Raw genomic sequence first — 230,686 nt, 5'->3', positions numbered from 1 at the left:
TCTCCCCCGCGAACTCGACACTCACGTGCTGGGCGTGTGCCATGCCCCCGTCCCCGGTCATTGCACGCACTTCGTCGCAAGGTCGGAACTGCCCCCGTCAGTGCGCAGAGTGCGCACACTGATGCATGTGCGCCCCGATGCGTCGACCTTCTGCGTCACGGTCGGTTCGGTGACCTTGCGCAGGTCGCCTTCCTGATCCGGCCGCGAGGCGTCCTGCCAGACGAAGAAGTCTCCGTCTGCCGTGTCGGTGTTCTTCCATGTCCACACGACGCTACCCCCCTTGATGACACCTGTGAGTTCGGAGGGGGGTGAAACGGTCGTCGGCAGCGCGTCCTGCGGTTTCGACTGCGTCGGCGGGCTGGAAGCCGCCGGACCCGGTGCGTCGCCCCCCAGCAACGCAGGAAGGGCGACGATCGCGATCGCCGCCAACGCGACGACCACGACGCCGCCGCCGATCGTCGCCCACAGCCCCACCCGGCTGCGTGGCGCTGTCTCGCTGAGCGTGTCGGAATCGACGACCGGCACATCCTTGATGTGCGCGAGGGTCGCCGCATCCGTGGCTCCGACGGCGGTCGCACCGAACGCGGGCGGTGCGACGGGGCCGCCGGCTGCCGGCGCGAATGGTGTGGATGCCGCGGCCGGCGGCGGCGATGCACGCACGACCGTGGCATCCAGGTCGGGCGCGTAGGCCGGCGGCTGCAGCGGTCGGGTCGGATCGGGAGTGGTCGGCCCGGTCGTTCCCTGCCCGGTTGCTGCGGGCCGCGTGGTTCCCGGCCCCGGGGCGAAGTCCGATCGTCCGACGTCGGAGGGACGCGTGAGCCCCGCGGCCGGGGCTGTCTGCGGGTCGATGCTGACCACTCCGCGCACGCGGGTCAGGCCGTCGTCCTCGTCTTCTTCGATCTCGTCGGGCAGGCCGTCGTCGAGGATGTCGATCGGGGTGACGGCGAGCGAGAGCTCGATCTGCACCTTCTGCAGCGCACGCGCGAAGTCGACCGCGCGCTGGTAGCGGTCGGCGGGATTCTTCGACATCGCGCGCTCGAGGGCGTGCTGCAGCGACAGCGGCACGTCGGCGCGACCGAGCGGCGGCACGTGCCCGGCCTCGATGCGTCCGATGAGGTCGGCGGCCGTGTTGCGCTGGCCTCGCAGCTCGTACGGCGAGTGCCCGGCCAGCAGGGTGTACACGGTGGCGCCGAGCGCGTACACGTCCGATCGGTAGTCGCTGTGCGGCGCGTCGGCGAACGACTCGGGCGGCGACCAGGGGATCGACAGGCCGGCCGACTCTTCGGCGGCCGCGGTCGAGGAGGCGATGCCGAAGTCGGTGAGGGCCGGCCGGTTGTATTCGGTGACCAGGATGTTCGCGGGCTTGATGTCGCGGTGCAGAACCCCTGCGCGGTGCGCGGTCTCCACCGCGGCGGCGACCTGCACGCCGACCCGCAGGGACTCGGCGATCGAGAACGGCTCCCGCCGATACCGCACCTGCAGGTTGGGCTTCGGGCAGTACTCCATCACCAGGTAGGGCCGTCCGTCCTCGGCCACCCCCGCCTGATAGATCGTGACGATGGCCGGATGCGTCGAGAGCATCGCCATCGTGTTCGCCTCGTCGGTGAACTCGCGCACCGAGCCGCTCGACATCCGATCGGTCAGCAGCACCTTGACCGCGACGCGACGACGCGGCAGGTGCTGTTCGTAGAGGTATACGTCGGCGAAGCCGCCCGACCCGAGCAGGTCCACATACGTGAACCCGGGCAGCTCGGGAGGAGCGGCAGGCGTCCGACGAGGGCTCACGCGATGTCCTCCACGGTGACCAGCACCCCGTCACCCAGGTCGAGCACGTCTCCGGGCACCACCACGTTGCGCTCGCCCGGATGCAGCCGCACCGGGTCGGCGCCCGCGCGACGCAGGGTCGTGCCGTTCGTGGTGTGCAGATCGGTGGCCAGCACACTGTCGCCCTCGACCCGCACCTCGAGGTGGCTGCGCGAGATGTCCTGCTCGGGGCTTTCGACGGCGATCAGGTGCGGCAGGTCGGTGCCGGTGACGCGCGTCGACCGCGGGCGTCGGCCGATCACGACAGTGCGGTCCAGCAGCACTGTCTGCCCCGTCGACAGCCGCAGCCGTGCGGGTGCCGGCATGCGAGGCGGGGCGAGGGGCTCGAGCAGCGGCGCCGCCGCGGGCGTCTCACCGCGCATTGCGCGCGCTTGGGCGAGCGAGATCGTCTCGCCGTCGTGGTCTCCGCGCACACGCACGGATGCCACTGTATCGGCCACGTCCCCGAGTTCAGGGGTGGATGACGCGGCCTCGCCGTCATCGTCGGCCTCGGGCGACCGGTCCGGCAGCGGGGCGAGCGTCGCGTCACCGGGCAGCCAGGTGTCCGCACCGCTGCCGGTGAGCACCTGCGACGAGGATTCGCGGGAGGCTGCGGCAGCTTCTTCGTCGGACGTGGGTTCGGGTTCGGGCTCACGCTCAGGCTCAGGCTCAGGCTCAGGCTCAGCCGCGGCGGACGCACCGTCGTCGGGTGTCACATCCACCTCGGTCGCGACGGCGTCGACAGCCCGCGTCGGGGTGGCCGCGGCATCCTCGTCCCACACCGCCACGAGAGCGCTCGCGCGCACGATCCCGTCGCGCAGCGCCAGGGGCAGCGGTGCCGTCGGCGACGCTGATCCCAGCCGGATCTCGGCGCGCGCGGCTCCGGAGACGACCCGCTCCGACCATGTGGTCACGCCCACACCCGTCACCGTCACCGGTTCGCCGGCCCCTGTGACGTGGGCATGGATGTCGCCGCGTACGGCAAGTCTCAGTCCCTCGGGCTCGTCGACGGCGACCAAGAACGGCGGGATCGCGGTCAGAGAGGTTCCGAACGCACCGGTCAGCGCCTCCAGAACGGCGGCAAGGCCATGGCCGGCGTTCACCTCATCCCAGACGCCGGTGAGCAGATCGGACGGCGTGTCCGCATCGATCAGCGCGACCGTGTCGCCGGTCGCGATGACGTAGGCGTCACCGGTGGCGTAGCGCAGGGCAACCATCAGAATCCTCCTCCTGCGGGGGCTCCCGCACGCGGGCGGGTGTCGGCATCCATATCGTCGTCTTCGTCGGGGAACGCGGGCACGGTGTCAGCGGGCGCCTCATGCGCGCCACGGCCAGACGCGACATTCAGCGCGTCGACGACGATCACCGTGACGTTGTCGCGGCCGCCGTGCTGCACGGCCTCCTGCACCAGCCGCGTCGCCGCCGCCTGCGGGTGGGTCTCGTCGCGCAGGATGCCGTCGATGCGATCCCACGTGAGCTCGTTGCTGAGGCCGTCGGAGCAGATGAGGATCCGGTCACCGACCTCGGCGGGAATCAGCCAGTAGTCCGCCTCGGCATCGCTGCCGGCCCCGATCGCGCGCGTGATGACATTGCGACGCGAGTCTCGCGTGGCCTGGGCCTCATCGAGTTCGCCGCGGTCGATGAGCTCTTGCACGACGGAGTGGTCGACGCTGATCTGCTCGAACACCCCCTCGCTCAGTCGATACGTGCGTGAGTCGCCGACATTGATCGTGAGCCAGTAGCCCTCGCCGTCCACGTCCGAGATCGCGACGCCGGTCAGCGTCGTGCCGGCACTTGCTCCCCCGCCGGGCGGGAGCGCATCCACACGGGCACGGGCACGGGCGAAGGCGTCGCGCAGCTCGTCCACCGAGACGCAGTCACGGCCGGCCAGAAGTGCGAACTCGTCGATCGCGGTGGCGCTGGCCACCTCGCCGGCCTGGTGACCGCCCATGCCGTCGGCGACCAGGAACACCGGTGCGCTCGCGATGTACGAGTCCTCGTTCAGGCGGCGACGCAGACCGGTGTCGGTCATGGCGCCGCAGGCGACGGCGATCGGCGCGAGGCGGGTCGGTTCGGCGCTCATGCGCACGCCTCCACCGTCAGGGCGCGGTCGCCGAACTCCAGTCGGTCTCCGGCGCGGACGGGAGTACGCGCACCGGGCGAGAGGGTCGCGCGTCGACCGTTGCGCACCAGCACCACCCCGTTCGTGGAGTGACGGTCGATGATCCACGGCGCACTCGCATCGCCACCGACCTCGAAATGGGTCTTCGACAGCGAGAGCGTCTCGTCGCGCACCGCGACCACCGTCGCGCCGTCCTCGCGCGCCGGATTGCGGCCGAACACGGTGCGACCGTACACGGCGATGCGCGTGCCGTTGTCCCACACCAGCATGACCGTCGCCGAGGGCTGCACGACGGCCGCCGTCACCGGAGCGGCGGGCGCGTCGACCGGGTTCACCGAGATGCGGGTCTCTCCGACGTCGCCGTCGGCGGGCGCGGATGCCGCGGGCACCGAGGCCATCGTCATCGTCTCGGTGATGCTGCCCGGCGCGGGCACCGGTGCGGCGGCGTCGACGGTCGGGATCGGCGTACGGTCGGGGGCTGCCTGTTGCGAATGGGCGACACCGGGCACTTCGGAGATCATGCCGACGGCCATGATCACCGGTGCGGCGGCAGCGGTGGATGCGGAGGTGGGGGCGGATGCTGCGGCAGCACCCGACCCCGACGAACCCGGCCCCGACGAACCTGGCCCCGACGAGCTCCCGGCGGCGATCCCGGTGATCACGGGCGCCGCGGCCGCGTCGGCCCGCGGCGCGGCCGCCCCGGCCGCACCCCACAGCACCGGACCGGCCGAGGCGGGGGCGCGAGGAGTCGACATCCGCGGCACCTGCGACACGACGTGGCGGGCGCCGCGACGATCGCCGACCACGGTCCGCGCGACCTTGTCGTGCCAGCCCTGGTGGTACGGAGAGGCGTCGAACAGCGCACTGGCATAACCCACCACTATCGCGCAGCCCAGCATCCAGATGAGATTGCGCACGAGCGCGCGCCCGAACCCCACGCGAGCGCCGGAGTCGTTCGGGTCGGTGAGCACGAGGCCCAGCGCGCGCTGCCCGATCGAGCCGGCACCGCCCTGCATCGCGGTGTAGACGAGCCCCCACACGACGGCGACGACGAACATCACCAGCTGCACGATCGCGAAGGCGCCGGCCGCCTGCGCCGCGTCGGCCGGCTGCACGGCGGCGAACGCCGCGATCGCCGCGAACCCTCCGACCAGCGCCATCACACCGACGGCCACCGCCGCATCCAGCAGATAGGCGAGCACGCGGGCGCCGATCGTGACAGGAGCCGCGACGGCGGTCGAGACGTGGTCGGTCATGCGGACGCTCCCGTGCGCGCGCCATCCTCCGCAGGCCGCGCCTGGGACGTCGGGGCAGCGCCTGCCTGCGCACCGGCGGCCGCGGCGCCCGTCCGCTGCGCACGGCGGCGGCGACGCGGCATCCACTTGTCTGCGACGGTGCCCGCCACGAGCGAACGCACGCTCAGTCGCGCGCCCAGCCGTGTGAAGAAGCCGCGATCCTCGCCCATGCCTTCGACCGCGGCGTCCACCTGGCTCCAGAACGCGGCGACCTCGTCGTCCGACGGGTCGTTCGGGCCCCACACGCGGGCATCCGCACTGCGGGCCAGCACCGCGACCTGCGGCTGCCCGAACGTCGATTCCAGCGTGGTCGCGTCTTCGAGCCGCGTCCGGCCGGCCCGCATCGGGGCGCCATAGTCCACGGCGTTGTCGACCAGCTCATCCCAGCCGCCGCTGATGCGGTCGGCGGGATGCTCAGCCTGCTGGCGCCGGCGGCGGCGCTTGGACTTCAGCGCGCCGATCACGATGAACGGCGAAGCCAGCAGCCCCAGAACTCCGACGCCGATGCCGGCCGCCGCGAGGATCGCCAGCAGGACGCCGGATCCGTGATTCTTGTCGTCTTTCGGTCCGTGATCAGCCGGCACCGTGGGCGGCTCATCGGCTGCCTGCTGCTCGGGCGGCGGCGGCTGCAGCACCTGCGGCTTGGGCACCGAGCGAGGTTTCGTGGCCTGCTGGGTCGGGATGTGGTCCTTGGGCGGCGTCGGATCGAACGCGACCCAGCCGAAGCCCGCGAACGGCACCTCGACCCAGGCGTGCAGGTCGTCGCCGGTCGCGGCGAACACGGACGAGCCCGCCTTGTCCTGCGCGGGGTAGAACCCCATCACCACGCGGGCGGGAATGCCGAGCTGGCCGGCCAGCAGCGCCATCGCAGTGGCGTACTGCTCGTCATCGCCGACCATCTGCTTGGACTCCAGCAGCGACGCGATGCGCGCCGCGCCGTGACCGGACAGCGACCGGTAGCCCTCGCCTTCGAGGCCGTGGCTGAAGTATCCGCCGTCGGCGAGGTACTTCTGCAGTGTGCGCACCTGTTCGACCGGCGTCTTGGCATCGGCGGTGATCTTCGCGGCGATCGCGGCGAAGGACTGCGGCACGCCGGACTGCTTGGGTATCGACACCGGAAGAATGGATGCCTTGGCCAGCGCTTTGTCCGTCGGCCGGGTCGGCACGATCGTGTCGAGGTCGTATCCGTCGCCCTTGCGCAGATCTGCGGCGACGATGCCCGACGAGGTGGCGTCGTTGTACTGGGCCGAACGGCGCAGTGCGTCGGTGCGAGGGCCGTCGAACGTCACCGACCGCACCGCACCGACCTCCGGCATCCACACCCCGTTCCAGGCGTCGATCTGCACATGCACCGTCGCCGGTGTGCCCTGCGCGTCGGGCGACATGTCGGCGCGCGCGGGCGAGAACGCACTGGACGAGCCGAAGCCGGCATCGGCCACGTTGTACACGACGCCGTTGTAGGCGTCCATGACGGCCACGCGCACGCGGGCATCCTGGGGCATCGATTGCACGGTGAACAGCGTGGTGGTGCGGTCGTCGCGCACGAGCTTGCGGAACGACTGCAGCGGGCTGGGGTACTGCTGGATGTCGAAGGGAGGGATCACGACGTCGCGCAGCACGTAGCGAGGCGAAGGCGGTGCCGCCAGAGCGGAGGTGCCGACGCCGGCGAGGACGGCGACGGCGACGATGCCCGCGCCGGTCACGACGCGGCGCCGGGCCGAGGCGCGCGTGCCCTGACCGGTCTCGCCCAGCGAGATGGCCGCTTGCGCGGGCGCCCACGCCTGGCGCAGCGCCAGCCAGAGCACAGCGGCCAGGGCGAACACGACGCCTTCGATCAGCGGCGCGGCCGGCGTCGAGGTGCCCAGGGCGATCTGGACGACCAGCACCGCGCCGGCCGGCAGCAGCGCCCAGCCCGGATGACGCAGGCGCAGGGCGAGGCCGGCGGTGAGCACGGCGCCGGTCAGCAGCAGGAGGAACGGAACCAGGCCGAAGCCGTCGGCCACCGACACAGGTGCCACGGTGGTCAGCAGCGACTTCCACGATGTGACGACGCCGGCGGCAAGCTCCTGCAGCGACGCGAGTGTCGGAATCACGGCGAACAGGCCGCTGTGCCAGACCGCCAGAGCGGTGCCGAACACGAAGTAGACGACGATCGTCATGGCCGCGACGACCAGGATGCCCCAGCGCCGCCACGCACCGATCGCTGCCACGGCAAGGCCCAGCAGCAGGCCGCCGACAGCGGGGACCAGATAGCCCGGCCCCCCGAAGGTCGGCCAGAAGCCGATGACGGGCACGATGAGCAGGGCAGCCGTCGCCGCCAGGTCGAGGGTCCACCGACGCGCGTCCAGCCGTCGCCGCTTCACATCCCGTGCGCTCACGAGAGCACCTTCCCCAGAGCGGCCGGCAGCTGCGCGAGCTCGCCGACGGTGACCACCGATGCCTCGGCGATGCGCCGCAGCGAGGGGACGGCGCCGAGCTGGGCACGTACGGCCATCACGCGGGCACCGTACGGCAGGCGCGAGCATGCGACGCGCAGGCGCGTGGCATCCACCGTCGATCCACACACCAGCACGACCACAGCCGCCTGCGGAACGCCGGCCGCGACCGCGCCGGCGAGCTCCTCGAGCCGCCCCTTGCGCGCACGGGACTGGTCGAGGGCGGCGAGCGAGTCCAGCAGCCGCCTTCCGGTGCCGGCCGGCAGATCGCGTCCCTGCACGTGCACATCGACCTGGCGCGAGTCGCGCAGGGCCCGAAGACCCACGGACCCGGCGATCGAGATCGCCAGTTCGAACTCATCGGCAGTGCCGTAGTCGGATCCGAGCGTGGACAGACCGATCACGAAGTGCGAACGCCGCGTCTCTTCGTACTGGCGCACCATGAGCTGGCCGGTGCGCGCGGTCGAACGCCAGTGCACGTGCCGCAGATCGTCGCCCGGCTGGTATTCACGCAGGGCGTGGAACGAGACGTCGTCGGGTGAGAGATCGGTGGTCGGCAGTCCCTCCAGGTCGCGCATGAACCCCAGAGTCTGCCCTTGGAACATGACGGTGCGCGGGTGGACGAACAGGTCGACGGGCTCGTCGCGGCGATGCACGCGCTCGAACAGCCCGAGCGGGTCGCCACGCACGACGCTGACCGGACCCACCGGCAGCACTCCGCGGCGGCTCGTGGGAATGGCGAACAGCTCCTCCACGCTCGCGCCGGGTGCGAGACGTTCCACGGCGAACACACCACGGCCGGCCCCGACGGGCAGGACCACACGAGAGGGCAGGATGCTGCGGCTGCTCGCGTTGGTGAGCATCAGCGCACCGACCGCGCGCTCGCCGACCACGACACGGTCGCGGGTCAGGTCCAGCCGCACGTCATACGCGGTGCGGCCGATCAGAAGCAGCGCACACGCGGCGATGATCACGGTGAGCACCACCGCGGCGATCGTCAGCTCCCGCCAGCCGAGCACACCGCCGAGCACCCAGAGCGCGACCGTCACGACGATGAGCACCCGCGCGGTCGGGCGGATCACGCGGATCGCCTGACGCACCCCTTCGCGCGCAGCCGCCATGGCGCGCACGGCTGACACCCGCCACGGCGACGGATCGTCCGCAACGGCTGCGCTCAGGGTCTGCGACGCCATCAGGCCGCGGACCTCGATTGCGGGGCGGCGACGGCGTCCAGCGCGCGCGCGACCACGGTCTCGGCCGTGGTGCCCGAGAACTCGGCCTCAGGGTCGAGCACGATGCGGTGCGTCCACACGGGGCCTGCGAGGGCCTTGATGTCGTCGGGGACGACGTAGTGGCGCCCCTGCGCGGCAGCCCACACCTTGGCGATGCGGACCATCGCGAGCGACCCGCGCACCGAGACGCCCAGGCGTGCGCCGGCATCGGCACGCGTGGCCTGCGAGAGTTCCGCGGCGTAGCGCAGCACGGCCTGCTCGACGTGCACTGTGGCGGCGAGGTCGGCCATGTCGGCCACGGCGCCGGTCGTGATGATCGCCGACAGGCTCGCGGACGGGTTGCGGTCGGCGGCGCCGGCCAGGATCCGCTCGGCCACCGCCAGGTCGGGGTAGCCGATCGAGGTCTTGATCAGGAAGCGGTCGAGCTGTGCTTCGGGCAGCTTGTAGGTCCCCGCCTGCTCGATGGGGTTCTGCGTCGCGATCACCAGGAACGGGCGGCCCACCTCGTGCGGTTGGCCATCGATCGTGATGCGTGATTCCTCCATGACCTCCAGCAGCGCGGACTGCGTCTTGGGCGAGGCCCGGTTGATCTCGTCGGCCAGCACGATCGAGGCGAACACCGGGCCGCGGTGGAACTCGAACGTGCGTGTGTTCTGGTCGTAGATGGTCACACCGGTCACGTCCGACGGCAGCAGGTCGGGCGTGAACTGGATGCGGCTGGAGGTGCCCTGCACCGTGGCCGCCAGTGCCTTGGCCAGGCTCGTCTTGCCGGTGCCCGGCGCGTCTTCGAGCAGGACGTGACCCTCGGCGAGCATCGAGGAGAGCACGAGCGCGATCACTTCGCGCTTGCCCATCAGCGCCCGATCGACGTTGTCGACCAGCCGCGTGAACGTGCCCTGGAACCAGGCTGCCTGTTCCGGTGTCATTGTCATGTGCGTGTTGCTCCTTGTCGTGATGCCACGTTCTCGCTCAGTACCAGCTCACGGGGGTGGCGTACCCCCACCCGACGATCTCGATCTGGACCGTCTCGCCCGGGTAGCCGAAGTAGAACGATGTGTTCGTGGTGCCGTTGGCCGGCAGGCCGAAGTTGTAGTACGTGCGCTCATCGCCCACACTGGTGTGCACCTTGACCGTGTAGCTGCCGGCGGGGAAGTTCGCCGTCTTGACGGCCACGTAGGCGCATGTGGACGTGGAGCAGTTCGAGTTGCTCACGCTCGTGCCCGGAACCGTGTCCGCGGTCGCCTTCGGTTTGGGCGCGGCTGCCGTGGTCGCCTGGGCCGTGCCGATCGACCCCCATCCGGCCTTGTTGTGCGCCTGCACCTCGATCTTGTGGGTCGTCGAATAGGCGTAGGACTTGGTCTTCGAGCCGCTGTTCGCCTCGCTCTGCCACGAACCGCCGTCGAAGCGCACGCGCGTCTGGTCGATGGCGGCGCCGTTGTTCGAGGGCGCACTCCAGCTGAACGTGATGTTCGTGCCGCTCACGCTGGCCGAGGCGCCCGGCGTGCCCGGCACGCCGAACGGCACGACGCCCGCCGACGATGCAGACGCGGGCCCGGTGTAGGTCGCGCCGTCCACGGTGGAGACCGCACGCACCCGCACCTTGTAGGTCGTGCCGTTGGACAGACCCGTGATGGTGTTCGACGTTCCCGACCAGTCGCCCTGCCACGCACCGCTGTTCACGCTGTACTGGTAGCGGATCTCCGAGCTCTGCGCCCCGTTGCCGGCCGCTGCCGCATAGGTCACCGCGATCTGCCGGTCGCCCGGCGCGGCCGTCGGAGTCCCGGGGGCGCCGGGGGCGACCACGCCGCGGCGCGGCGCGGACACCTGGCTGTACGCACTCCAGCCCGCCTTGTTCTGCGCACGGACCTTGTAGGTGTAGTCGGTGGTCGAAGCATCCACCACCACCGCCTGCGAGGTCGTGTCGCCGGCGACGGGGATCGTGCGCAGCGTCGAGGACCCGCGCATGACGCTGAGCTCGTACCCCGACACGGCGTCGCCGTTGTCGGCGGCCGCGGCCCACGACACCTTCATCTGCGCCTGAGAGCCGACCGGGGCCAGCATCGACGTGGTCGGCTGCCCGGGTGCGCCGGGAGCGCGGGCGGGGATCTCGGTGGCAGACCACGTGCTCCAGCTCGACGGCTCGGGCGCGAGGTTCACGGCCTGCACGCGCACCTGGTAGGCCACGCCGTTCTCCAGGCCGGTCCAGGTGAGCTGGTTGCCGGTCACCTTCGACTTCGCGGCGATGCCCGACGGCGGTGCCGGCGAGATCTCGAGGTTGAAGGATTGCACCGGTGAACCGGGGGTCGGCGGCGTCGTCCAGGCGACCTTGAGGCTGCGGTCGCCGAAGGCCAGCGTCGGGGCCTGCGGTGTGTCGGGACGCGCATCGGGGCGCGCCTGCGCCGAGGCCGGCGAGGCCGGCGAGTCGCCCACCCGGTTGGTGGCCACCACGCGGAAGTTGTATTCGACGTTGTTGGTCAGCCCGTCAAGCGTGCACGTGGTCGCCTGACAGACCTTCGTGTAGCCGCCGCCGACGGCGGAGACCGTGTACTGCGTGATCGCGGCGCCGTTGTCGACGGGCGGCGACCAGCTGAGCACGACAGTGCGGTCCTGCACGCTGGAGACCGTCGGTGTGCCGGGGGCGGCGGGCACTCCCTGCACCGTCATCAGGACGTGGCCCTCGACCTCGCGGTCGCGGTCGCCGGTGGCGTCCTGGATGCGGTAGCGGATCACCGCACGCCCGACGAACGATGCGGCCGGTGTGATCTGCAGGTGGTCGCCGGCGATCTCGACCGTGGCGTCACCGGCCTCGGCGGCTGCCGCGACGATCTTCAACGGCTTGCCGTCCTTGGCGAACGGGTTCACATCGTTGGTCAGCACGTCCACCCGCACGGTCTTGCCCTGGTCGGCCTGGTCGATCACGTCGTCGGTGGCCACGGCCAGCGGCCGGGTCGAGGCGGTCACCTCCGCGTCGACCGTCCCGGTGACCGCCGGGTTGTGGCCGTCGCTGATCTCGATCGAGAAGTGACCGACAGTGCCCTTCGGAGTAGAGGCGTCGGCGCTGACATCGAGCGTGTGACCGTCCACGCGAGCGGTGAGCCCTGCCCGGCCGCCCGAGACGCGATAGGTGATCGCGTCGAGGTCGCCGGGGTCGGGGTCGGTGGTCAGCGCACGCAGGTCGAGGGACGAGGCGTCCTCGCCGGGGGCGACCTTCACCTGGCCGTTCGTGAACGTCGGCGGCTCGTTGTCGGGCGGGGTCACCGTGATCGGCAGCACGAGCGTCGCCTTGTTGCCGCGCGGGTCATCGGGGCCGGTGCCGTCGGTGACCTCGAACGTGATCGCGTCGGGGCCGAAGTAGCGCTCGGCCGACGTGTAGACCAGCGTCGACCCGTCCTTGACGAGGTCGTCACCGTTGCCGTGCAGCGCCGAGACGTTGCCTGCCTCAGTGATCACGGCACCGTTGCCGCGCGAGACCCGGACGTAGTCGCGCAGCGGCAGCTCGATCTTCTGGCCGCTCTTGACGGTGACGGCCTTCGTGGAGATGAGAGCGGGAGGCAGCGTGGCCAGCGACGGCACGTGGATGAACGCGGATGCCTTCAGGCCGTCCTGGTCGGTGACCGTGTACATGATCAGCTGTTCGGCGTCGGTCACCGGGACCCGGAACGTGCCGTCGGACTGCCGGGTCACGGCATCGTCGGAGACGGCAACCGTCAGCGCGTCGGTCGTGCCGTCGGGATCTTCGTCGTTGGCCAGCAGGTCGAGGGTGGCGGAGCCGTCCTTGATCTGGTCGGCCTGCACGAGGTCGTCACGGGCGATCGGTGCCATCAGCGGCACGTCCTTGTCGACCGAGATCTGCAGCACGCCGGTGGCCGTGGCCCCACGCGCGTCGCGGATCGTGTACTGCAGGGATGTCTGGGTCTCGGCGTTCGGCGCCGTGACCACGACGCGATCGCCCCGCACCTCGGCCGAGAGGCCCGGCGCGTCGGGCACGGTCAGCCCGTCGGGCACCAGTCCGAACTGATCGCCGTCGGGATCGGAGTCGTTCGCGAGGACGGGAACTGCCACCTGGCGCCCGGGCCGCATGATCACGGTGTCTTTCACGGCATACGGCGACTGGTTCGTCGTCGAGGCCGGAGCGATGCCCACGTGGACGGTGGCCGTGGCCTGTTTGCCGAGCCGGTCTCGGACCCGATATGTGAAGGAGTCCTCGCCGGTGGTCGACCCGATGGCCTGGTAGTCCAGGTAGTCCGGACCGACCTCGACGCGGCCCTTCTGCGGCGCCGAGGCAAGTCCGACCAGCTGTACCGAGTCGCCGTCGGGGTCGATGCCGTCCAGCGGGACGTGGATGCGGGTCGTCGTTCCGACCAGCACCCGCCCGGTCAGGTCGCGCGGCAGCGGCGCCTGGTTCGACTTGGCACTGAGCGGGGTCACCTGGATGGTCACGTAGCCGGCATCCTTCTGCCCGCTCGCGTTGACCGCTTCGTACGTCACGTACGCCGTGCCGGGCTTGTCGGATGCGGTGAACCGCACAGTATTCTGCGAGACGAACGCATGGCCGTCCTTCGCATCCACCAGCGGCGGCACGAGATCGGGCGCGACGTGCAGCTTCGTGCCGTTGGGGTCGCTGTCGTTGTCGAGCACCGGGATCGTCACGACGTCACCGGCCCGCACGATCGCGGTGTCGTCCTGCGCCGACGGCGGACGGATGGTGGATGCCGCCGGCACCGGGATGACGACCACCTGGCCGGTCGCGCTGCGGGTGCCGCTGGAGATCGTGTAGCCGATCGTGATCTGGTCGGCCAACGATCCCTGGTCGGTGACCCGCAGCGTCTCGTGCCCCTGCACCGCGACGGAGACGCCGGCGTCTGCGGGGACGTCGACGGACTGCACCACGAGGATGCCGCCGGCGGGGTCCGAATCGTTGGCCAGCACGTTCACGAGCGTGTCGCCGCCGACCGGCAGGGTCGCGACATCCTGAACCGCCACGGGCGGCTGATCGCTGTCCGCGGCCGGTTCGACGTCGACGCGCACGATGCCGTCGGCGGTCGCGCTGCCGGCGGCGATCAGATACGGGACATAATACGTCCCCGTGTCGTCGGCACGGAACGAGAACGTCTTGTTCTGGAAGTCCGGGACGATCTTGGCACCGGCGACCTCGCCGACACGCGTCAGGCGCAGCTCCTGCGATCCCGCGGCGTAATCGTTGACCAACGGCGAGACGGTGGTGCTCTGACCGACACGGGCGATGACGTGGTCGGCGGTGGCGACCGGGTCGGTCGATCCGCGCGGGCGCACGTCCAGCCGCAGTGTGCCGGTGGAGACCTTCTGACCGTCCGAGACATAGATCTTCACGTCTTTGCGACCGAGCGTGGACGAGAGCGCATGGTACGTGATGCGCCCGTCGTTCGTGACCTGCACTTCGTCGCCGGGCGCGGCCTGGGCACTCTTCAGATACAGATTGTCGCCGTCGGGGTCACGCCAGTCGGGCAGCACGTTGTAGGTGAGCACGCCGCCGGCTTCCATCGTCAGCGATGTGGTGCGCTTCTGCGCGGGCGCCGCGTTCGTGCTCCACGGGTGCACGGTCAGTGAGACCTTGGCCGTCGCCGTTCCCTTGCGACCGTCGTCGACCTTGTACGTGAAGCTGCCGGTGCCGGTCGCCTCGGCGGGCACCGCCAGCTGCAGACCCGACCCGTTGTTGATCGTCTGCAGCGTGCCCACCCGGGGATCCCCGCCGGGCACCGTGACCGTCAGCACGTCGCCGTCGGCGTCGGTGTCGTTCTCGAGCACGGGCAGGATCGTGGTGCGTCCCGGACGCACGCCGTAGTCGTCGGGATTGGCGATCGGGGGCGTGTTCTGCTTCGACCGCTTGGGCAGAGTGGACTGCACCGTGTCTTCGGTCACCTGCTCGTCATTGTCTTCGGTCTGTCCCTTGGGCGGGGTCAGATCATCCCAGTTGTCCACCTGCTGCAGCGCATCGCTGGCCAGCCACGTGTTGCCGCCGATGATGTCGTTGAGCACGACGACGTCGCGGTTCTGCCGGAACTGCAGGTGCGCGCCGGCCGGCAGACCGGGGATCTGCGCGGCACGGTCGTGGGTGGTGCCGTCGCAGTCGCGCAGGAAGCGGCCCGAGCCGGCCCACGCCGCGTACGAACAGCCGTTCAGCCGCACCGGAGCCGCCGGCACTCCCGTACCGTCGGCGTTCTGCGATGTGATGGCCGACCCGTCCAACGGCACCCGCACGAGCGCCGCGTCCGTCGCGATCGTCACCGCGGCATCGTCCGCCGACGGCTGCTGCAGCACCGCGCCGGTTCCCGTGACCTTGGCGCGCAGCCCTGCACCCGACAGCACGGCACCGGTCGCGGCATCCAGCACGACCGGTGTCGTGCCGACGACGGTGATCGAGACCTGCGCGTTCTTGCCGAGGTCCGGCAGCTTCGCCGTCTCGGGCGTGGTCGCCTGGCCCTGCGCGTCGACCGGGACGGTGGTCAGCGTGCGCTTCTTCGGCGAGACGGCATAGACGGTGCCGTCGGTGCCCACCGTGACGGCCGCTCCCGGTCCGAGCGTGGCCAGCGGCTTTGTGCGCGCCGGTGCGAACGCGTCGACACCGCCGGCGGGCACGACCCACAGAGATCCTTTGGTCGTGCCCAGCACGGCGACGGTCTTGTCGCCCAGCACGACCTGCGAGCCCGCGGCGATCTTGGCCGAACCGCTCAGTGCGACGGTGGCAGGGTCGACCGTGGCCAGCGTGTGGCCGGTCTCGTCGTGCACGAGCACGGTCTGGCCGGACTGCAGGATGTCGTACTGGCCGGTGGCGGTGCTAAGCCCGCCGTCCAGCACCCGAGACTGATCATTGAAGTGGCCCACCATCAGCGCCGACTGCTTGGTCACCCACACGCTACCGTCGTTCAGATCCAGTTCGGTGGTCGCGTTGCCCTTGTAGACGACCGCCAGCGTCGTGATGACGACGGCTGCCACCGTGATGGCTGCTGCCGATGCGATCACACGCGGGCGAGCGCGCCGCCGTGCGCGCCGCCGTGCACACAGACTCATACGAGCAGGGACCCTTCAGGGACGGAAAAGGACGTGACCAGGGGGATAAGGGAGCATGCCGGTGGGCAACCCGCCTCTAGCACCCTAAAGGAGGTTGCCGAGAAGGGCGATGGGGACCTTTCCCCATGTCGAGGCCTGCCGAGACCGTCACCACGAGACCGGGTCCGAGTTGCCCCACCCGTCGATCACGAACCAGAACCGCTGGTGGCCGCCCGCCCCGCCCCCGTACGCGCACTGCGACTGCCAGGTGCCCGACGCCGAACCCATGTTCACCTTGTGGCCGCTCCACTTGGACGACACACCGTCGGCAGCGCACCACACGGTCGGGTTGGATGGACCGTCCCAGTTCTCCCAGTGCAGGATCGCGTTGTAGCAGTTGCTCGCCGTGCAGCCGGTGACGTCATGCCGCACGCCCTTCTCCGCCCACACGTGCGGTTTCGGCTTGGCCATCGTGGTGGCCGAGGCCGTCGCCTGCGGACCCTCGTTGCCCAGGGAGTCGACCGCCTTGGCCGCGATCGTGTGCGTCTGGCTGTAGCCGTACGAGCCCGACGTGCTGCCGGACGGCGGCTTCATCACCCAGCTGCCGCCGTCGATCTTGACCAGCACACCCGTGATCGACCGGCCGTTGGGTGCCGGCGGGCTCCACGAGTAGGTGATGCTCGTGCCGCTGGCCGAGGCCCTGGCACCGGCGGTGCCGGGCGTCCCGTACGGGGTCTTGGTCGCCGACGCCGGCGAGGCCGTCCCCGGGTAGGCAGTGCCGTCGACGGTCGAGACCGCACGCACCCGCACCGTGTACCCGGTGCCGTTGACGAGCCCGGAGATGGTGCCGCTCGTGCCGGTCCAGCTGCCCGACCAGGCCTGGTTGTTGACGGAGTACTGGTAGCGGATCTCACCGCTGGTCGCACCGTTGCCCTCGGCGGCTGCGAACGACACCGCCAGGGAGCGATCGCCTTCCTTCACCGACGGCGTGCCCGGAGCGCCCGGAGCGATGACACCGCGACGCGCGGCCGAGACCGGACTCCACGCGCCCCAGCCCGCCTTGTTGCGGGCGCGCAACCTGTACGTGTAGTCCGTGGTCGAGGTGTCCACGACCACCGCCTGCGAGGTCGCCCCGGCCGCCGGCGCCAGGGTCCGCAGCGTCGACGAGCCCCGCATCACGGCGAGCTCGTACCCCGAGACGGCATCCCCGTTGTCGGCAGGCGCCGTCCACGACACCTGCATCTGCGCCTGCGAACCCACCGGGTCCAGCATCGAGGTGCTGGGACGGGCGGGCGCCTCGGGCGCGCGGGCCGGGATCTGGGTGGCCGACCACGCGCTCCAGCTCGACGGCTCGGGTGCACGGTTCAGCGCCTGCACGCGCACTTGGTAGGCGACGCCGTTCTCCAAGCCGTCCCACGTCAGCTCGTTGCCGACCACCTTCGACTTCGTGGCGATGCCCGAGGGCGGGGCGGGCGAGATCTCCAGGGTGAACGACTCCACGGGTGAGCCGGGGGTCGGCGGCGTCTTCCACGACACCTGCAGGCTGCGGTCTGCGTAGGCCAGGGTCGGCGGTTCGGGGGTGTCGGGCCGCGCGTCGGGGCGCGCGGGCTCGGACGGCGCGGAGGCGGGCGAGTCGCCCACCGCATTGGTGGCCGTGACCGTGAAGGTGTACTCGACGTTGTTGGTCAAGCCGTCCAGCGTGCACGTGGTGGCCTCGCACGTCCTGCTGTAGCCGCCGCCGACGGCACCGACGGTGTAGGCCGTGATGGGTGCGCCGTTGTCGACCGGAGGCGTCCAGCTGAGCACGACGGTGCGATCCTGCACGCTGGAGACCGTGGGCCGCCCCGGTGTGCCGGGCACCCCCTGAACGGTCAGGATGATGCGCCCGTCGACCCGACGATCGGGGTCGGCCGTGGCATCCTGCACGGTGTAGCGCACGACCATGCGCCCCACGAAAGCCTCGTCGGGCGCCACCTGCACGTGATCACCGGCGACCTCGGCCCCGCCCTGGCCGGTCTCGACCACCGCACCGGTGATCGACAGCGGCTTGCCGTCCTTCGCGAACGGATTGACGTCGTTCGCCAGCACGTCCACGCGCACCGACTCCCCCTGGTGCGCGATGGGGACGACGTCGTCGTTGGCGGTGGCCGGTGGCCGGGCAGACGCGATCACGGTCACGGTGACCGCACCGGCGACCGGTGCCGTCTCGCCGTCGGTGATCTGCAGACCGAGCGCGACAGCGGTGCCCTTCGGCGTCGACGCATCGGCCGAGACCTCGAGCCGCTGGCCCTGCACACGGGCGGACAGGCCGCGCGGTGCGTCACCGGTCAGGCTGTACGTGACACGCGCGAGGTCGCCCTCGTCGGGGTCGGCCGTCAGCGCCCGCAGGTCGATGGAGGACGCTGCTTCGCCGGGCGCGACGCGCAGCTGCCCGTTCGTGAACGTCGGAGGCTGGTTGGCGGGCGGGGTCACTGTGATCGGCAGCACGAGCGTGGCCTTGGTGCCACGGGGATCGTCGGGGCCGGTGCCGTCGGTGACCTCGAACGTGATCGCGTCGGGTCCGAAGTAGTCCTTCGCCGATGTGTAGACCAGCGTGCGCTGGTCTTTGACCAGCGGGTCGCCGTTGCCGTGCACGGCGGCGACCCGGCCTGCCTCGGTAATGACGACGTCACCTCCGCCGGCCACCTGCACATACTCATCCAGCGGCAGTTCGACGCGCTGCCCGCTGCCCACGGTGACGCCCGTCGTCGACACGAGCGTCGGCGGGACGGATGCCAGCGCGGGGACCCACACGAACGCTGTCGCCGTCTGCGCATCCTGATCGGTGATCGTGTAGGCGATCAGCTGGGCGCGGTCGGTCACCGCGATGTGCACACGGTCGCCGACGACCCTCGCCCGGCCACCGACGACGGCGAGGGTGAGCGCGGCGATCGTTGCGTCGGGGTCCTCGTCGTTGGCGAGCACGTCCAGGTCGACCTGGCCGTCCTCGATGTCGGTGGGCTGCACGCGATCATCACGCGCGATCGGGCGCAGCAGCGGCACGTCGTCTTTCACCGTGATCTGCAGCACGCCGATCGCCTGCGCCCCGCGCGCGTCCTGGATCGTGTACTGCAGCGACGTGTCGGTCGGCCGGTCGGGTGCTGTCACCTCGACTCGATCGCCGGACACCTTCGCCGACAGGCCGGGCGCGTCCGAGAGCGTCAGCCCTCCGGCGACCAGTCCGATCGGGTCGCCGTCCGGGTCGGAGTCGTTGGTCAGCGCCGGCACGGAGACGGTTCGCCCCGGCCGCATCGCCATCGCGTCCTTGACCGCGTACGGCGCCTGGTTCGCCGATGAGGCCGGGGCGATGCCGATGCGGACAGTGGCCGTCGCCTCGGCGCCGAGACGGTCGCGCACGCGGTAGGTGAACGAGTCGGCGCCCACGAGCGCGCCGTCGGCCTGGTAGTCGACGTAGTCGGCGCCGGTGGCAACCACCCGTCCCTTCGCGGGTGCGGAGGCCAGACCCACCAGCTGCACGGAATCGCCGTCCGGGTCGATGCCGTCCAGCGGCACCGACACGCGCACCTTCGAACCCGACAGCACACGGGCGGTGCGATCGGTCGGCCGGGGCGCCTGGTTGGTCTTCTCGCTGACCGGCAGCACCTGGATCGTGACGTACCCGGCATCCTTCTGCCCGGTCGCATCGACCGCTTCGTATGTCAGGTGCACCGTGCCGGCGTTGCCACCGGCTTTGAAGCGCACGGTGTTCTGCGAGACGAAGGCCATGCCGTCCTTCGCCTCGACCAGCGGCGGCACGAGGTCTGGGGCGACGTGCAGCGTGCCGCCGTTCGGATCGATGTCGTTCTCGAGCACGGGAATGGTCACGACATCCCCCGCGCGCACGACCGCCGTGTCGTCGCGGGCTGCCGGCGGGCGCAGGGTCGAGGGCGCCGGCACGGGGATGACCACGACCTGACCGACCGCGCTGCGTGTGCCGTTGGAGATCGTGTAGCCGATCGTCACCTGCTCGGCCAGCGTGCCGCGGTCGATGACCCGCAGGGTCTCGTGTCCGAGCACGGCGACCGAGATGCCCGCGCTCTCGGGCACCGAAACCGATTGGACGACCAGGATGCCGCCCGCCGGATCGGAGTCGTTGGCCAGCACGTTCACAAGGGCGTCGCCGCCCGTGGGCAGCAGTGCCGTGTCCTGCACGGCGACCGGCGGCGCATCGCCGTCGCGATCGGGCATGACGTCCACACGCACAACGCCGTCCGCGGTCGCGGTGCCCGCGGCGATCAGGTACTGCACGTAGTACGTCCCGGTGGCCTCGGCGCGGAACGAGAAGGTCTTGTTCTGGAAGTCGCGCGAGATCTCAGCGCCGGCGACATCCTCGACGCGGGTCAGGCGCAGCTCCTGGGAGCCCGCGCTGTAGTCGTTGACCAGCGGCGAGACGGTGACCGAGCGGCCGGCACGCGCGAGCACGTGGTCGGCCGTGGCGACCGGTTTCGTGGAGCCTCGGGGGCGCACGGTCAGCCGGATCGTCCCGTCGGCGACCTTCTCACCGTCCGAGACGTGGACCTTGACCTCTTTCGTGCCGAGGGTGCCCGAGAGCGCACGGTACGTGATGCGCCCGTCGTTGGTGGCCTGAACCTCGTCCCCAGGCGCCGCCTCGGCGCTCTTCAGATACACGTTGTCGCCGTCGGGGTCGCGCCAGTCGGGCAGCACGTTGTAGGTGAGCACGCCGCCGGCTTCCATCGTCAGCGACGTCACCCGCGACTGCCGCGGCGCTTCGTTCTGCGACCACGGATGCACCGACAGGCGTACCCGCGCGGTGTCCGTTCCCCTGCGCCCGTCGTCGACCTTGTAGGTGAATCCGTCAGAGCCGGCCGCATCGGCGGGCACGCTCAGCTGCAGCCCCGACCCCCTGTCGATCGCCTGCAGCTCGCCCAGACGCGGACCGTCCTCGGGCACGGTGACCGTCAGCACGTCACCATCGGCGTCGGTGTCGTTCTCGAGCACCGGCAGCACGGTCGTGCGCCCCGGACGCACGCCGTAGCCGTCAGGGTTGGCGATCGGAGACGTGTTCTTCTTCGACCGCTTCGGCAGCGTGGACTGCACGGTGTCCTGCGTCACCTGCTCCTGGTTGTCTTCGGTCTCGCCCTTGGGCGGTGTCAGATCATCCCAGTTGTCCACCTGATCCAGCGCGTCACTGGCCAGCCACGCACTGCCGCCGATGATGTCGTTGAGCACGACGACATCGCGGTTCTGCCGGAACTGCAGCTGCGCGTTCGCCGGCAGTGCCGGAATCGCCCGTGCCAGATCGTCTGTCTCGGCGGCGCAGTCGCGCACGAATCGGCCCGAGCCGGCCCACGCGCCGTACGTGCAGCCGTTCAATCGCACCGGGGCTGCAGGAATCCCCGTGCCCCCGGCATCCCGCACCGCCGGCGCCGACCCGTCCAACGGCACGCGCACCAGGCCCGATGCGGTGGCGATCGCAACGGCGTCTTCGGCCTGCGACGGCTGCTGCAGCACGGCGTCGGTGCCCGAGACCTTGCCGCGCAGACCCGCGTCCGACAGCACGACGCCGGACGCGGCATCCAGCACCACCGGTACGGTGCCCACCGCCGTCACCGACACCTCGGCGCTCTCACCCAGTCCGTCCAGCTTCTGGCGCTGCACGCTCAGCGGCGCGCCCTGCGCGTCCACGGGAACGGTCACCAGCGTCTGCGACGACGCGGACACGCCATAGACCGTGCCGTCGGTGCCGACGGTGACCGCCGCCCCGGCCCCGAGCGAGGCCTGAGGCTTCATTCCACCCGGCGTGAATGCGGCAACCGCAGCCGCCGGCATCACCCACAGCGCACCCTTCGCAGGGTCGAGGATGGCGACGGTCTCACCCCCGAGCGCCACCTGCGCCCCGGCGGCGATCTTCGCCGAACCGCTGAGGGCCACCGTCGACGGGTCCACCGTCGAGACCGAATGCCCTGCCACGTCGTGCATGAGCACGGTCTGGCCGGACTGCAGGATGTCATAGTCGTCGGTGGCGGTGCGAAGCCCGCCGTCCAGCACCCGCGATTGATCGTTGAAGTGGCCCACCATCAGCGCCGACTGCTTGGTCACCCACACGCTGCCGTCGTTCAGGTCGACCTGTGTCGTCGGGTTGCCCTGGTAGACGACCGCCAACGTCGTGACGACCACGGCGGCCACCGTGACGGCTCCGGCCGCGGCGATCGTGCGCGGTCGCGCGCGCAGCCGCGCAAAGACACCCATACGAACAGAGACTCCCCCCGTGACACAGCTCGCCGCCGACCCGAACGGCACCGGCCCGGTGGCCCGGCGTGGCGGCTTGCCCTTTGAACCTTAGGGGAGGTCCGCGGGACGGGCGATGGGGACCTTTCCCCATCGCCCGTGCACGCCTCAGCCGGTGACGCCTTCTTCGGGCGGGATCGCGAAGTTGTCCCGGAACACGCGATCGGGGTCCACACGTGCCTTCACCCGTTGCAGTCGCGCGAGGGTGGCCGGCGGGAACGCCTCATCGATGCGCTCCGGGCGCTGCGAGCTGTCGAAGCTCAGATACAGTCCCCGCGAATGCGCGGCCAGCTCGTCCCACACCCCGTCGAAGCGCTCCGGGTGCGCGCCGAACGCGACCACGGAGAAGGCCGCTGCCCGATGCGCATAGGCCGTCGCGTCGTCGGGCACGTCGGCGACGGCACCGCCCACCGACCGCACCTGGAAGAAGTACGTCTCGCCCGCGTCGAGCATGCGCGCGGCCGCTTCGGCCGCTTCGGGCGTGATCTCATCCAGCAGCGCCGAACGCGCCAACGGCTCACCCGCACCGTGCTGCGGTCCGATGTCGGCGTTGGCCATGATCTGCGCATACGTGGTCAGCTCCACGCGCTGGTCGACCAGCGGCCCCAGCTGGGCGAACGGCTGCAGCACGGCGATGACGTCGTCGGGGTCGCTCCGGTCGATCACCGCCATCACGTGTGCGAGCTGGGGCTGACCCGGGCGACGTGCGCCCAGGATCAGGAAGCTGGTCAGTTCGCGCGGGGCCTCCTGCACCAGCCGGCCCCAGTCCTGCAGGAACCGCGCGGTGTCGCTCGCGTCGAACACGAGCTGGGCGAAGCCGAGCGGTCCGACCTCGTCGACCTCGAACTCGAACGCCGTGACGATCCCGACGTTCGCGCCGGCCCCGCGCACTGCCCAGAACAGGTCGGGGTCGGATACGGCATCCACGCGTGTGATGGTGCCGTCGGCCAGCACCAGCTCGGCCGCGCGCAGGCGGTCGATGGTCAGCCCGTGCTCGCGCGCGAGCCAGCCGACGCCGCCGGCGGTGGCGAGACCTCCGACCCCGACGCCGCCGTAGTCGCCCGAGCTCAGCGCCCAGCCGTGCTCGCCGAGCACCGCCGCCACCGTCATCCAGCGCGCACCGGGTCCGATGCGCACCAGGCGCCTCTCGGCGTCGAGCACCTCGATGTCGTCCATGCGGCGCAGGTCGATCACGACGCCGCCGTCGTTGGTCGACCTGCCCGAGACGCCGTGCCCGCCGCTGCGCACCGAGAGCGGCACTGCGCCCTGGCGGCGCGCGAAGGCGACCGCTTCGGCCACCTGCTCGGGCGAGTCGGGCTGCAGGATGATGCCCGGGCTGCCGCCGCGCAGGTAGGTGGACTGCACATCGGCGTAGTCGAAGTCGCCCGGTTCGATCGCGGTCAGACCGGCCGGCACGTGGTCATAGTCGATGCCGTCGCGGCGGGCCGCCAGTGCCGTTGCGGCGCGGACCGGAGTGGAATCGGTGCCGCGGGCGGCGCGTTCGCGGGCGACCTGCTCGCGCACGGCGGGGGCGACCTCTTGGCCGAACACCTGCAGTGCTCGCGCGTCGTCGGTGGCGAAGATGAACGTGCCCATGCCGTCGTCGAGGGCCAGCTGCACGAGGTGATCGATCCAGCCGTTCATGTCCGAGCGGGGACCGCCCACGTTCAGCAGGCGCCGGATCTCGCCCGGGGCGCGCCCGACGCTTGCCGCCGCATCGTCGATGCGTGCGTTGGCGGCGGCCAGGTCACCGGGCTTCAGGTATCCCTCCGAGGGCAGCCAGCCATCGGCGAGACGGCCGGTGATCCCGAGCATGCGCGGCTTGTACGCGCCGACCCAGATCGGCACGTCGTGCGCGGGCCGCGGGCCACGCTTGGCGCCGTGCGCCTGGTAGTACTCGCCGTCGGCGAAGACGCCGCCGCGGGCCGAGGCATCCCACACCTGCCGGATGAGACCGATCGCCTCCTCCAGCGCGCTGACCGCCTGGCCGGGTGTCAGTTTGCGTCCGCCCATCGCTGCGATCGCGTCCCAGAACGCGCCCGAGCCCAGGGCCAGGTCGAACCGGCCGTTCGAGAGCAGATCCAGGCTCGCCGCGGACCGCGCGACCACCAGCGGCGGCCGCAGCGGCAGGTTCAGCACGTTGGGCGCGATGCGGATGCGCTCGGTCTGCGCGGCCACGAACGACATCAGGGTCCAGGTGTCCAGGAACGCCGGCTGATACGGGTGGTCCTGGAACGAGACGAGGTCGAGGCCGGCTGACTCCGCCGCCTGCGCGAGCGCCACCGGCGCCTGTGGCTGCGCGGCAGCCGGCGTGATGAATGCCCCGAACTGCAGCGGGTGCCCGTAATCCATGTGTCCTCCGGTGGGCCCAACCGGTGCCCCCATGCGGCTATTCCGCGGCGTGCCGCGCCGCCGACACATGACAGGCTCTAGGCTGGCCGACGATGAGCAGCCCGAGCGTCGCAGTGACCGTCGTCATCCCGTCGCTGGACGATGCCGAGATGCTGCGCCGGTGCCTGGAGCATCTGGCCGTGCAGACCCGCCGCCCCGACGAGATCATCGTCGTCGACAACGGATCGACCGACGACACGACGGCGGTGGGCCTGGCAGCCGGCGCTCTGGTGGTGCACGAGCCGGTGCACGGCGTGCTGCGGGCCACCGCGCGCGGATTCGATGCGGCCACCGGCGAGATCATCGCACGGTTGGATGCCGATTCCCGGCCGGCTGCGGACTGGACGGCGCAGCTGGTCCGCGGATTCGACGCGGACCCGACCCGGGCCGCCGTCACCGGCACCGGCAGGTTCTACGACTGCGGACCGGTGTGGCGCTTCATCGGCCGCTACCTCTACCTCGGCGGATACTTCGCCTCCATGGGCGTGATCATCGGGCATCGCCCCCTGTTCGGCTCGAACTTCGCGCTGCGACGGGCGGTATGGACGGATGCGCGAGAACGCGCCCACATCGACGACCCGCACGTCCACGACGACCTCGACCTGAGCTTCGTGCTGGGCACGGGCGTCGACTTCGACAGGGCGCTGCACGTGGGTGTCTCGGCGCGCCCGTTCGACGACTTCGCGGGGTTCCGCCGCCGGGCCGCGTGGGCGTTCCACGTCGTCGCGATCAACCTGCGCGAGCGCGGCTGGCTGCAACGCGTGGGCGACGGGGCGGCCGCGCGCCGGGCGCGGCGGGCCCTGCGCCGGCGGGACGCGGTGCGGCGCTGACCGGGCCTCGGTACGGCTGACCGGGCCTCGATGCGGCGACCGGGCCTCGATGCGGCCGACTGCGCCTCGATGCGGCCGACGGGCTCAGGCGTCGAGCACGGTGCGCATCGCCTCGACGACCTGGTGCGGTGCGGTCTCGCAGGGGCTGTGGCCCGCATCGAGCACGACCTGGCGGGCGCCGAGCGCCGCGGCGAAGGTCCGGTGCGCGGCCAGTGGCCACACGTCGTGCGCTCCCGAGACCACCAGCGTCGGCACGCCGGTCGCCCGCACCGCCGCGGCCAGATCCGGTGTGTGGCGCATCAGATCGAGCACGTCCGCGACGCTCGAACGGCGGGTGAGAGCGAACCGCGCCGTGACGAACACCGCGCGCTCGCGCGGAGCGCGGTGCACGTTGTTGCGCAGCCCCCAGACGAACAGCGCTCCCAGCGCCCGGGGCGACAGCATCCCGCTGAACGCTCCCAGTACCTTGAACGCACGCAGCGACTGCCCTGCCACCGGTGTCGCCGACAGCAGCGTGAGTGAGGCGAACAGGTCGGGGCGTTCTGCCAGCACGGCGGTTGCCACCGTGCCCGCGAACGAGTATCCGAGCACGTGTGCGGGCGTCGCGCCGGCCTCGAGCACCGCCCGCAGATCGCCGCAGAAGAGCTCGAACGTGTAGTGCCGGTCGGGCGGCACGAGCCTTTCGGGCCCCGCCCCGGCGGACTCGAACTGGCCGGCCATGTCGAATGCCTCGACACGGAATCCGGATGCTGCCAGCAGCGGCAGCATGAGCGTGAAATCCTCTTTCGACCCGGTCATGCCGGGGACGAGCACGACCCGGCGCCCGCCCGCCGGTCCGAGCGTCGCGCGAGCCAGCGTGCCGCTGGGCACCTCGACCGTGTCGCGCACCGCGCCTTCGGGCAGCACGCTCCAATCGATCGGCGCGAGCGCGGCATCCTGCGCCGCGGCCGTGCGCAATCGCGACGCCAGGTCATCATCGCGCTCGATGGTCACGCACCGATCCTAGGAGGAAGCCGAGGTCACCCGCGCGCACAGCTGCGGGGATCGTGCACGACACGCCGCGGAATCGGCGACGGGCCCGGCGCGCCGGGCAGAATCCCCGCCGTTGTGCACGGGCCGGGCCGACGAGGCCGATGGGCCGGGGCCGGGCCGGGCCGGGCCGACGAGGTCACCCGACCGGGACGGCGGCCGTCAGCCGACCGTCGTGCAGTTCGAGCACGCGGTCGGCCCGGGCCAGCATCGCAGGATCGTGCGTGGCGACGATCGCCGCCGTCCCCCGCTCGTGCACGAGCTGTGCGATCAGCGCCATGATCTGTGCCCCGGTCTCGGAGTCGAGCTGTCCGGTCGGCTCGTCGGCCAGCAGCACGGCCGGCTGCACGACCAGCGCGCGGGCGATGGCGACCCGCTGCTGCTGACCGCCTGACAGCTCGGCCGGCCGCTGCGCGACGTGATCTGTCAGCCCGACGGCGGCGAGCGCGGCAGCCACCCGGCGCGTGCGCTCGGCCGGTTCGGTGCGGCGGATACGCAAGGGCACCTCCACGTTCTCTGCGGCAGAGAGCACCGGCAGCAGTCCGAACCCCTGGAACACCGAGGCGACCCGCGTGCCCAGCAGCGCTCGTCCGCCGCGGCCGTACAGGTCCTGACCATCGATCTCGACAGTGCCCGACGACGGGGCGTCGAGCCCGCCGAGCATGGTCAGCAGCGTCGTCTTGCCGGCGCCCGAGCGGCCGCGGATCGCCACGAGCTCCCCGGCGCCGACGTCGAGGTCCACGCCGCGCACGGCGGTCACATCGCCCGCATCCGTAGGGAAGACGCGCGTGAGTCCGACGGCGTGCAGCGCGGTCATGACGGTTCTCCTTCGTCCGCGGATTGTGCCTCCGGCACGACGGGGGTGGATGCCGCCGTCCCGGGCCGCACCTCGATGCGGTCGGGCTGCAGCGACAGCCGCACGCGCTCGCGCAGCCGCAGTGCCTCGACGTACTCGGCGGGCAGCTGCATGCGCCCGGCGCGGTCGAGCACGGCGTACTCGGCGGCGGTGCGGACGCTGCGCCCCTCGGCATCGGTGTGCATCGTGCGCAGAGTCTCGGTCGCGGTGCGTCCGTCACGGATGCGCACGGTGCGATCGACGTGCTCGGCCACGGCCGCATCGTGCGTGACGATCAGCGTCGTCACTGCCCGCTCGCGGTTCGCGCGCTCCATGGCGGCGAGCACTTCGGCGCTGGTCTGCTCGTCGAGCTCGCCGGTCGGTTCGTCGGCCAGCAGCACCTTCGGCTCGTTGGCCAGGGCCACCGCGATCGCGACCCGCTGGTTCTGCCCGCCCGACAGCTGCGCGGGGTGCCGGTCGGCGACGTCAGCGACCCCGAGCTGTCGAGCAGTTCGTCGGCCTGTGCCGCCTGCCGATCCTTGGCGATCACGCCGGCCACCGCGTGCACCATGGCGACGTTCTGGCGAGCCGTCAGATATGGCAGCAGGTTGCGGGCGGACTGCTGCCACACGAACCCGACGGTGCGCCGGCGGTAGTCGAGCCGTTCCCGACCGCGCATCGCGACCAGGTCGTGGCCCGAGACGTGGGCGCGCCCGGCGCTGGGAGTGTCGGATCCCGACAGGATGCCCAGCAGCGTCGACTTGCCCGACCCCGACGCTCCGACCAGGGCGACCATCTCGCCCTGCCGCACGGTCAGATCCAGTCCTTGCAGCGCCTGCACCTCGACGCCCTGCGCCGTGAAGATGCGCACGAGCCCCTCGCAGACGATGTCGAACGTGGCGCCTGTGATGTCGGTCATGATCCCACTCCCCTCGCGATTCCGCCCCGCTCCACCGGTCCCTGCTCCATCGGCCCCTGCTCCACCGGGCCCTGCTCCACCGGGCCCTGCTCCACCGATCTCATGTGTCCTCCTCTTCGGCGAGCCGACGCAGCGCCGAGGCGGCGCTGACCCGCGATGCGACCAGAGCCGCCAGCGCGATGCCGATCGCGGCGATCACGACGAACACGACCGAGACGGCCAGCGGAATCCAGCCCGCCAGCGCCAGGTCGGGTTGCGCGCGTCCGCCGACGAACCGGGTCAGATCGATGTCCGGCAGCAGCAGCATCGGCAGCAGAACGCCGACCGCCAGTCCCACCGGCAGTGCGATCAGCAGCGGCGGGCCGACCTCCCACGCCACCAGCGGCAGCTCGCGGCCACGCGGATAGCCCTGTGCCTGCAGCAGCCCCATCATCCGCCCCCGCGACGGCGAGCCGCGCAGCAGCGTCATGGTCACGGCGAACACGAGCAGCACGGCGGCGATGGCCGGGGATGCGGCGAGCACCCGTTGCACCGTCGCCAGGGCGGGGTCGGCCGAGCGCTCGGCGATGACCTGCGCGGGCGTGAGGGTGCGGCCGCCGTCTCCGGCGGCGGTGCGCAGGGATGCCGCCACCACGGCGGGGTCGGCGCCGGGGCGCAGCGAGACCAGAGCGGTACGGGTCGTGGTGCCTGCACCGAGGATCCGTTCCGCGTTCGCCCGGTCGATGACGATCCACCGGGCGACGGGCGCGAACGCCGCCGCCGGCACGGTGGAAGCGATGTGCACATCGACGCCGTGGATGGCCAGCTCCGCGCCGCCCAGGGAGTCGACGGCCGCCTGCGATGCCACAGCGGTCACGGAATCCTTCCCCGCATCGCTCAGCCCGTGGGGCAGCGGCAGTGCGCCGGGCACCCCCGCCTGCACGCGGGCGACCTCGGCGGTGTCTACCGCATAGACGGTCAGCGTCACCCACTGCTTGGCGCCGTTGGCCGGCAGCTGGACATCCGCAGAGACGGCGGCCACGGCATCCACCCCCGGCACTGCCCGCAGTGCCGGGGCGTCCAGAGACGTGCCGGTCACCTGCACGTCGGCACCGACGCTGTCTCGGGCGGATGCCGCAAGCCCGGCAGTGACCGTCGCGCCGAAGACCACCGCGAACATGGCCCCCGCCACGCACACGATCGCCGCCAGCGCCGGGGCGACGGGCAGTGTTCGACCGCGCCGGGCGCGGGCCGGCCCCAGCACGGCCATCACTCCGCGCCCGCCCTTCAGCGCCGCCTCGACGGCGGTGAGCACCCACGGCACGAGGCGCAGCACGATCACGCAGCCGATGGCGGCCAGCGCGGCGGGAACCGTCGCACGGATCGGGTCGATCACACCGGTCCCCTTGCCGAGCATCGCGACGACGACGACGACGGCGGCCACCACGACGGAGGCCTCGACGAACAGTCGACGACGGCGCACCGGTCGGGATGCCACACCCAGATCGGCACGCGCGGAGCGGCGCGCGGCGGCGAAGGCCGTCACCGGAATGGTGACGGCGGGGGTCAGCGCCACGATCACCGGCACAACAGCGGCGATCGGTCCCGCCCATCCGACGGTGAGCGCGGCCGCGACCACGCCGATGCCCGCGCCGATCGCGCCGAGGACGAGTCCTTCGGCAGCCAGCAGCGTCGACAGCAGCACGACCGATCCGCCGCGAGCTCGAGCCAGCCGCACAGAGCCCGCGCGCCTGATCCCGCGCATGCGTCCCGTCATGGCGGCGGCGACGATCGCGACCAGCAGCGGGCCGATGGCCGCGAGGGTCACGATCGCGACCATCGCAGCGCCGCTGGCAGCGCCCTCTTCCAGCGCCGCCGGCGCCGCGGTGCTGAAGGCGAGCCCGCCCTGGAACCACAGCTCCGTGTTGACGCTGTAGTCGAAGTTCTCGCCCGCGAAGCCGCGCAGCTGCGCTGCCACGGTGGCAGCCGTCGGCCCGTCGATGCGATCGACCCGCAGCGGGAACCACACCGTCGTCGAAGCCGCACCGCCCAGCGGTCCGAGCGTGCTGAGCATTCCGGGTGCGGCATACGCCGTGGCCAGATGCACCTTGTCGCCCATGGCCGAGATCTCCAGGCCCGGCTTCAGGCCGGTGCGCTGGTGCGTCCAGTCCCGGTCGGAGGCATGCTTCACCTCGTACACGCCGACCAGCTGCACGGTCGTGGGCGTCGCTTCGCCGGCCATGTGGCGCACCTCGCCCACGTGCCAGTGCAGCACCTCGGCGGCGTCGCGCGACAGCGCGAGCTGCACGACCTGGTCGTCGGGACCGTTCGGCTCGGGCATGGCGCCCTCGACGAACCGGACTCTGCCGGCGAACAGCGGGTCGAGGACGATCTGCACCCTGTTGGCGGGGGCTGCACCGTGCGCGGGCACGGCGGGTCTGCCATCGATCGCGACGAACACGCGCGGCGGTCCCAGCACGTCGCGCAGTGGATGCGGCAGCTTCGGCAGAATGCGCTCGGCGCCCGCGAACGGCTGCCCCCACTTCTCGGCGTCGGCGCCGAGATCGGTGAGCGTGCCGTCCCCCGGGCTGGGCCCGGGGAACACGGGCCCGCGCAGAGTCGAGGCCGGGTCTATCGAGTCGGGGCGCAGCGTCGCCAGGTGCGATCGCACCGTGGCCGTCTCGGCGTTCTCGACCAGCGCCGGCGCGATGGCTCCGATCAGGGCGATCACGGCGACCGTGAGCACGACCACGATCGAGGCGCCCGGCGCGGTGGCCGCCGAGATCAGCGCCACCCGCATGCCGGAGATCCGGCGCCGGGCGCTCACGTGAGACCTCCCGCCGTGAGCGCGCCGACCAGGGCGGGCCCCAGCCACACGGCGATGACGGTGCCGGCCACGACGCCCACGACCACGGCGAGCGCTGCAGAGACCGACAGTTCGATCGTCGTCGACCGCTTCTGCTGCGCCGAGGTGAATCCGAAGGCGCGCAGAGGCATTGTCTCTTCGCGCCGGTCGTGGATGCCGGTGGTCGCCACCGCGGCGAACCCGACGACGGCCAGCAGCGCGACGATGGCAACGCCTGCGGTCATGAGCTTCAGCATGGGGTCGATCAGCGCGGCCGTTCCGATCGAGGTGGCCGTCACGATCCGCACCGGCGTGCGCGCGGCGGCCCGCAGTGCGGCCGACACCCCCGCGACATCGGAGGTCTGCGCCCAGATCTGGTCGGCCGCCGGCACCGATCCGCCCAGGTGAAGCGCCCGTCCGGTCAGTGCGGTGAAGTCCATCGCGACGCCGCGAGCCGATCCGATTCCGGGCAGCCTGTCGCGCACCGCCGTCACCCGTGCGCTCACGGGCTTGGCCAGGGTGCCCAGGGCGAGCGAGACGTTGTCGCCCGGGTGCAGCGCGAGCGCGTCGGCGAAGGCCCGGGTGACCACCACGTCGGCCTGGGCATCCACGTCGTCGATCGTCACGCCGCGGTCCAGCCGTCGTCCCTCGTCGAGGGTCAGACCCAGCGACGCGCTGTGTTCGGAGCCGTGAGCGACGATCTGCAGCTGCATCTCGTCGGCCGGACTCGGGTCGCCCGACGGGGCGGGGGCGGATGCCTCGACGGCGGCCAGGCGGTCACCCGCACGCACCGGGACACTGAGGCGATGCGCCCGCCGGTCGACCGGCACGGTGCCCACGGTGGCCGTCTGCGGCGCCCCGGACGGGTCGACGAACCAGGCGCGGATGGAGGCTCTCGCTGCGTGCGGTGCGACGAGACCCTCGGGCGCAGACGCGGTGACCTCGAGCTCCAGCGTGTCCCCCAGGGCGAGGGCGGCCCCCGGTGCGAGGTCGGATGCCGCGACCTGCGCTTCAGCGGTCAGCACCGCGGCCGGCAGCGCCACGAGCCGGCCCGACACCTGCCCGGCCGTGATCATGGAGACGAAGGCGGTGTACACGTGGGCACTGCCGTCGTCCGTGTCGGGGACGTCGATGCCACGGGCGTCCAGAGCGGGAGAGGAGGCATCCACGATCGGCGACGTGTCGTAGACCGCGCGCACGTCTGCGCCGACGGCGGCGGCGGTCGCTTCGCCGGCAGCGCTGCCCGCCCCGGCGACCGCGACGACGGCGAACAGTGCGGCTCCTGCCGCCAGCGACAGGCTCAGCACCCCGGCCAGCACGATCGGGGCGCGCCGGGCCAGCCGGCGCAAAGCGAGGACGCCTGCCAGACCCCGCAGGCCGCGCGCCGCCCGTGCGGCCACCGCGGCGACCGGGCCCGCGATGAGCGCGCCGATCAGGCCCGCGGCGATGATCGCCAGTGCGGGTGCGGCAGCCGCGGCGATGTCGGCCGAGCCGTCAGGGGCAAGGCCCGTCGTCAGCAGCTGTGCCGCGGCGAGCGCTGCCAGCACTGCGGCGAGCACCGCCGCCCCGGCGATGCCGGCCACGGTCTGCCGGGTCACATCATCGCGCGCTCCCGGCGGGCTCAGCGCGGCACCGGTGAACACTGCTGTGATCAGCACGAACGCGGCGCTCGCGCTGAGCAGGGCGGGCCCCAGCGCTGCGGTGGGCGGTGAGCCGGCCAGGACGCCGGCCAGGGTCCCCGCGGCCAGTGCCACGATGCCGACCGCGCCCGAGATGCCGGCAACCTCGGCCAGCACCGCGGCCCGCGAAGCACCGCGCCTGCGCAGCAGATCGACCTCGTCGCGCAAGCGCAGTCCGACCCCGCGGGCGAGCACGCCCAGCACGAGTGCGCCGACCACGACCAGCAGCACGACCGGGATCGCCAGCACGCTGCGCGCCGATGCCGCGGCGGCCGCCGCGCGGGCCAGCGTCGCGTCCCAGCCACCGGTGACCCGCATGCCCAGGCCGCCGGTGTTCAGCTGGTCGATCTGCGCCGACAGGCGGGCGATCCCGGCCCGCGCGGGAGCGATCGAGGCTTCGGCCATGGCGTGCGAGGGCGTCACCGTCCACCGCAGACGGCCGCCCTGATCGATCGCGCCGAGCACGCTGGCGCCGACGAGCACCGGCCCCACCGACGACCCGTCCCTGCCCGATCCAGGCGAGGGCTCGCCCGCCCAGTGCGCCGCGGCAGCATCGAGCGGCCGCCACACGCCCACCAGAGGAATGGGCACGCCGCCGCTGACGATCGTGTCACCCGGCGCGACGCGCAGCAGTGCAGCGCCGGCCGCCGAGATCGCCCCCTCATCACCCGTCGGCCACGTGCCCTGCGTCAGGGCGGCGTGGTCAGCGATGTCGGGATCGGCCACCACCACGATCGAGGTGATGTCGTGCGGGGCGCCGGCGCCGGCGATGTCGTCCAGCGGGGCCTGCGTCCACGTGCTGCGGGCGATGGCGGTGCGCACCGTCGATCCGAACGCCGTCTGGATCGCGGCATCCACCGACTTCGGGTCGCTCCCGTAGGCGGGTGCATCGATCACCAGGGTGCGGTCCATCGGGTCGGCGTCGGCCACGAGCCGCGCCACGCCGCCGTCGACGGCATGATCGATCATGGCGGTCGCTCCCGCGAGCGTGCCGCTCAGGGCGGCGGCGACCGCGCCGAGCACGACCAATTGGCCGACATGCTGCGCGGCGCGGCGTACGGCGAACAGCATGCAGCTCCTTCGTTGGCGCGTCCGCAATGAGGTTAGCCGGCGCGCCAGCACCCGGCCACATGGTCATCGACCATGCCCACGGACTGCATCAGCGCGTACATCGTGGTCGGTCCCACGAACCGGAAACCTCGGCGACGCAGCTCCTTGCTCATCGCGGTGGACTCGGGGGTGGATGCCGGAAGCAGGCGCAGTTCGGTCGGCCTGGGTCCGCCCGGTGCGGGCGCGAAAGACCACATCAGCGCGTCGAGTTCACCCTCGGTCATGGCATCGACCAGCCGCGCGTTGCCGATGGCCGCGTCGATCTTCGCGCGGTTGCGGACGATGCCGGCGTCGGCCATCAGCCGTTCGATGTCGGCCTGCCCGAACCGGGCGACGGCCGCGGGATCGAAACCGGCGAACACCTCACGGAATCGCTGCCGCTTGCGCAGGATCGTGATCCAGCTCAGGCCCGCCTGGAACCCCTCGAGCGTCATCTTCTCGTACAGCGCGCCGTCGCCGTGCAGCGGCCGCCCCCACTCCTGATCGTGGTAGCGGCGGTAGTCGTCGTCGTCGCCCGCCCACGCGCATCGCGTGCGCCCGTCGGTGCCGGTCACCACACTGTCGCTCACTCGCGTCAGCCTATCCGCCACCCCGGACATGAGAAGGGGGACCGCGTTCCCGACCGCGGTCCCCGAAGAGGTCGACGGACGCAGAGAAGCCGACTACGTGCTCGAGGCGGCTTGCTTGCGCAGCGTCTTCTCACTGACCGGCGCCTCACCCGAGGCGCGCTGCGCGGCGTAGTACGCCCGTGCCTCCTCCTGCCGCTCCCGCTCCCCGCCGAGGGCGATCGGCGCGCGCACGTGCTCGGGCGCGAATCCGAAGGCGTCGACGAGGTCCTGCGCGTGCGGGCGCAGCCGCGCGCACAGGCGATCGATGTAGCGGGTGACCGATGCCGCGCGCTGGGGCGACAGGCGGCCGTTGATCAGATACCAGGCCAGGTGCTTCTCGATCAGCCACAGCCCGAACACGTCGCGCAGCCAGGTCAGCACCTGTCGGGTCCCGTCATCCTCGACCGCACCGACGACCTCGGCGAACGCCTCCCACTGCAGCAGCTCGCCGTGCGCGCGCGCTGTCTCGATGAGCTCCGACTGGTGCTCGTTGAACAGCTCGGCCGCCTCGGCCTGCGACAGCTTCGCAGCCGGCCGCAGTGCGGTCGCGAGGTCGGTGACCATCTGCTCGACCCGCCCCGCCAGCAGCTCATGCTGCTGCTCGGCGCGCAGACCCAGCTCGACCGAGCGTGCGGTCGAGCCGAAGTCGGCCACCGACTGGCCCAGGGTGCGCAGGCCCGCGCCGTGGAAGATCTTGCCCGCGGTCTGACCGACCGCGAAGCGGGCGAGGGCCGCGGCATCCTTGTCCTTGAACTGCCGGGCGAAATCGCTCAGCAGGCGCTTGCCGACCAGCTGCAGCAGGACGTTGTTGTCGCCTTCGAACGTCGCGTAGACGTCGAGGTCGTGGTGCAGATCGACCAGCCGGTTCTCGGCCATGAACCCCGCACCGCCGCAGGCCTCGCGGCATTCCTGGATCGTGTCCAGTGCGTTCCACGTCGACAGGGGCTTCAGCGCCGCGGCGAGCGTCTCGAGATTCTCGCGCTCGTCCGGGGTGTCGTGTGCGCCGCTGAACACGCCGTCGAACATCCGCAGCAGGTGGTCGTGCGCGAAGAACTGCGCGTACGTCTGCGCGAGGCGCGGCAGCAGCCGGCGCTGGTGCTTGCCGTAATCCAGCAGCACGACCTCGTCGGTGCCCGAGCCGGAATCGAACTGTCGACGCTGCCCGGCGTAGGTGATCGCGATGTATTCGGCCAGCGCGGCACCCGTCGTCGACGCGCCGTCCAGCGACACGCGCCCCTGCACGAGCGCGCCGAGCATCGTGAAGAAGCGACGCCCCGGGCTGGGGATCTTGCTCGAGTATGTGCCGTCGGCGGCCACGTCGCCGTAGCGGTTGAGCAGGTTCTCGCGCGGAATGCGCACGTGGTCGAACGCGAGCCGGCCGTTGTCGATGCCGTTCAGGCCCCCCTTGACCCCGTCGTCCTCGCTCTTCACCCCGGGCAGGGTCTCACCGTTCGCGTCGCGGATCGGCACGAAGAAGCAGTGCACGCCGTAGCTCACGCCGCCCGTGATCAGCTGCGCGAACACCGTCGCCGCCCGCCCGTGCACAGCGGCGTTGCCGAGGAACTCCTTGGTGGCCGCACGGAACGGCGTGTGGATGACGAACTCCTCGGTCGCCGGATCGTAGGTCGCCGTCGTGCCGAGGGCCGCGACATCCGACCCGTGTCCCATCTCGGTCATCGCGAAAGCGCCCGGCAGCGCGAGGGTGCGCACGTCCGAGAGCCACTTGTCGTGGTGCGGCGTGGTTCCCAGCTGCTGGATCGCCGAGCCGAACAGCCCCCACTGCACGCCGGCCTTGATCTGCATGCTGGGGTCGGCCAGCACGAGCTCCTCGAACGATGCGAGATTGCCGCCGTTGTCTTCCTGGCCGCCGTGCGCGCGCGGGAAGGCCCGCCCGCTCGCATCGGCCCGCACGAACAGGTGCAGCTGGTCGAGCACGCGTTCACGGTGCTCGGGCATCGGCAGGCCGTGGATCTGCCAGAACGCCGGGTCCTTGATCATCTCGCGCGATTCGAGCCGCGCTTCGCGCCAGGTGCCCAGCAGCAGTTCGGTCACATGCGCGACGTCGATGCGCGCCTCACTGGCCTCGGCGGCGGAGTGCGGCGCGGTCGGCGCGCCGCCTTCGGGCGTGTGTCGGTGCGTGGACGGCTTCTTCGATCGGACGACGTCGGCCATGGGGAACCTTTCGCAGGGGACGCTTCGACCGTAGGTCTCACACAACTGCACCCCAACTCCATTGAGTGGATGCAACAACCCGGCTGCCCCTCGCACTCAGCCTGGGTTGTGGCATCCGCACACCCGGTCGTGGCCGGCTCTCGTTGCGCGGGGGTTTCGCCCGGCGGGTGGTTTTCGCCGGGCAGAGGGGTTTTCGCCGGGCGGAGGCGTCTTCAGCGCTCAGGAGCCCTCGTCTCGGCCCAGAGCCCTCGTGCGGATCCCGCCACACGCCAGCGTGACATCTCGCGCGGCGCTCCGCGCTATCACGTTCTGCGTACGCGCCCGTGTTTTGCGCACCGCGCGCAGCCGACCGCGCGCCGGGACGCGGCAACCCACCCACCCGGTCAGAACGCGTCGGCGACGAGCTCGGCGAACAGGGCCTCGACGTCGCACTCCACGCCACGGCGGGCGAACCAGTCGCAGACATTGACGCAGTCGCGATGCAGCAGGTCGAAGCCCTGCGGATTGGCGGCCAGGTCGACGACCTGCGGCAGGTCGATGACGACGACCCGGCCGTCGTGCACGAGCAGGTTGTACGCCGACAGGTCGCCGTGGGCGAATCCGGCGCGGACCAGGGCGCGCAAGATCTCCACCGTCTGGTCGAGCAGGGCGTGGAGTGCCGGGCCGCGCTCTTTGCACTGCGCGAGGCGCGGGGCGGCGACGGTGCCGGTTCCGATGAACTCCATGAGCACTTCGGACCCGGTCACCTGCACGGGGTAGGGCACCGGAACCCCGAGCGCCCACAGCCTGCACAACGCCTCGAACTCGGCGTACGACCACTGCGCGGCAGCGACCGTGCGGCCGTAGGCCGTCTTCTTCGCGAGTGCGCGCATGTCGCGGGTGTTGTCAGTGCCGCGCCCTTCGGTATAGACGGCGGAGCGGTGAAAGCTGCGACGATCCTGGTCGCGGTAGCGCTTGGCCGCCAGCACCACATGGCCCGCCGGGTCGTCGGGCACGCCGCGTTCGACGAGGAACACGTCACCCTCTTTGCCGGTCTTGAGGATGCCGAGCTCGGTGTCGACGGCGCCGGCAGAGGTCACGACCCAGCCGGGTCGCGGTTCGGGGCCCCGCTCGGTGGGCAGGGATTCTGGCCAGGTGGTCCAGCGCTGGCCGTCGCCGAGGGTGACGTCGGCGAAGGTGAGATCGAGGTCGCCGAACGCCTCGAAAGAAGACGAAGAAGAAGTCACGAGTGGGATGCTCCGGATGAACGGAGGCCACTCGGCGGCGAGGGCCTCTCAGAGATGGATGTCAGCGAAGGGCGCGACAAAGACGGTGTACATCGTTGCCTCCCTTCGACACATCCGGGCACATCCCGGTGCGCACGAGCCTAGCCTGTCAGGACGCGCGTGCATAGGCCCGATCCGGGCCTCAGAACAGGCCGGTGATGCGCCCGTCGTCGTCGACGTCGATGGATGCCGCGGCCGGCCGCACCGGCAGCCCGGGCATCGTCATCACGCTGCCGCAGATCATCACCACGAACCCGGCACCGGCCGACAGCCGCACTTCGCGCACGTTGACGGTGTGTCCGCTGGGCGCCCCGAGCGCCGACGGGTCGGTCGAGAACGAGTACTGCGTCTTGGCGACGCACACGGGCAGGTCGCCGTATCCGTCATCCTGCAGTCGCTGGATCTGGGATCGCACCGACGCGTCGGCGGTGATGCCCTCCGCGCCGTAGATGCGCTGGGCGATGGTGGTCATCTTCTCCCACAGCGGCGCATCCAGCGGGTACGTGTAGGTCGGCTCAGGCGGTTCGGACGACTGCCCGCACACCCGCACGACCTCGCGCGCGAGCTCTTCGGCACCGGCGCCGCCGTCGGCGAAGTGGGTGGCCACGATCGCCTTCACACCGACCCGCGCGCACGCGGCGACCAGCGCCTCGGTCTCGGCCGGCGTGTCATCGGCGCGCTGGTTGATCGCCACGATCGCCGGCAGTCCGTACACGCCCTGCACGTTCGCCAGGTGCCGCTCGATGTTGGCCGTGCCGCGCTCGACGGCGGCGACGTCCTCGCGTGCCAGGTCCGCGACATCCACCCCACCCTGATACTTCATCGATCGGACCGTTGCCACCACGACCGCCACCGACGGTCGCAGCCCGGTCTTGCGGCAGAGGATGTCGACGAACTTCTCTCCGCCCAGATCCGAGCCGAAGCCGGCCTCGGTCACGACGTAGTCGGCCAGTCCCAGCGCGGTGCTCGTGGCCAGGTACGAGTTGCAGCCGTGCGCGATGTTCGCGAACGGGCCGCCGTGCACGAACGCGGGAGTGTGCTCCATGGTCTGCACGAGGTTGGGCGCGAGCGCGTCGCGCAGCAGGGCCGCCATCGCGCCCTGGGCGTTCAGGTCGCGAGCGCGCACCGGGCGACGGTCGCGGGTGGAGGCCACGATGATCTCGCCGAGGCGCTCCTTGAGGTCGGCGAGGCTCGTGGCCAGACAGAAGATCGCCATGACCTCGCTGGCAACGACGATGTCGAACCCGCTCTCGCGCGGATAGCCGTTGCCGGGGCCGCCGAGGCCGATCACGGCGTCGCGCAGCGCCCGGTCGTTCATGTCCAGCACCCGCCGCCAGGTGATGCGCCGCACGTCGATGCCGAGCTCGTTGCCGTGGTGGATGTGGTTGTCGATGAGCGCGGCGAGCAGGTTCGTCGCCGCGGCGATCGCAGCGAAGTCGCCGGTGAAGTGCAGGTTGATGTCTTCCATCGGCACGATCTGGGCGTACCCGCCGCCGCACGCGCCACCCTTCATGCCGAACACCGGGCCCTGCGCGGGCTCGCGCAGACAGATCATCGCCTTCTCGCCGATGCGGGTCAGCGCATCGCCCAGACCCACCGACGTTGTGCTCTTGCCCTCACCGGCCGGCGTCGGCGACATGGCCGTCATGAGGATCAGCTTGCCCTGCGGGCGTGATCGGATGCCGGTGACATACGGCAGCGAGATCTTGGCCTTCGTCGTGCCGTACGGGATCACCGCGTCTGCGGGGATGCCCAGCCGGTCGGCGATCTCGCCGATCGGCAGCAGGTGCGCGGCTTGCGCGATCTCGATGTTGCTCAGGCTCATCCTCGAACCTCCTGGCCTTGTGGGCTGGTGTGCGGCCGTCAGGTGCACGGCTTCGGCCAGCCTACGGGCACCGTGCGTCGATGAGGTAGAGCGACCTGCGCGCTGCGTGCGGCTCCCCCCGGTGTCGGGCAGGTTCCGGCCCGGATCTCACGCGTCGAGCGAGGCGGCGAAGGTGTGGATGTCGCGGGCGAGCAGATCGGGTTCTTCATGCGGCGCGAAGTGCCCGCCGCGATCGAAGCGCGTGTACTGCACGACGTTGTAGGTGCGCGCGGCATACTCGCGGGGCGGAACGGCGATGTCGGCGGGGAAGGCGGCGACGGCGGTGGGCAGCGCACCCATGTCGGGCCTCGGCGTCGGATACGCCGAGAAGTCGTAGTACGGGCGGAAGGAGGTGCCGATCGTCCCGGTGAACCAATACAGCGAGGCCTGCAGCAAGATCTCGTCGTCGCTGAATCGGCTGCTCACGTCTCCCCCGCAGTCGCTCCACGCGCGGAACTTCTCGAGGATCCACGCCAGCAGCCCGACCGGAGAATCACTCAGGCCGTAGGCGAGGGTCAGCGGCCGCGTCTGCTGCTGATGCTCGTAGGCACCGCCGTCCTGGCTCCACGCGTCGATCCCGGCCAGGTACGCCTGCTCATCCGGCGTGAGGTCGTGGTGGTCGGCGGCGCCCATGACCGCCATGAGATGGATGCCGGCGACGGACTCCGGATGAGCGGCGCCGAGCCGAGATGTGACACCGGCCCCGAGATCGCCGCCGTGCGCGACGTACCGCCGGTATCCGAGTCCTGTCATCAGGTCGTGCCACCGTTCGTGCGTCGGGACTTCCGCCGGCATCTGGGCGGGCGGGTCCGAGAACGTGAAGCCGGGCAGCGAAGGCATCACGACATCGTGCCCGCGGTCGGCGAGCAGGTGCGCGAGCGGGATCATCTCGGCGAACGTGCTCGGCCAGCCGTTGGTCAGGATCAGGGGAAGGCCCACCGGGTCCTGTGCGCGCACGTGCAGGAAGTGCACTCTCCCCTCGCCGACCGTCGCGATCCGCTGCGGCTCGGCGTTGAGCCGCCGCTCATGCGCGCGCCAGTCGAAGCCGTCTGCCCACGAGCCGATCAGCCGCTCGAGCGTCTCTCGGTCGGTTCCTGCGGCCCAGTCGTGGTCGGGCCACGGGCTCGGCCAGCGCGTCGCGGTGAGCCGGCGCCGCAGATCGGCGATGTCGTCGTCGGGCACGGCGATGGCGAAGTCGGCGATCTCGAGCATGCCCATGTCTCCTCTGGTTCTCGCCCGGGTGGTCCGGGCGAGACCTGGCCGCTTCTGGCTGCCCTCTCGGCCACCCGCAGGCGAGCCCGGCCCGCCCTCACGTGGCAGTGCGTCAGAGGCTACTCCGCGGCAGGCTCTCTCACGGCCGGGCTGCGAGATCGGTGGCCAGGAACTCTCGCACGCGCGCACGGAACGCCGGATCGGCGACCGCCCCGCGCACGGGGACGACGTGCAGGCGTCGGTCGCTGCGCCGCAGCGCGGGTCCGACGAACACTCCCTGTTCGATCTCTGCGGCCGTCGCCGACCAGATCACCGACCGCGCGGCATCGGCGGCGGTGCGCCCCAACCGGGTCGTGACCGAGGCGATCGCCCGGGTCAGGGCACGGTCTGCCTGGGCGGACATGCCGGTGGCGGCCACCCCGGGGTGTGCGATCACCGAACGGACCGGCGAGCCGGATGCCGCCAGTCGCTCGCCGAGGTCCACCGCGAACGCAGCGGCGGCGATCTTCGATCGGACATAGGCGCGGAACTGGCTGAACGCCGCCGGGTCGCCGGAACGCTCGAGGTCGGGCACCGCCCGCAGCCGCTGCGAGAGGTTCGTGCCGACCAGCACGATGCGCGGCGCCGGCCCCACCAGAAGAGCCAGCAGCCCCTCAGCCAGTCTCGCCGCGCCGACGAGGTTCGTCGCATACGTGAGCTCGATGCCGTCGACGCTCAGTTCGAACCGCGGCACGCTCGCACCGGCGTTGTTGACCAGCGCGTCCAGCACGACGCCGTCGGCGGCGAGCGCCTCAATGAACCTGTCGATCGATCGGCGGTCAGACACGTCCACCCGGCGCACCACGATGCGGTCAGCCGCGGCATCCAGCCCATCGAGCACTCGGTACCCCTGCCGGTCGGCCGCCGTGTACCCCTGCCGATCGGCGGCCTGCGCGACCCGGGCCGCCATCTTCTCCACGTCGCGGACCGCGGCGATGACCGTCGCACCGGCACCGACCAGCGCCTGCGTGATTTCCCAGCCGATGCCGCCGCTTGCGCCGGTGACCACGATCGTGCGGCCGTGCTGGTCGGTCAGATCGGCGACGTCCCAGTCGAAGTGCCGCGCGGTGTGCTCTGCGTCCATCATTTCCCTCTCCTATCCGGATACATCATCCGAATGACAGTAGCACCAATCGGATGATCCATCCGATTACGCGGTAACATGGGCGCATGACGCAGCTGCTCGCACGGCCTACCGGCCTCCGCGCGGATGCTGCGCGCAACCGCTCACGACTTCTCGAGGTCGCCCGGGATCACCTCGCAGCGACCGGCCAGCTGCCGTTGAACGCGATCGCCGCCGAGGCCGGTGTGGGCATCGGAACCGCGTACCGCCACTTTCCCGATCAGCGGGCGCTGATCGAGGCACTGGCGATCGAAGGGTTCGACGACATGATCGCCGATGTGCGCACGACGATCGCGGTCGATGACCCGACCGAGGCCCTGCACCGCATGATCGTGACCGTCCACGAGCACCTGTGCGCGGACGCACCGCTGGCAGCGATGCTGACGGCCGGCGCGTTCGTCTGTTCGGATGCCGCAGCCGCCGCCGGAGACCTCTTCGCCGACATCGCACAGCTGCTCGACCGGGCGAAGGCCGCGGGCGCACTGCGCGACGACGTGACCGTCGACGACCTGCGCCGCCTGCTGTGCGGCCTGCAGGCGGCGACGACGGCCGGGCCCGCCGCGCTGGATGCGCCCGCGCGCTACGCCGAAGTCCTCATCGCCGGGCTGCGGCCCCGGTGACCACGCGCTGACCTGCCCAGGCGATCGACCTCGACCCGACCTCAGCCGGCGGCAGCGATCACCTCGAGCACGGCTTCGCCGTAGGCCTCGCGCTTCTTCGCGCCGATGCCGCTGATGCCGTCCAGAGCGTCGACCGACGCCGGGCGATGCTCGGCAAGAGCCCGCAGCGTCGCATCGTTGAACACCACATACGCCGGAACACCGGCCTCACGCGCCACCCCGCCGCGCCAGCTGCGCAGTGCCTCGAACAGATCCCGATCGGCCGGGTCGAGGGCTTCGGATGCTGCAGCTTTGCGCGCGCGGTCGCTCGATCGGGAACCACCCCGACCGAGCACGTCACGCCGCAGCGGCACATCGGTCTCGCCGCGCAGCACGCCGGCTGCGGCATCCCCCAGCGCCAGCGTGCCGTACTCACCCGTGGCGACGAGGATGCCGCGGGCCAGCAGCTGCCGGATGACGCTGCGCCAGTCCTGGTCGGAGAGGTCTGCGCCGATGCCGTAGGTCGCCAGCCGCTCGTGGCCGAAACGCACGATGCGCTCGGTGTTCGCCCCGCGCAGGATGTCGACGAGATGACCGGCGCCGTACGCCTGGCCGCGCTCGCGCTGCAGCCGCACGATCGTCGACAGCAGCTTCTGGGCGGGCACGAGCCCGTCCCACGTCTCGGGCGCCTGCAGGCAGGTGTCGCAGTTGCCGCACGGCTCGGAGGTCTCACCGAAGTAGCCGAGCAGGTTCTGGCGACGGCATCCCACCGTCTCGCACAGGGCGAGCATCGCATCGAGGTGCTGGCCGAGCCGCATCTTGAACGTGCGGTCACCGGGCGAGGCGTCGATCAGACGCCGCTGCTGCACGACGTCGCCCAGGCCGTAGGCCATCCACGCGACCGACGGCTCGCCGTCGCGGCCGGCGCGGCCGGTCTCCTGGTAGTAGCCCTCGACGGACTTCGGCATATCGATGTGGGCGACGAAGCGCACGTCGGGCTTGTCGATGCCCATGCCGAACGCGATCGTGGCGACCATGACCACGCCGTCCTCACGCAGGAACCGGGACTGGTGCCGCGCCCGAACCGACGCGTCGAGCCCGGCGTGATAGGCCAGCGCGTCGATGCCCTGGCCGCGCAGATATTCCGCAGTCTGGTCGACGCTCTTGCGGCTGAGCGCATAGACGATGCCGGCCGAGCCCTCGTGCTGCGACCGGATGAACTGCACGAGCTGCTTGCGCGGCTCGACCTTCGGCTCGATGCGGTACTGGATGTTCGGCCGGTCGAAGCTTGCCACATAGTGCTTCGCGTCGGGCAGGCGCAGTCGCTCGGTGAGCTCGCGGTGCGTGGCGCGGGTCGCCGTGGCCGTCAGCGCCATGCGCGGCACACCGGGGAACCGCTCGTCGAGGTCGCCGAGGGCGAGATAGTCGGGACGGAAGTCGTGGCCCCACTGCGACACGCAGTGCGCCTCGTCGATCGCGATGACGCTGAGCCTGCCGCGCCGCAGCAGCGCGGTGGTCTGAGCGAGGTTGAGCCGCTCGGGCGCGACATACAGCATGTCGAGTTCGCCGTTCGCATAGGCGCGCTCGACGTCGGCGCGCTCGGGCGGAGTCTGCGTCGAGTTGAGGTACGCGGCCCGCACCCCGTTGGCGCGCAGCGCGTCGACCTGGTCGTGCATGAGCGCGATGAGCGGGCTGACCACCAGGCCCGTGCCTTCTCGCACGAGAGCCGGCACCTGGTAGGTGACGGACTTGCCACCGCCGGTGGGCATGAGCACCACGGCATCGCCACCGCCCACGACCTGGTCGATGATCGCGGCCTGGTCGCCACGGAAGGCGGCGTATCCGTACACCTCGCGCAGCACCGCGACCGGGTCGGCGCCTGGGACCACGCGCCCGGAGGCCCTTCGCGGGGAGGACGACTCGTCGGGCGGCGGCATCCATCCGTCTTCGGGCGGAGCCCACTCATCCGGCGGCGCGACGGCGTCGTCCCAGACGACGTCTGCGTACGGGTCGGTGGAGGAACTGCTCACCCCTCCACGGTAGCCGGGCGCACCGACACCGGCCGCCGGTTCTCCACAGCTGTGGCCGCTGAGCGAAGGATCGTACTGAGGATGCGGCGGGGTCGCCGCGGAACGCGTCGTACCCGTGCACCTCGCGCAGCACGTCGAGCGCCGACGTTGCACGCTCTGTGGATAACTGCGCACCGATGTCGGTGCGCCAGGCTATCGTGTCCGGCACGTGCCCTCGACCGATTCACCCTGCGTGAGAGGAGCACCTCCATGTCCACTGTCCCCACACCCCAAGAGCGTGCCTGGCTCGATCAAGACGACTCCCACGTCGCCGACACAATCCGCCGGCACGGCGTCTGTCTGCAACTGGTCGGCATGGGTGCCTGTTCGGTTCCCGGCTGTCCGTGCACGGTGGAGTCGAAGAGGCCGTTCGCGTACACGATCGGGCTGTTCGGCATCGCACACCCCGAGCTCGTCATCGTCGGCCTCGGGATGCCGGCGGTGTCATCCGTGCTCAATTCCACCGCGCGACTGGTGCTCGACGGGACCCGACTCACACCCGGTGAGGAACTCGAGCTTCCCTCGTGGGACCGGCGCATCTTCATCGAGGAGGTGCCGAACCCCGGCGACATCGCCTTCGGCGCGAACCGGCATTATCAGCGCCCCGCTGAGGCCTCGGTGCCCCTGCTGCAGCTGACCTACACCGACAAGCGAGGGCGGTTTCCGTGGGAGTCGAAGTACACCGGAGCGCGCAGCCGCCAACCGCGGCCGGGCGAGTGGGATGCGCACTGATGCGCTCCCTCCCCGCGGCGCCTCGGCACCCGGCAGCCGGGCCACGCGTGCACGTCAGGTCACTCGGCGAGCGCCGATGAGACGTCGGTGCGAGCGAAGTCATCTCCGACATACAGCGCGCCGGCCACCCGTCCGCGTACTCACTCGCCCGGCGGGTGCGCAAGACTCTGAACATGGCGACCTACACGCACGGCTATCACGAGTCCGTTCTGCGCTCGCACCGCAACCGCACGGTCGAGAACTCGGCCGCGTATCTGCTTCCGCATCTGCGCCCCGGTGACAGCCTGCTCGACGTCGGGGCGGGCGCCGGCACGATCACGGCGGACTTCGCCCGCCTCGTCGACCGCGTCACGGCGACCGAACTCGACGACGACGCGCTCGGCCTCGCCCGCACAGTGGCACGCGAACGCGCCATCGACAACATCGAGTTCACCGTCGCCGACGTGCACGCGCTGCCGTTCGCCGACGACAGCTTCGACGTCGTCCACGCCCACCAGGTGCTGCAGCATGTCGCCGACCCGGTGCGGGCGCTGCGCGAGATGGCGCGGGTGGCCCGCCCGGGTGGGGTCGTCGCCGTGCGCGACAGCGACTACAGCGCGTTCGCGTGGTGGCCGCAGCTGCCCGAACTCGACGACTGGCTCGATCTGTACCGCGTCGCCGCGCGCGAGAACGGCGGAGAGCCCGACGCCGGCAGGCGGCTGCTCGCCTGGGCGCACGCCGCCGGGCTGACAGACATCACTGCGACCTCGAGCACGTGGTGCTACTGGACGGCTGACTCCCGCGCCTGGTGGGGCGGGATGTGGGCCGATCGCATCCTCGATTCGGCGATCGCCCGCCAGCTGCAGGGCAGCGGCCACGCGACGCGCGACGACCTGCAGCGCATCAGCGACGGTTGGCGGCACTGGGCGGCCGACCCCGACGGCTGGTACTCGGTGCTGCACGGAGAACTGATCGTGCGGGTCTGACCGCAATCACCCGCCAGTCGCTGTCCGCTCGCGTCATCGCTCGGTGTTCAGTCGACGCGTTTTACGGAATTTCGCGACGCCGACGGTAGATCGCGCCGACTGAACTCACGAAGCCAGGGGGCGATGACTCCGGATGCCAGGACCGAACGAAACGCCGCCGCCGAACGTCGGCGGCCGACCGCTACAGGCGCACGACCTCGGTGACGCGCACGACTGCGGCTCCGGCATCCTCTGATTCGGCGAGGTCGACGACCGCGCGGATTCGCCAGTCATGGTCGCCCTCGGGATCGTCGATCGTCTGCTCGACGCGCCACTGGCCCGACACCGCCGCAGCCGACTCGTCGATCGCGCACAGGCGCGGCGAGCGCGCCCGCCCATCGACGCCGATCGAATCGTGCTCGGCGAAGTACGCGTCCAGAGCGTCGGGCCATGCGGCATCCGGATCCAGGGCGACCAGGTCGTCGTCGCGCTGCAGCGCCGCCAGCTGCACACGCCGGAACAGCTCATTGCGCACCAGCACCGTGAACGCCCGGTGGTTGGCCACGACCGACGGCGGCGCGGGCGGCAGCACCGGCCCGGCGGGCGAGGCCAGCGGGTGCACGAGCTGCTCCCACTCGTCGACCAGGCTCGAATCGACCTGCCGCACGAGCTCACCGAGCCATTCGATGACGTCGAGCAGCTCGGACGTGCGCGCCTCGAGCGGCACCGTCTGCCGGATCGCCCGGTACGCGTCGGACAGATACCGCAGCACGAGCCCCTCGCTGCGGGCCAGCTGATACGACGACACGAACTCCGAGAACGTCATCGCGCGCTCGAACATGTCGCGCACCACCGACTTGGGGGACAGCTCGAAGTCGCGCACCCATGGCTGGCTCGAGGCGAACGCTTCGTACGACTGGTGCAGCAGCTCGTCGAGGGGCTTGGGGTAGGTGACCTCTTCGAGTGCATCCATGCGCTGGTCGTAGTCCAGACCGTCCTGCTTCATCACGGCGACCGCCTCGCCGCGCGCCCGGTACTCCTGCTGCGACAGGATCGCCCGAGGGTCGTCCAGAGTCGCCTCGATGACGCTCACGACATCCAGGGCGTAGTGCCCGGTGCCGGCAGCGCCCGGCCCGTCGTCGGGGTCGAGCAGGTCGATCGCGGCCAGCGCGAACGGCGACAGCGGCTGGTTCAGAGCGAAGTTCGGCTGCAGGTCGACGGTGAGATGGATGCTCGGACCCGGCGTCTTGCCGGCGTGAGGAGAATCGGCCGGCAAGAGGACTTCTTCGCCGTGACTCTCCTCGTGCGGGCCGTTTCTCCTCGTCTCGCGCGCCTCGCCCGGCGGCGACACCTCGACGATCCCGGCCTCGCGCAGGGTGCGGAAGATCGCCAGCGCGCGCCGCGCCAGCGCGAACTGCTGGGGTCGGGTCTGATGGTTGTCGAACACGAGCGAGCGCACGTTGGCGAAGACGTCGCCGCCGCGCGCGATCACGTTGATCAGCATGGCCGCGGTCAGCTGCAGCTGCGGGGTCAGCGCCTCGGGCGCGGCATCCACCAGCCGTTCGAACGATCCGCGCCCCCAGTTCACCGCGCCGGTCGGAGCCTTCTTGCGCACGATCTTCTTGCGCTTGGCGGGATTGTCGGCCGCCTTGGCCAGAGCGGCAGCGTTCTCGATCTCCCATTCCGGCGCCATCACGACCACGTTGCCGTACGGGTCGAACCCCGCCCGGCCCGCGCGCCCAGCGACCTGGTGGAACTCCCGTGCCGACAGCTGACGCATCTTCGTGCCGTCGAATTTCGCGAGCTCGGTGATCACGACCGTGCGGATGGGCACGTTGATGCCGACCCCGAGCGTGTCGGTGCCGCAGATCACCCGCAGCAGTCCTCGCTGGGCCAGCGTCTCGACCAGTCGCCGATACCGCGGCAGCATGCCCGCATGATGGATGCCGATGCCCGAGCGCACGAGTCGCGACAGGGTCTTGCCGAACCCGGTCGAGAAGCGGAAGTCGCCGAGGGCGGCGGCGATCGCGTCGCGCTGCTCGCGTGAGGCGATCTTCATGCTCGACAGCGCCTGGGCCCGTTCGACTGCGGCCGCCTGCGAGAAGTGGACGATGTAGGCCGGTATCTCGGCATCCTTCAGCAGCAGCTCGAGCACTTCGTGCACCGGCCGCACCTCATAGGAGAAGTGCAGCGGCACGGGCCGCTCAACGCCGGTCACCCGCGCGACCGGGCGCTCGCTGCGCGCTTCGAGGTCGTCGGCGATGCCGGTGACGTCGCCGAGCGTGGCCGACATCAGCAGGAACTGCGCGCGCGGCAGAAGCAGCAGCGGCACCTGCCACGCCCAGCCACGATCGGGATCGCCGTAGAAGTGGAACTCGTCCATCACGACCTGGTCGACGTCGGCGTCGGCGCCCTGACGCAGGGCGATGTTGGCGACGATCTCGGCCGTGCAGCACACGATCGGTGCATCCGGGTTCACCGACGAGTCGCCGGTGACCATGCCGACGTTGGCGGCGCCGAAGATCTCGACGAGTGCGAAGAACTTCTCGCTCACGAGTGCTTTGATCGGGGCCGTGTAATAGGTGCGCTTTCCGGATGCCGCGGCCACCGCGTGCGCCGCCACGGCCACCAGCGACTTGCCGGTGCCGGTCGGCGTCGACAGGATGACGTGCGCACCCGACACCAGTTCGATGACGGCTTCGTCCTGAGCGGGGTACAGCGTCAGGCCACGCTCTGCGGCCCAGGCGACGAACCCGTCGTACATCCCGTCGGCATCGGCGCCGGTCAGTCTGTCCAGAAGTGTCGGGTCCACCCCTCGAGTCTGCCCCACGGATCAGCGCCGCCCCACCGCGGCATTCGGCGACCCGTTCACCCGTGCGGAACACCGCCGACCACGCCTACGTTAGAAGCAGCGAGGAGAGGAACCCCCATGGCCGAGCTGACCATCGCCCGCGAGGACGACAATCGCCGCTACGCACTGTTCGTGGACGGTGAGATCGCCGGGTTCACCGAGATCCACCGCGACGACAACGGACGGCTGGTCATGCCGCATACCGTGATCATTCCGTCATTCCGCGGGCAGGGGCTGGCGTCGAAGCTGGTCGAGGGTGCACTGCAGGATGTCGCGGCCCGCGGTGAGACCGTCGTGCCGCTGTGCCCGGTGGTGGTCAAGTTCCTGCACGAGCACGACGTCGACGGCCTGACGGTGGACTGGCCCCGCAAAGCCAAGTAGGCCGGCGCCCTGGGCGTGTCGTCGGCCGCGTGCAGCGCGTCGCCGATCGCAGGGTGAGGGTGCCCTCACCCCCTCTCGGTAGAATCGACGGATGTCCGCACGAAGCACCACTGTCTCGACGCGCGTGCTGCTGGTGTGCGCGGCGATCGGCGTGGCTGCGGGCCTGGTGGGCGGTATCGCGGGGTGGGTCACCCCGGTCGTCCTCGCCAGCGCACCGATCGTGTACGGCTTCGTGCTGGGCGCGCACGTGATCCCGGGAATCATCGCGCAAGAGACCCTGCGCCTGCCGTGGGTGGCCCTGCTCTCGCACGTGCTGGCCGCGCTGGTGGGCAGCGCCATGGCCCCGCAGTGGGCGGGACGGTTCCTGGGCACCGCGCTGCTGTTCGGCGGCATCCAAGAGGGAGTCGCCGCGCTCACGCGATACAAGGTGTGGCGCGCGTGGCGGTTCTTCATCTCGGCGGTGATCATCGGCGTCGTCGTCGCGGTGGTCGTGGCGCTGGTCGTGAATCTGGCGAGCATGCCGATCTGGGCGCAGGTGGCGTATCTGATCCTCGCGGTGCTCGGCCCGGTCGCCTGGACCGCGATCGCGCTCGCGATCGGCGCGCAGCTGCGGCACGCCGGCATCGGCAGGCGATGAGCACACCGCTGCTGCGGGTCGCCGAGGTCGCGATCCGGCACGAGGGCGAGGATGCCGCAGCCCCCGCCGGCACGACGTTCGAGGTGCGCCGTGGCGAGGTCGTGCTGCTGCTCGGCCCGAGCGGATGCGGCAAGTCCACGCTCACTCTCGCCCTGAACGGCCTGATCCCCCACGATGTGCCGGCGACGGTCGAGGGCGCGGTGACCGTGGCTGGGATGGATGCCGCGACCACCCCGGTGTCGGTGCTCTCGACGCGCGTGGGCATGGTGTTCCAGGACCCCGATGCCCAGCTGGTGACCGGCACGGTGCTCGACGAAGTCGCGTTCGGCCCCGAGAATCTGCGGCTGCCCGTCGGCGAGGTGCTCGCCCGCTCAGAGGCCGCACTGCGCCGCGTCGGCCTGTGGGATCGTCGGCACGACAACCCCGACGCTCTCTCCGGCGGGGGGCGCCAGCGCCTGGCGATCGCGGCCGCCCTGGCCCTGGGCTCTGACCTGCTCGTGCTCGACGAGCCGACCGCCAACCTCGATCCGCGGGGCATCCAGGAGGTCTGCACCGCGCTGGCCGAGGTCGTCCGCGGCAGCGACCGCGCGGTGCTGCTGGTCGAGCACAACCTCGATCATGCGGTCGATCTGGTCGACCGCGTCGTGGTGCTGGATGCCGCAGGCCGCACGATCGCGGACGGCACGACCGACGACATCCTGCGCGAGCGTGCGTCCGAACTGCACGAGCTGGGTGTGTGGCTGCCGACCTCGACCCTGGCCGCGCTGCGGCTGCGCCGCGCCGGTTACTGCCTCGACCCGCTGCCGCTGACGCCCGCCGAGCTGCGCACCGCCCTGGAGTCCGCGCCCGCGGCATCCCCCGCCACGCGCGCCGCCGACGCCCCGCCCGGCGCCGCCGCCACCGCCGCCACGAGGACAATCCTCCCAGACGAGGACTTCACCGCCGCGAAGGCCCTCCCCTCGGCGGATACCCCTCCGCTCGGCGACGCCGCCCTCGTCGCCCGCAACCTCACGCTGCGCCGCGGTCGCACGACGGTGCTGCGGGGCGTCGACCTCGACATCCGCCCGGGCGAGTTCGTCGCGATCGTCGGAGCCAACGGGGCCGGCAAGACCACGCTGCTGCACGCCCTTGCCGGCGTCGTGCGTCCTCCGCGCGGCACCGTATCCGTCAGCGGCGACGATGTCTCGCGCCTGCGATCGCGCGAGCTCGCTCGGCGCATCGGGTTCGTGTTCCAGAACCCCGAGCACCAGTTCGTCGCACACACGGTGCGGGACGAGCTTGCCCACGGGCTGCGACACCTGTCCCCCGACGAGGCCGAGGCGCGCATCGACGAGATGCTGCACCGCTTCGGCCTGACCGCGCGCGCCGACGTGCACCCGTTCCTGCTGTCGGGCGGCCAGAAGCGGCGCCTGTCGGTCGGCTGCGCCCTGGTGACGGGGGCACCGATCCTCGCGCTCGACGAGCCGACGTTCGGCCAGGACCGCGCCCGCGCCGACGAGCTGCTGACGCTTCTGGCCGATCTCAACGCCGAAGGCACCACGGTCATCGTCGTCACGCACGACATGCAGGTGGTCACCGAATACGCCACCCGCACGATCGTGCTCGGCGACGGCGGTGTGCTCGCCGACGCACCGACCGCCGACGTGTTCGCCACGCCCGAGCTGCTCGAACGGGCGGGCCTGCGTCTGCCCCCGCTGCGCGAGGCGCTGAGCGGCCTGCGTGCCCATCCCGAACTGGCCGACCTGACTCGGCTCGCCGACCTGCCCGCCCTGGCCGGACGGGGCAGCCCGTGACCACGGCTTCCCTCGCCGTCGACCCCTACGCCGACCGCGCTCCCGCCTCGCCGGTGCGTTTTCTGCACGGCGTGAATCCGCTGGCCAAACTGCTGGCTCCGGCGCCGGCGATGATCCTGCTCGTGTTCGTGCGGGATGCCGCGACCCCGGCATCCTTTCTCGCTCTCGCGTATGCGATCGTGCTCGTGGGCGCTCGCATGACAGCCCGCACCGCAGTCATGCTGTTCGCCGTGATCCCGACGATGGCGCTGGTGCTCGGCGCGGGGCTCACGCTGTGGTCGGACCCCACCCGGGTCGACGGCTCGACACCGCTCGCACAACTGGGCGGGTGGACCCTGTACTCCGGGGCGGTCGAGATCGGCGTGGCCACCGGCCTGCGCCTGGCGGCGATCATCGCGCTGGCCCTGATCGCGGGACTGACCACGACCGGGCCGGATCTGGCCCGTTCGCTCGTGCAGCAGCTGCGCGTGCCCTACCGCGTCGGCTACACGGCGATCGCTGCGTTCCGGTTCGTGCCGCGGTTCCGGCGCGAGCTGGAGATCATCCGGCAGGCCCACCGCGTGCGTGCCGACCACCGGTCGCTGCTCGGATTCGGCTACGTCGTCCCGCTGCTGGCCGGTGCCATCCGGCACGCCGAGCGGGTCGCCCTCGCGATGGATGCCCGCGCCTTCGGCGCCTTCCCAACCCGCACTGAACGCCACCTGGTGCCGCTGCGCGCCCGCGACGTCGTGTTCACAGCGCTCATGCTCGTCGCATCGGCTGCCCTGTTCTGGCTCTTGTTCCCCTGGGGACTGTGATCGTCGATCTGGACCCCGTCGTGCGTTCACAACCATGGACGACATCGGGCGCCGGGGTGAGTCATTCGGCCCCGTGCTGCCGGCCGAGTCGCGTCGTGTGCACGGCACCCATTCCCGCGCCGCCCGCGGCCGACCCTGCATCGTCGGTCACATCGCCACGCGCGACGGCGGCCGCATACGTCCCCTCCAGCAGCGGGAAGTGGCATGCCACCATGTGCGGCACGCGACCATCGGCACCCACAGCGGTCCCGGCATCCTGAGCCGACCCGCCGCCGACCCGCAGCACCGGCTCCACGTGTGCGCAGATGTCCTGCGCCGCCGGGCACCGGGTGCGAAACCGGCAGCCGCTGGGCGGATTCATCGCGCTGGGCAGCTCGCCGCTGACCCCGAGCTTGGCCTTGGCCCGCTCGGCGGTCGGATCGGCGACCGGGATCGCATCGATGAGCCCGCGCGTGTAGTGGTGCTGCGGGGCGGCGTAGACCTCCGCGGCCGGCCCGATCTCGACGACCTTGCCCAGGTACATGACGGCGATCACATCGGACAGATAGCGCACGACCGACAGGTCGTGACTGATGAACAGGTAGGTCAGCTCCCGCTCGCGCTGCAGCTGCTTCATGAGGTTCAGCACCTGCGCCTGGATCGACACGTCCAGCGCCGACACCGGCTCGTCGGCCACGATCAGCGCCGGCTGGAGCGCCAGCGCCCGCGCCAGCCCGATCCGCTGCCGCTGCCCGCCCGAGAACTCGTGCGGGTAGCGCTCGGCCGCGCTGCGCGGCAGTCCGACGTCTTCGAGCAGCTCGTCCACGCGCCGGTCGCGGTCGCGCGCCGTGCCCACGTGCTGGATCTCCAGCGGCTCGCGCAGGATCGCCCGCACCCGCATGCGCGGGTCCAGCGACGCGTACGCGTCTTGGAACATGAACTGCACGTTGCGCCGGTCCTCGCGCAGATCCCGACGGTGCCGGTGCGCGAGCTTCCGCCCGCGGAACAGGATGCTTCCGTCGGTGGGCAGGTCGAGCCCCACGACGAGCCGGCCGAGCGTCGTCTTGCCGCATCCCGACTCTCCGACGAGCCCGACCGTCTGTCCGCGCGCGATCTGCAGGGTCGCCCCTGCGACCGCGCTCACGGCGCCGACCCGGCGCCGCAGCAGCCCGCCGCGGGTGACCGGAAAGTCCTTGACGAGGCGATCCAGCTCGAGCAGCGGGGTGCCGTCAGCCGGGATGTACCGGGTCGGCGCGATCCATTCACGTTGATCGCTGGATGCCTCGGCCGGCGCCTGCGGCCGTGCGGCCACGATCTGCTCGGGCGTGGGCAGCGGCTCGGTGCGCGGCACGAAGCACGCGAAGCGGTGCGTGAGGTCCCCATCGCCGGCCGGCTCCAGCTCGGGCATCTCGGTGCGACACAGATCGGTGGCGAACCGGCACCGCGGCGCGAACGGGCATGCGTGCGGCGGATCGATCAGGTCGGGCGGCAGCCCGGGAATCGAGTACAGCTTCTCGCCGGTGCCGGCGGCGCGCTCAGGCAGCGCCTCGAACAGCGCCTCGGTGTAGCGGTGGCGGGGTTCGGCGAACAGCGTCTGCGTCTCGGCGACCTCGGCGACCTTGCCGGCGTACATCACGACCACGCGGTCGGCGCGCCCGGCGATCACGCCGAGGTCGTGGGTGATCAGGATGACGGCCATCCCGAGCTCGACGCGCAATCGGTCGATGAGCTCGAGGATCTGCTTCTGCACCGTCACGTCCAACGCCGTCGTCGGCTCGTCGGCGATCAGCAGCTTGGGATGGCAGATCAGGGCCATCGCGATCATGACGCGCTGGCGCTGCCCGCCCGACAGCTGATGAGGGTAGCTGTTCAGCCGCTGCTCGGGATGCGGAATCCCCACGAGCCCGAGCATCTCCAGCACGGACTCACGGGCCTGTGCACGCGACATGCCGCGGTGCAGCACCAGGGGCTCGGCCACCTGTTCGCCGATCGTCTGCACGGGATTCAGGCTGGTCATGGGGTCTTGGAAGATCATGCCGATCTCGCCGCCGCGGATCGCCCGCATCTGCCGATCGGGAAGAGCGACCAGGTCCCGTCCGTCGAAGCGCACCTGTCCCCCGGTGATGTGTCCGCCCGGCGGCAGCAGCCGCTCGATCGACATGGCCGTCATGGTCTTGCCGCAGCCGGATTCGCCGACCAGACCCACCGTCTCACCGGCATCCACGGTGAAGTCCACGCCCGACAGCGCGTGCACGACCGTCTTGCTCAGCCGAATCTCGGTCGTGAGTCCCGCGACCTCCAGAAGTGCCATTCTCTGCCCCCGTCAGCGCCGCTGCAGCCGTACTTCGACCGAGTCGCGCAGGCCGTCCCCGACGAGGTTGACGGCGACCACGACGAGGATGATCGCGAACCCTGCCGGATAGATCAGCCACCAGTAGTTCAAGAACACGTATTGGGTGCCATTGCTCAGCATCGCGCCCCAGTCGGTGGCCGGGGGCGAGATGCCCAGGCCGAGGTATCCGAGATAGGCCACCAGCAGGATCGCATCGGCAACCTGGAACGTGGCGTTCACGATCACCGTGCCGACCACGTTCGGCATGATGTGCCGGCTGACCGACCGCCATGACGACCCGCCCATGACCCGCACCGCCTGCACGTACTCGCGCACGCGCAGGGTCAGCGATTCCCCGCGCACCAGTCGGGCTGGGACCAGCCAGGCCGTCAGCCCGATCACGAAGATCATCACCGGCAGCGAGGGACGCACGATCGTCACCAGGAACAGCAGCAGGAACAGGATCGGGATGGCCAGGATCGCGTCGACGACGCGCATCATGACCCCGTCGACCCAGCCTCCGAAGAATCCCGCGATCGCGCCCCACACGGTGCCGACGATCGTTGCGATGGCCGCGGCGGCCAGTCCCACGATGAGCGAGGTCTGACCGCCCACCATGAGGCGCCCGAGCACGTCGTATCCGGACCCGTCGGTGCCGAGGGGATGCCCGGGCCCGGGCGGCAGGTTCGCGTTCGTGAGCACGACCGTGACCTGGTCGGTGCGGTAGAGGAACGGGCCGACGAAGCAGAACAGGATCGCCAGGGCCACCACGATCAGGCCCACGATCGCGAGGCGGTTCTGGATGAAGACCTCGAAGCCGAGGCGGAACAGGCTCTTCGGCCTGCCCTCGAGCTTCCCCGGCACGGGCAGCGCCCCGGCCTCGTCGGCGATCGGCGCGGCCGCGGCATCCATCCCGCCGGCCGGCCCTGCCGGCGGCGGCCCACCCAGCTGTGTGGTCACAGCATCCTCCTCACAGCGTCACCCGCGGGTCGATCGCAGCCAGGCCCACGTCGGCCAGCAGATTGCCGATCACGGTGGCGAAGGCCGTCACGATGACGACACCGAGCTCGACCGGGTAGTCGGACTGCTGCGCCGCCTGCCAGAACAGCAGCCCCATCCCGGGGAAGTTGAAGATCGACTCGGTGATCAGCGCGCCGGCGAACAGGGCCGGCAGCGACAGGCCGAGCAGCGTGATGATCGGGATCAGCGCATTGCGCAGCACGTGGCGCCACAGCACCCGAGTGGGAGATGCGCCCTTGGCCCGAGCGGTGCGCACGTAGTCCTGGCTGATGTTGTCGAGCACCGACGAGCGCATGTAGCGCGAGAAGCCTGCGATCGACAGCAGCGCCAGGGTCACGATGGGCAGGATCATCGCCGGGAACTGCTGGAAGATCGGGACGATCCCGTTGGACTGAGGCGCTTCGGGTGGGAACCAGCCCAGCCACGACGAGAAGATCTCTATCAGGATCAGCCCCAGGAAGAACGTGGGCGCCGCGTAGAAGATGAACGAGAGTCCGGTGGCCACGTAGTCGAACGGCCGGTTGCGCCGCACCGCCTGGTAGATGCCGACCGGGATCGCCACGATCACCGTCAGCACCAGCGACAGCACGGCGAGGATGATGGTCTTGGGCAGACGCTCGGCCAACAGCGACCCGACCGACTGGTTGAGCACGTAGGAGAAGCCGAAGTCGCCGGTGAACCAGCCGACCACGCTCGTGACGTACTGCACGATCAGCGGCTTGTCCAAGCCGTTCTCCGTGTTGAACTGCGTGATCTGCAGGGGCGTCGCGCGCGGTCCCAGGATCGCGCGCGCCGGTCCCCCCGGCAGCGAATGCAGCAGGATGAAGACGATCACGGTGACCACGATGACGACGAGCACGGACTGCAGAAGACGACGGATGATGTATCCCACCATCGGTCTCGCCTCCTACCGGCCCGTGTTCGTCGCTGTCGTGTCTGTGCTGCCTTCGTGCGGATCCCTGGACCCACCGACCCGTGCGGATCAGTAGTGCCAGTTCTCCGGCTTGATCGAACCGTAGGGATTGTTGTAGGTGTAGCCCTTCAGACCGTTCGCGACCTCCGTCAGCGAGTAGGTGTAGTTGGGCTGGTAGATCACCGGCACGTTCTTCGCCATGAAGTCCTCATACGCCTGCATGACGGCCGTGCCGCTCTGCAGGTTGGTGGCGGTGATCAGGCTGTCGAGCTTCGCGTTGGAGTAGCTGCCCGAGTTCGATCCGGCACCCGTGGCGAACAGCAGTTCACCGGTCGGGTAGTAGTCGGGTGCGTACACCCAGCCGCCGCCCCAGTTGCCCATCTCCCACGTGCACGTGGAGCCCTTGCAGGGCACCGCTGTGGAGGTCACCGAGTTGAACGGTTCGGACTTCAGGTTCAGCGTGATGCCGACCTGCGCGGCGTTCGACTTGAACGACGCCATCGCCGTATCGATCGTCGCACTGCCGCTCGCGTACGGCAGCTCGAACGTCAGGGCCTGTCCGGCCGTGATGCCCGCCCCGCAGTCGCCGGCCGCCGTACCGGGCTTGACGCAGGTGGTGGTGCCCTTCGGCACGACCTTCCAGCCGTTGTCGCTCAGGTACTTCGTCGCGTTGGCGATGCTGAACGGATAGGGGTTGCTCTTCTCGGTCTGCGACACCAGCGGGCTGTCGGGGAACAGCGGCACGGGGCCGGTGGTCTCCACGCCGTAGTTCTTCGCGGTGGAGGAGATGATGCCCTTCTGATCGACGACCGACTGCAGGGCCTGACGGAAGTACAGCTGCTTGAAGATCGGCCCCACGGTGGGGTTGTTGTAGTTGATCGGGAAGTAGTTGAACCCGTACAGGAACCACGGCAGCAGTGTGTAGTTCGCGCTCAGCGGGTTGGGGCCCGCCTGGTTCGGCGGGGTCGTCGCAGGCTTGGCCTTGGCGATGTCCTGCGTGGGGATGTAGCCCACGTCGAGGGTCGAGCCGCCGCGCACCACATTGAACTCAGCCGAGTCCGTCGTGAACGGAACCATCTTGAACTGCTTGACCTGCGCCTTCTGTGGGCCTGAGTACGCCGTGTTCGGAACGAACGTGACGTGACCGTCGGAGCTGAAGCTCGACAGCTTCCACGGCCCGTCCACCACCGACCAGATCTTGCTCGTCGCATAGGTCGGAAGGTCCTTGGCCTGCGCGTTCAGGTAGGTGTAGACGGCCTTGCAGCCGCTGATGTTCGTCGCGCAGTCGCCCTTGGCCGTCGCGCTGGTCATGTCCCATGCCATCGGCATCGGGGTGATCTGGCTGAGCTGGTTCATCAGGAACCACTGCTGGCTGTACGACTTGTCGGTGGTCAAGACCACTGTGTTCGCGTTGGGAGCCGTCGCCGAGACGATGTTGTCGGGGAACTGCCCGGGCGCATAACCCGCGTAGTTGGCCTTCTCAGCCTTGTCCATGTTGATCCAGAAGATCACGTCCTGCGCGGTGACCGATTCGCCGTTGGACCACTTGTAGGGGTTCAGCGCGATCGTGACGGTCTTGCCGCCGTTCGAGTACACCGGGGCCTTGGCCAGGCTCAGCGAGTAGTCGACGCCGGTCTTGCCGTTGTCGCCGTACCAGTACAGAGTGCGATACATCATCAGCTGCATCTCGGAGTTCGTGACGCTGAAGTCCGCGATCGGCGAGAACGGCCAGATCCAGTTCGGCACCGTCGCAGGCGGCAATGCCCACGAGATCGTGTCGGCTGACTTGCCCGGCGCATTCGCGTTGGCGTTGGCCGTGCTGGTCCCTCCTGGGCTGCCCGATGAACAGCCGACCAGAACCATGGCCGCGGCGGCCACAAGAGCCCCCGGTATCAGGAGCCGGCGCAGCGCGCCCTTGGGATGAAGTTTCATGCTGAGCCTCCCGGCTTGAGCTCGCGCAGGCACTCCATGGGTTGTGGGCGCCATTGCACGGGACTTCTTCCCCTCAGTTAGCGCTCCGATCCTGAAGAGAGTGCTGTGGTCGACCTGCGCGTTTCTTCAGCACGAGGCAAGAACAAGTCGTGTGCCGGCCTGGGACACCCGCCTGAGCCACGCGGCAAGCGCGCGGGATCGACGTCAGTCGGCGGACGTCTCGGCGATCACGGCGACAGCACGGGCCAGCTCGTCGCCGGTCGGGAGCGCGTCAGGGTTCAGCAGCCACATCAGCCCCAGGCTCTGCACGAGCGCGTAGTCGAGCTTGGCCACCGCTTCGACGTCGGCGTCGGCGAGATCGGGCCGGGCATCGCGCAACTGCTGGGCGACGCCGTCGTATCCGTGGGCGGTCGCCGCAGCCAGGTCACGGCCGGCGCCGTCGTCGCGCACGGCGCGCACCGCGTTGTCGAGGCTGGCCACCAGCGCCTCACGGTTCGCGGCGAACACGGCGGGCATGCGGTTCCAGAGGGCGGCGAATCCCTCGATCAGAGGCTGCGCTGCGTGCTCGGCGACGATCTCGTCCATCGCATCGCCGATCCCCGAGCCCAGCGACTGCAGCAGCGCTTCGGAGATCAACTGCTCTTTCGAGCCGAAATGGTAGCCGATCGCGGCCAGACTCACGCCGGCCTCGGTCGCGATCTCGCGGGCCGTCGCCTTGGCCACGCCCTGCTCGAGGATCACGCGGCGCGCGCCGGCGAGCAAGTCTTCACGGTTTCCCATACCGGCATCTTAATCAAGGATTAGACGCCCGTATTAGACAAACGTCTGAGATCTCTGTTAGACATATGTATGAGACAAATGTCTAACAGATTGGAGCATCCATGTCCCCCCTCGACACCACTGCCCACGTCCTCGTTTCGGGCGGCGGGATCGCCGGCCTCGCACTCGCATTGCAGCTCGTGCGACACCGCGTGCCGGTCACCGTCGTCGAGCGCGCCACCGCACCGCGCCCCGGCGGTCAGGCGGTCGACCTGCGCGGTGCGAGCCGCGAGGTCGCCGAACGCATGGGCCTCATGCCCGGCATCGAACCGCGCCGGCTGCACGAAGAAGGGCTGGCCTATGTCGACGGGCGCGGCCGCGTGTTCGGCCGCATGGCGATGGAGTCATTCGACGGCAAAGGCGCCGTCGCCGAGATCGAGATCGCCCGCGGCGACCTGGCCGACGTGCTGCTGACCGCGCTGAGCCGCGCGGCCGATACCACGCCGGGCCTGCTCGATCTGCGCTTCGGAGACCGCATCACGTCGCTCACACAGGATGCCGACGGCGTCGACGTCGAGTTCGAGACCACGGACGCCGCGCGCTACGACATCGTCGTGGGCGCCGACGGCGTGCACTCGGCCACACGCCGCCTGGCGTTCGGCCCTGAAGAGCGGTTCACCACGCTGTTGGGCGGCTACGCCGCGTTCTTCACGATGCCCACGCCCGCAGACATCGACCCGGGCTGGTTCGCGATGCGCTTCGTCCCGGGCGCGACATTCGGCATCCGCCCCGACCTGGAGCCTGCCACAGCAAAGGCCATGCTCACGCTGCGCGTCGAGGGCGACCCGCTGCTGCGTGGCGACCGCGCACGGCAAGAGGACCTGATCCGCCGCATGCTCGACAGCGCCGGCTGGCGCGCCCCCGAGATCCTCGACGCGATGGGCACGGCGACCGACTTCTACTTCGACGAGCTCGTCCGCGTCGACATGCCCAGCCCTGTCAGCGGCCGGGTCGCCCTGCTCGGTGACGCCGCCTCGTGCGGTTCGCCGATGACCGGGATGGGCACGGCGACCGCCCTCATCGGCGCCTACCTGCTCGGCGAGCGCATCGCGGCCGGCGCACTCGACCTGCCCGAAGCGCTGACGCAGTATGCCGACGACATCGCGCCGTTCGTCGAGCGGGGAAAGAAGATCCCCGGCGGCGGCATCAAGCGCATGGTGCCCGCCACTCGCATCGAGGCGGCGATGTCGCGCGCCATGACCGGCGTGATGCTCTCACGCGCTGCGCGACCGCTCGTGCGCCGCATGTTCACTCAGGGCGACGACGACTTCGCGCTGCCCGACGTAGCGGTCCCCGTCGCCTGATTCAGGATGCCGCGGCCCGGGCCGGGCGCGCGGCCTCGTCACATCACGGCGAGCACGCCGGGCAGATCGCCGAACCGCGCGGACGCATCGCGGCTGACGATAGTACGGCCCGTCTCGGCCGCATGTGCGGCGATGATGAGGTCGTGGGCACCGCGAGACGTTCCGCGGCGCCGCACGTCGGCGAGCAGCCGAGCATGGTGAGCGGCGGTCGTCTCGGTGTAGTCGAGCACATCGACCTCAGCCAAGACGACCGCCAGCAGCCGAGCCCGATCGGCGGCGCGCTCGGGGGTGGCTGCGAGTTCGATCCCGACACGGAATTCGGCGACGGTGATCGCCGCCACGGCGAGCTCATCGTCATCGAACTGCGCGCGGTCGATGTCGCCGCGCTCGTAGCCGATGAGCAGATTCGTGTCGAGGATCAGGCGTCGCGCCACGGGTCCACCGATTCATCCCGAACAAGTCGCAGCGCGTCGGCGATGTCGTGGGCGAAGTCTTCGTCGACCGGAGGCATTCCCTCCAGCGCGAGCCGCAGATCTCGCCCCGTCCGGCGCCGCGCCGGCCGAATCTCGGCGATCACGCGATTGCCACGCGTGATCGTCAGCCCCTCGCCCGCCTCGACCGCGTCGAGAAGGTCCGAGAATCGCCGCGACGCTTCGGTTGCCGTGATGCTACGCATGTCACCGAGTATATCTGATTATCTGATCATGACTCACGCAGACGAAGGATGCCGCGGCCCGCCGCATCGCCCAGGCTGCGGCATCCCGTGCCACGGGCTACTTGCGACCGGTCACCTGACGGGCCACGATCTCGCGCATGACCTCGTTGGTGCCACCGTAGATGCGGTGCACGCGGGCGTCGGTCCAGGCGCGGGCGATCGGATACTCGAGCATGTAGCCGTAGCCGCCGTGCAGCTGCACGCCCAGATCGAGCATCTCCCACTCGCGCTCCGTCGCCCAGAACTTGACCTTCGCGGCCTCTTCGGGCGTGAGCTTCTTGTCTTTGTACAGCAGCATCGCGCGGTCGACGTATGCCCACAGCACGTCCACCGTGGTGGCCATGTCGGCCAGTGCGAAGCGCGTGTTCTGGAAGTCGGCGACCGGCTGCCCGAACGCCTCACGGCTCTGCGTGTACTCCAGGGTCCACCGCAGGGCCGCCTCCGCGGCGGCCGCGGCGGCCACACCGATCGACAGGCGCTCCAACGGCAGGTTCATCATCAGCTGGATGAAGCCCTTGCCCTCGGCCCCGCCGATGAGGTTCTCGTCCGGCACGAACACGTCGGTGAAGCTGAGCTCGGCGGTGTCCCACCCGTGGAAGCCGACCTTGTTGAGCTTCTTGCCGTGGTCGAAGCCCTCCATGCCGTCCTCGATGATCACGAGGCTGAACGCGTCGGGGCGGTTGCCCTCGCCGGTCTTGACGAAGGTGACGACGATGTCGGCGGTCTTGCCGCTGGAGATGAACGTCTTCGCGCCATTGACCAGGTAGCCCCCGTCGACCTTCTTGGCGGTGGTCTTGATGCCGCGCAGGTCACTGCCCGCGCCCGGCTCGGTCATCGCCAGCGCGCCGAGCACCTCACCGGTGGCCATCTTCGGCAGCCACTTCTGCTTCTGGGCGTCCGTGCCCATGTGCACGATGTACGGCACTGCCAAGTCGTCCTGGATGCCGAGGGCACCGGCCAGCGATCCATTGCCCGACATGATCGTCTCTTCGAGCACAACCGCACGGAACCGGTAGTCCTGCAGCATGCCGGCGCCGCCGAACTCCTCAGGAACAGACAACCCGATGATGCCCGCCTCGCCTGCTGCCAGCATGGTCGCGCGGTCTATCTCACCGTCCGCATCCCACTGCTCGCGCTTCTCGTTCGTGGCGTAGCGCTTGATGAATTCCTTGACCACGTCGCGGAACGCCTCGTGGTCTTCGTCGTAGAGCTCCCGATCCATGGCGGGCACCCCTCTCTTCAGCCTGATGAGCACGTGTTCGAGCGGCCTCATGCGGCGCCGCATCACGTCGAGTCTATGCGGCATCCAGTCTCATCACGCATGGCATTCAGTATCAGCGACAAGGAACGACGGATGCCGCGGCCCGAGATTGCCGGACCGCACAATCAGCACGTCACCCGGCGGTGTCACCCGGCGGCGCCGGCCGAGGGCAGCAGCTCGTCCACGAGCGATGCGACGCGGGCGCGGATCTGGTCACGGATGACGCGGACGTCCTCGAGGCCCTGCCCTGCCGGGTCGTCGAGCTGCCAGTCTTCATACCGCTTGCCGGGAAAGATCGGGCAGGCATCGCCGCAGCCCATCGTGATCACGACGTCGGCGGTGCGCACCGCGTCCACGGTGAGCAGCTTCGGGGTGCCGGTGATGTCGATGCCCTCTTCGCGCATGGCCTCGACGGCGACGGAGTTGATCCGGTCCATGGGCTCGGAGCCCGCCGAGCGCACATCGACGCGATCGGCGGCGAGGTGCTGCAGAAAACCGGCCGCCATCTGCGAGCGGCCCGCATTGTGCACGCAGACGAAGAGCACCGTGGGCTTGTCCGTGCGGGAGTCGTCGGCCATGAACAGCATCCTCCCCCATCTGCGGTCGAACACACACCGGTCGCGTTGACCACGAGGTCCGCGTCCACGACCGCGCCGCGCTACAGCACCTGAGACAGGAAGCGGCGCAGCCGATCGCTCTCAGGCGCCTCGAAGATCTGCTCGGGCATGCCGGCTTCCACCACGCGACCCCGGTCCATGAACATCACCTGCTGCGACACCGAGCGAGCGAACCCCATCTCGTGGGTGACCACGAGCATGGTCATGCCCGAGCCGGCGAGCTCGGCCATCGTCGAGAGCACGCCTTTGACCAGTTCGGGGTCGAGCGCCGAAGTCGACTCGTCGAAGAGCATGACATCGGGGTCCATCGCCAACGCTCGGGCGATGGCGACGCGCTGCTGCTGACCACCCGACAGCTGCGCGGGCCGCACGTCGGCCTTGTGCGCGAGCCCCACACGGCCGAGCTCATGCATGGCCCGCTCAGCGGCATCATCCTTCGACAAGCCTCTCAGCTTCACCAGGCCGAGAGTGATGTTGGCGCGCACGGTCTTGTGCGGAAAGAGATTGAAGTGCTGGAACACCATGCCCACGCGCTGGCGCAGCCGATCGGGATTGTCGCGCAGCACCGACCGGCCGCCGAGCAGAACATCACCGGAATCCGGCTCGACGAGCCTGTTCACGACGCGCAGCAGAGTCGACTTGCCCGATCCTGAAGGCCCGATGATGCAGGCCGCGGTGCCCGCGGGCACATCGATGTCGACTCCACGCAGCACGTGCGTGCGGCCGAAGGCGACCCGGATGTCGCGGGTGGCCACGCTCACTCCGGACGTGCGCGCGACGTCGGCGATCGCCGCACTCATGGCTGCGCCGATCCGCTGTCCACGAGCACGCTCGCGACGTCTCGATCGTCGGGCGCGTCCTCATCGTCGGGCTCGGCGACATCCGTGCCCCGGCCCTCGCGCAGACGCGTGTCGATCGCGTTGACGACGTGCGTGAGCGGGACGGTGATGGCGAGGTAGAACAAGCCGGCCAGAACGAGCGCGGACTGGTTTCCGGTGTTGGCCGCGGCATCCTGCCCGATGCGGAACAGCTCGCGCTGGCTGGCCAGCAGTCCCAGGAAGTAGATGAGCGAGGAGTCCTTGATCAGCGCGATGAACTGGTTGACCAGCGCCGGCAGCACGCGGCGCACACCCTGGGGGATGATCACCAGCCGCATGGCTGCCGATCCCGAGAACCCGAGTGCGCGAGCAGCCTCGGTCTGACCCGTCTCGATGCTCTGGATTCCCGAGCGGAAGATCTCGCCGATGTAGGCACCCGCGATCAGTCCCAGGGCGAGGATGCCGAGCGGATAGGGGTTCGGTCCCCAGATGTACATGCCGAACGGGGCGAAGCCGACGCCGATCAGCAGAATCGTGACGGCGGCGGGCAGACCGCGCAGCACGTCGGTGTACACGCGCGCGGGCCAGCGCAGGAATCGATGCCGAGACAGCCCCGCCACCGCCAGCAGCATCCCCAGGACGGTGCCGAGAATCCCCGACGCCACCGCAAGGATCAGCGTGTTCGGCAACCCGACGGTCAGCAGGTCGGGCAGTGCCGCGAGCATCGCGGCGGGGTCGAAGAACGTCGACCAGAGCGCATTCAGTGCGTCCACGCCTGCCTCACTTCCGCGTCCACGGCTCGATCAGCACAGCGATCGAGCCGACCGGACCCGCTTCAGCTCGCCTTTCCGCTGCCGGGGTGGAACCCCGCAGGGATCTCACGACCCGGGTAGTACCGGTCTTCGAGCTTCTGCCACGTGCCGTCGGCGATGACCTCGTCCAGCGCCTTGTTCAGCGCCTCACGGAGCTTGTCGTTGCCGGGGGCCACGGCATACGCCATGCCGTTCTCGCTCAGCTCCTTCGCCACGGCGACGATCTTGCCGTTCGACTCGGACGCCGTCTTCTCGCCGATCTCGGCGGGAGACACCCACGCGTCGGCGGTGCCGGTGCGCAACTGGTTGAGGGCGGCGTTGTAATCGGGAACCCGCACCGGGTTCAACCCGTTGTGCGTCGCGTAGTCGTCTTGCACGGTGCCCTGCACGACAGCGACGCGCTTGCCCTTGAGCTGATCGAACGACGTGATCGACGACCCTGCGGGCACCTCGAGGCCGAGATAGCCGAAGTCGTACTTGTCGGTGAAGTCGACCGTCTTCTTGCGGGCGTCGGTGATGGTGATCGACGACGAGCCCACGTCGAACTTCTTCGTCTTGACCTGAGCGAGCAGCGAGCTGAACTCGGTGCCGACGAATTGCACCTTCAGATCGAGCTTGGCCGCGACGGCGGTGAGCAGGTCGTTGTCGAAGCCGGTGAACTTGCCGTCCTTCAGATAGACGTTCGGCGGTGCGTCACTGAGGGTGCCGGCACGCAGCACGCCCGGCTGCACGAGCCCGTACGGGTTGTCCTTCGCGGTGGTGTCGGCATTCGCCCCGCCGCTGCACGCTGTCATGGACAGTGCCACGGCGGCGACGGAGATCGTGGCAAGCAAGCGGGCGCGCAGGGTCATGTGTTCGGTCCTTCACAGTGGGGAAAGTCACCGACGAGCGGTGTACCCGTTCAACTTAAGCGACACATCGGCCCACGACGGCCCGCGCCGAAACACTGCGACACGCGCCGCCGTCTCAACAGCTCAGGCAGTGCCGCCTCAATAGCCGGGTGCGGCGGGCAGTCCCATGAACTGCTCGAGCGAGTGGAACCCTCCGTCGTGATACGCCTCGGCGAGGTCTACGCCGATGTAACGCAGATGCCACGGCTCGGGCAGATATCCGGTCTCGGGCGTCTGGCCCTGCTCGTAGCGGACGATCCAGCCGTACTGCCACGCGTGCGCGACGATCCAGCGGCCCTGCGCGGTGGCCGCCAGCTGATCGAGCGTGCCGCAGTGGGGATCGCACGCGACGACGTCCGTGGCAAGGCCCGTCTGATGCTCGCTGAAGCCGGGCCGGGCGCTGACAAGGTCGGCGTCCTTCGTCCCCCGCACCTCCACCTGACGGTAGTAGTTGCCGTGCTGCGTCTTGTACGAGCGATACCCGCTGTTCATCGCGATCTGCCCCGCCCCGGCCGTGCGCGCGGCGGCGACCATCCGCGTCAGTGCGGCTGCCGCATCCGTCCGCAGGCCTGCTCCATCCAGGCTGCGCACACCGTCGGGCACCGCGCGCGGTGTGGGTGCGTACTGCAGGGGCTGCAGCGGACGCTGCTTGTCGACCACGATCCACAGCCGGGTGGGGTCGTCCATGGGCACACAGGGCGCCTGCCCGCCCACCACCGCCTGGCGGAAGTCGGCACCACCGCCCGCTGCCGCGATCGCCGCAGCGTCGTCGTGGGCGGTCAGCGCCGCGGTGAATGCGGGCTTGTCGCACAGATCGACCGCCGCCGTCACCGGTGCCGGGGGAGGTGTGGGGATCTGCGTCGGAACGTCGGCGGTGGATGTCGAGGACGTGCGCGAAGACGCGTCATCCGGCGCATTCGCGCCCAGCGTGGACGCTGTGATGTCGGCCGACCCGGTCGCGTGCTGGTCGGTGTGCTGGTCCGAGGCGGGATTGAGCACCGCGAGTGCGCCGCTGGTGGTCGCCACCGCCAGCACGAGCGACGCGGCCACCAGCGCGAGGCGCGCGAGCGGCTTGGCCTTGCGGGCGTGGCGCGGCGCCGATTCGTCGCTCAACAGCGGAACGAGCGGTGCGGGCGGCAGCGGCGGGGGCGGGGCCTTGAAGATCGGCGGATGCGGCGCGGCGGCATCGGCGGGCCGGTGCACGTCGGCAGGCCGCGCCATGTCGGCGGTCAGCGTCGGCAGTGGGACGGTCGTCGCGGGGACGCGCTCGCCGGTTCCGCCGACATCGGGGGCGATGGTCGCGGCGGCGCTGTCGGTTCCGGTGCCGGCAGCGGTGATGGCCGCAGCGGTCGCGGAGACGCCGTGCTCACCCTCGCGCGCCTCACGCAGCGCGCGGCGGGTCAGCGGTGCGCGCGCGGCAGAAGCGTGCGGGTCGGGAACCGTCACCTGGCCCATTCTGCCTCGTCGGGCGCCTTCGCGCGCCCCCAGATTCGCGAGCGTGGATCGAACCCGAAGGAGTTTCGATCGAAGACTTGCTTCTTGATCGAATCTGTGTTCCCCTGGGGGGATGCGGTGGCAAGGACAAGAACTCGGAAGTGAGGATGCCGCAGCCCTGCCGGGTCTCGAACGCATCCACGGCCTCGTCCGCTCGGTGACGACCCCCGAATTCGCCGGCATCACGTTCCACGAGGTGATGGCAAAGAGTGCGCTGAACCATGTTCCGGGCGCCTCGGCGATGCCGTTCGACTGGACCGTCAACCCCTACCGGGGCTGCTCCCACGCCTGCGTCTACTGCTTCGCACGGGCCACGCACGAATACCTCGACCTCGATTCCGGGCACGACTTCGACTCGCAGGTCGTCGTCAAGGTCAACGTCGCCGACGTGCTGCGCCGCGAGCTGGCACGCCCGAACTGGCAGCACGACCCGGTCATGCTGGGCACGAACACCGACCCGTATCAGCGCGCCGAGGGCAGATACCGGCTCCTGCCCGGCATCATCGACGCGCTCACCGACTCGCGCACACCGTTCTCGATCCTCACGAAGGGCACGCTGCTGCGCCGCGACCTGCCGCAGCTGGTGGATGCGGCGTCGCACGTGCACGTCTCGCTCGCGATGTCGATCGCCATGTACGACGAGAGTCTGCAGCAATCCGTCGAACCCGGAACACCGACCACGGCCGCACGCCTGGCGACGGTGCGTGCGGCAGCCGACGCCGGCTTTCGCGTCACCGTCTTCCTCATGCCGATCCTGCCGCACCTGACCGATTCAGCGCCGATGCTGCACGAAGCCCTCGACCGCATCCGCGCCGCGGGCGCGGTGCGCGTGGTGTTCGGCGCGCTGCACCTGCGCCCGGGCGCGAAGGCGTGGTTTCTGCAGTGGCTCGAGCGCGAGCATCCCGAACTGGTGCCGGCGTATCGCGGCCTGTACCCGGGCGCGTCGGTCACTGCACCCAAGGCATATCGGGCGTGGCTGACCGCGCGGATGAGGCCGCTGCTGCGCGCGCATCGCCTCAACGGACACGACGAAGACGACGCTCCGCGCCGATCGACCGCCGCGAACCCGGCCGGCCGTGTCGTGACGACCTCGCGCGGGCGCGCGGCGTCGACGTCGGGCGGGCGCACGGCCGCGGCATCCGGCACCGACCGCCTGTTCTGAGCGATCGGCCAGCGACGACTCAGCGCCAGGGGCTGTTCTTCGTCTCGCCGGGGACGTCGCCGCGGGTCCACCACTTCGCCGTGTAGGTGCGGCCCTGGTAGGTCGCCTGGTCACCGGTGTCGTACACCCGGTCGGCCATCCACGGCTGCACCGTCGTGGGGGCGACCCCGCAGGCGGTCAGCGTCTGCCACGCACCTGTGGCCGATCCGTCGGGCGGTGCGCCCTTCGCGAACCAGAGAGCCTCGTAGACACGGCCGTCGAGGTAGGCACGATCGCCCTTCGTGTACGTGGTCTGCCCGTTCCACGCGGTGGAGGCGACGGTCGGAGTGTCCTGGCACAGCAGCGCCGGATTGCCGGCGATCGGCCCGTGACCGGCGTCGCGGATGACCGTCGCAGCAGCCGACGAGAGGTTGCCGTCGACGTCGCCGCTGAGCTCCCAGAAGTCCATGCCGCCCAGACCCTGCTCGACGGCCCAGCTGGTCTTCTCAGCGACCGCGAACGGATCGTCGAACGACCAGAACTCCTTCGCCTTCGCGTCATAGCCCCACGTCGCGTTGAACGCATTCGTGTCGGTGTACTCGTGCGTGATCTTCAGATCGCGGGCCTTGAGCTGGTCCCAGGTCTGCTGGCCGATGCCGGTGGCACCCGTCCACGGCGTGTTCTGGGCGTCCTTCCACCCCTGTCCGTAGGCGGGCACACCAAGATTCAGCTGCGCAGGGTCGACACCAGCAGCGCGGTACGAGGCGACGATCGTGTCGAGGCCGAGGCCCCAGTTGTGCTGCGGATCGCCGTGGATGTTCGCCTGGTGCCCGGTCTGAGCCGACCACGCGCCCCAGAGGTCGTATCCCTGCAGATTGCCATAGTCGATGTAGCGGAACAGTTCGGGCGCGTCCCAGCCGCCCGCGGTGATCACCGTCGGACTGGCGGGCAGAAACGCCGAGATCTGATAGTCGTGGCCGTTCTGCGCGGTCAGGGCGTCGAGCTGGGTGCGCAGCTCTTTGACGAAGGCGAGGAAGTTCGCCTTGTCGTGATCGGGGTCGGTCCTGTTGCCGACCTCCTGCGCCCAGTCGGGCGCACCCGGCCACTCCCAGTCGAGGTCGAAGCCGTCGAAGACGCCCGCCGCCGCTCCTTTGCCGCCGCGGCCGTCGATCACCGGAAGGTTGCCCTTGATGTACACGTCGATGCAGCTGGAGGCCAGAGCCGCACGGCCCTTGGCGGTGGCGACCGCCGTCGAGAACGACTTCGACCACGACCACCCGCCCAGTGAGATCGCGATCTTCAGGTCGGGGTACAGCCGCTTGAGCTCACGCAGCTGGTTGAAGTTGCCGGCGAGCGCCTGCTTCTTGGCGTTCTTCTGATCGGCGACGCCCAGCACCGAGTCGGCGGCCGAGTAGACGCGCACGAAGTCGCTGCCCGCGTCGCCGGCGGCGTCGGTCTCGCCGGCGGCCGGGGCCGCGGCATCCGAGATGAAGCACCTGCCAGGCTTCACGCCGTCCAGGCCCTGCACGCCCCGGGCGCGTGCGGCATCGAGCGAGGCCTGAGAACCCGAGATGTTGCCGAACGCGTAGTTCAGATGCGTGATGTTCGCAGCGGCTCCCTTGTCGACGAACAGACGCTTCAACGTCGCGTGGGCGTCACCCGCAGCCTGCCAGCCGCCGTAGTATCCGACGGTGCGATAGCCGTTCAGGGTCGTGGTCGGGGCGCTTTCGCCGACGGATGCCGCAGCCGGCGCCGGCGTCAGTGTCGGTGTCGGTGTCGGTGCGGCGGTGGCGGGCCCCGCCAGCATGAGGCCGGTGAGGATCGCACCGGTGAGGGTCGAGATGAGTGCGGACACGCGGGGGGTCATGCCACAACCTCCTTCGATTGCGGGGCGCACCAGCCGACCTCGGGTGCCCGTCCGGCGGGTGATCTTGTCAGCCGATTATGCATAGCGTCCTTACGAACGCTTCGCCCATCCTGACAGATCCCCGCGCCCCGCACCACCCCGCACCGCACCGTCCCCGCACCGCGGCGCAAGGCCGCGACCGGGTCAGGCGACGGGGTCGACCTGGCGGCCGGTCAGCTCCTCGAGCAGGTCGTCGCCGGGGCGGACCTCCTCGAACGGCGCCTCGATCTCGGCGCGCTCGAGCATCTCGGTCATGCGCCGACGGCGCTGACGCGGGATCAGCGTCACGACCGTGCCCTGGTGACCTGCGCGGCCGGTGCGGCCGGCGCGGTGCAGATAGGTCTTGTACTCGTCGGGCGCGTCGGCCTGGATGACCAGCCCGATGTCGTCGACGTGGATGCCGCGGGCCGCGACATCCGTCGCCACCAGCACGTTCACCTTGCCGTCGGTCAAGCGCTGCAGGTTGCGGCTGCGCTTGGCCTGGTTCAGGTCGCCGTGCAGCGCGACCGCACGGACGCCGGCCTCGTCGAACTGCTCGGCGAGCATCTCGGCATAGGCACGGGTGCGCGAGAAGACCAGGGTCTTGCCCTCGCGTTCGACCAGCGACAGCAGGATCTCGGCCTTGTCACGGTGGTCGATCACGAGCACGCGGTGGTCGATCGTGCTGGACTGCTGGTCTTCACCGGCAACCTCGAACACCACCGGGTCGGTCAGGAACTCGTCGACCAAGGTGGCGACCTCGCGATCAAGCGTCGCCGAGAACATCAGCTTCTGCGCGGATGCCGGCATCTGCCGCAGGATCCGCTGCATCGGCTCGAGAAACCCGAGCTCCGACATGTGGTCGGCCTCGTCGAGGACCGTAATGCGGATGTCCGACAGGTCGAGCTTGCCCTGGTCGATGAGGTCCTCGATGCGGCCCGGGGTGCCGATCACGATGTCGACGCCCTTCTTGAGGGCTCCGACCTGGCGGGCCTGCGGCACGCCGCCGTAGATCTGCGTCGTGAACAGGCCGACGCTGCGGGCGATCGGCTGCACGGTGCGGTCGATCTGCAGCGCGAGCTCGCGGGTCGGGGCGAGGATGATCGCCTGCGGCAACCGCCCGAACTCGCGCTTCGTGCCGGCCTTGCCGCGCAGCAGCGACTCGACCAGCGGAGCGCCGAAGGCGATGGTCTTGCCCGAACCGGTGCGTCCGCGAGCCAGCACGTGCTTGCCGTCCAAGATCGGGCCGAGCGTGGCCGCCTGGATCGGGAACGGGTGCTCCGCGCCGAGGTCGGCGAGGGTGTTCACGATGTTCTGTCCCAGGCCCAGGTCGATGAAGGATGCCGTTGCCCCGGCGTCGGCCTGCACCGTCTCGGCACGCAGCCGCTCGTGGACGACGTCGATGTGCTCGTCGTGCTGGTGCTGCTCGTGCGTACGGTGCTCGTGCGTGCGCTGCTCGTGCGTGCGGTGCTCGTGCGTGCGGTGCTCATGCGTGCGGTGCTCGTCACGCGGAGCGCGGCGGTCACGGTCGACGGGGAACGAACGGTCACGGGTCGAGTGCGACGAGGTGCCGTGGAACCGTGACGCGCCATGCCCTTCGCGCGGCGAGCGGTCGGCACCGTACGACGGGCGGTCATCGCGCCGCGGACGGTCATCGCGGTGGGCGGGACGGTCGTTGCGATCGAAGGTGCGCTCACCGCGGTGTGCGGGGCGATCATCCCGTCGCGGACGGTCATCGCGATACGAGGGACGCGCGTCCCGGCGTGGGCGGTCGTCCCGATACGACGGGCGGCCGCCGCGCTCCGACCGATCATCGCGGTACGAAGGGCGGTCATCCCGACGCGGACGGTCGTCCTGGTAGGACGGGCGTTCGCCGCGGTACGACGGACGGCCGCCGCGGTACGGCGCGCGCTCCCCGCGCGATGACGCACCGTCGTCTCGACGGGCGCTGCCGCCCTCGAAACCGCGACGGTCGCCGCGAATGCCGCGCGCCGCGTCGCGCCCGGCCTTCTCCTGCGCGCTCCAGCGGCGCTTGGGCTGCGCGCCATCCTGTTCGGCCGCGCGATAGCCGCGATGTCCGGGGCTCTTGCTGCCGGCCTTGCCGAACGACGATTCGCCTGGGCGCCGCGCGGGCTTGCTGCCGTACCGGGGATCGAAGTTGCGCGACGGTCGGCCGCCTGCCGGCTTCTTGTTCTTGGGCATGGGTGTGTCCTTCTGGGTTCTCGCACGAGAACAGCGCTCGAGCGCAGCTCGAGCATCCCGGAGCACCGTCGGCCGGGGCCATTCATGTGATGGTCATGTGCGCCGATCGGCGCTCACCATCGGCCCCCAGGACGTCACAATTTCCCTCTACCGTCGAGCGGCAGCGTCCAGAGCCGACCCTCTAGGATACCGTCTGGGTCTGGGAAATCCCCCACCGCATACCGTCGAAACGCCAATGCCGGATACGATCGAGTGGACGTATGCCGTCACGCTGGGGATGGGGAAGGCCGTATCCGGCGTCCTGCGCCACGGACGACTGGGGATCTGTGGCGTCGGATGCCTTGACGACGCTGGGGATTTCGATGACATCGATCGCACCGACTCCGTCCGCCACAGGGGTGGACCCGATCGCCGCGGCAGCCGCGCTGCTCAATGCAGTCAGACTGCCGAAGGCTCCCGTGCTCGCCACGGTCACGATCATCGTGCTGACCGTGGGCACCGGCATGTCGATAGCGACCACACCCGACGCCGGCTGGTGGCACATGCACTTCAGCGAGCTCGGCACCAACCGCGGCTTCTCGGGCGACGCCTTCAACCTGACGGTGATCGTCACCGGATTGATCATCGTCGCCCTGGCCCGAAGCCTGCGCCGCGACATCCACACCCTGCAGACCCGGCGCGGACACAAGCACACGCGCGCCTTCTGGGTGCTGGTTGCCTCGGCGGGGCTGCATCTGAGCCTGGTGGGCCTGATCCCCGTGAACACCAACGAGTTCCTCCACGATCGCGCGGCGTCGGGCATCATGCTCTCGTTCCTGGGCATGCTGCTGACAGTCGGACTGCGACGCCGTCAGTACTCGCGAAGGATACTGCAGCTGACCCTCGGCGTCGCCGTCGTGCTGGTGACCTGCATCGTCATCTTCCTGTGCGGCCTCATCACGCTCGCCGCACTCGAGATGATCGGCTTCATCCTGATCTTCGGCTGGATGAGCGTGTACGCGGCACGACTGCACGGCGCCGTCGAGAGGGAGCCGGCCCCGACGCCGACTCACCCGACGTCGAGTGTCCACGTTCCGCGGACTCAGTCGTCGTCGCGGAGATGGCGCGGACGGCGTTCCTGCTGCACCGGCGCCGCCGCAGTGGCACCGCCCAGGAACGATGGCGCGCTCGAATCCTTCCCCGCCGATGGGGGTTCCGCGCTCGACATGTTCGCGCTCGAATCCTTCCCCGCCGTCGATGGGGGTTTCGCGCTCGACAGGTTCGCGCCCGCGACAGTCGGCTCAGGCCGGCGCGGCTCAATGCCGGCGGGGCGCGAGACCACGACCGGCTCGTCGCGCACGCCGTTCGCGACGGCGTCGTCAGCCTCGTCGTCCACGGCCGACGCGTTCGACGACGCGGCCCGCGCGACACGATGGGCGGTCCTGCGCTCGCGCGCGCCCTCGACCAGGTTGTACAGCGTGGGCAGCACGAGCAGCGTCAGCACCGTCGACGAGATCAACCCGCCGATGACCACGATCGCCAGCGGCTGCGAGATGAAACCTCCGTGGCCGGTGATGCCCAGCGCCATCGGCGTCAACGCGAAGATGGTCGCCAGTGCCGTCATGAGGATCGGACGCAAGCGCCTCGAACCTCCCGCGAGCACCGCGTCGTGGGCCGACAGGCCCTTGACGCGATACTGGTTCACCAAGTCGACGAGCACGATGGCGTTGGTCACGACGATGCCGATGAGCATGAGCACGCCGATCAGGGATGCGACCCCCAGCGGCACCCCGGTGGCCAGCTGCAGCAGGATCGCCCCGGTGGCGGCGAACGGCACCGAGATCAGCAGCAGCAATGGCTGTCGCAGCGACTTGAACGTCGCGACCATGACGATGTAGACGATCAGGATCGCCGCCAGCATCGCCAGGCCCAGCTGCGAGAACGCCGTGCCCTGCTGAGAGAGCACGCCGCCGATCGATGCAGTGGCCGCCTCGGGCAGATCGGCGGTCTTCAGCGCGTCTGTGATCGTCGAAGACGCCGCCGCCAGATTGTCGGTGGACGGCATGACGGTCACCGTCGAGGTGCGCACGCCGCGCTGCGTCGTGATCGAGGTCGGCCCCGTCGTCTCGGCGACGGTGGCCACGGCATCCAACCGCACGGGTCCGGTGACGGTGGGCACCGTCATCGCCTTCAGGTCGTCGATCGAGCCGGGAGTCGACGACGCCGCCAGATACACCGTGACGTTGCTGTCGTCGATCTCGACCGCGCCGATCGACTGTGGCTGCATGGTCTGGGACACGAGGCCGCCCACGGCCACTTCGCTCAGGCCCAGCGCCGCCGCCTTGTCGCGGTCGACCGCGACGGCGATGTACGGCAGCGACGCCGCGAGGTTCGTGGTGACCTGCCCGATGCCGTCCTTGCCCGCCACCGCGTGCACGACCGCGTCGGTCGCGGTCTGGAGGGTCGTGCCGTCAGGGGCGGTGACGTCGATCTCGACATCAGACGAGCCGAAGCCGCCGCCGGCCGCGGCGATCGTGACGGTGCCCACGTCGTGCAGGCCCGCGACGGCCGTCTCGACATCGCTCTGCACCTTCTGCTGGTCGGCGTCGGGGTCGGTGGTCACCGAGTAGGTCACTCCGCTGCCGCCGCCCGAGAACGCATCGCGCAGCGCCGAACCGGACGAGCCGATCGACACCTGCACGGTGTCGATGCCCGAGATGCCCGTGATCGCCGCCTCGACCTTCTTCGCCGCGGCGTCTTCGCTGTGCAGGGATGCCGCAGGCCCGAGGTCCTGCGTCATCGTGAACGTGTTCTGCCCCGAGTCGCCGAGGAAGTTCGTCTTCATGTGCGGTGCGAGGGCGACGGTGCCGCCCATCACCAGCACGGCCAGCACGACCGTCACCCAGGAGTGCTTGAGCGTCCAGCGCAGAATCGGCAGATACGACTTCTGCAGGCGCGAGGGCGGGGCCTCGGGCGACTCCGGATCGACGGTGTTGCCCGCGGCATCCACCAGCGCCTTGCCCGGCTTGAGGAACCAGTAGGCCAGCACCGGCACGATCGTCAGCGCCACGAACAGCGACGCGGCCATCGCGATGGTCACGGTCAGCGCGAACGGGCGGAACAGCTCACCGGTCATGTCGCCGACGAAGGCGACCGGCAAGAACACCGCGACCGTCGTGATCGTCGAGGCCGACACGGCGGTGGCGACCTCGCGCACCGCGCGCGTGATCGCCGTGAGCTTGTCGGCGCCGACGACGTAATGTCGCTTGATGTTCTCGATCACCACGATGGAGTCGTCGACCACGCGCCCGATGGCGATCGTCAGCGCGCCCAGGGTCAGGATGTTCAGCGAGTAGCCGAACGCCTGGATGCCGATGAACGTGATCAGCACGCTCGTGGGGATCGAGATCGCCGTGACGAGGGTGGAGCGCACCGACATCAAGAAGATCAGGATGATGATCACCGCGAACAGCAGGCCCAGCAGACCCTCTTGCGCGAGCGAGTCGATCGACTGCTGGATGTAGGGCGCCTGATCGAACACGACGGTGAAGGTTCCGCCGGCGAGCTTGTGCTCGAGGTCGGGCAGGGCGTCGCGCACGGCCTTGGAGACATCGACCGTGTTGGCCGACGGGAGCTTCGTGATCGCCAGGGTGAGGGCCTGTTCGCCGTTCACGCGAGAGATCGTGGTGACCGGGGCCTGTTCGAGCACGACCTTGGCGACGTCGGCGATCGTCGTGGTGCCGGTCGGAGCGGCGCCCGCCGCGCCGGCGCCGGTCTGACCCGCGCCCGGCTGTCGGGCGTCCGACTGTCCGGCGCCCGCCGGCGTCACGCTGCGCACCAGCGGCAGCTTGCCGACCTGGTCCACAGAGGTGAGCTTGGACCCGGTCTGCACCGTCAGCGTCCGGTCCCCCTGGGTGATGTCACCGCCGGGGAACAGCATCCCGTTCTGCCCGAGTGCGTCTTTGATCGCCTGCGTCGTGAAACCGGCCGCGGCGAGCTTGTCGGCGTCAGGGGTGATCGTGACGCGCTGTGAGCGGCCGCCCACGATCTGCGCGGCGTTCACCCCGGCCAGATCCTGGATCTCGGGCACGATCGTCGACTGCAGCCGCTGCTGGGTCGTCGCCTCGTCGTCGTAGCCGGTCACCGCCAGCTGGATCACGGGGAAGTCGTCGATGGATGCCGAGATCACATTCGGATCGACGCCCGACGGCAGGCTCTGCTTGATGCGCGCGATCGCGACGTCGATCTTCTGCTCGGCGGTGGCCAGGTTCGTGCCGTACGTGAACTGCGCCTGCACGACGGAAGAGTTCGTGGTGCTGGTGGCGCTGGTCTGCTCGAGTCCGGGCACGCCCTGGATGGCCTGCTCGATCGGGGTGGACACGTCGCCCGCAACCACATCGGGCGACGCACCGGGGTAGCTGGAGACGACGACCAGCTGCGGGAACTCGATCGACGGGATCAGCTCCTGCTTGAGGTTCACCAGCGCGAGGCCACCGAAGACCGCAGCGACGATCGTGATCAGAGCGATGAGCGCACGGTTGCGCAGGCTGAGGACGGCGAGCTTCGACACGGATGACCTTCGGACGGGCGAACGGCGGCGCGGGAGCGCGGCACGAGACAGACGGCACGAGCGAGGCGACGACCAGCACTCCACGGCCTGCGGCCGGCGCCCTGCGCGCCCGCGCACAGTATTCCATGTCTGTGTGAGCATTGCCCTGGCGCGTACCACGCTGTGTGTCGGCCAAGTGGACGGTGTGCCGAACGCGGGAATACGCTGAGGCAATGCCCGCCTCCCCGTTGCCGTCCGCCCGAGCGGACCGCACGGCCCGTGCGGGTCTCATGCTCGCCGGCATCCTGCTGCTGGCGGCGAACCTGCGCGCGTCCATCACATCGGCGGGCCCCGTGCTGGGCGAGATCCGCGCGGATCTCGGATTCGGGTCGGCCGCGGCATCCTTCCTCATCGCCCTGCCCGTGATCGGCTTCGCCGTCTTCTCACCGTTCGCCCCGGCGCTTGCCCGCCGCGTCGGGCTGGAGTGGGCGCTGGGCGGATCCCTGCTCGTGCTCGCCGGCGCCATCATTCTGCGTTCTCTGCCGGTGCCCGGCGCGATCTGGGTCGGCACCGTGGGCCTGGGTGCTGCGATCGCGATTCTCAACGTGCTGATCCCCGCACTGGTCAAGCGCGAGTACCCGCATCGGGTGGGTGCGATGACCGGCATCTACTCCGCGCTGCAAAGCGGCGTGGCCGCCGTCGCCGCGGGCCTTGCCGTGCCGATCGCGGGGATGACCGCCGCCGGCTGGCGACTGTCGATCGGAGTCTGGGCGGCCCTGGCGCTGATCGGCTTCGCGGTGTTCCTGCCACAGCTGCGGCGGCGACACACCGTGATGGAGGGACGGCAGGATGCCGCGGCAGACGCGGTGGTCGATCCTCCGATCCCACGCCTCGGGAGCATGTGGCGCAACCGTCTGGCCTGGTGGGTGACGATCTATCTCGGATTGCAGTCCACGATCTACTACACGGTGATCACGTGGTGGCCGGCCATCGAGCGCAGCAGTGGCGTGTCACCGCTGGCCGCCGGCTGGCACCAGTTCATCTTTCAGACCATGGGCATCGTCGGCAGCCTCGTCGGCGCGGCGCTGCTGCACCGCCTGCACTCGCAGAGCGGACTGACGGTGATCGCGGCTGCCTTGGTCACCGTCGCGGCGGCCGGGCAGCTGCTTCTGCCGGCCTGGGGGATCGTGTGGATCCTGTTCCTCGGCCTGGCCGGTGGCTCCCAGATCACCATTGCGCTGTCGCTGTTCGGGCTGCGCACACACAACCACGAGCACGCGGCGTCACTGTCGGGCATGGCCCAGTCGGTGGGTTACCTGCTCGCCGCGTTCGGCCCGATCCTGGTCGGCGTGCTGCACGACGCGACCGGATCGTGGGAAGTGCCGTTGACGATGCTGCTGATCATCTCGATCGGGATCGCCGCGTTCGGCGTGCTCGCCGGCCGCCCGCGTTTCATCGAAGACACCGGCCGCCTCTGACGGCGCTGCAGGGGTGGCGGCGCCTGCGCCTGCTATCGACGGCGCGGCGGCGGCTCGGGAACGCGGATCGCGTTGGTCACGGCATCCAACGGCACCGTCACCAGTCCCCGTCGGCGCGTCTCGATGACGCAGGCCGTGTCGGTCAGCTCGCGCAGATATCCCAGGGCGTCCGACCAGCCGCCGTCGATGCTGCGGCGGACGGTCACGCGCGTGCCCAGCGCGCATCCACGCAAGAATTCGACCGGGTCACCCACCCGGCCAGCCTATGCCGGACGGGTGGGCGCTCGGGCCGCGGATCACAGCCGGGTCGCCGCGTACACCCGCAGTGCGTCACGGACGAACTCGGCACCCGTGGTGCCGCCGTAGTTCTCGGTGAAACGCGGATCGGCGACATACATGTCGCCGAGGCCGGTCACATACGCCTTCAGGTCGGTCGGGATGCCGGGGACACCCGTCAGCCAGTGCACGTGTCGCTCGGCCAGCGCTTGAGCCTGCGCGCTGTCGGGAGCGATGCGGCGGGACGCGGCATCCTTCCACTGGTCGTTCAGCTGCGCGACCCGCTGCCGCCACTCGGCCTTCTCGGCCGCGGACATGCCGCGCCACCACGCGTCGCCGCGCACATAGGCGTCGGCGCCCCAGCGGTCGATGACCTCGTCCTTGTACTGCGTGTGGTCGAAGCCGTCGAACATCTTCTCTGCCATGGGATTATCACCTCCTTCCAATGCGTGGATCGTCGAGGACACGGCGGTGATCTGACGGTCGATGCGCGCACGCTCCTGCCGCAGCAGGTCGAGATGCGTCGTCAGCGCCGCGACCTCACCGGTCTCGCGTGCGAGCACGTCGGCGATCTGCGGCAGCCCGAGTCCGAGCTCGCGCAGCAGCAGAATCCGCTGCAGCCGCACGAGCGCCGTCCGGTCGTAGTGCCGGTAGCCGTTGCGAGCGATGCGCGTCGGCGCGAGCAGCCCGATCTCGTCGTAATGACGCAGCGTGCGGCTCGTCGTGCCCGTGAGCGTCGCGACCTCGTGGATCGACAGGTCCATGTCGCCCTCCTTCCGCGTTCCACGGTAGAGGTTGACGCTGCGTCAATGTCAAGCGCGCTCGTTCGTGCGGCTCGATGCCGGACCCGCAGCCCGATCAGGCGAGGGTGTCGAGGATCTCGATGAGCTTCTCGTAGGTCGTCAGCGGGCTGATGATCGCGAACCGCAGCACCGGCTGACCGTTGTGCGAGCTGGGCACGACGAACCCGATCTGGTCGTCGAGCAGCTTGTCGGACCAGGCGCGGTAGGTCGCGGCATCCCACCCCTCGCGCCGGAACACAACCACCGACAGCTGCGGATCGCGCACCAGCGACAACCCGGGGCGCGCCTCGATCTCATCGGCGATCCGGCGCGCCAGATCGATGCCGTACTCGATCGCCGCGCGGTACTGCCCGGCGCCGTGCGTGGCCAGCGAGAACCAGAGAGGGATGCCGCGCGCCCGGCGGGTGAGCTGAATGGCGAGGTCCGAGGGGTTCCAGTCGGCGCCATCGGTGAGCGGGTCGAGGTATTCCGCGTGCTGCGTGTGCGCGAGCCGCGCGCCGGCGGGATCGCGATAGATCAGCGCGCACGCGTCATACGGCGCGAACAGCCACTTGTGCGGATCGACGATGAGCGAATCGGCGCGCTCGACACCGAGGAACGCCGAGCGCATGCGCGGCACGAGCATGGCGGCCAGACCGTACGCCCCGTCGACGTGCAGCCACACTGCGCGGTCGGCAGCGACGTCGGCGATGGTGTCGATGTCGTCCACGATGCCGAAGTTCGTGGTGCCGCCGGTGGCCACCACCGCCATGACGGCGTCGCCGTAGGCGTCGAGCACCGCAGCCACGGCGTCGCCGTGCAGGCGGCCATCGGCATCGGGCTCGGCGGTGGCCACGTCGATGTCCATGACGGATGCCGCGGCCGCGATCGACGAGTGCGCCTCGGAGCTGCACACCACGACCCAGCGCGCCGGGTCATCCCGCCCTTGGGCACGACGGCGGCGCCGTGCGGCGTCGCGGGCGGCGACCAGCGCGGAGAGATTGCCGATCGTTCCGCCTTGCACGAACACGCCGCCCGATCCCGCGGGCAGGCCGAACTCGGCGGCCAGCCACCGCAGCACCTCATTCTCGGCGTAGACGACGCCGGCGCCCTCCTGCCACGAGCCGCCGTAGACCGAGGAAGCCGAGACGATCACATCGAACGCGGTGGCCGCCTTGCTCGGCGCCGACGGGATGAACGACAGGTACCCAGGGTGATCGGTCGACAGGCAGGCCGGCGCCAGCACGTTCTCGAACAGGCCGGCGGCCCGACGTGCGCCGATGCCCTCTTCGGTGATCGTGCCTGAGGCGAGCCGCACGAGCTCGCGCTGCGTGAGCGGCTTGTCCAGCGGCACGTCGTGATAGAGCTCGCGGCGGCGGGCGTAGTCGAGCACGTCGTCGACGATCGCCGTCGTCTCCGGGCTCAGATCGTGCATGCGGGCAGGGTCGGTCATGGCGTCTCCGGTCTTTCCATCCGGGTCGCGCAGCCGTCCGCCGCGAACCCTCTTGCGCCGAAATCATATGACTTCATCGGGCGCACACCGGATTCGCGTCAGGCTCATGTGTCCGCGTCAAGATCACATGATTTCGACAGGGCAGGGGGTGGCATGAACGCGATATATCGTGTTATAGTCGCTGAACGCGATATATCGCGATCCTCACACTGATCCAGGAGCATCCCATGACCCTTGAGAAATGGCTCATCCAGCCGGGGCAGACGCGCGTGATCGACATCGAGACGGTCCGCAAACTCAAGATCGGCCTCGTCGGCGGTCAGGTCGACGTGGTCGCACACGACGAACCGGGCGCCCGCATCGAAGTGCACGGCGTGACCGTGAAAGACCTGCGCATCGAGGTGACCGGCGACGTCGTCGAAATCGACCACCCGCAGCTGCGGTGGGACAACTTCCTCGAAGTCTTCCGCAACTTCGGCGCGGGCGGCCCCAAAGCCGAGATCAGCGTCGCCGTCCCCCGCGACGTCGCCCTGAACCTCGGCGTGGTCAGCGCCAGCGCGCTGGTCTCGGGCATCCGCAGCGACGCACGGCTGAACACCGTCTCAGGCGACATCATCGCCGACGGCCTCACCGGCGACATCGTGGTGAACGCCGTCTCGGGCGACGTGCAGATGCGGGCGCTGACCGGCACTCTCGGCGCCAACAGCGTGTCGGGGGATGTCGCAGCCGCCGGGGCTGTCACCAAGGCCACCATCGACACGGTCTCGGGCGGCATGCTGGTCGATTCGACCGGGCCGGTGCACCAGATCTCGCTGAACACCGTCAGCGGCGACGCCACCGTGCGCCTGGACGAAGGCCTCCCGGCCAACTTCGTCGCCCGCAGCGTCAGCGGTCGCGTGCAGATCGACGGCGTCGTGCGCTCCGGCAGCGGCCCCACCAGCTACTCCGGCTCCGTCGGTGAGCTCTCGGGCAGCTTCGCCGACGTGCGCACGAACTCGGTCTCGGGCGATCTCACGGTGCTGCGCCGACCCGCCTCCACCTCTGACGCCTCGGCGTCCACCGAGTACGACGAACAGGAGTGGTGATGACGCCCGTCTTCTCGCACGGCGACCTGCGTCTGTACCTGCTGAGCCTGCTCGACGAGCAGCCGCGGCACGGCTACGACCTGATCCAGGCACTGTCGGACCGCACCGGGGGCACCTACACTCCCAGCGCCGGCACGATCTATCCGCGCCTTGCCAAGCTCGAAGAGGAGGGCCTGGTGACCAAGACCGTCGACGGGCGCAAGACCGTCTATGCGATCAGCGACGCGGGGCGGGCCGAAGTGGCCGCGCGCTCTGCCGACCTCGAGGGCATCGAAGAGGGGCTGGCCGACTCGGTGCGACTGATCGCCGACGAGGTGCGCGGCAGTGTGCGCGAGGCGATGAAGAGCCTGCGGGCCGATCTCGCCTCCGCCGCACACGACGAGCGCGCGTCCGCTCCCCCGCGCGACCGCTCCGACGATCCGCGCGTGCGCAGCCGGCAGCAGCTGCAGCGGGCCGACGCGGCGGTCAACGCGTTCCGCGGGCAGCTGCGGGCGGATCTGCACACCCATGTGGCGCGCGGCGGCGCACTGCCGGCATCCCTCGTCGACGACCTGACGCGCGCACTCGACGCAGCCTCGCGCGACCTCACCCGCGCACTGCGCGTGACGGACAGCTGATCGGACGCGACAGGCGGGCGAACGTCAGGATGTCTCACCAGGGCAGGTCTTCGTCATCCTCGACGATGTCGCCGATCGGCACCACGAGCACCGGGCGGCTCTGGCGGTGCGCGAGCCGCACCGCCACCGACCCGGTGAAGAACTCGCGAATCGACTCACCGAGCCCGCGCTTGCGCGTGCCGACGACGATCATGCGGGCCTTCACGTCGTCGGCGAGCTTCTTGATCGCCAGCGCCGGGTCGCCCACGAGCGGACGCAACGTCCACTGCACGCCGCAGCCCTCGAGTGCGGTCGTGGTCTCTTCGGTGATGCGCGCGACCTCGTGCTCACGCCCTGCCGTGTTCAGATCGACCGATGCCGTCTGCACGAAGCCGTCCGGATCTTCGTAGGCCACGAACCGTGTCACATCGACGGTGACCACCAGCAGCTGCACCTGGAACGCCTTGGCGAATCGGGCCGCTTCGCGCACCACGCGTGCAGGCTCGCCCGGCACGACCCCCACGATCACCGCTCCGGTGGGAACTGTTTCGGGCGTGGCATCGGATGCCGCGTCGGACATATACGCTTCACCTTTCATGCAGGACCGCGTGAGGCATGCCCCGAAACCAGATCGGCCATCGCCCCGCGTGATATCCTGAATGCTACTCTTACCGGCTTGCGACCGGATTTATGAACGCGTCGGGCAGGCACCGCCCGCGACTTGGACCATAAGGGGGTCTCGCATGGGGCGTGGCCGTCAGAAGGCGAAGCACACCAAGATCGCCCGTGAGCTCAAGTACGACACGTACAACGTGAACTACGCGGCGCTGGAGCGCGAGCTCGGACATCACGAGGGTGCTGGCGAAGAATACGTCGACAAGTGGGCGGACGACTACGCCGCCGACGATGACGACGACAGCACAGACGACGACGAGACCACCGACTCGTACCAGCATCTGAAGGCATAGTCCGTCCGCTGCCCGGTCGTCGCGCGAGGAGCGCGGCAAGCGGTCGTGGTTCAGGACTGCTGTGTGCCTTCGACCCACGCCAGGTATTCGTCCGACACGGTTCCCGTGACATACCGGCCGTCGAAGCAGCTCATGTCGAGGTCATCGATCTCGGAGCCTTCCAGGATCGCGGCCTTGAGGTCGTCGATCTCCTGGTAGACGAGGTGGTCGCAGCCGAGCTCCACCGCGATCTCGGGGATCGTCCGGCCGTGCGCGACCAGTTCCTCACGCGAGGGCATGTTGATGCCGTACACGTGCGGGTAGCGCACAGGCGGCGCGGCCGACGCGAACGTGACCGAGGTGGCCCCGGCATCCCGCGCCATCTGGATGATCTGCTTGCTCGTGGTTCCGCGCACGATCGAGTCGTCGATCAGCAGCACGTTCTTGCCCTTGAACTCGCTGGACATCGCGTTCAGCTTCTGGCGCACGCTCTTCTTGCGCACCGCCTGCCCCGGCATGATGAACGTGCGGCCGATGTAGCGGTTCTTGTAGAAGCCCTCGCGGTACTCGACGCCCAGCTTTCGAGCCACCTCCATCGCGGCGGGCCGCGACGACTCGGGGATCGGCATGACGACGTCGATCTCCTCCATCGGCACATGCTTGGCGATCGTGTCGGCCAGGCGCTCGCCCATGCGCAGGCGCGACTCGTACACGGCGATGCCGTTCATGACCGAGTCAGGACGGGCGAGGTACACATACTCGAACGAGCACGGGAACAGCTGCGGGTTGGACGCGCACTGGCGCGTGTGCAGCCGGCCTGCGAGGTCGACGAACACCGCCTCACCGGGCGCGACGTCTCGCACGACCTCGAAGCCGGCGTTCTCCATCACGAGCGATTCGCTCGAGACGATCCACTCGTACGTGCCGTCGGCGGCCTTGCGCGTGCCGATGATCAGCGGGCGGATGCCGAACGGGTCGCGGAACGCGAGCAGACCGTAGCCGGCGATCAGCGCGATCGCCGCGTACGACCCCTCGACGCGCTCGTGCACACGGGTGACGGCGTCGAACAGCTCGTCGGGGCCCAGCTCGAGGCCAGAGATCGAGGACTGCAGCGCATTGGCCAGAACGTTCACGAGCAGCTCGGTGTCGCTGGAGGTGTTCAGGTGCCGACGGTCCCTGTGGAACAGCTCGTCGGTGAGCTCACGCGTGTTGGTGAGGTTGCCGTTGTGCACCAGGACGATGCCGTACGGCGCATTGACATAGAACGGCTGCGCCTCTTCTTCGTTCGTGGCCACGCCGCGGGTCGCATAGCGCACGTGCCCGAGGCCGATGTTGCCCAGCAGGGTGCGCATGTCGCGCGTGCGGAACGCCTCGCGCACCATCCCCTGACCCTTGTGCTGGTGGAACGTGCCGTTCGGCTCGGCGGTGGCGATGCCGGTCGAGTCCTGGCCGCGGTGCTGCAGCAGCAGCAGAGAGTCGTAGATGTCCTGATTGACCGGGCCGCGCCCGACCATGCCGACGATGCCGCACATGTGGTGTTACTTCGCTCCGTCTTTTCTCGCGCTGTCTTCGCTTGCGCTGTCTCGGTACGCGCCGACCAGGCGCACGGCTCCGCCGTCGACGCCCTTCGCGCCTTCGATGAACTCGCCGGCCGGTCGCGCGCCATCGGCGACCACGCCGACCTGCCACGCGTCGATCCCCGCCGCATTCAGGTGGGATGCCGCATCCTGCGCACTCGCCGCATCCACGACCGCAAGGAACCCGACGCCGAGATTCCACGTGCCCTCGGTGTCGACGAGGTTCAGGCCCCCGAGGTCGGCCAGCACCCGGAACACCGGTGGCGGCGACCACGTCGATCGGTCCAGTTCGGCCCAGGTGCCCGGCGGCAGGACCCGCGCGAGGTTCGCCGCGATGCCGCCGCCGGTGACATGACTGAGAGAGTGGATGCCGTCGCCCACCGCGTCGATCAGCGCCAACAGCGGTGTCGTGTACAGGCGCGTGGGCTCCAGCAGCGCTTCGCCCCATGAGGTGCCCAGGTCGGCGGACTGCGCCCCGTACGAGATGCCGGCGCCGGTGACGATGTGGCGCACGAGCGAGAAGCCGTTGGAGTGCAGGCCCGACGAGGCGAGGGCCAGCACGACGTCGCCCGGACGCACCCGGTCGGCGCCCAGCACGCGGTCGGCCTCGACGACACCGGTCGCCGCCCCGGCCACGTCGTAGTCGTTCAGGCCGAGAAGACCGGGGTGCTCGGCGGTCTCGCCGCCCACGAGAGCCGTGCCGGTCGCCTCGCATCCGCGGGCAATGCCGGCGACGATGTCGGCGATGCGCTCGGGCACGACCTTGCCGCACGCGATGTAGTCGGTCATGAACAGGGGCTTGGCTCCCACCACGACGATGTCGTCGACGACCATGCCGACGAGGTCCTGCCCGATGGTGTCGTGCTTGTCGAGCGCCTGCGCGATGGCGACCTTCGTCCCCACTCCATCGGTGCTCGTGACCAGCAGCGGCCGTGTGTGGCCGAGCAGGGCCGACGCGTCGAACAGCCCCGCGAAACCGCCGACCCCGCCGAGGACCTCGGACCCGTGCGTGCGGCGGACGGCCGACTTCATCAACTCGACCGCGAGATCACCCGCGGCAGTGTCGACTCCGGCATGTGCATAGGGGTTGGCGGGGGGCGATGCGACCACGCGTACAGCCTAGCGGCCGGTGTCTGTGCGCCAGCCCCGGGCTGCGGCCGCAGACGTACGAGCGAGAACATCCCCTGCGCGGCGGCATGGCGGTGTCTAGGCTGAGCGCGTGAGTCCCCACGAGCAACCGGCGGCCGGCCGCCGCGTGCATTGGCTCGAGCTGCTGTTCGACCTGGTGATGGTCGCCTACATCAGCCAGGTCGCGCACACCATGCACGGCAGCCCGACGCCGGCCGACGGCCTTGCATTCGCGGTGCTGCTGGCGCTCGGCTGGTGGGCCTGGATCAACGCCAGCGTCACGATGAACCTGTTCGGCGCGCGCATCACCCCCACGATCTGGGTCGCCGTCGGGTTCGTGATGATCGCGATCGGGTTCATCGCCGCCGCCGTGCCCGAGGCTTTCACGGAGCGCGCGGGGGCGTTCGCGCTCGGCAACGCGGTGATCCGACTGGTGTGGATGTATCCGTGGCTGGTCAAGCGCCGAGTGACGGGCGCCGCCTGGTGGCGCCCGTGGCTGTACTGCTTCGTGCCGGCGGCGCTGTGGACGGCGTCGGTCTGGGCTCCGGGACCGTGGCGGTACGTCCTGTGGGCGGCAGCGACCGCCCTCGAGGTCGCACTGCTGGTGAACCTTGGCCGGGGATCGGCATGGGTGGGTCGCGCCGTCGACATCGACCACCTCATCGAGAGGGTGAGCCTTCTCGTGGTGATCGTCTTCGGCGAATCGGTGCTGTCGATCATCTCGGAGCTGTCGGCGCACTGGGCGCCCGCTCCCGCGTTGGCCGCACTCCTGGGCCTGATGGCCGTCATCGTGCTCGCGTGGATGTTCTTCACGCTCGCGACCGTCGGTGTGGAGGCGGGTCTGCGCCGACTGCGGGACCGCGGCAGCGTCGGCGCGCTGCGCGACACCGTGATGTATCTGCCGGTGCTGCTGATCGCCGGGATCGTGCTGTTGGCCGCGGGCGTCGGCACCGCGGTCGCCGACGCCGCCGGCCGGCTGCCGATCGCCGCCGCGGTGTGCATCGCGGTGGGCATCTGCCTGTTCTTCCTGGCCAGCATCGCCGAGTCTCTGCGCTACGGCGCCGCGTGGCGCGACGTCATCGCGTGGGGACCCGCCGGCGCCGTGCTGCCGTGGCTGCTGGTGCCGCTCTCGGTCGTGCTCACCGCCACCGGCCTGATCGCGGCATCCCTTCTCATCATCGTCGCGTGCGTGACGCTGAGTGTGATGAACACTCGGCGGGTGCGCCGTCGCGCACGGGTGTAAGCGCGGCACGATTCTCGGCCAGGATCTCCGGGTCCGAGCAGGATGCCCCGCCCTACAATGGCGGGATGGGAGCAGCCGGCAGTCCCGAGTGGACGATCCGCGAAGACGCGGGCCAGCCCGTGCTGCTCGCCCTGTGCCTGCGGCAGCTCCTGGGCATCCGCTCCCCTGCCGAGCTTCCGTCGCTGCGCGGCATCCCGCCCCGCACCAGCGACCGCTCACGCGACCTGCAGGATGCCCTCGAAGAGCAGTGGAGCGCCTACTGGGACCTCACCGTCGAGCCGCAGGCCCACCCGTCGAAGGTGCCGCTCGAACTCGTCGACGGGTTCGCTCGGCTGATTGCCCTGCCGGTTCGCGGGTTCGGCGAGTTGCGGCACGCGATCGCCCCCTTCGAGACCGAAGCGATGGCCCTGTCGCAGAGCATGCACGCGCGGTATTCGAAGGATGCCGCAGCCAAGCCGGGCACGTCGTATCGGGCGTATGCGAGCGCGATCGCCGAGCATGAACGGCAGGTGGGCCGCCGTGCGCACTCGTTCGAGCTGAACGTGCAGGTGCTGCCGCTGACGCAGCGCGGCGTGTGGTGGATCGGGGCGCTGACGGTCGCCGTGACCGACGGACTGCGTCAGGATGTCGTGGCGTTCGACGCCGCGATCCATCCGATCATCGCCGAGCTCGCGTGAGGCTCAGGCCGCGCGGACTCAGTCCGCGGAGGTGACGGATTCGCGATCGACCTGCACCTGCCGGGTGCGCCGGCCGACGGTGCGCTCGAGGATCAGCGCGACGATGCCGCCGAGCGCGAGACCTGCGACACCGCACACCAGCACCAGGAAGCCGAAGATCTGGCTCTTCGTGTACGTGACCTGACTGACGGTGGACGGCTCGTTGCCCGAGATGTCGACGACTCCGAATGCGTACGTGAGGATCAGGGCGACCACGACGCCGATCGCCGTTCCCAGCAGCAGGAACACCAGCATCTTGGGCGCGCGGCGCAACGTCACGGTCTCGACGCTCTCTTCTACGAGTTCGACCGGGACGGGTGTGGCTGCGCCGTGCGCGGTCTGGGGCTCGTCGGCCTTGTCGGTCATGCCTCTATTGTCTCACTGCACGCGCTGGCGGGAGCCTGGACGGTCGCCGCGTCCGCCCGATGCCGCAACCGTGTGCGTCAGGGCCGCAGGGGCAGCAGATCGGAGATGTCGGCGCGTACTCCCGACGCGAGGATGCGGCCGGAGGCCTCGGCATCCTGCCACTGCTGCTGGCCCAGCGCGAGCGAGATCCACGTCATGGGGTCGGTCTCGACCACGTTCGGCGGCGTGCCGCGCGTGTGGCGCGGCCCTTCGATCACCTGCACGGCGCCGAACGGCGGCACCCGCACCTCGACGGTGTGCCCGGGAGCCTTCTCGACCAGCAGCTGCAGCAGGTAGCGGACGGCGGTGGCGAGGTCCGTGCGCTCGGGGTCCCCACTCTTTACGCCGGCGAGCGCGACTCTTCCGTCCTCCGTAGAGATCTTGCGGGCCATGGGCATACGCTACCCCGCATCCGCACGCCGCGGGCTGGTTCGCTCGAGCGTGCCCGCCGCTAGGCTGGCCGGGTGAGAATCCTGGTCCTCGGCTCGGGCGCGCGCGAGCACGCCATCATCCTCGCGCTGCGCTCGGAGCGCACCGAACACGAGATCTTCGCGGCCCCCGGCAACGCGGGCATCGCACAGGACGCCGTGGTGGTCGCGCTCGACGCGGACGATCCCGCTGCCGTCACCGAATACGCCAACGGGCAGCACATCGACCTGGTCGTGATCGGCCCTGAGGCTCCCCTCGTCGCCGGCGTCGCCGACGCATTGCGCGAGCGCGGCATCCCGGTCTTCGGCCCCGGCAGGGCTGCGGCCCAGCTCGAGGGCTCCAAGACGTTCGCGAAGCGGATCATGGATGCCGCGGGTGTGCCGACCGGTCGCGCCGTGCGTGCGCACACCGTGGACGAGGTCGCCGCTGCCCTCGACGAGCTGGGCGCCCCGCACGTGGTCAAGGCCGACGGCCTGGCCGCCGGCAAGGGCGTCATCGTCACCGACGACCGCGAGGCGGCCCTGGCGCACGCCGCGCAGTACCTGGGGCCGGCGCCCGTGCTGGTCGAGGAGTACCTGGGCGGGCCCGAAGTGTCGCTGTTCTTCCTGTCGGACGGCGACCACGTGCTGCCGCTCAGTCCCGCGCAGGACTACAAGCGTCTGCGCGACGGCGACGAGGGGCCGAACACCGGCGGCATGGGCGCCTACTCTCCGCTGCCGTGGCTGCTCGAGCAGTTCGGCGGAGAAGACGCGTTCGTCGACCTGGTCACCACGACCATCGCCGAGCCGGTGATCCATCAGCTCGACGCCGAGGGCACACCGTTCATCGGCCTGCTGTACGCCGGGCTCGTGCTCACCCCGCAGGGCGTCAAGGTCATCGAATTCAACGCACGCTTCGGCGACCCCGAGACGCAGGTCGTGCTGCCGCGGCTGGTCGATCCGCTCAGCGAGCTGCTGCTGGCTGCGGCATCCGGCCATCTCGAGGACTTCTCGCGGCCCGCGTTCGCCGAGGCCACTGCGGTGAGCGTGGTGCTGGCCAGCGAGGGATATCCGTCGGCCCCGATCACCGGCCGACTGCTGACAGGGTTGGATGCTGCAGCCGCCGTCGAGGGGGTCCACCTCGCGCACGCGGCCACGGGCCGAAGCGACGAGGGGGTGGTCGCCACCGGCGGGCGTGTGCTGAACGTCGTCGCCGTGGGCACGACGTTCGCCGAGTCGACGTCGCGCGCCTACTCGGCCCTGGCGAAGATCGGGCTGGACGGCGGCCAGTACCGCACCGACATCGCCGCCCGCGTCGTCGAGGACTGAGCCCGCTCCTCGCCCGCAGCGGCGGTCACAGGTCCCGCCGGGCGAACAGCCTGTTCGCGAAAGCCGCCGATGCGACCATCAGCACCACCGCGCCGGCGATGAGCGCCACCACGAGGCCGGCCGGAGCCGTGGCGTTCGACCACGTCGCGATGCCGTCGAGCAGATGCGTCTTATTGGCCAGCAACGCGAACGCCAGGAACACGATGAGAAGGACGAACAGGATCGGCCGTCCTCGCGTGTACCCCACCAGGAAGAACCAGGGCAGCTGCAGGGCGATCGCGATCGCGGTGACCACGACGGTGATCACGACCATGAAGCCGATGGTCGACCAGTCCAGCGTCTGCCGGCGCACCAGCGCCAGCACGAACGCGACCACCAGTCCGATGACGCTGCCCACCAGCGCGAACACGACACCCGTGAGATACCGGCCGATGACCACCGCCGTGCGCCCGACGCTCGACAGCGCGTAGAGCGCGTTCATGTTGCCGCGCTCGTCGATGAGGAACGCATAGGTGAGCATGATGGTGCTCATATATCCGCCGCACACGATCGCGGCGCCGGAGAAGGGGATCGTCGCTCCGATCATCGCGACGACGATGATGAACAGCAGAACGCGGACCGGTGCCGCCGAGATCACGGTACGCATGTCGAATCGAGTGAAGGCGATCATGCCGCGCCTCCTTGCCGGCGTGGCGCGCGACCGTCGGCGTTGCCTGAGCCCCCACCGGCGAAGCCGACGACGATGTCGTCGGTGGTGGCCGGCAGCAGGTCGATGTCCGGGCCGAACAGCGCAGAGTCGGCCATGTGGATGAGGCCTTCGAACTCACGGCCGAGGCCCCAGCGGATGCCGATCACAGCGGCTGCGGCATCCGGTGCGAGCCCGCCGCGACCGCGAACGACCGCGAACTCGTCCCGGGCCTGTTCGAGGGTGCCCCGGTAGGCGATCGCGCCGTGCGACATCACGATCAGATGATCGGCGAGATTGTCGAGGTCGGTGGTGATGTGCGTCGAGAACAGTGCCGTGTGGGCGCCGTCGAGCATGAACTCGCGGATCACATCGGCCAGCTCCCGCCGGGCCACCGGGTCCAGCCCACTGGACGGCTCGTCCAGGATGAGAAGGAGCGGGTCATGGGCGAGGGCCATGGCCATCGCCAGCTTCACCGACTGTCCGCGGGACAGGTCGCCCACGCGCGTGCGCTTCGGGATGTCGAACCGATCCAACAGCTCACCGAAACGTGCCTCGTCCCAGCGGGCGAACAGCGGCCGCACACGCGCTCCCACTTTTCCCGCGCGCCACTCCGGCACGGCGGTGACCCGATCGAGGACGACGCCGATCCGGTCGATCACCGCTTGCGGGTGCGGGGAGTCCAGGACTGTGACCTCGCCGGCGTCCGGCAGAGCCAGGCCGAGCAAGCTGCGGATCAGCGTCGTCTTGCCCGATCCGTTGGGCCCCACCAGTCCGGTCACGTAGCCGGCCGGCAGCGACAGGTCCACGTCTCGCAGCTCGAAATCCCCCAGCCGCTTTCGCAACCCGCGCACGCGCGCGACGTCGTTCATACGCTCAACGCCTACTTTCGTGTCTTCCACTCTGCCTCCACCTTTCCCACCAGCGCGGCCAGGTCCAGCCTGGCTGCCCGCCCGGCGTCCACGACGTCTCTGACGGCGTCATCGATTCGTTCGGCCACGATCCCCGCGGCGGTGGCCGCAGGGATGGCGCAGACCACGAATCCGCGCCCGTGCTCATTGGCGACCAGGTCGAGGGCGACCAGCTCGTTGTATGCCCTCGTGACCGTGATGATGCTCACGCGCAGCTGCGCGGCCAGCTGCCGCAGCGACGGAAGCATCTCGCCCACGCCGACCTCGCCGCCGAGGATCGCGTCGCTGATCTGAGCCTTGATCTGCTCGTACATCGGCACGGCACTCGAACTCGAGACGACGATGTGCACCGATTTCCCTTCTACTGTTTATAGACACCATAACAGTATCGGGAAGGCGTGAACCTCAAAGTCAGCTGAGCACGCGGTAGACGAACACGTCCGTGATCTGAGGCAACGTGAACGCGGCCCGCCCGGCAGTGGCCGGGTCCGTGTCGAGCACCTGCTCGACGGCCGCGACCATCTGCGCGCGCATCGGGGGATCAGCCGCGAGGAAGGAGCTGACCGTGAGCCATCGCTGCACGTAGTCGTCGCGGGTGATGCGCTCCGACCAGGGGTGGGTGGTCATGCGCTCGAATGCGAAACCCGGCAACTCGCCGATGATCGCGGCCGGATCGGACGCCGTGGGCGGTTCAGCTGCCACGGCGAGGTCGGATGCCGCGGACGGCTCACCGCCCTCGCCCACGAGACCGGGGTGCGCGATGCGGTGGCAGGCACGGTCCCACGTGCACGCCGGATCGGCGTCGTTCCACAGCATTCCGAGCACGCCGCCGGCGCGCAGCACCCGTGCGATCTCGGCACACGCCGGGTCTCGGTCGAACCAGTGAAAGGCCTGAGCGACGGTCACCGCATCCACGCTCGCGTCGGCGAGCGGGATGTGCTCGGCGCTGCCGATCCGCGCGTCGACCGCCGGCAGGGTGGCGCGCAGCACGGCGAGCATCTGCTCCGACGGTTCGACGGCGTACACGCGCCGGGCGCGCCCCGCGAGAAGCCCGGTGAACTTGCCGGTGCCGGCACCCAGGTCGAGCACCGCATCGACTCGTCGCGGCAGAATCGCCGCGGCTGCGGCATCCGGAAACCCCGGCCGGTAACGGTGGTAGTCCGCGCCGATCAAGCGGAACGACTGCGCGAGCCGGTCATCGACCACGCCTCACAGCTCCCGCAGGCGCGGCACGACGTCGGTGGCCAGCGTCTCGGTCGACTCCACCTGCGCGCCGGGGCGCACGCCGAACACCACCAGGTCGATGCCCGCATCGGCGAAGCGCTGCATGAGCGGCCAGAAGTCCGCGTCGGCGGGGTCGAGCCGGGTGCCCATGACCTGCTTCTCGATCGCGTCGAAGTCGGTGCCGACGGCATCGCAGTGCCGACGCAGCACTTCGAGCAGGTGCACCGCCTCGTCGGGGTCGGCGGTCATCAGATTCACGATCTGCGCGTACTGCGCGGCGATGCGCAGCGTCTTGCGCTCACCCTTGCCGCCCACCATGATCGGCGGATGCGGGGTGCTGACCGCCGTCGGACGGTTGAGGGTCTCGGCCAGGCGGTAGTGCGCGCCCTCGAACGCTCCGTCGTCGTCGCTCCACATCTGCAGCGCGATGCGGATCGCCTCTTCCAGCCGCTCGAACCGCTCCGACAGCACCGGGTACGGCACGCCCAGCCCGTGGTGCTCGCGCTCGTACCAGGCAGCGCCGATGCCGAGCGCCGCCCGCCCGGAGCTGAGCACGTCCAGCGTCGTGATGGTCTTGGCCAGCAGGCCTGGATGCCGGTAGGTCACACCGACCACGAGCGGTGACAGCCGCATCCGCTGCGTCTGCGCCGCCACGAAGGCGAGCGTCGAGAACGCCTCGAGCATCGGCTGGGCGGGGTCGCCGGATCTCTCCATCTGAAACCAGTGGTCCATGACGGTGAACTGGTCGAACCCGCCGTCTTCGGCAGTGCGGGCGGTCTCGGCGACGGCCGCGGGGATGGATGCCGGCTGCCCCGGCATCGTGTAGTTCCAGAGGTGGATGCCTGCGCGCATGGGGTCAGGCTATGCCCTCCCCCGCACGCCCGCACCGGTACTCATAGCAACCGTCCAGGCGCGTGCGGAGTAACGAGCGCGTAACCCTCACCCTGGTTCCCAGGGACCGGGAGGGCACGCGGTCTACGCTCGAATGTCGTGAACCTTCCGCTGCCCGGCCGCCTCAATCGCTACGTGTCGCGCGCCGGAAAGGCGGTACGGGCCGAACGCATCGCGTACGCGCGATCGAAGCCCATCGCACACGACACCGTGCTGTACGAGTCGTTCGCCGGCAACGGAGTGCTGTGCAACCCCGAGGCGATCTTCCGTCATCTGCTGAACCGGCCCGACTTCGACCATCTCACGCACGTGTGGTCCATCGACGACGAGCAGGCCATCGCCCGCTTCGAGGCCGAGTTCGCCGCGAACCCCCGGGTGCGCTGCGTGCGGCGCGGGTCGTTCGGCTACTGGCGCGAGCTGTCCACGGCCGGATACCTGGTCAACAACGCGACCTTCCCGCCCGCCTTCGGAAAGAGGCCGGGGCAGGTGTACCTGAACACGTGGCACGGCACTCCGCTGAAGCTGATGGGCTTCGACATGCCCAATGGCGCGATCGAGTCCGCCAACACGCTGCGCAACCTCTTGGCGTCAGATTTCGTGCTGGCCGCCAACCCGTTCATGGCCGAGACCATGTACGAAGACGCCTATCGCCTGCGCAACATCTATCAGGGTCGCATCATCGAAGAGGGCTACCCGCGCATCGATCGGCAGCGCCTGACCGACGCGCAGCTGGGGGATGTGCGCACGGAGTTGACGCGCGCCGGCATCGCGGTCGACGACAAGCCGATCGTGCTGTTCGCCCCGACCTGGCGCGGAGCCTCGTTCAGCGATCCCGCCGACGGACTCGACGATCTGGCCGCGCAGACCTCCGCGATGCAGACGGCCCTCGGCGACGAGGCGGTCGTGCTGCTGAAGACGCACCAGATCGTGCACTCCCTGGCGGCATCGCGGCCGGGCCTGCGCAGCATCCTGGTTCCCAACACCATCCCCACCAACGTGACGCTGGGCGCCGCCGCCGCACTGGTCACCGACTATTCGTCGATCTTCTTCGACTATCTGGCGACGGGCCGGCCGATCGTCTTCTTCACTCCCGATGCGGACGCCTATGCCGAAGGCCGCGGCACGTATCTGCCGCTGGACCAGCTGCCCGGTCCGGTCACCGCCGACGCCGCAGAGGCCGGCGCGCATGTGCGCGGGCTGCTGGACGGGACGCATGACGCGCACGAGCGCTACGCCGAATGGGTCGAGCGCTTCACGCCGTTCGAGGACGGCCAGGTCACCCAGCGCGTGGTGGACATCGTGTTCCGGGGTGTGACATCCGGCCGCCGTGTGCGCGCGGCCCGTGCCGACGGACGCAAGCGCCTGCTCTTCTATGTCGGCGGCATGCGCTCGAACGGCATCACGACCTCGATCGTGAACCTGCTCAATGCGATCGACCACGAGAAGTACGACGTGACGGCGCTGATGCCGCTGTTCCGCGCCGAGGATCCGCTGCTCAACCGCACGCGCATCCACCCCGCGGTGCGGCAGGTCTTCCGCATCGGAGGGATGAACGGGTCCAAGGCCGTGCAGCTGCGCCGGCACGCCCGCAACCGCCGCGGGCTGCCGCCTGCCCCGCGAGACGAGCGCTGGCACACGGCACTGTGGGATGCCGAGTGGTCACGCGTGTTCGGCTCGGCACGGTTCGACTGGGTCGCCGACTTCAGCGGATACAGCCCCATCTGGACGAATCTGCTGCTGCACTCGCCGAACGCGCCGCGGGCCGTGTGGCTGCACAACGAGATGGCGGCCGACCGTGAGCGCACCGTCGCGGGCCGCCAGCATCTCAAGCGCGCGCTGGGCCTCGTGTTCTCGATGTACCGGTCGTTCGATCACCTGGTCTCGGTGGCCCCGGAGCTGACCCGGCTCAACCGTGCCGGCCTGGCCGCATACGCGCCGCCCGAGCGGTTCACGACAGTGCGCAACCTGCCCGACGTCGAGCGGGTCGTGCGCAGCGCGGCCGAGCCGCTGGCCAGCGTGCTCGAGCCCGAGGAACCGACCCCGGCGTGGGTGAGCGAGCTCTCGTCGCCCGCGCACGAGACGAGGTGGTTCGTGTCGGTCGGGCGCCTGTCGACCGAGAAGAACCACGCCCGCCTGCTGCGTGCATTCGCGCAGGTGCACGCGCAGCACCCCGAGGCGCGGCTGGCGATCGTGGGTGCCGGCCCGCTGTTCGCCGATCTCTCGCGACAGGTCTCGGAGGCGGGGTTGACGGATGCCGCGTTCCTGACGGGCCTGCGGCGCAATCCGTTCCCGATCCTGGCCGCGGCCGACTGCTTCGTGCTCTCCAGCACGTACGAGGGGCAGCCCATGGTGCTCCTGGAAGCCGCGCTGTGCTCGCTGCCGATCGTGTCGACGGCGTTCGGATCGGTGCGCGACGCACTGCCGGGCGACACCATCCGCATCGTGGAGCAGTCCGACGATGCGCTGCGAGACGGCATGCTCGCATTCCTGCGCGGCGACGTGCCGCCCAGCACGCTGGATGCCGCCGCCTACACGACCGAGGTCATCGCCGAACTGGACGCGCTGATCGCCTCGGGGCAGTCGGACGCGGCGTTCACGAGCCCGATCCGCACTTTCTGAGCTCTGCACGCGCCAGCCTGGCCCGCGCAATGCCCGCCGCAAGAACCACGCCATAGGCTGGTCAGTGCGCCGCGACGCACACGCGGCAACGAAGGAGAACACCCATGACGGATGCCGCAGCCGCGCCGACGACGGAGGCCGACGGGCCCTTCTACCGAGGTGGTGCCCGGCACCGGTTCACCGCACGCGAGGCGACGATCGTCGCCCTCGAGCCGCTCACGCCGGACTACGTCCGCGTGACGGTCACGGGCCCCGACTTCGCTGATTTCCGCAGCGACGGGCCGAGCGATCACACGCGCACGTTCTTTCCCGATCCCGTGACCGGCCGGGTCGTCGCCCCGGTGGCCGCGGGCCCCGGTGAAGAGGGCGTGATCCGGCCACAGGCCGAGATGTTCGGCCGCGACTTCACCCCATTGAACGTGCGTGACGAGGACGGGCGGCGCCTCGTCGACCTGGACATCCTCATCCACCAGGGGCCGGGTCCCGCGGCCCGCTACATCGTCCAGGCGAAGCTCGGCGACACGCTGGTTCTGGTCGGTCCCCGCGGTTCGAAGGCCGTGACGCGCAACGCACCCCGCGTGGTGCTCATCGTGGACGGCACCTCCCTGCCGTCGGCCGCCCGGTGGCTGGCCGAGCTGCCCGCGACGACAGCGGTCGAGATCATCGCCGACGTGCCCGACCTCGATGCCGGCCGCTCCTACCTGCACAAGGCGCTCAGCAGGGACGCGCACAGCACGGCCGAGGCGAAGAGCCGTGGGTTCGGCCTGCACTCGGCCCGCACCTCCGCATCCGGCGCCGACCTCGTCGCCGCCCTCACGGCGGTGGGAGTGGATGCCTCGACCTACGTGTTCGCGGCGGGCGAGGCATCCACTCTCCTCTCTCTGCGACGGCACCTGCGCCACACCCTGAACCTGCCGCGCGAGCAGTTCACCGTCACCGGCTACTGGCGCGAAGGCGTCGAGGCATGGGACCACCACGCCCCGATCGACCCCGCCGACATGGACTGACCGGCCTACGAATCCGCGTGCGCGTGCTGCCAGTCGGCGGCCGCGCGCGCCGTCGGGTCCTTCATGAACAGCACGACGATCACACCGATCGCCATCACGATGGCCGGCAGCAGCATGGATTGCGCCATGGCCGAGGCGAAGGGTCCCGCGATCATGTCGGGCAGCTGCTTCACATCACCGAACCCACCGGCGTGGTCGGCGGCGCCAGGCAGGTTCGCCGTCAGACGCGCCTGCATGAACGCGGCGATCGCCGACGATCCGAGCACCGAACCCATCGTGCGGGTCGTGTTGTAGATGCCCGACCCTGCGCCGGCTTGGCGCGGCTCGAGGCTGCGCGTCGCGGTGGTCGCCAGCGGCCCCCACAGCCCGGCGCTGCCGAGGCCCATCACGGCCGAGGGCAGCAGGAACATCCAGACCGGGGTGTCCATGTTGCTCAGCGCCGCGTACCAGAACAGCGCGCCCGAGAACAGGACGATCCCCGGCACGAGCAGCAGGCGCGAGTCGACGTGGTCCAGCAGGCGACCGGCGAACGGTGAGAGCACGCCCGCCAGCACCGCCATCGGAATCATCAGCAATGCCGATTCGGTCGGGGTCAGGCCCCGTGCCAGCTGGATGAAGAACATCATCGGCAGCGTCATCGCCGTCACGGTGAACCCGACCAGTGCGATCCCGAGGTTCGACACCGAGAAGTTGCGGTCACGGAACAGACTGAGCGGCACGAGTGGCTCGCTGCGGGTCTTGGCCTGCTGCCAGATGAACACTCCCAGCAGCGCGACGCCCAACACGATCAGCTGCCACACCGTGATCGGACCCCAGATCGCACCCCAGTCGTACTTCTCGCCCTCTTGAAGACCGAACACGATGAAGAACAGCGCCGCCGCCGACAGCACGACGCCCACCATGTCGAAACGGTGCCGGTGGGTGGGGAGCTTGGGCACGAGGATCACGGCGAGCACGAAGCCGATGACGCCGACCGGCAGGTTGACGAAGAAGATCCACTCCCACCCGAAGCCGTCCACGAGCAGGCCGCCGGCCAGCGGGCCCACGAGCATCGCGACGCCCGAAGTGGCGCCCCACAGGCCCATCGCCGCGCCGCGCTGGTTCGGCGGGAACGTGCGGGTGATCACGGCCATCGTCTGCGGGGTCAGCATCGATGCGCCCACGCCCTGCACGGCCCGGAACGCGATCAGCATCGTCAGCGACGTCGACAGGCCGCAGCCCAGCGAACACAGCGTGAACAGCGAGAGACCGATCAGGTACAGGTTCTTCGGCCCGAACCTGTCGCCCAGTCGCCCGGTGATCAGCAGAGGCACGGCATAGCCGAGCAGGTAGGCGCTGGTGACCCACACGACATTGTCGAGATTGTTCGTGTCGGGGTCGAGAGCGGCCTTGATGGCGGGGTTGGCCACCGACACGATCGTGGTGTCGACCAGGATCATGAAGAACCCGACCACCATCGCCCACAGTGCGGGCCAGGGGCTGCGGGGCTGATGGCCGCGCAGCGAGGATGCCGCACCCGGTGCGGCGGCGGAAGTCTCGGTCATTGCTGTGCTGCCTTTCGCAGAGCCAGATGGGCATCGCGGTGTCGGGGTGGAAGATCGGTGATCCCCCACAGGAAATCGGGGCGCGCGAGGCGCTCCAGGAACGAGTCGGTCCAGGCCAGGTCTGCGGCCACGAGGGCGGCCTGCCGGTCGACCTCGACGACGAACTGGTCGGCGATCTGCATGCGCTCGACGTACGCGAGCCCTGCTTCGAGCGTCTCCAGTTCTGCGCTCAACTCGCTGCGGCGGGTCGTCATCAGCGCGACGACCTCGGCGCGCTCGAGATTGTGGGCCTCGGCGAGCGCGACGCGCAAGTCGGGCGATCGCGCACCGTTCCCGAGGTGCATGCGCACCCAGCCGGCGACCGCTTCGGTGCCCTCGTCCTGCAGCGTGTAGGTCGTGCGTTCAGGACGATTGCCCTCACGATCCACACCGACCTCGGCGATCAGCCCGTCGCGTTCGAGCCGCGCGACCGTGTGGTAGAACGTCCCGTTGGTGAAGGTGACCATACGGTCGGCGCGTCGATGGCGCAGCAACCGGATCATCTCGTACGGATGCATGTCCCCCTCGCGCAGCAGCGCGAGCACCATCACAGCCAACGGGGTGAGCGCAGCATCCTTCGCCATCGGTTACTCCAGGTCGATTAGTCCGCCTGGACTATATACCTTCGCCCGGACACCAGGATGGGAAGATGGGCATGTGACCACTCCCGTAGAACTGCCCGGCTGGACTCACTCCTACTCCGGCAAGGTCCGAGATCTGTACACGCCCTCGGGCGACGAGGGCGCGGGCACCGGGCGCCTGCTCGTGGTCGCCAGCGACCGCGTGAGCGCGTTCGACTACCTGCTGTCGCCGGGCATCCCCGACAAGGGCGCGTTGCTGACGACGCTGAGCCTGTGGTGGTTCGACCAGTTGGCCGGCGCCGACGGAGGCACGCCGATCCCGAACCATCTGGTGGACGGCGCGACTGTTCCGGATGCCGTGGCCGGGCGCGCGATGGTCGTGCAGGCCCTGGACATGCTGCCCGTCGAGTGCGTGGTGCGCGGCTACATCACCGGGTCGGGATGGGCCGAATACCAGCAGAGCGGCACTGTCTGCGGCATCCCGCTGCCGGAGGGCCTGTCGAACGGCGACCGGCTGCCGCAGCCGATCTTCACGCCCGCGCACAAGGCGCCGATGGGCGAACACGACGAGAACATCACGTTCGCCCAGACGGTCGACCTGGTCGGGGCCGAACACGCAGCGGCGATCCGCGACCTGTCGATCGACGTCTATCGGCGTGCGGCGGCGACGGCCCTGGACCGCGGGCTGATCCTGGCCGACACGAAGTTCGAGTTCGGCGTGGCCGCCGACGGCACGATCACGCTGGCCGACGAAGTGCTGACGGCGGATTCGTCACGGTATTGGGATGCCGAGGCCTGGCGCACCGGGTCGACACCCGACGAGCGCATGGCGAGCTTCGACAAGCAGATCGTGCGCAACTGGCTGGCCGCGCATTGGACCCACGCGCCCGGAGGCTCGGCGCCGCGCGTGAGCGATGCGGCGAGTGAGCGCGGGGAGGACAAGACCGGTGAGCCGCCGACGCTGCCCGCCGAGATCGTGCAGCAGACGGCTGCGCGCTATCGCGAACTCATCGAACGGCTCACCGCACCGCATCACTGACGACGCGGACGAGGTCACTCGGCGGCGGGGCGACCGATCTCGACGCGCCACACCTCAGGACCCTCTTCGAGGTACTGCCACGAGTAGCGACCGGCGTGCTCGGCCTCGAACTGGTAGTACAGCGGCTTCGGGTCGTGGTCGTTGACGAGGATGTAGGACTGGCCCGGTTCCAGGGCGCCGTACTTCTCGAAGATGGTCACGTGGCGCTGCGCGGGCACCATCGTTCGGACATCGAGGATTTCGGACTCGCTCATGGAGCTCCTTTCATAGAGGCACCTTCGACGTTAGTGCCGTCCGAAGGGGGTGGGCCCCGATAAAGTCATCCCGGCGGCACTGTTCTCGACCTCCGCCTTCCTCTCCTCCGCCCCGACCTTTCTGGAGCCCGCATGCCCCTCTGGACCCTGCACGGCAACGGCCGCACCGTCGCACCCGGCGCTGTCGTGCACCCCGGCGAACGTCTCAACTGGCCCGCCACGATAGCGATCGGCGCGCAGCACGTCGTCGCGATGTTCGGGGCGACCTTCCTCGTGCCGATCCTGACCGGGTTCCCGGTCTCGACCACGCTGCTGTTCTCGGGTATCGGCACGATCCTGTTCCTGCTGGTCACCCGCAACAAGCTGCCCAGCTACCTCGGGTCCTCGTTCGCCTTCATCGCACCGGTGACGGCGGCCACGGCATCCAGCGGCATGGGCACGGCCCTCGCGGGCATCGTCGCGGTCGGAGTGCTGCTGGCGATCATCGGCTTCGTCGTGCAGTTCGCCGGCATCGCCTGGGTCGACCGCTTCATGCCACCCGTGGTCGCCGGAGCCATCGTCGCCCTGATCGGCCTGAACCTCGCGCCGGCAGCGTGGGGCAACGTGCAGAAGCAGCCGCTGACGGCGATGGTGACGCTCGCGGCGGTCATCCTGTTCAGCGTGCTGTTCCGCGGCTTCCTCGGTCGCATCTCGATCTTCCTCGGTGTCGTCGCCGGCTATGTCGTGGCCGGTTTCCAGAACCAGATCGACTGGAAGGCCGTGAACGACGCCACCTGGGTGGGGCTGCCCGAGTTCCACTTCGCGAACTTCACCGCCCCGGGCACGTGGGCTGCGATCGCGATGTTCCTGCCCGTGGTGCTCGTGCTCATCGCCGAGAACGTGGGACACGTGCGGGCCGTCGCGACCATGACCGACACGTCGGTCAACGAGCAGACCGGCAAGGCGCTGATCGCCGACGGTGTGTCCACCGTCATCGCCGGCACGTTCGGCGGTTCGGGCACCACGACGTACGGCGAGAACATCGGCGTGATGGCCGCGACCCGCGTGTACTCGACGGCCGCGTACTGGGTGGCGGGGTTCGTGGCCATCCTGCTCGCCCTCTCGCCGAAGATCGGCGCGCTGTTCAACACGATCCCCGCCGGCGTGCTGGGCGGGGCGACCACGGCGCTGTACGGCCTGATCGGGATCATCGGCATCAAGATCTGGGTCGACAACCGCGTCGACTTCTCCCGCCCGGTCAACCAGTACACGGGTGCCGTGGCGCTCGTGGTCGCCATCGCGAACTTCACGATGGGCTGGGGCGACTTCACCCTCAACGGCATCGTGCTGGGAGCGGCCGCCGCCCTCGTGATCTACCACGGCGGCAACGCGATCGCGCGGTGGCGCAAGACCGGCGCCGACGACGGCGGCCCGATCCCGGCGGTCGGCCCGCTGGGCGGCGACCCTGTCGACGCGCAGGGCGCCTAGGGCGCCTAGGTGTCGACGCGGCGGGAATGGAGCGAGGATGCCGCGCGTTATGTATTCATATGAATGACTTCTCCGTAGCGCCCCTCGCTCCGCAGGGCACCGAGCGCCCGGATCGACTGGCCGCCGACACCGCGATGGGGGCAGTGACGCTGCTGGTCGCCGACCTCGACGCGATGACCGCCTACTACCGGGATGCCGTGACGCTGCAGGTGCTGAGCGCCGACGGCGACACCGTGACGCTCGGTCGTGCCGGCCGCGCCATCGTGATCCTGCGCCACGAGCCGAGCCTTCGCCACGCCGCTGCCGGGTCGGCGGGGCTGTACCACACGGCGATCCTGTTCGAGTCGCAGGAGGCGGTGGCAGCCGCCCTGTACTCGACCGCGCGCCGCGCGCCGGGTACGTTCACCGGCAGCGCCGACCACCTCGTCAGCGAGGCGTTCTACTTCACCGATCCCGAGGGCAACGGCGTCGAGCTGTACGTGGACCGCGCCCGCAGCGAATGGTCCTGGACGCACGGCCAGGTCGAGATGGCCACGATCTTCCTCGACCCGAACCACTACCTGCAGGAGCATCTGAGCGAGCAGGCGCTGGCGGGATCGACCGCACAGGACGCGGCATCCGTCGGTCACGTGCATCTGTCGGTGGGGGATGTCGCGACCGCCCGCGCCTTCTACGTCGACGCCCTCGGGTTCGATGCGACCGCGACGCTCGGCAACCAGGCGCTGTTCGTGAGTGCCGGCGGCTACCACCACCACATGGCGATGAACGTCTGGGGGTCGCGCGGTGCGGGACCCCGGATGCCCGCGCTGGGCCTGGGACGCATCGACCTCGCACTGCCGAGCGGCGACGCTCTGGGCGAGCTCGGCGAGCGCCTGCGCCACCACGGATTCGAGGTGCACGACGACGGGCGCACGCTGAGCTTCGGCGACCCCTGGAACAACGCGCTGCACGCGACGGCAGCCGAGCACGCAGCGGGCTGAACGGGCGAACACGGCGCCGGCTGGGCGTGTGAAGCGCGGCGAGCCGGCCGACCGGCCGCGGCGAGTGGGCCGCCGGCCACGATACATGCTCGCCACCGCGGGCCGCGAGGTCCTAGAGTGTGCGCATGGGGCGCAGGCCGACGCGCGGCAGACTGGGTGAAGCTGCCGCGGCGTTCGCCAGCAACTGGCGCAACCCGAGCCTGCGCCGGGCACAGCTGAGCTTCTTCGCCGAGTGGACCGCCGGGTGCGCGTTCACTGTCGCGCTGAGCGTGGTCGCGTTCACCTCTGGCGGCGCCCTCGCCGTCGGCCTGGTCGGACTGATCACGGTGGCCCCGTCGGCGTTTCTGACGCCGCTGCTGGCACCGCTCGCCGATCGCGGACGCCGCGAACGCGTGCTGGTGTTCGCGGCAGCCGTGCGCGGGGTGGCGTTCATCGCCGCCGCCGTCGTGGTGGCGATGTCAGGCCCACTCGCCGTGGTGCTGCTGCTGGCCGCAGCCTCTGCGGTGCCCGCAACCCTGTACCGGCCCGCGCACTCCGCACTGCTGCCGACGCTGAGCCGCAGCGGACGCGAGCTGACCAGTGCGAACGTCGTGCGGGGGCTGCTGGACTCGACGGCGAACCTCATCGGTCCGGCTGTGGCTGCCGTGCTGATCGCCACCGTGAACGTCGCAGCGGTCATGGCGGTCTCCGGGGCGGCGGGACTGTGCGCCGCGGCGCTGGTCTTCGGGTTGCGCTATGACGCGCCCGCGCGGCAGACGCCGGAGCGAAGACCCGCCCTGGTGCGAGAGGCGATCGAGGGCATCCAGGTCGTCATCCACCGCCGCGACCTGACCCTGGTGCTCACGCTGACCACCGCACAGATCCTCACCCGCGGTGCGCTCATCGTCTTCTCGGTCGTCGTGGCCGTCCAGCTGCTGAGCATGGGCGAGGCCGGCACGGGAACCCTCATGGCCGCCCTCGGCGCAGGTGCGGTGATCGGCTCGCTCGCGGTATCGATTCTGGTGAGCACGTGGCGGCTGGGCGCCTGGTTCGCGATCGGCATCGGCCTCTGGGGCCTGCCTTTCGCCCTGATCGGCGTATTTCCACAGCAGGCGACCGCCCTATCCATGCTGGCGCTGGTCGGTGCCGGCAACGCGCTGGTCGACGCGGCCGGCTTCACGCTGATCGGCCGGCTGGCACCCGACACGGCGATGGCCCGGGTGTTCACGCTGCTCGAGAGCCTCGGCGCGATCGCCACGGGTGCCGGATCGATGCTCGCCTCGGCCTTGATCCAGTGGTTCAGCATCGAAGTCGCGCTGATCGCCATCGGGCTGCTCTGCCCGGCACTGGCTGTCGCGTCGTGGTGGCGCCTGCGCACGCTCGACCGTTCGGTGGCGGCGCTGGACGCCGAGATCGGACTGCTGCAGAACGTGCCGATGCTCGACCCGCTGCCGCTGCCCGCCGTCGAACAGCTCGCCCGCGGGCTGCAGACGGTGACGACATCCACCGGCGAGACGGTGTTCGCACAGGGCGACGTGGGCGACCTTTACTACGTCATCGAGTCCGGAGAGGCGGATGTCTGGGGTGCGGGACGACGGATCACCACGCTCGGAGCCGGTGAAGGCTTCGGCGAGATCGCGCTGCTGCGCAGCACGCCGCGCACCGCGACGGTCACCGCCCGCACGGACCTGACCCTGCGAACCCTCGATGCAGAATGCTTCACCGGCGCGGTGCTCGGATACGTGCCCAGCGCCCGCGCAGCGACGCAGAACGTCGAGAGCTCGCTGCGGCGCTACGCGCCCGGCGACGCTGCCGACGACGCTGCCGACGACGCTGCCCCGTAGTGCGCGGGCACCGGGCGACGCGGCAGGATTGCTGCGCGGCCCGTCAGCGGGCGACGCGGTATGTGAAGCCGACGTGGGACTCGGCGAAGCCGAGCCGCCTGTAGAAGCGGTGTGCGTCGGTGCGGGCGGCGTCGGATGTGAGCTTCACCAGGCTTGCACCGAGCGCGGGGGCTGCGGCATCCATCACCCAGTGCATCACCGCCCCGCCGATGCCTTCGGATCGGCGGTCGCCGGCCACACGCACCGCTTCGACCAGCAGGCGCGTGCTGCCGCGACGCGACATACCCGGAATCGACGTCAGCTGCAACGTGCCGACGATCTCTCCGTCAGGCTCGACGACGACGATCAGCTCGTTCGACGGATCATCGATGATCGCGGCCAGCGCTCGCGCGTACACGTGCTCGTCGGCGCCGCTGTTCTCATCTCCGCGCGCCGCGCTGATCGGGTCGTCGGCCAGCAGACGCATGATCGCCTGCAGGTCGCGCGCTGTCGCACGCCGGACCGTCACGGATCCGTGGGGCAGCGCGAGGTCGGTGGGCAGGGCGAGTGAGTCGAGCACTCCCCCATCCTCACATCTCTCACCGGCTGAGCAGGATTCGAGAAGCGGGCGGATCGCGGCATCCGTATCGTTGCCGTCATGAGCCCTGAACGCAACACGAAATCCGGATTCAACGCCGACGAACGCGCCGCCATGCGCCAGCGCGCCGCAGAGCTGAAGGCGCAGGAGCGCAAGGGCAAGTCGCCCGCCGAGAAGGCCGCGATCGACCGGCAGGACCTGCTCGACGCGATCGCCGGCATGGAGCCGGCCGACCGCGCGATCGCAGAGAAGCTCGACGAGATCGTGACCTCGGTCGCCCCGCAGCTCGGGTCGAAGACCTGGTACGGGTTCCCGGCCTACACGCGCGACGGAAAGGTCGTGCTGTTCTTCAAGCCGGCGGCGAAGTTCAAAGACCGTTACGCAACGCTCGGCTTCGAGTCGGCGGCGCAGCTCGACGACGGTCAGATGTGGCCCACCTCGTACGCGATCCTCGGCGTGGGCCAGGCCGAGCAGGATCGCCTCGCCGAGCTGGTCACGCGCGCCGCGGGCTGACGCGACAACCGGGCCGCGGCATCCCTCCCTGGGTCGAAATCATGTGTGTTCGTCGGCGACACATCGGATTGACGTCAAACCCGTGTGTGCGCGTCGAACACACATGATTTCGACGCGGGAGACGCGGGGCGAGCGGGCGGAACGGGCGGGCGGTCAGGCTGACGCGCGCACCACGAGCTCGGCCGGCAGGATCGTCGCGTGCGGCGGCCGGCCCCCGGCCAGCACCTGCAGCAGCACGTCGGCCATCTGCTCGCCCTGGTGGTGCGAGGGCTGACGCATCGTGCTCAGCGCGGGCGTGACCGACGTCGCGATCGGCGAGTCGTCGAAGCCGAGGATCGCCACATCATCGGGCACACGCAGGCCACGCTCGCGCAGGGCGCGCATCGCCCCCTCCGCCATCAGGTCGCTGGCGACGAACACCGCATCCGGCGCGGGCCCGGCGTCGAGGATGGCACGCATCGCGTCGGCTCCCCCGGACGCCGTCCACCCGCCTTCGGCGACACCGGCCACCGGCAGCCCCGCCGCGGCCAGCACCTCGCGGAAGCCCTGCAACCGGTCGATGGCCGCCTGCATCGTCAGGGGCCCGGTGATCGTGGCGATGCGGGTGTGACCCCGCCCGACCAGGTAGGCCGTGGCGTCCCGCCCGCCGGCGACGTTGTCGACGTCGACGTAGTAGTCGTCCTCGTGGTGGCGCACAGGCCGGCCGCCGTAGACGACGGGCATGGCGGCATTGATCAGACCGACGAACACGTCGCTGGTGTGGTGCGACACGATGATGGCGCCGTCGACGTTGCCGCCGCGCAGATAGCTGGTCATCTTGCGGCCGGGGTCATCGCTGGCGATGAACAGGTTCAGCACGTAGTCGCTGAGCATCAGCCGGTCGTTGATGCCCGACACGATCGAGGCGAAGAACGGGTCGCCGAAGAACCGCGCGGTGTCTTCGGGCACGACCAGCGCGATCGCCAGAGTCTGCCTGCTGGCCAGCGACCGGGCCGCGCGATTGGGCACGTAGTTCAACGCGGCGATCGCACGCTGCACCGCCTCGAGCGCCTCAGGGCTGACCGCGCTGGACCCGTTCACCACGCGCGAGACCGTCGACCGTGACACTCCGGCGGCGGCGGCGACCTCTTCGATCGTCACCGTCGCTCGTGCCGTTGCTGCCGCCATCGGTTCTTCCCCCGTGAGGGATGCTACCGGGCGGCGTTGTCCAACGCGGGCACTGCCGCGTCGTCCAGCGCCCGTGCCGCGATGACCTGGGCGTACGTGCGCCCGCTGTCCTTGAGCGTGCGCTCGAGCGTGTCGTAGTCCACGTGGACGATTCCGAACCGCTTCGCGTAGCCCCAGGCCCACTCGAAGTTGTCCAGCAGCGACCAGGCGAAGTAGCCGCGCACGTCGGCTCCGGCATCCACCGCATCCAGCACCGCACCCAGGTGCGCCGTCAGATACGCGGCCCGGTCGCTGTCGTGCACGCGCCGCTGGCCCGACTCGACGACGAGCTCGTCCTCGTACGCCGAGCCGTTCTCGGTGACGTACAGGGCGACGTTCGCCGGGGCGGAGTACTCCTCGTGCACGCGCAGCAGCAGACGGGTGAGCCCTTCGGGCTGCACTTCCCAGTTCTGCGCGGTGCGGGCGAGCCCGCGCTCGTGCCAGAAGATGCCCTCGTGCGAGGGGAAGGGGGATGCCACTTCCCGCGTGCTGGGGGCGTCGCCGGCCGGCACCGGCTCCGGCGAGGGCCGGCCGCCGACGTACTCGCCGTGGTAGTAGTTCACGCCGAGGGTGTCGATCGGTTCCGCGATCACCGCGAGGTCGCCCGGACGCACCGCCTGTTCGAACCGCCCGACCGCCCCGGCATCGACCTGCCGGATGTCTTCGACGACGTCGGAGGGGTATGCGCCGCGGAACACCGGGTCGAGGAACCAGCGGTTGAACTGGCCGTCGATGCGTCGCGCCGCGTCGGCGTCGGCCGGGTCGGCCGGGTCGACCGCGTCGGCGACGGTGAGGTTCAGCGTCAGGCCCAGGTTCAGCCCCGCATCGCGGGAACGCAGCTCGCGCACGACCTGCCCGTGGCCGAGCAGCATGTGGTGCGCTGCCAGCAGGCCCTCCTCGACGCTGGTGTGGCCGGGGGCGTGCTCACCGCCGGTGTAGCTGAGGAATGACGCACACCACGGCTCGTTCAGGGTCGTCCACACGTCCACCCGGTCACCGAGCGCGTCGTGCAGGTCCAGGGCGTACTCCGTGAACCGGTCGGCGGTCTCACGCACGGTCCAGCCGCCGCGAGCCTGCAGCGCGTCGGGCAGGTCCCAGTGATAGAGAGTCAGCCACGGCCGGATGCCGGCATCCAGCAGCTCGTCGACCAGGCGCTCGTAGAACGCGACCCCTGCAGGGTTCAGCGCGCCGCCGTCCGGGCGCACACGCGCCCACGACGTCGAGAACCGGTAGGACTGCAGCCCCATGCGCTTCATGAGCGCGACGTCCTCGCGATAGCGGTGATAGTGGTCGCACGAGACGTCGCCGTTGTCACCGCCGACGACAGCTCCGGGCACGCGGCAGAACGCGTCCCAGATCGAGTCACGGCGGCCGTCCTCGTCGTGCGCGCCCTCGATCTGGTACGCCGCGGTGGCGGCGCCGAACAGAAAGTCGGACGGGAAGGGGCGGGTGCTCGCGCTCATGCGGGGCGGGTTCCTCTCTCGGGGCGGGTGCGAAGCGATACGGGACTGCGGCGCACGGTCAACCTTTCACCGCTCCGGCCATGATGCCACCGACCAGCTGCTTTCCGGCAACGATCAGGACCGCCAGCAGCGGCAGGGTGGCAAGGACCGCACCGGCCAGCACGATGGAATAGTCGACGTATCGCGCCGACTGCAGCTGGCTCAACGCCACCTGGAGGGTCGGGTTCTGCGGCACGACCAGCAGCGGCCACAGGTAGTCGGTCCAGGCGGTCATGAACGTGAACAGGCCGAGGATCGCCATGGCGGGGCGCGCGGCGGGCATGCCGACGTGCCAGAACGTGCCGATCATGCTCGCGCCGTCCATGCGCGCGGCCTCGATGAGCTCGTCGGGGATGACATCGACCAGGTACTGGCGCATGAAGAACACACCGAACGCGGTCACCAGCGTCGGCACGATGACCGCACCGAGCGTGCCGGTCCAGCCGAGCTCCTTCATGACCATGAACATCGGGATGATGCCCAGCTGCGTGGGCACGGCGAGCGTCGCGATGACGAACACCATGAGGCCCTCACGCCCCCGGAACCGCAGCTTCGCGAACGCATAGCCGGCCAGGGTCGAGAAGAACACGACGGATGCCGCGATCACGGTCGACACGATCACGGAGTTGCCCAGTGCCAGCCAGAACGGCACCGTGTCGAACACGGCCGCTGTGTTCTTCCAGAACTGTCCGCCGGGAAGCAGCGGGGGCCAGGTCTCGGTGAGCGCTTTGTTGCCGGTCGCGCCGATGATGAACGACCAGTACAGCGGGTACGCGCCGGCGATGAAGAACACCGACACCAGCGTGTAGGCGAACCAGCCGGGGCGGCGGTCGATGCCGATGCGGCCGCGGCCGCGGCGACGCGGGGCCGGCCGCGGAGCACGGGCGTGTGCCGTCACCGTCGAGGTGGCGGTGGGTGCCTGCACGGTCATTCGATGCCCCTTTCAGATGCGGACGCGACGGTCGCGGCATCCGGGACTCGTGCCTCCGTCGCCGCCTGGGCGGCCGCCTGGGCGGCCGCGGCGCGCGCGAGGCGGCGCTGCACGCGGCGCGAGGATGCGCGTGTCTCGGCTCCGGCGATGCTGCGCGAGAGGAGGAAGTTGATCACGCCGATCGCCACGATCATCAGGAACAGGATCCACGCGACGGCGGAGGCCTTTCCGAACGACTGACGGTTGAACGCGAGATCCCAGAGATAGAGCACGGTGGTCTGATATTGCCGCTGTGGACCACCGGGGATCGCGCTTGCCGCGTTGAACAGCTTCGGCTCGGTGAAGATCTGCAGTCCGCCGATCGTGGCGGTGATCACGACGAAGATGATCGTGGGACGGATGCTGGGGATCGTGATCGAGAAGAACCTGCGCACCGCTCCGGCTCCGTCGATCGCGGCCGACTCGTGGATGTCGCGCGGCACGGCCTGCATCGCGGCCAGAAGGATCAGGGCGTTGTAGCCGGTCCAGCGCCAGTTGACCATGGTCGCGATGGCGAGGTGACTGGGCAGGGTGTCGGTCTTCCACATCACGGCCGGCAGGTGGATGACCTCGAGGAGGTTGTTGATGAGGCCGTATTTCTCGCTGAACATGCTGCTGAAGATCAGCGTGACGGCGACCGGGGTGACCACGTAGGGCAGGATCACCGAGATGCGCCAGAAAGTCTTGGCGCGCAGGTGCTGGTCGAGCACTGCCGCCAGCACGATCGCGGCGATCAGCTGCGGTATCGCCGAGAGGAAGAAGATGCTGAAGGTGTTGAACACCGAGTTCCAGAACAGCGGATCTGTCAGTTCGGCGGCGAAGTTGTCGAAGCCCACCCAGTCACCCGGGCCGGTCAAGAGGTTCCAGTCGTTCAGCGACACGACGAACGTGTACAGCAACGGGAACAGGCCGACCAGGCCGAACAGGATGAAGAACGGGGCGACGTAGGCGTAGGGCGAATAGCGCACATCCCAGCGGCTGAGCCGCTGACGGAATGCGGATCGCGGCGACGTGCCGGCGGGGCGGGCGGCGTCGCCGGCAGCGGGGCGCGGCGGCGACGAGAGCGTGGTGGTCATGGCCTTCTCGATCGTCTGGGTCTTTCTCGGCGGCCCCCGCGGTATCGGGGGGAAAGGCGGGGGCCGCCGAGAAAAGGGGGACTACTTGTTGACGACGAGCTGGTCGAGCAGCTTCATGGCGCTATCCCATGCCTGCTGGCCATTCGCCTTGCCCGAATCGAGCAGCTGGACGCTGGGACCGAAGACCTGCTCTTGGATCACCGAGTCGTCCGGGCCCTTGTACTGGGCCACGACACCCTGCGCGCGGGCTGCCAGGATCTGGCCGACCGGAGCACCGTTGAAGAACTTCGTCAGGTCGCTCTGACCGGTCACGCCCGGGTCCTTCTGCGCGGCCAGGTTGCTCGGGAACGTGCCCGCGGCCTGGAACGCGGCGACCTGCGACTTCTCGCTGGTCAGGTACTCGGCCAGCGCCGCAGCCTCCTTCGGGTGCTTCGAGGTGGTCGGCACGGTCAGGAACGAGCCGCCCCAGTTCGCCGGTCCGCCCGGGAACACGTCGGCGAAGTCCCAACCGCTGTCGGCGCCGCCGCCGGCGGCCTCGGCCGGTCCCTTGATGTTGCCGAGCATCCAGCCCGGGCACACGAATGTCGCGAACGAGCCGTCGAGGAACGCCTTGCCCTGGCCCCAGTCCCACTGGGTCTGGTTGCTGCTCAGGCCGTCGGCCGCGCCCTGCGCGAGCAGCGCCCAGCGAGCCTTCAGCTGCGCGTTGTCCTTGACGTTCAGCTTGCCGTCGGCAGTGTAGTAGCCCTCGGGCAGCTGGTTGACCATCGAGTTCCAGACGAAGCCGGACTGGTCATACCAGGCCTTGCCGGTCTTGTCGTGGTACTGCTTGCCGATCTGGAAGAACTTCTCCCACGTCGCGTCGGCGCCGCCGAAGTACTTGGCGACGTCCGCGCGGTCGGTGGGCAGACCGGCGGCGGCGAACAGCTTGCTGTTGTAGCAGAGGCCTTCGGGGCCGATGTCGGTGCCGTAGCCGATGATGCGGCCGTCCTTGTCGGTGGCCTCCTTGACCTTCCAGTCGACCCACTGGTCGCTGATCTTGTCGGCCCCGTACTTGCGCAGGTCGGTGAACGAGTCGCTCACCTGCATGACCTTGCTGAGCCATCCCTCTTCGACAGCCTGCACGTCGGGGAGTCCTGCGCCCGCGGCCTGCTTGGTCTGCCAGTCGGTCAGTGCGTTGCCGCCCGTGTCGATGTTGGTGGCCTTGATCGTGATGTTCGGGTGGTCCGACTCGTACTGCTTGTACAGTCCGTCCAGGCCCATGGCACCGAACGTCGTGACGGTCAGGGTGATCTTCTGACCGGCGTCGTCGGAGCCCGAGGTGCTGCCGGCGCAGCCGGCCAGCACGACGGCTGCGGTGGATGCCACGGCCGCAACGATTGCGGTCCGTCGCAGTGCTTGCGTTCTCACGGGTGTCACTCCTTTGTGGAAGAGATGGGTGCTGTGCCGCATGGCGCTCCGTCTCGCTGTGGGAGCGCTCCCACGTCACGATCATGCACTCTATGGGAGCGCTCCCACGAATGTCAACCCCGGTTTCAGAGATCCGTGAGACTGCATCTGAGCGGCGGCGAGCGAGCAGAGGTTCAGGGCTGGGCGGGCACCGTAGGATGAAGGGGAACCCTATCCGCGACATCCGGAGCTTTGAATGCCCACCATCGTCGTCGACGTCATGCCCAAGGCCGAACTGCTCGATCCGCAGGGAAAGGCCGTCGCCGGCGCGCTCGCGCGGCTGGGTGAGGATGCATTCACCGGTGTGCGCATCGGCAAGCGGTTCGAACTGACCGTTGAAGGTGAGGTCGACGAAGCGACGCTCGCGAAGGCCCGCCGCATCGCGGACGAGATCCTCTCGAACGGCGTGATCGAGGATGTCGTGGGCATCGAGGTCGTCGAATGACCACCCGCATCGGGGTCATCACGTTCCCCGGCTCGCTCGATGACCGCGACGCGCAGCGCGCGATCCGTCACGCCGGTGCCGAGCCGGTCGCTCTGTGGCACGGCTCGCACGACCTCGACGGGGTCGACGCCCTGGTGCTGCCGGGCGGCTTCAGCTACGGCGACTACCTGCGCTCGGGCGCCATCGCGGCGCTCTCGCCGATCATGGCGGCGGTCAAGGATGCCGCAGGCAAGGGCATGCCGGTGCTCGGCATCTGCAACGGCTTCCAGATGCTCGTCGAAGCGCACCTGCTGCCGGGCGGGCTGATCCGCAATTCCAACCAGCAGTTCGTGCGCCGAGACCAGCGGCTGCGCGTCGAGAATTCCGACACCGCCTGGACCAGCGGGTTCGACAAGGGCCAGGAGATCGTCATCCCGCTCAAGAACGGCGAGGGCGGGTATGTCGCCGCCGCCGACGCGCTCGCGCGCATCGAAGGCGAGGGCCTGGTCGCGTTCCGCTACCTCGGCGTCAACCCGAACGGATCTCTGAATGACATCGCGGGTCTGACCAACGAGCGTGGCAACGTCGTGGGCCTGATGCCGCACCCCGAGCACGCCACAGAGCCGGGCTTCGGCCCCGACACCTCCGCGGCCATGCGCTCCGGCGTCGACGGCCTGACGTTCTTCACCTCGGCGATCGCCGCGACGGTCTCCGCCGCGGCCTGACCCTGGCATCCCCCTCCCCTCCCGCTCGCGAGCGTGCCGGCACGCGAGCGCTTTCACCGGCCAGCTACCGGTATAGTTGAACTCAGTCCATAAACGGCGGGTATCAAGGAGCGACGCATGCCGGAATCCGGCCACGTCGCCGACCCCGACGCCGTCGCGCGGCTCGAAGGCGTCACGGTGCGCTACGGCGCCACCACGGCCCTGCGCGACATCGACCTCACCATCGAGCGGGGCGAGATCCTGGGCGTGGTCGGCGAATCCGGCGCCGGCAAGTCGACGATGCTGAACCTGCTCGATGCCGTCGAGCACCCCACCAGCGGCCGCGTGCTGATCGGCGGCGTCGACCCCGAACCGCTCGGCGAGCGCGGTCGCCGGCTGCTGCGGCACCGCATCGGCATGATCTTCCAGAGCTTCAATCTGCTCGCCAACCGCACGGTGCGGCAGAACATCGCGCTGCCGCTGAAGCTGCAGGCGAAGAAGGATGCCGCTCTCGTCGACAGTCTGCTCGCCTACGTCGGCCTGACCGAGCGGGGCGACGCGTTCCCGGCGCGGCTGTCGGGCGGCCAGCGCCAGCGTGTCGCCATCGCCCGGGCACTGGTCACCCGTCCGGAACTGCTGCTGTGCGACGAGCCCACCAGCGCCCTGGACAATCGCACGGCGGCCGACATCCTCGACCTGCTGGCGCGCACCCGACGCGACTTCGGCACGACGATCGTGCTGGTCACGCACGAACTGCCCGCGGTTGCCGCCGTGTGCGACCGGGCCGCCGTGCTCGAACGCGGGGTGCTCAAAGACATCCTGCCGGTGACGAATCGACCCGAGCGCACCGACGATGCGAGCTATCTCGACCACGTGAGGCGAGTGCTGGGCGCATGAACGGGTACATCGCCGACATCCTCGCCAACGCCGACAAGATCGGCATCGCGCTGGCCGAGACCGGCTATATGCTCGCCTTCTCGCTGGCCGCCGCCATTGTGCTGGGCATGCCGCTGGGCGTCGTGATCTACCTCACCCGGCCCGGCGGGGTGCGCGAACTGCGGCCGGTCTGGTTCGTGGCGAACACGTATGTGACGGTCGTGCGCTCGTTTCCGTTCCTGCTGTTCGTCGTGTTCCTGATCCCGGTGACGCGGCTCGTGTTCGGCACGACGTTCGGCACACCGGCGGCCACCTTTCCGCTGTGCTTCGTGGGCGTGGCGCTGTACGCGCGGCTGGTCGAGCAGATCCTGCTCGAGGTTTCGCCGGGCGTGCTGCGCGCCGCGCACGCGATGGGCGCGAGCACGCCGCAGCTGGTCGGGCGCTTCTTGCTGGTCGAGGCGCGCTCGGGACTCGTGTATGCGCTGACCTCGGCATCCATCAGCCTGATCTCGTATTCGACGGTGCTCGGCATCGTCGGCGGCGGCGGGCTGGGCGACTTCGCGCTGCGCTACGGCTACCAGGAGTACGACTACCCCCTCATGTACACGACCATCGTGCTGGTCATCGTCTGCGTGCTGCTGATCCAGACCGCCGGCGAGAAGGCATCGGCCCTGCTCGACAAACGCTGAACCGACAAACCCTGAACCGACAAACCCTGAGCACGCTCTGCACCCCACCCCGTGAGCCGCAGACCGGCTCGAGAAAGGCACCCATGAGAATGCGCACGATCGCCGCGCTGGCCGCGGCATCCCTCCTTCTGCTGACCGGATGCGCCGGCGCCTCGGGCGACAACGCCGAATCCAAGACGATCAAGGTCGCCGCGACCGTGACGCCGATGACCGACGCGGTCGAAGCCGCCGCCGACGTGATCGGCGACGGCTACAAGATCGAGCTCGTGCCGGTCTCCGACTACGTCCAGCCCAACGTGCTCCTGCAGCACAAGGAGATCGATGCGAACCTCGTGCAGTTCCCCGGGTTCATGCAGGAGTTCAACGACAAGAACGGTGCGGACCTCGTCGCCGTGCAGCCGGTGTATTCGACCGTGGTCGCGTTCTACTCCAAGAAGCACAAGAGCCTGAACGATCTGCCCGACGGCGGCAGCGTCGTGATCCCCAACGACAAGTCCAACGCCGCGCGCGCCCTGCAGATGCTCGCGAACGCGCACCTGATCACACTGAAGGACGGCACGGCACCGTTCACCGCGACCCCCGACGACATCGCATCCAATCCGCGCCACCTCAAGCTCACGCAGGTCGACCTGCTGCAGCTGAACACGGCGTATGACGAGGCCGACGCGGTGTTCGATCTGCCGTCGTTCGCGCGGCAGCTGGGCCTCACACCCGACAAGGATGGACTGGCCGTCGAGAAGGACCCGCGCTTCGCCGTGACCCTGGTGACCAGGGCCGATAACGAGAAGTCCCCCGCGATCGCGGCACTGGTGAAGGCCATCACGAGCGACCACGTGCGTGAGAAGCTCACCGGCCTCGGGGTGCCGCCGGCGTTCTGAGGCGGGTCCGGGCCGCTCGCAATCCGAGCCCGGCCCGGCTGCGCCGGGCGGTAACGTGGGCGCCATGCCTCGTCTCGTGGTCTCGGTGCCGACCGAGCAACTCGCCCATGACCTTGTCCCCCTGCCCGACGGCGTCGAGGTGATCGTCTGGACGATGGATGCCGCAGCCGACCGCGATGCGATCGACATCGTGGTTCCGCCCTACATGAACGCGGGCGACATCTACCCGTCGCTGCGCGGGCTGCGCACGCGCCTCGTGCAGGGCCAGTCGATCGGCTACGAAGAAGTCGTGCCGGTACTGCCGGCCGGCCACGTGTTCGCGAACGCCGCGAGCGTGCACGAGGCCTCGACCGCCGAGCTCGCGGTGGCCTTGACGCTGGCCGCGCAGCGGCGGCTTGCCGACTTCGTGCGCGCGCAGGACCGGCATCACTGGGCGACGGAGTTCGCTGCGAGCCTTGCCGACCGGCGTGTGCTGCTGCTCGGATACGGCGGGGTGGGCAAGGCGACCGCCGCGCGCCTGGCGCCGTTCGAGGTCGACCTGACCGTGCTGGCCAGCCGCGCCCGCGACGAGGGTGATGTGCACGTGCACGGAATCGACGAGTTCTCGTCGCTGCTGCCGGATGCCGAGATCGTGATCGCGACGCTGCCCGCCAACGCCGCCACGCGGCACCTCATCGATGACGCCGCGCTGTCGCTGCTGCCCGAGGGCGCTCTGGTCGTCAACGTCGGGCGCGGGCCGCTCATCGACACCGATGCCCTCGTCGACCACGTGCGGCGCGGACGCATCCGTGCGGCGCTGGATGTCACCGAGCCCGAACCGCTGCCGGCCGACCATCCGCTGTGGTCGCTGCCCGGTGTGCTCATCTCGCCGCACGTCGGCGGCGCATCGACCGCGATGATGCCGCGCATCGCACGGCTCGTGCGCACCCAGATCGACAGGATGCTCGCCGGCGAGCCTCCGCTGAACGTCGTCATCGGCGGCTGACCGGCTGGGCGGACCACGCGCGGGTCAGCCGACCCCGAGTTGCTTGGCGACGACGACGCGGCGGGCGGCGGCATCCACCTCCGCGGCGAACGCCGGGTCGGACGTGGCTTCGGCGAGCACCGCGTCGTACATCTCGGGCAGCAGGGTGGGGCCGGACGAGACGAGCACGATGTCGCACCCTGCCTGGATCGCCTTTATCGCCCGAGCGGCGGGGGTGAAGGCCGAAACAGCGGCCGCGGCCGACAGGTCGTCGGTGATCACGACGCCGTCGAAGCCGAGTTCGTCGCGCAGGATGCCGGTGACGATCTTCGACGAGAATGCGGCGGGTGCCGACGGGTCGATCTTCTTGTACACGGCCGTCGAGAGCATCACCAGCGCGGGCCCGTGCGCGAGCAGCGACCGGTAGACGTCGACATCGGGCGACGAGGCGGTGATGACGGTGTCGAACGCGGGCGCGAAGTCGGTGTTCGAGGTCGTGCGCCCCAGGCCCGGGAAGTGCTTGAACGTCGGCATCACACCGCCCTCGCGCATGCCGGCGGCAAACGCTCCGGCGCCGGCCGACACGGCCTTCTCGTCGTAGCCGTATTGGCGGTTCAGCAACCCGATGGGCTTGTTCTGACGGGCGACCGCCGCACTCGTGACGATGTCGGCGACCGGTGCCAGATTCATGTCGACACCCGCGGCACGCAGCTGCGATGCCCAGGTCGCGGCATCCTGCTGCAACGTCGCCGGGGGCATGCCCCCCTGCTTCAGAGCCGACGGGATCGGGTCGAAACCGGCTCCTTGGAGCACCTGGACGTCGCCGCCCTCCTGGTCGGTCGCGACCCACAGCGGCACCCCACCGGTGGTCTGCGGCGATACCAGATTCCTGAACTTCTGCACGACGGCGGCGGTCTGATCCGCGCCCGCGCGCGGGCTGCTGTGCAGGAACACACTGCCCACGTGACGGGCGGCGATCGCCTTCAACGAGCCGGCGGCGGCCGCGTCGCGGGGTGTGCCGACCATGAACAGCTGCCCGACGCGCTGCGCAAGGGTCAGACCGGCGATGGGATCAGTCGGCGTCGGAGTCTGCAGCGGTTCGAGCGGCGGCGAGGCCGTCACCCGCACGTCGCTGCGCGACGGGGCCGGTGAGGCGGTCGTCGGCGCGCACGCGGAGAGCAGCAGGGCCGCTGCCACCAGTGGGACGAAAATGCGTGCGCGCATGGTTCCAGTGTGACGCGGCTGCGGCGGGTCATGCACCGGCATCCCCTCGCCCACGCGCATCCCCCCGCCCACTCTCCACTCCCCACACCCCCCACTCGCCACCCAATCCATAGGGACTCGGCGGGTCCACACACCTTGACCTATGGATCCGCCGAGTCCCTATGGATTCGCGCTGTGCGGGCGCGCTCTGCGGGCGCGCTGTGCGGGCGCGCTGTGCGGGTCAGACGCAGAAGAGCGCGTGCACGTCGCCGACGAGGGACCGGCCGCCCAGCGCCTCGAGCTCCATCAGCACGGTCGTGCCCACCACGGTTCCCCCGAGCTGCCTGACCAGCGAGTGCGCGGCCTGCAGCGTGCCGCCGGTGGCCAGTACGTCGTCGATGAGCAGCACGCGCATGCCGGGGCGGATGTCGTCGTGCGCCTCGATCGTCGCCGTGCCGTACTCGAGCGAGTAGTCGACCGCCGCCGCCGGCCGAGGCAGCTTGCCTGCTTTGCGGATCGGGATCAGCCCCACCCCCGCGGCCACCGCCGCCGCCCCGGCGAGCAGGAAGCCGCGCGCCTCGATGCCGGCGACCACGTCGAAGGTGCCGGCGAACGGCTCGATCATCGCATCGATCGTGGCGCGCAAGGCGACGGCATCGGCCAGCAGCGGCGTGATGTCGCGGAACAGCACCCCCGGTTCGGGATAGTCGGGGATGCTGCGGATCAGGCTCTCCGCGCGCTGCAGCTGTGGATCGGGCACCCGTCAACACTACGCGGACGCAGCGCGCGGGCCCGCGCCCGGCCCCGCGCACGAGCGTCCGGGTGCCGTAGGCGACGACTAGACTCCGGATCAAGGCGGCACCACCCGAGTGCCTCTGCCTGCGAAGGAGCAGAACATGGCCATCAGGCGTCAGCTCATCATCGGCGGCGAACACGTCGATGCGGCGTCCGGCAAGACGACCGACGACCTCAACCCCTACACGGGTGAGGCATATGCGCAGGTGGCCGCAGCGGGCCCCGAAGACGTGCGCCGCGCGGTCGATGCAGCGGCAGGGGCGTTCGACGCGTGGGCCGGGATGCGCCCCACCGAGCGCGGCAAGATCTTCACGCGCGCGGCCGAGATCTTCGAACAGCGTCGGCCCGAAGCCGTCGAGCTGATGGCCGAAGAGACCGGTGGCGTGAACGGTTGGGGACACTTCAACGTCGGCCTCGCCGCCGACATCTTCCGTTCCGCGGCGGCGGCCACCACCGCCCCGCGCGGCGATGTTCTGGCCACCGACATGAGCGGTGTGTACTCGCTGGCCGTCCGCGAACCGTACGGCGTGGTCGCCGCCATCTCGCCGTGGAACGCGCCGTTGATCCTCGGCACGCGCGCAGTCGCGATCCCCCTTGCGGTGGGCAACACCGTCGTGCTCAAGCCCAGCGAAGACGCCCCGATCGCGTGCGGCCTGTTCATCGCCGACATCCTGCTCGAAGCGGGAGTGCCCGAAGGCGTCATCAACGTCATCACGAGTGCCCGCGAAGACGGCGCCGCCGTGGTGGAGAGCCTGATCTCGGACGACCGCGTGCGGTGCGTGAACTTCACCGGATCGACGAACGTCGGCCGGCAGATCGGCGTGCTGGCCGCCCAGAACCTCAAGCCCGCGGTGCTCGAGCTCGGCGGCAAGAACAGCATCGTGGTGCTCAAGGACGCCGACATCGACCACGCGGTGAACGCGTCGATCTTCGGGTCGTTCATGCACGCCGGCCAGATCTGCATGTCGGCCGACCGCATCGTCGTGGACCGATCGATCGCCGACGAGTTCACCGAGAAGTTCGCCGCCCGCGCGGCGGCACTGCCGGCCGGCGACCCGAAGGACCCGGCGACCGTGATCGGCCCCGCCATCAACACCGCCTCGACCGAGCGCCAGTTCGGACTCATCGACGACGCGACGGCGAAGGGCGCGACGGTGCTGGCAGGCGGCGACAGGCGCAGCAACGGCATCGTGCCGGCCACGGTGCTCGCAGGCGTCACCGACGACATGAAGATCTACCGCGACGAGATCTTCGGCGCCGTGACCACCGTCTTCCCGGTCGAGGGAACCGAGGCGGCGGTCGCGTTCGCGAACGACACGCCCTACGGCCTGACCGCCGGGGTGATCACCGAGAACATCTCCGAGGGCATCCAGGTGGCGCAGCGGCTGAAGACCGGCATCGTGCATGTGAACGACCAGCCCATCGCCGACGAGCCGATGGCACCCTTCGGCGGCGTCGGCAACTCGGGCTACGGCAGGTTCGGCGGACAGAACGGCATCGCGTCGTTCACGAACACCCGCTGGGTCACGATCCAGCAGGAGGGCCACGCCGGCTACCCGATCTGAGGCGCAGCCCGCCGCCGACCCACCGGCGGTCTTGTCACAGAACCCGTCCGGGGCGACATATGTAAGCGCTTGCACTACGCTGATCGCATGACTTCGACCGCGCTTGACACCCGTATCGCGCTGGCTTCTGCTCCTGGGGCTGAGTGGTGGCGTTCTGCCGTCATCTACCAGATCTACCCCCGTTCGTTCGCCGACGCGAACGGCGACGGGCTGGGCGACCTGCGCGGCATCACGTCGCACCTCGAAGACCTGAAGACCCTGGGCGTGGATGCCGTATGGCTGAGCCCCTTCATGACCAGTCCGCAGAAGGACGCCGGCTACGACGTCACCGACTACTGCGATGTCGACCCGATCTTCGGCACTCTGGCCGACTTCGACGACATGCTCGCCGCGGCGCACGAGCGCGGCATCCGGGTCATCGTCGACCTTGTTCCGAACCACTCGTCCGACCAGCACGTGTGGTTCCGTGAGGCACTGGCGGCAGCGCCGGGCAGCGTCGCACGCGGGCGGTACCTGTTCCGCGAGGGCAAGGGCGAGCACGGCGAGCTGCCCCCGAACAACTGGGAATCGGTGTTCGGCGGCCCCGCGTGGACGCGCGTGAGAGAAGCCGACGGCGAGCCCGGTCAGTGGTACCTGCACCTGTTCGATTCGTCGCAGCCCGATTTCGACTGGACCAACCCCGAGGTGCGTGCCGAGTTCCGCCGCATCCTGCGCTTCTGGCTCGACCGGGGGGTGGACGGCTTCCGCGTCGATGTCGCGCACGGCCTGATGAAGAAGCCGGGCCTGCCCGACTACTTCCCCGACGCCGACGGCGGCTCGATGGGCGGCGACGCCGCCGACGTGCCCTACTGGGGCCAGCCGGCCGTGCACGACATCTACCGCGAGTGGCATGAGGTGCTCGCCGAATACGACGGCGACCGGGCACTGTGCGCCGAGGCATGGCTGCCCTCCATCGAGCAGACCGCGCTGTGGGTGCGCCCGGATGAGATGAATCAGGCCTTCAACTTCGCCTACCTGGAGACGAAGTGGGATGCCGCGGCCCTGCGCGCGGTGATCGATGCGTCGCTCGCGGCTTACGCCGCGGTGGGTGCTCCCAGCACCTGGGTGCTGTCGAACCACGACGTCGTACGGCATGCGTCGCGCCTGGCCCTGACGGCCGAGAACCCGCAGGGCACCGGAATCGGCCCGAACTCCCCTGGCAAGCCCATCCCCGAGGTGGGACTGCGCCGCGCCCGCGCGGCGACCGCGCTGATGCTGGGCCTGCCCGGCTCGGCCTACCTGTACCAGGGCGAAGAGCTCGGGCTGCCCGAGGTCATCAACATCCCCGACGACGCCCGACAGGACCCGACGTGGTTCCGCACCGACCACGAGCGCTACGGGCGCGACGGCTGTCGCGTGCCGATCCCGTGGGTCGCCGACGCCCCCGCGTACGGCTTCAACGACACCGGAGCGACCTGGCTGCCCCAGCCCGCCGAGTGGGCTGACCTCGCCCGCGACGTCGAGGCCGCGGATGAGGCATCCACCCTGTCGATGTACACGACGCTGCTCGACGAGCGCCGCGAGCGGAGGCTCGGTGCCGGTAGCCTGGAGTGGCTCGATTCGCCGGCCGGGGTCGTCGCGTTCCGCAACGGCTCGGTGACCGTGCTCGCCAACATCGGCGAGCGGCCGGTGGCCGTGCCCGGCGGCCGGCTGATCACCTCCAGCGGCAGCCTCGTCGACGGGCTCGTCCCCGTCGACACGACCGTCTGGGTCGAGACGGACTGACCCCCGACAACCAGCAGAACGGGCGCGTGCAATGGTGAGCATCGACGAGGTAGCACGCGTGGCAGGCGTCTCGACCGCGACCGTCTCACGCGCTCTCAGCGGCCGCGGCCGCGTGTCTGACACGACCAAGGCGCGCGTCGAAGCGGCCGCCGACTCGCTCGGCTACGTCGTGTCGGCGCCGGCGTCGAGCCTGGCGTCTGGGCGCGCGCGCAACATCGGCGTGCTCGTGCCGTTCTTGGAGCGCTGGTTCTTCTCGACGGTGCTGGCCAGCACCTCGGCCGAGCTCATGCGGCACGGCTACGACATCACGCTGTACAGCGTGACGGAGGATGCCGAGCTGCGCCGCAACGTGTTCGACACACTGCTGCGCCGCAAACGCGTGGATGGCATCATCGCGGTGTCGATCGCCCTCGGCGACGCCGAGATCGAGCGCCTGCTCGCCCTGGAGATGCCGGTGATCGCGATCGGCGGACCTGATCCGCGCCTGCGCACCCTGACCGTGGACGACGTCGCGGTCGCGCGCCTGGCCACCGAGCACCTGCTGGCGCTGGGGCACCGCGACATCGCGCACATCGGAGCCAGTCCCGAATTCGACCTGGACTTCCACATCCCGACTCAGCGCCGCCAGGGCTTCGCGCAGGCCCTCGAGCAGGCCGGCCTCGAGGTGCGACCGAAGCTCTTCGAGCCGGCGGACTTCACGATCGAAGGCGGGTTCCGTGCCGCCAAGCAGCTGCTCGGACGCCCCGGCGCGCACCCCACCGCGATCTTCGCAGCGTCGGATGAGATGGCGATCGGGGCGATCCTTGCCGCGCGCGAGCTCGGCTATCGCCTGCCCGCCGACCTGTCGATCGTCGGCGTCGACGGACATGAGCTCGGCGCGTTCTTCGGGCTGACCACGGTGGACCAGTTCCCCGCCGCGCAGGGAGTGCGTGCGGCCGACGCGATGCTCGACGCGCTGAACGGCCAGGTCACCGCGCGACGCAGCGCATCGGCTGCGTCACCCGATCACCTGCCGTTCGAGTTGGTCGTGCGCCGGTCGACCGCGCGTCCCGCCGCCGGCTGAGTCGCCGACGGAGAACCGGATGGCGGGCGCGGTGCGCCGCGCCCGCCATCCGACTGTGCCACGATCACTCCTGCGCAGCGAGGTTCACGCCCATTGCGAAGTTGAATCCGAGACCGTTGCGGGCAAGGCCCATCTCGACCAGACCCAGCCCCTCGACCCAATGCGCCATGGCCAGCTCGCCCACGTCGCGAGGACGCAGGCCGATGCTCGTGATGAACTCCGCGACCTTCTTCTTGGCGGCCGAGTCATCGCCGGCGAAGAAGACGTCCACCGGGGCGCCCGACGCCAGGATGTGGCTGAACAGCGTGTTGAAGGCCTTCACGACGCTCGCGTCTTCGGGCGCCACCTCGGCGACCAGCTGCGCGACCGAGGTGTCGTACGGCACGGCCAGCCCGGTGGCGGTGGCGTTGAACGGGTTCGTGATGTCGACGATCACCTTGCCCGCCAACGCGTCGCCGAACTCACGGACCACCGGCACTGCCGCCTGGTAGAGCACCGCGAGGATCACGATGTCGCCGGTGGGTGCCGCACCCCACGTCCCCGCCGTCGCACCGCTGCCGAGCTCTGCGACCAGCGCCTTCGTGCGCTCGGCGTTGCGACCGATGACCTGGACCGAAGTACCGGTGCTCAGGGCCCGCGACGCGAAGTTCCGGGCCATGTTCCCGGCTCCGATGATGCTGATGCTGCTCATGACGTGCTCCTTCGAGATGTTCATTGTGGTTACCGGGGTCTGTCGCCGAGCAGTCGATCGAATCTCAAGCTGAGGCTACCCTCCGATTGGGGGTAGAACCGGAGGGTAGCCTCCTGTATTCCGCTACAGTGGAAGCATGACCACCAGCGAGGTCGCGCGAACACGCAAGCCCTGGCGCCGCGACGCCCAGGAGCGCCACGACAGACTGATCGACGCGGCACAGCGAGAGTTCGCCCGTCGAGGAGTGTCGGCCTCGCTGGAACAGATCTCTCGGGATGCCGGAGTCGCCATCGGCACGCTGTACCGGCACTTCCCGACGCGGCTGGATCTGCTCATGTCGGCCCTGGAGCCACGGCTCGAGGAATTCCTGCGCGGCGCCGAGAAGGCCATGCGGCTGGAGGATCCGTGGGAGGCGTTCACCTGCTACCTCGAGAATCTCTTCCGCACGCAGGTGGGCGACCGCGGATTCAATGACTTCCTCTCCCGCCGTTTTCCCGACAGCCCCGAAGCCGAGCGGATCCACGATCTGGTGTGCCACCAGATCGGCGACGTGCTCACCCGCGCCCAACAAGCCGGGCAGGCGCGCCCAGACATCGCGCTGGCCGACATCGTCATCCTCATCTGGACGAACGGCCGCATGATCGATGCCACCCGCGACACAGCGCCCGACGGCTGGCGCCGCCAGCTGCGTCTCATGCTGGACGCCTACCGAGCAGAGCGCGCGCATCCGCTCCCCGAACCGCCGATGACGGACAGCCAGCTCTACGACGCCATGGTCCGCCTCAACACCGCGGACTGAACGGGCCGCGTCGGCAATGCGACGCCGCGACCCCTGTCGCGCAGGGGAACGCAGCGGTGACAACGCCCCGCAGAACCGTGTCGCGTTGCAACCCACCTCCAACCGGCGTAGTGTCACCCGCCGTGACCAGCGAAAATCGCGATGAGACGCCTGAGTCACCGATCGCGAAACGCATCCTGATCGGGGACCCCCTGGCGTCACAGAAAGCCGACGAGCACCTGCTGGCAAAGCGCATGGCTCTGCCGATCTTCGCGTCTGACGCACTCTCGTCGGTGGCGTACGCCCCGCAGGAGATGCTGATGATCCTGCTGACCGGGGGGCTGGCGTTCCTCGTGTTCGCGCCGTGGGTGGCCGCCGCCGTCGTGCTGCTGCTGGCAGTGGTCGTGCTGTCGTACCGCCAGTTGATCCGCGCGTACCCGTCCGGCGGCGGCGACTACGAGGTGGCACGCACGAACCTGGGTGAGATCCCCGGTGTGGTCGTGGCATCCGCCCTTCTCGTGGACTACGTGCTCACCGTCGCCGTCTCCACCGCGTCGGGGGTCGACAACATCATCTCGGCACTGCCGTTCCTCAACGGCTGGCGCGTCGAACTGTCGGTGGCGTGCGTGGCCCTCATCGTGCTGGTGAACCTGCGTGGCGTGCGCGAGGCATCCCGCGCCTTCGCCATCCCGACGTACGTGTTCATCGGGTCGGTGGCCGTGCTGGTGATCACGGGACTCATCCGCGTCGCGCTCGGCAACGCGCCGGTCGCCTCCAGCGCCCAGTACGCACTGCATTCGCAGAGCATTTCGCAGGCAGCGGTGATCCTGCTGGTGCTGCGGGCGTTCTCGAGCGGATGTTCTGCCCTGACCGGTGTAGAAGCGGTGGCCAACGGCGTGCAGGCGTTCCGCAAGCCCAAGATCCGCAATGCGCGCACGACGCTCGCTCTGCTCGGTTCCATCGCCGCGATCATGTTCGCGGGTCTGGTCACGATCGCCCTGATCTCGCACGTGCAGTATGCCGAGAACCCGTGCGACCTGGTCGGCTTCGACTGCAAGGCCACCCCCCAGCCGAGCCTCATGGCGCAGCTTGCGGCGGCCACGTTCGGAATGAACTCGGTGCCGTTCTTCATCGTGCAGGCCGCCACCGCATGCGTGCTGCTGCTGGCCGCCAACACGGCGTTCAACGGCTTCCCGCTGCTGGGTGCGGTGCTCGCGCGCGACGGATACGCCCCGAAGGCACTGAACACCCGCGGCGACCGGCTCGTCTACTCCAACGGAATGATCGTGCTGGGCATCGCCGCCATGGGCGTTCTGGTCATCTACCAGGCGAACCTGTCGAATCTGATCCAGCTGTACATCATCGGCGTGTTCGTCTCGTTCTCGCTCGGCCAGATCGGCATGATCCGACATTGGATCCGAGGCCTCAGACGCGTCGCGGGCCTGCCGCCCGAAGCGCGAAGTCAGCAGTCGGCGCGCATGCAGGTGCGCAGCTTCCGCAAGGGACTGGTCATCAACGGCCTGGGCGCGACGATGACCGTGCTGGTGCTCGTGATCGTGACGATCACCAAGTTCACCCACGGCGCGTGGCTTGTGTTCTTGGCCATCCCGATCCTCTCGACGCTCATGATGGGCGTGTACCGCTACTATCGCGACGTCGAGCACGAGATCGAGATGGACGACACCCTGCACTTCGGCTCGGACGGCGATGTCGCCCTGATCCTGGTGAACAAGCTGCAGAAGCCGGTCGTGAAGGCCATCGACTACGCGCTGGCCGCCCGTCATGACAAGACGATCGCTGTGCACGTCGCCGTCACGAAAGAGGACCTGTCGAGGTTGCAGAAGGACTGGCAGGCGCACGGGATGCCGGTGCCGCTCGTCACGATCGAGTCGCCGTTCCGCAGCTACGCGGGTCCCCTCATCGAATTCATCAAGCAGTACCGCGCCGAACACGGGTCGAGCGTCATCACCGTGTACCTGCCGCAGTACATCGTCGGGCACTGGTGGGAAGGCATCCTGCACAACCGCCGTGCCCGCCGCATCGCCCAGCAGCTCATGCTCGTGCACGGGGTGACGATCACTCTCGTGCCGTGGATGCTCGACTCGTCGGAGCTCATCTACGGCCGCCGCTCGCGCCCGATCCCCGGGCAGGAGCGTGCCGGTCGCCCGTTCAAGCCCGGTGCGCGCTTCAACGTCGAGCTGCACCGCGTCGGCGGCCAGGCAGGCGATGCCGGGTCAGTGTCCGGTCCGTCCACCGGTCCGGACACCGGGCCGACCGCCGGCCCGAAGGACGACGCGCCCGACCCGCACTGACCGCCGCGCGCTGTGCGTTCGACCCCGCCGGTCAGGCCGGGAGCAGTTCGCGCTCCAGACGCTGGTAGCTGATCTCCATCCCGTCTGCCATGCCGGTCGCCAGCACGAGGTCGCGGGTCGCGGCATCCGGGTACGTGATCAGCAGCGTGATCAGCGTCGCGCCGTCCTCTTCGTACAGCTGCAGGTCGTTCGTGGTCGACGGATAGTCCGTGCCGGTCATGTGCTCGGTGGTCACCGCGCGCCGCGGCGCGTCCGACAGCAGCGTCGTGCCGTCGAAGCCGAACGCCTCACCCTTGGTGCCCTCTGCGGGCTCCCACCAGTACCGATACGCGCCGCCGACCGCCGGGTCGACCTCGCACACCGTCATGGCCCATCCGTCAGGCCCCAGCATCCATCGCTTGATCAGCTCGGGCTCCTGGTGCGCGCGCCAGACCAGTTCGCGCGGCCCCTCGATCAGTCGAGTGATGCGCACGCGCTGGTCGTCGAGCACCTCGACCTGCGTGCCCTTGCCGGCCGCGTAGTCGCGCAGCTGCTGCAGCACGATGTCGAGCTGGCCCATCGCCTGCGTGATGCCCTCGACCATGCCCATCCCGACGGCCTGCTCGAGCGCCTCGACCGATGCGAAGTGCGTGACGCCGTCCATCCGCGTGCCGGTCGCGGTCGGTTCGAACGCGAACACCATGCGCATCGTCGGGATGTCGCCGTTCAGGTCTCCGTTCTCGTCGGCGAACCCGTCGAGAACCTCGAACGACCGGGGTTCGTCGATGGTGAGGAACTCCCACCGCCCGTACGAGGTCTCACCGTCGGGGCCGGTCATGTGGTACTGCGCAAGACCGCCCGGCGCGAAGTCGAAGCGCGTGAATGTGGCCGGCCACCCGGGCGGACCCCAGAAGCGCTCGAGCTGACGCGGGTCGGTGAACACGTTCCAGACGCGTTCGGGTGCGGCGTTGAAGTCGGCGACGATGGTCATCGTCAGCGCTTCGGGGTCGCTGTGGATGTCGGTGACGGGCATGATCTCTCCTTGTGGGGTGACCCGGCTCAGCGCGCGGGCCGTGAGGTCTCGGGGTCTTCGGCCAGCAGCGCGTCGATGCGATCGATGCGGTGGCGCCAAAGCTCCTGGTAGCGCTCGAGCAGCTGCTGCGCCCGGGCGATCATTGCGGGATCCGTGCGCACGAGACGCTCCCTTCCCTCGGCCCGCTTGACGATCAGGCGGGCGGCTTCGAGAACGGCGACGTGCTTCTGCACGGCCGCGAACGACATGTCGTAGTCCGCGGCGAGCGCCGACACCGACTGCTCGGCATCGATCGTGCGGCGCAGGATGTCGCGGCGCGTGGCGTCGGCGAGGGCCCGGAAGACCCGGTCCACCTCTTCGTCACTGAGTTCTCTTTGTGCAACCATTTGGTTGTAGATTACGGGATGCCGCGGCCGGTGTCAACCCTCACCTGCCGACGTGAGGCGCTCGGGCGCGGTCGTGCCACCGTGTTCTCGCTTCAGGATCTCGGCAGCGCCGGAAGGCGCCTGCCCACCATGTCGCACTACGACGTGCGCTCCCCCAGCAGTCCGCGCAGCCGCTGGGCGAAGCCGTCCGGATCGCCCGGCATGCCGGGCTGCGACGTGAACCCACCGTGATTGCTCGGAGCATCCATCGCCTCGACACCGACGCGCGTCGCCACAGCGCGGGCGGCGCGGGCGGGCATGGTCTCGCCGGACTCGACCCCGGCGAGAATGACCAGCCGGTCGCCGAGCGCACGCAGCGCCTTTTCGTCGGGACGGTATTCGATGACCGCCGGCATGTTGCGCAGCAACGGGTTCGTGCGGCTGCCGTCGTCGTCGCCCGACATGCCGAACATGGCGGGATCGGGCGCAGGCCGTTCCAGATAGCCATCGGGCACGGGACCCTCGAGCATCACGAACTGGATGAACGCGGCCATCGCCGCGCCGTCGCCGCGCTCGGCATACGTCTTCTTCATATCGGCGACGACATCGAGCACGGCCTCGCGGTCGGGCAGCTCCGCCGCAGTGGCCGGCTCGTGCACGACGACGCGCAGCAGGTCCTCGGGGTGTGCGGCGGCCAAGGCGAGCAGATTGACTCCGCCGCCGCTGGAGCCGAACGCGTCGACCGGCCCGGCGCCAACAGCCTGGATGACCCGATGCAGATCATCGACGTGCTGCTCGACGCTGATGTCAGTCGTGGCGGTCGGGTTGCGGCCGGCGCCGCGAGGGTCATAGGTGATCACCGGCCGATCGGTGAAGTGCGCGGCGAGCTGTTCGAACCCGTCGGCACCCATCGGCGCGCCGAACAAGAACAGCGCAGGCCGCTCCGGTGTCGCTGCGGCGAGATCGCCACGGATGTCATACGTTATCGCGTCGTCACCATCGCCCACGGTTTGCGTGAGAGCAGGTGCTGCCTCGGTGGCGGACATTGCGGCTCCATTCGATATACAACCAATTGGTTGAATATTAGAGGGATGCCCGACGTCGGTCAACCCGTTCCCTCGGGCTATCGCTATGCCGCGCTCTCACCGCCCTCGACGACCAGATACTCTGCGGGCACGTTGTCCGCAAGGAAGATGTAGGGCCCGGCGGTGAACAGCTGGTGACCATCGGCCTGGAACGTCGCGACATCGACGGACAGAAGAACGGGATCGGCGGACTTGCGCCGGCCCACACGAACGGCGACATCACGATCGACGGCGAGGTGGACGTACTGCCGCCCCATCGTGCGCAGGCCCTCACTGAGGATGGCCGGCAGCACCCTTGGAGCCGTGGCGTGGAAGAGCGTCTCCGGCACCTCCGTCGCGATGGGGTGCCCGATCCGGCCTTCGATGGAGTGCCCGTACGCGGCCCGGATCGATACTCCGTCGGACTCGAAGCGACGCTTGGGTGATTCATCGATCACCCGTTCGATGTCGTCGAGCGCGACAGGTGCGCCCACCGCGGCAGAGACCGCATTTCGCACCTGCTCAAGATCAGCCCAACCGCCGCCATCGAGCTGCAGCCCGTAGTCCTCTGGGGCATGCCGCAACGCGTGCGACAGGGTCTTGCTCAGCGTGACGTCATTGACCATGAGATCCATCCTCGCCGAACGAGCAGACCCGGCCGGGAAGTTGTCCACAGGTCAGATCGACTCAGCCTTCCGTGTCATCCTCCGCTTCTTCGCGCAGCCAGTCGGCATGCTCTTCTTCTGCCGCCTCCATGAACACATCGAAGTCGTCCCAGTAGCCACGGTTCTCCCACCCGGGTGAGGCGAATGTGTGCACGATGAACACACGGGGATTGCCGGATAGATCCGCCCCGTCGAAGCAGAACACGTCATCGGTGCCGCCATGCTTGGCGAACGGCACGAGGGGCGGCCGCGACGGGTACTGCGTTTTGATCGTCTCCGACCACCACCGGACCGACTCATCAAACTCGATCAGCCACCACCACGGGTCGATGTCGGGCAGCTCCCCCTGTCGAAGCAACTCTTCGAAACGTCTCGGAGCAATGAATCCCGGCGGGCGTACGGCTTCAAATCCGGCTATCCGCTCTTCGATAGTGGATGGTTTACGTTCCCTCATTCCGGCCTTCCTGTCACTCGAGGCAGCTCGAAGGAGCCGCTCGGAAATTCCTCGGCCCAGGCCTTGCCTTGCTTCTCGATACGGATGAGTACCGCATCTCCCCAGGTGTCGGGCGTCTTCCCGCGCCAGTAGAACCGCTCCCGCTCATCAGCAGTGAGTGCATCGTCTGGTCTGTGCACGTTGGCCGAGACACTCGTGTCGGTCTCAACCGCTGCTCGTAGTCGAGTGTTGTCCAAGCTGGTCAAGCGGCCGTCATCCATTTTCACAACGTCGATTGGCTCGCCGTCCCATCCCCGTGTCGACATACTCTCGACGATGTCGTCATACGTGTATTCAACCCCGTCTCGGATTTTGCGGTACGACACCGTCTTCTGAGAAAACCGTGTCTCGCATGGGTCCGTTCCGCTTCGGCGACCGACCATCGAAGCGACGCCCTCAGGCGCACGCCCCACCGACGCCGCGCTGCCCTCGCCGCGCAGCATCCGGGCCATCGTCGCGCTGCCGCGGGCGAACAGCGCCCGCAGCTCGCCGACGAGCCGAACCAGTTCCTTCAGCCCGCGCAGCAGTCGGGTGATCGCCTGCCCGACCCGCGATGCGACCGACGCGACGCGCGCCGCGATCTGTCCGAACGCGAACGGTGCTGCGATCCCGAGCGTGAGCGCCGTCTCTGCCGCGACCGCGATGGCCGTGCCTGCCACCTGAGAGACGGCATCCCGAACCAGGTCATGCACGACGCGCACGAGCTGCGACGCGATGCGCATGCCGGCACCGATCGCGGCCGCCCAATCCCCCACCGCAGACAGGTGCCGCGACGCGTCGGCCACGTAAGCCAAGTACGCATCGATGGCCGCGCCCGACAGGGCGGCCACGTCGTCCGCGCGTCGCATCAGCGTGTGCCCCGATTCGCGCATGCGGGCCGCAACGTTGTCCCAGGTCTGCGCGAACGACTCGACCTCGCCCGCATCGCCGGTGAAGTCGTTCAACCACCCCTTCAGCGGCTCGAGGTGGTCGAGCACCCAGCCCAAGCCGTTCGCGATCAAGGTGCCGATCGGGTCGATCACCGCCACCGCGGTGTCGACCAGGCTCGAGAAGGCCGCAACACCGCCCTGCACCCAATCGCCCGACTGCAGAGCATCCACCAGCGACTGACCGTCCTCGATGAGGAATGCGCCCGAGAACGGGCTCGTCACGTCGACCGGATCTGCGACCAGCGTCATGCCCCGATCACCCCAGCTCGCCGTCGAGGATCTTCACGGCGTCGACGACATCCTGCTCGAACGCTTCAGCGTCGCCGGCCAGCCCGCGCAGCTGAGTGCCCGTGCGCTGCATCAGCGCCTCCGAGCCGTCGATCATCCGCGCCGCCACCTGTGTGATCGCCGCCGCGGGCGGCACGAGAAACGAGCACAGCATGCCGAATGCCCCACCCGACAGGCTCAACGAGCGCACGGCCGACGCCGCCTCTTCCACGTCGCCGCCGATCCGGACGACGGCGCGTGCGTGGTCGCGCAGCAGATCGAAGTCCCACGCGATGCGGGCGCTCACCGGACGACCTCGGGTTCGAGCCGTGCCCGCAGACCGACCCGCGCCGCACCCGAGTGGACAGGTTCGGTTTCGAGTTGCGCACGCAGCACCGCGAGCACCGGGTCGTCCTCACCGAGCAGGTCGCTCGCTTCGGTCAGCAGGTTTCGCTGGAGATCCCGGCGTGCCAGCCGCACGGTCTCCAGGATCAGCCGCGCCACACCGGCACCACCGCGGCTCAGCGCCGAATCTGCGATCCGCAACTCGGTGAGCCGGCCGGTGTGATCCACCTCGACCGTCACCTCGGTTCGCCGCGCCATCCCGCGCGTCGCCGCCGTCACCTGCTGCAGCAGCCCCATCTGCTGCGCACGCCGCTGCGCACGGCGCACGTCCTGCTCCACCCGTGCGATCGCCTCATCTGCATCACCGAACATGGCGACGATGTTTCCGCAAACGGCGAGCGCGCCTCGAAAGTTATCCACAGGGCGGGGCGCTCGAGCCCTCGTACCGGGGCCGGGCCGGCGCCCGCGGCGTAGCCTGGAACCTATGAGTTCTCTGGCCGAGACCACCCCGTTCGACGTGCGGGCCGTGCGAGCCGACTTTCCGATCCTCGCCGAGTCGGTGAACCGCGCACCGCTGGTGTACCTCGACTCGGCCGCAACCAGCCAGAAGCCCTATTTCGTGCTCGACGCCGAGCGGATGTTCCTCGAACACGCCAACGCCGCCGTGCATCGCGGTGCGCACACGCTGGCCGCCGAGGCGACCGACACGTTCGAAGACGCCCGTGCCGACGTGGCCCGTTTCGTGGGTGCGGCTGCCGAGAACATCGTCTGGACCTCGGGGGCGACGGCGGCCCTCAACCTCGTGGCGTACTCGATCGGCAACGCGAGCGTGGCCGGGGCCGCAGCATCCCCCTACGCATTGCGTCCCGGCGACGAGATCGTCGTCACCGAGGCCGAGCACCACGCGAACCTCATCCCGTGGCAGCAGCTGGCCGCGCGCACCGGCGCGACCCTGCGCCACATCCCGGTGCACGATGACGGCACGCTCGATCTCGACGCCGCCGCCGAGCTGATCGGCGAGCGCACGCGCGTCGTGGCCTTCTCGCACGTCTCGAACGTGCTGGGCATCGTCAATCCGGTCGAGCGCCTGGTCGCACTGGCGAAGGATGCCGGCGCCCTCACGGTTCTCGACGCCTGTCAGTCCGCGCCCCACCTGGCGCTGGATCTGCCCGCCCTCGGCGTGGATCTCGCCGCGTTCTCGGGTCACAAGATGCTGGGCCCGTACGGAATCGGCGTGCTGTACGGGCGCAGCGAGGTGCTCGAAGCCCTGCCCGTGGTCCTCACGGGCGGATCGATGGTCACCACCGTCACCCTCGAGACCGCCGAGTTCCTGCCGGCACCGCAGAAGTTCGAAGCGGGCACCCAGCCGGTGTCGCAGGCGGTGGGCCTCGCCGCCGCCGCACAGTATCTCGCCGGCCTCGGCATGGACGCCGTGCACGAGCGCGAACGCATGCTGGAGCGGCGCCTGCGCGACGGGTTGCGCGCGATCGACGGCATCCGGCTGCTCGGCGACACGAGCGACCCGGCCATCGAGCGCGTGGGGCTGTGCGCGTTCGACGTCGACGGCGTGCACGCCCACGACGTGGGCCAGGTGCTGGATGCCCGCGGCATCGCGGTGCGTGTCGGACACCACTGCGCCCAACCGCTGCATCGCCGGTTCGGCATCACCGCCTCGGTGCGCGCGAGCACGTCGGTGTTCACCACCGAGGCCGAGATCGACACGTTCCTCGACGCCGTCTCAGGCGTGCGATCCTTCTTCGGAGTCGGCGCATGAGCGGACTCGAGTCGCTCTACCAGGACCTGATCCTCGATCACTCCAAGCATCCGCACGGCTTCGGACTGGCCGAGGCCGAAGGCCGCTCGGCCGAGTCGCACCAGCGCAACCCGGTATGCGGCGACGAGATCACGCTGCGCGTGCGTCTGTCCGGCGATGCCGGCGACGTCGTGCGCGATGTCACATGGGAGGGCCAGGGCTGTTCCATCTCGCAGGCGTCGGCGTCGATGCTCGCCGTGCTCCTGGCAGAGGAGAACAGGATGCCGCGGGCCGAGGCATCCAGTCTCATCGACGCTTTTCGCACCGCGCTGCGCTCGCGCGGGGAGATCCCCCTCGACGAGGAGCGCTTCGGCGATGCCGCAGCCCTCTCGGGAGTCTCGAAGTACACGGCCCGTGTGAAGTGCGCGATGCTCGCCTGGGTCGCGCTCGAAGATGCGCTCGCCCGTGCGAGCCTGCCCGCCTGAGTTCCTCACCCGCTAGCCCGTGCGAGCCTGCCCGCTTGAGATCCTCACCCGCTCGGCCGTGCACAGCTGCGGGGATCTTCACCGACACGCCGGGCCGCGGCATCCCTCGCCGGCGTGTCACCCACGATCCCCGCAGGTGTGCCCGGCTGGATCGCCCGGCGCAGAGTCGGCCCCATGGCCGCTGTCTGGATCCTCGCCGGCGCATCGCTCGCGGTCGCCGTCCTCATGTGGTTGTGCGCGATCGGCGTGATCAGACGCAACCCGATCGTGGCGATCCGCATCCCGTCATTGTTCGCGTCGGATCAGGCGTGGCAGGCGGGACATCACGCCGCACTGCCCGTCACGATCATCGGGGCCATGGGCGCCGTGGCGACGTCGATCGGCGCTCTCGCGGTGCCGTGGTTCGCGCGGACCGCATTCGTGATCCAGCGTGCTGGTCATCGGGGGGATGCTGGTCGGGACCGTCCTCGCCTGGCGCGCCGCCGCCCGAGTGGGCTGAGCACGCGGGCGCGCAGCGAGCGCCGCCGTGCTCGCGCATCGGTACGAAGGTGCAAGACCGGCTAAGGGTGCCCCGGCAAGGCAGGCTCTGACGGCACCGGAGCGAAGCCCGATTCCGCTTCGGTCGCCGCCAGCACGACGTCGCGGAACCAGAGCAGCGAACTGGCCTCTTGATGCGCCGAGCGCATGTACAGGCGGACCTGCACCGGGTCCAGCGCGAAGGGCAGGTCGCGCATCACGAGCGGCCAGTCCCGGACCCACAGCGCGGACAGGCTCTGCGGCATCGTCGCGATCAGGTTCGTCGCCGACAGCATCGCGGGCAACGCGGCGAAGTGATTCAGCACCGCGACCGGATCACCGGCGCCACCGTGCGCCTCGACCGCGCGTTCGATGTTCACGTGTCCCGACTCGCCGGTCACCACCGCGTGCGGTGCCGACCGATAGGCATCCATGTCGAGCTCGCCTGTCGCAAGCGGATTGCCCGCCGCCATCAAGACGACATATCGCTCGTACTTCAGCGTCCAGGTCTGGAATCCGCCTGGCACATTGGCCGAGTTGATTGCAACATCCACCACCCCGCGCGCGAGCGTATCGGCCATGCTGGTCGGATCGAGCTTCAAGACATCCACGCTCAGCCCGGGACCCGCCGCGCAGACCCGCTCGACGATCCCGGCCAGCCAGTGCATCTCGCCGAGCTCGGACAGTGCGATCCGAAACCTGCGGCCCGAGGCGGCCGGATCGAACGCCTGTGCGGAGACGGCGTTCTCGATACGGCCGAGCGCGTCTCGGACCACCGGGAACAGCTCCTGCGCATATGGCGTCGGCAGCATCACGCGGCCGGATCGATAGAACAGCTGGTCGGCGACATCGCGCCGCAGGCGACTCATCGCCTGACTGACTGCGGACTGTGTCACATGCAGTGCGGATGCCGCGCCCGTCAGGCTGCGCGCCTCATACACCGCCATGAACGTGCGCAGCAGATTGAGGTCCATCACCCCATATTGGCCGTCCCGGACCCTCACGTCGTGGGAACTGTCCCGGTTTGCGCCATCAGCTGGCTGGATGCCTTGATGTTGCGGTACAGGTGCGCGCGCAGTTCGCCGAATTCGGCATGCTGTTTGGTCAGCAGCTGATCACGCGGCTTGGGCAGCGTCACCGGAAGGTCCTCGTCGATGAACGTCGGCCGGGGCCCCATCACCAACACGCGGTCGGCGAGGTAGATCGACTCGTCGATGTCGTGCGTGACGAACACGATCGTCACGTCGAAATCGTCCCGGATCTTCATCACCAGATCTTCCAAATCGGCGCGGGTCTGGGCATCCAGTGCCCCGAATGGCTCGTCCATCAAGAGGATCTCGGGCTGATAGGCCAGCCCGCGTGCGATCGCCACACGCTGCTGCATCCCGCCGGACAGCTGCCACGGGTACTTGCCGGTGAATCCCGCCAAGCCCACCGACTGCAGCGCGTGCGCCACGCGTTCTCGTCGGGCCGAGCGCGACAGTTTCAGCCGCCGCAGCGGAAACGCGACGTTGTCGGCCACTGTCATCCACGGATACAGCGAGTTGGCGTAATCCTGGAAGACCAGCGCGATCTGCTCCGGCGGCCCTGAGATGACGTGCCCGTCGACCTCGACGGTTCCGGACGTGGGTGTCAGCAGCCCCGCCATCAGCTTGAGCACAGTGGTCTTGCCGCACCCGGACGGACCCACGATCGTCACGATCTGGCCACCGCCGATCGTGAACGAAAGGTCTTCGACGGCCGGGGTGCCTGTGCCGGCATCTCCGTAACGCTTGCTCACGCCGTTCAGTGTCAGCATCTTGTTCCTTTCACTGCGCCGCAGCGCGGGCACCACGGTGCCAGGCGAGCACACCGCGTTCGATGAGGGTGAAGACAAGGTTCAGCAGGTAGCCGAGAATGCCCAGCAGCAGGATGCCTGACCACATGTCGGCCAGTGCAAAGGTGCGCTGGGCCTGCAGCACGAAGTAGCCCAGCCCGTCGGTGGAGGCGACCATCTCGCTGATGACCATCATGATGATCGCCAGCGGCAGCGCCGTGCGCATGCCGGCGAAGATCTGCGGCGATGCGGCCCGCAGTTGCACGTGCAGGAGCGCATCGATGGTCGGGATGTGGTAGACCTGCGCGGTCTCGGCCATCGTCGGTTCGATGCCCGCCACGCCGTCCATCGTGTTCAGCAGGATCGGCCACACACACACGAACGCGATCAGTGCCACCTTCGCCGACGAGTCGACGCCGATCGCCAGGATCGTGAACGGCAGCAATGCTGGTGGCGGGATGGCGCGCAGGAACTCGATGATCGGGGACGTCTGGCGACGCAACCAGGCGACCCTGCCCAGCAGGACACCCAGCAACACTCCGATCAGCACCGCGATCAGAAACCCGCTGAGCAGGCGCACAAGTGACGGCACCAGATCCAACGGGATCCGCGTGAACAGCCAGTTCTTCTGGAAGGCGACCAGCACCTCTTGCAGGGGCGGAAAGTAGAACCCACCGGCCGTGTTGGTGAAGATCAGCACACCGAGGATGACCAGGACCGGAACCAGCACCTCGGCGGTGATGTACAGCCCCTCGCGCCGCCTCATGACTGGGCCCTCCGCTGGGACGGATGCCACCGCAGCAGGCGCCGCTCCAGCCGCGCGAAGATCGTGTTCAGCAGCAGGCCGAGGATGCCCGAGAGCACGACGAACGCGTACATCACCGCTACCGCACCGCCCTCGCGTGCAAGGTTGATCTGCTCACCGATACCGCCCGCGTTGATCACGATCTCGCCGGTGAGCACAAGGATCAATGACACTGTCGACGCGATCCGGACGCCGGTGGCAAGGTAAGGGAGGGCACTGGGCAGCACGACGTGCAGCGCGACGTCGCGGCGGCGGATCTGGAACGATCGTGCCGTGTCCAGCTGTGTAGGCAACACGTTGCGCACTCCGTAGATGGTCTGGATCAGCAGCGGCCAGACCGCGGCGAACACGGCCAGGAAGATCTTGCCGTCGCCGAGATTGCGTCCGAACAGCAGGAATACCAGCGGAATGAGGGCGACCGAGGGAACCGGGCGCAGAAACTCGACGATAGGTCGCGTCGCCCGGTAGGCGAATTCGCTCGAGCCCAGCAGCAGACCCAGCGGAACTGCGATCAGCGCGGCCAGTCCGAGACCGATGGCCCAGCCACGCAGCGTGTCCAGGGTCGCCCACCACGCGTTCGCGGTGCCGAGTTCGGTGAAGAGCGTGGCCACGACCACGGTCGGGGGCGGGAGGAACCGGCTGGGCAGGATCTCGAGCCGGATGACCAGTTCGAGCAGCACCAGCACGAGCACGACACCCCCCAGCGAGCCGATCCACCGGCGCGCACGGTCGGGTGCGTGGCGCCGGCGGATCGATCCGCGGGACGCGGACTTCGCGATGACCGTCATCATCGGGCGCGACCTACGACTTCGGCTTGTAGATCAGGTCTGCCGCGTTCAGGTCCTTCTCCAGCGTGCCGTACTTCTTCGTGTAGCCGATCAGTTCCTGCATCAGGTCGACGTTCAGGTCTGGGCTGAAGACCGGCAGCCGGATCGCGTTCGCCATCTCCGGGGTCACCGAGGTGTACTTGGGGATGATCGCGCGGACCGCGTCCGGGTGGTCGCGGGCGTATTCCACGGCCTTGGTGATCGCGCGGGTGAAGGCGGCCACGGTGTCGGGGTGCTGGTCGATCATCTGCTGGGATGTCTCCCACGCGCCGTTGGGAAAGTGCTTGCCCATCACGACATACGGTGTGTCGACGACATGACCGCCGGCTTGCAGCACGGCCGTCACGAACGGCTCGGGCACCAGCGCGGCACCCACTCGTCCCTGGGCCAGGGCCACCGGCATCTCGGGGAACGGGATCTCGGTGAGCTTCATCTTCGAATCGTCGATGCCCTGCTTCTCCAGGGATGCCCGTACCTGCACCTCGGCGACGCCCTTCAGCGCATTCACCGCGACGGTGGCGGTGGCCAAGTCCTGTGGAGTCTTCACCGAGCTGCCCTTGCCTGCCACGACGATCTGCCAGTCCTTGTCGGGCGTGTCGGCGCCGGTGTCGTTGCCGGCGATGAACTTCAGCGGCAGGCCCTGCGACTGTGCGGTGAAAGCGGGCACGTAGCCGGACGCGATGAAGTCGAACGAGCCGCCGAGCAGCCCGGTGATCATTGCGCTGCCGGACTGCACGTTCTGAATCGTGACATCCAGTCCCTCGTCGGTGAAGAAGCCCTGCTGGGCGCCCAGCTGCACCGAGGCGAGGTTTGCCGTGGGCAACGAGGCCACCGTGACGGCGACCGGTTCGCCGGGTGTCTGATGGTCGCCGCCGCCGGGGGAACCGGACGAGCACGCCGTGACGGCGAGCAGGGATGCCGCCAGCAGCGCGGCCGCGGTGGTCAGACGGGTGGTGAGTGAGGACATCGTCGTTCTCCTAGGGGGTGGGGGATCAGTTCTCATCCATGGAGTGGCCGAGCAGCCACGAAGGGAACGCGACCGTCTTGGCGTCGATCACGAACGGCCGATCGCGCGGGCCGTTCAGCCAGTCCTGCAGCGGTGCGATGTCGTCCACCGAGCGCACCGTGATCGCCTCGCACCCGTAGCCACGGGCGATGGCGGCGATATCGGTCTCGGGGAAGCTCACAGTGTCGAGCTGGTCGGTAACGTGCTTGAAGTGCTGCACCTCGGCGCCGTAGGCGCTGTCGTTGTAGACGAGCACGAGCAGGCCCAGCCGCAGCCGGACGGCGGTGTCGAGTTCGACGTGGCTCATCATGAAGCCACCGTCGCCGACACCGGCAATCGGCAGGCGGTCGGGATGGGCGAGTCCTGCCCCGATGGCACTGGCCAGCCCGAGCCCGATCGACTGGAACGCGAGGGGAACGCTGTAGCCGTGCACGTCCGGCACCCGCAGGTACGCGCCGGGATAGCCGTTGAAGTTGCCGCCGTCGGGAACGACGACACGCGCGGCCGGGATCATCGCGTCGACCGCGTTGGTGAACGCACGCGGATCGATCCGCTCGGCGTCACTGCGGTCCTCGAACGGCTGCTCCCGCCAGAGCAGGGTATCGGCGAGCTTGCGCTGCACATCGTCGGTGCGGTATCCGCTGCGCGCCACCGCGCGTGCGGCGAGCAGGTCGGCGACGGCCTCCGCGACCGCAGCAGTGTCGCCGAGCACCCCGAGGTCGATGCGGTGGTGGCTGCCCAGGGCATCGGGAGTGTCGTCAATCTGCACGATAGTCTTGTTCTTCAAGAGTGAACCGTTTCGGCTGGTCCAGCGGTTCAGACCGGCGCCGAACGCCACCAGGACGTCGGCTGCGGCGATGAGCTCAGCCCCGCCGTCGGTGGCGAAGCCGCCCATCACGTCGATGTGCCACGGGTCGTCGTGGAACAGTCCGCGCGCCGCCGCAGAGGTGGTCAGCAACGCGCCCACCTGCTCGCCGATGCGCGCGATCTGCTCCTTCGCATGCCAACCGCCGCGGCCGGCGACCAGCACCGGACGCTCGGCGCTGGCGAGCAGGTCGGCGAGCGCTTCGATCGTCTCGCCGCCCGCACCGGCGCGCTGCACCGTCGGCACGGTGGGAACGGCATCCTCATCCCAGTCGACCATTGCCGTCTGCAAGTCGATGGGCACCGAGAGCACGACCGTGCGGCGGTCCTTCACGGCATGCAGGTAGGCGCGATAAGCGTCGGCCACGGCCGTCTCGGGGCGGTGCACGCGCATCGCCGCGGCGCCGAGGGCGGCGACGGCGCCGTCTTGGTCGATGTAGAAGTTGGATGTCTTCGCGAAGCCCGGAGTGTCACCGGTCATGATGATGATCGGTGTGCGAGCCTTGGCCGCCTCCGTGATGCCGGTCATGGCGTTGGTCAGGCCGCAGCCCTGGTGCAGGCTCACCACTGAGACCTCGCCGGTGGTGCGAGTGTAAGCGTCGGCCATGCAGGTCGCACCCATCTCATGCCGAGCAGCCACGAACGGCATCCCTCCGGTGAGCAGGGCGTTCGTCATGTGGAAGTTGCCGCTGCCGACGACCCCGAAAACGCGGCTGACGCCAAGCTGGGCGAGTGTGCGGCCCACCGCTTCGGCGACCGTGACCTGACGAACCATGCTGTTGCCCTCCGCTTCGTTGCGCTGTTTTCGAGCATGGCAACGAGCGCCGCATAAGTCGAATGACGATTACTTGGGTCTTGCATCAGCGACGCTAATGCAGGTGTGCCCCCGGGCGGGCCGCTCAGACGATCGCGTGATCGTGGATGTCGGAGCTCAGGCTCGTGCCGTTCAGGTCGAAGTAGAGATGGTGCTCGGTCACCGAGACCGTGAGCGTGCTGCGCCGAGCGAGGGCCACCGTGGCGTCGTCGATGAACCCGCGATCGAAGGTGTGCACGACGATGTTCTCGGCATCGTGGATGCGCTTGCCCTGCCACTGCGCGATCACCTTCGCGGGGTCGCGGTGCGTGTAGACCGTCGTGCGGCCGGCCAGTTTGCTGCCGAAGTGGAGGCGGGCGGCATCCGGAGCGCCCACCTCGATCCATGCGGTGATCGCACCGGTGAGGTCTCGCACCAGCACAGCGGGCTCTTCGGCCGCCGAGATGCCCTCGCTGAACGCGATGCCCTCTTCGTACTCGAGGCAGTACGCGAGCACACGCGTGATCATGAAGGCGTCGGTCTCGGAGGGATGCCGCGCCACGCGCAAGGTGAGCGACTCATAGACTCCGCGGTCCACATCGGCCAGCTCGACGTCGAAGGTGTAGATCGTCGCTCCGGTCGCCATGGCATCTGAGCCTACCCGCGCACCGACGGCCGACAACGCGCCGGTGCTCGACATCCATCGTCATAAAGATGCTGACACGTCAACAATGCCCTACTGTTGCTGACGTGTCAGAGAGATTGAGCGGGCAGCGACTGCTGGCCTGGCAGAAGCTGCAGACCGTGACCGCGCAGCTGCGCCGCGAGACCGCGCGCGTGCTGTCGGACGAGGCCGGGCTCTCGGAGGCCGAGTTCACCGTGCTCGCACATCTCGCGCCGACACCGCACGGCGTGCGGTCGGTGACCTGCGCGCGAGCGATGGGATGGGACACCAGCCGCCTGTCGCACCAGCTGCGCAGGCTCGAGCAGCGCGGATACGTCGCACGTCGCGCGGGTGCAGACACCGGCGCGACCGGCGGCAGCTCCTTGGCCGGCGGCGACGGCAGAGCCAGCGTCGTCGCGCTCACCACCGAGGGCCGCCGAGCCTACCGACGCGCGGTCGGCCCTCACCTCGAAGCCGCCGACCAGTGGTTCGGCCAAGCACTCAGCGACTCCCAGATCGACGAGCTTTACGACGCGCTCACGGCGATCCAGACGCACATCGATCAGCAGACCGCGGCCGCCGCGAGCGACCCGCAACCCGGCAACAACAAGGAGGAACGACAGTGACCGACCTGTCGACACGCCCCGAGTGGGCACAGGAGAAGACCGGCCTCGCCGGCACGACAGTGCTCGTCATCGGCGGCGCCGGCGGCGTGGGCGAGGGAGTGGTGCGCGCGGTGCTGGATGCCGGTGCCCACGCGGTGGCGCTCGGCCGCAGCCGCGAACGGCTTGACGACCTGGCCTCGCGCCTGGCACACCCGGGGCTCACGGTCGACACGATCGATGCACTCGCGCCGAACGTGACAGCGCGCGCCGCGGAGCTGGCCGATCAGCACGGGCCGTTCGACGCGGTGATCGTGTCGGTTGCATCGTGGGGAGACCAAGGGCGCAAGCCGGCGCTCGAGCTGACCGATGACGAATGGGACGCCCTGCTCGCGTCGAACCTGACCGCCGTGTTCCGCCTCTACCGCGCGTTCGTGCCGCACATCGCAGCCCGCGGCATCCTGCTGCAGTTGAACGGGATGAGCGCCGAGATCCCGTTCCCGGGGGCGGCGGGGCGCGCGCTGACCGCGGCGGCACAGAAATCCCTCACCCGCACGATCGCGGCCGAACTCGGCGGCGGCGGACCGCGCGTGTACGAAGTGGTCCTGGGCATGATCCGCACCCGTGCGCGACTGCAGGCCGGCATCGACCAGCCGGACTGGATCCCCGCCTCGGACGTCGGCTGGCACGTGGCCGAGCTGGTCGCAGGCACCAGCCCGCTGGCCGGCCATGACCTGCACTACTTCGTCGATGCCGCCGCGGGTCCGCAGCCCACGCCTGGTTCGCCGGTGGTTCCCACCCCAGCCGCGATCGCCCGTTGACCCGTGTGAACCGCAAGTTGAACACCGATTTTGGACATATACCTTTCGCGCGCGGACTCCGCCGCACCGACGGCAGACAGTCCGAAGGACACCCCGCGGGATACGCCTGCCGCCGCCAACTAGAATCGGTACGTCCGGCGCCCGCGATCTCTCGCGGCACGAACCATGGAGCTCAGCCGTATGACCATCCCCACCCAGGCATCCGCCGACACCGTCGACAACGCGAAGGCGACCCCTGAGCGCGAGCAGCCGTTCGCCGCCCTCGGCCTGAAGCCCGACGAGTACGCACAGATCAGGCAGATCCTCGGTCGGCGCCCCACCAGCGGCGAGCTGGCGATGTACTCCGTCATGTGGAGCGAGCACTGCTCCTACAAGTCGAGCAAGATCTATCTGCGCCGCTTCGGCCAGAAGGTCACCGACGAGATGAAGACCCGCCTCATGGTGGGCATGGGCCAGAACGCCGGCGTCGTCGACATCGGCGAGGGCTGGGCTGTCACCTTCAAGGTCGAGAGCCACAACCACCCCAGCTACATCGAGCCCTTCCAAGGCGCGGCCACGGGTGTCGGCGGAATCGTGCGCGACATCATCTCGATGGGCGCACGCCCTGTCGCCGTCATGGACCAGCTGCGCTTCGGCGCCATCGACAACCCCGACACCGCGCGCGTCGTGCACGGTGTGGTCGGCGGCATCTCGTTCTACGGCAACTGCCTGGGCCTGCCCAACATCGGCGGCGAGACGGTGTTCGACGCGGTGTACCAAGGCAACCCGCTCGTGAACGCGCTCGCGGTGGGAGTGCTGCGGCACGAAGACCTCAAGCTCGCCAACGCGAGCGGAACCGGCAACAAGGTCGTGCTGTTCGGCGCCCGAACCGGCGGCGACGGCATCGGCGGGGCATCCATTCTCGCATCCGACACGTTCTCGTCGGGCGGCCCGACCAAGCGCCCCGCGGTGCAGGTGGGCGACCCGTTCGCCGAGAAGGTGCTCATCGAATGCTGCCTCGAGCTGTACCGCGACGAGCTCGTCGAGGCGATCCAGGACCTCGGGGCCGCCGGCATCTCGTGCGCGACCAGCGAACTGGCCGCCAACGGCGGATCGGGCATGCGCGTCGACCTCGAGAACGTGCTGCTGCGCGACCCGACCCTCACGCCCGAAGAGATCCTGATGAGCGAGAGCCAGGAGCGCATGATGGCCGTCGTCGCTCCCGACAAGCTCGACGCGTTCCTCGCCGTCACCGGCAAGTGGGATGTCGAAGCCAGCGTGCTCGGCGACGTCACCGGCGACGGACGTCTGCAGATCTTCTGGCACGGCGAGCAGATCGTCGACGTCGACCCTTCGACCGTGGCCGTCGACGGTCCGGTGTACGAGCGCCCGGTCGCCTACCCGACCTGGCTCGACGCGCTGCAGCAGGACGCGGCATCCGCCCTCGATCGCCCGAGCGACCCCGACGCGCTGCGCGACCAGTTCATGCGGGTGATCTCCAGCCCCAACCAGGCCGACGTGTCGTGGATCACGAACCAGTACGACTATTACGTGGGCGGCAACACGGCACTGGCGTTCCCCGACAACGCGGGCATGCTGCGAGTGGACGAGAACAGCGGCCTGGGCTTCGCCATCGCGACCGACGCGAACGGACGCTACTGCCAGCTCGACCCCTACCAGGGCGCGCAGCTCGCCCTGGCCGAGGCGTATCGCAACGTCGCCGTGAGCGGTGCGGTGCCGGCCGCGGTCACCGACTGCCTGAACTTCGGCAGCCCTGAGAACCCTGAGGTCATGTGGCAGTTCTCGCAGGCAGTGGACGGCATCGCCGACGGATGCCTCGAGCTGGCCATCCCCGTCACCGGCGGCAACGTCAGCTTCTACAACCAGACCGGTGACGTGCCGATCCATCCGACGCCGGTCGTCGGCGTGATGGGCATCATCGAGGACGTCGCGCACCGCATTCCCAGCGGGTGGCAGGACTCCGGCCAGAACATCTACCTGCTGGGCGTGACCGCCACCGAACTGAGCGGATCGGCCTGGGCCGCCACCGTGCACGGCCACCTCGGCGGGCTTCCGCCGGCCGTCGACCTCGCCGCCGAGAAGCGGTTGGCAGGGCTCATCCACGCGGCGAACGACCAGAACCTCATCTCCAGCGCCCATGACCTGTCAGAGGGCGGGCTCGCCCAGACCCTCACCGACGGCGTGCGGCGGTTCGGCGTGGGTGCGCGCGTGTGGCTCGACGAGATCATCGACCGCGATGGGGTGGATGCCGCATCCGCCCTCTTCTCAGAGACCACAGCGCGTGCGATCGTGACGGTCCCCCGCGAAGACGACGTCAAGTTCCGCGGGCTGTGCGAGGGCCGCGGCTACCCGGTGCTGCGCATCGGTGTGACCGACGAATCGGGTGCGAGCGCGGCACTCGAGGTGCAGGGCCTGTTCACCGTTCCGATCGGGGAACTCAACGAGCGCACCGAGGCAACACTGCCCGCGGTGTTCGGCCCGACGATCGCCGGCGCCTAGAATCGTGGCATGTCCCACGACGACGACTACAGCGCATACAGCGAGCGCCGCCAGCACCGCATCAAGGTGATCGCGTGGGTGGTCATCATCTCGTTGATCCTCGTTGCGGGCGGAGCCACGGTCCTCGCACTGCTGTTCGGCTGAGACGGCAGCCCCTGTCTGTGCCCCTACTGTGACACTCGGGGTGCGGCGGTCGCCCATGGGTACGATGACAGGATGCACGACTTCTGGAACTTCGCGGGCAGCTACTGGTGGCTGGTCTTCCCGTTGATGGGAGTCGCCGGTGGATTCGCCAGGTCATGGGAGCGCAACTCTCGGCTGCGCCACCAGCGGCGCCTCGAAGTCATGCATGCGAAGGCCGAGATCCGCACCGCCGAAGCCGAAGCACGCGCGGTGCAGCGTGGACGCGGCGCACCGCGAATCGCGGCATCCGCCGCGTCCGCCGACGACGTCCCACGCGCGCCGACGCCGCAGGAGCAGCTGCAGAAGCTGTTCGACGCGCAGGATGCCGTCACCAAACGCTGGCTGGAATACGAGCTCGACGTCGCCAAGCTCATCGCCTTTCCCGCCATGAGCGACGGGCGGCAGCCGCTGACGGCGGCGTTCCTTCGCGCAAAGAAGGTCGCAGACCGGCTGCGGCCGGTCTCGCCCAAAGTCAAGCTGACGAAGGAGCAGTTGGACGAATACCGCAACGCCGTGACCGACTACGAGGTCGCGTTCGACGTCGCGGAACGCGATGCCCGTCGGATCCGCGATTCATCTTTCACCGAGAGCGAGCGCAAGCGGCTCGACACGGCCAAGCAGCTGCTGACGGTCGCCATCGACGAGGCGGCAACGCCCGCTGAGCGCCAGGTGGCGTACAAGAGAGTGCGTGAAGAGCTCGATGGGCTCATCTCGCTGTCGGACGGTGCGGTCGAAGTGCTCGAGAAGAAGGTCGCCCTGCAGCTGCCGGCCACCGCGCACGGCGATGCCGCGCGCGGACCCGTCGCCGAACCCGTGCGGCTGCGTCCGCCGGATGCTGCATCCGGTCGTTGAGTGAGCGAAGCGAGTCGAAACGAGACATTCACGCTCGTTTCGACTCGCTCGCCGCGGTCCATCGCTCAACGAGCGACGGGCAGCGCGTCAGCTCGTGAGTGAGTCCACGTAATCCTGGTTCTCCGACATCCACTTCTTGACGATGTCGGGGAACTCGCTCTGCTTGTGGTCCTCCCGGAACATCGCGTTCTCGAGCGAGAACAGCAGGTCCGAGTCCATCTTGAACGCCGTGAACCACTTGTTGACCTCGGCGAAGTCATCGGCGAAGCCGGTGCGCGTGACGGTGTGGATCGACTCCGCAGCCCCCAGGGCGCCCTTCGGGTCCTTCAGGTCTTTGATGGCATACGCGTCGTAGGCCCAGTGCGGGCGCCACAGGGTGACGACGATGTTCTCATCGGCATCCAGTGCCTTCTTCAGTTCGGCGAGCATGGCCGGAGTCGACGAGGTGATGAACTCCATCTTGTCCAGGCCGTACTCCGGGATGACCTTCTTCTCCATCGCCTCGGTCAGGCCCGCACCGGGCTCGATGCCCACGATGCGGTTGCCGAACTTGTCGGCATTGGCCGCGAGCTGATCGATCGAATCGATCGGCGCGTCCGCGTTGACCGCGAGCGTGAGCTTCGCGTCGTCATTCCACGAGCCGACGTCGACGAGGTCCTTGCCGTACTTGTCGAAATAGCTCTTGTGTGTCGTGGGCAGCCAGCCGTCGAACGCGACATCGAAGTCGCCCTTGGCCAGACCCGCGAACACGGGACCCGCGTCGGCGTACTCGAGTTCGACGTCGTAGCCCTTCTCATCCAGGACCTGCTGCCACAGATACGAAGCCGCCTCGCCCTCGGGCCAGCCGTTGAACACTCCGACGGTGATCTTCTTGTCCTGCGAGCTGCCGCCGTCGCCGCCGTCGCCGGCGCTGTCGCCGGTGCCGCTGGCGCAGCCCACAAGGGCGACGCTTGCGGCGAGCCCCATCGCGAGGGCCCCGAACAGTGTGCGCTTCTTCATGTGATTGATTCCTTTCCTCCCGTGTGCTGTGGCACGGGCGTTGGGGAGACCCGCGGGGTACCGCGGGTGCCTGTCTCGGCGCTCAGGGCGCCGAAGTCTGGATGCCGCGGACCCGTCAGGCGTTGACGGGGCGCTGATCGGCAGCTGCGTCGACCGTGCTGTCGACGTGCGCCGTACTGTCGGCCTTGCCGACCTCATCACTTGAGGTGGGCGACGCCGCACGTCGGCGCGGCCCGCGCGCCGCCCCGAATCCGCTGGTGACCCGGTCGAGGATCATCGCGATGATCACCACCGCCAAGCCCGCCTCGAACCCGAGCGAGATGTCGGTGCGGCTCAGTGCCTGGATGATGTCCTTGCCCAGGCCGGGAGCGCCGACCATGCTGGCGATGACGGCCATCGAGAGGGCGAGCATGATGATCTGGTTGACACCGGCCATGATCGACGGCATCGCCAGCGGCAGCTGGATCTGGCGCAGGATGCGCCCCGGCGTGGCGCCGAACGCGTTGCCCGCCTCGACCACCTCTTTGTCCACGCCGCGAATGCCCAGTTCGGTCAGGCGCACACCGGGTGCGACCGCGAACAGGATCGTGGCCACCATTCCGGGAACGACCCCGATGCCGAACAGGAAGATCGCAGGGATCAGGTACACGAATGCCGGCATCGTCTGCAAGAAGTCGAGGATCGGGCGAACGACCTTGGAGACCGTCTGCGAGCGGGCGGCCCAGATGCCGACGGGAATCGCGATCACGACCGCGATGAGCACCGCGACGATGGTCAGCGCGAGCGTCTGCATCGCGTTCTCCCACTGATCGACCGAGACGATCACGAGCAGCCCGATCACCGTGCCGACCGCGAGCTGCCACCCTCTGGCCAGCCAGGCGATCGCAGCGATCACGATGATGACGACCCAGAACGGCGGCGTCGTGAACAGCCACTCGGCGCCGTCGTACAGGCCGCCGAAGATCGTCGAGATCACGTCGAAGAAGCCGCCGAACACGTCGATGACCCAGGTGATGAAGGCCTCGACGATGTCACCGAGCGGAAGACGGATGAGGTCGCTCATCACCGCACGCTCCCTTCGGCCGCGGCCAGGGCGTCCGGGGCGAGCTCCGTGATCTCCCGAGCGAGTTGGAGGGCCGTCGCCGGCACGATCGAGACCGGCTGGGTCGTCGCCGGCACGTTGCCCAGCGCCGCCAGCAGAGTGATGCGCGGCACGACCCCGATCAGACGCCCTTCGTCTCCCACCACGGGAAGCGAGACAGGGCTGCCGACGGCGTGCTCGACCACGCTGGAGAGCAGATCATCCGCGGCAAGTCGGCGCACGCTGCGGTCGGCGATCGCGCGCAGGTCGGCGGTTCCGGACTTGACCGCCCGGATCACGGCACGATCGGTGACCACGCCCAGCAGCCGACGGTTCTCGACGACGAACACCTCGCCGATCTGCTCTTCGCGCATGACGCGCAGCGCACCGCGGATACCGGCCGAGACCGGCACCGACAGCGGGCGCTCCATGACTGCCGCGACGGTGAGCACACGTGCGCGATCGACATCCTGCACGAACTGTGCGACATAGTCGTTGGCCGGGTCGGTGAGGATCTCTTCGGGTGTGCCGTTCTGCACGATGCGCCCGTCGCGCATGACCGCGATCCGGTCGCCGAGGAACATCGCCTCGTTCAGATCGTGCGTGATGAAGATGATCGTGCGCCCCAGCTCCTGCTGCAGCTCGACCAGCTGCTCCTGCAGCTCACGCCGGATCAGCGGGTCCAGTGCCGAGAACGCTTCATCCATGAGCAGGATGTCGGTGCCCGCCGCAAGACCGCGTGCAAGGCCGACCCGCTGCTTCATGCCGCCGGAGAGCTCATCGGGCATGGCGTCGACGCGGTCGCCCAGACCTACCTTCTCGAGGATCTCGCGGGCGCGCTCCCGACGCTCGGCCCTGCCGACGCCCTGGATCTCGAGGCCGTACGCGGCGTTGTCGATCACCGAGCGATGGGGCAGCAGTGCGAAGTGCTGGAACACCATCGACATCGACGTGCGGCGGATGCGGCGCAGCTCGGCGGCGTTGGCGGTCGTGACGTTCTCACCCTTGACGAGCACTTCGCCAGAACTCGGCTGCAGAAGCCCGTTGAGCATGCGGATGATCGTGGACTTGCCCGAGCCCGACAGGCCCATGATCACGAAGATCTCGCCGGGCTGGACGGTGAAGCTCGCATCGATCACCGCGGCGGTACCGGCATCCCGCACATCAGCGCGGGTCTGCCCGGCCTTCAATCGACGAACGGCGTCTTTGGGACTGCGCCCGAAGACTTTGAACAGGTTCTTCGCCTCGACGGCGGGTGGGATGGTCACTTTTGCTTGGCCTCGGCAGCCTTGACGGGGCTGCATTGGTTACGCCCGGGTGACGATCTTCACGACACGCGCTCGGCCCACGTCATCGGAGTACCGGAGGTCGTGCCATGGCGACGCACATCGGGTTCGTCGTCCAGACCGCCGACCATACGCCCACGTCGAACCCGCCCCAGGGGCAGCCGACGAGGTCGCGGACTGGTCGTCGGGGCCGTGTGCACACGCGTGGCACGCACAAGCCCTTCTATTGACGTTACGTGAGTCGGTAGAAGGACGCAACCCGAGCAGGATTCGGCATTCACCCGAAAATCGGAGCCTTGACATCCGTCGACAAGGGAGTGCTGTACAAGCGTCGCGGCATCGGCATGTTCGTCGCGCCCCGGCGCCCGTGGGATTGTCGCTGTGGATGCTGGTGGCGATCGTCGTTCTGGGCGTCGCCGCGTTCGGCATGCTGCGCCGGCTCGTGCCCTGAGTGCGTGCGCTGCTGGGCGCGCGCTCAGGCGTCTTCGGCGGCCGCTTCGTGGTGGCGGATGACCTCTGCCACCACGAACGCGAACCACTTGTGCGCGAACTCCGGGTCCAATTCGGCCTCTTCTGCCAATCGCCGCAGACGGGCGACCTGCTGCTCTTCGCGCGCCGGGTCCGACGGCGGCATGGAGTGTTCGGCCTTCAGCCGCCCCACCTGTTTGGTGCACTTGAACCGCTCGGCAAGCAGATAGATCAGCGACGCGTCGATGTTGTCGATGCTTCCGCGAAGACGGCGCAGCGTCACCATCGGGTCTTCGACGTCGGTCATGCCATCCTCCCCGCGTCCGTCACAGTGCGTACCGACACTACCTCGCCACCGCTTCTCAGCGCCGTTCATGACGATGCCGCCGGAACCGCGGCATCCTCCCCCGCGACGTCGCGACGCACCAATAGAGTGTGACCATGACCGACGCAGCCCAGCCCGCCGACGATGCTGTCGCTGCGGCGCCCACCGGCCCGGCAAATGACGAGATCGCCGCCGAGTCGGGGGAGGCGCCGCCCTCGCGCACGTTCTGGGCGAGTTTGAACCACCCGTTCGGCGTGGGGTTCTTCTTCACGGTGGGCGCACTGGTGGCGGCCCTCCTGGGGCTCGCCGTCTCGAACCTGTCGACGGTGATCATCTACGTGGTCTTCGCGCTGTTCTTCGCGCTCGGGCTCGATCCGCTCGTGCGAATGCTCGAGCGTCATAGCGTCACGCGCGCGTGGAGCATCGTGATCGTCTACACGGGGTTCGCCGTCATCATCGTGGGCGTGCTGTGGCTGATCATCCCGACAGTGATCTCGCAGGTCACGAAGTTCATCAAAGACATCCCGAGCCTCGTCACGAACTTCCAGGCATCCGACTTCTACGCATGGCTGCAGAACTCTTTCGGCGACCAGGTGGGTTCCATCGTCCAGCAGATTCAGAAGTTCTTGACCGACCCCGGCAACATCGCCGCAATCGGCGGCGGCGTCGTGCAGGTGGGCGTGACGATCGGCACCACGATCTCGGGGATCATCATCATCCTCGTCCTGAGCCTGTACTTCCTCTCCTCGCTGCCGGCGATGAAGCACTCGTTCACGCGGCTGGCCCCGGCCCGCAGCCGCGCCCAGGTCTCGTCGCTGACCGAGCAGATCACGACCTCGATCGGCAGCTACCTCGGCGGCATGGTCGTGCTGGCGCTCTTCAACTCGATCGTCACGTTCATCCTGTACACCGTGCTCGGGCTGCCGTTCCCGCTGCTGCTGGCGGTCGTGGCGTTCCTGATCACACTGATCCCACTCGTCGGTTCGGTGCTGTTCTGGTTCATCGGCACGATCATCGCGCTGTTCTCGAGCCCGATCGCTGCGCTGATCTTCGCGATCGTCTACCTGATCTATATGCAGATCGAGGCATATGTGCTCACTCCGCGCGTGATGAACAAGGCGGTCTCGGTGCCGGGATCGCTGGTCGTGATCGGAGCCCTCGTGGGCGGCACCCTGCTCGGACTGCTCGGCGCGCTGGTGGCCATCCCCGTCACCGCTTCGGTGCTGCTGATCATCAAACAGGTCGTGATTCCGAAGCAGGACGCGAAGCAGTAGCCGCAGGCCCGCGTTCGGGCGGCTCGGCACGCGGCCGGCTCGGCGAGCGGGCGGCTCAGCGGACGGGCAGCAGGCAGGTGGGCGAGGGCACGGCGGTGCGATGCCGAACCGGGCCGGGCACTCCGGTGCGCTCGTCGAGTCCGAGCGAGGCGACCTCGTTCGACAGCTGACCGGCCACCAGGAGCGTGTCGCGCTCGATGAGGTGGTGTCGCGGCCAGTCCACTCCCGTCTCGGCGATCGCGACCGGCTGCAGCTGCGACCCGTCGCCGCGCACGCGCAGGGTCGCTATCGTGTTCGACCCGCGCACGCCGGCATAGAGGAACGTGCCGTCACGGGATGTCGCGAGCTCGGCCGCAGCATCCCCGTCGAGAAGTCCGGGGCCCAGCGACGAGCCGGCGACCACGCGCCAGGCGCCGGACGTGTCGGCGGCGAGCGCGAACACCTCGAGCGACAGCTCGGTCACGACGTACAGGTGCCCGCTCGGGTGCCAGCGCATGTGGCGCGGGCCGCTGCCCCGCGGGAGCACGACCTGCCCTGCCGCGCGCAGACCCTTCGGCCCTCGGCGCCAGAACCGCACGAGATCCAGCCCCATGTCGGTCGTGGCCACCACTCCGCCCGGCAGGTACACGGTCTGGTGGCTGCGCGAGACCCGCTCGGCCGCGGCATCCTGCCCCGTGGTCTCCGACCCGCGACCTCCCGCCCCACTCTCCGACCCGCGTTCCGACCCGCGAGAGAACATCTGGCCGGCGAGAGTATGGGGTTCCCCCGCGCTCTCGTCCGCCCGCTGTTCTCTCGCGGCCGGGGACAGGTCGACGACGGTGCCCGAGAACGGGTCGACGTCGGCGAACGGGTCGACGTCAGCGAACGGGTCGACGTCGGCGTAGGGATCGACGGCAGTGGGCGCGAGGGTGGGCGACGACGGGCGGCCCGTGGCATCCAGTGCCATTCGCACGATGCGACCGTCGCCCCAGCACGACGCGATCAGCGACGCCCCGTCGGGAGCGACCGCCACATGGCAGGCGAGCTCTCCCGCGGCGACGGGCGCGCCGAGCGGAACGAAGGATGCCTCGCCCGTCTGCGCGAACGCCTGAACCGCGCCGTCGCCCTCGAGCGCGGCGTACAGCACGTCCAAGGTCGGGTGGGCCGCGACCCACGAGGGCGACCCGCCGGTTGCCGCGGCATCCCCCGCGAACCCGAGCGGTCCGCCTGCGAGCACGTCGTCGGACGCACCGGCGAGCAGGATGCCGATGCCTGTCGCCGCGCCCTTCATGTCGGCGGTGTAGCCGCCTGTGTAGAAGCGCATGCCTCAGGCGAGGTCGTGACGCACGACGACCGCGTCACGGGCGGCGCCCACGCCGATCACCGAGATGCGGGTGTTGCTCATCGCCTCCAGCGCGAGCACGTAGTCCTGTGCGGCCTGCGGCAGGTCTTCGAACGAGCGCGCGCCCGAGATGTCGTCGCTCCAGCCGGGCAGGTATTCGTAGATCGGGGTCGCGTGGTGGAAGTCGGTCTGGTTCACCGGCACCTCGTCGAACCGCGTACCGTCCACGTCGTACGCGACGCACACCGGGATCTGCTCGCGCCCGGTGAGGATGTCGAGCTTGGTGAGCACGAGGTCGGTGATGCCGTTGATACGCGTCGCGTAGCGAGTCACAGGCGCGTCGTACCAGCCGACGCGGCGCGGGCGCCCCGTGGTGGTGCCGAATTCGAATCCGCGGGAGCGCAGCCAGTCTCCGGACTCATCGAACAGCTCGGTCGGGAACGGACCCGAACCCACCCGGGTCGTGTACGCCTTGACGATCCCGACGATGCGATCCAGCCGCCGCGGACCCACGCCGGAGCCGGTGGCCGCCCCGCCGGCAGTCGCCGACGACGAGGTCACGAACGGATACGTGCCGTGGTCGATGTCGAGCATCGTGGCCTGCCCGCCCTCGAACACGACGACGTCACCGGCATCCAGCGCGTCGTTCAGCAGCAGTGCGGTGTCGTCGACCATCGGCCGCAGCCGGTCGGCGTACGAGAGCAGGTCTTCGAGCACCTCGTCGCACGTGATCGCGCGCCTGTTGAACACCTTGACCAGCAGGTGGTTCTTCTGGTCGAGCGCGCCCTCGATCTTCTGGCGCAGGATGTTCTCGTCGAACAGATCCTGTACGCGGATGCCGACGCGGTTGATCTTGTCGGCGTACGTCGGGCCGATGCCGCGGCCGGTCGTGCCGATCTGTCGCTTGCCCAGGAACCGCTCGGTGACCTTGTCGAGCGTGCGGTGGTACTGCGTGATGATGTGCGCGTTGGCGCTGATCTTCAGCCGCGAGACATCCACGCCGCGCGCCGAGAGCGCTTCGAGTTCACCGAACAGCACCTCGAGGTCGATGACGACGCCGTTGCCGATCACCGGGATGACCCCGGGGCTCAGGATGCCGCTGGGCAGTAGGTGCAGCGCGTACTTTTCTTCACCCACGACCACTGTGTGGCCCGCGTTGTTGCCGCCGTTGAACTTCACGACCCAGTCGGTGCGATCGCCGAGCAGATCAGTGGCCTTGCCCTTGCCCTCATCGCCCCACTGGACTCCGACAATGACGATTCCTGGCATGAGAGGACCCCCGGGTTGTGTGCGAACGGGTTACGCCCCATCTTATCGGGCGCAGGGCTCACTCTTCGAGGCGGTGTGACACGGAATAGCCGCCGACACGCCCGCCGATAGACTTGATCGCATGTCGAAGGTCCTTCAGTCACTGCCCGTCGGCGAGCGCGTCGGCATCGCCTTCTCGGGGGGCCTTGACACCTCCGTGGCTGTCGCGTGGATGCGCGACAAGGGCGCCATCCCCTGCACCTACACCGGCGATCTCGGTCAGCCCGACGAGACCGACATCGACGCCATCCCGGGTCGTGCGCTCGAGTACGGCGCTGAGCTTTCCCGCCTTGTGGACTGCAAGCGTGCACTCGTCGAAGAAGGCTTCGGCGCGCTGGCCTGCGGTGCGTTCCACATCCGTTCGGGCGGACGCACCTATTTCAATACGACGCCGATCGGGCGCGCGGTCACCGGCACACTGCTCGTGCGCGCCATGAAGGAAGACGACGTCGACATCTGGGGCGACGGGTCGACCTACAAGGGCAACGACATCGAGCGGTTCTACCGCTACGGTCTGCTGGCCAATCCTGCGCTGCGCATCTACAAGCCGTGGCTCGATCCCGACTTCGTCGGAGAGCTGGGCGGCCGCCAGGAGATGAGTGAGTGGCTCGTCGAGCATGGCTTTCCGTACCGTGATTCGGCCGAGAAGGCCTATTCGACCGACGCAAACATCTGGGGCGCAACCCACGAGGCGAAGACGCTCGAGCATCTGGACGTGTCGCTGGAAACCGTCGATCCGATCATGGGCGTGCGCTTCTGGGACCCGGCCGTCGAGATCGCCGCAGAAGACATCACCGTCGAGTTCCTCGAGGGCCGCCCGGTGGCGCTGAACGGCCAGGACTTCGACGACCCGGTGGCACTCGTGCTCGAGGCGAACCGCATCGGGGGGCGCCATGGACTGGGCATGAGCGACCAGATCGAGAACCGCATCATCGAAGCCAAGTCGCGCGGCATCTATGAGGCGCCGGGCATGGCGCTGCTGTTCATCGCGTACGAACGCCTGGTCAACGGCATCCTTAACGAAGACACCCTGGCCACCTATCACGAGCAGGGGCGGCGCCTGGGGCGGCTGATGTACGAGGGGCGCTGGCTCGAGCCGCAGTCCCTCATGCTGCGCGAGTCGATTCAGAAGTGGGTGGGGTCGACGATCTCGGGCACCGTCTCGCTGCGACTGCGTCGCGGCGAGGACTACACGATCCTCGACACGACCGCGCCCTACCTCTCCTATGCACCCGAGAAGCTGTCGATGGAGCGCGTCGGTGACGCCGCGTTCGGCCCCGTCGACCGCATCGGCCAGCTCACCATGCGCAACCTCGACATCGCCGACTCGCGCGGTCGCCTTGAGCAGTACGCGGCCAAGGGCCTCATCGGCGGCTCGACCGGCGACCTGGTCGGACGCCTCGAGCAAGGTGCGGCCGACGAGATCTCTGAGGGCTCCGCCGCCACGCAAGAAGCCGTCGCCGCCGTCGACGAGGCCGTCGAGGGTGCGGCGTTCGACACCGGCACCGACTGAGCACTGCTGCCGGCTGCCGGCTCTGCAGACAGTGGAGCGGAGAGCGCGATATGTCGCGCTCTCCGCTCCTTCTCTCACCGGATGGAACTGCGCCTGCGGGCGATGATGAGCACCGCACCTGCCAGCGTCAACATCAGTGCGACCAGTCCGAGACCGCCCGCCACCCCCGCGTCACCACCGGTGACCGGCAGTGTCCCTCCGGCGTTCACGGAGCCGGTGCCCCCCGCACCGACCCCGCTGCCACCTGCGCCGCCGTTGCCGGAACCGCCGTTCCCCGGCGCGGTCGACGGGGCGACGTAGGTGAACGTGCCCGGGGCAGAGTCACCGTTCGGCAACTGCACCACCACATCCGCGGGACCAGCCGAACCCGCCGGCGTGGTCACCGTGATCACTCCGCCCGTCACCGAGAAGTCCGTGCCGGGCTCGCCGTCGAAGGTCACCCCGGTCGCGGCATCCAGCCCTGTTCCCGTGATCGTCACGACCGTGCCACCCGCCGTCGGACCCTGATCAGGATCGACTCCGGTGACGGCAGGAGCCGCAGGCGGGGCCACATACGTGAACGTACCCGGAGCAGAATCACCATTCGGCGACTGCACCACCACATCCACCGCGCCGGCTGCATGCGCAGGCGTGGTCACCGTGATGACACCAGCAACAACCGACAAGGCCGTTCCCGCCACACCATCAAAGGTCACCCCAGTCGCAGCATCCAAGCCCACGCCCGTGATCATCACGACCGTGCCACCCGCCGTCGGACCCTGATCGGGCACGATCGTCGAGATGGCAGGCGGCGCCACGAACGTGAACGTGCCCGGACCCGACGTCCCCCCGGGCGCCGTGACCGTCACATCCACAGGCCCGGCGGCGTGCGCCGGCGTAGTCGCCGTGATCTGCGTGTCACTGACCACCGTGAACGAACCGGCAGCAACACCACCGAAGTCCACAGCCGTCGCACCCGTGAAACCGGTGCCCGTGATCGTCACCGTCGTGCCACCCGCCGTTGGACCCTGATCTGGCGACAGGTCCGCGATGGTAGGAGCGGCAGGCGGCGCGACATACGTGAACGTGCCCGGGGCAGAATCACCGTTCGGCGACTGCACCACCACATCCACCGCGCCGGCTGCATGCGCAGGCGTGGTCACCGTGATGACACCAGCAACAACCGACAAGGCCGTTCCCGCCACACCATCAAAGGTCACCCCAGTCGCAGCATCCAAGCCCACGCCCGTGATCATCACGACCGTGCCACCCGCCGTCGGACCCTGATCGGGCACGATCGTCGAGATGGCAGGCGGGGCCACGAACGTGAACGTGCCCGGTCCCGACGTCCCCCCGGGCGCCGTGACCGTCACATCCACAGGCCCGGCGGCGTGCGCCGGCGTAGTCGCCGTGATCTGCGTGTCACTGACCACCGTGAACGTGGCAGCAGCATCCGTCCCGAACGCGACAGCAGTCGCACCCGTGAAACCGGTGCCCGTGATCGTCACGACCGTGCCACCGGCCGTCGGACCACTCGTCGGAGTCAACGACGAGATCACCGGAGCGGCAGGCGGCGCCACATACGTGAACGTGCCCGGAGCAGAATCACCATTCGGCGACTGCACCACCACATCCACCGCGCCGGCTGCATGCGCAGGCGTGGTCACTGTGATCTGCGTGTCACTGTCCACCGTGAACGACGTACCCGGCGCACCATCGAAGGTCACACCCGTCGCACCCGTGAAACCGGTGCCCGTGATCGTCACGACCGTGCCACCCGCCGTCGGACCACTCGTCGGAGTCAACGACGAGATCACCGGAGCGGCAGGCGGCGCCACATACGTGAACGTGCCCGGAGCAGAATCACCGTTCGGCGACTGCACCACCACATCCACCGCGCCGGCTGCATGCGCAGGCGTGGTCACCGTGATGACACCAGCAACAACCGACAAGGCCGTTCCCGCCACACCATCGAAGGTCACCCCGGTCGCAGCATCCAAGCCCACGCCCGTGATCATCACGACCGTGCCACCCGCCGTCGGACCCTGATCGGGCACGATCGTCGAGATGGCAGGCGGCGCCACGAACGTGAACGTACCCGGAGCAGAATCACCATTCGGCGACTGCACCACCACATCCGCAGGACCAGGCGAACCCGCCGGCGTGGTCACTGTGATCTGCGTGTCACTGTCCACCGTGAACGACGTACCCGGCGCACCATCGAAGGTCACACCCGTCGCACCCGTGAACCCGGTGCCCGTGACCGTCACCGTCGTGCCACCCGCCGTCGGACCCTGATCCGGCGACAGATCCGCGATGATAGGAGCAGCAGGCGGGGCCACGAACGTGAACGTGCCCGGTCCCGACGTCCCCCCGGGCGCCGTGACCGTCACATCCACAGGCCCGGCGGCGTGCGCCGGCGTAGTCGCCGTGACCTGCGTGTCACTGACCACCGTGAACGTGGCAGCAGCATCCGTCCCGAACGCGACAGCCGTCGCACCAGTAAACCCAGTGCCCGTGATCGTCACGACCGTGCCACCCGCCGTCGGACCACTCGTCGGAGTCAACGACGAGATCACCGGAGCGGCAGGCGGCGCCACGAACGTGAACGTGCCCGGTCCCGACGTCCCCCCGGGCGTCGTGACCGTCACATCCACAGGCCCGGCGGCATGCGCCGGCGTAGTCGCCGTGACCTGCGTGTCATTGACCACCGTGAACGTGGCAGCAGCACCACCGAAGTCCACAGCCGTCGCACCAGTAAACCCGGTGCCCGTGATCGTCACCGTCGTGCCACCCGCCGTCGGACCACTCGTCGGAGTCAACGATGAGATCACCGGGGTGGCCAGAAGAGCGTTCGGACCCACCGTCGCGTTCGCGACGTTCAGCTGAAGTGCGTTCGCCGCCGGAAGCACGGTCGCGCGCAACGCGGTCTCGGTGAACACGCCGCCGGACGTCGACTGATTGTTGGCCGTCAGCGTGACCACCGCATTCAGCACCGGTTTCAGCGCGGGAACCAGCGTGCTGGTCACGGGCGCGAGCACCGTCGTGCCCACCGCCCCGATCGCGGTGCCCACCGCCGTCAGTGGAGCATTCAGGGCCGCGACGATCCCGCTCTGGTCGAGGCCCCCCGGCAGTGGCACCGAGCCCAGCGACACACCCGTGAGATCGCCGTTGCGCAGAGCCGAGATCGTCGAGTCGATGGTCACGACATTCGCACCGAGAAGGCTCACCGATGCATTCACGGACAGCGCATCGGTCACCTGCGTCAGCTTCGTCTGCACGTTGGTCAGCAGCTCTTGTACGAGCCCGGTGATCCGGGTGCCGATCGCGTTGATGACCGTGTCGGTCAACAGATCGGTATTGGGCGCCAGGCCTTCGAGCGCGGTGATCTGCGCGAGATCGACCGACACTGTCCCCGTGGACAGGTCGATCGTCACGCCGGGGTAGGTCGGCGACGACAGGGTGCCGGTCAGAAGCGACGCCACCGCGGCGTTCAGGTCACTCGTCCCGACGCTCACGGTGGTCGTCAGCAGGCCCAGCGAATTCAGCAGGCCGCCGAGCGCGCCTGCGAGCGTGCCGCTCGACCCGGCGAGCCCGTCGACGACGTTCTGCACGTTCGCGACCTGCGTGTCGATGTCCGCGGTGAGATTGGCGAGCACTGGGCTGGTGAACGTGAGGTTCGCGTCCGCGATCCGATAGTCACCGGATGCCGCGGCGGGCGCAGTCTGGTTCGCGATGGCCGTGGTCGCCCCGATCATGAGATCGAGGTTCGCCAGCTGCGCCGCCTGCGTGGCCAGCGTGCCCGAGAGCGAGCTCACCGCCTGTGCAAGGTTGAGATGCAGTGGTCCCGGCGTCGGATCCCCCCCGGTCCCGATGCCGCCCGAGCCGGAGATCAGACCCGATGCGCCCGTGCTGCTCCCGTCCGAGCGCGCCTGTGCATACTGCGAGACGGCGCCGATGTCGCCGATCTGCAACGGCAGCTGGATGCCGCCGGGAACGTTGAGGGTGACAGTGCTGCCCAGCGCGCTCAGATTCAGCGGATTCGCCTGCGTCTGATCCGCGGTGCCGGTACTCGACGCCGACACGCCGCCGATCGCTGCGACCAGATCGGTGTCGAGGTCCAGGAGCGAACCGCTGAGATATCGGCCGGTGGCGTTCGACGTGCCCACGGAAGCAGCGTGGGCCGGCAGCGCCACAGCGCCTGCGAGCACCACCGCGGCGACGGCACCCAGTGCGATTGGCGGGACCAGGCCGCGCCGTCCGAGCGCGCGAGGTCGTGGACGGATGGTGCGAGCAGTCATCAACGGTCTCCTGGCGAATGTCTCCCCAGCAGACAGATAAATCCCCAGCGGGACCGATCCCCGTGATCGGTCACCGTTCGACCATCCCCCGACGGCCATGCGCGGGAGTCATCCCTCGACCCCCATGCGTTCATGAAGCAGAAGTCCTTGCTCATCCACCTCACGCTTGTGCTGGTTACGGTATCAGTACTGCGATCGAAATTGCGAGAGTCTTCTCATGAATCTTCCGACTCTGAAAGCGACGCGGACGAAGTCTGCCAGCTGACCGCCCCGGCCGCACACCGATCCCGAGCACGGTTCGGCTTCTTTTCGGTCGGGCGATACGATGCCAAGACGCCGGCGCTACCCGACAGCGCCGTTCCCCACACCGAAAGTGCTTCGATGTCGAAGAATCCCACCGGTCGCCATTCGACTGCGCCCGCGCACACCGTCCCCACGAGCACGGGCGAGGTCGCAACGAGCACCCGCACGATGTCCCGAGGCCGCAAGATCGGCATCACGCTGTTCAGTGTGCTGGCCGGACTGATCGTCATCGCACTGGTGGCAGCAGGATTCCTCGTCTATGTCGTGCAGCGATCGTTCCCCACCCTCGACGGCGCCGTCACAGCCAAGGGACTGCACAGCCAGGTGACTGTGCAGCGCGATGACCGCGGCATCCCGACCATCACCGCCGACGACACGCACGACCTCTTCTTCGCGCAGGGGTATGTGCACGCGCAGGACCGGTTCTTCGAGATGGACTTCCGCCGGCACGTGACCGCGGGTCGTCTGTCGGAGCTGTTCGGCGAGTCGCAGCTGGGCACCGACAAGTTCCTGCGCACGCTCGGGTGGCGCAAGGTCGCCGAGAAGGAGGTCGGGCTGCTCTCACCCGACGCCAAGGCGTACTACCAGGCGTATGCGGACGGCGTGAATGCCTACCTCGCCGACCACAAGGGTGCAGCACTGTCGGTCGAGTACGCGATCCTCGGTGTGCAGAACCCCGGCTACACGGTCGAGAAGTGGACGATCGCCGATTCGCTCGCGTGGCTGAAGGCGATGGCCTGGGACCTGCGGTCGAACCTGATCGAAGAGACCTCACGCGCACAGCTCGCCCAGAACTACTCGCAGCAGCAGATCAACGAGCTGTACCCGAAGTACCCGTTCGAGAAGAACCCGGTGATCGTGCCGACGCTGTCGACCGACGTGCCCACGGCGAAGTCACCGGCCCTGTCGGTCGACACCGCGTCATTGCAGTGGAAGAAGGTCGGCTCGGTGATCGAGGCCGCCAGCGCCCTGGTCGGCAACGTCGGTGAAGGCGTGGGGTCGAACTCGTGGGTCGTCTCGGGCGATCTGACCGAGAGCGGCAAGCCGCTGCTGGCCAACGACCCGCACCTCGGCGAGGCGATGCCGAGCATCTGGGTGCAGACCGACCTGAAGTGCCGCACGGTGTCGCAGGCCTGCCCGTTCGATGTGGCAGGCTTCGGGTTCTCGGGCGTTCCGGGTGTGATCATCGGGCACAACCAGAAGATCGCGTGGGGGTTCACGAACCTGACCAGCGACGTTGCCGACCTGTACCTCGAGCGCGTGCAGGGCGACAAGTACTGGCGCGACGGCAAGCTTGTCCCGCTGCAGGTGACGCACGAGACGATCGAGGTCGCCGGCGGCGACGACGTCGACCTCGAGATCCGGTCCACGAACAACGGGCCGATCATCTCCAGCACGAACGACGATGACGCATCGATCGCCGAAGACCCGTACGTCGGCACCGGCGGCACGGTCACGCCACCCGCGAACATGCCGCCCGGCGACACCGCCGTGGCATTGAAGTGGACGGCCCTGACGCCCGGCACGACGGCCGAGTCCATCTTCACGCTCGATCTCGCGCAGGACTTCGCCGGCTTCCGCGCCGCCGCACAGCAGTTCGACGTTCCGGCGCAGAACCTGATCTACGCCGATCAGGAGGGCAACATCGGCTACCAGTCGCCCGGAAAGCTGCCGATCCGCGGCGCCGGCGACGGGTCAATGCCGCAGCCGGGCTGGGACTCGAAATACGACTGGAAGGGCTTCATCCCGTTCGACAAGCTGCCGGTGTCGTACAACCCTGATTCCGGATACATCGTCACGGCCAACAACGCCGTCGTCGGGGCGGGTTACCCCTACTTCCTCACCAACGACTGGGATTACGGGTGGCGTGCTGCGCGCATCGGCGCCCTGATCAAGAGCACGTCGGTGTCGCACAAGCTGACCATCGACGACATGCGCGCGATCCAGGCCGACACCGACTTCTGGATCGGCAAGAAGCTCATCGCGGCCTACCAGGACCTCGCCGTCGACGACAAGGACGTGCAGGCCGCCCTCGACCTGTTCAAGATGTGGGACGGCCGCAACGACGTGAACTCGGCGGCGGCCGCCTATGCCAACGTCGTCTGGGACGAGTTGGCGCAGGACCTGTTCTCGCGGCGCGAGCACCCGGCGCCGGTGACCGGTCAGGGACGGCTGTTCCTCGTTGTGGACACGCTGCTCGGCCAGCCGGAATCGTCGTGGTGGACCAACGAGAAGATCGGCGTCAGCGATCAGCGGGCGATGCTCGTCAAGGCCGCCACCGACGCCTACCACCGGCTCGTGAAGCTCCAAGGCGACAACCTGGACCGATGGAGCTGGGGCGGCATCCACACGCTGACGCTCACCAATGCGACGTTCGGTTCGAGCGGCATCGCGCCGCTGGAATGGGCCTTCAACCGCGGCCCGTTCGCCGTCGGCGGCGGGTCGAGTGTGGTGGATGCCACGGGCTGGGTGATCGGCGAAGGCTTCGGCGTGAACACCCTGCCGTCGATGCGCATGGTGGTCGACCTGTCGGATCTGAACGCTTCGACCTGGACGAACCTCACCGGCCAGAGCGGCCACGCCTTCCACCCGAACTACAACGACCAGGTCGACGCCTGGCAGCACTTCGAGGGGTTGCCTTGGCCGTTCTCACCGAAGGCTGTGAAGGCCGCCGCAACCCACACCCTCGTACTCAATCCCTAGGGTGTCGGCGAATCAACAGGCCATCGCGTATGAAGTCGCCGATTCCCTAGGGAGTCGCGCGTCGGCGGGGCCGCGCTGCCCCGGGCAGACTGGGGGGATGGTGCACGCGGGGTTCGACCTGGCCCGGATCGGCGACGGGCTGTCGTTCGCATCGGCCCTCCGCGAGCTGAACGCGGCCCTGAATGCAAACCCGTCGGTCGTCGTGAGCGCCCCGCCCGGCACCGGCAAGACGACTCTGGTGCCGCCGCTGCTGGCCGGCCGCACCCGCGGCCGCGTGATCGTGACCCAGCCGCGTCGGGTCGCCGTCCGCGCTGCTGCCCGGCGGCTCGCGCAGCTCGACGGATCGCCGCTGGGATCTCGAGTCGGCTTCACCGTCCGCGGCGAGCGCAAGGCAGGCCCCGGCACGCTCGTCGAGTTCGTCACGGCAGGCGTGCTGCTCCGCCGCCTGCTGAACGATCCGGTCCTGGACGGCACGGGCGCCGTCATCATCGACGAGGTGCACGAGCGCGCACTGCAGACCGACCTGCTGATCGGGATGCTCGGCGAGGTGCGCGAGGTGCGCGACGACCTCACCCTGGTGGCAATGTCGGCCACTCTCGACGCCGAACGCATCGCCGGCGTTCTCGGAACGGATGCCGCGCCCGCCGCCGTGGTCACCCATCAGGTGCCGGCCTTCCCGCTCACCGAGCGCTGGGCTCCCAGCCCCGGTCCACGCCTCGACGACCACGGCGTCACACGATCCTTTCTCGATCACGTCGCACACACGACGGCCACCGCTGCCCGCGAGCTGGCCGTCGATGACCGGACGGCCGATGTGCTGGTCTTCCTGCCCGGGGCACGCGAGGTCGCCGAGACCTCCAGCCGCATCCGCCGGCTCGCGGACGGGTTCGATGTGCGCGAGCTGCACGGGCAGCTGTCGTCCGCCCAGCAGGATGCCGTGATCCGCGGACGGTCGGCAGATCAGGAACCGCGGATCATCGTGGCGACGTCGCTGGCCGAGTCGTCACTCACCGTCCCCGGCGTGCGACTGGTGGTCGACAGCTGCCTGTCCCGGCAGCCGCGGCGGGATGCGACGCGGGGGATGAGCGGACTGGTCACCTCCGCGGCATCCCGCAGCTCGTCAGTGCAGCGTGCCGGGCGTGCGACGCGGCAAGGCCCCGGCACGGTGATCCGCTGCGTGGACGAGCGCACCTACGCGGCTTCACCGGCCCGGCCCGCGCCCGAGATCGCGACGACCGACCTGGTCGATGCTGCGCTGCTGCTGGCCTGCTGGGGTGCACCGGGCGGGGCCGGGCTGCGGATGATCGACCCGCCGCCGGCCGACAGCCTCGCCGAGGCGCACGCGGTTCTCGAGGGGCTCGGCGCGATCGACGCCGACCGGCGTGCGACCGCCGAAGGACGGGCGCTCGCCCGCATCCCGGTCGATCCGCGGCTGGCCCGGGCACTGCGTGACGGCGGCCCGCTGGTCGGCCCGCGGGTGGCGGCCGAGGTGGTCGCGCTGCTGCAGAGCGACATCCGGATCACCGATGCCGATGTCGCACACGCCGTCGTGGCGCTGCGCGGAGGCCGAGGGGCGGATGCCGCGCGCTGGGCGCGCGAGGTCACCCGGCTCGAGCGCTTCGCCACGCCCTCGCACAGCACACGACCGGTGGACGGCGTCGGGCTGGTCATCGCGCTGGCGTTCCCCGAACGCATCGCACGGCGGATGACGCGCACCGCAGAGGGCGCGACGTTCTTGCTGGCGTCGGGCACACGGGCCGGAGTGCGCGGATCACTCGCAGACGCCGAGTGGCTGGCCGTGGCGCAGGTCGCCCGTCTCTCCAGCGGCGCCGCCGCCGGTTCGGGCGCGGTGATCCGTGCCGCTGCACCTCTCACCGAACGGCAGATGGAACAGGCAGCGAGCCATCTGATGAGCGACCGCGTCGAGGCGGAGTTCTCAGGCAACCGTGTGCACGCGCGCCGCGAGCGCCGTGTCGGGGCGATCGTGCGTTCGTCGGCACCGGTGCGTGCATCGGCGCGCGAGGGTCGAGACGCCGTGCGCCGCGCTCTCCTACGCGACGGACTGGGGCTGTTCACCTGGACGGATGCCGGCGACTCCCTGCGCAGACGGCTCGGTCTGCTGCATCGCGAGCTGGGCGCGCCGTGGCCGGATGTGTCGGATGCGGGTCTGCTGCGCGATCTGGACGGATGGCTCGGGCCCGAGCTCGACGCCCTCGCGACCGGCACTCCTGTCGAGCGATTGGACCTGACCTCTGCGCTGCGGCGCCTGCTGCCCTGGCCCGCCGCGGCGCAGCTCGACGAGCTCGCCCCGGAACGACTCGAAGTGCCCAGCGGATCCCGCATCCGCATCGCCTACCCGCCGCTGGACGATCCGACCGCACGCCCCGTCATCGCCGTCAAACTGCAGGAGTGCTTCGGCTGGGCCGAGACCCCGCGGCTGGCCGGCGGCAGGATGCCGGTGCTGTTCCAGCTGCTGTCCCCTGCGGGGCATCCGCTGGCGACGACCGACGATCTGGCCTCGTTCTGGTCCGGCCCGTACGCGCAGGTGCGAGCGCAGATGCGCGGGCGCTACCCCAAGCATCCGTGGCCCGAGGATCCCTGGACCGCGACGCCGACGAAGCACACGAAGAACCGCGCCGCCCGGGGCTGATCACCGGCGGTCCGGATCACCGGTACGTGCCGCGTGCATGAGACGGTCAGCAAGCTTGGATGAACCGTCCAGAAACCGCTCCTACGGTGGACCGGTCCGCCTCCCGGCACCCGAGTCGAGCGGTGGATGTCCCGGTTCGGCCACGCGGCCGGACGGCCCCAGCAGCCGACAGACGTCGGTTCGACACGCGACATGTTCCCGAACACGCCGCGCGATCACTGCCGTGCCGAGACGACCAGCCCGTCACGAGTCGCACCCGCTGAGTGCGAACCCGTAGCCCGTCGCCCCCCGGTCGACGACACGCACGATGGGACAGCCCGAACATCGGAACCTTGTGCGCATCCGCAGCCTGACCCTTCCGCAGAAGTCTGTTTTCACCGCCGTGTCCATCGCGGCCACACTCGGCGTCATCGCCATCCCCGCCTCTGCCGCCGCGGCTCCCGCGCCGACTGCCGCAGACGCACAGACCCACATCTCCATTCCCGTACTCCGCCCCGTCGACCAGAACGCCGCCTACTTCGCGAGCGTCGCCCAGGGCACCTCGGAGCTTGCCGAGGGCAAGGTCAGCACAGCGAGCCTCGACATGCGGATCGTGCTCCTGCAGAAGTCTCCGACGATGTCGGTGGCCACCGCACAGGTGCTGACCGATCAACTGCGCGAGATGACCGCGACCGTGGCCGCCCAGGTCGTCGCGTACGACAAGGCAGCCGCCATCAAGGCCGCCAAGATCAAAGCCGCCAAGATCAAGGCCGCGAAGGAGAAGGCCGCGAAAGAGAAGGCCGCGAAAGCGGCTGCCGCCCGCAAGGCAGCCGCCGCCCAGCAGGCGTACCAGCGTCGGTCATCGAACTCTGCGCCGGCTTCGGTCAGCGGGGGCACCGGCGACAACTCGCCGTCGGCCGCGCGCGCATACGCCCGCAGCCTCATGGCCAGCCGCTACGGTTGGGGCGGCGACCAGTTCCAGTGCCTGAACTCGCTGTGGAACCGCGAGTCCGGCTGGCGCGTCCACGCCGCCAATCCGAGCGGCGCCTACGGCATCCCGCAGGCCCTCCCCGGGTCGAAGATGGGTGCCGGCTGGCAGAACAGCGCCCGCGTGCAGGTCGCGTGGGGCCTCGGCTACATCAAGGCTCGCTACGGCACGCCGTGCGGCGCGTGGGGCCACTCCCAGTCCACCGGCTGGTACTGACCCGGCCCGCCGACCCGACGACCCGACGACCCGCCCGGCCGACGACCCGCCGACCCGCGAGAGTACATCTCACCGTCGGGGCTCGGGGCCACCGCGGGAGCCGGGCTCACGTTCAGCACGCGCGGGGGGCGCGGCCTCGGAATCGGCGAGCTCGTCGGCGACCATCGACGGGCGGTCGATCCGGCCGTTGCGGTAGGCCTGCCGGCCCACCATGTGCGCGGCCAACGGCGCCGTGGCCATCTGGATCAGCACGACGGGAACCAGAAACGCCGTCACCTGCCACGACCGCAGCGCCAGCACGATCGCCAGGCAGATGAGCATCACGCCGAGCACCTGCGGCTTGGTCGCCGCGTGCAGGCGCGTGGGCACGTCCTTGAACCGCGCCACACCGATCGCCGCGGTCAGGCACAGGAGCGCCCCGACCAGCACAAGCAGCGCGGCCACGACATCCAGCACGGCATCCACGGCACTCACCCCTGGTCTTTCCGCGCGACGAACCGCGCGATCGCGATCGAGCCGAACACGCCCACCGCCGCGATGATCAGCAGCACCGGGAGCGTCCGGGTGTGGTGGTTGAACACCATGTCGGCCCCCAGCACGCACATCACTTCGGTCAGCAGCACGTCGGCGGCCACCGCGCGGTCGAGGATCGACGGCCCCCGCACGATGCGCCACAGGGTCACCAGCGCGGCGGCCGCGAACACCGCGGCGATAACCACCATCAGCCACGTCATCATCGGTCCTCTCCCGCGACGCCCCCGCCACCCGGCTGCACGGCAGCCGCCTTCACGGCCCGCAGGGCATCCAGCTGCGCCCGCGAACCGACCGCCCGGACGATCCGCTCCTCCCACAGCAGCACCCGTGTGCGCTGCTTCTCGACGTCGGCCATCGAGCGCACGCCGATGAAGTGCAGGTACAGAATGCGCCGGTCGTGGTCGGTGTGCACGACCAGCGACCCCGGGATGAGGGATGCTGTCACCCCGACGTGCGTCATGATCAGGTCGTCATCGCACCGCATCGGCACGGCGATCACGGCGGCCCCCGGCTGGCGGCGCAGGTCGATCGTCTGCCACGCCACCGTCAGCGACCCGACGACGACGGCGCCCAGGAACTGCACGATGTAGGCCAGCGCCCACCAGAGGTTGATGCGTCCCGACAGCTCGACCGGCGGCAGCCGGAACACCCGGGTGACGAACGCCGCGACGATCAGACCGGTCACGGCCGCCAGCACCGTGAACTGGCCCCACAGCAGCATCCACAGCGCGATGAGCCACACGAAGAACGGCAGCTGGCGCCACATGGTGTGCACGAACTGCTTCATTCGTCCGCCTCCTGCTGCAATTGCTGAAGGTGCACCGGCTGCGACAGGCCCGTGCCGATGCGCGCACACAGGTCGTACAAGGGTCCTGCGAACACGGTCAGCGCGATGGTGACGGCCACCATTCCGGCGGTTGCCACGGTCATGATCCGCGGGATCACGCGCCGCTCGGTCTGCACGGCCGCCGCCGGCGCGGTCTTCAGATACTCGACGCGCTCGAGGGTCTCGACGTCGGGCTCGGTCTCGCCATGCTCGCGCCAGAACGACAGGTTCCACGCGCGCATCAGCGCGTACAGCGTCAGCAGCGACGTGACGATCCCGCCGACGATGAGCACGATCATCAGCGGCGTGCCCACCTGCGCCGCTGCGGCGAACAGCGCGTACTTTCCGATGAACCCCGAGAACGGCGGCAGGCCGCCGAGGTTGATCGCCGGAATGAAGAACAGCACCGCCAGAACGGGCGCTGCGCGCATGAGCCCGCGCACGCGCAGGATGGATGTCGAGCCCGCCCGCCGTTCGATGAGCCCGACGGCCAGGAACAGCGTGGTCTGCACGACGATGTGGTGCACGATGTAGTACGCGACGGCGCCCAGCCCCGCCGGCGTCGCGATCGCCAGGCCGAACACCATGTAGCCGACGTGGCTGACCAGCGTGAACGACAGGATGCGCTTGAGCTCGGCCTGCGCGAGCGCCCCGAGAATGCCGACGACCATCGTGGCAAGGCCCACGATCAGCAGCAGCGTGTTGACGTCGCTCGAGGCGAACAGCTGCGTCTCGGTGCGGATCATCGCGTACACGCCGACCTTGGTCAGAAGCCCCGCGAACACGGCGGTCACCGGCGCGGGCGCGGTCGGGTACGAGTCGGGCAGCCAGAACGACAGCGGGAACACCGCCGCCTTGATCGCGAACGCGATCAACAGCATCAGGTGCAGCACCAGTTGAGTGGATGCCGGCAGCTGCGCGATGCGTTCGGAGACCTGTGCCATGTTGACCGTGCCGACGGCGCCGTAGATCATGGCGATCGCCGCGAGGAACAGGATCGATGACACCAGCGACACGACGATGTACACGACGCCGGTGCGGATGCGCGACTCGGTGCCGCCCAGCGTGATCAGCACATACGAGGCGACCAGCAGCATCTCGAACCCGACGTAGAGGTTGAACAGGTCGCCGGCGATGAAGGCGTCGAAGATGCCGGCGGCGAGAATCAGGTAGGTCGGGTGGAAGATCGACACCGGCGTCTCGTCGTCGCCGTCCGCCGAGCCCTGGCCCACTGAGAACAGCAGCACCGACAGCAGGACGATGGCGGAGACTCCGACCAGGAGCGCTGCGAACCGGTCGACGTACAGCACGATGCCGAACGGCACGGGCCAGCCGCCGACGGAGACCGCGATCGGCGTGTTCGAGGCATCCACCGCCACCAGCAGGATCGCGGCGATCACCAGCACCGCCGACAGGGTGATGACCGATGTCATGATCTGCGCGCGACGGTGCCGGGCCAGGGCCAGCGCGATGCCCGCACCCAGAAGGGGCAGAGTGACGATCAGCGGAACCAGTGCGTCCATCGCGGTGTTCACGCGTCATCCCCCTTCTGGTCGTGCGGGCCGTCGGCGCCCGGGCCGTCGTCGTCATTGGGCGGCTCGACGCGTGCCTGATCCGTGGGCGCGTCATCGTCGATCGCCGACAGATCGTGGCGGTGCAGCACGGTGATCGGCGCCGTGCGGATGTCGACGAAGTCGGTCGTGATCTCTTCGTCGGCGCCCTCGACCTCGACCTCGTCGTCCAGCGCGTCCTCGTCGGTCCCGTGCTCGGGAGTGCGCAGGGCCACGTCGTCTTCGTCGTCCTCGACTGTGTCGGCCTGGCCGAGCTGCCACGACCGATAGATCAGCGCGAGCAGGAACGCCGAGACCGCGAAGGTGATCACGATCGCCGTCAGGGTCAGCGCCTGCGGCAGCGGATCACTGAACCGTTCCTTGTCGCCGCTCCCGAAGAACGGCGCGATGCCCGGGGCGCCCATCACGATCAGCAGCAGCAGGTTGGTGGCATTGCCCAGCAGCAGAAACCCGATCAGCACACGGGTGAGGCTGCGCTCGAGCATCGCGTAGACGCCGCACGCGAACAGCACCGCCATGATGACGATCAGGATGCCGCTGACGCTCACCGGGTGCTCACCGCCTCGGGGTGCTCGGGGTGCTCGGGGTGCTCCGGGTGGTCCGAGTGGTCCAGCCGCCGCCGGTCGACTTCGGCGCCGAGGCTGCGCAGCACGTCGAGCACCAGGCCGATGACCACCAGATACACGCCGACGTCGAAGATCGTCGAGGTGACGAACTCCAGGTGCCCGAGCACGGGGATGTCGGCCCCGAACACGGCGCTGGTCAGCGGAGCCGCGCCGAAGAACACCGGCGCGACGGTGCACACCACCGCCAGGACCATGCCGGCCCCGAGCAGCCGGCCGGCGTCGGTGGGGGCGGCGGCGCCCAGCTCGTAGCCCCCGCCGGCGATGTAGCGCATGACCAGCGCCATGCCGGCGACCAGCCCTCCGGCGAAGCCGCCGCCGGGCAGATTGTGGCCGGCGAACAGCAGATACAGCGAGGCGACGATGATCGTGTGGAACAGGATCCGCACGATCACCTCGAGCATCATCGACCGCTCCCCCGCCCGAACCCGCTGACCGCCCACGAGCCACGCACGCCGGCCGGCGACGTTCCCACCGCGCGTCTGGCGCTTGAGGCCCTCGTCGGTCTCGATCAGGATGCGGCGCGAGCGCCCGACGGCTTCGGGCAGTGCCGACAGCGACGACAGCAGATCGGCACGGTGGGTGACGAAGACGAGGGATGCCACGCCTGTGGCGGCCAGGATCAGCACCGACAGCTCGCCCATCGTGTCCCACCCGCGCAGGTCGACCAGGGCGACGTTGACGACGTTCGTGCCGTGGCCCAGCCGGTAGGCGAGTTCGGGGAAGCTCTTCGAGATCGGCGCGGCTTCGCGCGCCCCGGTGGCCACGATCACGACGGCGGCCATGGTCAGGCCCACCGCGGCGCCCAGCACGGCGCGCGAGACCCGCCAGACCGAGGCGTGATGCTGGCCCATGCGCGACGGGATGCGGCGCAGCACGAGCGCGAACGTGATCATCGTGACCGTCTCGACGAGCACCTGGGTCAGGGCGAGGTCGGGTGCGCCGCTCGTGGCGAACAGCGTGATCATGCCCAGGCCCGTCACCGACACGAGCACGACCCCGGTGTAGCGCTTGCGCGCACCCACGGCCAGCAGCCCGGCCACGATCATCACCGGCGCCACGAACAGCTGCAGCGGCGACTGCCACGCGTCCAGCTGGCCGCGCCAGTGCGGGTCGGCGACGAGCACCGTGCCTTCGGCGGCGACCAGCACGACGAAGATCGTGCCGACATAGATGGGCAGCGACCCGCGCTGCGTGACGCGAGTGACCGCGAGCGACAAGCGCGCGATGCCGCGCAGCACGAGGTTGTAGGCGCCGACCGCGGTGAACGGCAGCACGTGCGCCCTGCGGTCGAGGCCGAGCGCATGCGCGCCGGCGAACACGAGCGCGCCGACGACGAGCGTGCCCAACGAGATCCACAGGGCGGCCTCGAACCCGTGCCAGAGCGCGAGGTGCGCGGGAGCGGCCGCGACGACGCCGGGCGTCGATGCCGGGACGGTGCCGGCATACAGCGCGAGTGCGGGATCGATCCAGGATGCCGCGAGCCCGACGACCAGGGTCAGCCCCGCCAGCAGCACCGGAGCGGCGACGAAACCCGCCGGGGGCGACGGCCACGCCGTCGAGGGCAGGTGCTCCCGTGATGCGGCATCCCTCTTGCGCCAGAACGCGCCCCACACGAACCGGATGCCGTAGGCCGCGGTCAAGACCGCACCGGCGATCGTTCCGACCAGCGCGACGGTGCCCCATCCGCTGCCGCCGGCGGACTCGTGCAGCAGCGCGGCGAGCGCGCCCTCTTTCGCCGCGAAGCCGATCGTCGGGATGACACCGGCCATCGAGCACACCGCCACGATCGCTGCCGCAGCCAGCGCCGGCGCCTGCCGCCCGAGCCCGGACAGCTCACGGATGTCACGGGTGGACAGCTGACGGTCGATCACGCCGACGATCAGGAACAGGCTCGACTTGAACAGCGCGTGACTGATCAGCAGGGCGAGCCCGGCCAGCGCTGCGTCGCGGGTGCCGTAGCCGAGCACGACCGTGAGCAGTCCGAGCTGGCTGACCGTGCCGTAGGCGAGAATGCGCTTGAGGTCGGTCTCACGCAGCGCCTGGAGGCCGCCCAGCAGCATCGTGAGCACACCGAGTGCGATCAGCACGGGCCGCCACGGCGCAACCGCGGCGAAGGCCGGAGCGAACCGCGCGATCAGATAGATGCCGGCCTTGACCATCGCCGCCGCGTGCAGATACGCGCTGACCGGGGTGGGGGCCGCCATCGCTCCGGGCAGCCAGAAGTGGAACGGGAAGATCGCCGATTTGCTCAGCGCGCCGACGAGGACCAGCACGATCGCCGCATCCACGAGCGGGCCGGTCGGGGGGTGGGCCAGGATGCTCGACATCACCGTCGTGCCCGAGGCGACCACGAGCAGCACGACCCCGACGAGCATCACGAGTCCGCCGATCGTCGTGACCAGCAGCGCCTGCAGCGCCGAGCGCCTGCTGGCCCCGCGCCGGTGGTAGAAGCCGATGAGCAGGTAGCTCAGAACGCTCGTGACCTCCCAGAGCATCACCAGCACGACGACGTCGTCGGTCAGCACAAGCCCGTACATCGCTCCGGCGAAGCCGAGCAGCACGGCCGAGAACTGGCCCATCCCCTCGGTCGACCCGTCGAAATACCACCGGCAGTACAGCAGGACCACGGCACCGACGCCCGTGACGATGAGCGTGAGGACCCAGCTGAGCACGTCCATCCGCATGGAGAGCTGGATGCCGAGGCTCGGGATCCAGCGGTACGTCTCGAACCGAATGCCACCGCCCAGCACTGCGGGCGCCTGCAGCACCGTGTGCACGAATGCGATCGCCGGCACCGCGGCGGCGATGTAGAACGCCCGCACCCCGAGCGCACGCACGAACAGGGGCAGCGTCAGCGGAACGAGGGCGAACGCAGCGAGGAGGACGAGCACGATCCGGCCTCCTCAGGCGTCGGGGGTCTCAGCCCATCCTACTTTCTGCGCACGCCCCGATAACACGAGCTCAGCGAGTCGCCGGTGCCGGTGACGGTGCCGGCGCCGTGGTCGTGCCGTCGCGGAATGTGCACGTGAAGCGGAAGGATGCGGCATCCCGGCCCTGCAGCATCGCCGTGACCGCCTGGCCGGCCGCACGTCCCTTGTCGGACGCCGGCTGCTCCATCGTGGTCAGCACGTGCTCGGTGAGACCGTCGACGATGACGCCGTCGAATCCCGTCACGCTGACGTCGTGCGGAACGCTCAGCCCGGCCTCTTCGGCCGCGCGGATCACGCCGGCGGCGAGCAGGTCGCTCTGCGCGATGACCGCGGTGGGCCGGGTTGCAGCGTCGGCGAACAGCACGCGCCCGGCCACGAGCCCCTCATCGATCGAACTCGCGGCGGCCGTGAACACGGAGGCATCGGGGTAGACGGCGCGGAATCCGGCCAGCCGATCCCGCGTGACATCCACGGTGACAGCGGCATCGTCGGCGAGCCATCCGCGCTCGCGTGCGGCATTGCGCGGCAGAGTCAGCATCGCCACACGGACGTGGCCCAGGCGGCTCACGTGGCGGGCCATCTGCTCCTGCGCCTCGGTGTTGTCGAGCGTGATGCGGGTGACCTCGTCACCGGCGTCGCCCTCGATGACGACGACCGGCACGCCGCGGGCTGCCAGTACGTCCAACTCAGCGTGCATGCCGGAGTTGCATCCGATCAGCACGGCCGCATCCAGCGGCGCCGTGGTCAGCGTCGCGGCCGGTGGTCCACCCTGCACCCCGCGCCCCGACGCGGGCTCCGGTGCGGGTTCGTCGTCGCGCAGCAGCAGCAGGCCGGCGCCCAGCGGCGCGACCCCGTCGGCGATGCCGTCCATCATCAGACGCGTCACCGGGTCGAGGAACACCGTGCCCAGCGGGGCCTGGAACACCACGCCGACGATGCCGCTGCGTCCCCGCCGCAGCGAGGCCGCGCGTGGGTCCGGGCCCGTATAGCCGAGGGATGCCGCCGCATCCAGAACGCGTCGGCGCGTGGCATCGGCGACCGCCGTCCTGCCGCTGAAGACGACCGACGCCGTCGACGGTGCGACGCCCGCCGCACGTGCGACGTCGGCCAGGGTGGCTCTGCGCTGACTCATCGCCTCGATGCTACCTCCCGCCGCGCGCGGAGCGCCGAATCGATTCGATAGACTCTGCTGATGGACTTCGCACTGACCCGATCGCAGCTGGTGCGGTGGCGCACCGCGATCTTCGCGGTCTTCATGGCCAGCGGCCTGAGCATCGCGACGTGGTCGGCGCGTGTGCCGGCGATCCGCGACACCCTGGACATCACCCGCACCGACGTGGGACTGATGCTGCTGATCGGCGGCATCGCCTCGATCACGGGGCTCTCGGTCAGCTCGGTGATCCTTGCCCGCTGGGGGGCGCGGCGCGGCATGCTCGCGACGATGTTCACGTTCGCCGTGGGTGTGGTCCTGATCGGCATCGGCACCGATGCGCTGCACTCCTGGACCGTCGTGACGCTCGGCCTCGTGCTGTGGGGCTTCGGCAATGGATGCCTCGACGTCATGATGAACGTCGAAGCGGCGGCGATCGAAAAGCACATCGGCAAGACGATCATGCCGCTGTTCCATGCGTTCTTCAGCTTCGGCACCGTGATCGGCGCGGGGCTCGGAGTCGCCGCGATCGGGCTGGGCTTGGTTCCCGCGGTGCACCTGCCGATCGTGGCGGCCGTCATCGCCGTCATCGCAGTGTTCAGCGTCGCGAACGTCCCCATCCGGGAAGCCGCGATGGATGCCGCAGAACCGGCAGAGCAGAAGCACGGCTGGCGTGAGCGCCTGGCCTTCGCTCTGTCGGCGTGGAAGGAGCCGCGCACGTACGCGCTGGGTCTGATCCTGCTCGGGATGTCGTTCGCCGAGGGCGGCGCGAACGACTGGCTGGCCCTGGGCGTCGTCGACGGGCACGATGCCCCCGAGGCGCTGGGCGCTGCCGCGCTTGCGACCTTCTCGGTGTGCATGACCGCCGTCCGTGTGCTCGGTGGCCCGCTCGTGGACCGGCTCGGCCGTGTGCTGACGCTGCGGATTCTCGCAGTGCTGGCCGGTGGCGGGCTGCTGCTGTTCATCCTCGCCCCGACCCTGCCGCTCGTGTTCGTCGGCGCGGCCCTGTGGGGCATGGGCGCGTCGCTGGGCTTCCCCATCGGCGTGTCGGCCGCGGCCGACGATCCCGCCAAGGCCGCCGCGCGCGTGAGCGCCGCCGCCACGATCGGCTACGTCGCCTTCCTGGCCGGTCCCCCCGCCCTCGGATACATCAGCGACCACATCGGCCTGCTGAACACGCTCTACATCATCGTCGGGCTGATCGTGCTGTCGGGCCTGGCTTCGGGCGCCGCGCGCCCGATCGCCGGGTCGACGGTCGGGGCCGGGCGCGTGGCATCCGGATCCGACGCCCGCGACTGAGCCCGCCGCCGGTCACGACCGGGCTCGCCGCCGCGCAAAACACATACACCCCTCGTACACGCATTTACCTTCCTGTTCACACACACCCGGCAGCCCGGCCGCCCGGCAGCCCGGCAGCCCTGCAGCCACGGCGCCCCGCAGCCCCGCAACCCGACAGCCCGGCAGCCCTGCAGCCACGGCGCCCCGCAGCCCGGCAGCCCGGCAGCCCGGCGAGCCAGGGCGCCCCGTAGCCCCGTGGCCCCGCAACCCGGCAGCCCGGCAGCCCAGGGCGCCCCGCAGCCCGGCAGCCCCGCAGCCCGGCAGCCCGGCAGCCCACGGCGCCCCGCAACCCCGCAGCCCGGCCGCCCGGCGACGCAGGGCGCCCCGTGTGAACGGGAAGTTGAATGCGGAAAAACAACACATACCTCTTTCGGCAGCGCACGAGATCACCGCGGTGCCGCGCTGTACGACGCGGCACGCGCGATCACGCGGCGCGACGGCGCACCGCCGCTGCCGCCACCAGCATCACCGCCAGGTGTCCCACTCCGATCGCCGACGCCGCGATGACGACCGCTCCCCAGGTCGAGGCATCCACGCCCCCGGCAAGCAGCCGCCCCAGAAGCACCGTCGCGATGATCGCGCCGATGTAGCGCATCGACTGCAACAGGCCCGACGCCACCCCCACCGCCTCGGGCGGTGCCGAACGCCGTACCGCCTCGGTCATCGCAAGCGAACCCATGCAGTACGGCACGCCCATGATCGCGGCCATCAGCAGCATCCACACCGGTGCGGTGGTGAGCACCCCGATGCCGAGCAGCGCAGACGCGCCCAACAGCAGCACGCCGGTCGCCACGAGCACCGGCGCAAGGCCGCGGCGGTCGATCGCCCGCGCGACCAGCGGAGCGATCGCGATCGTCATGCCCGACAGCGGCAGCATCAGCAGTCCGACGATCGCTGTCGAATATCCGGCGAACGACTCCAACATCTGCGGCAACCCGAAGAAGGCCAGGTAATACACGGCGCTGAACACCGCGAAGCCGATGAAGCTCAGCGACAGCGCCCGGTTGGCCGCCAGCATCCGCAGATCGATGAACGGGGCGCGCGCCCGCAGTTCGCGCCAGATGAACACGGCGATTGCCGCGATCCCCACGGCCAGCGTGATCCACATCGCCGCTGCCGACGCGGGCCCGGCGGCTCCCAGCACCACCAGCAGCAGCGTGACCGCGCCCACGGCGAAGGCGACGACCCCGGCAGGGTCGAGCACACGCAGGACCGCGGACCCCGAGACCGCCGTACGCGCGGTGTCGCGCGGTGCGAGCACCCAGACGCTGATCAGCGCGGCGATCCCCAACGGCACGTTCACAAGGAAGATCGCCGGCCATCCCGCGATCGTGATCAGCACGCCACCGACCACCGGGCCCAGCGCCGCAGCGGTCGTGTTCGCCACCTGCACCCGCGCCAGCAGCCGCGGAGCGCTCGTCGACGCCATCGCCGCGAGCGGACCGACCAGCGCCACGGCGGCGGGGAAGGCGACCGACGTGCCGATGGCCAACACTCCGCGAGAGAGCAGCACCATCCAGAAGCTGTCGCCGATCAGGCCCAGCGGCGCGATCGCCCCGGCGATGACCACGACCACCATGCCCCCGCAGAACACGCGCCGTGCGCCGAACGCGTCGATGACCCGCCCCATCAGCGGCTGCCCGACCGTCGAGGCGATGTAGAACACCGTGATCACCCACGTGACCTCGCCGATCGAGATGCCGAAGTCGTGCTGCAGGGCCAGCAGTGCGACGGCGACCATCGACGAGTTCAGCGGATTCAGCGTGGTGCCCAGGCACAACGCGGCGATGGTCCACCCGACCCGGCGGGCTGCGGCATCCTGCGTCATCAGATCTCGGCCGCCCCCCGGCGCCGCACCCACCCCCGCACCGCGCCGACGAACCCGTCGTCGGCAGCGAGCGACGCGTCGAGCGCGGCGACCATGGCGCGCACGGGATCGGCGGCCGACAGCGCCCGCTGCACGCCGCCGCCGCGCGCGTCCTCACCGAGCAGCCGTTCACCGGCGGCGGCGATCCAGCAGCCCACCGCCTGCGCGCCCCCGCCCGCGGCGCGCCCGGCTCGGCGTTCGCGCACCGCGACCGGTGCGATGCGCACTGTCAGCTTGGCCAGGCCGTCACGTGAGATCTGCCCGAGACGGTGCTCGATCCGCGGGTTGTGAAAGCGTTCGACGAGCGCTGAGCAATAGTGATCCGCGTGCAGTGCGGGGTCGAGGTGCCGCACGGCGTCCGCCCACCAGGCCCGGATCGCCTCGGCACAGACCCGGTCGTCCATGGCGTCGGCGATCGTGGCGTGCCCGCGCAGCAGCCCTAGGCACGCCAGCATGCTGTGCGCGCCGTTCAGCAGCCAGAGCTTGCGCAGCTCGTACGGCTCGATGTCGTCGACGAAGAGCGCGCCGGCACTCTCCCAGCAGGGTCGTCCGGCCGGAAACCGGCCGCACAGCGTCCAGTCCGAGAAGGGCTCGGTCGCCACCGGTGCGGCATCCCACCAGCCCATGGCCTCGCGCACCTCGGCGCCGAGGCGGTCGGTGACCGCGGGCGTGATGCGATCCACCGACGTCGAGACGAACGACGCCGTCTCGGGCAGCGCCCGCGCCAGGTCCGGCAGGGCCTGTGCGGCGAACTCGGTCACAGCGCTGCGGAGCACCTCGCCGTTGCCGGGCAGGTTGTCGCACGGGACGATCGCCAGCGGCCCGCTTCCTCGCCGTCGCCGATGCTCGAGCCCCACCACCAGCCGACCGACCGGCGTCACCGGCCGTGCGGCGATCCCGTCGATGCGCACCCGCGACAGGTCGCTCGCCACCTGCGGGTTCGCGCGATCGAGCCCGCCGCCGAGGCGTGACGCGTACCCCGCTTCGGTCACCGTCAGCGTCACGACGCTCGTGGTGGGCGCGGCCAGCAGCCGCGCCCAGGCCGCATGATCGTCTGCGGTGTGCACGTGTGAGATGCCGGTGAGCGCTTGCATCCGGTCCCCGTCACGACCTCGCTCGACGAGCGTGTACACGCCCTGCTGCGGGCGCAGCCGATCGGCGATGTCAGCGGACCGCCCGGTGAATGCGGCGATGCCCCACTGTCCCCCGTCGTCGGCGAGCGCGGTGTACCAGGCCTGGTGCGCACGATGGAAGGCGCCCAGCCCAAGGTGGACGATGCGTACCGGCGCGACCTCGGCCGGTGCGCCGCGCGCGGCCAGCAGCCCGCGTGAGAGCCTCGGCACTTCGCTCACAGTTTGAACGCCTGTCGCGGGATCGCATCGACGAGGTCGGTCATGATCCGCTCTGCTTCGGCGCGGCGCACCCGCCCTTCGATGACAAGACGCGCCAGGAACGCGGCATCCGCCCTCCGGGCCGTGTCGTGCCGCACCGGGATGGACAAGAACGCGCGTGTGTCATCGATGAACCCCGAGCCGCGGTAGAAGCCCGCGGTCTCGGTCACCGCCGCGCGGAATCTGCCGATCGCATCGGGCGCATCGAGGAACCACCACGGCGCACCGATGAACACGCTCGGATAGAAACCTGCCAGCGGCGCGATCTCGCGGGAGTAGGTCGTCTCGTCCACCGTGAACACGATGAGGTGGAACCCCGGGACGAGCCCGAACCGCTCCAGCAGCGGCCGCAGTCCGGCCGCGAACGACGTGGTCACCGGAATGTCGTGACCAGTGTCGGGCCCGTGCCGCCGCAGGGTCTCGGTGCTGTGATTGCGCAGGATGCCGGGGTGCAGCGTCATCACGAGTCCGTCATCGACGCTCATCCGCGCCATCTGCCAGAGCATGTGGGCGCGGAACTGTCGGCGCTCGGTCGCCGTCGACCGGCCGGCCAGGATCCGCGCGAACAGTGCCTCGGCCTCGGCGCCGTCGAGGTCGACGGTGGTCGGCTCGAGCACGCCGATGTCGGCCGAGACCGCTCCGCTGTCGACGAAATGCCCCCGCCGGTCCTGCAGCGCCCTCAGGTACCCCGCGAAGTCGGCGCTGTGCCCGGTCTGGTCGAGCAGGCGATGCACGCGCTGGTCGAACTGGGCCGAGTCGGCGTCGAGATAGGCGTCCGGACGGAACGTCGGCAGCACCCGAAGGCCCTCCTGCTGCAGCCGTCGGTGCGTCTGCAGCCCATCGAGCGGATCGTCGGTGGTGGCCAGCACCTCGATGCGGAACGCCTCGAACAGCGCCCTCGGCCGGAACGCGGGGTCGGCCAGTCGTGCGGACATCGCGTCGTAGATCCGGTCCGCCGAGGCGGGGGCGAGGGGTTCGGTCAGCCCGAACAGCGTCCGCAGCTCTTCTGCGATCCAGTACCCGGAGGCGGTGCCGGCGAACCGGTGCCAGTGCTCGGCCAGCAGGCGCCAGGCCGACCGCGGATCGGCGGGGGCGCCGCCGACGCCCAGGTCGGCCAAGTCCACGCCCGACGCGTGCAGCAGCCGGGTGACGTAGTGGTCCTTCGAGATCAGGAGCGTTGCGGGGTCGTCGAACGGGCGGTCCTCGGCGAGGGTGAGCGGATCGACGTGTCCGTGCGGTGAGATGATCGGCGCGTGCTCGACCGGTGCGAACAGTTCGCCGGCGAGCGCGCGCGTCGCCGGGTCGGCGGGGAAGAGCCGGTGCGCTGCGACGGAGTCGCTCACGATCGGCCCTCCTGCTCGCCGAGCTCTGCATCCAGCATCGCCGAGACGGCCGCCTCGATGCCGCGCAGCTGCGCGAGGCCCTTGAGCCGTCCGATCAGCGCGTACCCGGGATAGGTGCGTCGGGTGAGGTCGTCGAGCAGGAAGTGCCCGTGGTCGGGGCGCAGCGGAATGGGGATGGCGTCTTCCTCTTCCCGAGACCGACGCCGTTCTTCGCGCAGCAGCGCGCGGATGACGGCCACCATGTCGGCGCCGCCGTCGATGTGTCCGTCCTCGAAGAAGCTCTTGCCGTCCGCCTCGAGGGTCACGTTGCGAAGGTGGGCGAAGTGGATGCGGTTCGCGAAGCGCTCGGTCATCGCGACCACGTCGTTGGTCGGCACCGACCCGAAGGACCCGACGCACATCGTCAGTCCGTTCGCGACGGCGGGTGCGGCATCCAGCAGCGCCTGCACATCGTCTGCGTCGGAGACCACGCGCGGCAGCCCGAACAGGGGACGCGGCGGGTCATCTGGGTGGATCGCCAGGCGCACACCGGATGCGGTGGCCGCCGGCACGACCTCACGCAGGAACGCGGCGAGATTGCCGCGGACGGCGGTCGCATCCAGGTCCGCGTACGGCTCGAGTCCACCCCGCAGCGTGTCGAGGTCGTACGACTCCTCGGATCCGGGCAGGCCGATCAGCACGGTCTCGCTGAGCGCCGCGCGCGCCTGATCGTCCGCACGGGCGAACCATTGCTCCGCGCGTTCGAGGTCTTCGGCGCTGTAATCGTCGGCTGCGCCGGGCCGCTGCAGGATGTGGATGTCGAACGCGGCGTGCGCGGCGAAGTCGAACCGCATCGCGTAGCCGCCGTTGGGCAGCTGCCACCGCTGGTCGGTGCGTGCCCAGTCGATCACCGGCATGAAGTTGTAGCAGACGGTGCGCAGGCCGGCCTCCCCGAGGTTCTGCAGAGTCTGCGCATAGTTCGCGACAGCCTCGTCGCGGCCTGGCCCGCCCCACTTGATGTGCTCATGCACCGGAACGGACTCGACCACCGACCAGGTCAGCCCCGCCGCCTCGATCTCGGCCTGGCGCCTGTGGATCTCCTCGGGCGTCCACACCTCGCCGTTCGGGATGTGGTGCAGCGCCGTCACGATGCCGGTCGCGTCGGTCTGTCGGACATCGCCCAGGGTCACAGGATCATTCGGTCCGAACCAGCGCCAGGTGTGCTCCATCGTCACGTCTCTCCGTCGTCTGCGGTCGGCTGCCGGGCAATGCCCACGCGCGTCACCATCTCGGTCTCTCTCAGGGTAGACACCATCGCGCATCACGAAACGTGTCGAGCGGATGTGACAACCCCGCATCGCGGCCGCTACGCTCGCCGAGAGTTTCGAAGGAGATCCATGGTCACTGCATGCGCGACGAGCGCCCCATCCGCCCATGAAGTGACCGGGGCTCAGTCGTGACGTCGCAGAGTCTGCCCGTGGCCTCTCCCGAAAGCCAGGGTCTGCGGGCAGCGTCCGTGCTGCGTCTGATCGACGAGCTCGAGCGCGGCGGGCTCGACCCCCACGCACTGACCATCGCCCGCGCCGGCCAGGTGCTGTTCCGCGGCGCGTGGCAGCCGTGGTCGCTCGAGGCCCCGTCGCTGGTCTACTCGGTCTCCAAGACCTTCACGGCGACGGCGATCGGCCTGCTCGAGGCCGACGGTCTGATCGATGTCGAAGCGCCGGTCGACCGCTACCTCGGGGGAGACAATCCCTACGGGCTGACCGTGCGGCATCTGCTGACCATGAACACCGGGCACAGCCGAGACCAGACGGCGGCACTGCCGTTCTCCATCCCGGCCGTGCTCGAAAGTCCGCGCGACTACGCGCCGGGCAGCCATTTCGCCTACAACTCCCCGGCCAGCTACGCGCTCTCGGCCATCGCCACGGCCGTCGGCGGCCGATCACTCACCGACCTCCTCCAGGAACGGCTGTTCGGCCCGCTCGGGATCGGACGCCGCTGGTGGATTCCACTGGACGGCATCGACCAGGGGTTCTCCGGCCTGCACCTCGACATCGACGACATGACGAGGATGGGGATCGCCCTCGCGGACGGCGGGCGGTTCGGCGGCCGCCAGGTGATCCCGCAAAGCTTCATCCGGGAAGCGACGAAACCCTGGTCCGACACCCGCGAGCCCGACGACGACGGCACCGGAGGGGACTGGTCGCGCGGATACGGCTACCAGCTCTGGCGCAGCAGGCACGGGTACCGGCTCGACGGCGCCTACGGCCAGTTCGTCGTGGTCGTCCCCGAGACCGGCATCGTCGTTGCCTACCAGGGCTCGACCACGCGGGCCGAGAACACACTGGAGGCGATCTGGCGACTGATCGAGTCGTTCTCCGACGCCGCGGTCGATGACAGCCCTGCCGACGCTGCCGAACTCGCGGGCCGCGCCGCGTCGCTGGACTCCTGGGATGCACGATCGCTGTGGGAGCAGTCCGCGGACGCGGTGCCGGATGCGGCATCCTGGACCCTCGTCGACGACGCAGACCGACCCGACCGCTGGGAGCTCATCACCGATCGGGGCCGGATCGTCGTCACGGCGGACGGCTGGCAGCGCACCGTGCTCACGGCTGCCGACGCATCCGGTGACAACGCAGACGCCACCGACGCAGACGCCGCCCGGTCGATCGTCGTCGCAGCCCGGGGCGAGAACCGCGGTGAGGGAAGCACGGTGGTCCAGCTGGTGGTGCCGACCTCGCCGCACCGCGCGATCGTCACACGAAAAGGCAACGAGCTGCGCGCGACGTGGCACACCACTCCCCTGTGGCACCCGTCGATCGAGACCCTCGCCGTGCCCGACCGGCTCGCGCACAGGCACGCGCACTGAGACCGGCACCATGAGCCCTGACCCCGGCGATTTTTCCACGCCCGCAACACCCCCGCACCCGGCGTGGCTGCCCGACGCGGCGGTTGCTCCTTTCCGTCTCGACACCGTCTGCGTGTTGGGTGCCGGCGCCGCTCTGGACGCCGTGCGCGACGAGCTCACCGACGCGCCCTCGGCAGACGCCGCCGAGGCACGGCTCGTCATCGCGCGCACCGATGCGGTGGCCGCCCCCTCTGCGCTCGGCCTGCCCGCGCTGCCCGACATCCCCGACGACGGTCACGCGATCGTCCGGGCCGCAGGCCGCGTCGCGGTGCTGGGTGCGACCGACGTCGCAGCGCTGCGGGGCTTCTACGCGCTGGTGCGTGAGCATGCCGCCGACCGTGCGACCGGCCGGGTCCGACCCGAAGGCACCGTGATCTCTGCGCCGTCCGCGCCGCTGCGCATGCTCGATCACTGGGACAATGTCGAGGTCCATCCGTGGATGGGGCAGGTCGAGCGCGGCTACGCCGGCGGCTCGATCTTCTACGCCGAGGGGCGGGTCCGATCAGACCTCAGCCGGGTGCGTGCCTATGCGCGGTTGCTGGCAAGCATCGGAGTCGATGCAGTGTGCGTCAACAACGTCAACGTGCACGCCCGCGAGGCTCGCCTGCTCACCGACGATCTCGGCGAGGTCGCCAGGATCGCCGCGCAGTTCCGGGCCTACGGCATCCGCACCTTCCTGTCGGTGTCGTTCGGCTCGCCGATGACCCTCGGCGGCCTGGCCACCGGCGACCCGCTCGACCCTGCGGTCGCCGACTGGTGGGTGGATGCCGCAGCCGGCGTGTATGCGGCCGTTCCGGACTTCGGCGGCTTCCTCGTCAAGGCCGACTCCGAAGGGCAGCCGGGCCCGTTCGCCTACGGGCGCACGCACGCCGACGGGGCGAACGTGCTCGCAGCGGCACTCCGTCCGCACGGCGGCATCGTGCTCTGGCGCGCGTTCGTCTACGACCACGAGCAGGATTGGCGCGACCGGTCCACCGACCGCGCGCGTGCGGCATACGACCATTTCGTGCCCCTGGACGGACAGTTCGCCGACAACGTCATCGTGCAGGTCAAGCATGGACCGATCGACTTTCAGGTGCGCGAGCCTCTCTCGCCGGTGCTCGCGGCGATGCCGCGCACCCGGCTCGCGATCGAACTGCAGGTGACCCAGGAATACACCGGCCAGCAGAGGCACGTCTGCTACCTCGCGTCGGCGTGGAGCGAGTACCTCGGCTTCCGGCTCGACGGCGAACGCACGGTGGCCGAGATCGTCACCGGCGACGAGCAGAACAGCCCCGGCGCGGTGGTGGGGGTCTCCAACGTCGGCACCGACCGGTTCTGGACCGGGCATCCGCTGGCGCAGGCGAATCTGTACGCGTTCGGACGGCTGGCGTGGGATCCGACGCTGACGCCGACGGCAGTGCTGGACGAGTGGATCGGCCTGACCTTCGCCGCAGCATCCGACGATGCCTTCCGGCGCATCCGCGTCGCGCTGCACGCAATGATGGACGGCTCCTGGCTGCGGTACGAGTCGTATACGGCACCGCTCGGGGTCGGCTTCATGGTCTCGGCCGAACAGCGCCATTACGGCCCCGGCGTCGACGCGTACGAGTACTCGAAGTGGGGCACCTACCACTTCGCCGACCGGGACGGCGTGGGCGTGGACCGCTCGGTGGCCACCGGCACCGGCTATGCCGGACAATACCCCTCGCCGTGGCGCGAGCGGTACGAGTCGGTGGACACCTGCCCCGACGAGCTGCTGCTGTTCTTCCACCATGTGCCGTACGGGCACGTGCTGCACGCCGGCAAGACGGTGATCCAGCACATCTACGATTCTCGGCACGATGCCGTCGAAGAGCTCGACGCCGTCGAGGCCGCATGGGAGTCGCTGGCCGACCTGGTCGGCACAGCGGCGGTGCCGGCGGCACTGGATGCCCGCATGCGCGAACTCCTCTGCGAACAGCGACGCAGTGCGATCGAGTGGCGCGACCAGGTGCGCAGCTACTTCTTCCGCAAGTCCGGGGTGCCCGACCTCGCCGGCCACACGATCTATTGACGTCGCGCCTCGCGGGTAGGCTCAGCGGGTGCGTCTTGTCATCGCCCGCTGCTCCGTCGATTACCACGGCAGGCTCAACGCCCATCTCGATCCGGCCATCCGCCTGCTCGTGCACAAGGGCGACGGCAGTCTGCTGATCCACTCCGACTCCCTCAGCTACAAGCCGCTGAACTGGATGAGTCCTCCGTGCACTCTGGTGGTCGAAGAGCCCGAAGAGGATGCCGCAGCCGCCGGCGTCGTGGAGCAATGGCGCGTCACGCACCGCAAGAACGGCGACGAACTGGTCGTGCAGATCTATGAGCTCATGCACGATTCCACGCACGAGCTCGGAGTCGACCCGGGCCTGGTCAAAGACGGCGTCGAGGCCGATCTGCAGCGCCTGCTGGCCGAGCAGGTCGACGTGATCGGCGACGAGCTGACCCTCGTGCGCCGCGAGTACCCCACGGCGATCGGTCCGGTCGATCTGCTCCTGCGCGACCCGGCCGGCGGCACCGTCGCCGTCGAGGTCAAGCGCCGCGGCGACATCGACGGGGTCGAGCAGCTCACCCGCTATCTCGAGCTGCTGGGCCGCGACCCGCACCTGGCACCGGTGACCGGTGTTTTCGCCGCACAGGAGATCAAGCCGCAGGCCAAGGTGCTCGCCGCCGACCGCGGCATCCGGTGCGTGACGCTGGACTACGAGGGCATGAAGGGCACCGAGTCCGGCGCCCCGCGCCTGTTCTGACGCTCAGGGTCGGCGCCGACCGACGCCCTAGGCTGGAGACATGCCTGCGCGTTCTCCTTACACCTGTGTTCTGTGGGACGTCGACGGCACGATCGTGGACGCGTCGGACGGCATTCTGCGTCGCCTCGGCATCGTGCTCGAGCACTTCGGTCATGCCGCGCCCACGCGCGCCGACCTCGTTCACTGGATCGGCCCGCCGATGTTCGACTCGTTCCAAGACAACGTGGGCATGACACCGAAGCAGTCGGCCGAAGCGGTCACGTACTACCGCACTGTCGGCAAGGCCGACGGCTACACGACGGGTGCGCACCTGTTCCCCGGCATCGCCGCGCTTATCGGCGAGGTCGCCGCCGCCGGCATCCCCCAGGCGACGGCCAGTTCGAAGCCCGAGGTGCAGGTGGTCGCGCTCATGGAGCACTTCGCCCTGGCCGGCCGGTTCGAGGCTCTGGCCGGCTCCACCCCCGACGAGAAGACCCTGGCGACCAAGGCCGACGTGATCGGCGAGGCGCTGCGCCGGCTGCGGGTCGCCGGCGCCGACATCAGCCGCCCGGTGCTGATCGGCGACCGCCACCACGACATCGAGGGGGCCGCCGAGCACGGCATCCCGGTGATCTTCGTGCGCTGGGGCTTCAGCGCACCCGACGAGGCGAACGGCGCCGCAGCGGTCGTGCAGACCGTGGCGGAGCTGCGGGCTCTGCTGCTGCAGGATGCCGCGATCCCCGCACACGCCACCGCCCACGGAGACGGCTGAGATGGATGCCGCCGCCACCGTCGGCGAGATCGTGCGCTGGCTCATCCCGGCCCTCGTCGTCTTCGGTGTCGCGGCCCTCGCGGTGCTGGCGCTCAGTCTGATCGTGCGTGCCCGGCGTCGCTCGCCGCGCGCGCGGGCTGCGGCCGAAAGCGCGCGAACTGAAGCCGGTGCCGCGCTCGTGCGGCTCGACGACGCCGTCGGTGAGCTCGACCTCGACCTCGGCCTGTCGGGTGCGCTGTACGGCGGCAATGCCCCGGCGTCGCTGCGCCGGGCCCGCATGGTCGCCCAGCATGTGCGCGCCGATGCGTTCGAGGACTTCCGGGCGCTCAGCGACGACACGGCGCTCATCCCCGCTGAAACGCAGCGCCGTGCGCAAGCGGTCAGCACGCACGTCGCCGAGGCGATGGCCGCGATCGCACGCGCCCGCACCGACCATGACCGCTGGATGGCCGAGAATTCCTCGGCGGGAGCGCAGATCGACAGCGCGCGCACCCGGCTGGACCGCTTGCGCGAGCAGACCGGTGACCCCGACGCGCTGATCCGCGAACTGTCGGCGCGGTTCGACGAGTCGCAGTGGGCGGATGCCGCTGCCGCTGCCGCTGCCGCGAAAGCCGACATCGCCGAAGCCCAGCAGCTGCTCGATCGCGCCGCCGACGCCGCCGATGACCCGTCGCGCAGCGCACTGGACGATCTCGCCCTGGCCGAGCGGCGCATCCGGCGCGCGCAGGAGGCGACCCTGCGTCTGGAAGAAGTGCACCGTCTGGTGGTGCAGGCGGCGCAGGCGCTGCCGGATGAGCTCACCTCGATGCGCAGCGCCATCCGGCAAGCCCTGACCACGAGAGAAGAAGTGGAGCCGGATGCCGCAGCCCGCCTGGGCGAGGCGGTCCGGCAGGTCGAGGCGTCGCTGACCGGTCTCGAGCCGGGCTCCGCGCGCACACCGCGCGAGGCCATCGTCCAGATCGCCCGGCTGCGCGACCGGCTGGATCTCGCGCTCGGTGACGCCCGCAGCGCACAGCAGCGTCTGCAGGGTGCGCGCGCCGCGCTGCCGCCGACGATCGCCGCCGCGCGCGACGCGGTCTCGCGAGCCGCGGCATCCATCGGAGACGCCGGAGCCGACGCCCGCGTGCGCCTGGCCTCGGCGCAGGACGAACTGGCCACCGCGCGCCAGGTCACCGACCCGGTCGAGGCCCTCGACGCCGCCCGGCGCGCGATGCGGCACGCCGAAGATGCGCAGGCGCTCGCGGACTACGACCGCCTGACCCGCCGCTGAGCCGAACACCGAACCGGCCGCTGCACCCGTTCGCGGGCACGACCAACGCCCCGACGTCCGGTCATCGTCTCAGCCGCAGATGCAGCCTCGACAGCGACCCGACACCGGGGCGTTGCTGTCGAGAGGTGCCGAAATCAGATCGGCTTGATGTTCTCGGCCTGAAGACCCTTCGGTCCCTGTGCGACGTCGAACTCGACGCGCTGGTTCTCCTCGAGGGAGCGGTACCCGTTCGCCACGATGGCGGTGTAGTGCGCGAAGACGTCGGCGCCACCTTCATCGGGGGCGATGAAACCGAAGCCCTTTTCCGCGTTGAACCACTTGACGGTGCCCTGCGTGCTCATGTACTGCCGTTCTTTTTGCTACCGGCGCACGGTGCGCCGGATTGCATCAACCGTAACGAAGTCAAGCCCGCAACAGCCAGTCCTCCGCAGATGGTGACACAAATGTTGCATGGACAGCGCAGGAAAACCGTTCGACGCCCAGGCCCGGCTTGCACCGAATGGCCCAGGCGTCGACGGATCCCCCCGGATAGGCCACGCGAACGTGACCACCCCACTGTACTGATATATTGCGGTTCGATGACCAGCGATGCTCCTTTCACTCCCGTCGATCCGCGCGGGGCGATACTCGGCGACGAGGTGTACCGCGTGCTGGGCGAGGCGATCCTGGACGGACGGCTCGCGCCGGGCGAACGCGTTCGCGACACCGAGCTGGCCGAATGGCTCGGCGTATCCCGCACGCCCGTGCGCGAGGCCCTGCAGCGCCTGGAGAGATCGGGTCTGGTCGAGGTCTCCGCCAACCGCTGGACGCGTGTGTCGGTGCCCGACGAGTCGATGCTGGCCGCGACGCACGAATTCATCGTCTACACGATGGGCAACGCCGTGCGCATGTCTGCCGGCCGCGCCGACGACCAAGAGCTGGCGTACCAGCTGACCCTCATCGACGAGATGATCGCCGCCTCGCTGGCCGATGACCGCGGGGGACTGCTGCGCGCGAGCATGGAGTTCTTCGTCGCCGTCACCTACACCACCGGCAACCGGCAGCTGCAGAACGTTCTCGAGGAGTTCGAGTTCGCGCTGCGGCGCAACCTGTTCGGGTGGTCGCCGCACGTGGACGACAGCGAAGTACGCACCGACATGTACCGCGTGTTCCGGGGTGCCGTGGCCGCCCGCGACGGCGACCGGGCCGAGCGCGTCCTGCGCATGCAGCACGGCCTGGGCTGAGCTCCGTGTCGCCCGCTTCCGACGGCGGCGTCGCGCCACCCCGGCCGCCAGAACGACTGCGAGCCGAGCGGCCGCGACCCGAACGGCCGCTCCGGTCCCGATGGGTCGTGGTCGCCGGCCGCTGGAACATCGTCGTCTGGGCTCTGTCTCTGGCGGCCGCGCTCGTCATCGCCTCCACGGCGTCGGCACTCGGGGCCACCGTGTACGGCACGCCGGTGGCGGCCGCGCTGCTGTTCGGGCTCTGCCTGGGCGTGGCCATCCCTCTGGGCCTGGCGTGGCCGCGGGTGGGGACGGCGGCCGCGCTGATCGCCATCGCCGCGCTGACGGCCTGGGCCGATCCGACGCCGGCCGCACCGTGGCCGGTGGCGGTACCCACACTCATCGGGTGCTGCCTGACGTGGATCGCCGTCGGCCTGCGCGGCCGCTGGTACGTCGTGGCGACAGGGTGGATCGTCAGCCTGCTGGCGCCGGTCCTCGTCCTGTCTCGGGCCGGCGGCGCAGACGTCGCCGCTGGAGCCGTGGTCGCCAACCTCGTGACCTTCGCGACTGTGTCGCTAGCGGCGGCGGGCCTCGGCATCCTCGCGCGCAGCCGTGACGCGGTGCGAGCGCAGCTCGCCGACGAACGCGCGCACTCCGCGGCCGAGGTCGCCCGTCGCGAGGCCATCGAAGACCGCGCCCGCATCGCACGCGAGCTGCACGACGTCGTGGCGCACGGCATGTCGGCGATCCATGTGCGGGCCGCGAGCGCGCGGTACCGCATGATGCTGTCCGACGAGGCGGCTCAGGAATTCGACGAACTGGCGGCCACCGCGCGAGCCTCGATGGCCGAGATGCGCGTGATCCTCGGAGTGCTGCGGGACGAGGACCATGCCGAGGCGGCTCCGCAGCCGGGGCTCGGCGATGTCGACGCGCTCATCGTGCGCTCGCGCGAGCTGGGCCCCGTCGAGGTCAACGGCGCGTGGCAGCTGACCGATGCCGAGCGCGCCGATGCCCTGCTCGGGCTGACGGCGTATCGCGTTCTGCAAGAGGCGCTGGCCAACGTGTCGCGCCACGCACCGGGGGCTGCCGCCACCGTGCACTGGGAGCAGACCGACCGGATGCTGCGCCTCACCGTGCGCAATGGACCGGCGCTGCGCACCCTCGCTGCGCGCAGCGAGCGCGGCGGCCAGGGCCTGCGCGGCATGCGCGAGCGGGTACAGGCCCTGGGCGGCACCGTGCAGGCCGGCCCCGTCGGCGACGGCTTCGAGGTGCAGGCCACCCTGCCGCGCGCGGATGCCGCAGCCGCGGCATCCCGTGACCACGACATCGACCCCGAGGAGGGCCCGGAATGATCCGCGTGATGATCGCCGACGACCAGGTCATGGTGCGTGCGGGATTCGCCGCGATCCTGCAGGCGCAGGACGGCATCGACGTCGTCGGGCAGGCCGGCGACGGGCTCGAGGCGGTCAGCGTCGCGCGCAGCAGCCGCCCCGACGTGATCCTGATGGACGTGCGCATGCCGAAGGCGAACGGCATCGAGGCCACTCGCGAGATCCTGGCCGTCGCTGAGCGCTCGGCCACGCCTGCGCCGGCGATCCTGATCCTCACGACGTTCGACGCCGACGAGTACGTGCACGATGCGCTCAGCGCGGGCGCCAGCGGCTTCCTGTTGAAGGATGCCTCGCCCGATGACCTCGTGAACGCCGTGCGCATCGTGGCAGCCGGCGACGCGCTGCTGGCCCCCAAGATCACCAAGCGACTGCTCGAGCGGTTCGCGGCCCAGCGCCCCGCGGTCAGCCGCCATGCGCTGCGGCTCGCCGACCTGACCGAGCGTGAGCGCGAGATCCTCGTCCTGATCGGCCAGGGGCTGTCGAACCGTGAGATCGCCCAGCAACTGTTCCTGGCAGAGCAGACCGTGAAGACGCACGTGAGCCGTATCTTCGCCAAGCTGCAGCTGCGCGACCGCGTGCAGGCGGTGATCCTCGCCTTCGACGCAGGGCTGGTCGACCCGGCGAGCTGATCGGCGATTGGCGCGGGGCGACCTCTGCCATGGGTCGAACCGGCCCGGGCGACCCCTACCCCCGTAACCCGGAGAATGGCTCCTCGGGGTGATGTGCGCGAGGGCATCCTGACGCGATGGTTCTTGCGGCGACCGACCGTGGTCGCCAGAAGGAGCCCGCATGTCCCTGCGCGAACGCGTGTCACAGCCCGCGTCCACTGTCCGGTCCAGCACTGTCCGGCCCAGCACTGCTCGGTCCAGAACTGTCCGGTTCAGCACCGCCCGGTTCAGCACTGCAACGTCTGGCGCTGCCCCGTCTGCCGCTGCCGCGTCGCGTGCCGCGGCAGCGTCGCGGCACGCGGCATCCCGGGCCCACCGCGACGGGTCGGTGGACGCCGTGCGCGCGATGCTGCTGGTGCTCGTCGTGCTGCTGCACTCCCTGATGGCCGGCGTCAGTCGCGACGCGCTGGGCGCCCCGGTGCTGGCCAACGCGATGGAGGGCTGGCCGGGCTTCGCGGCGCTCACGTGGCTCGCCCAGATCATGCCGTTGTTCTTCGTGCTGGGCGGGTTTGCCGCCTACACCCAGTTCAGCCGCGAACGCGACCGCGGACGCACCGCCACGGAGTACATCGCCGGCCGGCTGCGGCGGCTGCTGCTGCCGACCGCGGCGGCAGTGGCCGCGGCGGCGGTGTTCCTGGCGACGCTCGTGGTCTGCGGGGTGCCGGCCGAGGTGGTCGCGACGGCAGGGTTCCACATCGGCCAGCCCCTGTGGTTCCTGGCCGTGTACCTCGGGTGCAGCGCGCTCGTGCCGTTCATGATGCGGTGGCACGAGACACATCCGCACCTGACGATCGCAGTGCTCGCGGCCGGTGTGATCGGCGTCGACATCGTGGGGGTCTCGACGGGCGCTGCCGCCTTCGGGCTCATCAACATGGCGTTCGTGTGGCTGCTGCTGCAGCAGCTGGGGTTCGCCTTGGCCGACGGGTCGTTCGACGGGCTCTCGGGGCGCGTGCGCGCCATGATCGTCGCCGGCGCGATCGCGCTGTTGGCGACCGGCATGCTCGCCGGATTCTTCTCCGTCAACCTGCTGGAGGCCCTCAACCCGCCGCAGGGGGCGCTGGTGCTGGTCGGCATCGCACAGACGATGATCTTCCTGTCGGTGCGCGGCCGGCTGCGCGACTGGGCGGAGCGACCTCGCGTGGCCGCCGCCGTCGCCTGGATGAACCTGCGCGCGATGACGATCTATTCGTGGCACATGCTCGTGGTCATCGCCCTCGCCGGCGCATTGCTGCTGCTGCCGGTCGACCTGCCCGTGCCACTGACACCGGACTGGTGGCTCGCGCGTCCGCTGTGGTTCGCCGTGGTGGGTGCTGCCGTGTGGGCCGTGGTCCGCGTGGCCGGCGTCGTCGAGCTGCGGCGTGACGCCGGATGGCCCGCCGTCGGCACGGGCCGCGCCGTGGGCGCCGTCGTGTGCGGCGTGGCCGGGGTCGTGCTCGCGCTGCTGGGCGGATCGAACCCGTCGGCGTGGGTCGTCGCTGCGGCGCTGACGACGGCCGCGATCACCGCGGTGCGGCCCGGCGCCCCGTCACGCGGGGATTCCGGCGGCGTGCGCAGCCGGGTACCGTTGGCCCATGGGGCATATCGAGCTTCGTGACCTCGACGACGACGACGCCGACGCCGTGTTCGAGATGATGCGCGACCGGGAAGCGATCGCCATGGCGGCGTTCACGGCGCAGGATCCGTCCGACCGCCTTGCCTTCGATGCCCGGATGCGGCGGCTGCGCAACGACCCCGCCGTCACCCAGTACGTCGTGACCGAACGCGGCGGCTTCGCCGGCACGGTCGGAGCGTGGACGACCGATGACGGCGACCGCGAGGTCACCTACTGGATCGCCCGGCACGCGTGGGGCAGGGGCGTCGCGACCGAAGCGCTGCGCCTGCTGGTCTCGCACCAGGCGACCCGGCCGCTGTACGCGCGCGTGGCCACGCACAACCAGGGCTCGGTCGCGGTGCTCGAGAAGAACGGCTTCAGCGAGGTCTCACGATCGACGGCCTTCGCACCGGGCCTGGGCCGCGAGACCGAAGAGGCCCTCTACGCCCTCGTGCCGACCGTCGAATAGGCCAGCAGCGGCAGAGCCGCATCCACCGCCCGCGTGATCGCGGCGGGCAGCGCCCCCGCGGGGTCGATCCTTCCGTCGACGAAGTCGACGCCGCGCGCATAGACGCCGACAGGCAGCGTCCGCGCGCGGAAGAACGCGAACAGCGGTCGCAGGCCGTGGTCGATCACCAGCGAGTGCTGGTCGTTGCCTCCCCCGGCCGCCAGCAGCACGGGGGTTCCTTCGAGCGCATCCTGATGCACGAGGTCGAAGAATTCCTTGAACAGTCCGGTGTACGCCCCGCGGTACACGGGGGTGGCCACCACGAGCAGATCGGCACCCGAGACGGCCCCGATCGCCGCGGCCGCGGCATCCGACCTCTCTCCTCCGGTCAGTGCCACGGCGAGGTCGCCTGCCAGCGCGTGCAATTCGATGACGGAGCGCTCGATCGGCGCAGACCGTTCGAGCTCATCGAGCACGCCGTTCAGCAGTGCGGTCGAGGTGGACGGCGAGCGCAGGCTGCCCGAAACGGCGACGACATGAAGACCCATGCCGCCATGGTCGGCCATCGCCTCCCGCCCCCGCGCGCGCGTGTCGGTGTGCGTCGTCGCATTGCCGCAGATGACGCCGGATGCCGCCGCCCTGACACACGCTTCACACGCCGTCACAAGGGCTCATGCGCGACAGTCGGCGCCGCACGCCGCGTCTAGCGTCGAACCATGTCGACCACCTCGCCCGCCGCGGGCATCGCCGCTTCCGCCGCTCCCCCCGCGCCGCACACGCTCGGAGCGTCACTGTCGGCGGACGACTTCAAGGCGCTGTTCCGCGGCCACCCCGGCGGGGTCGCGGTCATCACCGCCGATGCGGGCGAAGGCCCGGTCGCCCTGACGGCGACGTCGGTGTCCTCGGTGAGCGCAGAGCCCCCGCTGCTGATCTTCTCGATCTCGGCCCAGTCGTCGGCCTCGCCCACTCTCGCCCGCGCCGACACCGTGGTCGTGCACCTGCTCGATGCGCACGACCTGCCGCTGGCACGACTGGGAGCCACCAGCGGCGTCGATCGCTTCGCCGACGAGTCGGGCTGGTCGCGGCTGGTCACCGGCGAGCCGGTGTATCACGACGTGCGCGCCTGGGTGCGGTGCGCGGTGATCGGGCGGATGGATGCCGGCGGTTCGACGGTGATCGCCGCCCACGCGCTGCAGTCTCGGCTCGAGCGCGACGTCGAACCCGGCGCTCACGGCGACGCGCTCGTCTACCACAACCGCACCTGGCATCGCCTCGGCGAGCAGTCCCGCCTCGGCTGACCCCGCAGCGGGCGGCCCACGCCGCTCTTCGGCAAAACGGTCGTCTCCGTTCTAAGTAAACGGTACAGTAGCGTTTACTTCTGCTGTTCATCGCTTTGATCGGAGACCCTCCATGAGTGTCGTCACCGCCGCGGACGCGCACGGACGGCGGTGGGCCCTCGGGCTCACCGCGGCCGCCCAATTCGTCCTTCAACTCGACCTCGCCATTGTCAATGTCGCCCTGCCGACGGTGCAGCGGGAACTCGGCTTCACCGCCGCGGGGCTGCAGTGGATCGTCACCGGATACGCGCTCACCTTCGGCTCGCTGCTGCTGCTCGGTGGGCGCCTCGGCGACCTGCTCGGCCACCGCCGCACCGTGATCGGGGGCCTTGCCGTCTTCGGACTCGCCTCCCTCAGCGGCGGTCTGGCGCTGAGCCCCGGCATCCTCATCGCTTCCCGTCTCGTTCAGGGCGCCGGTGCGGCGCTGGTCGCACCCGCCGCGCTCGCCCTGCTGACGGAGGCGTTCCCGGAGCCGCAGACACGAACGCACGCCATGGGCATCTTCCAGGGCTCCGTCGCCGCCGGGGCGCTGACCGGAATCCTCGCCGGCGGACTCATCACCCAGCACGCCGGATGGCGCTGGGTGCTGCTCGTGAACCCCCCGATCGTCCTCGTCTTGGTGATGCTGGTGTCACTCCGGATCCCCGCTGCCCGCGGTCATGCCGGCATCCGCCTCGATCTGCCGGGCGCTCTGGCCGCCACGGGGGCGATGGGCGCCCTGATCCTCGGCGTCAGCAACGCCGAGCAGCACCGTCTCGCAGACCCGGTGGTCTGGGCACCGCTCGCCCTGGCCGCGCTGCTGACCGCGGCTCTCGTGTTGATCGAGCGCCGCACGGACGGCCCGATGCTTCCGGCAGCCCTGCTCCGCGGACACCGCGCGGTCATGATCGGTGCCGTGCTCGTGCTGGGAGCGGCCCTCGCCGGCTACGTCTACTTCGCCTCGCTCTATGTTCAGCGCGTCCTCGGCTTGAGCCCCGATGTCACCGGGCTCTCGCTCGCCCCCGCCAGCGCCATGGTCATGCTCGTCTCGACCCAGGCATCCCGGCGACTCCTGCCGCGCCTGGGCACCGGGTGGCAACTCGTGGTCGCGTTCGTGCTGATCGGAGGCGGGCAGCTCTGGCTTGCCCAGGCCGCTGCAGACGGGAGCTATGTCGCGGACGTCCTCGGCCCCCTCTTGATCACATCGGCGGGCATCGGTCTCGCCCTCCCCGCGGCATCGCTCGCGATGACCCATGACGTGCCGCCCCCTCAGCGCGGCATGGCCGGTGCACTGTTCGCCGCAGGCCAGCAAGCCGGCAGCGCGATCGGCCTGGCGATCCTGGCGACGGTGGCCGCCGCGACCACCGTCCGCACCGGGGACCTTGCCGGCGGCTACCAGGTCGCCTTCCTCAGCGTGGCGATCCTCGCTGCGGTGACGGCCGTCGTCATGGCGACATCGACGCTCCTGCGGAGGACGCGCACCTGATCCTGCGGCTTCGCGGGCCGATCGCCAGTCGCGTCAGCGGGATGTCTCGGCGACAAACGACGGATCGGCCGGAGATTCCTCTCCGACCGATCCGCGTCGCACAATGGTGCGCGAGGGGGGAGTTGAACCCCCACGCCCTTTCGGGCACTGGCACCTGAAGCCAGCGCGTCTGCCTATTCCGCCACTCGCGCGAGTCGAGGCGGACCTCGAACTCAACTTGTCGAGGATAGCACGGCCGCCGACGCGCCCGTAATCGGCGGCGCCGCTGTTCACAGCTCATCCGATCCCGAATCGCACGCCCCGAATCAGGCCGAACCGGGCCCGAAAGGCACGGGAATGGATGACTTGTGAACCACAGCGCAGCACACCACAGCGCGGCGCATCGGCGTCGAAGCCGTGCACAACCCCGCGCAAAACCCCGCGCAAAACCCCGAATCCAACCGCCGCTCAGGCGTGGCAACTAGCATGTAGCCACCAGTCCGCCCTGCCTGAGGAGTCGTGTGGGACTACTTGACAGCTTCGAGAAAGGTCTCGAGCGCGCCGTGAACGGCGCGTTCGCCAAGACCTTCCGCAGCGGCATCCAGCCTATCGAGATCGCCTCTGCCCTGCGCAGTGAACTCGACAAGAAGGCCGCCGTGGTCAGCCGCGACCGCATCCTCGTGCCGAACACCCTCGTCGTGCAGCTCGCGCCGGCAGACGCGGAGAAGATGGATGCCGTGGGACCTGCGCTGATCGGCGAGCTCACCGAGATCGTCCGCACGCACGCGGCATCCCAGCGCTACTCCTTCGCCGGCCCCGTCTCGGTGACGCTCCAGCACGACGAGCGTCTGTCCACGGGAACGCTGCGCGTGAACTCGAGCACGGCGGCAGGCACGGTATCGTGGCGCGGCGTGGTCGACATCGCCGGCACCCGGCATCCCCTGCGCAAGGGTCGCACCGTCATCGGGCGCGGCAGCGACGCCGACATCACCGTCGCCGATTCGGGCACGAGCCGCAAGCACGTCGAGATCCTGTGGGACGGCGAGCGCGCCATGGTGCGCGACCTCGGCTCGACCAACGGCACCAAGCTCGACGGGCAGCCGGTGTCGCAGGCACCTCTGCCGACCGAGTCGACGGTCACGATCGGGCGGACCGACATCGTGTTCCGGGTCGTGCCGCAGGCGGTTCCCGCCAAACCCGTCATCCCGGCCGCCGATGCGGCGACCCGACTGTTCGACGGGGGCGCCCGATGACCAGTGAGCTCACCCTTCTTCTCCTGCGCGTCGGCTTTCTCGTGCTGATGTGGTTCTTCGTGTTCGCGGTGGTCTATTCGCTGCGCGCCGATCTGTTCGGCGTCAAGGTGCGCAAGATGCCCGAGCCCGTCGCCGCCGCCGCCGGCACGGCTCCTGCCCCGACCTCCAGCCCCGCCGACGCGACGATGCCGGTGCAGTCGCTCGCGAAGCCGGCTCCCACGGCCGGCGGCATGGCCACCACCGACGCCGTCTCACGCATCGTCATCACCAGCGGCCCCAAAGCGGGCCTCGAACTCCCCTTGGGCGACGAGCCGCTGACGATCGGCCGCTCCAGCGAGTCGGGCCTGGTGATCCGCGACGACTACACCTCCAGCCACCACGCCCGACTCGTACTGTGGGGCCGGCAGTGGATGATCCAGGACCTCGATTCCACGAACGGCACCTGGCACGACGGCCAGCGAGTGACCGCGCCCGTGCCGATCACGGTCGGGGCCCCCATCCGCGTGGGAGCGACGACCTTCGAGCTGCGAAAGTAAGGCCCCGCCCGACATGGTCTTCCAGGGGTCGAGCGCGGCGCTCAGCCACACCGGCAAGGTGCGGTCGAACAACCAGGATTCCGGCTACGCCGGATCCAACCTGTTCGTCGTGGCCGACGGCATGGGCGGGCACGCCGGCGGCGATGTGGCCTCGAGCCTGGCGATCGCCCGCATCGAGGGCCTCGACCAGCCCTACGAGTCGACCGCCGACGCTCAGCGCGCACTGCAGAAGACGATCACGGCCGCTGCCGGCGACCTGATCGACACCGTCAAGAAGCGGCCGGAGCTTGCCGGCATGGGCACGACGGTGTGCGCGATCATCATGGTCGACGAATACGCGGTGATCGGCCACATCGGCGATTCGCGCATCTATCTGTACCGCGACGACGCGCTCACCCAGATCACCACCGACCACACGTTCGTCCAGCGTCTGGTGGATTCCGGGCGCATCACGCCCGAAGAGGCGCGGTACCACCCCCGCCGCTCCGTGCTCATGCGGGTGCTCGGCGACATGGACGATTCGCCCGAGATCGACACGTTCGTCATGCCCACGCGCGCCGGCGACCGGTGGCTGCTGTGCTCCGACGGGCTGTCGGGGGTCGTCGACGACGTGCACACCGCCAAGACGCTGGCGCTGGGACTGGCTCCGGGGCGCACCGCCGACATCCTGCTCAAGCTTGCGTTGGATGCCGGTGCCCCCGACAACGTCACGATCGTGATCGCCGATGTCGGCGGCCAGCACCCGGTCATGTCCGGCACACCGACGATCGTGGGTGCGGCATCCAACCCCGAAGGGGTGGAGGTGCCCGCCGCCCGGCCCGGACGCGTGTCGTGGCTGCACCCGGCCCGGCAGGCCGCGAACGAGCCCACGCACTTCGAGCCGGCCGCCGAGTACCTCGAAGAGGTCATCGAGGAGGACCGCCGGCGCGCCCGCAACCGCCGCATCGGCTGGATCACGGGTCTCGTGGTCGTGCTGGTCCTGATCGCCGCAGCGATCTTCGGCGCCTACCAGTGGACCCAGTCGCGGTACTTCATCGGGACCAACGGCACGAACGTCGTCATCTTCCGCGGCATCCCGCAGAACCTCGGCCCGATCCCCCTGTCGTCGCCGTATGAAGACACCGGGTTGCCGCTGGTGGCCCTCCCCCAGTTCGAGCAGGAAGTCGTCCAAGACACCATCGCCTCGGACTCGCTGAAGGACGCGGAGCGGATCGTCGATCAGCTGCGCCAGAACGTTGGGAGCGAGTGATGCGCACCCCGCCCGGAGGAGTGACCCCGGTTCGGCCGGAGCCCGCCGCCGACCAGCCTGCGACGCCGCCGCCCGCCCCCGAGCAGGCCGACACCGCGGTGCTGCGCGCGCTGCGCAAGATCCGCGTGCCGCAGACCCAGCGCAACCGCGAACTCGCGCTGCTCGTGTTCGCGTTCATCATCAACGGCGCCGCCGTCGTGCTCGTGCAGCTGGGCGCCGCCGGTGAGATCGACCCGAAGTTCCTTCTCTACCTGGGCGTGCTCAGCGCGCTGGCTCTGGCTCTGCACATCACCCTGCGCATCGTCGCGCGCGACGCCGACCCGTTCGTCGTGCCGATCGCGACGCTGCTGACCGGCATCGGTCTAGCCGAGATCTACCGGCTGGACGTGCACTGGGGCCGACACGGCTGGGAGGCGTATTCGACCCGCCAGCTGGCGTGGGCGGGCATCGCACTGGTCGGCGCGATCCTGCTGGTGGTCCTGCTTAGGAATTATCGCGTGCTCTTCCGGTACACCTACATCTTCGGCCTGGCCGGCATTCTGCTGCTGCTGCTGCCACTGGTGCCGGGGTTGGGCACGGATGCCGGGGCCGACGTGTGGATCTCGTTGGGCATCTTCTCGTTCCAGCCGGGTGAGATCGCCAAGATCTGCCTCGCGATCTTCTTCGCCGGGTATCTCGTGCGCACCCGCGACTCGCTGACCTCGACGGGGACACGGTTCCTCGGCTTCACGTGGCCGCGCGCCCGCGAGCTCGGGCCGCTGCTGGTGGTGTGGCTGGTCTCGCTCGGCATCATCGTGATGCAGCACGACCTGGGCACAGGGCTGCTGATCTTCGGCATGTTCGTGGCGATGCTGTACGTGGCCACGAGCAAGACGAGCTGGGTGCTCATGGGCGTGGTGCTGGCCGCCGGCGGCGCCGTGGTCGCCTCGCGACTGCTGCCCTACGTCAACGGGCGTTTCGCGAACTGGCTGAGCGCCTTCGACCCGAAGCTGTACGAGGCGCACGGCGGCAGCTTCCAACTCGTCAACGGCATCTTCGGCATGGCACAGGGGGGCCTGATCGGCACCGGGCTCGGCCAGGGTCGGCCGTGGCTGACGCCGGTGGCCGAGAGCGACTACATCTTCCCGAGTCTGGGTGAAGAGCTCGGTCTCATCGGCCTGTTCGCGATCCTCGCCCTGTACATGGTGTTCACGAGCCGCGGCATCCGGATCGGTCTGAACGGGCAGGACGACTTCGGCAAGCTGCTGGCCGTCGGGGTCTCTTTCACGATCGCGCTGCAGGTGTTCATCATGGTCGGCGGCGTGACGCGCCTGATCCCGCTGACCGGGCTGACCACGCCGTTCCTGGCCGCCGGCGGATCATCGCTCGTGGCCAACTGGCTGATCGTGGCCCTGCTGCTGCGCATCTCGGACGCGGTGCGCTCTCGACCCCGGGTGGTGATCGGCTGACATGACCAAAGAGCTGCGACGCCTGTCGATCATCCTGCTGGTGATGTTCCTGGCCCTGTTCGCCTCGACCAGCGTCATCCAGGTCGTACAGGCCGAGACCCTGGCCCAGAACCCGATGAACAAGCGCGCGCTGTACGACTCGTTCGATGTGCAGCGCGGATCGATCATCGCCAGCGGTTCGGCGATCGCATCCTCGGTGCCCTCGCACGACATCTACACGTGGCAGCGGCAGTACGTGGATCCGAAGATGTGGGCTCCGGTGACCGGCTACATCAACCCGGTGCTGCAGTCGAGCTGGCCAGGAATCGAACAGTCGATGAACCAGCAGCTGTCGGGCACCGGCAGCTCGCAGTTCTTCGCACGTGTCGAGCGCATCGTCAGCGGTCAGCCGCCGCGCGGGTCGAACGTGGTGCTCTCACTGGATGCCGCCGTGCAGAAGGTGGCCTACGACGCACTGGGCAAGCTGCAGGGCGCCGTGGTGGCGATCGAACCGAAGACGGGCCGCATCCTCGCGATGGTGACCAGCCCCAGCTACGACACCAACAAGCTCGCCAGCCACGACGCGGCCGCCGTCGACAAGGAATACAAGGCGCTCAACGACGACCCGACCCAGCCCATGGCGAATCGAGCGATCGGCGGCAACATGAACCCGCCCGGATCGACCTTCAAGCTCGTCACGGTCTCGGCGGCGCTGGCCTCCGGCGAATTCACCCCGACCTCGAAGCTGCCCAACCTGGCGACCTACATCCTGCCCGGCACCTCGCAGCCGATCCACAACGACACCGGCGGCACCTGCGGCCCCGGCAAAGAGGTCACGATCGCCGATGCGCTTCGGCTCAGCTGCAACATCCCGATGGCAGAGCTCGCCGTCAAGGTCGGACACGACCGCATGCAGCAGGAAGCGCAGAAGTACGGATTCGACTCGGCCTTCGAGATGCCGGTGAAGTCCACACCGTCGACCTACCCTCGTGTGGCCAGTCCCGACCGGGTCGCACTCAGCGGCTTCGGGCAGGGCGACGTGCGCGCGACACCACTGCAGATGGCCATGGTCTCCGCCGGCATCGCCAACGGCGGCGTCGTGATGAAGCCGCGCATGGTCGACCAGGTCGTCGGCCCCGACCTGTCGGTGCAGCAGACCTACCAGAGCGAGCAGTTCGACCGGTCGCTGGAATCGAACCTCAACTCCCAGATGGTCGCGATGATGGTCGCGAATGTCAGCAGGGGCATCGCCACCAATGCAAGAATTGACGGGGTCGAGGTGGCAGGCAAGACCGGTACGGCTCAAAACGGCGAGAACCAGCCGTATTCACTGTGGTTCACTGGGTTCGCGCCCGCAGAAGACCCTCAGGTAGCGGTGGCCGTCGTCGTGGAGAATGGCGGTGGCAACGGCCAGGAAAGCGTCGGAAATCAGATCGCGGCACCGATCGCGAAGAAGGTCATGGAGGCGGTGTTGGGTAAATGAGACCGACGCAGGGTGTGACCTTCGGCGGCCGTTACGAGCTCGACTCGCGGATCGCAATCGGTGGGATGGGCGAAGTGTGGGAGGCCACCGACCACGTCATCGGCCGCACCGTCGCCATCAAGATCCTCAAAGACGAGTACATGGGCGACCCGGGCTTCCTCGAGCGCTTCCGCGCCGAGGCGCGTCATGCCGCCCTGGTCAACCATGAGGGCATCGCGAGCGTCTTCGACTACGGCGAAGAGAACGGCTCGGCGTTCCTGGTCATGGAGCTCGTGCCCGGCGAGGCACTGTCCACAGTCCTCGAGCGCGAGGTGTCACTGTCGACCGACAAGACGCTCGACATCGTCGCCCAGACGGCCGCCGCCCTGCAGGCCGCCCACGCCGCCGGCCTCGTGCACCGCGACATCAAGCCCGGCAACCTGTTGATCACGCCCGACGGGCGCGTGAAGATCACCGACTTCGGCATCGCCCGCATCGCCGACCAGGTGCCGTTGACGGCCACCGGTCAGGTCATGGGCACCGTGCAGTACCTTTCCCCCGAGCAGGCATCCGGGCATCCGGCATCCCCCTCCACCGACATCTATTCGCTGGGCATCGTCGCCTACGAGTGCCTCGCCGGCAAGCGGCCGTTCACGGGCGAGTCGCAGGTCGCCATCGCGATGGCCCAGATCAACGAGCAGCCTCCGCCGCTGCCCGAGACCGTCTCTCCGCCGGTGCGCGACTTCGTGATGGCGATGATCGCCAAGAAGCCCGACGACCGTCCGTCATCGACGGCAACCGTCGCACGGGCGGCGACCGCGCTGCGCCGTGGTGACATGGCGGCCGCCATCGCCGCGGTCCCTGCCATCGGAGCGGGGGTGGATGCCGCGACCCAGCTGCTCACTTCTGCCGCCGGCACCTCGGCGGCGACGAAGCTGCTGCCGGCGACCACCCCGACACCGCTGGTCCCCGCCGCCGACGACGGCGAGAAGAAGAAGCGCAGCCCCTGGACGTGGCCGCTGATCGCGCTGATCATCCTGCTGATCCTCGTGTTGGCCGGCGTCCTGTACGCCGTGTTCGGCAACCGGGCCGAGGCTCCGACGAAGACCCCGGCGGGTCCCGCCGTGAGCTCACAGACCCACACGCCCGACCCGACGCCGACTACGGTGAACGTCGACGCGCTGAACCTCCTGGGCATGAAGTGCGCCGACGCCTCACAGCTGCTGACTTCCAATGGCCTGGTGCCCAAGACGGCGAAGGGCTCGCCGGCCACCTCCGCCGACAAGGTCGACACCGTGGCATCGGTCGACCCGTCCGCCAACGTCGACAAGGGTGAGACGGTCACGTTGACCTGCTACATCGCCCAGACCGATCTGCCCGCCCCGGCCACACCCGCCATCAACGGCACCGGCGATGGCGGTCAGGTCATCGCCGGCGACACTGCTCAGATCGTGTGGGACTCGTTCCAGTGCCCGGCCGGCACCGGCAACCTCTCCAGCTACATCGTCACGGTGCAGAACGGCACATTCGTCAGCGGTGGTCAGTCGACGCTGAAGGCAGACGCCTCCACGACGAGCGCCGATGTGAACGTCGCCAACGCCGCCGGCAGCAACCTCACCGCGTCGGTGCAGGCGATCTGCGGCGACCGCGAGTCGCCGGCGTCTGATCGGATCTCGCAGCCGATCATGCCGCAGCCCGAACCGTCGGATTCGCCGACGCCCTCGACCGACCCGCAGGCCGGGCCGTCGCCCACGCCGTCGAACTAGCCGCGTCCGGGCCGGTGGCGCCGGTCCGTTAGGCTGTCATCTGTCCACCCCAGGGGAGAGAAGTGTCTGCCGAGTCCCGCGTGCTGTCCGGGCGCTATCGCGTCGATGAGCCCATCGGGCACGGCGGCATGGCCTCGGTGTTCCGCGGGTACGACCTGACGCTGGGCCGTCCGGTCGCGATCAAGATCCTCAACCGAGAGCTGGCCGCCGACGGAGCATTCCGCACCCGGTTCCGGCTCGAGGCGCAATCGGCCTCGCGCATGTCGAGCCCCGCGATCGTCCGGGTGTACGACGCCGGCGAAGACAGTGAGACCGACGCCGCCGGCCGCGTGCAGCCCCTTCCCTACATCGTGATGGAACTGGTCACCGGCCACCTGCTCAAAGACATCATCGCCGCAGGCCCGGTGCCGATCCCCGACGCAGTCCGCTACGTCGACGGCATCCTCGAGGCACTCGAGTACTCCCACCGCGCCGGTGTCGTGCACCGCGACATCAAGCCCGGCAACGTCATGGTCACCGAGGCCGGCCAGGTCAAGGTGATGGACTTCGGCATCGCCCGCGCCGTGAGCGATTCATCCTCGACGGTCGCCGAGACCACGACGATCCTGGGCACCGCGGCGTACTTCTCACCCGAACAGGCCAAGGGCGAGGTGGTGGATGCCCGTGCCGATCTGTACTCGGCCGGGGTCGTGCTGTACGAGCTGCTGACCGGTCGGCAGCCGTTCCGCGGCGAGTCGCCGGTCGCCGTCGCATATCAGCACGTCAGCGAAGCACCGATGCCGCCGTCCGAGGTGGTCGAGACCGTGCCGCGCGCGCTGGACGCGGTCGTGCTGCGTGCACTGGCGAAAGATCCCTATCAGCGGTATTCGGATGCCGCAGCCTTCCGCGAGGCGCTGGACGCGGTGGTCGACGGCAAGGCGCCCACGCGGCACGACGTCGACACCCTGTCGAACGCGCTGTACGGGCCCGATCCGCGGCAGGCCGCGCAGACGGCCCGGTCACTGCGGCAGCTGAGCACAGACACGACGATGAAGCGCACCCAGGCCGGGCCGCCGGCAGCGTGGATCTGGGCCGGGGTGGCAGTGCTGGCCGTGCTGCTGATCTCGGTGCTGATCTGGGTGCTCACGATGCGCCCGGGCTCGATCGTGCCCGACAACTCCCGTATCGTGCCCACCCTCACCGGGCAGACCTTCGAGGCCGCGCAGAAAGTCCTCAACGACACCGACCTCTATGCCAAGCGCATCGACCAATCCGATCCGACGATCGCCGAAGGCCAGGTCATCAAGACGGATCCGGCCGCCGGGGTCTCGGTCGAGCGCGATTCGCAGGTCACCGTGTACGTGTCGACCGGACCCGACCTCACCGCTGTGCCGACGCTGGTCGGCCTCACCCGCGCGCAGGCCGAGAGCGCTCTGACCGACGCCGAGCTCACCCTCGGGCGCGTCGACAGCAAGGACGATCCGGATGCCCCCGCCGACAAGGTGCTCTCCACAGACCCCGCGGGGGGCCAGAAGATCGCCAAGGGCACCGCGGTGAACCTCGTCGTGGCCACTGGCACCGTCACCGTGCCGAACTTCATCCAACCCGGCTACACGCTCGATCAGGCCCAGCAGGAGCTCACGGCGCTCGGACTGACGCCCCAGGTCGCCGAGGATGCCACCTGCACGGCCACCGACCCGGCGACCGTGCACTCGCAATCAGCGGGTCCCGGCGAAGTGCCGATCCGCTCCGATGTCACGCTGGTGACGTGCACCGGCTCCGCCGATGGGGCCACACCTCCCCCCGCCGACGGTGGCGGCAGCGGTGGCGGCAGCGGTCAGGACTGACCGCTGGGCTCTCCCAGAATCTCATCTGACGCAGTGACCGAGCTGCCCACCGAGCGCAGCCAGTTCGCCAGCAGCCGGTGACCATGCTCGGTCAGCACGCTCTCCGGATGGAACTGCACGCCGACGATCGGCGCCGAGCGGTGCCGCAGCCCCATCACCACTCCGGTGTCGGCCCGAGCGGTCACGACGAGATCTTCGGGCACAGCGGTCACCGCGAGCGAGTGATACCTGCCGGCGGCGAAGGGCTGCGGCATCCCGTCGAACAGTCCGGTGCCGTCGTGGGTGACCATCGAGACCATTCCGTGCATGAGCTCGGGCGCGGTCGACACGACCCCGCCGAACGCCTCGGCGATCGCCTGGTGCCCCAGGCAGACGCCGAGCAGCGGCATCCCGAGCCTGTGCGCTGCACGCACGACGGGAATGGATGCCCCGGCGTGCGCGGGGGTTCCCGGCCCGGGTGAGATCAGCACGGCGTCCACGCCCGAGAAGGCTGCACCGGCGTCGGACGGGTCGATCTGATCGGCCTCGATGAAGGCGGTGCGCGCGCCGAGCTCGCCGAGGTAGTCGACGAGGATGTGCACGAAGCTGTCGTGGTTGTCCACGACCAGGACGCGAGTCACTGGATGGTCACTTCCTGCGGATCGACGATCGTGCTCACCCACGGGAAGACCCAGAAGAACAGCCCGTACAGCACGACGGCGACGGCGGCCAGCAGGATGACCACGCGCACCCACCACGGTCCGGGAAGCACGCGCCACAGTGCGGCATACATCACGTGCCCCCTGTCAGTGCCGCCGGGCGGCCGTCGGCGGCCGGAGTGAACGACTCGAACACACTGTAGGCGACGATCCGCTCGGACTTGTACCACATGGGGCTGCAGCTGGTCATGGTCAGGTATCGTCCGTCGGCCTTCACGCCGACCTGCTGCGGCACCGGCAGCAGCACGTCGAGCGCATCGGGTTTGACGTACTCGAGGTTGCGGAACCGGTACGTGTACCAGCCCTGCTCGGTCTCGATCACGATGGGATCGCCGATGCGCAGCTTCGCGATCTGGTTGAACGGCTTGCCGAAGGTGGTGCGGTGCGCGGCGAGGGCCACGTTGCCGACCGCTCCCGGCATCGGGCTGCCCGGGTAGTGGCCGATGCCGATCGGGTCGAGAGTGCGCGCACGCGACACCCCGCCGGCCATCGGCACCGCGTAGTCCGCCCCGAAGCGGGGAACGAACATCACACCGAACACCTTCCCGTCGTGCGGCTGCGGCATCGACGGGGCAGCGGCCGTGCCGCCGGGCGTCGATGTGACAGTGCCGGGGCTGGGCGAAGCGCCGGGGGTGGATGCCGGAGCCTGCTCGCGCTCGTGCGCCCACTGTGCGCTCAGGCTGTGGCCGGCGGCGTTCTTCTGGGCGGCGCCGATCCAGTCGCCGATCCACAGCTGCCAGGCGACGAACAGCAGGATCAGCACGCCGGCGGTGACCAGGATCTCGCCCAGGACGCCGACCACGCCGGGGCGACGCCTCACGCGTGCCTTCCGACCGGCCCCGGACCCATCCGTCACACGGTGATTCTAGCGAGCGAGCGTGTGCACGCCCCTTGTGGACGGAGCATCCGAGTGGCCCAGTCCAGGTCCGGGGTTTCTGTCCCTGGCGTCGTGCCCCGTAGACTAGGGATATGGCACGATCTGGCAAGGACGACGAGCTCGTCGAGCACGGCGAAGGCAGTGCCGCGCCCAACGCCGCATGGTTCAAACCGATCATGGTCGGACTCATGCTGCTCGGTCTGATCTGGGTGCTGGTCTTCTACCTCAGCGGAATGCAGTGGCCCATCCCCGGCATCGGCCCGTGGAACCTCGCGATCGGCTTCGGCATCGCGTTCGTCGGCTTCTTGATGACCACGCGCTGGCGCTGACGCAGGGTCGAATCACACCGGTGTGATTCATCCCCACCTGGGGATGAACCTGTGGATAACTCTCCCGCACCCCGCGGCATCCCCCGCCGCCGTCCGGTCCACGCATCCCCCTCGTCGCCCAATCCACAGGGATTCGGCGAGTCCACACGCGGTGGGCCATTGATTCGCCGAGTCCCTATGGATTCGCGGGTCGGCTGATCGCGACGCGGGTCAGCCGGTGATCATCGCCGGGACGAACATCAGCACGGTCAGCACCGCGCCGAGGCCGATCAGCAGGCCGATCTGAAGGTTGCGCTGGCGCACCGCGCGCGTGCGTGCGTAGATGAAACCTACGGCCGCACCGGCGATCAGGCCCCCGAGGTGGGCCTGCCATGAGATCTGGATCGCCGCCATCGAGCCCGACAGCAGACCCATCACGAACGGGAATGCGAAGTTGATCCCGATGATGATCGCGATGCTCGTGATGTTCGCGCCGATGTGCCGGCCGATCACCAGCAGTGCGCCGAACAGGCCGAAGATCGCACCCGATGCGCCGATCACCGACGTGAACGGTGCCAGCAGGGTGACGGCCACCGATCCGCCGAGCCCCGCCAGCAGGTACAGCACGACGAAGCGGGTGTGTCCCAGCAGCGGCTCGAGCACGCGCCCGATCATCCACAGCGCGAGCATGTTCAACCCGATGTGCAGCCAGCTCGCATGCACGAGCAGCGTCGTCAGCGCCCGCCACGGTTCGACCACGCCGAGCGCGGGTTCGAGGTAGGCGCTGTTGAACAGCAGCAGTGCAGTGACCGGCGTGCCCAGCAGCAGCTGCAACAGATACACGCCGGCGGTGATCCCGATGATCCAGTACGTCGCCACCGCACGGCCGCCGATGGGCGCGACCGCGGCACCGCCGGAGCGCCGGCCCCAGCGCCGTTCTGCCTTGCGCTGGGTCGGCGAGGCGGCCCGTTGCTGGTCGCGCAGGCACTCGGGGCAGATGACCCCCACCGGCGCCTGGATCTGGCATTCCGGACAGATGGTGCGCAGGCACCGCTGGCAGAGCACGAAGCTCTGGCGGTCGGGATGCCGGTAGCAGAAGTTGTCGCGATTGCGACCGATGTCGGCGTTGGTCATGAGGCGGGCGCCGCGCTCAGCATTCTGTAGGTCTCAGGGCTTTCTGTAGGGTTCAGGGCTTTGCGCCGGTCTCAGGACGCGACGACGTCGATCGACGAGATGACGACCGGTTCGACCGGACGGTCCTGAGCACCGGTGGGCACGGCGCTGATCGCGTCGACGACCGCCCGGGACGCGTCATCCGCGACCTCGCCGAAGATCGTGTGCTTGCCGTTGAGCCACGGCGTGGGGTCGGTCGTGATGAAGAACTGCGACCCGTTCGTGCCCTCGGCGGCGCCCGTGATCGCATTGCGGCGCAGGCCCGCGTTGGCCATGGCCAGCAGGTAGGGCGCGCCGAAGGTCAGCTCGGGGTGGATCTCGTCGTTGAACGTGTAGCCGGGGCCTCCGATGCCCTGACCGAGCGGGTCGCCGCCCTGGATCATGAAGCCGGGGATGATGCGGTGGAAGATGATGTCCTTGTACAGCGGTCCCTCACCCGGCTTGCCGGTGCCCGGGTCGGTCCAGCTGCCCGTGCCGTCGGCCAGGCCGACGAAGTTCTGCACGGTGCGGGGCGCGTGGTCTCCGAAGAGGTTGACGACGATGTCGCCGTGGTTGGTGTGAAGTGTGGCGACAGCGGTTGCTTCTGGCATGGGTACATTCTTTCAGAGTTATCCTTTGAAGTTCTGCACAGGCCCCTTCCGCTTGCCGGTAGGTCTGGCAAGATGAAAAGGCACACTACCCATCGACAGGGAGGGCACGCCGTGGGTCTCAGCCGCAAGCGCAAGAAAGAACTCCGCACGTTGCAGGATCAGGCCACCAAGGTCTGGGAATCGCAGCAAGTGCTGGTCGGTGAGGCTGCCGCCGTCGCCCGCGAGGCCGGCCGGCAGCTCGGCAACTACAACCGCGAGCACGTCGCGCCCACGGTGCAGGCGCATTACCAGAAGTACGCCGCGCCATACGTCGACAAGGGCATGAAGCAGGCTCAGCGCGTGTTCAACGACACGCTGGTGCCGGCCGCCGGCACCGTCGTGGGCTCGGCGCTGTCGGTGTGGGATGCCGCAGCCGACACGCGTGCGAAGCTGGCCGCCGGTCGCGGGGTGCCCGTCGACCTGAACGCACTGGCCAAGAGCTCGAAGAAGAACAGCAAGAAGGCCACCCGCGCGTTCGCCGCTCAGCTGGCGGCGGCCAAGCCCGCGCCGCAGAAGTCCGGCATGAGCGCTGGCGGGGTCATCGCGATCCTGTTCGGTGTCGCCGCCGCCGTCGGTGTGCTGTACGCCGCATGGCAGACGCTGCGCGCCGACGACGAGCTGTGGGTTGCCGACGACCCACTGCGCGCCCCCGAGGCGTGACCGACCCACAGGTCCCTGAGCGGGCGCAGCCAGGCGAAGGGCCGGGCGGTGAGACCGCCGGCCCGACCGCGCGCGTGCGGGCCGCGGCATCCGCCCGCAACCTCGCCATCGAGCTGCGTGAGCGTCCGGTCGCGAACAGCCTCGCCGAGGCGGCGGCGGTGCAGGGGCTGACGCCGGCTGACATCGTGAAGACCCTGGTGGTCAAGCGTCACGACGATTCGTACCTGTTCGCGCTCATTCCGGGTGACCGGGCGATCTCGTGGCCCAAGCTGCGAGCGGTGGTCGGCGTCAACAGGCTACGGCTTCCCGAGCCCGAGCTGGCGCTGGCAGCGACCGGATACGAACGCGGCACGATCACCCCGCTCGGGTCCACCCACGACTGGCCCGTCTTCGCCGACGCGCAGATCGTCGGCAAGCGCGTCTCGATGGGTGCCGGCGCACACGGCTACAGCCTGTTCGTCGAAGCCGACGACCTCATCGCCGCCTACGACGCAACCGTCGCCGACATCTCGCAGCCCCTGCCCTGACCGCGCTTCCCCTACTGCTTCGGCCTCAGTACGAGATGCCGCCCATCTTCAGGGCGATGTCGACGAGCTTCACCCGCTGCAGCGACCTGACGCCCGACAGGTCGAACCAGCTCGCGCGATCGGTCGACCCGTTCACCTCGTTGCGCAGCTTGCCGCCCACGACGTTCGCACGATAGACGATGCGCAGCGTGTGCAGCGGCTCGGTCGCCCCGTCGGTGACCCGCCGTCCGGCCGGAATCACACGCGAATGGATGCCGAGCAGCTCGCCGATCTTGGCCCTGTAGCCCGTTTCTTCGCGGATCTCCCGACGGACCGCATCCACCGGGTCCTCGCCGTCTTCGAGGCCGCCGCCCGGCATCGTCCAGGCGGGGCGCCGTCCCTGGATCCAGTGCGAGAGCAGAATGCGGTCCTCATCGACGATGACCGCATAGGCGGCGACGCGCAGGTCCACAGCTCAACTTTAACGTCGGGACGATCTGACACCCGGGTATGGCGGGCAGGTGTCGTGCGCGGATCCCGAGGGTGACCGGATGACTAAAGTTCTGGGTGAGGAACTGTGCCATGGACCCGCAGAGCAGACGTCGACGCACCAGAGCGCGGGTCATCCCTGCCGTGCCTACGGCAGCTGTGAACGAGAGCCCGAGCGAGGCAGGTGCCGCACGCACCGTCAGGCTGCGGTGGCCGACCGCCTGCTGGATCTTCATCCTCGCCGCGATCGGTGTCGTCCAGGTGGTGCGTCTGCAGTGGTTCGATGCGGCCGTGTTCGTCGTGGCGGCGCTGGGGGTCGTGCTGGCGGCGCGCAACCCCGGGCGACGTGACCGTGCGCACCGTCTCACGCTTCCCACCCTGGCCGGCGCCGTCGCGATCTTCGGGGCGGTGCTCTGCTTCGCGCCCCGCCACGCCGCCGCCACCCAGGTGGTGATGGTTGCCGCGGGCATCGCCGCCGCGGGGCTCGCGTGGACCGGCGTCGGGATCGCTCAGCCGGACGGGCAGACGAGCGCAGGTGTCGGCATCCGGCACCTGGCGTGGTGGTGGGCGGCGATTCTCGTCGCCGGGTGCGTGTGGGAGCTGATCCAGTTCATCCTGGGGCTCGTGCAGCCCAGCGCGACGTGGTTCTCGCTGAGCGACCTGATGAACCCGGCCATCGCGACGGCCCCCGGCAAGATCGTGTTCGTCGCGCTCTGGCTCAGCGGCGGCACCTGGCTGATGCGCCGCGGAGGCGCGCGATGATCGTCATCAGTGCCGGGGCGTTCCTGGCGTGCGCCGCGGCCCTCGCGGTCGCCGGCTGGCTGGTCGGGCGGCGCTATGCCGAGGCATCCGTCACCGCGATGTTCGACCGATTGATGTCAGAGCGCGCGATCCGGCTCGCGGTGATCGTGGTGTGGTGGTGGCTGGGCTGGCACTTCTTGGCCGGCAAGACCCTCTGAGCGTCGGCTGGCGCCGGCGCGGACGGCGCAATAGCGTGAGGGCGTGACCTTCTCTTCCGATGTCTATGCGGCTCGCCTTGACCGCGCACACCACCTGACCGTCGAAGCGGGCATCGACGCCCTCATCGTGGGCCCCGGTCCCGACCTCGCCTACCTCACCGGGGTCGAAGGCGACACGATCGAGCGACTGACCGCGCTCGTGATCGGTCATGACGCTCGCCCGCGTGTGATCGTCCCGCGGATGGAGCTCGCCAAGGTGCGCGACACCGCCGTCGGGGCGCTCGATCTCGAGATCGACGACTGGGTCGACGGCGAAGACCCGTATGACCTGATCGCCCGCGCGGTCTCAGCGGCCGTCACCCGCGTCGCCGTGTCGGACGCGCTGCCCGCACTGCACATGGTCCCGATCCAGAACCGCCTGGACGTGCGGCTCGAGCTGGCCACACCGGTGCTGCGCGAGGGCCGCATGGTCAAGGATGCCGCCGAGATCGCCGAACTGCGACGCGCGGGCGCAGCGATCGACGCCGTGCACCGCCGCGTGCCGGGGTGGCTGCGAGCGGGACGCACCGAGCGCGAAGTGGCCGCCGACATCGCCGCGGCCATCGTCGAAGAGGGTCACCGCACCGTGGAGTTCGTCATCGTCGGGTCGGGCCCGAATGGCGCCGACCCGCACCACGAGGTATCGGACCGCATCATCGTGGACGGCGACATCGTCGTGGTCGACATCGGCGGCGCGGTGCCCGCGGGCTACAACTCCGACAGCACCCGCACGTACGCGGTCGGCACGCCCGATGCTGAGGCCGCGCGGCGCATCGACGTGCTGGTGCGCGCCCAGCAGGCGGCCGTCGACGCTGTGCGTCCGGGCGTGACGGCGGAACAGGTGGATGCCGCGGCCCGCACTGCGCTTGCGGCCGAAGGCCTGGCCGACGCGTTCATCCACCGCACCGGGCACGGCATCGGCCTGTCCGTGCACGAAGAGCCCTACATCGCGCCCGGCAATGCTCTCGTACTGCGCGAAGGCATGGCGTTCAGCATCGAACCCGGCATCTACTTCCCCGGCCAGTGGGGCGCGCGCATCGAAGACATCGTCATCGTCACCGCCGACGGCTGCGAGCGGCTGAACATCTCGCCGCACGGTCTGACCCGGGTGTGATTCGTAGACTGCACGAGTGAACATCTGTGTGTTTCTCTCGGCCGCCGAACTCGATGCCCGCTACACGGATGCCGCCCGAGAGCTCGGGCGGCTGATCGCCGCGGGAGGGCACACCCTGGTGTGGGGCGCGAGCGAGGTCGGGCTGATGAAGGTCCTGGCCGACGCGGTCGACGCGGCCGGCGGGCGGATGATCGGCATCTCGGTCGACTTTCTGGCCTCCCAGGCCCGCACGCTGCACGCGCCCGACGAGATGGAGATCGCCGCGAACCTCGCCGAGCGCAAGGCGGCGATGCTCGGCCGCAGCGATGCGGTCGTCATCATGGTCGGCGGCACCGGCACCCTCGACGAGGCGACCGAAGTGCTCGAGCTGCGCAAGCACTCTCTGTACACAGGTCCGGTCGTGGTGTTGAACACCGACGGCTTCTACGACGGGCTGCAGGCACAGTTCACCCGCATGGATGCCGAGGGCTTCTTGCCGGTCCCCCTGGCGCAGCTGTGCAGCTTCGTCGACCAGCCCGCGCAGGTGCTGGCGACCATCGAGCTCAGCGCCGCCGCGAGCAGCGCCGTCTCGAACAGCGCCGCCGCGAGCATCTCGGACGGCACGAGCCGGAACAGCGATCCGACGCCGAGTGACTGACCGATCCCGACGGCTGCAAGCCCGGTGTGAACGCTGCCGGCACAGACGGCGACCGAGCAGGTGCTCGAAGCGGTCGCCCGTGCGCTGCGCCGGAACCGTGACGAGCGCGCGCACCCGCTCGCGCCGGCTTGAGGGGTTTGGTGTGGTGGGGGTCAGGCAGGCGGTTGGAGGTTGGATGGGGTTGTCTGCCTCGCGGTGACCGTGGCGGCCCTGCTTTTAGATCGCTCTGCGGGAGAATCAGAACCATGAGCGAGGAGCCACGTCGTATCTCCGTTGTGCTGTTCGACGGGTTCGAGTTGCTGGACGTGTTCGGTCCGGTGGAGCTGTTCAGCCTTGTCGGCGACCGCATGGCGGTCGAGTTCATCGGGCCAGAGCCGGGACCGGTCGTCAGCAGCCAGGGAGTTCAGGTGGTTGCGACCGACAGCTACGAGGTTGCCACGGCCCCCGACATCCTACTCGTGCCCGGAGGCCAAGGCACCCGTCGACTCGTGAGCGACCAGGCGTTCTTGTCCTGGCTGAGAGCCTGGGCGGAGCCGGCTTCGCTTGTGACCTCGGTATGCACGGGATCCGCGGTCCTCGCCGCCGCCGGGTTGCTCGACGGCTACAGAGCGACCTCGAACAAGGCCGCCTTCGACTGGGTACGCCGCCGAAACGACAAGGTCGAGTGGGTCGCCCACGCACGATGGGTGCAGGACCGCGACCGATGGACCTCATCGGGTATCGCGGCTGGCATGGACATGGCCGCCGCACTGCTCACACACCTGTTCGGCAGCGCCGTTACGCATGAGGTCACTACGCGTGCCGAGGTCGAGATACACGAAGACCCGGCGTGGGATCCGTTCGCCGAGATTCACGGACTCGCTTGACAAATCGAGGTTTCGAATGACCTGCGTGGAGTGGAGCCTAGGGGATTCGAACCCCTGACCCCCTGCTTGCAAAGCGCATCGCAGAGGCGCTGGACGTCGAGGCGGGAGAGCTGCTCGAGGGGGTCAGCTCAGCGATGTTCGCACAGGAACGGGAGCGCTGAGCAGGCGCTGTCGCCCGAAGGCAATATCACGTTTGACGGAGGTGCTCGCGCAGGCCGGGCAGCGCGAAGTCGATGCGGCCTCGTCCGGCCGGCTGGATGAGGCCGGCATCGATGAGCCGGGCACGGTAATTACCTACGGTGTTCTTCTGGTCGCCGAGCCGCCGGCCGATGTCTGCTGTCGTCGAGGCTGTGTCGTCCACTGACATGGCGCGTAGGAAGTCGAGATCCTTGGGCGACACCGTAGACAACGCAGCGTCGATGACGACACGGGTATTGCGGCGGTGAGCGGTGGTCAGGGCGAGATCGACGTCCTCGGCCGTGAGCGGGCCTTCGGTGGCTTCAGCCAGCTGCCAGAGGTGGTAGCCGACCAGCTGGATCAGGAACGGGTAGCCGCCAGTTGACACCGCGGCGGTCCGCACGAGCGCGGGGTCCAGCCGATGTCTGAGGGCTGCGAATGTCTCCGCGTACGAGGCCTCGACCTCGTCGACGGCTGCGGAGTGCAGGTCGATACGGTCAGCACGTCGCAAGAAGGTCGCCACGCCTTCATTGAGCAGGTCGGACACGGCGGCGGGAAGTCCTGCGAAGACGAGGGCGATCGGCAATCCGCCACGGATGAAGTGCTGCACTGAGGCTGCGAGTTGGGCCAGCTCGTCCCGATCGGCACCGTGGATCTCATCCAGCGTGATCACCAGGCCCGTCGCCTGTGCATCCAGCAGGCGCAGGAGCTGTTCGCCCACCTGGCGCCAGCCAGCCTGCTGCTGCGGAGGCAACGCAGTGGTGCTGGAGAACCCGGCGGCGCTGAGCCCGGTAACCCTTCGACCGGCAGGGCCGTCTCCGAGTTCCTCGGCGATGGTGCGCATGGACTCGCCGATCCTGCCCAGGAATCCTCGCGTAGCGGTCTCTGACACCACGGCCCAGCCTCGAGTACGTGCGGCGTCCTCCGCCTCGCCCAGCATGACCGTCTTGCCGATACCCCTGGCGCCAGTGAAGATGGTGAGCAGCCCAGGAGCGCCGGAGCGGATCCGCAGTCCATAGATGAACTCGTCCAGGAGCCCCGCGCGGCCGATCAGCTGCGGCGGCTCGGCGCCGGCCGTGGGGCGAAAGGGATTTTGCCCCTGCTCAGCTGCCATCTGATCCTCCTGTGAACTCTTGTGTACTTAGTGTACTTGGTGTACTTGTGTGTTCGGGTGCAGCGGGAAGAAGAGATGACCGTCGACCACCTGGCTGCGGCCGGACCGGAGCGACTGACCCCTCCACGCATAGATGGTGCGGCCGTGTTGCCGCCAATCACACGCGAAGACGCCACTCGCCGACATCGGTACGCCGAGATGTGCGTCTCCTATGTCGGTGGCGGTCTATACGGTTCACCCGATGGGGAGCAGCCTGTAAACATCGAACAGTTATACGAATCAGACGACGCAGACGAGGATCACCGACGACCGAGTCTGTATCCGGGGGTGCACGAAGAAGGGGGAGCACTGGGCAGCATGCCCCGACTATGGACGAGAAGATGGCCACTGCCACGGGTGCGTGGAGGTCACGGCGCGAGACGGTGCGCTTCGCAGACTCGACAAGAGGTTCGGAGGCAGCCTGTCAGCAGCGGCAACTGCCGGCGAATCGATCTTCACTGACGACGCGTATTGAACCCTAGCGAAGGTTTTCGTATCGTCCGATCGTCCGACCGCGGCTGAGGCCGTGGAGATCGGGTCGGGCTTTGCGGACGCGCTGGAACTGGGGCGGGCCTGTAGCTCGATCCTGGGAAAAAGTGCGAGGCCCCGGACGTCCATCGACGCCGGGGCCTCCTGCGCCAAGATGGGGTGATGACCACCGCAGTGCACCCTCGGCAGGCTGTGTATCTCGGGCATGCTGCAGGGGCACTCTGCGTGAACATCGTGCTCGCGGGGGTTCTGGTCGCCATCTTGGCGCTTCTGCCCAACGTCGATCAGGCGGGAGGACCGGTGGCGTCTACACGTTCCTCGGCAGCTTCCGCCCCCTCGGGTTCGCTTTCGCGCTGACATCGCCGATTTTCAGCCCGCTTCTCGGTGCGGTCCTCACACTCCTGCTGATGGAACGCCCCCTCTGGGCACGATCCCTCGCCGTACTCGGCGTCATGGGTGGTTCGTTCCTCCTGTCGATGGTGGGGCTGGCGTCCCAGTAGCAGTGTGTGTGCAGTCGGCCAAACTCCACGCGGTCGGAATGGCGAGGTTCTGCTTGTTGAGGCATACGGTGTGAAGAACAGCGCGAAAGCGCACAAGCTGGCCGCCCGGATCACCGCAGACGCAGGGAGCTGACATGCGCACCTTCACGAAGATCACCACCCTGCTCGCGGGCGTCGCACTCGCCAGCGCGCTCGCGGGGTGCACCGCGACTGCCGAGCCCGCGAGTGACGGAACACCAGCGGCCACCAAGGACGCCCCCGTCGCATCAGCGCCAGCGCCTACCGCCGTCGAGTCAGCGCCCAGCGCCGCCACATGCGCGGACTCGCCTACGGCCCGCATCAACATGCCGACGTACGCGTACAACACCCGGCCGGTGTCAGCACCCGAGCTCGTGGGTGTGGTGACCGATACAGGCGCACTCACCCACGCCTCTGGCAAGCCGACGCGCGACGGCGGGCAGATCGTCTCATACATCGTGCAGCCCGGCGACGCTCTCGATGCCATTGCCGCCCGTTTCTGCATGGACCTGAATTCTTTCAGCGCGTTCAACCACGCAACCGGGCGCACGCTGCAGCCCGGAGAGATTTTGGAGCTGCGCCCGGATCCGGCGAAGCCGTGGGCGTGGGATAACTAGCGCGACACGCAAACCGCCGGCATGAAAGGCCCACCCTTCGGGGTGGGCCTTTTGCGTGGGCGCGGCAGCTCAACCACCTCGACCCGTAAGCAGCTGCTGACTCGACAAGAAAAGAAGAAGAAGAAGGAGAGTTAGACATGACTCAGATCAACGGGCTTAGCGCCGGTCAGGCGCAGGGCACGACCAATCACGTGGGCCACCCAGCGGCAGTTCGGCGCTGGCACCGTGCAGGCACGACTCACCGACGTCACCCTCACGGCCCAGACGATTGGCGACCCGTACAACCAGAATGTCCCCTACGAGACCGCAGTGCTCCATTCGCCAGTCGCAGTGCTGGCTTATCCAGGAACCGAACCCTCCAAGCTCTATGACGTCCAGGGATTCAACGGGCAGCCTGCAGTTTTCGCGACAATGGGGCTGGACCTCTACGGTTACGAGAGGGTCTCAGGCGCCGAGGAACGGGGCGGCGATCCTCGATCTGCTCGGAGCCGCAACGACCCGGGCTGGCGACCGTCGCGGGTGACGTCCCACAGAGTGGTGGAGAAACGAAAGAGGCCGTCTTTCTCTCGTAAAACAGCCTCTGACTTGGTGTCTTGTGGAGCCTAGGGGATTCGAACCCCTGACCCCCTGCTTGCAAAGCAGGTGCTCTACCAACTGAGCTAAGGCCCCGCGAGGTGATGGTGGGGGTACCAGGACTTGAACCTGGGACCTCTTCATTATCAGTGAAGCGCTCTAACCGCCTGAGCTATACCCCCGCTGGTGACACGCACTGTCAACCTCCAAGAGATTACCCGAATCGCCGCGATTTTCCGAATCGGTGAGGGTTCGCTTCCTTGCCGTGATGGCGTCCTCTTGCTTCACTGTGATGATGAGCGAGGATGTCACCGCCCACCCGGGCGAAGAGCACTCCGACAGGATCGGCCAACGCCTCAACTGGCTGCGCGCCGGGGTGCTCGGAGCCAACGACGGCATCGTGTCAGTGGCGGCCGTGGTCGTCGGCGTCGCGGCGGCGACCGCCGACATCGGGCCGATCTTCACGGCGGGCGCCGCCGCCCTCGTCGGTGGTGCGGTCTCGATGGCACTCGGCGAGTATGTGTCGGTCAGCAGCCAACGCGATACCGAGCGCGCGCTGATCGCCAAAGAGACGCAAGAGCTCATCGACATGCCTGACGAAGAGCTCGAAGAGCTGACGCAGATGTACGAGGAGCGCGGGCTCTCACGCGAGACGGCGAGCAGGGTCGCCGAAGAACTCACCGCCCATGATGCGCTGAAGGCGCACCTCGAAGTCGAGTTGCACATCGATCAGGATGACCTGGTCAACCCCTGGCACGCGGCGCTGTCGTCGGCGATCGCGTTCACGATCGGTGCGATCCTGCCGATGCTGGCGATCCTGCTCGTGCCGGCGCCTGCCCGCATCGTCGTGACATTCGCGGCGGTGCTGGTCGCCCTGGCGATCACCGGCACGATCGCGGCGCGGCTGGGCGGCGCACCGAGAGGACGCTCGATCGCCCGTCTGGTGATCGGCGGCGCACTGGCGCTGGCCGCCACATTCCTGATCGGCATGCTGTTGGGCACCACCGGCATCGCCTGACCGGCCGGACGGCACGTCAGTTCGAGGTGAAGCCGATCAGCAGGCCGCCGGTGACCTTCACGGCCAGGTTGTAGAGGCCGGCGACAACGGCGCCGAGCACGGTGCCGACCACCAGGTTCAAGATCGCGATGATCGCGGCCACGCCCATCACCTGTGGCAGGCCGATGATCGACGACAAGGCCTGACCTCCACCGGAGATGCTCTTGAACAGGTCGTCGGCCTTGCCGATCAGCCCGGTGGCCGAGATCACCATGTAGACGAGGAAGAACGACACCAGCGTCACGACGGCCAATGCGATGGCCGCCAGGAAAGAGAGCTTGACGGCCGACCAGAAGTCCACGTAGACCAAGCGCAGCCGCACCTGCTTGGCGCTGGTCTTGTGCGTCGATTTCTTGGCGAGCTTGTCGGCTACCGTGCTCATGCGTCAGTGCTCTCTTCGTGGTTCGATGAAGTCTCGGACTCTACCACCGCTGGTTCTGCGGTATCGGTGGCGGAGGCATCCGCTTCGTCTTCATCGACCACGGCCCGCTCGGAGTTGCGCGCGATGGCGATGATCCGGTCGTCGTCGTCGGGACGGGCGAACACGACACCCATGGTGTCTCGACCCTTGGCAGGTACCTCGGCCACGGCAGAGCGTACCACCTTGCCGCTGGCAAGAACCACCAAGATCTCGTCGTCCTCGGCGGCGATCAGACCGCCGGCCAGGCCCCCTCGATCGTCGTTGAGCTTGGCGACCTTGATGCCCAGTCCGCCACGCCCCTGCACGCGGTACTCCCCCACTGCGGTGCGTTTGGCGTAACCGCCTTCGGTGACCACGAACACGTAGCCGTCGGAGCTTGCCACCGACGCCGAAAGCAGACTGTCGCCCTCGCGGAACGACATGCCCTTCACACCCTCGGTCGAGCGACCCATCGGACGCAGTGCCTCATCGGTCGCCGCGAACCGCAGCGACATGCCGTGGTGGCTGATCAGCAAGATCTCGTCATCCTGATCGACCAGCAGAGCACTGACCAGCTCGTCGCCCTCGCGCAGGCGGATCGCGATGATGCCGCCCTGGCGGTTGGTGTCGTAGTCGCTCAGCCGGCTCTTCTTGACCAGGCCGCCGCGCGTGGCCAGCACGAGGTAGGAAGCGTCGTTGTAATGCCGCACGTCGAGGATCTGCGTGATCTCCTCTTCGGGCTGCAGCGCCAGCAGGTTCGCGACGTGCTGTCCCTTCGCGTCGCGACCGGCCTCGGGCACTTCATAGGCCTTGGCCCGGTACACGCGCCCCTTGTCGGTGAAGAAGAGCAGCCAGTGGTGCGTGGTGGTCACGAAGAAGTGCTCCACGACATCGTCGGCGCGCAGCTGCGCGCCCTTCACACCCTTGCCGCCGCGGTGCTGCGAGCGGTAGTTGTCGCTGCGGGTGCGCTTGATGTAGCCGTCGCGGGTGACGGTGACCACCATCTCCTCTTCGGGGATGAGGTCTTCGACCGACATGTCGCCGTCGTACCCGGGAAGGATGTGCGTGCGCCGTTCGTCGCCGAACTTGTCCACGATCTGCGTGAGCTCGTCGCGGATGATGATCCGCTGCCGCTCGGGCGAGCCGAGGATGTCGTTGAAGTCGGCGATCTGCACCTCGAGATCGGCGGCCTCGTCGATGATCTTCTGTCGCTCCAGTGCCGCCAGGCGCCGCAGCTGCATTGCCAGAATCGCGTCGGCCTGATCGTCATCGACCTCCAGCAGGGACTTCAGTCCCTCACGGGCCTCATCGACCGTGGGCGAGCGGCGGATCAGCGCGATGACCTCGTCGAGGGCATCGAGCGCCTTCAGGTAGCCGCGCAGAATGTGCATGCGCTCTTCGGCCTTGCGCAGACGGAAGCGCGTGCGGCGCACGATGACGTCGACCTGGTGGGTGACCCAGTGCGAGATGAACCCGTCCAGCGGCAGGGTGCGCGGCACCCCGTCGACGATCGCGAGCATGTTCGCGCCGAAGTTCTCCTGCAGCTGAGTGTGCTTGTACAGGTTGTTCAGCACGACCTTGGCCACGGCATCCCGCCGCAGCACGATCACCAGACGCTGGCCGGTGCGGTCACTGGACTCGTCACGGATGTCGGCGATGCCCGAGATGCGCCCATCGCGCGCGAGGTCGCGGATCTTCACGGCGACGTTGTCCGGGTTCACCTGATAGGGCAGCTCGGTGACCACGAGGCACGTGCGGCCCTGGATCTCTTCGACCTCGACGACTGCGCGCATCGTGATCGATCCGCGCCCGGTGCGATAGGCATCGTGGATGCCGCGGACCCCGAGGATCTGCGCCGAGGTCGGGAAGTCCGGGCCGGGGATGCGCTGCATCAGCGCGGCCAGCAGCTCTTCACGAGTGGCCTCGGGATGCTCCAGTGCCCACAGCGCACCGTCGGCCACCTCGCGCAGGTTGTGGGGCGGGATGTTGGTGGCCATCCCGACCGCGATGCCCACCGATCCGTTCACCAGCAGGTTCGGGAACCGGGAGGGAAGGACGACCGGCTCTTGCGTCTGACCGTCGTAGTTGTCCTGGAAGTCGACGGTCTCTTCTTCGATGTCGCGCACCATCTCCAGCGCGAGCGGAGCCATCTTCGTCTCGGTGTACCGCGGGGCGGCGGCGCCCTGGTTGCCCGGTGAGCCGAAGTTGCCCTGGCCGAGGGCGAGCGGGTACCGCAGCGACCACGGCTGCACGAGCCGGACGAGGGTGTCGTAGATCGCCGAGTCGCCGTGCGGGTGGTACTGCCCCATGACCTCGCCGACCACGCGCGCACACTTCGAGAACGACTTGTCGGGACGGTAGCCGCCGTCGTACATCGCGTAGATCACGCGGCGGTGCACGGGCTTGAGGCCGTCGCGCACGTCCGGCAGGGCGCGCCCGACGATGACACTCATCGCATAGTCGAGATAGCTGCGCTGCATCTCGACCTGCAGGTCGACCTGGTCGATCTTGCCGTGGTTGTGCGCGGGTGCTTCGGTGGGGCGTTCGTCGTCAGCCATGTGTGAATCTTTCTTCGCGTCGTTTCGTGTCGCTCCGCTCGCCGCACGACCGGGTTCAGGACGGGGTCGTCAGACGAAACGCACTAGATGTCGAGGAAGCGCACGTCCTTGGCGTTGCGCTGGATGAAGCTGCGGCGGGACTCGACATCCTCACCCATCAGCACGGAGAAGATCTCGTCGGCTGCGGCAGCGTCATCGATGGTCACCTGACGCAGCGTGCGCGTCTCGGGGTTCATCGTGGTCTCCCACAGCTCCTTGGGGTTCATCTCGCCAAGACCCTTGTAGCGCTGGATGCCGTTCTCTTTCGGGATGCGCTTGTTCTGCGCGATGCCGTCTGCCAGCAGCGCGTCGCGCTCGGCGTCGGAGTAGACGTACTCGTGCGGCGAGTTCGTCCATTTCAATCGGTACAGCGGAGGCATGGCGAGGTAGACGAAGCCGGCCTCGATGAGCCCGCGCATGTAGCGGAACAGCAGCGTCAGCAGCAGCGTGGTGATGTGCTGGCCGTCCACATCGGCATCGGCCATCAGCACGATCTTGTGATAACGCGCCTTGTCCAGCGTGAAATCCTCTCCGATGCCGGTGCCGAACGCCTGGATCATCGCCTGGATCTCGTTGTTGGACAGTGCCTTGTCCAGCCGCGCGCGCTCGACGTTGAGGATCTTGCCGCGCAGCGCCAGGATCGCCTGCGTGTGCGGGTCGCGGCCCTGCACGGCAGAGCCGCCGGCCGAATCGCCCTCCACGAGGAAGATCTCGCTGATCGACGGGTCCTTGCTCGTGCAGTCCTTCAGCTTGTCGGGCATGGATGCCGACTCGAAGATGCTCTTGCGACGCGCGGTCTCGCGCGCCTTGCGCGCGGCCATGCGCGCCGAGGCGGCGTCGATGGACTTGCGGATGATGTTCTTGGCCGCCGTCGGGTTGCGGTCGAACCAGTCGCCGAGTCGGTCGCCCACGACCTTCTGCACGAACGCCTTCGCCGAGGTGTTGCCGAGCTTGGTCTTGGTCTGGCCCTCGAACTGCGGTTCGGACAGCTTGACCGAGATGACCGCCGTCAGACCCTCGCGCACGTCGTCGCCCGAGAGGTTGTCGTCCTTGTCTTTGAGCAGATTGTTGGCCCGCGCATAGCGGTTCACAAGCGCCGTCAGCGCGGCGCGGAACCCTTCTTCGTGCGTGCCGCCCTCATGCGTGTTGATGGTGTTGGCGAACGTGAACACATTCTCGGTGTAGGTCGTCGTCCACTGCATGGCGACCTCGAGCGAGATCTTGCGCTCGAGGTCTTCGGATTCGAAGTCGATGATCTCCTCGTTGACGCGCTCGGCCTTGCGCACCCGGTTCAGGTACTCGACGTAGTCGACGAGGCCGCGCTCGTACAGGAACGTGTCATGACGCTGCTCGAGCACTTCTTCGCCGTCGACGTCCTGGACGGTGATGGCCTTCTCGCGCTCGTCCATCAGCGAGATGGTCAGCCCCTTGTTGAGGAAGGCCATCTGCTGGAACCGCACGCGCAGCGTGTCGTAGTCGAACTCGACGGTGTCGAAGATCGTCGCATCCGGCCAGAACGTGATCGTGGTGCCGGTCTCGTCGCTCTTCTCCTGCTTTTCCAGCGGGCCCTGCGGGGTGCCGCCGTCGGTGAACGTCTGCCGCCAGACGTATCCCTTGCGCTTGACTTCGACCTCGAACCGGCTCGAGAGGGCGTTGACCACGGACGACCCCACTCCGTGCAGACCGCCCGAGACCGCGTAGCCGCTGCCGCCGAACTTTCCGCCGGCGTGCAGCACCGTCAGCACGACCTCGACGGTCGACTTCGTCGGGTCGGACTTGTGCGGGTCGACCGGGATGCCGCGGCCGTTGTCGACGCAGCGGATGCCGCCGTCCGCGAGGATCGTGACCTCGATCATGTCGCAGTACCCGGCGAGGGCCTCGTCGACCGAGTTGTCGACGATCTCCTGCACGAGGTGGTGCAGGCCGCGTTCGCCCGTGGACCCGATGTACATGCCCGGGCGCTTGCGTACAGCCTCAAGGCCCTCGAGCACCTGGATTGCGTCGGCACCGTAGTCGGTCTGTGCGGGTGCGGGCGTGGACGGGATGTTCTCGTTCGCCTGCGCGGACTCGTTCTCCGGTGTATCTGACGTCATAGGGGTCCCGCGCTCCGATCATCGAGGTGACCTGATCATCCTATCAAGAAGAGTCCCTCCACAGCGGATATACGCCCCTCTGCCGGTGGAAAACCGATCCGGATGATCCCGGAGTCCGGTTATCCGTAGGTATCGCGCGGACCGCGCCCTGGAACGGCTCTGGGGCCCCATTTCCACGAGGGGACGTCCGGACCGAGGAAACGGATCGTCTCGACGCCCGCGTCGGGGTAGCGCCGAAGGATCTCGGTGAGAATCTGCGCGCGCATGAATTTCAGCTGTTTGGCCCACGCGGTCGAGTCGCACTGGACGGTCAGCATCCCCTCGGCCAAGCCCACCGGTCGCGTGTGCCGAGCGGTCTCGACTCCGGCCACCTCATCCCACTGCCGCACGAGATCGGCGCGGTCCAGATTCGAGGACCACCCCGCCTCGCGGGTGAGTGCGTTGAGCACATCACCCACACCCTTTGGATCGCGACCGCCGGTGAACGGCTGGTGCTCGTCGTCGGGATCGCGCCGGCGCCGGCGGCGCTTGGCCCGGGGCGACGGCTCGAGCCCCCGCAGGCGCAGATACGTCGCCAGCGTCTCGGGTACGGCATCCTGCTCATCGGTCATCGGCGTGCTCCGCGTCGATGATCGTTCCCGCCTCGACCCGGACGACGTGCGCGCGCAGCGCGTCGGGGACGTCCGCTTCGACGGCCGAGGTCACGATGACCTGCTCGAAGCCCGCCGTCAGTGCAGCCAGACGCTCGCGCCGGTCGGCGTCGAGCTCGGCGAAGACGTCGTCGAGGATCAGCACGGGATCGCCCAGCTGCGACTCGGCGCGCAGCAGCGCAGCCGACGCCAGTCTCAGCGAGAGCGCGACCGACCACGATTCGCCGTGCGATGCATATCCCTTGACCGGCAGCCCTCGAACCCGCAGCACCAGATCGTCTCGATGCGGCCCGACCAGGGTCAGACCGCGGTCGAGCTCTGCCCCACGCTTGGCGGCCAGCGCCGCGCGGAACAGGTCCACGGTGTCACCGGATGCCGCGGCATCCGCGTCGTCGGCACCGTCTTCGGGGTCGGCCCCGCGCACCGACAGCGCCCAGTCCAGCTGCGGGTCATGGTTCTCACCGGCGATCTGCTGATAGGCGTCGGCCATCGGAGGGGCAAGCTCGGCGGTGAGCGCCGCGCGCGCATCAATCACCTGCGCGCCCAGTGAGACCAGCTTCTCGTCCCAGACGTCCAGGGTCGACAGCTGGTCGCCGCGGATGCCGCGCGCCCTGGCGGATTTCAGCAGAGCATTGCGCTGGCGCAGCACGCGGTCGTAGTCGCTGAGGACGGCGGCCATACGCGGTGTGCGCTGGATGAGCAGCTGGTCGGCGAACCGCCGCCGCGCTGACGGATCGCCGCGCACGATCTGCAGGTCTTCGGGAGCGAACAGCACGACCTGGGCGTAGCGCGGCAGCTCGGTGGGCTTGATCGCGGCACCATTGACCCGCGCCTTGTTCGAGCCCTGCTTGTTGATCCGCACCTCGAGCTGCACTCGGCGCTCGCCATGGGCGAGCCGCGCGCGCACTATCGCGGCATCTGCACCCTCGCGGACCATCGGGGCATCGCTTGACACACGGTGCGAACCCAGGGTCGCGAGATATGCGATGGCTTCGGCGAGGTTGGTCTTGCCCTGGCCGTTGCGCCCGATGAACACGTTGGCGCCGGCATCGAGCGCGACATCGGCGGCCGCGTAATTGCGGAAATCCACCAGGCTGAGCTGCTCGACGATCACCGCACCCACCCTACCCACCGGCCCGCGTGGCTCGTCGAAATCATATGCACTCGACGACGACACATCGAACCGACGCAAAATTCATGTGTGCCCGTCAAGATCACATGATTTCGACGAGCAGGGACGGGCGGCGGCGTCAGCGCAGCAGCAGGTTCGGCTGCAGCAGGTAGCGGAAGCTCTCTTCTCCGCCCTTGTCGACCGAGGTCTGCGGGGTGATCAGCACCGGGCTGAGCTTGTTCTGGTTCTCGCTCGAGGTGAAAGTGATGCGCGTGAACTCACTGCGCACGGCGGCCAGGGCCTCCAGAAGGTACTGCGGATTCAGGCCCAGCGTCACATCCTCGCCGACGAGAGTCGCATCGACGGCTTCGTTGGCTCGCGCCTGCTCGGTGCCCGAGGCATCCATCGTCACGCCTTCGGGCGTGAATGTGAATCGCAGCGGCGCCGACCGATCGAGCACGAGCGCGACGCGGCGCACGGCTTCGGCGAGATCGGCGGTGTTCACGACCGCGTGGTGCTCGGTCTGCTCAGGGAACAGCCGGCGCACGGGCGGGAAGTTGCCCTTGATCAGCAGCGAAGTGACGGTCTTGTTGCCCGAGGTGAACGCGATGATCTCGCGGTCGCCGGATCCCGAGAACGCGATCGAGATGTTGCCGCCGTGGGAGAACGTCTTGCCGACCTCGGTCAGCGTGCGCGCCGGAACCAGGGCCGCCGTCTCTTCGGCGGATGCGCCGCCGTCCCACGGGATGTCGCGCAGCGCCACCCGGTAACGGTCGGTGGCGACCAGGCTCAGCTGCGTGCCGGACACTTCAAGCTGCACGCCGGTGAGCACGGGAGTCACGTCGTCACGAGAGGCGGCGAAGGCCACCTGTGCGATGGCGGTCGCGAAGTCTTCGGCCGGCACGAGACCCGACTCACCGCTGACCTCGGGGATCGCGGGATATTCCTGCACGGGCATGGAGGCGAGGGTGAACCGCGCCGATCCACAGGTCAGCAGGATGCCGTCGTCTTCGACTTCGACCTGGATCGGTGCGTTCGGCAGGCGACTGGCGATGTCGGAGAGAAGTCTGCCGTGTACGAGGATCGTCCCTGGCTCGTCCACGCTCGCCTCGATCGTGGTGCGCGCCGAGGCTTCGTAGTCGAACGCCGACAGCGACAGTCCGTGATCACCGGCTTCGATCAGCACCCCGGCCAGGATCGGCTGCGGATTGCGCTGTGGCAAGAGCTTCACTACGAACGAGACGGCCTCGGCGAACACATCGCGGCCAACGTGGAACTTCACTTGCGCTCCCTTTTCACGGGCGTGGGTTTTCTCATGCTAGTGCCCTCGGCGACGGATTCCGATGGGCTCTCTGGAAAGGGCGACGCCCGGGCCGAACTCGGCGAGGTGATCGGATCGCCTTCTTCATCGTTAACTTCTTGTCATGGTGTTAACAGCTGTGGGAACTGTGGATAACTCGGTGGATGACTTACGGGAGTAAGGAACTACAACCGTGTGAGATGTGGATTTCCTGCGGAATCACGCGTGTGCAGCAGATCCAGGCCGCCGGCGGGCGTCTCGAGTTATCCACAGACGCTGCGGATTCGCTCACATCGAATGACAGCTTCCGGAGGGTTTTCCACAAGTTATCCACATTGTGGAATCGAGTCAGGGATGCCGCGCGCCAGTGCGTCAGCGGCCGTTGCGGCCGAGCTGCGCGGTGATGTCGGTGACGTGGTTGTAGATCGAGCGGCGCTCTTTCATGAGGTCGCTGATCTTCTTGTACGCGTACATCACCGTCGTGTGATCGCGGCCGCCGAACAGCTGACCGATCTTGGGCAGTGACAGGCTCGTGCGCTCGCGGCACAGGTACATGGCGATCTGCCGGGCCTGTGCGACGGCCTGCGAGCGGCTCGAGCCGTAGAGATCGTCGACCGAGAGCTTGAAGTATGACGCGGTGGCGGTGATGATGTCGGTCGGCGAGATCACGTTCGCGTCGTCCTGGTCGACGATGTCGCGCAGCACCGTCTGTGCCAACGACATGTCCAGCGTGGAACGGTTCAGGCTCGCAAAGGCCGACACCCGGATCAGCGCCCCCTCGAGCTCGCGGATGTTCGATGAGACGACCGTGGCGATGTACTCGAGCACCTCGTCGGGAATCTGCAGTCGCTCGCTCTGCGCCTTCTTGCGCAGGATCGCGATGCGGGTCTCGAGGTCGGGGGCCTGCACGTCCGTGATCAGACCCCACTCGAACCGACTGCGCATGCGGTCTTCGAATCCGGTGAGGTGCTTGGGCGGCACGTCGCTGGTGATCACGACCTGCTTGTCGTGGTCGTGCAGCGTATTGAAGGTGTGGAAGAAGGCTTCCTGCGTCTCGGCGCGTCCCTGCAAGAACTGGATGTCGTCGATGAGCAGGATGTCGACGTCACGGTATCGGGCCTGGAATGCTGAGCCGCGGTTGTTGGCGATCGAGTTGATGAAGTCGTTCGTGAACTCTTCGCTGGAGACATAGCGCACGCGGATGCCGGCATACATGCTCTGTGCGTAGTCGCCGATCGCGTGCAGAAGGTGCGTCTTGCCCAGACCCGAGTCGCCGTAGATGAACAGCGGGTTGTAGGCCTTGGCCGGCGCCTCCGCCACAGCCACCGCTGCCGCGTGGGCGAAGCGGTTGGACTGGCCGATGACGAAATTATCGAAGCTGTACTTGGGGTTCAGACGCGTGTCGCGCCGCTCGGGCTGAGGGATCGACTCGGGCCGTTCGACGGTGGGCGGGTCGATCACCGGGGCCGACGCGCCCTGCGCCTGGCTCTGCATCGGGGATGCCAGGTGCGCATCGGTGACTTCAGGGTTGACCACGACGCGGAACGAGGATGCTTCGTCGCCGGCGTGCTCGAGCGCTTCCATGATCGGGGCGCGCATGCGCTTGTTGATCTGGGCTGCGGTCAGATCGTTGGGGACGTCGATGTAGAGGATCCCGCCCATCACGCCCTGTGCGACGGCGAGGTTCAGAAATCCCCACATCTGAGGGGTGACTCTGTCGTCGGCTTCGAGCAGGTGGAGGACGGTGCCCCACACCGGCACGTCGGGATCGTCCTGCGACGTCAT

193 protein-coding genes, 4 tRNA genes and 3 pseudogenes (1 of these 200 cut by a window edge) are annotated in these 230,686 nt (G+C 69.3%); 79 read left to right on the top strand and 121 right to left on the bottom strand.

Annotation, left to right across the window (positions count from 1 at the left end; translation table 11 throughout):
- From QU603_RS00985 to QU603_RS00935, 11 genes are all read right to left on the bottom strand, one after another.
- A protein-coding gene (locus tag QU603_RS00985) for a hypothetical protein (protein WP_308492637.1) crosses the window boundary here: on the bottom strand, nt 1-43 show its start. Its footprint begins 692 nt before the window's first position; 43 of the gene's 735 nt are visible here — the first part of the coding sequence; the start codon lies at nt 41-43; the stop codon falls past the left edge of the window.
- Between the two features lie 14 nt (nt 44-57).
- Nucleotides 58-1,785, bottom strand: a complete 1,728-nt coding sequence (locus QU603_RS00980; RefSeq protein WP_308492636.1) for a serine/threonine-protein kinase — start codon at nt 1,783-1,785, stop codon at nt 58-60.
- On the bottom strand, nt 1,782-3,020 hold the full coding sequence (locus QU603_RS00975) for an FHA domain-containing protein (protein ID WP_308492635.1): 1,239 nt from the start codon (nt 3,018-3,020) through the stop codon (nt 1,782-1,784). Before QU603_RS00975 ends, QU603_RS00980 begins: the two co-directional genes overlap by 4 nt.
- Nucleotides 3,020-3,886: a PP2C family protein-serine/threonine phosphatase gene (locus QU603_RS00970; protein WP_308492634.1), complete on the bottom strand. Its 867-nt coding sequence runs from the start codon at nt 3,884-3,886 to the stop codon at nt 3,020-3,022. The genes QU603_RS00975 and QU603_RS00970 overlap by 1 nt, the downstream gene beginning before the upstream one ends.
- Nucleotides 3,883-5,181 (bottom strand): RDD family protein, encoded by a 1,299-nt coding sequence (locus tag QU603_RS00965; protein ID WP_308492633.1) that lies wholly within the window; start codon nt 5,179-5,181, stop codon nt 3,883-3,885. The genes QU603_RS00970 and QU603_RS00965 overlap by 4 nt, the downstream gene beginning before the upstream one ends.
- The gene (locus QU603_RS00960) at nt 5,178-7,598 is read right to left on the bottom strand and encodes a transglutaminase-like domain-containing protein (protein WP_308492632.1); all 2,421 of its coding nucleotides are present in this window, start codon (nt 7,596-7,598) and stop codon (nt 5,178-5,180) included. Before QU603_RS00960 ends, QU603_RS00965 begins: the two co-directional genes overlap by 4 nt.
- The gene (locus QU603_RS00955) at nt 7,595-8,848 is read right to left on the bottom strand and encodes a DUF58 domain-containing protein (protein WP_308492631.1); all 1,254 of its coding nucleotides are present in this window, start codon (nt 8,846-8,848) and stop codon (nt 7,595-7,597) included. Before QU603_RS00955 ends, QU603_RS00960 begins: the two co-directional genes overlap by 4 nt.
- Entirely contained in the window at nt 8,848-9,819 is a 972-nt protein-coding gene (locus tag QU603_RS00950) for an AAA family ATPase (RefSeq protein WP_308492630.1), read from the bottom strand. Before QU603_RS00950 ends, QU603_RS00955 begins: the two co-directional genes overlap by 1 nt.
- A 37-nt stretch (nt 9,820-9,856) precedes the next feature.
- Nucleotides 9,857-15,886 carry an Ig-like domain-containing protein gene (locus QU603_RS00945; protein ID WP_308492629.1) on the bottom strand — a complete coding sequence of 2,010 codons (6,030 nt, stop codon included), beginning with the start codon at nt 15,884-15,886 and terminating at the stop codon, nt 9,857-9,859.
- A 195-nt stretch (nt 15,887-16,081) separates the two neighbouring features.
- Nucleotides 16,082-22,162, bottom strand: a complete 6,081-nt coding sequence (locus QU603_RS00940) for an Ig-like domain-containing protein (RefSeq protein ID WP_308492628.1) — start codon at nt 22,160-22,162, stop codon at nt 16,082-16,084.
- Between the two features lie 147 nt (nt 22,163-22,309).
- Entirely contained in the window at nt 22,310-24,586 is a 2,277-nt protein-coding gene (locus QU603_RS00935; RefSeq protein ID WP_308492627.1) for an LLM class flavin-dependent oxidoreductase, read from the bottom strand.
- A 59-nt stretch (nt 24,587-24,645) separates the two neighbouring features.
- Between QU603_RS00935 and QU603_RS00930 the strand changes: the two genes are divergently transcribed.
- Nucleotides 24,646-25,422 (top strand): glycosyltransferase family 2 protein, encoded by a 777-nt coding sequence (locus QU603_RS00930; protein WP_308492626.1) that lies wholly within the window; start codon nt 24,646-24,648, stop codon nt 25,420-25,422.
- Nucleotides 25,423-25,506: 84 nt separating this feature from the next.
- Here the strand turns inward: QU603_RS00930 and QU603_RS00925 are convergent, their stop codons facing one another.
- The 13 genes and pseudogenes from QU603_RS00925 to QU603_RS00875 all read right to left on the bottom strand — a co-directional run bounded on the left by QU603_RS00925 (nt 25,507) and on the right by QU603_RS00875 (nt 42,065).
- Complete coding sequence (locus QU603_RS00925; RefSeq protein WP_308492625.1) at nt 25,507-26,415, bottom strand: alpha/beta fold hydrolase; 909 nt, start codon at nt 26,413-26,415, stop codon at nt 25,507-25,509.
- Nucleotides 26,416-26,590: 175 nt separating this feature from the next.
- Nucleotides 26,591-27,268 (bottom strand): ABC transporter ATP-binding protein, encoded by a 678-nt coding sequence (locus QU603_RS00920; protein ID WP_308492624.1) that lies wholly within the window; start codon nt 27,266-27,268, stop codon nt 26,591-26,593.
- On the bottom strand, nt 27,265-27,621 hold the full coding sequence (locus QU603_RS16470) for a hypothetical protein (protein ID WP_370655364.1): 357 nt from the start codon (nt 27,619-27,621) through the stop codon (nt 27,265-27,267). The genes QU603_RS00920 and QU603_RS16470 overlap by 4 nt, the downstream gene beginning before the upstream one ends.
- A 102-nt stretch (nt 27,622-27,723) precedes the next feature.
- Nucleotides 27,724-27,915: pseudogene (locus QU603_RS16465) on the bottom strand (molybdenum ABC transporter ATP-binding protein); the annotation flags it as partial.
- A pseudogene (locus QU603_RS16460) lies at nt 27,867-28,082 on the bottom strand (ATP-binding cassette domain-containing protein); the annotation flags it as partial. The pseudogenes QU603_RS16460 and QU603_RS16465, both read right to left, overlap by 49 nt.
- Nucleotides 28,083-28,305: 223 nt before the next feature.
- Complete coding sequence (locus QU603_RS00910; RefSeq protein ID WP_308492623.1) at nt 28,306-31,011, bottom strand: FtsX-like permease family protein; 2,706 nt, start codon at nt 31,009-31,011, stop codon at nt 28,306-28,308.
- Nucleotides 31,008-33,779, bottom strand: a complete 2,772-nt coding sequence (locus QU603_RS00905; RefSeq protein ID WP_308492622.1) for an FtsX-like permease family protein — start codon at nt 33,777-33,779, stop codon at nt 31,008-31,010. The genes QU603_RS00910 and QU603_RS00905 overlap by 4 nt, the downstream gene beginning before the upstream one ends.
- A gap of 32 nt (nt 33,780-33,811) precedes the next feature.
- Nucleotides 33,812-34,417, bottom strand: a complete 606-nt coding sequence (locus QU603_RS00900) for a DNA-3-methyladenine glycosylase I (protein WP_308492621.1) — start codon at nt 34,415-34,417, stop codon at nt 33,812-33,814.
- 63 nt (nt 34,418-34,480) lie between these two features.
- The gene (locus tag QU603_RS00895; protein WP_308492620.1) at nt 34,481-36,598 is read right to left on the bottom strand and encodes an acyl-CoA dehydrogenase family protein; all 2,118 of its coding nucleotides are present in this window, start codon (nt 36,596-36,598) and stop codon (nt 34,481-34,483) included.
- Nucleotides 36,599-36,981: 383 nt separating this feature from the next.
- Entirely contained in the window at nt 36,982-37,824 is an 843-nt protein-coding gene (locus QU603_RS00890; protein ID WP_308492619.1) for a serine protein kinase RIO, read from the bottom strand.
- A 181-nt stretch (nt 37,825-38,005) separates the two neighbouring features.
- The gene (locus tag QU603_RS00885) at nt 38,006-39,688 is read right to left on the bottom strand and encodes a formate--tetrahydrofolate ligase (RefSeq protein ID WP_308492618.1); all 1,683 of its coding nucleotides are present in this window, start codon (nt 39,686-39,688) and stop codon (nt 38,006-38,008) included.
- A gap of 147 nt (nt 39,689-39,835) precedes the next feature.
- On the bottom strand, nt 39,836-40,945 hold the full coding sequence (locus tag QU603_RS00880; protein ID WP_308492617.1) for an epoxide hydrolase family protein: 1,110 nt from the start codon (nt 40,943-40,945) through the stop codon (nt 39,836-39,838).
- Between the two features lie 133 nt (nt 40,946-41,078).
- Nucleotides 41,079-42,065: an SDR family NAD(P)-dependent oxidoreductase gene (locus QU603_RS00875; RefSeq protein WP_308492616.1), complete on the bottom strand. Its 987-nt coding sequence runs from the start codon at nt 42,063-42,065 to the stop codon at nt 41,079-41,081.
- 83 nt (nt 42,066-42,148) lie between these two features.
- Here QU603_RS00875 and QU603_RS00870 point away from each other — a divergent pair, with 83 nt between their 5' ends.
- On the top strand, nt 42,149-42,721 hold the full coding sequence (locus tag QU603_RS00870) for a TetR/AcrR family transcriptional regulator (protein WP_308492615.1): 573 nt from the start codon (nt 42,149-42,151) through the stop codon (nt 42,719-42,721).
- A gap of 41 nt (nt 42,722-42,762) precedes the next feature.
- Here the strand turns inward: QU603_RS00870 and recQ are convergent, their stop codons facing one another.
- On the bottom strand, nt 42,763-44,730 hold the full coding sequence (gene recQ, locus QU603_RS00865) for a DNA helicase RecQ (protein WP_370655319.1): 1,968 nt from the start codon (nt 44,728-44,730) through the stop codon (nt 42,763-42,765).
- 249 nt (nt 44,731-44,979) lie between these two features.
- Between recQ and QU603_RS00860 the strand changes: the two genes are divergently transcribed.
- Both QU603_RS00860 and QU603_RS00855 read left to right on the top strand, forming a co-directional pair.
- The gene (locus QU603_RS00860; RefSeq protein WP_308492614.1) at nt 44,980-45,501 is read left to right on the top strand and encodes a DUF4262 domain-containing protein; all 522 of its coding nucleotides are present in this window, start codon (nt 44,980-44,982) and stop codon (nt 45,499-45,501) included.
- Between the two features lie 173 nt (nt 45,502-45,674).
- Nucleotides 45,675-46,466 (top strand): class I SAM-dependent methyltransferase, encoded by a 792-nt coding sequence (locus tag QU603_RS00855; protein WP_308492613.1) that lies wholly within the window; start codon nt 45,675-45,677, stop codon nt 46,464-46,466.
- Nucleotides 46,467-46,647: 181 nt separating this feature from the next.
- Here the strand turns inward: QU603_RS00855 and QU603_RS00850 are convergent, their stop codons facing one another.
- Entirely contained in the window at nt 46,648-49,209 is a 2,562-nt protein-coding gene (locus QU603_RS00850; RefSeq protein WP_308493907.1) for a DEAD/DEAH box helicase, read from the bottom strand.
- A 165-nt stretch (nt 49,210-49,374) separates the two neighbouring features.
- On the opposite strand from QU603_RS00850, the gene QU603_RS00845 reads away from it, so the two are divergent.
- The 4 genes from QU603_RS00845 (at nt 49,375) to QU603_RS00830 (ending at nt 52,904) form a co-directional block, all read left to right on the top strand.
- On the top strand, nt 49,375-49,677 hold the full coding sequence (locus tag QU603_RS00845) for a GNAT family N-acetyltransferase (RefSeq protein WP_308492612.1): 303 nt from the start codon (nt 49,375-49,377) through the stop codon (nt 49,675-49,677).
- Nucleotides 49,678-49,768: 91 nt separating this feature from the next.
- Nucleotides 49,769-50,314, top strand: a complete 546-nt coding sequence (locus tag QU603_RS00840) for an ECF transporter S component (RefSeq protein ID WP_308492611.1) — start codon at nt 49,769-49,771, stop codon at nt 50,312-50,314.
- Nucleotides 50,311-52,107 (top strand): ABC transporter ATP-binding protein, encoded by a 1,797-nt coding sequence (locus QU603_RS00835; protein ID WP_308492610.1) that lies wholly within the window; start codon nt 50,311-50,313, stop codon nt 52,105-52,107. Before QU603_RS00840 ends, QU603_RS00835 begins: the two co-directional genes overlap by 4 nt.
- Entirely contained in the window at nt 52,104-52,904 is an 801-nt protein-coding gene (locus tag QU603_RS00830; protein ID WP_308492609.1) for an energy-coupling factor transporter transmembrane component T family protein, read from the top strand. The genes QU603_RS00835 and QU603_RS00830 overlap by 4 nt, the downstream gene beginning before the upstream one ends.
- Nucleotides 52,905-52,965: 61 nt before the next feature.
- Here QU603_RS00830 and QU603_RS00825 read toward each other — a convergent pair whose 3' ends face one another.
- From QU603_RS00825 to QU603_RS00805, 5 genes are all read right to left on the bottom strand, one after another.
- On the bottom strand, nt 52,966-55,194 hold the full coding sequence (locus QU603_RS00825) for an ABC transporter ATP-binding protein (protein ID WP_308492608.1): 2,229 nt from the start codon (nt 55,192-55,194) through the stop codon (nt 52,966-52,968).
- A 12-nt stretch (nt 55,195-55,206) separates the two neighbouring features.
- The gene (locus QU603_RS00820; RefSeq protein WP_308492607.1) at nt 55,207-56,175 is read right to left on the bottom strand and encodes an ABC transporter permease; all 969 of its coding nucleotides are present in this window, start codon (nt 56,173-56,175) and stop codon (nt 55,207-55,209) included.
- A gap of 10 nt (nt 56,176-56,185) precedes the next feature.
- Nucleotides 56,186-57,130, bottom strand: coding sequence for an ABC transporter permease (locus QU603_RS00815; RefSeq protein ID WP_308492606.1), 945 nt, complete (start codon nt 57,128-57,130; stop codon nt 56,186-56,188).
- A gap of 87 nt (nt 57,131-57,217) precedes the next feature.
- A complete protein-coding gene (locus QU603_RS00810) occupies nt 57,218-59,080 on the bottom strand; it encodes an ABC transporter substrate-binding protein (RefSeq protein ID WP_308492604.1) in 1,863 nt (620 codons plus the stop codon).
- 204 nt (nt 59,081-59,284) lie between these two features.
- Nucleotides 59,285-59,860, bottom strand: a complete 576-nt coding sequence (locus QU603_RS00805) for a TetR/AcrR family transcriptional regulator (protein WP_308492603.1) — start codon at nt 59,858-59,860, stop codon at nt 59,285-59,287.
- A gap of 101 nt (nt 59,861-59,961) precedes the next feature.
- Between QU603_RS00805 and QU603_RS00800 the strand changes: the two genes are divergently transcribed.
- Nucleotides 59,962-61,203 (top strand): FAD-dependent monooxygenase, encoded by a 1,242-nt coding sequence (locus QU603_RS00800; protein WP_308492602.1) that lies wholly within the window; start codon nt 59,962-59,964, stop codon nt 61,201-61,203.
- A 38-nt stretch (nt 61,204-61,241) separates the two neighbouring features.
- Here QU603_RS00800 and QU603_RS00795 read toward each other — a convergent pair whose 3' ends face one another.
- From QU603_RS00795 to QU603_RS00760, 8 genes are all read right to left on the bottom strand, one after another.
- Nucleotides 61,242-61,637: a PIN domain-containing protein gene (locus QU603_RS00795; RefSeq protein WP_308492601.1), complete on the bottom strand. Its 396-nt coding sequence runs from the start codon at nt 61,635-61,637 to the stop codon at nt 61,242-61,244.
- Complete coding sequence (locus QU603_RS00790) at nt 61,622-61,879, bottom strand: type II toxin-antitoxin system Phd/YefM family antitoxin (protein WP_308492600.1); 258 nt, start codon at nt 61,877-61,879, stop codon at nt 61,622-61,624. The genes QU603_RS00795 and QU603_RS00790 overlap by 16 nt, the downstream gene beginning before the upstream one ends.
- Nucleotides 61,880-61,976: 97 nt before the next feature.
- Nucleotides 61,977-63,140: an acyl-CoA dehydrogenase family protein gene (locus QU603_RS00785; protein WP_308492599.1), complete on the bottom strand. Its 1,164-nt coding sequence runs from the start codon at nt 63,138-63,140 to the stop codon at nt 61,977-61,979.
- 185 nt (nt 63,141-63,325) lie between these two features.
- The gene (locus QU603_RS00780; protein ID WP_308492598.1) at nt 63,326-63,757 is read right to left on the bottom strand and encodes an arsenate reductase ArsC; all 432 of its coding nucleotides are present in this window, start codon (nt 63,755-63,757) and stop codon (nt 63,326-63,328) included.
- 80 nt (nt 63,758-63,837) lie between these two features.
- Nucleotides 63,838-64,596, bottom strand: coding sequence for an amino acid ABC transporter ATP-binding protein (locus QU603_RS00775; protein ID WP_308492597.1), 759 nt, complete (start codon nt 64,594-64,596; stop codon nt 63,838-63,840).
- Nucleotides 64,593-65,387: an amino acid ABC transporter permease gene (locus QU603_RS00770; protein WP_308492596.1), complete on the bottom strand. Its 795-nt coding sequence runs from the start codon at nt 65,385-65,387 to the stop codon at nt 64,593-64,595. The genes QU603_RS00775 and QU603_RS00770 overlap by 4 nt, the downstream gene beginning before the upstream one ends.
- Before the next feature lie 62 nt (nt 65,388-65,449).
- Nucleotides 65,450-66,277, bottom strand: coding sequence for an ABC transporter substrate-binding protein (locus QU603_RS00765; RefSeq protein WP_308492595.1), 828 nt, complete (start codon nt 66,275-66,277; stop codon nt 65,450-65,452).
- Between the two features lie 138 nt (nt 66,278-66,415).
- Nucleotides 66,416-67,762: a M15 family metallopeptidase gene (locus QU603_RS00760; RefSeq protein WP_308492594.1), complete on the bottom strand. Its 1,347-nt coding sequence runs from the start codon at nt 67,760-67,762 to the stop codon at nt 66,416-66,418.
- Between the two features lie 121 nt (nt 67,763-67,883).
- On the opposite strand from QU603_RS00760, the gene QU603_RS00755 reads away from it, so the two are divergent.
- Complete coding sequence (locus QU603_RS00755; protein ID WP_308492593.1) at nt 67,884-68,972, top strand: Rv2578c family radical SAM protein; 1,089 nt, start codon at nt 67,884-67,886, stop codon at nt 68,970-68,972.
- A gap of 19 nt (nt 68,973-68,991) precedes the next feature.
- On the opposite strand, the gene QU603_RS00750 is transcribed toward QU603_RS00755, so the two are convergent.
- From QU603_RS00750 to QU603_RS00740, 3 genes are all read right to left on the bottom strand, one after another.
- Nucleotides 68,992-70,818, bottom strand: a complete 1,827-nt coding sequence (locus QU603_RS00750) for a glycosyl hydrolase family 18 protein (RefSeq protein ID WP_308492592.1) — start codon at nt 70,816-70,818, stop codon at nt 68,992-68,994.
- 183 nt (nt 70,819-71,001) lie between these two features.
- Nucleotides 71,002-73,038, bottom strand: coding sequence for a DEAD/DEAH box helicase (locus QU603_RS00745; protein ID WP_308492591.1), 2,037 nt, complete (start codon nt 73,036-73,038; stop codon nt 71,002-71,004).
- 181 nt (nt 73,039-73,219) lie between these two features.
- Nucleotides 73,220-73,651 (bottom strand): hypothetical protein, encoded by a 432-nt coding sequence (locus QU603_RS00740; protein WP_308492590.1) that lies wholly within the window; start codon nt 73,649-73,651, stop codon nt 73,220-73,222.
- Here QU603_RS00740 and QU603_RS16405 point away from each other — a divergent pair.
- Nucleotides 73,542-73,982, top strand: a pseudogene (locus QU603_RS16405) (DUF998 domain-containing protein); the annotation flags it as partial. The gene QU603_RS00740 and the pseudogene QU603_RS16405 sit on opposite strands and share 110 nt — an antisense overlap.
- Before the next feature lie 137 nt (nt 73,983-74,119).
- On the opposite strand, the gene QU603_RS00735 reads toward QU603_RS16405, so the two are convergent.
- A complete protein-coding gene (locus QU603_RS00735; RefSeq protein ID WP_308492589.1) occupies nt 74,120-77,587 on the bottom strand; it encodes an efflux RND transporter permease subunit in 3,468 nt (1,155 codons plus the stop codon).
- Nucleotides 77,588-77,799: 212 nt separating this feature from the next.
- On the opposite strand from QU603_RS00735, the gene QU603_RS00730 reads away from it, so the two are divergent.
- On the top strand, nt 77,800-79,044 hold the full coding sequence (locus QU603_RS00730) for a CynX/NimT family MFS transporter (protein WP_308492588.1): 1,245 nt from the start codon (nt 77,800-77,802) through the stop codon (nt 79,042-79,044).
- 32 nt (nt 79,045-79,076) lie between these two features.
- Here the strand turns inward: QU603_RS00730 and QU603_RS00725 are convergent, their stop codons facing one another.
- From QU603_RS00725 to QU603_RS00715, 3 genes are all read right to left on the bottom strand, one after another.
- Nucleotides 79,077-79,298 (bottom strand): hypothetical protein, encoded by a 222-nt coding sequence (locus tag QU603_RS00725; RefSeq protein WP_308492587.1) that lies wholly within the window; start codon nt 79,296-79,298, stop codon nt 79,077-79,079.
- A gap of 42 nt (nt 79,299-79,340) precedes the next feature.
- Nucleotides 79,341-80,084, bottom strand: coding sequence for a MerR family transcriptional regulator (locus QU603_RS00720; protein WP_308492586.1), 744 nt, complete (start codon nt 80,082-80,084; stop codon nt 79,341-79,343).
- 94 nt (nt 80,085-80,178) lie between these two features.
- Nucleotides 80,179-81,555, bottom strand: a complete 1,377-nt coding sequence (locus QU603_RS00715; RefSeq protein ID WP_308492585.1) for a pyridoxal phosphate-dependent decarboxylase family protein — start codon at nt 81,553-81,555, stop codon at nt 80,179-80,181.
- A gap of 227 nt (nt 81,556-81,782) precedes the next feature.
- On the opposite strand from QU603_RS00715, the gene QU603_RS00710 reads away from it, so the two are divergent.
- Both QU603_RS00710 and QU603_RS00705 read left to right on the top strand, forming a co-directional pair.
- Nucleotides 81,783-82,640 carry a DUF4097 family beta strand repeat-containing protein gene (locus QU603_RS00710; RefSeq protein ID WP_308492584.1) on the top strand — a complete coding sequence of 286 codons (858 nt, stop codon included), beginning with the start codon at nt 81,783-81,785 and terminating at the stop codon, nt 82,638-82,640.
- Complete coding sequence (locus QU603_RS00705) at nt 82,640-83,257, top strand: PadR family transcriptional regulator (RefSeq protein ID WP_308492583.1); 618 nt, start codon at nt 82,640-82,642, stop codon at nt 83,255-83,257. Before QU603_RS00710 ends, QU603_RS00705 begins: the two co-directional genes overlap by 1 nt.
- Nucleotides 83,258-83,291: 34 nt before the next feature.
- On the opposite strand, the gene QU603_RS00700 is transcribed toward QU603_RS00705, so the two are convergent.
- Nucleotides 83,292-83,816, bottom strand: coding sequence for a universal stress protein (locus tag QU603_RS00700; RefSeq protein WP_308492582.1), 525 nt, complete (start codon nt 83,814-83,816; stop codon nt 83,292-83,294).
- Nucleotides 83,817-83,979: 163 nt separating this feature from the next.
- Between QU603_RS00700 and QU603_RS00695 the strand changes: the two genes are divergently transcribed.
- Nucleotides 83,980-84,204: a DUF3073 domain-containing protein gene (locus QU603_RS00695; RefSeq protein WP_308492580.1), complete on the top strand. Its 225-nt coding sequence runs from the start codon at nt 83,980-83,982 to the stop codon at nt 84,202-84,204.
- Nucleotides 84,205-84,254: 50 nt separating this feature from the next.
- Here the strand turns inward: QU603_RS00695 and purF are convergent, their stop codons facing one another.
- Nucleotides 84,255-85,715, bottom strand: a complete 1,461-nt coding sequence (purF, locus tag QU603_RS00690; protein ID WP_308492579.1) for an amidophosphoribosyltransferase — start codon at nt 85,713-85,715, stop codon at nt 84,255-84,257.
- Between the two features lie 6 nt (nt 85,716-85,721).
- Complete coding sequence (gene purM / locus QU603_RS00685) at nt 85,722-86,870, bottom strand: phosphoribosylformylglycinamidine cyclo-ligase (RefSeq protein ID WP_308492578.1); 1,149 nt, start codon at nt 86,868-86,870, stop codon at nt 85,722-85,724.
- Between the two features lie 109 nt (nt 86,871-86,979).
- Between purM and QU603_RS00680 the strand changes: the two genes are divergently transcribed.
- Nucleotides 86,980-88,131 (top strand): low temperature requirement protein A, encoded by a 1,152-nt coding sequence (locus tag QU603_RS00680; RefSeq protein ID WP_308492577.1) that lies wholly within the window; start codon nt 86,980-86,982, stop codon nt 88,129-88,131.
- A gap of 65 nt (nt 88,132-88,196) precedes the next feature.
- Nucleotides 88,197-88,808, top strand: coding sequence for a zinc-binding alcohol dehydrogenase (locus tag QU603_RS00675; protein WP_308492576.1), 612 nt, complete (start codon nt 88,197-88,199; stop codon nt 88,806-88,808).
- Between the two features lie 18 nt (nt 88,809-88,826).
- Here the strand turns inward: QU603_RS00675 and QU603_RS00670 are convergent, their stop codons facing one another.
- Both QU603_RS00670 and QU603_RS00665 read right to left on the bottom strand, forming a co-directional pair.
- Nucleotides 88,827-89,213 (bottom strand): potassium transporter Trk, encoded by a 387-nt coding sequence (locus QU603_RS00670; protein ID WP_308492575.1) that lies wholly within the window; start codon nt 89,211-89,213, stop codon nt 88,827-88,829.
- Nucleotides 89,214-89,290: 77 nt separating this feature from the next.
- Entirely contained in the window at nt 89,291-89,644 is a 354-nt protein-coding gene (locus QU603_RS00665) for a sterol carrier family protein (RefSeq protein ID WP_308492574.1), read from the bottom strand.
- 72 nt (nt 89,645-89,716) lie between these two features.
- On the opposite strand from QU603_RS00665, the gene purD reads away from it, so the two are divergent.
- Complete coding sequence (purD, locus tag QU603_RS00660) at nt 89,717-90,988, top strand: phosphoribosylamine--glycine ligase (RefSeq protein ID WP_308492573.1); 1,272 nt, start codon at nt 89,717-89,719, stop codon at nt 90,986-90,988.
- Nucleotides 90,989-91,013: 25 nt separating this feature from the next.
- Here purD and QU603_RS00655 read toward each other — a convergent pair whose 3' ends face one another.
- The 5 genes from QU603_RS00655 to QU603_RS00635 form a co-directional block, all read right to left on the bottom strand.
- Nucleotides 91,014-91,658, bottom strand: coding sequence for an ABC-2 transporter permease (locus QU603_RS00655; RefSeq protein WP_308492572.1), 645 nt, complete (start codon nt 91,656-91,658; stop codon nt 91,014-91,016).
- Nucleotides 91,655-92,575, bottom strand: coding sequence for an ABC transporter ATP-binding protein (locus QU603_RS00650; protein WP_308492571.1), 921 nt, complete (start codon nt 92,573-92,575; stop codon nt 91,655-91,657). Before QU603_RS00650 ends, QU603_RS00655 begins: the two co-directional genes overlap by 4 nt.
- Entirely contained in the window at nt 92,557-92,934 is a 378-nt protein-coding gene (locus tag QU603_RS00645; RefSeq protein WP_308492570.1) for a GntR family transcriptional regulator, read from the bottom strand. The genes QU603_RS00650 and QU603_RS00645 overlap by 19 nt, the downstream gene beginning before the upstream one ends.
- Before the next feature lie 61 nt (nt 92,935-92,995).
- Complete coding sequence (locus QU603_RS00640; protein WP_308492569.1) at nt 92,996-93,790, bottom strand: class I SAM-dependent methyltransferase; 795 nt, start codon at nt 93,788-93,790, stop codon at nt 92,996-92,998.
- A gap of 3 nt (nt 93,791-93,793) precedes the next feature.
- The gene (locus QU603_RS00635; RefSeq protein ID WP_308492568.1) at nt 93,794-94,660 is read right to left on the bottom strand and encodes an LLM class F420-dependent oxidoreductase; all 867 of its coding nucleotides are present in this window, start codon (nt 94,658-94,660) and stop codon (nt 93,794-93,796) included.
- Between the two features lie 138 nt (nt 94,661-94,798).
- Here QU603_RS00635 and QU603_RS00630 point away from each other — a divergent pair, with 138 nt between their 5' ends.
- Both QU603_RS00630 and QU603_RS00625 read left to right on the top strand, forming a co-directional pair.
- The gene (locus tag QU603_RS00630; RefSeq protein WP_308492567.1) at nt 94,799-97,318 is read left to right on the top strand and encodes a CDP-glycerol glycerophosphotransferase family protein; all 2,520 of its coding nucleotides are present in this window, start codon (nt 94,799-94,801) and stop codon (nt 97,316-97,318) included.
- Between the two features lie 104 nt (nt 97,319-97,422).
- Nucleotides 97,423-98,325, top strand: a complete 903-nt coding sequence (locus QU603_RS00625; RefSeq protein ID WP_308492566.1) for a siderophore-interacting protein — start codon at nt 97,423-97,425, stop codon at nt 98,323-98,325.
- Nucleotides 98,326-98,330: 5 nt separating this feature from the next.
- On the opposite strand, the gene QU603_RS00620 is transcribed toward QU603_RS00625, so the two are convergent.
- Together QU603_RS00620 and QU603_RS00615 are read right to left on the bottom strand one after the other, a co-directional pair.
- Nucleotides 98,331-99,869 (bottom strand): DHA2 family efflux MFS transporter permease subunit, encoded by a 1,539-nt coding sequence (locus tag QU603_RS00620; protein ID WP_308492565.1) that lies wholly within the window; start codon nt 99,867-99,869, stop codon nt 98,331-98,333.
- Complete coding sequence (locus QU603_RS00615; protein WP_308492564.1) at nt 99,866-100,492, bottom strand: PadR family transcriptional regulator; 627 nt, start codon at nt 100,490-100,492, stop codon at nt 99,866-99,868. Before QU603_RS00615 ends, QU603_RS00620 begins: the two co-directional genes overlap by 4 nt.
- A 73-nt stretch (nt 100,493-100,565) precedes the next feature.
- Between QU603_RS00615 and QU603_RS00610 the strand changes: the two genes are divergently transcribed.
- Nucleotides 100,566-101,528, top strand: a complete 963-nt coding sequence (locus QU603_RS00610; protein WP_308492563.1) for a phosphoribosylaminoimidazolesuccinocarboxamide synthase — start codon at nt 100,566-100,568, stop codon at nt 101,526-101,528.
- A 14-nt stretch (nt 101,529-101,542) separates the two neighbouring features.
- Here the strand turns inward: QU603_RS00610 and QU603_RS00605 are convergent, their stop codons facing one another.
- Complete coding sequence (locus tag QU603_RS00605; protein ID WP_308492562.1) at nt 101,543-101,782, bottom strand: DUF2249 domain-containing protein; 240 nt, start codon at nt 101,780-101,782, stop codon at nt 101,543-101,545.
- Between the two features lie 132 nt (nt 101,783-101,914).
- Between QU603_RS00605 and QU603_RS00600 the strand changes: the two genes are divergently transcribed.
- The 3 genes from QU603_RS00600 (at nt 101,915) to QU603_RS00590 (ending at nt 106,052) form a co-directional block, all read left to right on the top strand.
- A complete protein-coding gene (locus tag QU603_RS00600; protein WP_308492561.1) occupies nt 101,915-103,249 on the top strand; it encodes a uracil-xanthine permease family protein in 1,335 nt (444 codons plus the stop codon).
- Between the two features lie 59 nt (nt 103,250-103,308).
- Nucleotides 103,309-104,229: a VOC family protein gene (locus QU603_RS00595; RefSeq protein WP_308492560.1), complete on the top strand. Its 921-nt coding sequence runs from the start codon at nt 103,309-103,311 to the stop codon at nt 104,227-104,229.
- Nucleotides 104,230-104,354: 125 nt separating this feature from the next.
- Nucleotides 104,355-106,052: an MFS transporter gene (locus QU603_RS00590; protein WP_308492559.1), complete on the top strand. Its 1,698-nt coding sequence runs from the start codon at nt 104,355-104,357 to the stop codon at nt 106,050-106,052.
- A gap of 43 nt (nt 106,053-106,095) precedes the next feature.
- Here the strand turns inward: QU603_RS00590 and QU603_RS00585 are convergent, their stop codons facing one another.
- Entirely contained in the window at nt 106,096-106,611 is a 516-nt protein-coding gene (locus tag QU603_RS00585; RefSeq protein ID WP_308492558.1) for a GNAT family N-acetyltransferase, read from the bottom strand.
- A 78-nt stretch (nt 106,612-106,689) separates the two neighbouring features.
- On the opposite strand from QU603_RS00585, the gene QU603_RS00580 reads away from it, so the two are divergent.
- Entirely contained in the window at nt 106,690-107,142 is a 453-nt protein-coding gene (locus QU603_RS00580) for a DUF1801 domain-containing protein (protein ID WP_308492557.1), read from the top strand.
- A 153-nt stretch (nt 107,143-107,295) separates the two neighbouring features.
- On the opposite strand, the gene QU603_RS00575 is transcribed toward QU603_RS00580, so the two are convergent.
- The 5 genes from QU603_RS00575 to QU603_RS00555 all read right to left on the bottom strand — a co-directional run bounded on the left by QU603_RS00575 (nt 107,296) and on the right by QU603_RS00555 (nt 113,303).
- Nucleotides 107,296-108,309 carry a LacI family DNA-binding transcriptional regulator gene (locus tag QU603_RS00575; protein WP_308492556.1) on the bottom strand — a complete coding sequence of 338 codons (1,014 nt, stop codon included), beginning with the start codon at nt 108,307-108,309 and terminating at the stop codon, nt 107,296-107,298.
- Nucleotides 108,310-108,332: 23 nt separating this feature from the next.
- Entirely contained in the window at nt 108,333-109,811 is a 1,479-nt protein-coding gene (locus tag QU603_RS00570; RefSeq protein ID WP_308492555.1) for a GH1 family beta-glucosidase, read from the bottom strand.
- A 58-nt stretch (nt 109,812-109,869) separates the two neighbouring features.
- Nucleotides 109,870-110,781, bottom strand: a complete 912-nt coding sequence (locus tag QU603_RS00565) for a carbohydrate ABC transporter permease (protein ID WP_308492554.1) — start codon at nt 110,779-110,781, stop codon at nt 109,870-109,872.
- Nucleotides 110,778-111,896, bottom strand: a complete 1,119-nt coding sequence (locus tag QU603_RS00560; RefSeq protein ID WP_308492553.1) for a carbohydrate ABC transporter permease — start codon at nt 111,894-111,896, stop codon at nt 110,778-110,780. Before QU603_RS00560 ends, QU603_RS00565 begins: the two co-directional genes overlap by 4 nt.
- An 81-nt stretch (nt 111,897-111,977) precedes the next feature.
- Nucleotides 111,978-113,303: an ABC transporter substrate-binding protein gene (locus QU603_RS00555; protein WP_308492552.1), complete on the bottom strand. Its 1,326-nt coding sequence runs from the start codon at nt 113,301-113,303 to the stop codon at nt 111,978-111,980.
- 235 nt (nt 113,304-113,538) lie between these two features.
- Between QU603_RS00555 and purS the strand changes: the two genes are divergently transcribed.
- The 6 genes from purS to QU603_RS00525 all read left to right on the top strand — a co-directional run bounded on the left by purS (nt 113,539) and on the right by QU603_RS00525 (nt 117,898).
- Nucleotides 113,539-113,787: a phosphoribosylformylglycinamidine synthase subunit PurS gene (gene purS, locus QU603_RS00550; protein WP_308492551.1), complete on the top strand. Its 249-nt coding sequence runs from the start codon at nt 113,539-113,541 to the stop codon at nt 113,785-113,787.
- Nucleotides 113,784-114,491 (top strand): phosphoribosylformylglycinamidine synthase subunit PurQ, encoded by a 708-nt coding sequence (purQ, locus tag QU603_RS00545; protein WP_308492550.1) that lies wholly within the window; start codon nt 113,784-113,786, stop codon nt 114,489-114,491. The genes purS and purQ overlap by 4 nt, the downstream gene beginning before the upstream one ends.
- A gap of 117 nt (nt 114,492-114,608) precedes the next feature.
- Nucleotides 114,609-115,367 (top strand): methionine ABC transporter ATP-binding protein, encoded by a 759-nt coding sequence (locus QU603_RS00540; protein WP_308492549.1) that lies wholly within the window; start codon nt 114,609-114,611, stop codon nt 115,365-115,367.
- Nucleotides 115,364-116,035, top strand: a complete 672-nt coding sequence (locus QU603_RS00535; protein WP_308492548.1) for a methionine ABC transporter permease — start codon at nt 115,364-115,366, stop codon at nt 116,033-116,035. The genes QU603_RS00540 and QU603_RS00535 overlap by 4 nt, the downstream gene beginning before the upstream one ends.
- A gap of 83 nt (nt 116,036-116,118) precedes the next feature.
- Nucleotides 116,119-116,913, top strand: a complete 795-nt coding sequence (locus QU603_RS00530; protein ID WP_308492547.1) for a MetQ/NlpA family ABC transporter substrate-binding protein — start codon at nt 116,119-116,121, stop codon at nt 116,911-116,913.
- A gap of 64 nt (nt 116,914-116,977) precedes the next feature.
- Entirely contained in the window at nt 116,978-117,898 is a 921-nt protein-coding gene (locus QU603_RS00525) for a 2-hydroxyacid dehydrogenase (protein ID WP_308492546.1), read from the top strand.
- Nucleotides 117,899-117,922: 24 nt separating this feature from the next.
- Here QU603_RS00525 and QU603_RS00520 read toward each other — a convergent pair whose 3' ends face one another.
- Both QU603_RS00520 and QU603_RS00515 read right to left on the bottom strand, forming a co-directional pair.
- Nucleotides 117,923-119,101 carry a glycoside hydrolase family 3 N-terminal domain-containing protein gene (locus QU603_RS00520; RefSeq protein WP_308492545.1) on the bottom strand — a complete coding sequence of 393 codons (1,179 nt, stop codon included), beginning with the start codon at nt 119,099-119,101 and terminating at the stop codon, nt 117,923-117,925.
- A 220-nt stretch (nt 119,102-119,321) separates the two neighbouring features.
- Complete coding sequence (locus QU603_RS00515; RefSeq protein ID WP_308492544.1) at nt 119,322-119,840, bottom strand: adenine phosphoribosyltransferase; 519 nt, start codon at nt 119,838-119,840, stop codon at nt 119,322-119,324.
- Nucleotides 119,841-119,976: 136 nt separating this feature from the next.
- Here QU603_RS00515 and QU603_RS00510 point away from each other — a divergent pair, with 136 nt between their 5' ends.
- The 3 genes from QU603_RS00510 (at nt 119,977) to QU603_RS00500 (ending at nt 124,267) form a co-directional block, all read left to right on the top strand.
- Entirely contained in the window at nt 119,977-121,440 is a 1,464-nt protein-coding gene (locus tag QU603_RS00510) for an aldehyde dehydrogenase family protein (protein WP_308492543.1), read from the top strand.
- A gap of 87 nt (nt 121,441-121,527) precedes the next feature.
- Nucleotides 121,528-123,204, top strand: a complete 1,677-nt coding sequence (locus tag QU603_RS00505; RefSeq protein WP_308492542.1) for a glycoside hydrolase family 13 protein — start codon at nt 121,528-121,530, stop codon at nt 123,202-123,204.
- Between the two features lie 31 nt (nt 123,205-123,235).
- Nucleotides 123,236-124,267: a LacI family DNA-binding transcriptional regulator gene (locus QU603_RS00500; RefSeq protein ID WP_308492541.1), complete on the top strand. Its 1,032-nt coding sequence runs from the start codon at nt 123,236-123,238 to the stop codon at nt 124,265-124,267.
- Between the two features lie 64 nt (nt 124,268-124,331).
- Here the strand turns inward: QU603_RS00500 and QU603_RS00495 are convergent, their stop codons facing one another.
- The gene (locus QU603_RS00495) at nt 124,332-124,958 is read right to left on the bottom strand and encodes an NADPH-dependent F420 reductase (protein ID WP_308492539.1); all 627 of its coding nucleotides are present in this window, start codon (nt 124,956-124,958) and stop codon (nt 124,332-124,334) included.
- Between the two features lie 136 nt (nt 124,959-125,094).
- Here QU603_RS00495 and QU603_RS00490 point away from each other — a divergent pair, with 136 nt between their 5' ends.
- The gene (locus QU603_RS00490; RefSeq protein ID WP_308492538.1) at nt 125,095-125,757 is read left to right on the top strand and encodes a TetR/AcrR family transcriptional regulator; all 663 of its coding nucleotides are present in this window, start codon (nt 125,095-125,097) and stop codon (nt 125,755-125,757) included.
- A 110-nt stretch (nt 125,758-125,867) separates the two neighbouring features.
- On the top strand, nt 125,868-128,048 hold the full coding sequence (locus QU603_RS00485; RefSeq protein ID WP_308492537.1) for an APC family permease: 2,181 nt from the start codon (nt 125,868-125,870) through the stop codon (nt 128,046-128,048).
- A gap of 31 nt (nt 128,049-128,079) precedes the next feature.
- Here the strand turns inward: QU603_RS00485 and QU603_RS00480 are convergent, their stop codons facing one another.
- From QU603_RS00480 to QU603_RS00445, 8 genes are all read right to left on the bottom strand, one after another.
- Nucleotides 128,080-129,060, bottom strand: a complete 981-nt coding sequence (locus tag QU603_RS00480) for an SRPBCC family protein (RefSeq protein ID WP_308492536.1) — start codon at nt 129,058-129,060, stop codon at nt 128,080-128,082.
- Between the two features lie 26 nt (nt 129,061-129,086).
- A complete protein-coding gene (locus tag QU603_RS00475) occupies nt 129,087-129,446 on the bottom strand; it encodes an ArsR/SmtB family transcription factor (protein ID WP_308492535.1) in 360 nt (119 codons plus the stop codon).
- A 137-nt stretch (nt 129,447-129,583) separates the two neighbouring features.
- Entirely contained in the window at nt 129,584-130,471 is an 888-nt protein-coding gene (locus tag QU603_RS00470) for an alpha/beta fold hydrolase (RefSeq protein WP_308492534.1), read from the bottom strand.
- 83 nt (nt 130,472-130,554) lie between these two features.
- Nucleotides 130,555-131,115: an RNA 2'-phosphotransferase gene (locus QU603_RS00465; protein ID WP_308492533.1), complete on the bottom strand. Its 561-nt coding sequence runs from the start codon at nt 131,113-131,115 to the stop codon at nt 130,555-130,557.
- A 61-nt stretch (nt 131,116-131,176) separates the two neighbouring features.
- Nucleotides 131,177-131,608 carry a hypothetical protein gene (locus QU603_RS00460; RefSeq protein WP_308492532.1) on the bottom strand — a complete coding sequence of 144 codons (432 nt, stop codon included), beginning with the start codon at nt 131,606-131,608 and terminating at the stop codon, nt 131,177-131,179.
- The gene (locus QU603_RS00455) at nt 131,605-132,825 is read right to left on the bottom strand and encodes a hypothetical protein (RefSeq protein WP_308492531.1); all 1,221 of its coding nucleotides are present in this window, start codon (nt 132,823-132,825) and stop codon (nt 131,605-131,607) included. The genes QU603_RS00460 and QU603_RS00455 overlap by 4 nt, the downstream gene beginning before the upstream one ends.
- A gap of 7 nt (nt 132,826-132,832) precedes the next feature.
- Nucleotides 132,833-133,150, bottom strand: a complete 318-nt coding sequence (locus tag QU603_RS00450) for a hypothetical protein (RefSeq protein ID WP_308492530.1) — start codon at nt 133,148-133,150, stop codon at nt 132,833-132,835.
- Nucleotides 133,147-133,608 carry a YbaB/EbfC family nucleoid-associated protein gene (locus tag QU603_RS00445; RefSeq protein ID WP_308492529.1) on the bottom strand — a complete coding sequence of 154 codons (462 nt, stop codon included), beginning with the start codon at nt 133,606-133,608 and terminating at the stop codon, nt 133,147-133,149. Before QU603_RS00445 ends, QU603_RS00450 begins: the two co-directional genes overlap by 4 nt.
- Before the next feature lie 64 nt (nt 133,609-133,672).
- Here QU603_RS00445 and QU603_RS00440 point away from each other — a divergent pair, with 64 nt between their 5' ends.
- The 3 genes from QU603_RS00440 to QU603_RS00430 all read left to right on the top strand — a co-directional run bounded on the left by QU603_RS00440 (nt 133,673) and on the right by QU603_RS00430 (nt 135,990).
- The gene (locus tag QU603_RS00440) at nt 133,673-134,962 is read left to right on the top strand and encodes a SufS family cysteine desulfurase (protein WP_308492528.1); all 1,290 of its coding nucleotides are present in this window, start codon (nt 133,673-133,675) and stop codon (nt 134,960-134,962) included.
- The gene (gene sufU, locus QU603_RS00435) at nt 134,959-135,426 is read left to right on the top strand and encodes a Fe-S cluster assembly sulfur transfer protein SufU (RefSeq protein ID WP_308492527.1); all 468 of its coding nucleotides are present in this window, start codon (nt 134,959-134,961) and stop codon (nt 135,424-135,426) included. Before QU603_RS00440 ends, sufU begins: the two co-directional genes overlap by 4 nt.
- A 174-nt stretch (nt 135,427-135,600) precedes the next feature.
- Nucleotides 135,601-135,990: an SdpI family protein gene (locus QU603_RS00430; RefSeq protein ID WP_308492526.1), complete on the top strand. Its 390-nt coding sequence runs from the start codon at nt 135,601-135,603 to the stop codon at nt 135,988-135,990.
- On the opposite strand, the gene QU603_RS00425 is transcribed toward QU603_RS00430, so the two are convergent.
- From QU603_RS00425 to QU603_RS00395, 7 genes are all read right to left on the bottom strand, one after another.
- Complete coding sequence (locus QU603_RS00425) at nt 135,987-136,916, bottom strand: LysR family transcriptional regulator (protein ID WP_308492525.1); 930 nt, start codon at nt 136,914-136,916, stop codon at nt 135,987-135,989. The genes QU603_RS00430 and QU603_RS00425 overlap by 4 nt on opposite strands.
- 26 nt (nt 136,917-136,942) lie before the next feature.
- Nucleotides 136,943-137,722: an ABC transporter ATP-binding protein gene (locus QU603_RS00420; protein WP_308492524.1), complete on the bottom strand. Its 780-nt coding sequence runs from the start codon at nt 137,720-137,722 to the stop codon at nt 136,943-136,945.
- Nucleotides 137,723-137,750: 28 nt separating this feature from the next.
- The gene (locus tag QU603_RS00415) at nt 137,751-138,524 is read right to left on the bottom strand and encodes an ABC transporter permease (protein ID WP_308492523.1); all 774 of its coding nucleotides are present in this window, start codon (nt 138,522-138,524) and stop codon (nt 137,751-137,753) included.
- Nucleotides 138,521-139,354, bottom strand: coding sequence for an ABC transporter permease (locus tag QU603_RS00410; protein WP_308492522.1), 834 nt, complete (start codon nt 139,352-139,354; stop codon nt 138,521-138,523). The genes QU603_RS00415 and QU603_RS00410 overlap by 4 nt, the downstream gene beginning before the upstream one ends.
- 10 nt (nt 139,355-139,364) lie before the next feature.
- Nucleotides 139,365-140,357 (bottom strand): ABC transporter substrate-binding protein, encoded by a 993-nt coding sequence (locus QU603_RS00405; RefSeq protein WP_308492521.1) that lies wholly within the window; start codon nt 140,355-140,357, stop codon nt 139,365-139,367.
- A 25-nt stretch (nt 140,358-140,382) separates the two neighbouring features.
- A complete protein-coding gene (locus QU603_RS00400) occupies nt 140,383-142,035 on the bottom strand; it encodes a thiamine pyrophosphate-binding protein (protein WP_308492520.1) in 1,653 nt (550 codons plus the stop codon).
- Nucleotides 142,036-142,159: 124 nt separating this feature from the next.
- A complete protein-coding gene (locus QU603_RS00395; RefSeq protein ID WP_308492519.1) occupies nt 142,160-142,699 on the bottom strand; it encodes a YaeQ family protein in 540 nt (179 codons plus the stop codon).
- A gap of 104 nt (nt 142,700-142,803) precedes the next feature.
- Between QU603_RS00395 and QU603_RS00390 the strand changes: the two genes are divergently transcribed.
- From QU603_RS00390 to QU603_RS00370, 5 genes are all read left to right on the top strand, one after another.
- The gene (locus QU603_RS00390) at nt 142,804-143,343 is read left to right on the top strand and encodes a MarR family winged helix-turn-helix transcriptional regulator (protein ID WP_308492518.1); all 540 of its coding nucleotides are present in this window, start codon (nt 142,804-142,806) and stop codon (nt 143,341-143,343) included.
- On the top strand, nt 143,340-144,140 hold the full coding sequence (locus tag QU603_RS00385; RefSeq protein WP_308492517.1) for an SDR family oxidoreductase: 801 nt from the start codon (nt 143,340-143,342) through the stop codon (nt 144,138-144,140). The genes QU603_RS00390 and QU603_RS00385 overlap by 4 nt, the downstream gene beginning before the upstream one ends.
- Nucleotides 144,141-144,320: 180 nt before the next feature.
- Nucleotides 144,321-146,639, top strand: a complete 2,319-nt coding sequence (gene purL / locus QU603_RS00380; RefSeq protein ID WP_308492516.1) for a phosphoribosylformylglycinamidine synthase subunit PurL — start codon at nt 144,321-144,323, stop codon at nt 146,637-146,639.
- A gap of 9 nt (nt 146,640-146,648) precedes the next feature.
- The gene (locus QU603_RS00375) at nt 146,649-146,783 is read left to right on the top strand and encodes a hypothetical protein (RefSeq protein WP_308492515.1); all 135 of its coding nucleotides are present in this window, start codon (nt 146,649-146,651) and stop codon (nt 146,781-146,783) included.
- A gap of 72 nt (nt 146,784-146,855) precedes the next feature.
- Complete coding sequence (locus QU603_RS00370) at nt 146,856-147,674, top strand: hypothetical protein (RefSeq protein WP_308492514.1); 819 nt, start codon at nt 146,856-146,858, stop codon at nt 147,672-147,674.
- An 87-nt stretch (nt 147,675-147,761) separates the two neighbouring features.
- On the opposite strand, the gene QU603_RS00365 is transcribed toward QU603_RS00370, so the two are convergent.
- From QU603_RS00365 to QU603_RS00350, 4 genes are all read right to left on the bottom strand, one after another.
- Complete coding sequence (locus QU603_RS00365; RefSeq protein WP_308492513.1) at nt 147,762-148,673, bottom strand: glycine betaine ABC transporter substrate-binding protein; 912 nt, start codon at nt 148,671-148,673, stop codon at nt 147,762-147,764.
- Nucleotides 148,674-148,788: 115 nt separating this feature from the next.
- Nucleotides 148,789-149,736, bottom strand: a complete 948-nt coding sequence (locus tag QU603_RS00360) for an ABC transporter permease (protein WP_308492512.1) — start codon at nt 149,734-149,736, stop codon at nt 148,789-148,791.
- Nucleotides 149,736-151,058, bottom strand: coding sequence for a quaternary amine ABC transporter ATP-binding protein (locus QU603_RS00355; RefSeq protein ID WP_370655318.1), 1,323 nt, complete (start codon nt 151,056-151,058; stop codon nt 149,736-149,738). Before QU603_RS00355 ends, QU603_RS00360 begins: the two co-directional genes overlap by 1 nt.
- A gap of 457 nt (nt 151,059-151,515) precedes the next feature.
- Nucleotides 151,516-151,815 carry a chorismate mutase gene (locus QU603_RS00350; RefSeq protein ID WP_308492510.1) on the bottom strand — a complete coding sequence of 100 codons (300 nt, stop codon included), beginning with the start codon at nt 151,813-151,815 and terminating at the stop codon, nt 151,516-151,518.
- Between the two features lie 134 nt (nt 151,816-151,949).
- Here QU603_RS00350 and QU603_RS00345 point away from each other — a divergent pair, with 134 nt between their 5' ends.
- Entirely contained in the window at nt 151,950-153,107 is a 1,158-nt protein-coding gene (locus tag QU603_RS00345; RefSeq protein ID WP_370655317.1) for an AI-2E family transporter, read from the top strand.
- A gap of 55 nt (nt 153,108-153,162) precedes the next feature.
- Here QU603_RS00345 and QU603_RS00340 read toward each other — a convergent pair whose 3' ends face one another.
- Together QU603_RS00340 and QU603_RS00335 are read right to left on the bottom strand one after the other, a co-directional pair.
- Nucleotides 153,163-154,410: a lactonase family protein gene (locus QU603_RS00340; RefSeq protein WP_308492508.1), complete on the bottom strand. Its 1,248-nt coding sequence runs from the start codon at nt 154,408-154,410 to the stop codon at nt 153,163-153,165.
- A 3-nt stretch (nt 154,411-154,413) separates the two neighbouring features.
- On the bottom strand, nt 154,414-155,697 hold the full coding sequence (locus QU603_RS00335; protein ID WP_308492507.1) for an adenylosuccinate synthase: 1,284 nt from the start codon (nt 155,695-155,697) through the stop codon (nt 154,414-154,416).
- Nucleotides 155,698-155,818: 121 nt separating this feature from the next.
- Here QU603_RS00335 and argG point away from each other — a divergent pair, with 121 nt between their 5' ends.
- Nucleotides 155,819-157,249, top strand: a complete 1,431-nt coding sequence (gene argG / locus QU603_RS00330) for an argininosuccinate synthase (protein WP_308492506.1) — start codon at nt 155,819-155,821, stop codon at nt 157,247-157,249.
- A 74-nt stretch (nt 157,250-157,323) separates the two neighbouring features.
- On the opposite strand, the gene QU603_RS00325 is transcribed toward argG, so the two are convergent.
- Nucleotides 157,324-161,397 carry an IPT/TIG domain-containing protein gene (locus QU603_RS00325; protein ID WP_308492505.1) on the bottom strand — a complete coding sequence of 1,358 codons (4,074 nt, stop codon included), beginning with the start codon at nt 161,395-161,397 and terminating at the stop codon, nt 157,324-157,326.
- A 513-nt stretch (nt 161,398-161,910) separates the two neighbouring features.
- On the opposite strand from QU603_RS00325, the gene QU603_RS00320 reads away from it, so the two are divergent.
- The 3 genes from QU603_RS00320 to QU603_RS00310 all read left to right on the top strand — a co-directional run bounded on the left by QU603_RS00320 (nt 161,911) and on the right by QU603_RS00310 (nt 168,368).
- Nucleotides 161,911-164,535, top strand: coding sequence for a penicillin acylase family protein (locus QU603_RS00320; RefSeq protein ID WP_308492504.1), 2,625 nt, complete (start codon nt 161,911-161,913; stop codon nt 164,533-164,535).
- Between the two features lie 97 nt (nt 164,536-164,632).
- A complete protein-coding gene (hrpB, locus tag QU603_RS00315) occupies nt 164,633-167,185 on the top strand; it encodes an ATP-dependent helicase HrpB (RefSeq protein ID WP_308492503.1) in 2,553 nt (850 codons plus the stop codon).
- A gap of 307 nt (nt 167,186-167,492) precedes the next feature.
- A complete protein-coding gene (locus tag QU603_RS00310; RefSeq protein WP_308492502.1) occupies nt 167,493-168,368 on the top strand; it encodes an aggregation-promoting factor C-terminal-like domain-containing protein in 876 nt (291 codons plus the stop codon).
- A gap of 69 nt (nt 168,369-168,437) precedes the next feature.
- On the opposite strand, the gene mnhG is transcribed toward QU603_RS00310, so the two are convergent.
- The 7 genes from mnhG to QU603_RS00275 all read right to left on the bottom strand — a co-directional run bounded on the left by mnhG (nt 168,438) and on the right by QU603_RS00275 (nt 175,987).
- The gene (mnhG, locus tag QU603_RS00305; RefSeq protein WP_308493906.1) at nt 168,438-168,833 is read right to left on the bottom strand and encodes a monovalent cation/H(+) antiporter subunit G; all 396 of its coding nucleotides are present in this window, start codon (nt 168,831-168,833) and stop codon (nt 168,438-168,440) included.
- A gap of 5 nt (nt 168,834-168,838) precedes the next feature.
- Nucleotides 168,839-169,105: an MrpF/PhaF family protein gene (locus QU603_RS00300; protein ID WP_370655316.1), complete on the bottom strand. Its 267-nt coding sequence runs from the start codon at nt 169,103-169,105 to the stop codon at nt 168,839-168,841.
- On the bottom strand, nt 169,102-169,689 hold the full coding sequence (locus QU603_RS00295) for a Na+/H+ antiporter subunit E (protein WP_308492501.1): 588 nt from the start codon (nt 169,687-169,689) through the stop codon (nt 169,102-169,104). The genes QU603_RS00300 and QU603_RS00295 overlap by 4 nt, the downstream gene beginning before the upstream one ends.
- Complete coding sequence (locus QU603_RS00290; RefSeq protein WP_308493904.1) at nt 169,686-171,251, bottom strand: Na+/H+ antiporter subunit D; 1,566 nt, start codon at nt 171,249-171,251, stop codon at nt 169,686-169,688. Before QU603_RS00290 ends, QU603_RS00295 begins: the two co-directional genes overlap by 4 nt.
- An 8-nt stretch (nt 171,252-171,259) precedes the next feature.
- Complete coding sequence (locus tag QU603_RS00285) at nt 171,260-171,847, bottom strand: Na(+)/H(+) antiporter subunit C (protein WP_308492500.1); 588 nt, start codon at nt 171,845-171,847, stop codon at nt 171,260-171,262.
- On the bottom strand, nt 171,844-174,816 hold the full coding sequence (locus tag QU603_RS00280) for a Na+/H+ antiporter subunit A (protein WP_308492499.1): 2,973 nt from the start codon (nt 174,814-174,816) through the stop codon (nt 171,844-171,846). Before QU603_RS00280 ends, QU603_RS00285 begins: the two co-directional genes overlap by 4 nt.
- Before the next feature lie 70 nt (nt 174,817-174,886).
- Complete coding sequence (locus QU603_RS00275; protein ID WP_308492498.1) at nt 174,887-175,987, bottom strand: LacI family DNA-binding transcriptional regulator; 1,101 nt, start codon at nt 175,985-175,987, stop codon at nt 174,887-174,889.
- 60 nt (nt 175,988-176,047) lie between these two features.
- On the opposite strand from QU603_RS00275, the gene QU603_RS00270 reads away from it, so the two are divergent.
- Nucleotides 176,048-177,304 carry an MFS transporter gene (locus QU603_RS00270; protein ID WP_308492497.1) on the top strand — a complete coding sequence of 419 codons (1,257 nt, stop codon included), beginning with the start codon at nt 176,048-176,050 and terminating at the stop codon, nt 177,302-177,304.
- 463 nt (nt 177,305-177,767) lie between these two features.
- Here the strand turns inward: QU603_RS00270 and QU603_RS00265 are convergent, their stop codons facing one another.
- From QU603_RS00265 to uxuA, 4 genes are read right to left on the bottom strand one after another with little or no spacing between them, the layout of a single operon-like run.
- Complete coding sequence (locus tag QU603_RS00265) at nt 177,768-179,171, bottom strand: MFS transporter (protein ID WP_308492496.1); 1,404 nt, start codon at nt 179,169-179,171, stop codon at nt 177,768-177,770.
- The gene (locus QU603_RS00260; protein ID WP_308492495.1) at nt 179,171-180,553 is read right to left on the bottom strand and encodes a mannitol dehydrogenase family protein; all 1,383 of its coding nucleotides are present in this window, start codon (nt 180,551-180,553) and stop codon (nt 179,171-179,173) included. Before QU603_RS00260 ends, QU603_RS00265 begins: the two co-directional genes overlap by 1 nt.
- A 5-nt stretch (nt 180,554-180,558) precedes the next feature.
- The gene (gene uxaC, locus QU603_RS00255; RefSeq protein WP_308492494.1) at nt 180,559-181,944 is read right to left on the bottom strand and encodes a glucuronate isomerase; all 1,386 of its coding nucleotides are present in this window, start codon (nt 181,942-181,944) and stop codon (nt 180,559-180,561) included.
- A complete protein-coding gene (uxuA, locus tag QU603_RS00250; protein WP_308493903.1) occupies nt 181,941-183,152 on the bottom strand; it encodes a mannonate dehydratase in 1,212 nt (403 codons plus the stop codon). The genes uxaC and uxuA overlap by 4 nt, the downstream gene beginning before the upstream one ends.
- A 248-nt stretch (nt 183,153-183,400) precedes the next feature.
- Between uxuA and QU603_RS00245 the strand changes: the two genes are divergently transcribed.
- The 5 genes from QU603_RS00245 to QU603_RS00225 are packed head-to-tail and all read left to right on the top strand — an operon-like array spanning nt 183,401 to nt 189,611.
- Entirely contained in the window at nt 183,401-184,792 is a 1,392-nt protein-coding gene (locus tag QU603_RS00245) for a serine hydrolase domain-containing protein (RefSeq protein ID WP_308492493.1), read from the top strand.
- Nucleotides 184,793-184,802: 10 nt separating this feature from the next.
- Nucleotides 184,803-186,866, top strand: a complete 2,064-nt coding sequence (locus QU603_RS00240; RefSeq protein ID WP_308492492.1) for an alpha-glucuronidase — start codon at nt 184,803-184,805, stop codon at nt 186,864-186,866.
- A gap of 28 nt (nt 186,867-186,894) precedes the next feature.
- Nucleotides 186,895-187,590, top strand: a complete 696-nt coding sequence (gene nucS, locus QU603_RS00235; protein WP_308492491.1) for an endonuclease NucS — start codon at nt 186,895-186,897, stop codon at nt 187,588-187,590.
- 40 nt (nt 187,591-187,630) lie between these two features.
- A complete protein-coding gene (locus tag QU603_RS00230) occupies nt 187,631-188,341 on the top strand; it encodes an HAD hydrolase-like protein (protein WP_308492490.1) in 711 nt (236 codons plus the stop codon).
- A gap of 1 nt (nt 188,342) precedes the next feature.
- Nucleotides 188,343-189,611 carry a hypothetical protein gene (locus QU603_RS00225; protein ID WP_308492489.1) on the top strand — a complete coding sequence of 423 codons (1,269 nt, stop codon included), beginning with the start codon at nt 188,343-188,345 and terminating at the stop codon, nt 189,609-189,611.
- Nucleotides 189,612-189,745: 134 nt separating this feature from the next.
- Here the strand turns inward: QU603_RS00225 and QU603_RS00220 are convergent, their stop codons facing one another.
- Nucleotides 189,746-189,952 carry a cold-shock protein gene (locus QU603_RS00220; RefSeq protein ID WP_308492488.1) on the bottom strand — a complete coding sequence of 69 codons (207 nt, stop codon included), beginning with the start codon at nt 189,950-189,952 and terminating at the stop codon, nt 189,746-189,748.
- Between the two features lie 237 nt (nt 189,953-190,189).
- Between QU603_RS00220 and QU603_RS00215 the strand changes: the two genes are divergently transcribed.
- The 5 genes from QU603_RS00215 (at nt 190,190) to QU603_RS00195 (ending at nt 194,932) form a co-directional block, all read left to right on the top strand.
- The gene (locus QU603_RS00215; RefSeq protein ID WP_308492487.1) at nt 190,190-190,834 is read left to right on the top strand and encodes a GntR family transcriptional regulator; all 645 of its coding nucleotides are present in this window, start codon (nt 190,190-190,192) and stop codon (nt 190,832-190,834) included.
- Nucleotides 190,835-190,941: 107 nt separating this feature from the next.
- Nucleotides 190,942-192,165 carry a sensor histidine kinase gene (locus QU603_RS00210; protein ID WP_308492486.1) on the top strand — a complete coding sequence of 408 codons (1,224 nt, stop codon included), beginning with the start codon at nt 190,942-190,944 and terminating at the stop codon, nt 192,163-192,165.
- Nucleotides 192,162-192,833: a response regulator gene (locus QU603_RS00205; RefSeq protein ID WP_308492485.1), complete on the top strand. Its 672-nt coding sequence runs from the start codon at nt 192,162-192,164 to the stop codon at nt 192,831-192,833. The genes QU603_RS00210 and QU603_RS00205 overlap by 4 nt, the downstream gene beginning before the upstream one ends.
- A gap of 367 nt (nt 192,834-193,200) precedes the next feature.
- A complete protein-coding gene (locus tag QU603_RS00200) occupies nt 193,201-194,466 on the top strand; it encodes an acyltransferase family protein (protein ID WP_308492484.1) in 1,266 nt (421 codons plus the stop codon).
- The gene (locus QU603_RS00195) at nt 194,444-194,932 is read left to right on the top strand and encodes a GNAT family N-acetyltransferase (RefSeq protein ID WP_308492483.1); all 489 of its coding nucleotides are present in this window, start codon (nt 194,444-194,446) and stop codon (nt 194,930-194,932) included. Before QU603_RS00200 ends, QU603_RS00195 begins: the two co-directional genes overlap by 23 nt.
- On the opposite strand, the gene QU603_RS00190 is transcribed toward QU603_RS00195, so the two are convergent.
- Entirely contained in the window at nt 194,905-195,459 is a 555-nt protein-coding gene (locus QU603_RS00190; protein WP_308492482.1) for an NAD(P)H-dependent oxidoreductase, read from the bottom strand. The genes QU603_RS00195 and QU603_RS00190 overlap by 28 nt on opposite strands.
- Before the next feature lie 168 nt (nt 195,460-195,627).
- Between QU603_RS00190 and QU603_RS00185 the strand changes: the two genes are divergently transcribed.
- Both QU603_RS00185 and QU603_RS00180 read left to right on the top strand, forming a co-directional pair.
- Nucleotides 195,628-196,209, top strand: coding sequence for a flavin reductase family protein (locus tag QU603_RS00185; protein WP_308492481.1), 582 nt, complete (start codon nt 195,628-195,630; stop codon nt 196,207-196,209).
- Between the two features lie 112 nt (nt 196,210-196,321).
- Nucleotides 196,322-197,713, top strand: coding sequence for an MFS transporter (locus QU603_RS00180; RefSeq protein WP_308492480.1), 1,392 nt, complete (start codon nt 196,322-196,324; stop codon nt 197,711-197,713).
- Between the two features lie 104 nt (nt 197,714-197,817).
- Here QU603_RS00180 and QU603_RS00175 read toward each other — a convergent pair.
- A tRNA-Leu gene (locus QU603_RS00175) sits at nt 197,818-197,904 on the bottom strand.
- A 309-nt stretch (nt 197,905-198,213) separates the two neighbouring features.
- On the opposite strand from QU603_RS00175, the gene QU603_RS00170 reads away from it, so the two are divergent.
- The 7 genes from QU603_RS00170 (at nt 198,214) to pknB (ending at nt 207,211) form a co-directional block, all read left to right on the top strand.
- Nucleotides 198,214-198,945, top strand: a complete 732-nt coding sequence (locus QU603_RS00170; RefSeq protein WP_308492479.1) for an FHA domain-containing protein — start codon at nt 198,214-198,216, stop codon at nt 198,943-198,945.
- Nucleotides 198,942-199,481: an FHA domain-containing protein FhaB/FipA gene (locus QU603_RS00165; protein WP_308492478.1), complete on the top strand. Its 540-nt coding sequence runs from the start codon at nt 198,942-198,944 to the stop codon at nt 199,479-199,481. Before QU603_RS00170 ends, QU603_RS00165 begins: the two co-directional genes overlap by 4 nt.
- 13 nt (nt 199,482-199,494) lie before the next feature.
- Nucleotides 199,495-200,730, top strand: a complete 1,236-nt coding sequence (locus tag QU603_RS00160) for a PP2C family protein-serine/threonine phosphatase (protein ID WP_308492477.1) — start codon at nt 199,495-199,497, stop codon at nt 200,728-200,730.
- Nucleotides 200,730-202,178: an FtsW/RodA/SpoVE family cell cycle protein gene (locus tag QU603_RS00155; protein WP_308492476.1), complete on the top strand. Its 1,449-nt coding sequence runs from the start codon at nt 200,730-200,732 to the stop codon at nt 202,176-202,178. Before QU603_RS00160 ends, QU603_RS00155 begins: the two co-directional genes overlap by 1 nt.
- A 1-nt stretch (nt 202,179) precedes the next feature.
- Nucleotides 202,180-203,640, top strand: a complete 1,461-nt coding sequence (locus tag QU603_RS00150; RefSeq protein ID WP_308492475.1) for a peptidoglycan D,D-transpeptidase FtsI family protein — start codon at nt 202,180-202,182, stop codon at nt 203,638-203,640.
- Entirely contained in the window at nt 203,637-205,385 is a 1,749-nt protein-coding gene (locus QU603_RS00145; RefSeq protein ID WP_308492474.1) for a serine/threonine protein kinase, read from the top strand. The genes QU603_RS00150 and QU603_RS00145 overlap by 4 nt, the downstream gene beginning before the upstream one ends.
- Nucleotides 205,386-205,447: 62 nt before the next feature.
- Nucleotides 205,448-207,211 (top strand): Stk1 family PASTA domain-containing Ser/Thr kinase, encoded by a 1,764-nt coding sequence (gene pknB / locus QU603_RS00140; RefSeq protein WP_308492473.1) that lies wholly within the window; start codon nt 205,448-205,450, stop codon nt 207,209-207,211.
- Here the strand turns inward: pknB and QU603_RS00135 are convergent.
- The 3 genes from QU603_RS00135 to QU603_RS00125 are packed head-to-tail and all read right to left on the bottom strand — an operon-like array spanning nt 207,202 to nt 208,729.
- Nucleotides 207,202-207,831, bottom strand: a complete 630-nt coding sequence (locus QU603_RS00135) for an anthranilate synthase component II (RefSeq protein WP_308492472.1) — start codon at nt 207,829-207,831, stop codon at nt 207,202-207,204. The genes pknB and QU603_RS00135 overlap by 10 nt on opposite strands.
- Complete coding sequence (locus tag QU603_RS00130) at nt 207,828-207,983, bottom strand: hypothetical protein (RefSeq protein ID WP_308492471.1); 156 nt, start codon at nt 207,981-207,983, stop codon at nt 207,828-207,830. The genes QU603_RS00135 and QU603_RS00130 overlap by 4 nt, the downstream gene beginning before the upstream one ends.
- A complete protein-coding gene (locus tag QU603_RS00125) occupies nt 207,983-208,729 on the bottom strand; it encodes a class E sortase (RefSeq protein ID WP_308492470.1) in 747 nt (248 codons plus the stop codon). Before QU603_RS00125 ends, QU603_RS00130 begins: the two co-directional genes overlap by 1 nt.
- 149 nt (nt 208,730-208,878) lie before the next feature.
- Between QU603_RS00125 and QU603_RS00120 the strand changes: the two genes are divergently transcribed.
- Nucleotides 208,879-209,115 (top strand): cell division protein CrgA, encoded by a 237-nt coding sequence (locus QU603_RS00120; RefSeq protein WP_308492469.1) that lies wholly within the window; start codon nt 208,879-208,881, stop codon nt 209,113-209,115.
- Between the two features lie 210 nt (nt 209,116-209,325).
- Here QU603_RS00120 and QU603_RS00115 read toward each other — a convergent pair whose 3' ends face one another.
- Entirely contained in the window at nt 209,326-210,228 is a 903-nt protein-coding gene (locus tag QU603_RS00115; protein ID WP_308492468.1) for a rhomboid family intramembrane serine protease, read from the bottom strand.
- 71 nt (nt 210,229-210,299) lie between these two features.
- Complete coding sequence (locus tag QU603_RS00110) at nt 210,300-210,857, bottom strand: peptidylprolyl isomerase (RefSeq protein WP_308492467.1); 558 nt, start codon at nt 210,855-210,857, stop codon at nt 210,300-210,302.
- Between the two features lie 111 nt (nt 210,858-210,968).
- Here QU603_RS00110 and QU603_RS00105 point away from each other — a divergent pair, with 111 nt between their 5' ends.
- Entirely contained in the window at nt 210,969-211,556 is a 588-nt protein-coding gene (locus tag QU603_RS00105) for a DNA helicase (RefSeq protein WP_308492466.1), read from the top strand.
- A gap of 74 nt (nt 211,557-211,630) precedes the next feature.
- Nucleotides 211,631-212,083, top strand: a complete 453-nt coding sequence (locus QU603_RS00100) for an aminoacyl-tRNA deacylase (RefSeq protein ID WP_308493902.1) — start codon at nt 211,631-211,633, stop codon at nt 212,081-212,083.
- A 25-nt stretch (nt 212,084-212,108) separates the two neighbouring features.
- Here QU603_RS00100 and QU603_RS00095 read toward each other — a convergent pair whose 3' ends face one another.
- On the bottom strand, nt 212,109-212,534 hold the full coding sequence (locus QU603_RS00095; RefSeq protein WP_308492465.1) for an NUDIX hydrolase: 426 nt from the start codon (nt 212,532-212,534) through the stop codon (nt 212,109-212,111).
- A gap of 161 nt (nt 212,535-212,695) precedes the next feature.
- Between QU603_RS00095 and QU603_RS00090 the strand changes: the two genes are divergently transcribed.
- From QU603_RS00090 to QU603_RS00070, 5 genes are all read left to right on the top strand, one after another.
- A complete protein-coding gene (locus QU603_RS00090; protein WP_308492464.1) occupies nt 212,696-213,313 on the top strand; it encodes a hypothetical protein in 618 nt (205 codons plus the stop codon).
- Nucleotides 213,310-213,510, top strand: a complete 201-nt coding sequence (locus tag QU603_RS00085) for a DUF6186 family protein (RefSeq protein WP_308492463.1) — start codon at nt 213,310-213,312, stop codon at nt 213,508-213,510. The genes QU603_RS00090 and QU603_RS00085 overlap by 4 nt, the downstream gene beginning before the upstream one ends.
- Before the next feature lie 43 nt (nt 213,511-213,553).
- Nucleotides 213,554-214,663, top strand: coding sequence for a M24 family metallopeptidase (locus tag QU603_RS00080; RefSeq protein ID WP_308492462.1), 1,110 nt, complete (start codon nt 213,554-213,556; stop codon nt 214,661-214,663).
- Nucleotides 214,664-214,679: 16 nt separating this feature from the next.
- Complete coding sequence (locus QU603_RS00075) at nt 214,680-215,300, top strand: LOG family protein (RefSeq protein WP_308492461.1); 621 nt, start codon at nt 214,680-214,682, stop codon at nt 215,298-215,300.
- 245 nt (nt 215,301-215,545) lie between these two features.
- Nucleotides 215,546-216,166, top strand: coding sequence for a DJ-1/PfpI family protein (locus QU603_RS00070; protein WP_308492460.1), 621 nt, complete (start codon nt 215,546-215,548; stop codon nt 216,164-216,166).
- Between the two features lie 31 nt (nt 216,167-216,197).
- On the opposite strand, the gene QU603_RS00065 is transcribed toward QU603_RS00070, so the two are convergent.
- A tRNA-Ala gene (locus tag QU603_RS00065) sits at nt 216,198-216,300 on the bottom strand.
- A gap of 53 nt (nt 216,301-216,353) precedes the next feature.
- Nucleotides 216,354-217,457 carry an ATP-binding protein gene (locus QU603_RS00060; RefSeq protein WP_308492459.1) on the bottom strand — a complete coding sequence of 368 codons (1,104 nt, stop codon included), beginning with the start codon at nt 217,455-217,457 and terminating at the stop codon, nt 216,354-216,356.
- A gap of 1,162 nt (nt 217,458-218,619) precedes the next feature.
- Here QU603_RS00060 and QU603_RS00055 point away from each other — a divergent pair.
- Nucleotides 218,620-219,120 carry a LysM peptidoglycan-binding domain-containing protein gene (locus tag QU603_RS00055; RefSeq protein ID WP_308492458.1) on the top strand — a complete coding sequence of 167 codons (501 nt, stop codon included), beginning with the start codon at nt 218,620-218,622 and terminating at the stop codon, nt 219,118-219,120.
- A gap of 596 nt (nt 219,121-219,716) precedes the next feature.
- On the opposite strand, the gene QU603_RS00050 is transcribed toward QU603_RS00055, so the two are convergent.
- Together QU603_RS00050 and QU603_RS00045 are read right to left on the bottom strand one after the other, a co-directional pair.
- Nucleotides 219,717-219,789 (bottom strand) — tRNA-Ala (locus QU603_RS00050).
- Between the two features lie 9 nt (nt 219,790-219,798).
- Nucleotides 219,799-219,875 (bottom strand) — tRNA-Ile (locus tag QU603_RS00045).
- Between the two features lie 113 nt (nt 219,876-219,988).
- Between QU603_RS00045 and QU603_RS00040 the strand changes: the two genes are divergently transcribed.
- Nucleotides 219,989-220,711, top strand: coding sequence for a VIT1/CCC1 transporter family protein (locus QU603_RS00040; protein WP_308492457.1), 723 nt, complete (start codon nt 219,989-219,991; stop codon nt 220,709-220,711).
- 16 nt (nt 220,712-220,727) lie between these two features.
- Here the strand turns inward: QU603_RS00040 and QU603_RS00035 are convergent, their stop codons facing one another.
- The 7 genes from QU603_RS00035 to dnaA all read right to left on the bottom strand — a co-directional run bounded on the left by QU603_RS00035 (nt 220,728) and on the right by dnaA (nt 230,686).
- On the bottom strand, nt 220,728-221,132 hold the full coding sequence (locus QU603_RS00035) for a DUF3566 domain-containing protein (RefSeq protein ID WP_308492456.1): 405 nt from the start codon (nt 221,130-221,132) through the stop codon (nt 220,728-220,730).
- Nucleotides 221,129-223,708: a DNA gyrase subunit A gene (gene gyrA, locus QU603_RS00030; RefSeq protein ID WP_308492455.1), complete on the bottom strand. Its 2,580-nt coding sequence runs from the start codon at nt 223,706-223,708 to the stop codon at nt 221,129-221,131. The genes QU603_RS00035 and gyrA overlap by 4 nt, the downstream gene beginning before the upstream one ends.
- 83 nt (nt 223,709-223,791) lie before the next feature.
- The gene (gene gyrB, locus QU603_RS00025) at nt 223,792-225,840 is read right to left on the bottom strand and encodes a DNA topoisomerase (ATP-hydrolyzing) subunit B (protein ID WP_308492454.1); all 2,049 of its coding nucleotides are present in this window, start codon (nt 225,838-225,840) and stop codon (nt 223,792-223,794) included.
- 119 nt (nt 225,841-225,959) lie between these two features.
- On the bottom strand, nt 225,960-226,451 hold the full coding sequence (locus tag QU603_RS00020; protein WP_308492453.1) for a DciA family protein: 492 nt from the start codon (nt 226,449-226,451) through the stop codon (nt 225,960-225,962).
- Nucleotides 226,441-227,604 (bottom strand): DNA replication/repair protein RecF, encoded by a 1,164-nt coding sequence (recF, locus tag QU603_RS00015; RefSeq protein ID WP_308492452.1) that lies wholly within the window; start codon nt 227,602-227,604, stop codon nt 226,441-226,443. The genes QU603_RS00020 and recF overlap by 11 nt, the downstream gene beginning before the upstream one ends.
- A gap of 136 nt (nt 227,605-227,740) precedes the next feature.
- Nucleotides 227,741-228,883: a DNA polymerase III subunit beta gene (gene dnaN, locus QU603_RS00010; RefSeq protein WP_308492451.1), complete on the bottom strand. Its 1,143-nt coding sequence runs from the start codon at nt 228,881-228,883 to the stop codon at nt 227,741-227,743.
- Nucleotides 228,884-229,273: 390 nt separating this feature from the next.
- The gene (dnaA, locus tag QU603_RS00005; RefSeq protein WP_308492450.1) at nt 229,274-230,686 is read right to left on the bottom strand and encodes a chromosomal replication initiator protein DnaA; all 1,413 of its coding nucleotides are present in this window, start codon (nt 230,684-230,686) and stop codon (nt 229,274-229,276) included.

The organism is Microbacterium terrisoli, from assembly GCF_030866805.1.
Taxonomy (GTDB): Bacteria; Actinomycetota; Actinomycetes; order Actinomycetales; family Microbacteriaceae; genus Microbacterium; species Microbacterium terrisoli.
Note: the sequence above shows the minus strand (reverse complement) of the source record. Positions and strands in the feature narration are given on the sequence as shown.

Coding starts and splice junctions, on each gene's coding strand:
- QU603_RS00265 (WP_308492496.1), bottom strand. CDS start 179,171: ATGACGCAGGATGCCGCAGCCCGCCGGGTCGGGTGGACCATCGCCGCG.
- QU603_RS00185 (WP_308492481.1), top strand. CDS start 195,628: ATGTCGACCACCTCGCCCGCCGCGGGCATCGCCGCTTCCGCCGCTCCC.
- QU603_RS00495 (WP_308492539.1), bottom strand. CDS start 124,958: ATGAGCAGCATCAGCATCATCGGAGCCGGGAACATGGCCCGGAACTTC.
- QU603_RS00490 (WP_308492538.1), top strand. CDS start 125,095: ATGACCACCAGCGAGGTCGCGCGAACACGCAAGCCCTGGCGCCGCGAC.
- QU603_RS00750 (WP_308492592.1), bottom strand. CDS start 70,818: ATGACCCCCCGCGTGTCCGCACTCATCTCGACCCTCACCGGTGCGATC.
- QU603_RS00935 (WP_308492627.1), bottom strand. CDS start 24,586: ATGGGGGCACCGGTTGGGCCCACCGGAGGACACATGGATTACGGGCAC.
- QU603_RS00145 (WP_308492474.1), top strand. CDS start 203,637: ATGAGACCGACGCAGGGTGTGACCTTCGGCGGCCGTTACGAGCTCGAC.
- QU603_RS00885 (WP_308492618.1), bottom strand. CDS start 39,688: ATGAGCCTGAGCAACATCGAGATCGCGCAAGCCGCGCACCTGCTGCCG.
- QU603_RS00965 (WP_308492633.1), bottom strand. CDS start 5,181: ATGACCGACCACGTCTCGACCGCCGTCGCGGCTCCTGTCACGATCGGC.
- QU603_RS00475 (WP_308492535.1), bottom strand. CDS start 129,446: ATGGTTGCACAAAGAGAACTCAGTGACGAAGAGGTGGACCGGGTCTTC.
- QU603_RS00900 (WP_308492621.1), bottom strand. CDS start 34,417: ATGTCCGGGGTGGCGGATAGGCTGACGCGAGTGAGCGACAGTGTGGTG.
- hrpB (WP_308492503.1), top strand. CDS start 164,633: ATGGTGCACGCGGGGTTCGACCTGGCCCGGATCGGCGACGGGCTGTCG.
- QU603_RS00970 (WP_308492634.1), bottom strand. CDS start 3,886: ATGAGCGCCGAACCGACCCGCCTCGCGCCGATCGCCGTCGCCTGCGGC.
- QU603_RS00470 (WP_308492534.1), bottom strand. CDS start 130,471: ATGTCCGCCACCGAGGCAGCACCTGCTCTCACGCAAACCGTGGGCGAT.
- QU603_RS00340 (WP_308492508.1), bottom strand. CDS start 154,410: ATGCGCTTCTACACAGGCGGCTACACCGCCGACATGAAGGGCGCGGCG.
- QU603_RS00290 (WP_308493904.1), bottom strand. CDS start 171,251: ATGGACGCACTGGTTCCGCTGATCGTCACTCTGCCCCTTCTGGGTGCG.
- QU603_RS00215 (WP_308492487.1), top strand. CDS start 190,190: ATGACCAGCGATGCTCCTTTCACTCCCGTCGATCCGCGCGGGGCGATA.
- uxuA (WP_308493903.1), bottom strand. CDS start 183,152: ATGGAGCACACCTGGCGCTGGTTCGGACCGAATGATCCTGTGACCCTG.
- sufU (WP_308492527.1), top strand. CDS start 134,959: ATGAGCGGACTCGAGTCGCTCTACCAGGACCTGATCCTCGATCACTCC.
- QU603_RS00360 (WP_308492512.1), bottom strand. CDS start 149,736: ATGAGCGACCTCATCCGTCTTCCGCTCGGTGACATCGTCGAGGCCTTC.
- purF (WP_308492579.1), bottom strand. CDS start 85,715: ATGTGCGGCATCGTCGGCATGGTCGGGCGCGGCCCGGTCAATCAGGAC.
- QU603_RS00565 (WP_308492554.1), bottom strand. CDS start 110,781: ATGACCGTGCAGGCACCCACCGCCACCTCGACGGTGACGGCACACGCC.
- QU603_RS00675 (WP_308492576.1), top strand. CDS start 88,197: ATGGGAGCAGCCGGCAGTCCCGAGTGGACGATCCGCGAAGACGCGGGC.
- QU603_RS00860 (WP_308492614.1), top strand. CDS start 44,980: ATGTCCACTGTCCCCACACCCCAAGAGCGTGCCTGGCTCGATCAAGAC.
- QU603_RS00955 (WP_308492631.1), bottom strand. CDS start 8,848: ATGGCGTCGCAGACCCTGAGCGCAGCCGTTGCGGACGATCCGTCGCCG.
- purQ (WP_308492550.1), top strand. CDS start 113,784: ATGACCACCCGCATCGGGGTCATCACGTTCCCCGGCTCGCTCGATGAC.
- QU603_RS00825 (WP_308492608.1), bottom strand. CDS start 55,194: ATGGCACTTCTGGAGGTCGCGGGACTCACGACCGAGATTCGGCTGAGC.
- QU603_RS00130 (WP_308492471.1), bottom strand. CDS start 207,983: ATGTATGCCGCACTGTGGCGCGTGCTTCCCGGACCGTGGTGGGTGCGC.
- QU603_RS00510 (WP_308492543.1), top strand. CDS start 119,977: ATGGCCATCAGGCGTCAGCTCATCATCGGCGGCGAACACGTCGATGCG.
- QU603_RS00880 (WP_308492617.1), bottom strand. CDS start 40,945: ATGGGCATGCTCGAGATCGCCGACTTCGCCATCGCCGTGCCCGACGAC.
- QU603_RS00085 (WP_308492463.1), top strand. CDS start 213,310: ATGATCGTCATCAGTGCCGGGGCGTTCCTGGCGTGCGCCGCGGCCCTC.
- QU603_RS00930 (WP_308492626.1), top strand. CDS start 24,646: ATGAGCAGCCCGAGCGTCGCAGTGACCGTCGTCATCCCGTCGCTGGAC.
- QU603_RS00950 (WP_308492630.1), bottom strand. CDS start 9,819: ATGACAATGACACCGGAACAGGCAGCCTGGTTCCAGGGCACGTTCACG.
- gyrA (WP_308492455.1), bottom strand. CDS start 223,708: ATGGCTGACGACGAACGCCCCACCGAAGCACCCGCGCACAACCACGGC.
- QU603_RS00310 (WP_308492502.1), top strand. CDS start 167,493: ATGGGACAGCCCGAACATCGGAACCTTGTGCGCATCCGCAGCCTGACC.
- QU603_RS00745 (WP_308492591.1), bottom strand. CDS start 73,038: ATGCCCAAGAACAAGAAGCCGGCAGGCGGCCGACCGTCGCGCAACTTC.
- QU603_RS00775 (WP_308492597.1), bottom strand. CDS start 64,596: ATGAGTGCGGCGATCGCCGACGTCGCGCGCACGTCCGGAGTGAGCGTG.
- QU603_RS00575 (WP_308492556.1), bottom strand. CDS start 108,309: ATGGCGGCAGCAACGGCACGAGCGACGGTGACGATCGAAGAGGTCGCC.
- QU603_RS00755 (WP_308492593.1), top strand. CDS start 67,884: ATGCGGTGGCAAGGACAAGAACTCGGAAGTGAGGATGCCGCAGCCCTG.
- QU603_RS00615 (WP_308492564.1), bottom strand. CDS start 100,492: ATGGCGAAGGATGCTGCGCTCACCCCGTTGGCTGTGATGGTGCTCGCG.
- QU603_RS00895 (WP_308492620.1), bottom strand. CDS start 36,598: ATGGCCGACGTCGTCCGATCGAAGAAGCCGTCCACGCACCGACACACG.
- QU603_RS00815 (WP_308492606.1), bottom strand. CDS start 57,130: ATGGTGGGATACATCATCCGTCGTCTTCTGCAGTCCGTGCTCGTCGTC.
- QU603_RS00670 (WP_308492575.1), bottom strand. CDS start 89,213: ATGACCGACAAGGCCGACGAGCCCCAGACCGCGCACGGCGCAGCCACA.
- QU603_RS00225 (WP_308492489.1), top strand. CDS start 188,343: ATGGATGCCGCCGCCACCGTCGGCGAGATCGTGCGCTGGCTCATCCCG.
- QU603_RS00405 (WP_308492521.1), bottom strand. CDS start 140,357: ATGTCCTCACTCACCACCCGTCTGACCACCGCGGCCGCGCTGCTGGCG.
- QU603_RS00605 (WP_308492562.1), bottom strand. CDS start 101,782: ATGAGCGAGTCCGAAATCCTCGATGTCCGAACGATGGTGCCCGCGCAG.
- argG (WP_308492506.1), top strand. CDS start 155,819: ATGTCGAAGGTCCTTCAGTCACTGCCCGTCGGCGAGCGCGTCGGCATC.
- QU603_RS00365 (WP_308492513.1), bottom strand. CDS start 148,673: ATGAAGAAGCGCACACTGTTCGGGGCCCTCGCGATGGGGCTCGCCGCA.
- QU603_RS00430 (WP_308492526.1), top strand. CDS start 135,601: ATGGCCGCTGTCTGGATCCTCGCCGGCGCATCGCTCGCGGTCGCCGTC.
- QU603_RS00920 (WP_308492624.1), bottom strand. CDS start 27,268: ATGACCGCGCTGCACGCCGTCGGACTCACGCGCGTCTTCCCTACGGAT.
- QU603_RS00410 (WP_308492522.1), bottom strand. CDS start 139,354: ATGATGACGGTCATCGCGAAGTCCGCGTCCCGCGGATCGATCCGCCGG.
- QU603_RS00845 (WP_308492612.1), top strand. CDS start 49,375: ATGGCCGAGCTGACCATCGCCCGCGAGGACGACAATCGCCGCTACGCA.
- QU603_RS00975 (WP_308492635.1), bottom strand. CDS start 3,020: ATGGTTGCCCTGCGCTACGCCACCGGTGACGCCTACGTCATCGCGACC.
- QU603_RS00525 (WP_308492546.1), top strand. CDS start 116,978: ATGCCTCGTCTCGTGGTCTCGGTGCCGACCGAGCAACTCGCCCATGAC.
- QU603_RS00455 (WP_308492531.1), bottom strand. CDS start 132,825: ATGACGCTGGTCGCAGATCCGGTCGACGTGACGAGCCCGTTCTCGGGC.
- QU603_RS00625 (WP_308492566.1), top strand. CDS start 97,423: ATGACGGATGCCGCAGCCGCGCCGACGACGGAGGCCGACGGGCCCTTC.
- QU603_RS00620 (WP_308492565.1), bottom strand. CDS start 99,869: ATGACCGAGACTTCCGCCGCCGCACCGGGTGCGGCATCCTCGCTGCGC.
- QU603_RS00580 (WP_308492557.1), top strand. CDS start 106,690: ATGAGCCCTGAACGCAACACGAAATCCGGATTCAACGCCGACGAACGC.
- QU603_RS00115 (WP_308492468.1), bottom strand. CDS start 210,228: ATGACCAACGCCGACATCGGTCGCAATCGCGACAACTTCTGCTACCGG.
- QU603_RS00035 (WP_308492456.1), bottom strand. CDS start 221,132: ATGAGCACGGTAGCCGACAAGCTCGCCAAGAAATCGACGCACAAGACC.
- QU603_RS00190 (WP_308492482.1), bottom strand. CDS start 195,459: ATGGGTCTTCATGTCGTCGCCGTTTCGGGCAGCCTGCGCTCGCCGTCC.
- QU603_RS00600 (WP_308492561.1), top strand. CDS start 101,915: ATGCCCCTCTGGACCCTGCACGGCAACGGCCGCACCGTCGCACCCGGC.
- QU603_RS00655 (WP_308492572.1), bottom strand. CDS start 91,658: ATGATCGCCTTCACTCGATTCGACATGCGTACCGTGATCTCGGCGGCA.
- QU603_RS00695 (WP_308492580.1), top strand. CDS start 83,980: ATGGGGCGTGGCCGTCAGAAGGCGAAGCACACCAAGATCGCCCGTGAG.
- QU603_RS00905 (WP_308492622.1), bottom strand. CDS start 33,779: ATGCTGTTCGCCGTACGCCGCGCCGCGCAGCATGTCGGCCAATTGGTC.
- QU603_RS00040 (WP_308492457.1), top strand. CDS start 219,989: ATGAGCGAGGATGTCACCGCCCACCCGGGCGAAGAGCACTCCGACAGG.
- QU603_RS00705 (WP_308492583.1), top strand. CDS start 82,640: ATGACGCCCGTCTTCTCGCACGGCGACCTGCGTCTGTACCTGCTGAGC.
- QU603_RS00335 (WP_308492507.1), bottom strand. CDS start 155,697: ATGCCAGGAATCGTCATTGTCGGAGTCCAGTGGGGCGATGAGGGCAAG.
- QU603_RS00375 (WP_308492515.1), top strand. CDS start 146,649: ATGTCCCACGACGACGACTACAGCGCATACAGCGAGCGCCGCCAGCAC.
- QU603_RS00540 (WP_308492549.1), top strand. CDS start 114,609: ATGCCGGAATCCGGCCACGTCGCCGACCCCGACGCCGTCGCGCGGCTC.
- QU603_RS00570 (WP_308492555.1), bottom strand. CDS start 109,811: ATGAGCGCGAGCACCCGCCCCTTCCCGTCCGACTTTCTGTTCGGCGCC.
- QU603_RS00180 (WP_308492480.1), top strand. CDS start 196,322: ATGAGTGTCGTCACCGCCGCGGACGCGCACGGACGGCGGTGGGCCCTC.
- QU603_RS00535 (WP_308492548.1), top strand. CDS start 115,364: ATGAACGGGTACATCGCCGACATCCTCGCCAACGCCGACAAGATCGGC.
- QU603_RS00700 (WP_308492582.1), bottom strand. CDS start 83,816: ATGTCCGACGCGGCATCCGATGCCACGCCCGAAACAGTTCCCACCGGA.
- QU603_RS00730 (WP_308492588.1), top strand. CDS start 77,800: ATGCCCGCCTCCCCGTTGCCGTCCGCCCGAGCGGACCGCACGGCCCGT.
- QU603_RS00440 (WP_308492528.1), top strand. CDS start 133,673: ATGAGTTCTCTGGCCGAGACCACCCCGTTCGACGTGCGGGCCGTGCGA.
- QU603_RS00835 (WP_308492610.1), top strand. CDS start 50,311: ATGAGCACACCGCTGCTGCGGGTCGCCGAGGTCGCGATCCGGCACGAG.
- QU603_RS00855 (WP_308492613.1), top strand. CDS start 45,675: ATGGCGACCTACACGCACGGCTATCACGAGTCCGTTCTGCGCTCGCAC.
- QU603_RS00710 (WP_308492584.1), top strand. CDS start 81,783: ATGACCCTTGAGAAATGGCTCATCCAGCCGGGGCAGACGCGCGTGATC.
- QU603_RS00635 (WP_308492568.1), bottom strand. CDS start 94,660: ATGCGCGCAGGCATCCACCTCTGGAACTACACGATGCCGGGGCAGCCG.
- QU603_RS00060 (WP_308492459.1), bottom strand. CDS start 217,457: ATGGCAGCTGAGCAGGGGCAAAATCCCTTTCGCCCCACGGCCGGCGCC.
- QU603_RS00790 (WP_308492600.1), bottom strand. CDS start 61,879: ATGCGTAGCATCACGGCAACCGAAGCGTCGCGGCGATTCTCGGACCTT.
- QU603_RS00195 (WP_308492483.1), top strand. CDS start 194,444: ATGGGGCATATCGAGCTTCGTGACCTCGACGACGACGACGCCGACGCC.
- QU603_RS00160 (WP_308492477.1), top strand. CDS start 199,495: ATGGTCTTCCAGGGGTCGAGCGCGGCGCTCAGCCACACCGGCAAGGTG.
- QU603_RS00275 (WP_308492498.1), bottom strand. CDS start 175,987: ATGAGTCAGCGCAGAGCCACCCTGGCCGACGTCGCACGTGCGGCGGGC.
- QU603_RS00800 (WP_308492602.1), top strand. CDS start 59,962: ATGTCCCCCCTCGACACCACTGCCCACGTCCTCGTTTCGGGCGGCGGG.
- QU603_RS00665 (WP_308492574.1), bottom strand. CDS start 89,644: ATGGCCCGCAAGATCTCTACGGAGGACGGAAGAGTCGCGCTCGCCGGC.
- purL (WP_308492516.1), top strand. CDS start 144,321: ATGACCATCCCCACCCAGGCATCCGCCGACACCGTCGACAACGCGAAG.
- QU603_RS00840 (WP_308492611.1), top strand. CDS start 49,769: ATGTCCGCACGAAGCACCACTGTCTCGACGCGCGTGCTGCTGGTGTGC.
- QU603_RS00850 (WP_308493907.1), bottom strand. CDS start 49,209: ATGTACGACGGGTTCGTCGCCTGGGCCGCAGAGCGTGGCCTGACGCTG.
- QU603_RS00070 (WP_308492460.1), top strand. CDS start 215,546: ATGAGCGAGGAGCCACGTCGTATCTCCGTTGTGCTGTTCGACGGGTTC.
- QU603_RS00595 (WP_308492560.1), top strand. CDS start 103,309: ATGAATGACTTCTCCGTAGCGCCCCTCGCTCCGCAGGGCACCGAGCGC.
- QU603_RS00165 (WP_308492478.1), top strand. CDS start 198,942: ATGACCAGTGAGCTCACCCTTCTTCTCCTGCGCGTCGGCTTTCTCGTG.
- QU603_RS00720 (WP_308492586.1), bottom strand. CDS start 80,084: ATGGACCTGTCGATCCACGAGGTCGCGACGCTCACGGGCACGACGAGC.
- QU603_RS00505 (WP_308492542.1), top strand. CDS start 121,528: ATGACTTCGACCGCGCTTGACACCCGTATCGCGCTGGCTTCTGCTCCT.
- QU603_RS00480 (WP_308492536.1), bottom strand. CDS start 129,060: ATGCCCGTCACCGACATCCACAGCGACCCCGAAGCGCTGACGATGACC.
- QU603_RS00300 (WP_370655316.1), bottom strand. CDS start 169,105: ATGATGACGTGGCTGATGGTGGTTATCGCCGCGGTGTTCGCGGCCGCC.
- QU603_RS00020 (WP_308492453.1), bottom strand. CDS start 226,451: ATGACCGATGAGCAGGATGCCGTACCCGAGACGCTGGCGACGTATCTG.
- QU603_RS00270 (WP_308492497.1), top strand. CDS start 176,048: ATGGACTTCGCACTGACCCGATCGCAGCTGGTGCGGTGGCGCACCGCG.
- QU603_RS00400 (WP_308492520.1), bottom strand. CDS start 142,035: ATGGTTCGTCAGGTCACGGTCGCCGAAGCGGTGGGCCGCACACTCGCC.
- QU603_RS00765 (WP_308492595.1), bottom strand. CDS start 66,277: ATGACCCTGCGCGCCCGCTTGCTTGCCACGATCTCCGTCGCCGCCGTG.
- QU603_RS00120 (WP_308492469.1), top strand. CDS start 208,879: ATGGCACGATCTGGCAAGGACGACGAGCTCGTCGAGCACGGCGAAGGC.
- QU603_RS00590 (WP_308492559.1), top strand. CDS start 104,355: ATGGGGCGCAGGCCGACGCGCGGCAGACTGGGTGAAGCTGCCGCGGCG.
- QU603_RS00395 (WP_308492519.1), bottom strand. CDS start 142,699: ATGGCGACCGGAGCGACGATCTACACCTTCGACGTCGAGCTGGCCGAT.
- QU603_RS00520 (WP_308492545.1), bottom strand. CDS start 119,101: ATGCGCGCACGCATTTTCGTCCCACTGGTGGCAGCGGCCCTGCTGCTC.
- QU603_RS00150 (WP_308492475.1), top strand. CDS start 202,180: ATGACCAAAGAGCTGCGACGCCTGTCGATCATCCTGCTGGTGATGTTC.
- dnaA (WP_308492450.1), bottom strand. CDS start 230,686: ATGACGTCGCAGGACGATCCCGACGTGCCGGTGTGGGGCACCGTCCTC.
- QU603_RS00240 (WP_308492492.1), top strand. CDS start 184,803: ATGAGCCCTGACCCCGGCGATTTTTCCACGCCCGCAACACCCCCGCAC.
- QU603_RS00355 (WP_370655318.1), bottom strand. CDS start 151,058: ATGCAGCCCCGTCAAGGCTGCCGAGGCCAAGCAAAAGTGACCATCCCA.
- QU603_RS00350 (WP_308492510.1), bottom strand. CDS start 151,815: ATGACCGACGTCGAAGACCCGATGGTGACGCTGCGCCGTCTTCGCGGA.
- QU603_RS00805 (WP_308492603.1), bottom strand. CDS start 59,860: ATGGGAAACCGTGAAGACTTGCTCGCCGGCGCGCGCCGCGTGATCCTC.
- QU603_RS00870 (WP_308492615.1), top strand. CDS start 42,149: ATGACGCAGCTGCTCGCACGGCCTACCGGCCTCCGCGCGGATGCTGCG.
- QU603_RS00465 (WP_308492533.1), bottom strand. CDS start 131,115: ATGGTCAATGACGTCACGCTGAGCAAGACCCTGTCGCACGCGTTGCGG.
- purS (WP_308492551.1), top strand. CDS start 113,539: ATGCCCACCATCGTCGTCGACGTCATGCCCAAGGCCGAACTGCTCGAT.
- QU603_RS00940 (WP_308492628.1), bottom strand. CDS start 22,162: ATGGGTGTCTTTGCGCGGCTGCGCGCGCGACCGCGCACGATCGCCGCG.
- QU603_RS00530 (WP_308492547.1), top strand. CDS start 116,119: ATGAGAATGCGCACGATCGCCGCGCTGGCCGCGGCATCCCTCCTTCTG.
- QU603_RS00205 (WP_308492485.1), top strand. CDS start 192,162: ATGATCCGCGTGATGATCGCCGACGACCAGGTCATGGTGCGTGCGGGA.
- QU603_RS00460 (WP_308492532.1), bottom strand. CDS start 131,608: ATGAGGGAACGTAAACCATCCACTATCGAAGAGCGGATAGCCGGATTT.
- QU603_RS00345 (WP_370655317.1), top strand. CDS start 151,950: ATGACCGACGCAGCCCAGCCCGCCGACGATGCTGTCGCTGCGGCGCCC.
- QU603_RS00230 (WP_308492490.1), top strand. CDS start 187,631: ATGCCTGCGCGTTCTCCTTACACCTGTGTTCTGTGGGACGTCGACGGC.
- gyrB (WP_308492454.1), bottom strand. CDS start 225,840: ATGACGTCAGATACACCGGAGAACGAGTCCGCGCAGGCGAACGAGAAC.
- QU603_RS00415 (WP_308492523.1), bottom strand. CDS start 138,524: ATGAGGCGGCGCGAGGGGCTGTACATCACCGCCGAGGTGCTGGTTCCG.
- QU603_RS00320 (WP_308492504.1), top strand. CDS start 161,911: ATGTCGAAGAATCCCACCGGTCGCCATTCGACTGCGCCCGCGCACACC.
- QU603_RS00370 (WP_308492514.1), top strand. CDS start 146,856: ATGCACGACTTCTGGAACTTCGCGGGCAGCTACTGGTGGCTGGTCTTC.
- QU603_RS00715 (WP_308492585.1), bottom strand. CDS start 81,555: ATGACCGACCCTGCCCGCATGCACGATCTGAGCCCGGAGACGACGGCG.
- QU603_RS00220 (WP_308492488.1), bottom strand. CDS start 189,952: ATGAGCACGCAGGGCACCGTCAAGTGGTTCAACGCGGAAAAGGGCTTC.
- QU603_RS00110 (WP_308492467.1), bottom strand. CDS start 210,857: ATGCCAGAAGCAACCGCTGTCGCCACACTTCACACCAACCACGGCGAC.
- QU603_RS00055 (WP_308492458.1), top strand. CDS start 218,620: ATGCGCACCTTCACGAAGATCACCACCCTGCTCGCGGGCGTCGCACTC.
- QU603_RS00425 (WP_308492525.1), bottom strand. CDS start 136,916: ATGGACCTCAATCTGCTGCGCACGTTCATGGCGGTGTATGAGGCGCGC.
- QU603_RS00155 (WP_308492476.1), top strand. CDS start 200,730: ATGCGCACCCCGCCCGGAGGAGTGACCCCGGTTCGGCCGGAGCCCGCC.
- QU603_RS00810 (WP_308492604.1), bottom strand. CDS start 59,080: ATGAAACTTCATCCCAAGGGCGCGCTGCGCCGGCTCCTGATACCGGGG.
- QU603_RS00295 (WP_308492501.1), bottom strand. CDS start 169,689: ATGAAGCAGTTCGTGCACACCATGTGGCGCCAGCTGCCGTTCTTCGTG.
- QU603_RS00875 (WP_308492616.1), bottom strand. CDS start 42,065: ATGATGGACGCAGAGCACACCGCGCGGCACTTCGACTGGGACGTCGCC.
- QU603_RS00500 (WP_308492541.1), top strand. CDS start 123,236: ATGGTGAGCATCGACGAGGTAGCACGCGTGGCAGGCGTCTCGACCGCG.
- QU603_RS00785 (WP_308492599.1), bottom strand. CDS start 63,140: ATGGATCGGGAGCTCTACGACGAAGACCACGAGGCGTTCCGCGACGTG.
- QU603_RS00780 (WP_308492598.1), bottom strand. CDS start 63,757: ATGGCCGACGACTCCCGCACGGACAAGCCCACGGTGCTCTTCGTCTGC.
- QU603_RS16470 (WP_370655364.1), bottom strand. CDS start 27,621: ATGGAGCGCGCGAACCGCGAGCGGGCAGTGACGACGCTGATCGTCACG.
- QU603_RS00560 (WP_308492553.1), bottom strand. CDS start 111,896: ATGACCACCACGCTCTCGTCGCCGCCGCGCCCCGCTGCCGGCGACGCC.